158 protein-coding genes and 6 pseudogenes are annotated in these 186,560 nt (G+C 72.8%); 74 read left to right on the top strand and 90 right to left on the bottom strand.

Annotation, left to right across the window (positions count from 1 at the left end; all coding sequences use genetic code 11):
• Positions 1-64 precede the first annotated feature (64 nt).
• Both ACIF9R_RS19735 and ACIF9R_RS19740 read right to left on the bottom strand, forming a co-directional pair.
• Positions 65-709 (bottom strand): hypothetical protein, encoded by a 645-nt coding sequence (locus ACIF9R_RS19735; RefSeq protein ID WP_399981529.1) that lies wholly within the window; start codon positions 707-709, stop codon positions 65-67.
• 293 nt (positions 710-1,002) lie between these two features.
• Positions 1,003-2,481 (bottom strand): tyrosine-type recombinase/integrase, encoded by a 1,479-nt coding sequence (locus ACIF9R_RS19740; RefSeq protein ID WP_399981530.1) that lies wholly within the window; start codon positions 2,479-2,481, stop codon positions 1,003-1,005.
• A gap of 65 nt (positions 2,482-2,546) precedes the next feature.
• On the opposite strand from ACIF9R_RS19740, the pseudogene ACIF9R_RS19745 reads away from it, so the two are divergent.
• Positions 2,547-2,969: pseudogene (locus tag ACIF9R_RS19745) on the top strand (3'-5' exonuclease); the annotation flags it as partial.
• 18 nt (positions 2,970-2,987) lie between these two features.
• Here the strand turns inward: ACIF9R_RS19745 and ACIF9R_RS19750 are convergent.
• Positions 2,988-3,851 carry a phosphotransferase gene (locus ACIF9R_RS19750; protein WP_399981533.1) on the bottom strand — a complete coding sequence of 288 codons (864 nt, stop codon included), beginning with the start codon at positions 3,849-3,851 and terminating at the stop codon, positions 2,988-2,990.
• Positions 3,852-4,017: 166 nt separating this feature from the next.
• On the opposite strand from ACIF9R_RS19750, the gene mgt reads away from it, so the two are divergent.
• The gene (mgt, locus tag ACIF9R_RS19755; RefSeq protein WP_399981536.1) at positions 4,018-5,217 is read left to right on the top strand and encodes a macrolide-inactivating glycosyltransferase; all 1,200 of its coding nucleotides are present in this window, start codon (positions 4,018-4,020) and stop codon (positions 5,215-5,217) included.
• 482 nt (positions 5,218-5,699) lie between these two features.
• Here the strand turns inward: mgt and ACIF9R_RS19760 are convergent, their stop codons facing one another.
• Positions 5,700-7,949: an MMPL family transporter gene (locus ACIF9R_RS19760; protein ID WP_399981539.1), complete on the bottom strand. Its 2,250-nt coding sequence runs from the start codon at positions 7,947-7,949 to the stop codon at positions 5,700-5,702.
• A gap of 375 nt (positions 7,950-8,324) precedes the next feature.
• On the opposite strand from ACIF9R_RS19760, the gene ACIF9R_RS19765 reads away from it, so the two are divergent.
• Positions 8,325-8,873, top strand: coding sequence for a DUF1697 domain-containing protein (locus ACIF9R_RS19765; protein WP_399981542.1), 549 nt, complete (start codon positions 8,325-8,327; stop codon positions 8,871-8,873).
• Between the two features lie 84 nt (positions 8,874-8,957).
• The gene (locus ACIF9R_RS19770) at positions 8,958-9,575 is read left to right on the top strand and encodes a DsbA family protein (protein WP_399981544.1); all 618 of its coding nucleotides are present in this window, start codon (positions 8,958-8,960) and stop codon (positions 9,573-9,575) included.
• Positions 9,576-9,920: 345 nt separating this feature from the next.
• Here the strand turns inward: ACIF9R_RS19770 and ACIF9R_RS19775 are convergent, their stop codons facing one another.
• The 15 genes from ACIF9R_RS19775 to ACIF9R_RS19845 all read right to left on the bottom strand — a co-directional run bounded on the left by ACIF9R_RS19775 (position 9,921) and on the right by ACIF9R_RS19845 (position 25,548).
• Positions 9,921-10,658 carry a sirohydrochlorin chelatase gene (locus tag ACIF9R_RS19775; protein WP_399981547.1) on the bottom strand — a complete coding sequence of 246 codons (738 nt, stop codon included), beginning with the start codon at positions 10,656-10,658 and terminating at the stop codon, positions 9,921-9,923.
• Positions 10,659-10,666: 8 nt separating this feature from the next.
• Positions 10,667-11,563 (bottom strand): ABC transporter permease, encoded by an 897-nt coding sequence (locus tag ACIF9R_RS19780; protein WP_399981550.1) that lies wholly within the window; start codon positions 11,561-11,563, stop codon positions 10,667-10,669.
• On the bottom strand, positions 11,550-12,338 hold the full coding sequence (locus ACIF9R_RS19785; protein WP_399981552.1) for an ABC transporter ATP-binding protein: 789 nt from the start codon (positions 12,336-12,338) through the stop codon (positions 11,550-11,552). The genes ACIF9R_RS19780 and ACIF9R_RS19785 overlap by 14 nt, the downstream gene beginning before the upstream one ends.
• A 35-nt stretch (positions 12,339-12,373) precedes the next feature.
• Positions 12,374-13,477, bottom strand: coding sequence for an aliphatic sulfonate ABC transporter substrate-binding protein (locus tag ACIF9R_RS19790; RefSeq protein ID WP_399981555.1), 1,104 nt, complete (start codon positions 13,475-13,477; stop codon positions 12,374-12,376).
• Between the two features lie 250 nt (positions 13,478-13,727).
• On the bottom strand, positions 13,728-15,062 hold the full coding sequence (locus ACIF9R_RS19795; protein WP_399981558.1) for a sulfate adenylyltransferase subunit 1: 1,335 nt from the start codon (positions 15,060-15,062) through the stop codon (positions 13,728-13,730).
• Between the two features lie 2 nt (positions 15,063-15,064).
• Positions 15,065-16,000 carry a sulfate adenylyltransferase subunit CysD gene (cysD, locus tag ACIF9R_RS19800; protein WP_399981561.1) on the bottom strand — a complete coding sequence of 312 codons (936 nt, stop codon included), beginning with the start codon at positions 15,998-16,000 and terminating at the stop codon, positions 15,065-15,067.
• Positions 15,997-16,533, bottom strand: coding sequence for an adenylyl-sulfate kinase (gene cysC, locus ACIF9R_RS19805; RefSeq protein ID WP_399981563.1), 537 nt, complete (start codon positions 16,531-16,533; stop codon positions 15,997-15,999). The genes cysD and cysC overlap by 4 nt, the downstream gene beginning before the upstream one ends.
• A 26-nt stretch (positions 16,534-16,559) precedes the next feature.
• The gene (locus ACIF9R_RS19810; RefSeq protein ID WP_399981566.1) at positions 16,560-17,270 is read right to left on the bottom strand and encodes a phosphoadenylyl-sulfate reductase; all 711 of its coding nucleotides are present in this window, start codon (positions 17,268-17,270) and stop codon (positions 16,560-16,562) included.
• Positions 17,267-17,446 carry a hypothetical protein gene (locus tag ACIF9R_RS19815; RefSeq protein ID WP_399981568.1) on the bottom strand — a complete coding sequence of 60 codons (180 nt, stop codon included), beginning with the start codon at positions 17,444-17,446 and terminating at the stop codon, positions 17,267-17,269. The genes ACIF9R_RS19810 and ACIF9R_RS19815 overlap by 4 nt, the downstream gene beginning before the upstream one ends.
• Positions 17,443-19,158 (bottom strand): nitrite/sulfite reductase, encoded by a 1,716-nt coding sequence (locus tag ACIF9R_RS19820; RefSeq protein ID WP_399981571.1) that lies wholly within the window; start codon positions 19,156-19,158, stop codon positions 17,443-17,445. The genes ACIF9R_RS19815 and ACIF9R_RS19820 overlap by 4 nt, the downstream gene beginning before the upstream one ends.
• Before the next feature lie 130 nt (positions 19,159-19,288).
• Complete coding sequence (locus ACIF9R_RS19825) at positions 19,289-19,372, bottom strand: putative leader peptide (protein ID WP_310887545.1); 84 nt, start codon at positions 19,370-19,372, stop codon at positions 19,289-19,291.
• 127 nt (positions 19,373-19,499) lie between these two features.
• The gene (locus tag ACIF9R_RS19830) at positions 19,500-20,072 is read right to left on the bottom strand and encodes a GNAT family N-acetyltransferase (RefSeq protein WP_399981573.1); all 573 of its coding nucleotides are present in this window, start codon (positions 20,070-20,072) and stop codon (positions 19,500-19,502) included.
• A gap of 244 nt (positions 20,073-20,316) precedes the next feature.
• The gene (locus ACIF9R_RS19835) at positions 20,317-21,591 is read right to left on the bottom strand and encodes a hypothetical protein (RefSeq protein WP_399981575.1); all 1,275 of its coding nucleotides are present in this window, start codon (positions 21,589-21,591) and stop codon (positions 20,317-20,319) included.
• 695 nt (positions 21,592-22,286) lie between these two features.
• On the bottom strand, positions 22,287-23,546 hold the full coding sequence (locus ACIF9R_RS19840; RefSeq protein WP_399981903.1) for a GAF domain-containing protein: 1,260 nt from the start codon (positions 23,544-23,546) through the stop codon (positions 22,287-22,289).
• A 367-nt stretch (positions 23,547-23,913) separates the two neighbouring features.
• Positions 23,914-25,548 carry an acyl-CoA dehydrogenase family protein gene (locus ACIF9R_RS19845; RefSeq protein WP_399981578.1) on the bottom strand — a complete coding sequence of 545 codons (1,635 nt, stop codon included), beginning with the start codon at positions 25,546-25,548 and terminating at the stop codon, positions 23,914-23,916.
• A gap of 89 nt (positions 25,549-25,637) precedes the next feature.
• Here ACIF9R_RS19845 and ACIF9R_RS19850 point away from each other — a divergent pair, with 89 nt between their 5' ends.
• The 3 genes from ACIF9R_RS19850 (at position 25,638) to ACIF9R_RS19860 (ending at position 28,641) form a co-directional block, all read left to right on the top strand.
• Positions 25,638-26,780 (top strand): YihY/virulence factor BrkB family protein, encoded by a 1,143-nt coding sequence (locus ACIF9R_RS19850; protein WP_399981581.1) that lies wholly within the window; start codon positions 25,638-25,640, stop codon positions 26,778-26,780.
• 222 nt (positions 26,781-27,002) lie between these two features.
• Entirely contained in the window at positions 27,003-27,944 is a 942-nt protein-coding gene (locus tag ACIF9R_RS19855; RefSeq protein ID WP_399981583.1) for an AraC family transcriptional regulator, read from the top strand.
• 10 nt (positions 27,945-27,954) lie between these two features.
• Positions 27,955-28,641 (top strand): helix-turn-helix domain-containing protein, encoded by a 687-nt coding sequence (locus tag ACIF9R_RS19860; protein ID WP_399981586.1) that lies wholly within the window; start codon positions 27,955-27,957, stop codon positions 28,639-28,641.
• Here ACIF9R_RS19860 and ACIF9R_RS19865 read toward each other — a convergent pair.
• Positions 28,624-29,025 carry a VOC family protein gene (locus ACIF9R_RS19865; RefSeq protein WP_399981589.1) on the bottom strand — a complete coding sequence of 134 codons (402 nt, stop codon included), beginning with the start codon at positions 29,023-29,025 and terminating at the stop codon, positions 28,624-28,626. The two genes, ACIF9R_RS19860 and ACIF9R_RS19865, sit on opposite strands and share 18 nt — an antisense overlap.
• A gap of 291 nt (positions 29,026-29,316) precedes the next feature.
• Here ACIF9R_RS19865 and ACIF9R_RS19870 point away from each other — a divergent pair, with 291 nt between their 5' ends.
• Entirely contained in the window at positions 29,317-30,084 is a 768-nt protein-coding gene (locus tag ACIF9R_RS19870) for an SDR family oxidoreductase (RefSeq protein ID WP_399981591.1), read from the top strand.
• A 93-nt stretch (positions 30,085-30,177) separates the two neighbouring features.
• On the opposite strand, the pseudogene ACIF9R_RS19875 reads toward ACIF9R_RS19870, so the two are convergent.
• Positions 30,178-30,864: pseudogene (locus ACIF9R_RS19875) on the bottom strand (LysR family transcriptional regulator); the annotation flags it as partial.
• Between the two features lie 161 nt (positions 30,865-31,025).
• On the opposite strand from ACIF9R_RS19875, the gene ACIF9R_RS19880 reads away from it, so the two are divergent.
• On the top strand, positions 31,026-31,775 hold the full coding sequence (locus tag ACIF9R_RS19880) for a hypothetical protein (protein ID WP_399981593.1): 750 nt from the start codon (positions 31,026-31,028) through the stop codon (positions 31,773-31,775).
• A 145-nt stretch (positions 31,776-31,920) separates the two neighbouring features.
• Positions 31,921-32,724, top strand: a complete 804-nt coding sequence (locus ACIF9R_RS19885) for a transporter substrate-binding domain-containing protein (protein ID WP_399981596.1) — start codon at positions 31,921-31,923, stop codon at positions 32,722-32,724.
• 11 nt (positions 32,725-32,735) lie between these two features.
• Here ACIF9R_RS19885 and ACIF9R_RS19890 read toward each other — a convergent pair whose 3' ends face one another.
• The 3 genes from ACIF9R_RS19890 to ACIF9R_RS19900 form a co-directional block, all read right to left on the bottom strand.
• Positions 32,736-33,383, bottom strand: a complete 648-nt coding sequence (locus ACIF9R_RS19890) for a ThuA domain-containing protein (protein ID WP_399981598.1) — start codon at positions 33,381-33,383, stop codon at positions 32,736-32,738.
• A 10-nt stretch (positions 33,384-33,393) separates the two neighbouring features.
• On the bottom strand, positions 33,394-33,954 hold the full coding sequence (locus tag ACIF9R_RS19895) for a DUF664 domain-containing protein (RefSeq protein ID WP_399981601.1): 561 nt from the start codon (positions 33,952-33,954) through the stop codon (positions 33,394-33,396).
• A 209-nt stretch (positions 33,955-34,163) separates the two neighbouring features.
• Entirely contained in the window at positions 34,164-35,033 is an 870-nt protein-coding gene (locus ACIF9R_RS19900) for a helix-turn-helix domain-containing protein (RefSeq protein ID WP_399981603.1), read from the bottom strand.
• A 174-nt stretch (positions 35,034-35,207) separates the two neighbouring features.
• Here ACIF9R_RS19900 and ACIF9R_RS19905 point away from each other — a divergent pair.
• The 3 genes and pseudogenes from ACIF9R_RS19905 to ACIF9R_RS19915 all read left to right on the top strand — a co-directional run.
• Positions 35,208-35,693, top strand: a pseudogene (locus ACIF9R_RS19905) (aldehyde dehydrogenase family protein); the annotation flags it as partial.
• On the top strand, positions 35,672-36,664 hold the full coding sequence (locus ACIF9R_RS19910) for an aldehyde dehydrogenase family protein (protein ID WP_399981606.1): 993 nt from the start codon (positions 35,672-35,674) through the stop codon (positions 36,662-36,664). The pseudogene ACIF9R_RS19905 and the gene ACIF9R_RS19910, both read left to right, overlap by 22 nt.
• 61 nt (positions 36,665-36,725) lie before the next feature.
• Positions 36,726-37,634 carry an SDR family oxidoreductase gene (locus ACIF9R_RS19915; protein WP_399981608.1) on the top strand — a complete coding sequence of 303 codons (909 nt, stop codon included), beginning with the start codon at positions 36,726-36,728 and terminating at the stop codon, positions 37,632-37,634.
• Between the two features lie 478 nt (positions 37,635-38,112).
• Here the strand turns inward: ACIF9R_RS19915 and ACIF9R_RS19920 are convergent, their stop codons facing one another.
• Positions 38,113-40,545 carry a SpoIIE family protein phosphatase gene (locus ACIF9R_RS19920; RefSeq protein ID WP_399981611.1) on the bottom strand — a complete coding sequence of 811 codons (2,433 nt, stop codon included), beginning with the start codon at positions 40,543-40,545 and terminating at the stop codon, positions 38,113-38,115.
• Positions 40,546-40,896: 351 nt separating this feature from the next.
• On the opposite strand from ACIF9R_RS19920, the gene ACIF9R_RS19925 reads away from it, so the two are divergent.
• Positions 40,897-43,389, top strand: coding sequence for a SpoIIE family protein phosphatase (locus tag ACIF9R_RS19925; protein WP_399981614.1), 2,493 nt, complete (start codon positions 40,897-40,899; stop codon positions 43,387-43,389).
• 86 nt (positions 43,390-43,475) lie between these two features.
• Here ACIF9R_RS19925 and mmuM read toward each other — a convergent pair whose 3' ends face one another.
• Positions 43,476-44,390 carry a homocysteine S-methyltransferase gene (gene mmuM, locus ACIF9R_RS19930; RefSeq protein ID WP_399981617.1) on the bottom strand — a complete coding sequence of 305 codons (915 nt, stop codon included), beginning with the start codon at positions 44,388-44,390 and terminating at the stop codon, positions 43,476-43,478.
• A 120-nt stretch (positions 44,391-44,510) separates the two neighbouring features.
• Here mmuM and ACIF9R_RS19935 point away from each other — a divergent pair, with 120 nt between their 5' ends.
• From ACIF9R_RS19935 to ACIF9R_RS19945, 3 genes are all read left to right on the top strand, one after another.
• A complete protein-coding gene (locus ACIF9R_RS19935) occupies positions 44,511-47,195 on the top strand; it encodes a LuxR C-terminal-related transcriptional regulator (protein ID WP_399981619.1) in 2,685 nt (894 codons plus the stop codon).
• A gap of 144 nt (positions 47,196-47,339) precedes the next feature.
• Complete coding sequence (locus tag ACIF9R_RS19940) at positions 47,340-47,867, top strand: hypothetical protein (RefSeq protein WP_399981622.1); 528 nt, start codon at positions 47,340-47,342, stop codon at positions 47,865-47,867.
• A 169-nt stretch (positions 47,868-48,036) separates the two neighbouring features.
• Complete coding sequence (locus ACIF9R_RS19945) at positions 48,037-48,234, top strand: hypothetical protein (RefSeq protein ID WP_399981625.1); 198 nt, start codon at positions 48,037-48,039, stop codon at positions 48,232-48,234.
• Between the two features lie 25 nt (positions 48,235-48,259).
• Here ACIF9R_RS19945 and ACIF9R_RS19950 read toward each other — a convergent pair whose 3' ends face one another.
• On the bottom strand, positions 48,260-49,663 hold the full coding sequence (locus tag ACIF9R_RS19950; RefSeq protein WP_399981627.1) for a DUF2252 domain-containing protein: 1,404 nt from the start codon (positions 49,661-49,663) through the stop codon (positions 48,260-48,262).
• A 168-nt stretch (positions 49,664-49,831) separates the two neighbouring features.
• On the opposite strand from ACIF9R_RS19950, the gene ACIF9R_RS19955 reads away from it, so the two are divergent.
• From ACIF9R_RS19955 to ACIF9R_RS19980, 6 genes are all read left to right on the top strand, one after another.
• Positions 49,832-50,302, top strand: a complete 471-nt coding sequence (locus ACIF9R_RS19955) for an SHOCT domain-containing protein (protein WP_399981630.1) — start codon at positions 49,832-49,834, stop codon at positions 50,300-50,302.
• Positions 50,303-50,331: 29 nt separating this feature from the next.
• A complete protein-coding gene (locus ACIF9R_RS19960) occupies positions 50,332-50,781 on the top strand; it encodes a hypothetical protein (RefSeq protein ID WP_399981632.1) in 450 nt (149 codons plus the stop codon).
• A gap of 541 nt (positions 50,782-51,322) precedes the next feature.
• Positions 51,323-52,150 carry a class II glutamine amidotransferase gene (locus tag ACIF9R_RS19965; RefSeq protein WP_399981634.1) on the top strand — a complete coding sequence of 276 codons (828 nt, stop codon included), beginning with the start codon at positions 51,323-51,325 and terminating at the stop codon, positions 52,148-52,150.
• Positions 52,151-52,291: 141 nt separating this feature from the next.
• The gene (locus tag ACIF9R_RS19970; RefSeq protein ID WP_399981636.1) at positions 52,292-53,371 is read left to right on the top strand and encodes a family 43 glycosylhydrolase; all 1,080 of its coding nucleotides are present in this window, start codon (positions 52,292-52,294) and stop codon (positions 53,369-53,371) included.
• Between the two features lie 371 nt (positions 53,372-53,742).
• On the top strand, positions 53,743-55,485 hold the full coding sequence (locus ACIF9R_RS19975) for a PHP domain-containing protein (protein ID WP_399981638.1): 1,743 nt from the start codon (positions 53,743-53,745) through the stop codon (positions 55,483-55,485).
• On the top strand, positions 55,467-55,991 hold the full coding sequence (locus ACIF9R_RS19980; protein ID WP_399981640.1) for a hypothetical protein: 525 nt from the start codon (positions 55,467-55,469) through the stop codon (positions 55,989-55,991). The genes ACIF9R_RS19975 and ACIF9R_RS19980 overlap by 19 nt, the downstream gene beginning before the upstream one ends.
• 49 nt (positions 55,992-56,040) lie before the next feature.
• On the opposite strand, the gene ACIF9R_RS19985 is transcribed toward ACIF9R_RS19980, so the two are convergent.
• From ACIF9R_RS19985 to ACIF9R_RS20005, 5 genes are all read right to left on the bottom strand, one after another.
• Complete coding sequence (locus tag ACIF9R_RS19985; RefSeq protein ID WP_399981642.1) at positions 56,041-56,913, bottom strand: carbohydrate ABC transporter permease; 873 nt, start codon at positions 56,911-56,913, stop codon at positions 56,041-56,043.
• On the bottom strand, positions 56,910-57,863 hold the full coding sequence (locus ACIF9R_RS19990) for a carbohydrate ABC transporter permease (RefSeq protein ID WP_399981644.1): 954 nt from the start codon (positions 57,861-57,863) through the stop codon (positions 56,910-56,912). The genes ACIF9R_RS19985 and ACIF9R_RS19990 overlap by 4 nt, the downstream gene beginning before the upstream one ends.
• Positions 57,864-57,886: 23 nt before the next feature.
• Positions 57,887-59,158 carry an ABC transporter substrate-binding protein gene (locus ACIF9R_RS19995; protein WP_399981647.1) on the bottom strand — a complete coding sequence of 424 codons (1,272 nt, stop codon included), beginning with the start codon at positions 59,156-59,158 and terminating at the stop codon, positions 57,887-57,889.
• A 184-nt stretch (positions 59,159-59,342) separates the two neighbouring features.
• Entirely contained in the window at positions 59,343-60,569 is a 1,227-nt protein-coding gene (locus ACIF9R_RS20000) for an ROK family protein (RefSeq protein ID WP_399981649.1), read from the bottom strand.
• A gap of 146 nt (positions 60,570-60,715) precedes the next feature.
• On the bottom strand, positions 60,716-61,969 hold the full coding sequence (locus ACIF9R_RS20005) for an FAD-binding protein (RefSeq protein WP_399981651.1): 1,254 nt from the start codon (positions 61,967-61,969) through the stop codon (positions 60,716-60,718).
• Positions 61,970-62,125: 156 nt separating this feature from the next.
• Between ACIF9R_RS20005 and ACIF9R_RS20010 the strand changes: the two genes are divergently transcribed.
• Together ACIF9R_RS20010 and ACIF9R_RS20015 are read left to right on the top strand one after the other, a co-directional pair.
• Positions 62,126-63,457, top strand: a complete 1,332-nt coding sequence (locus ACIF9R_RS20010; protein ID WP_399981654.1) for a radical SAM protein — start codon at positions 62,126-62,128, stop codon at positions 63,455-63,457.
• Between the two features lie 239 nt (positions 63,458-63,696).
• The gene (locus tag ACIF9R_RS20015; RefSeq protein WP_399981657.1) at positions 63,697-65,205 is read left to right on the top strand and encodes a cellulose binding domain-containing protein; all 1,509 of its coding nucleotides are present in this window, start codon (positions 63,697-63,699) and stop codon (positions 65,203-65,205) included.
• Positions 65,206-65,729: 524 nt separating this feature from the next.
• Here ACIF9R_RS20015 and ACIF9R_RS20020 read toward each other — a convergent pair.
• The 4 genes from ACIF9R_RS20020 to ACIF9R_RS20035 are packed head-to-tail and all read right to left on the bottom strand — an operon-like array spanning position 65,730 to position 70,737.
• The gene (locus ACIF9R_RS20020) at positions 65,730-66,362 is read right to left on the bottom strand and encodes a hypothetical protein (RefSeq protein ID WP_399981659.1); all 633 of its coding nucleotides are present in this window, start codon (positions 66,360-66,362) and stop codon (positions 65,730-65,732) included.
• A 6-nt stretch (positions 66,363-66,368) separates the two neighbouring features.
• Complete coding sequence (locus tag ACIF9R_RS20025; RefSeq protein WP_399981661.1) at positions 66,369-67,700, bottom strand: (Fe-S)-binding protein; 1,332 nt, start codon at positions 67,698-67,700, stop codon at positions 66,369-66,371.
• Positions 67,697-69,079 carry an FAD-binding oxidoreductase gene (locus ACIF9R_RS20030; protein WP_399981664.1) on the bottom strand — a complete coding sequence of 461 codons (1,383 nt, stop codon included), beginning with the start codon at positions 69,077-69,079 and terminating at the stop codon, positions 67,697-67,699. The genes ACIF9R_RS20025 and ACIF9R_RS20030 overlap by 4 nt, the downstream gene beginning before the upstream one ends.
• The gene (locus tag ACIF9R_RS20035; protein ID WP_399981666.1) at positions 69,079-70,737 is read right to left on the bottom strand and encodes an L-lactate permease; all 1,659 of its coding nucleotides are present in this window, start codon (positions 70,735-70,737) and stop codon (positions 69,079-69,081) included. Before ACIF9R_RS20035 ends, ACIF9R_RS20030 begins: the two co-directional genes overlap by 1 nt.
• 149 nt (positions 70,738-70,886) lie before the next feature.
• On the opposite strand from ACIF9R_RS20035, the gene ACIF9R_RS20040 reads away from it, so the two are divergent.
• The 4 genes from ACIF9R_RS20040 to ACIF9R_RS20055 all read left to right on the top strand — a co-directional run bounded on the left by ACIF9R_RS20040 (position 70,887) and on the right by ACIF9R_RS20055 (position 74,961).
• On the top strand, positions 70,887-71,561 hold the full coding sequence (locus ACIF9R_RS20040; RefSeq protein ID WP_399981669.1) for a GntR family transcriptional regulator: 675 nt from the start codon (positions 70,887-70,889) through the stop codon (positions 71,559-71,561).
• A gap of 363 nt (positions 71,562-71,924) precedes the next feature.
• Positions 71,925-73,016: a ribosome small subunit-dependent GTPase A gene (rsgA, locus tag ACIF9R_RS20045; protein WP_399981672.1), complete on the top strand. Its 1,092-nt coding sequence runs from the start codon at positions 71,925-71,927 to the stop codon at positions 73,014-73,016.
• Positions 73,017-73,090: 74 nt separating this feature from the next.
• The gene (locus ACIF9R_RS20050; protein ID WP_399981905.1) at positions 73,091-74,464 is read left to right on the top strand and encodes an AlkA N-terminal domain-containing protein; all 1,374 of its coding nucleotides are present in this window, start codon (positions 73,091-73,093) and stop codon (positions 74,462-74,464) included.
• A 2-nt stretch (positions 74,465-74,466) separates the two neighbouring features.
• Positions 74,467-74,961 carry a methylated-DNA--[protein]-cysteine S-methyltransferase gene (locus tag ACIF9R_RS20055; protein WP_399981675.1) on the top strand — a complete coding sequence of 165 codons (495 nt, stop codon included), beginning with the start codon at positions 74,467-74,469 and terminating at the stop codon, positions 74,959-74,961.
• Positions 74,962-75,006: 45 nt separating this feature from the next.
• Here the strand turns inward: ACIF9R_RS20055 and ACIF9R_RS20060 are convergent, their stop codons facing one another.
• Positions 75,007-75,489, bottom strand: a complete 483-nt coding sequence (locus ACIF9R_RS20060; protein ID WP_399981678.1) for a DUF456 domain-containing protein — start codon at positions 75,487-75,489, stop codon at positions 75,007-75,009.
• 1,127 nt (positions 75,490-76,616) lie between these two features.
• Between ACIF9R_RS20060 and ACIF9R_RS20065 the strand changes: the two genes are divergently transcribed.
• From ACIF9R_RS20065 to ACIF9R_RS20075, 3 genes are all read left to right on the top strand, one after another.
• Entirely contained in the window at positions 76,617-77,927 is a 1,311-nt protein-coding gene (locus tag ACIF9R_RS20065; RefSeq protein ID WP_399981907.1) for a protein phosphatase 2C domain-containing protein, read from the top strand.
• A gap of 66 nt (positions 77,928-77,993) precedes the next feature.
• Positions 77,994-79,736 (top strand): pyruvate dehydrogenase, encoded by a 1,743-nt coding sequence (locus ACIF9R_RS20070; RefSeq protein ID WP_399981680.1) that lies wholly within the window; start codon positions 77,994-77,996, stop codon positions 79,734-79,736.
• Between the two features lie 159 nt (positions 79,737-79,895).
• Complete coding sequence (locus ACIF9R_RS20075; RefSeq protein WP_399981682.1) at positions 79,896-80,297, top strand: ATP-binding protein; 402 nt, start codon at positions 79,896-79,898, stop codon at positions 80,295-80,297.
• A 72-nt stretch (positions 80,298-80,369) separates the two neighbouring features.
• Here the strand turns inward: ACIF9R_RS20075 and ACIF9R_RS20080 are convergent, their stop codons facing one another.
• The gene (locus tag ACIF9R_RS20080; RefSeq protein WP_399981685.1) at positions 80,370-81,413 is read right to left on the bottom strand and encodes a DUF2637 domain-containing protein; all 1,044 of its coding nucleotides are present in this window, start codon (positions 81,411-81,413) and stop codon (positions 80,370-80,372) included.
• 301 nt (positions 81,414-81,714) lie between these two features.
• Positions 81,715-82,575 (bottom strand): (2Fe-2S)-binding protein, encoded by an 861-nt coding sequence (locus ACIF9R_RS20085; RefSeq protein ID WP_399981688.1) that lies wholly within the window; start codon positions 82,573-82,575, stop codon positions 81,715-81,717.
• A gap of 166 nt (positions 82,576-82,741) precedes the next feature.
• Here ACIF9R_RS20085 and ACIF9R_RS20090 point away from each other — a divergent pair, with 166 nt between their 5' ends.
• On the top strand, positions 82,742-83,629 hold the full coding sequence (locus tag ACIF9R_RS20090) for a GntR family transcriptional regulator (protein ID WP_399981691.1): 888 nt from the start codon (positions 82,742-82,744) through the stop codon (positions 83,627-83,629).
• A 483-nt stretch (positions 83,630-84,112) separates the two neighbouring features.
• Here the strand turns inward: ACIF9R_RS20090 and ACIF9R_RS20095 are convergent, their stop codons facing one another.
• Positions 84,113-84,880, bottom strand: coding sequence for a hypothetical protein (locus ACIF9R_RS20095; RefSeq protein ID WP_399981909.1), 768 nt, complete (start codon positions 84,878-84,880; stop codon positions 84,113-84,115).
• Between the two features lie 161 nt (positions 84,881-85,041).
• Positions 85,042-86,778, bottom strand: a complete 1,737-nt coding sequence (locus ACIF9R_RS20100; protein WP_399981693.1) for a PucR family transcriptional regulator — start codon at positions 86,776-86,778, stop codon at positions 85,042-85,044.
• 389 nt (positions 86,779-87,167) lie between these two features.
• Between ACIF9R_RS20100 and ACIF9R_RS20105 the strand changes: the two genes are divergently transcribed.
• The 4 genes from ACIF9R_RS20105 to ACIF9R_RS20120 all read left to right on the top strand — a co-directional run bounded on the left by ACIF9R_RS20105 (position 87,168) and on the right by ACIF9R_RS20120 (position 92,276).
• Positions 87,168-88,058 carry an FAD binding domain-containing protein gene (locus tag ACIF9R_RS20105; protein ID WP_399981695.1) on the top strand — a complete coding sequence of 297 codons (891 nt, stop codon included), beginning with the start codon at positions 87,168-87,170 and terminating at the stop codon, positions 88,056-88,058.
• A complete protein-coding gene (locus ACIF9R_RS20110) occupies positions 88,058-88,627 on the top strand; it encodes a (2Fe-2S)-binding protein (RefSeq protein ID WP_399981698.1) in 570 nt (189 codons plus the stop codon). The genes ACIF9R_RS20105 and ACIF9R_RS20110 overlap by 1 nt, the downstream gene beginning before the upstream one ends.
• Positions 88,628-88,629: 2 nt before the next feature.
• Positions 88,630-91,017, top strand: coding sequence for a xanthine dehydrogenase family protein molybdopterin-binding subunit (locus tag ACIF9R_RS20115; RefSeq protein WP_399981701.1), 2,388 nt, complete (start codon positions 88,630-88,632; stop codon positions 91,015-91,017).
• Positions 91,018-91,124: 107 nt separating this feature from the next.
• A complete protein-coding gene (locus ACIF9R_RS20120) occupies positions 91,125-92,276 on the top strand; it encodes an XdhC family protein (RefSeq protein WP_399981703.1) in 1,152 nt (383 codons plus the stop codon).
• 12 nt (positions 92,277-92,288) lie between these two features.
• Here ACIF9R_RS20120 and ACIF9R_RS20125 read toward each other — a convergent pair whose 3' ends face one another.
• The 3 genes and pseudogenes from ACIF9R_RS20125 to ACIF9R_RS20135 form a co-directional block, all read right to left on the bottom strand.
• Positions 92,289-92,465 (bottom strand): hypothetical protein, encoded by a 177-nt coding sequence (locus ACIF9R_RS20125; protein ID WP_399981706.1) that lies wholly within the window; start codon positions 92,463-92,465, stop codon positions 92,289-92,291.
• Between the two features lie 34 nt (positions 92,466-92,499).
• The gene (locus ACIF9R_RS20130; protein WP_399981708.1) at positions 92,500-92,940 is read right to left on the bottom strand and encodes an SRPBCC family protein; all 441 of its coding nucleotides are present in this window, start codon (positions 92,938-92,940) and stop codon (positions 92,500-92,502) included.
• Positions 92,941-93,230: 290 nt separating this feature from the next.
• Positions 93,231-93,985, bottom strand: a pseudogene (locus tag ACIF9R_RS20135) (polysaccharide deacetylase family protein).
• Between the two features lie 203 nt (positions 93,986-94,188).
• Between ACIF9R_RS20135 and ACIF9R_RS20140 the strand changes: the two are divergent.
• A complete protein-coding gene (locus tag ACIF9R_RS20140) occupies positions 94,189-95,196 on the top strand; it encodes a glycosyltransferase family 2 protein (RefSeq protein WP_399981711.1) in 1,008 nt (335 codons plus the stop codon).
• Between the two features lie 180 nt (positions 95,197-95,376).
• Here ACIF9R_RS20140 and ACIF9R_RS20145 read toward each other — a convergent pair whose 3' ends face one another.
• Together ACIF9R_RS20145 and ACIF9R_RS20150 are read right to left on the bottom strand one after the other, a co-directional pair.
• Entirely contained in the window at positions 95,377-96,306 is a 930-nt protein-coding gene (locus tag ACIF9R_RS20145; protein WP_399981713.1) for a polysaccharide pyruvyl transferase family protein, read from the bottom strand.
• A 60-nt stretch (positions 96,307-96,366) separates the two neighbouring features.
• Entirely contained in the window at positions 96,367-96,537 is a 171-nt protein-coding gene (locus ACIF9R_RS20150) for a hypothetical protein (RefSeq protein ID WP_399981716.1), read from the bottom strand.
• Positions 96,538-96,759: 222 nt separating this feature from the next.
• Between ACIF9R_RS20150 and ACIF9R_RS20155 the strand changes: the two genes are divergently transcribed.
• Positions 96,760-97,881, top strand: coding sequence for a winged helix DNA-binding domain-containing protein (locus ACIF9R_RS20155; RefSeq protein WP_399981718.1), 1,122 nt, complete (start codon positions 96,760-96,762; stop codon positions 97,879-97,881).
• Between the two features lie 695 nt (positions 97,882-98,576).
• Here the strand turns inward: ACIF9R_RS20155 and ACIF9R_RS20160 are convergent.
• From ACIF9R_RS20160 to ACIF9R_RS20180, 5 genes are all read right to left on the bottom strand, one after another.
• Positions 98,577-101,387, bottom strand: coding sequence for an ATP-binding protein (locus ACIF9R_RS20160; protein WP_399981720.1), 2,811 nt, complete (start codon positions 101,385-101,387; stop codon positions 98,577-98,579).
• A 520-nt stretch (positions 101,388-101,907) separates the two neighbouring features.
• Positions 101,908-102,456, bottom strand: coding sequence for a GNAT family N-acetyltransferase (locus ACIF9R_RS20165; RefSeq protein ID WP_399981723.1), 549 nt, complete (start codon positions 102,454-102,456; stop codon positions 101,908-101,910).
• A 43-nt stretch (positions 102,457-102,499) separates the two neighbouring features.
• Positions 102,500-103,171, bottom strand: a complete 672-nt coding sequence (locus ACIF9R_RS20170) for a hypothetical protein (protein ID WP_399981726.1) — start codon at positions 103,169-103,171, stop codon at positions 102,500-102,502.
• Between the two features lie 373 nt (positions 103,172-103,544).
• Positions 103,545-104,252: a TIGR04222 domain-containing membrane protein gene (locus ACIF9R_RS20175; RefSeq protein ID WP_399981729.1), complete on the bottom strand. Its 708-nt coding sequence runs from the start codon at positions 104,250-104,252 to the stop codon at positions 103,545-103,547.
• Between the two features lie 161 nt (positions 104,253-104,413).
• Complete coding sequence (locus tag ACIF9R_RS20180) at positions 104,414-104,650, bottom strand: hypothetical protein (protein ID WP_399981731.1); 237 nt, start codon at positions 104,648-104,650, stop codon at positions 104,414-104,416.
• 672 nt (positions 104,651-105,322) lie between these two features.
• Between ACIF9R_RS20180 and ACIF9R_RS20185 the strand changes: the two genes are divergently transcribed.
• From ACIF9R_RS20185 to ACIF9R_RS20195, 3 genes are all read left to right on the top strand, one after another.
• Positions 105,323-106,129, top strand: a complete 807-nt coding sequence (locus ACIF9R_RS20185) for a hypothetical protein (RefSeq protein ID WP_399981733.1) — start codon at positions 105,323-105,325, stop codon at positions 106,127-106,129.
• On the top strand, positions 106,126-108,378 hold the full coding sequence (locus tag ACIF9R_RS20190) for a hypothetical protein (RefSeq protein WP_399981736.1): 2,253 nt from the start codon (positions 106,126-106,128) through the stop codon (positions 108,376-108,378). The genes ACIF9R_RS20185 and ACIF9R_RS20190 overlap by 4 nt, the downstream gene beginning before the upstream one ends.
• Positions 108,379-108,452: 74 nt before the next feature.
• Entirely contained in the window at positions 108,453-110,018 is a 1,566-nt protein-coding gene (locus ACIF9R_RS20195) for a hypothetical protein (protein WP_399981738.1), read from the top strand.
• Between the two features lie 112 nt (positions 110,019-110,130).
• On the opposite strand, the gene ACIF9R_RS20200 is transcribed toward ACIF9R_RS20195, so the two are convergent.
• From ACIF9R_RS20200 to modA, 3 genes are read right to left on the bottom strand one after another with little or no spacing between them, the layout of a single operon-like run.
• The gene (locus tag ACIF9R_RS20200; protein WP_399981740.1) at positions 110,131-111,204 is read right to left on the bottom strand and encodes an ABC transporter ATP-binding protein; all 1,074 of its coding nucleotides are present in this window, start codon (positions 111,202-111,204) and stop codon (positions 110,131-110,133) included.
• 20 nt (positions 111,205-111,224) lie between these two features.
• A complete protein-coding gene (locus ACIF9R_RS20205) occupies positions 111,225-112,082 on the bottom strand; it encodes an ABC transporter permease (protein WP_399981742.1) in 858 nt (285 codons plus the stop codon).
• Positions 112,079-112,900 (bottom strand): molybdate ABC transporter substrate-binding protein, encoded by an 822-nt coding sequence (modA, locus tag ACIF9R_RS20210; RefSeq protein ID WP_399981745.1) that lies wholly within the window; start codon positions 112,898-112,900, stop codon positions 112,079-112,081. The genes ACIF9R_RS20205 and modA overlap by 4 nt, the downstream gene beginning before the upstream one ends.
• A gap of 328 nt (positions 112,901-113,228) precedes the next feature.
• Here modA and ACIF9R_RS20215 point away from each other — a divergent pair, with 328 nt between their 5' ends.
• The 6 genes and pseudogenes from ACIF9R_RS20215 to ACIF9R_RS20240 all read left to right on the top strand — a co-directional run bounded on the left by ACIF9R_RS20215 (position 113,229) and on the right by ACIF9R_RS20240 (position 117,432).
• Positions 113,229-113,480 (top strand): hypothetical protein, encoded by a 252-nt coding sequence (locus ACIF9R_RS20215; protein ID WP_399981748.1) that lies wholly within the window; start codon positions 113,229-113,231, stop codon positions 113,478-113,480.
• Positions 113,477-113,845, top strand: coding sequence for a helix-turn-helix domain-containing protein (locus ACIF9R_RS20220; RefSeq protein ID WP_399981750.1), 369 nt, complete (start codon positions 113,477-113,479; stop codon positions 113,843-113,845). The genes ACIF9R_RS20215 and ACIF9R_RS20220 overlap by 4 nt, the downstream gene beginning before the upstream one ends.
• A 134-nt stretch (positions 113,846-113,979) precedes the next feature.
• Positions 113,980-114,486, top strand: a pseudogene (uraD, locus tag ACIF9R_RS20225) (2-oxo-4-hydroxy-4-carboxy-5-ureidoimidazoline decarboxylase); the annotation flags it as partial.
• Between the two features lie 278 nt (positions 114,487-114,764).
• The gene (gene uraH, locus ACIF9R_RS20230) at positions 114,765-115,121 is read left to right on the top strand and encodes a hydroxyisourate hydrolase (protein WP_399981752.1); all 357 of its coding nucleotides are present in this window, start codon (positions 114,765-114,767) and stop codon (positions 115,119-115,121) included.
• Between the two features lie 6 nt (positions 115,122-115,127).
• Complete coding sequence (gene pucL / locus ACIF9R_RS20235) at positions 115,128-116,030, top strand: factor-independent urate hydroxylase (protein ID WP_399981754.1); 903 nt, start codon at positions 115,128-115,130, stop codon at positions 116,028-116,030.
• A 22-nt stretch (positions 116,031-116,052) separates the two neighbouring features.
• Positions 116,053-117,432 carry an 8-oxoguanine deaminase gene (locus ACIF9R_RS20240; protein ID WP_399981756.1) on the top strand — a complete coding sequence of 460 codons (1,380 nt, stop codon included), beginning with the start codon at positions 116,053-116,055 and terminating at the stop codon, positions 117,430-117,432.
• Positions 117,433-117,465: 33 nt separating this feature from the next.
• On the opposite strand, the gene ACIF9R_RS20245 is transcribed toward ACIF9R_RS20240, so the two are convergent.
• The 8 genes from ACIF9R_RS20245 to ACIF9R_RS20280 all read right to left on the bottom strand — a co-directional run bounded on the left by ACIF9R_RS20245 (position 117,466) and on the right by ACIF9R_RS20280 (position 123,161).
• Positions 117,466-118,065, bottom strand: coding sequence for a 3'-5' exoribonuclease domain-containing protein (locus ACIF9R_RS20245; RefSeq protein ID WP_399981759.1), 600 nt, complete (start codon positions 118,063-118,065; stop codon positions 117,466-117,468).
• Positions 118,066-118,119: 54 nt separating this feature from the next.
• Positions 118,120-118,785 (bottom strand): peptidoglycan recognition family protein, encoded by a 666-nt coding sequence (locus ACIF9R_RS20250; RefSeq protein WP_399981762.1) that lies wholly within the window; start codon positions 118,783-118,785, stop codon positions 118,120-118,122.
• A gap of 94 nt (positions 118,786-118,879) precedes the next feature.
• Positions 118,880-119,764, bottom strand: a complete 885-nt coding sequence (locus tag ACIF9R_RS20255; RefSeq protein ID WP_399981764.1) for a lysozyme — start codon at positions 119,762-119,764, stop codon at positions 118,880-118,882.
• Positions 119,765-120,003: 239 nt separating this feature from the next.
• On the bottom strand, positions 120,004-120,426 hold the full coding sequence (locus ACIF9R_RS20260; RefSeq protein WP_399981767.1) for an acyl-CoA thioesterase: 423 nt from the start codon (positions 120,424-120,426) through the stop codon (positions 120,004-120,006).
• A 62-nt stretch (positions 120,427-120,488) separates the two neighbouring features.
• Positions 120,489-121,118: a hypothetical protein gene (locus ACIF9R_RS20265; RefSeq protein WP_399981769.1), complete on the bottom strand. Its 630-nt coding sequence runs from the start codon at positions 121,116-121,118 to the stop codon at positions 120,489-120,491.
• Entirely contained in the window at positions 121,115-121,321 is a 207-nt protein-coding gene (locus ACIF9R_RS20270; protein WP_399981772.1) for a DUF397 domain-containing protein, read from the bottom strand. Before ACIF9R_RS20270 ends, ACIF9R_RS20265 begins: the two co-directional genes overlap by 4 nt.
• Positions 121,321-122,148 (bottom strand): helix-turn-helix domain-containing protein, encoded by an 828-nt coding sequence (locus ACIF9R_RS20275; protein WP_399981774.1) that lies wholly within the window; start codon positions 122,146-122,148, stop codon positions 121,321-121,323. Before ACIF9R_RS20275 ends, ACIF9R_RS20270 begins: the two co-directional genes overlap by 1 nt.
• Before the next feature lie 128 nt (positions 122,149-122,276).
• Positions 122,277-123,161 carry a helix-turn-helix transcriptional regulator gene (locus ACIF9R_RS20280; RefSeq protein WP_399981777.1) on the bottom strand — a complete coding sequence of 295 codons (885 nt, stop codon included), beginning with the start codon at positions 123,159-123,161 and terminating at the stop codon, positions 122,277-122,279.
• A gap of 133 nt (positions 123,162-123,294) precedes the next feature.
• Here ACIF9R_RS20280 and ACIF9R_RS20285 point away from each other — a divergent pair, with 133 nt between their 5' ends.
• Positions 123,295-124,200 carry an oxidoreductase gene (locus ACIF9R_RS20285; protein WP_399981778.1) on the top strand — a complete coding sequence of 302 codons (906 nt, stop codon included), beginning with the start codon at positions 123,295-123,297 and terminating at the stop codon, positions 124,198-124,200.
• A gap of 89 nt (positions 124,201-124,289) precedes the next feature.
• On the opposite strand, the gene ACIF9R_RS20290 is transcribed toward ACIF9R_RS20285, so the two are convergent.
• Positions 124,290-124,616, bottom strand: coding sequence for a hypothetical protein (locus ACIF9R_RS20290; RefSeq protein WP_399981781.1), 327 nt, complete (start codon positions 124,614-124,616; stop codon positions 124,290-124,292).
• Positions 124,617-124,662: 46 nt separating this feature from the next.
• Positions 124,663-125,871: a pyridoxal phosphate-dependent aminotransferase gene (locus tag ACIF9R_RS20295; protein WP_399981784.1), complete on the bottom strand. Its 1,209-nt coding sequence runs from the start codon at positions 125,869-125,871 to the stop codon at positions 124,663-124,665.
• 87 nt (positions 125,872-125,958) lie between these two features.
• Between ACIF9R_RS20295 and ACIF9R_RS20300 the strand changes: the two genes are divergently transcribed.
• Entirely contained in the window at positions 125,959-126,591 is a 633-nt protein-coding gene (locus tag ACIF9R_RS20300) for a winged helix-turn-helix transcriptional regulator (protein WP_399981786.1), read from the top strand.
• A 58-nt stretch (positions 126,592-126,649) separates the two neighbouring features.
• Here ACIF9R_RS20300 and ACIF9R_RS20305 read toward each other — a convergent pair whose 3' ends face one another.
• The 3 genes from ACIF9R_RS20305 to ACIF9R_RS20315 are packed head-to-tail and all read right to left on the bottom strand — an operon-like array spanning position 126,650 to position 130,290.
• Positions 126,650-127,459, bottom strand: a complete 810-nt coding sequence (locus ACIF9R_RS20305) for a hypothetical protein (protein WP_399981788.1) — start codon at positions 127,457-127,459, stop codon at positions 126,650-126,652.
• A complete protein-coding gene (locus tag ACIF9R_RS20310) occupies positions 127,459-128,733 on the bottom strand; it encodes a VWA domain-containing protein (protein ID WP_399981790.1) in 1,275 nt (424 codons plus the stop codon). The genes ACIF9R_RS20305 and ACIF9R_RS20310 overlap by 1 nt, the downstream gene beginning before the upstream one ends.
• 45 nt (positions 128,734-128,778) lie before the next feature.
• The gene (locus tag ACIF9R_RS20315) at positions 128,779-130,290 is read right to left on the bottom strand and encodes an IucA/IucC family protein (protein WP_399981792.1); all 1,512 of its coding nucleotides are present in this window, start codon (positions 130,288-130,290) and stop codon (positions 128,779-128,781) included.
• A 106-nt stretch (positions 130,291-130,396) separates the two neighbouring features.
• On the opposite strand from ACIF9R_RS20315, the gene ACIF9R_RS20320 reads away from it, so the two are divergent.
• The 4 genes from ACIF9R_RS20320 to ACIF9R_RS20335 all read left to right on the top strand — a co-directional run bounded on the left by ACIF9R_RS20320 (position 130,397) and on the right by ACIF9R_RS20335 (position 134,312).
• Complete coding sequence (locus tag ACIF9R_RS20320; protein WP_399981911.1) at positions 130,397-131,977, top strand: IucA/IucC family protein; 1,581 nt, start codon at positions 130,397-130,399, stop codon at positions 131,975-131,977.
• 82 nt (positions 131,978-132,059) lie between these two features.
• Positions 132,060-133,013, top strand: coding sequence for a TerC family protein (locus ACIF9R_RS20325; protein ID WP_399981795.1), 954 nt, complete (start codon positions 132,060-132,062; stop codon positions 133,011-133,013).
• Between the two features lie 49 nt (positions 133,014-133,062).
• Positions 133,063-133,311: a hypothetical protein gene (locus ACIF9R_RS20330; RefSeq protein WP_399981797.1), complete on the top strand. Its 249-nt coding sequence runs from the start codon at positions 133,063-133,065 to the stop codon at positions 133,309-133,311.
• An 86-nt stretch (positions 133,312-133,397) separates the two neighbouring features.
• On the top strand, positions 133,398-134,312 hold the full coding sequence (locus ACIF9R_RS20335) for a HipA family kinase (RefSeq protein ID WP_399981800.1): 915 nt from the start codon (positions 133,398-133,400) through the stop codon (positions 134,310-134,312).
• Positions 134,313-134,415: 103 nt separating this feature from the next.
• On the opposite strand, the gene aceB is transcribed toward ACIF9R_RS20335, so the two are convergent.
• The gene (gene aceB, locus ACIF9R_RS20340) at positions 134,416-136,041 is read right to left on the bottom strand and encodes a malate synthase A (RefSeq protein ID WP_399981803.1); all 1,626 of its coding nucleotides are present in this window, start codon (positions 136,039-136,041) and stop codon (positions 134,416-134,418) included.
• Positions 136,042-136,254: 213 nt separating this feature from the next.
• Positions 136,255-136,854 (bottom strand): NTP transferase domain-containing protein, encoded by a 600-nt coding sequence (locus ACIF9R_RS20345; RefSeq protein ID WP_399981806.1) that lies wholly within the window; start codon positions 136,852-136,854, stop codon positions 136,255-136,257.
• A 204-nt stretch (positions 136,855-137,058) separates the two neighbouring features.
• On the opposite strand from ACIF9R_RS20345, the gene ACIF9R_RS20350 reads away from it, so the two are divergent.
• Complete coding sequence (locus ACIF9R_RS20350) at positions 137,059-137,373, top strand: DUF5955 family protein (RefSeq protein ID WP_399981808.1); 315 nt, start codon at positions 137,059-137,061, stop codon at positions 137,371-137,373.
• Between the two features lie 36 nt (positions 137,374-137,409).
• Here the strand turns inward: ACIF9R_RS20350 and ACIF9R_RS20355 are convergent, their stop codons facing one another.
• Positions 137,410-138,216 (bottom strand): IclR family transcriptional regulator, encoded by an 807-nt coding sequence (locus ACIF9R_RS20355; protein ID WP_399981811.1) that lies wholly within the window; start codon positions 138,214-138,216, stop codon positions 137,410-137,412.
• A 252-nt stretch (positions 138,217-138,468) separates the two neighbouring features.
• Between ACIF9R_RS20355 and allB the strand changes: the two genes are divergently transcribed.
• The 4 genes from allB to ACIF9R_RS20375 all read left to right on the top strand — a co-directional run bounded on the left by allB (position 138,469) and on the right by ACIF9R_RS20375 (position 143,094).
• On the top strand, positions 138,469-139,809 hold the full coding sequence (gene allB / locus ACIF9R_RS20360) for an allantoinase AllB (RefSeq protein ID WP_399981814.1): 1,341 nt from the start codon (positions 138,469-138,471) through the stop codon (positions 139,807-139,809).
• 33 nt (positions 139,810-139,842) lie between these two features.
• The gene (gene alc, locus ACIF9R_RS20365; protein WP_399981817.1) at positions 139,843-140,964 is read left to right on the top strand and encodes an allantoicase; all 1,122 of its coding nucleotides are present in this window, start codon (positions 139,843-139,845) and stop codon (positions 140,962-140,964) included.
• Positions 140,965-141,466: 502 nt separating this feature from the next.
• Positions 141,467-142,117: a dihydrofolate reductase family protein gene (locus tag ACIF9R_RS20370; protein WP_399981819.1), complete on the top strand. Its 651-nt coding sequence runs from the start codon at positions 141,467-141,469 to the stop codon at positions 142,115-142,117.
• Between the two features lie 89 nt (positions 142,118-142,206).
• Positions 142,207-143,094, top strand: a complete 888-nt coding sequence (locus ACIF9R_RS20375; RefSeq protein ID WP_399981913.1) for a universal stress protein — start codon at positions 142,207-142,209, stop codon at positions 143,092-143,094.
• Between the two features lie 35 nt (positions 143,095-143,129).
• Here ACIF9R_RS20375 and ACIF9R_RS20380 read toward each other — a convergent pair whose 3' ends face one another.
• A complete protein-coding gene (locus tag ACIF9R_RS20380; RefSeq protein ID WP_399981822.1) occupies positions 143,130-143,330 on the bottom strand; it encodes a hypothetical protein in 201 nt (66 codons plus the stop codon).
• Between the two features lie 181 nt (positions 143,331-143,511).
• Here ACIF9R_RS20380 and ACIF9R_RS20385 point away from each other — a divergent pair, with 181 nt between their 5' ends.
• The 3 genes from ACIF9R_RS20385 to ACIF9R_RS20395 all read left to right on the top strand — a co-directional run bounded on the left by ACIF9R_RS20385 (position 143,512) and on the right by ACIF9R_RS20395 (position 145,999).
• Positions 143,512-144,762 carry a sensor histidine kinase gene (locus ACIF9R_RS20385; RefSeq protein WP_399981825.1) on the top strand — a complete coding sequence of 417 codons (1,251 nt, stop codon included), beginning with the start codon at positions 143,512-143,514 and terminating at the stop codon, positions 144,760-144,762.
• 91 nt (positions 144,763-144,853) lie between these two features.
• Positions 144,854-145,528, top strand: a complete 675-nt coding sequence (locus ACIF9R_RS20390; protein ID WP_399981827.1) for a response regulator — start codon at positions 144,854-144,856, stop codon at positions 145,526-145,528.
• A 42-nt stretch (positions 145,529-145,570) separates the two neighbouring features.
• Positions 145,571-145,999, top strand: a complete 429-nt coding sequence (locus tag ACIF9R_RS20395) for a PaaI family thioesterase (RefSeq protein ID WP_399981830.1) — start codon at positions 145,571-145,573, stop codon at positions 145,997-145,999.
• A 460-nt stretch (positions 146,000-146,459) separates the two neighbouring features.
• On the opposite strand, the gene ACIF9R_RS20400 is transcribed toward ACIF9R_RS20395, so the two are convergent.
• Positions 146,460-147,482: a Gfo/Idh/MocA family oxidoreductase gene (locus ACIF9R_RS20400; protein ID WP_399981832.1), complete on the bottom strand. Its 1,023-nt coding sequence runs from the start codon at positions 147,480-147,482 to the stop codon at positions 146,460-146,462.
• A 116-nt stretch (positions 147,483-147,598) separates the two neighbouring features.
• Here ACIF9R_RS20400 and ACIF9R_RS20405 point away from each other — a divergent pair, with 116 nt between their 5' ends.
• From ACIF9R_RS20405 to ACIF9R_RS20425, 5 genes are all read left to right on the top strand, one after another.
• The gene (locus tag ACIF9R_RS20405; protein WP_399981915.1) at positions 147,599-148,348 is read left to right on the top strand and encodes a GntR family transcriptional regulator; all 750 of its coding nucleotides are present in this window, start codon (positions 147,599-147,601) and stop codon (positions 148,346-148,348) included.
• Between the two features lie 204 nt (positions 148,349-148,552).
• Entirely contained in the window at positions 148,553-149,701 is a 1,149-nt protein-coding gene (locus ACIF9R_RS20410; RefSeq protein WP_399981835.1) for an ROK family glucokinase, read from the top strand.
• A complete protein-coding gene (locus tag ACIF9R_RS20415; RefSeq protein WP_399981837.1) occupies positions 149,698-150,276 on the top strand; it encodes a sugar kinase in 579 nt (192 codons plus the stop codon). The genes ACIF9R_RS20410 and ACIF9R_RS20415 overlap by 4 nt, the downstream gene beginning before the upstream one ends.
• 133 nt (positions 150,277-150,409) lie before the next feature.
• The gene (locus ACIF9R_RS20420) at positions 150,410-153,337 is read left to right on the top strand and encodes a DEAD/DEAH box helicase (protein ID WP_399981839.1); all 2,928 of its coding nucleotides are present in this window, start codon (positions 150,410-150,412) and stop codon (positions 153,335-153,337) included.
• A 188-nt stretch (positions 153,338-153,525) separates the two neighbouring features.
• Complete coding sequence (locus ACIF9R_RS20425) at positions 153,526-155,640, top strand: SWIM zinc finger family protein (protein WP_399981917.1); 2,115 nt, start codon at positions 153,526-153,528, stop codon at positions 155,638-155,640.
• Positions 155,641-155,727: 87 nt separating this feature from the next.
• Here the strand turns inward: ACIF9R_RS20425 and ACIF9R_RS20430 are convergent, their stop codons facing one another.
• Entirely contained in the window at positions 155,728-156,093 is a 366-nt protein-coding gene (locus tag ACIF9R_RS20430; RefSeq protein ID WP_399981842.1) for an ArsR/SmtB family transcription factor, read from the bottom strand.
• 203 nt (positions 156,094-156,296) lie between these two features.
• Positions 156,297-156,671: a hypothetical protein gene (locus ACIF9R_RS20435; protein WP_399981845.1), complete on the bottom strand. Its 375-nt coding sequence runs from the start codon at positions 156,669-156,671 to the stop codon at positions 156,297-156,299.
• 331 nt (positions 156,672-157,002) lie between these two features.
• Here ACIF9R_RS20435 and ACIF9R_RS20440 point away from each other — a divergent pair, with 331 nt between their 5' ends.
• The 4 genes from ACIF9R_RS20440 (at position 157,003) to ACIF9R_RS20455 (ending at position 162,536) form a co-directional block, all read left to right on the top strand.
• Positions 157,003-158,001 (top strand): MerR family transcriptional regulator, encoded by a 999-nt coding sequence (locus tag ACIF9R_RS20440; RefSeq protein WP_399981848.1) that lies wholly within the window; start codon positions 157,003-157,005, stop codon positions 157,999-158,001.
• 1,012 nt (positions 158,002-159,013) lie between these two features.
• Complete coding sequence (locus ACIF9R_RS20445) at positions 159,014-160,228, top strand: lycopene cyclase family protein (protein ID WP_399981850.1); 1,215 nt, start codon at positions 159,014-159,016, stop codon at positions 160,226-160,228.
• Positions 160,225-160,974 carry a class I SAM-dependent methyltransferase gene (locus tag ACIF9R_RS20450; RefSeq protein ID WP_399981853.1) on the top strand — a complete coding sequence of 250 codons (750 nt, stop codon included), beginning with the start codon at positions 160,225-160,227 and terminating at the stop codon, positions 160,972-160,974. Before ACIF9R_RS20445 ends, ACIF9R_RS20450 begins: the two co-directional genes overlap by 4 nt.
• A complete protein-coding gene (locus ACIF9R_RS20455; protein WP_399981856.1) occupies positions 160,971-162,536 on the top strand; it encodes an FAD-dependent oxidoreductase in 1,566 nt (521 codons plus the stop codon). The genes ACIF9R_RS20450 and ACIF9R_RS20455 overlap by 4 nt, the downstream gene beginning before the upstream one ends.
• A gap of 445 nt (positions 162,537-162,981) precedes the next feature.
• Here the strand turns inward: ACIF9R_RS20455 and ACIF9R_RS20460 are convergent, their stop codons facing one another.
• From ACIF9R_RS20460 to ACIF9R_RS20525, 14 genes are all read right to left on the bottom strand, one after another.
• Positions 162,982-163,992, bottom strand: coding sequence for a DUF5914 domain-containing protein (locus ACIF9R_RS20460; RefSeq protein ID WP_399981859.1), 1,011 nt, complete (start codon positions 163,990-163,992; stop codon positions 162,982-162,984).
• A complete protein-coding gene (locus ACIF9R_RS20465; protein ID WP_399981862.1) occupies positions 163,989-164,984 on the bottom strand; it encodes a phytoene/squalene synthase family protein in 996 nt (331 codons plus the stop codon). The genes ACIF9R_RS20460 and ACIF9R_RS20465 overlap by 4 nt, the downstream gene beginning before the upstream one ends.
• Positions 164,971-166,572, bottom strand: coding sequence for a phytoene desaturase family protein (crtI, locus tag ACIF9R_RS20470; protein ID WP_399981865.1), 1,602 nt, complete (start codon positions 166,570-166,572; stop codon positions 164,971-164,973). The genes ACIF9R_RS20465 and crtI overlap by 14 nt, the downstream gene beginning before the upstream one ends.
• The gene (locus tag ACIF9R_RS20475; RefSeq protein WP_399981867.1) at positions 166,569-167,711 is read right to left on the bottom strand and encodes a polyprenyl synthetase family protein; all 1,143 of its coding nucleotides are present in this window, start codon (positions 167,709-167,711) and stop codon (positions 166,569-166,571) included. The genes crtI and ACIF9R_RS20475 overlap by 4 nt, the downstream gene beginning before the upstream one ends.
• A 178-nt stretch (positions 167,712-167,889) precedes the next feature.
• Positions 167,890-169,263 (bottom strand): cryptochrome/photolyase family protein, encoded by a 1,374-nt coding sequence (locus tag ACIF9R_RS20480; RefSeq protein WP_399981870.1) that lies wholly within the window; start codon positions 169,261-169,263, stop codon positions 167,890-167,892.
• Positions 169,264-169,337: 74 nt separating this feature from the next.
• Positions 169,338-170,909 (bottom strand): SDR family oxidoreductase, encoded by a 1,572-nt coding sequence (locus ACIF9R_RS20485; RefSeq protein ID WP_399981873.1) that lies wholly within the window; start codon positions 170,907-170,909, stop codon positions 169,338-169,340.
• Positions 170,910-171,224: 315 nt separating this feature from the next.
• Positions 171,225-172,121 (bottom strand): SDR family oxidoreductase, encoded by an 897-nt coding sequence (locus ACIF9R_RS20490; RefSeq protein ID WP_399981876.1) that lies wholly within the window; start codon positions 172,119-172,121, stop codon positions 171,225-171,227.
• A gap of 61 nt (positions 172,122-172,182) precedes the next feature.
• Positions 172,183-172,362, bottom strand: a complete 180-nt coding sequence (locus ACIF9R_RS20495) for a hypothetical protein (RefSeq protein WP_399981878.1) — start codon at positions 172,360-172,362, stop codon at positions 172,183-172,185.
• A 115-nt stretch (positions 172,363-172,477) separates the two neighbouring features.
• Positions 172,478-172,870: a hypothetical protein gene (locus tag ACIF9R_RS20500; RefSeq protein WP_399981880.1), complete on the bottom strand. Its 393-nt coding sequence runs from the start codon at positions 172,868-172,870 to the stop codon at positions 172,478-172,480.
• A gap of 68 nt (positions 172,871-172,938) precedes the next feature.
• The gene (locus ACIF9R_RS20505; protein WP_399981883.1) at positions 172,939-173,568 is read right to left on the bottom strand and encodes a class F sortase; all 630 of its coding nucleotides are present in this window, start codon (positions 173,566-173,568) and stop codon (positions 172,939-172,941) included.
• A complete protein-coding gene (locus ACIF9R_RS20510; protein ID WP_399981885.1) occupies positions 173,561-174,397 on the bottom strand; it encodes a DUF4397 domain-containing protein in 837 nt (278 codons plus the stop codon). Before ACIF9R_RS20510 ends, ACIF9R_RS20505 begins: the two co-directional genes overlap by 8 nt.
• A 103-nt stretch (positions 174,398-174,500) precedes the next feature.
• Positions 174,501-175,118 carry an RNA polymerase sigma factor gene (locus ACIF9R_RS20515; RefSeq protein ID WP_399981888.1) on the bottom strand — a complete coding sequence of 206 codons (618 nt, stop codon included), beginning with the start codon at positions 175,116-175,118 and terminating at the stop codon, positions 174,501-174,503.
• Between the two features lie 229 nt (positions 175,119-175,347).
• Positions 175,348-176,304: a zinc-binding dehydrogenase gene (locus ACIF9R_RS20520; protein ID WP_399981890.1), complete on the bottom strand. Its 957-nt coding sequence runs from the start codon at positions 176,302-176,304 to the stop codon at positions 175,348-175,350.
• Positions 176,305-176,402: 98 nt separating this feature from the next.
• Entirely contained in the window at positions 176,403-178,760 is a 2,358-nt protein-coding gene (locus ACIF9R_RS20525) for a beta-L-arabinofuranosidase domain-containing protein (RefSeq protein ID WP_399981892.1), read from the bottom strand.
• 580 nt (positions 178,761-179,340) lie between these two features.
• On the opposite strand from ACIF9R_RS20525, the gene ACIF9R_RS20530 reads away from it, so the two are divergent.
• Positions 179,341-180,744 carry a glycoside hydrolase family 43 protein gene (locus ACIF9R_RS20530; RefSeq protein WP_399981895.1) on the top strand — a complete coding sequence of 468 codons (1,404 nt, stop codon included), beginning with the start codon at positions 179,341-179,343 and terminating at the stop codon, positions 180,742-180,744.
• A gap of 207 nt (positions 180,745-180,951) precedes the next feature.
• Here the strand turns inward: ACIF9R_RS20530 and ACIF9R_RS20535 are convergent, their stop codons facing one another.
• Positions 180,952-181,785: a TetR/AcrR family transcriptional regulator gene (locus ACIF9R_RS20535; RefSeq protein ID WP_399981897.1), complete on the bottom strand. Its 834-nt coding sequence runs from the start codon at positions 181,783-181,785 to the stop codon at positions 180,952-180,954.
• Positions 181,786-182,036: 251 nt separating this feature from the next.
• Here ACIF9R_RS20535 and ACIF9R_RS20540 point away from each other — a divergent pair, with 251 nt between their 5' ends.
• The gene (locus ACIF9R_RS20540; protein ID WP_399981900.1) at positions 182,037-184,289 is read left to right on the top strand and encodes an MMPL family transporter; all 2,253 of its coding nucleotides are present in this window, start codon (positions 182,037-182,039) and stop codon (positions 184,287-184,289) included.
• Positions 184,290-184,488: 199 nt separating this feature from the next.
• Complete coding sequence (locus tag ACIF9R_RS20545) at positions 184,489-184,974, top strand: GNAT family N-acetyltransferase (protein WP_399981901.1); 486 nt, start codon at positions 184,489-184,491, stop codon at positions 184,972-184,974.
• A gap of 1,327 nt (positions 184,975-186,301) precedes the next feature.
• Here ACIF9R_RS20545 and ACIF9R_RS20550 read toward each other — a convergent pair.
• Positions 186,302-186,560 (bottom strand): annotated as a pseudogene (locus ACIF9R_RS20550) (IS1380 family transposase); the annotation flags it as partial.

The following is a 186,560-nucleotide window of genomic DNA, read 5'->3' on the forward strand; positions in this document are numbered from 1 at the left end:
TGCTGGAAGCCTCAAGAACTCCCATCATCGCAGGTCGCAAGGCTCTTCCTCGTTCCCGGAGAAGTTATCCACAGATGTCAGCCGGTGGATTCGGGTTGAGGTACTCGACCTGCACATAGCCCCGGTTCGGGTTCTTGAGGCAGTCAGAGGTCAGTTCCCTGACTGCCTCCAACTCCATGCCGCTTTCGAGACAGAACAGAAGGAGCAGGGCGAACAGGTCGCGGCTGGTGGGGTAGAGGAGAGGTGCGAGGCGGCCGGGAGAATGTTCGTCAGCCAGAGCGCGGCCGACCCGGTCGGCCAGTTCCTGACGGGTGAATTGCCCCTGGCTCCGGTAAATCTCCCACAGCACGTTGGCATCGGAACTCCATCCAGCCGCCCGAGGGTCGCGCCCCTGTGCCAGGAGCGATGGCCCCTCCACCGTCAGTCGACGAACTGCCTGGTCGATGTCGGAGCGTGCGGCAGCTCGTAACTGCTCCACGATGTGGGGCGAATAGGCGTCGCGAGGGGCGTACGAGCCGACGGGACCTGCTGAGGTATGGGCGAGCCGCCGGACCATGGCAGGCGACAGGCCTCTCTCCTTGTCCCTCAGACGCCGCAAGATCCATACGATGTCGGCGATACGCGCGTAGGGCGTCCTTGAGGACTCCGGATGCCTTTCGCGCAGATGGCTCTCGAACCCGTCCAGGTGACGGGGGAGGAGATCACGCACGCGTAGTTCCGCGTGCTCTGTCGATGCGATCCAGCGTGCCCATTCGCGACAGGAGCGGGCGCGATTCCGCAGCGTATGTGGCGACCCTGTGCCTTGGCCCACGGCACACGAGGCCGCCAGTTCTGCGCCCAGGGCCCGTAGCAGTCGCTGCTGAGGCTCGTGGGTCCAGTCCACGACGGCCGTTCGGTTGTCCGGGAAGGTGACCTCGACCTTCAGCAGTCCCAGCGCTGTGGGAGGTGGATCAACAGCCTGCTCCGCAGGCGCGTTCAGTCGGGCCCGACGTCGTCCCCGCCCTACCATGAGCTCACTCCCCCTACCTGCGCCGCGGACCCCTGATCCTCCTGTGAGACCTGACTCGCCGTGGCCGCGACCTCGGACGTCCAAGCGTCCACCGCACTGTCGATCAAGGACTGCGCCTGGTCGGTGCAGTCGAGGTAGATGTACGTCGTTGTGATCGATGAGTGCCCCAGCAGCCGGCGGAGATGATCGAGGGGGTCTCCGATGATCCGGCGGTACACGCCGTCGGCCATTTCATGCCTGTCCACCGAGCCGATCTGCTCGTGGATCAGCGCCGACAGCAGATGAACCGCGAAGGTGTGCCTGAGCACATGAGGCGTGGCGGTTACATCGACCCCGAACGTCCGGCACCTCTCCGAGGCGCGCACGAATACGGACTCCCAGGCGGACAGGGACACAGGTCGTGCTTCCTGTCCGAGCCATACGCACGCGGGGCCAAGGGGACGGTCCTGCTCGTCTACGAGGAAGAGCCGGGACCGGATCGATGGCGGCACACGTGACCATGGAACTCTTCGCAGCCGACCATCCTTCGTCCGCATCCGTACGCTCCGGCGGTCGGGTTGGCTCCCCAGCACTGCATCGGCAGGCAGCGGACGGCCCCGGGCATGCCAGCGGTCCAGCACCAAGGACCGCTCGATCTCCATGTAATCGGCCAGGGCCGCGACGATCCGATTCGGCAGCAGGATCCTGCGCCCCTTGTCACCTTTCGCGGTAGGCGGCGCCAGGTCGAACGGCACGCTCTTCTTCCCGTCCTGGCGGTCGGGGGCAGGCAGTTCCGGCCAGCAGAGCGACGCGGCCTCCTCGATGCGCAAGCCGGTGGTGACCAGCAGTTCCGCCATGACGACGTTGCGTTCCGCGTTACGGCCACGGAAGGACGGATCGGCGGCTCCTGACGGCCGTTGACCGCGCAGTCCGACGTCGCGGAAGGCCGCATACCGAGGCACGGAGAGGAACTCGACGGACCCGCGCTTGGCAGCCTTCTCCACCGCGCGGTTGTTACGGACAGGCACCTGCTGACCGGATTCCGCTCGCCGTGAGCTCTCGTAGTACTTGAACGGCGTCCGCTCGATCAGACCCTCGTCCGCCGCCCAGGTGTAGAACTTGTCCAAGGCCGCGACGGACCGGTTCCAGGTGGAGGCCGAGATGACCTGAGTGGGATCGGGTGAGATTCGCCGGGCTCGGTGGAAGGCCGTCACGTCGTCACGGTCAGCTTGCCAGAGGGCCTTGCCGCGATGCTCGTGGAGGAACCGCCCCCAGGTCAGCAGATCGAGGGCGTACGCCCGCCAGGAGTTCGCCGACCTTACCCCGAGCGTCGGCAGGGACCACAGGAAGCGGTTCAGGTGTATGTCGTAGCTGCCGTCATCGCTGAGGATGAACGGCGCACCGGCGTGCAACCCGTGCCTCTCCAGTGCCCTCTGCCCATCGGTCACCCCGGTCGCTTCCAACGATCCCGGGTCGGTGAAGAAGATCTCCATCTGATCGCACCCCCTGGTCGATCAACGACGAGGGAGACGGTGAGACACGGTCGTGCGTGGATAACGCCTTCGACCTGACCCTGCTCTCCGCCGAACTGCGGCGGTACGGGCTGCCGTCCCTGCGCGACCGCCTCGGCGGCATCGATCCCGCGCCGGTCATCGACCCGTACACCATCGACCGTGCCGTCGACCGCTACCGGCGCGGCAAGCGGAACCTCGAAGCGGTCTGCGCCGAGTACGGAGTCGTCCTCGACGCGGCGCACGACGCGACCGCCGACGCCCTGGCCGCGGCCCGGCTGGCGTGCGCGATAGCCGTCCGCCACCCGAAGGTCGCGGCACTCGGGGCGGCGGAGCTGCACCGCCGGCAGATCGAGTGGTACGCCGAATGGGCGGCGGACTTCCAGGACTTCCTGCGCCGCAAGGGCGACACGACCGCGGTGATCGACGGTACCTGGCCACTGCGGGAGTTGGCGGGCGACCGGGTCTGACCCGGCGGGGGCACGGCGTCAGAAGGGATACCAGCGCACCGTCTCGTCCCCGTCCCGCAGGGACGCCACCCGGCGTTCGAACTCGGCCAGCGCCCCGGGGTTGTCCGGCGCGTGCTGGGACACCCAGGCGCAGCTGGCGGTCTCCCGCGCGCTGCGCAGCACCGAGCAGCCCTCCCAGGCGCGCACGTCCCAGCCGTAGGCCCCGGTGAAGGAGGCGTACGCCTCGTCCGGCAGTCCGTAGCGGTCGTGGGAGAGGGCCATCACCACCAGGTCGTGTTCGCGCAGGTCGGCCGAGAAGGTCTCCAGGTCGACCAGGACCGGCCCGTCCGGCCCGATGTGCACATTGCGGGGCAGCGCGTCTCCGTGGATGGGCCCCGGCGGCAGGGCGGGCGTCAGTGCCGCGGCGGCCGCCGCGAAACCGTCGCGCCGCTCGCGCAGATACGCGGCATCCGCGGGGTCGATCGCGTCGCCCGCCAGTCGCAGCCAGCGTTCCACACCGCCCAGCAGCTCGCGGGGCGGCAGGGGGAACGGGGGAGCGGGCAGGGCGTGGACCCGCCGCAGCAGCTCGGCCAGATCCCGGGGCCCGGCGGGCCGCACCGCCTCCGGCAGCCGGTGCCACACGGTCACCGGGTGCCCCTCGACGAGCAGCGGCTCGGGCTCGGCCGCCCGCACGGCGGGCACGCCCTCCGTGGCCAGCCACTCGGCGATGTTCAGCTCCCGGCGGGCCCGGTCCAGCAACTCGGCGTCGCGGCCCACCTTGACCGCCAGGTCACCGGCGGCGAACACCGCGTTCTCGCCGAGGGCGAGGAGCCGTACGTCCCGTGCCGCGGCGGGCAGCACTCCGGCCGCCGCGAGCACGTCCCGCGCCCGTGCCTCGTCCATCCGTGCCCTCCGTGTCCGTCCGCGTCCGGCCGCCGGGTTCCGGCCGTCCGCCGGTCAGTCTCGCATTCACACAGGGCGGGGATGAGCGCGGTGTCCTGGCGGGCGGAGCGCCGGCACGACCGGAATCAGGTTGCACGAGACGTATCGTCTCGCCTATGGTCCCGGCATGACCACTCCCGCGCACATCGCCATGTTCTCCATCGCCGCCCACGGGCACGTGAACCCGAGCCTCGAGGTGATCCGCGAGCTCGTGGCGCGCGGACACCGGGTGACCTACGCGATTCCGCCCCTCTTCGCCCGGAAGGTCGCCGAGGTGGGCGCCGAACCGAAGCTCTGGAACAGCACGCTGCCGGGCCCCGACGACGACCCGGAGGCGTGGGGCACCACCCTGCTGGACAACATGGAGCCCTTCCTGGACGACGCCGTCCAGGCGCTCCCGCAGCTCATCGAGGCGTACGAGGGGGACACCCCCGACCTCGTCCTGCACGACATCACCTCCTACCCGGCGCGCGTGCTCGCCCACCGCTGGGGCGTCCCCGCCGTCTCCCTCTCGCCCAACCTCGTCGCCTGGGACGGGTACGAGAAGGAGATCGCCGAGCCGATGTGGGAGGAGCCGAAAAAGACCGGGCGGGGGCAGGCCTACTACGCCCGCTTCCACGCCTGGCTGGAGGAGAACGGGATCACCGAGCACCCCGACCCGTTCGTGGGCCGCCCCGCGCGCTCGATCGTCCTGATCCCCAAGGTGCTCCAGCCGAACGCCGACCGGGTGGACGAGAACGTGCACTCCTTCGTGGGTGCCTGCCAGGGCGACCGCGGGGCCGAGGGCGACTGGCGGCGTCCCGCGGGTGCCGAGAAGGTGGTCCTGGTGTCGCTCGGGTCGGCCTTCACCAAGCAGCCGGCCTTCTACCGGGAGTGCGTGGCGGCATTCGCCGGTCTGCCCGGCTGGCATCTGGTGCTCCAGGTCGGCAGGCATGTGGACCCCTCCGAGCTGGGGGACGTACCGGAGAACGTCGAGGTGCGCTCCTGGGTGCCGCAGCTCGCTGTTCTCAGGCAGGCCGACCTGTTCGTCACCCACGCGGGGGCCGGCGGCAGCCAGGAGGGGCTGGCGACGGCCACGCCGATGATCGCCGTACCGCAGGCCGTGGACCAGTTCGGCAACGCGGACATGCTCCAGGCGCTGGGTGTGGCCCGGCATGTTCCGGCCGACGAGGCGAACGCCGAGGTGCTGAGGGGGGCGGCCCTCGCCCTCGTCGACGACCCGGAGGTCGCCCGGCGGCTGAGGGAGATCCGCGCGGACATGGCGGAGGAGGGCGGTACGGGTCGGGCGGCCGACCTGATCGAGGCGGAGCTGCCGGCGCGGGGCTGAGGCAGGGCTTGCGTGCCGGTGCCGGTGCCGGTGCCGGTGCCGGGGTGGGCGGGGCGCGTTGCGCTGCCCGGCGTTCGCGGGGTGCCTCCCCCACTCTCGGCTCCGCTCGAGCGGGCGGTACCCCGACCGCCCACCCGTGCCGCCCTGGGGTACCCCCTCCGGGGGAGGCACGACTGCCCGCGGCTGGGCGGGCACGACTGCTTGTGTGTTGGGGGGCGGTACGGCTTCCCGCGGTAGGGCGGGTGCGACTGTTCGTGGCGGGGTGGGCGGGAATGCGCCGGTGGGGGGGGGGGGGGGGGGGGGGGGGCGGGGCCCCCCCCCCCCCGGGCGGGGGGGGGGGGGCCCCCGGGGGGGGGGGGGGGGGGGGGGGGGGGCCGGCCCCGCCGGGGGCCCCCGGCGGGGGGGGGGGGGGGGGGGGGGGGCTGGGGGGGGGGGGGGGGGGGGGGGGGCCCCCCCCCCCCCCCCCACCGTGGGGCTGTGGGTTACACCGGGACTCGTTCGTCCTCGGTGGTCCGCGTCACCGGCGGGGCCACGGCCTCCGGTGACTCGTCGTGGGTCAGGTCCGGCATCCGGTGCAGCCACCTCGGCAGGTACCAGTTGCGCTCGCCGAGCAGCGCCATCACCGCCGGGAGCAGCACACCCCGGATGATCGTGGCGTCGATCAGCACCGCCGCCGCCAGGCCGACGCCCATCTGCTTCATGGACTGCATGGACAGGGTCCCGAAGATCGCGAACACGGCGACCATGATGACCGCGGCGCTGGTGACCACCCCGGCCGTGGTGACCACACCGTGCTGGATCGCGTCCCGGGTCGTACGGCCCCGCATCCGGGCCTCGCGGATCCGGGAGACCACGAACACGTGGTAGTCCATCGACAGGCCGAACAGGATCACGAACAGGAACAGCGGCAGCCAGGTGATGATCGCGCCGACCCCCTCCGCGCCCACCAGGGACGCGCCCCAGCCGTGCTGGAAGACCGCCACGAGGATGCCGTACGCGGCGCCCACCGACAGCAGGTTCAGCACGATCGAGGTGATCGCGATCGTGATGGAGCGGAACGACAGCAGCATCAGCAGGAAGGCGAAGACCACCACGAACAGGAAGACCGGGACCACGGAGCCGACCAACTGGTCGTTGAAGTCCTTGTTTCCGGCGACCTGCCCGGTGATGGGCGCCTCGACCCCGTCCACCGTGCCCAGGGTGGCGGGCCGTACCTCGTCACGCAGCTTGTCCAGGCTCTCGCCCGCCTTGTCCTGATCGGAGCCGCCCACCAGGGGCACATAGACGAAGGCGACGTTGTGCCGCTCGTGCACCCTGATCTCGACCGGGCCGCGCGAGGCTCCCGAATCGACCGCCTCCGCACGGAAGTCGGCGAGCGCGGCCTTCACCTCGGGCGCGTTGATGTCGTCCGCCCTGACAACCACCTCGGCCGGCTCCGAGCCGCCCGGGAACGCCTCGTTGACCCGGTTGTACGTCTGCACGATCGGCAGCGAGTCACCGAACTCCTGGTCCAGCGTGAGGTTCTGCGTCTTCATCCCGATCGCGGGAGCGGCCACAGCGAGCAGCGCGCCGGTCGCCACCACGGCGGCCGGCAGAGGCCTCGCGAGCACCCGCTTCAGTACGGCGGTCCAGAACCGGCTGTCGTTGCCGCTGCCGGCGCGCCGCTTGCGGAGGAAGGGCAGCCGGCCCTTGTCGACCCGCTCACCGAGCAGCGAAAGGAGCGCGGGCAGGACGGTGACGGAACCGACCATGGCGACCGCCACGACCATCAGCGAGGCCAGGCCCATCGCCTCGAACTCGGCGATGCCGGTGAACAGCATGCCCGCCATGGCCACGCACACCGTGACACCGGAGACGACGATCGCCCGGCCACTGGTCGCCGCGGCGATCCGCAGCGCGCTCTGCGCGTCCCGTCCGGCCGCCCGTTCCTCGCGCTCGCGGCGCAGGTAGAACAGGCAGTAGTCGACACCGACGGCGAGCCCCACCAGCAGCATCACCGAGTTCGCGGTCTCGCTCATCGGCTGGAAGTGGCTGACCAGACCCATCAGACCCATCGTCGCGATGATCGCGGTGATGGCCAGCGCCACCGGCAGCAGCGCCGCCACCAGCGCGCCGAACGCGATCAGCAGAATGCCGAGGGCCACCGGCACCGCGGAGTACTCGGCCTTCTTGAAGTCGTCGCCGAAGGCGTCGTCGAACGTCTTCATCATGCTGGCGCCGCCGATCTCCTCGATCCGCAGCGACTCGTGCTCCTGCTGGACGCCCTCCACGGCGTTCAGCACCGGCTCGACCCGCTCACCCGCGGTGGCCGAGTCGCCGCGCATGTCGAACTGGACCAGCGCGCTGCGCCCGTCCTCGGAGATGGTGTCGCTCTCGTACGGCGAGGTGACGCCGGTGACCTCGCCGGTCTTCTCCACGGCCGTGACGACCGCGGTGACCGCCGCGCGGAACTCCTCGTCCGTGGCCGTGAGACCTTCGTCCTTCGCCTGGACGAGCACGGTCTCACCGGCCGGCTCCTCGATGCCGGCGTCCTCGATGATGCGGGCCGCGGTGTTGGTCTCCCCCTTGAGCTGGTCGCTGTCGGCGACGTCGACCCGGCCGGCGGCCGAACCGAGTCCCATCGCCAGAACGACGAACAGCACCCAGATCCCGACGGCCGCCCAGCGGTGCCGGGCGCTCCAGCCGCCGGCCCGGGCGGCGAGGCCCCGTACCCGCGAATCTCCGTTCCCCATGACGGGCTCGCTCCCTCGTGTGCGGCAGCGACCCCCTGCCGCCACCTTTCGCTTTCGAAGGTAGGGGCCGGATAAGCGCGTCTCGTCCTGCTGTCCGGTGAAGCTCCGGGCGGCGAAGTCATCCCATCGGAGTCCGGCCCCTCCCCACTGGGGAGGACAGCGGCCCCCTACACGTATCCGGGCACATGCGGGACGGTGATCAGGGTTCGGAGGCGCCGCCACCGGTTTCGCAACCTTGTTGAATAAGTCACAGGCGCGTGTACCGGTTGATCCGGGCCCCCTCGTTCCGCCAGAGTTTCGCGCAGCCCGCCACGCGCGGCCCCGGCCGTCGTGCCCACCCCCACGGGGCACGACGGCCGTCCTAGGCTGTGGGGCATGGCGACGAGATACGCGGCGCTGCTGCGCGGGATCAACGTGGGCGGCAGCAGGAAAGTCCCGATGGCCGAACTGCGCACCCTCATGGAGGGCCTCGGGCATGACGGCGTACGGACCCATCTGCAGAGCGGTCAGGCGGTGTTCGCCTCGGACCATGGCGACGAGGAGGCGCTCGCCGCCGAGCTCTCCACGGCGATCGCGGCGCACTTCGGCTTCGCCGTGGACGTGATCGTGCGCGACCACGCCTATCTGAAGGGCATCGTCGAGGCCTGCCCGTACCCGGCCGGCGAACTGGAGCCGAAGCAGCTCCACGTCACCTACTTCTCCGCGCCCGTCCCTCCCGAGCGCTTCGGCGAGATCGACCGGGACGCCCACCTGCCCGAGGAGTTCCGCCTCGGCGACCGCGCGCTCTACCTGTACGCCCCGAACGGCGTGGGCCGCTCCGGACTCGCCGAGCAACTGGCCAGGCCCCGCTTCACCCAGGGCGTCATCGCCACCGCCCGCAACTGGAACACGGTGACGAAACTCGTGGAACTCACCGCCGACTGACCGGGCGACCGCCGGGATTGGACCAGTGTCCGGGCGGCGAAGTGGACCAGGGCCCCGATCCGCGTCGCGCCTACCGTCGATGACATGACCCATGGATCGCCCACCCGCGTCGACTGCTGGTTCGACCCCGCCTGTCCCTTCGCCTGGATCACCTCCCGCTGGCTGCTGGAGGTCGAACGGCAGCGCCCCCTCGATCTGCGCTTCCGTGTGATGAGCCTCTACCTGCACAACCTCGGCAACGAGCTGCCCGACTGGTACCGGGACCTGGTCGACCGTTCCGTCGGCCCGGTACGGGTGGCGGTGGCCGCGGCCGAACAGCACGGCGAGAAGGTGCTGCGCGATCTCTACACCGCTCTCGGCACGCGTATCCACGAGCGCGGCACGGAGGACTTCGACGCCGTGATCGCCGAGTCCCTCGCCGAACTCGGCCTGCCGGCCGGCCTGGCGGCGGCCGCGCACGATCCGGCCCACGACGACGCGGTGCGCCGCAGCCACGAGGCGGGCGCCGAAGCGGACTCGGGCGCCTACGTGGGGACGCCGACCCTTCATGTCGACGGAACCGTGTGGTTCGGACCCGTCCTGCGGGCCGTCCCCCGGGGCGAGCGGGCAGCCCGGCTCTTCGACAGCTTCCGCGTCCTCGCCGCCGACCCCGACGTCTTCGAGCTCAAGCGCACCAGAACCGGCGGCCTGTCCTTCGACTGAGGAGACTCATCCGGCCGAGGGACGTCCTTCGGCGGAAGAGCCGGGCGAACGGACCACGCGCCCGGCCCCCGCCCGGCGATCGAGGACGACAGCGGGGCGCGGCGGTCTCCTCCCGGGAACCGGCGCGCCGGAGGCCGGGCGCGGCGGTCTGCGGTGTGGTCCGGGCGCCGGAGCGTACTGGAGGACGCCGGCCACGGCCGCCCGGCCCGGTGCGACCCTGTCCCGCTCTCCATGGACATGCCCGGGCGCGCGGCGATGGCCGGCGGGACGCGCCGGGTCCCTCCGCCCACCGTGACCCGCTGACCCGTGCTCTCCGGCGCGTGCGGCCGCCCCCGGCGGCAGCCGTCAGGCGCCGACCGCCGCGAGCAGCGGCACCCGCGCCTCGTCGTACCGCTCCAGCAGCACCCGCGCCACCTCCGGCGCCGGACCCAGCACGTCCGCCAGGACGTCCGCCTCCGCCGCACCGCGGGCGATCCGGTCCGGGAGGCGGCCGGGAGCCAGGACGTACGGAGCGACGGCGACGCGTGCGCAGCCGAGGGCGCGCAGTTCGGCCACCGCCTGCTCGGTGCGGGGAAGGGATGCGGAGGCGAACGCGGGCCGCACGGCGCACCAACCGGTGTGCCGCCACTCCCGCGCGATTTCTGCGATCACCGCGATCGCCTCCGGGTCGGAGGACCCCGCCGAGGCCAGCACGACCCCGGTCGAGGACTTGTCGGCGGGCGTCAGGCCTGCCTCGTACAGCCGGCGTTCCAGGGCCGAGAGCAGCAGCGGGGACGGGCCGAGCACCCCGGCCCGGCGGATCCGCAGCCGGGGCGGGGCCTCGGCCAGCACCGCCGGGATGTCCGACTTGGCGTGGAAGGCGCGGGTCAGCAGCAGCGGGAGGGCCACCACCTCACGGACGCCCTCCGCGTCCAGGGACTCCAGCACCCCCTGCACGGAAGGGACGTTGAAGTCCAGGAACCCGGTCTCCACCCGCAGCCCCGGCCGCAGCGACCGCACCCGCCGCACCAGGTCGTGCACGGTCGCGGCGTGCCGCGGATCGCGGCTGCCGTGGGCGACGACGAGAAGTACGGGACGGTGCATGATGTGCCTCAGCCCTTCACCAGCAGACCGCGGCTGCGCAGCACCCACCGCTCCAGCGGACTGAAGATCAGCAGGTCGATGGCGATACCGACGGTCAGGATCAGCAGAATGGCCTCGAAAACCATGGCCATGTCGCTGGCGTTGCGGCCGTTCTCCAGCAACTGGCCGAGGCCGATGCCGAGGTCCGGGAACGAGGCGATGATCTCCGCGGCCATCAGGGAGCGCCAGGAGAACGCCCAGCCCTGCTTCAGACCCGCCACATAGCCGGGCAGCGCGGCCGGCAGCACGATGTGCCAGGTGCCCTTCAGCCCCGTCGCGCCCAGCGTGCGGCCGGCCCGCAGGAACAGCGGGGGCACCTGGTCGACGCCGGAGACCAGGCCGTTGGCGATCGAGGGGACCGCGCCGAGCAGGATGACGGCGTACATCATCTGGTTGTTCAGGCCCAGCCAGATCACCGCGGGCGGCACCCATGCCACCGACGGCAGCGACTGCAGACCGGACAGGATCGGCCCGATCGCCGCGCGGACCACCTTCACCCGTGCCACCAGCAGCCCGAGGGGGGTGCCGATCAGCAGCGCGAAGAAGAAGCCGAGCAGACCGCGCGAGACACTGGTCCAGATGTAGCCGAGCAGTTCGCCCTGGAGCCAGGCGTCGCGCAGCACGGCCCACACCGCGCCCGGCGAGGGCAGCTTGGTCGGATCGTCGACGATCTTGAAGGAGACCAGGGCCTGCCACACCGTTAGCACCAGGACCACGGCGACGACCGGCGGCAGGATCTTCTCCACGAAGGTCTGCCGCAGCGGCTTGCGTCCGGTCTGCACCGTCTCCAGTGCGTCGAGGCCCGCCTCCAGACCGGCGAGGTCGCCCCCGTCCTTGTCCTTCGCGGTCGTCTCAGTGCTGGCCATGACGGCGGATCTCCCCACGGAGTTCTTCGGTGATCTCGACGGACAGTTCCGCCACGGCGGTGTCCTCGATACGACGCGGATGCGGAATGCCGACCGTCCACTCGCGGGCGATCCGGCCCGGACGGGAGGACAGCAGCACGACCCGCTGCGCGAGCCGGACGGCCTCGCGCACGTTGTGCGTGACGAACAGCACGGACAGCCGGGTCTCGCGCCAGATCCGGGTCAGCTCGTCGTGCAGCACGTCCCGGGTGATGGCGTCCAGGGCCGCGAACGGCTCGTCCATCAGCAGCAGTTTGCTCTCCTGGGCGAGCGCGCGGGCCAGCGCGACCCGCTGGCGCATCCCGCCGGACAGTTCGTGCACGCGCTTGCCGTACGCGCCCTTGAGCCGGACGAGCTCCAGCAGCTCCTCGGCCCGCCCCCGGCGCTCGTTCTTCGGCACGCCCCGCAGTCTCAGCGCGAGTTCGATGTTCTTGCCCGCGGTCAGCCAGGGGAACAGCGCGTGCTCCTGGAACATCAGGGCCGGCCGGCCGTCCGTGCTGATCGCCCCGGCCGTGGGCCGGTCCAGGCCCGCGACCAGGTTCAGCAGCGTCGACTTGCCGCAGCCCGAGGCACCCAGGAGGGTGACGAACTCACCGGGCGCGACGTCGAGCGTGATGTCGTCAAGCACGAGCTGCTGCCCGGCCGGGCCGGAAAACGACTTCGAGACATGCTCGATACGGGCGGCGTGGGTGGCCGCCTCGGTGTCGTCGGCGGCCTTGGCGAGGGTCGTGGCCATGGTCGTCACCTCCTGGGACTCTTCGTGATCCGGGCTTACTTGATGCCGAGTCCGGCGTCGTCGACGGCCGGTTCACCGACGGCCTTCAGGACCTTGTTGAGCAGCGTGAGGTCGTAGATGCCGTTCAGGTCGGGCCGCTCCAGCAGGCCCGCCTCGACCGCGTGCTCCGCCTGCGAGTCGAGGGTGGCGGCCAGCGGGTCGTCGGTGAACCTGATCGACTTCCACGCCGGGTCGAGCACCTCGGCCGGCAGCGCCTTGCCGGAGTCGGCCTCCAGCTGCTTGTTGGCGGCCGCCTTCGCCTCCTCCGGGTGGGCGTTGATCCACTTGTTGGCCTCGACGGACGCCCTCAGTACCGCCTCGACGGCCTTCGGGTGCTCCTCGAGGAACTCCTGGCGCACGATGATGTTCGTGATCACGAACTTCCCGCCGGGCCACAGCGCCGCCTCGTCCAGCAGCACCTTGCCGCCTTGGGCGACGAGCTTCGAGGCGGTGGGCTCCGGCACCCAGGCGCCGTCGATCGACCCGGCCCCGAACGCGTCCGGGGTGACCTTGTTGTCGCTGCGGACGACCGTGACGTCGCCCTTGCCGCTCTGTGCGTCGACCTTCCAGCCCTGCTCCGCCGCCCAGTTGAGGAACGCGACGTCCTGGGTGTTGCCGAGCTGCGGGGTCGCGATCCGCTTGCCCTTGACGTCCTTCAGCGACTTCACCTTGTCCGGGTTCACCACGAGGCTCACCCCGCCGGACGCCGAACCGGAGACGATCCGCAGGTTCCTGCCGCCCGACCTGGTGTAGCCGTTGACGGCCGGGGACGGGCCGATGAAACCGATGTCGATGGAGCCGGAGTTGAGCGCCTCGATCTCCGAAGGACCCGCGTTGAAGACCGCGTACGTGGCCTTGGTGGCGCCGAGTTCCTTCTGGAACAGGCCCTTCTGGTTGCCCACCAGGGCGGTGCCGTGGGTGAGGTTGCCGAAGTAGCCGATCCTGACGGAGTCGAGACCGTCGGTCTTCTTCGCACCGGCGGCGACCTTCGCGGCACCGTCGTCCTTGGCCTGGGAGCCGTAGCCGCACGCGGCCAGGGTGAGCAGCGGAAGCACGGCGATCACCGCGAAGGTGCGGCGCAGGGCTGTGGTGGCAGGCACGGGAGGTGGTCCTCTCGGGGGCCCGGCGGTCACGTCCGGTCAGGTCGTGGCCGGGAAGTCGGCAGGTTTTCGTCTATGGCGGTGGGGGGTGAGGGCGCGCGAGCGGTGCGCGTACGTCAGCGCGCACATCGGCCCACCCCGCCCTGGCCTCCCCCAGACTTCGTCCGGGGGGACCCCCAGCCGAGAAGGCCGCTGCCGACGCGGCCGCCCTCCTTGGCGAACCCGGCATAGAAATCAGTGGAGTTCATGGTCAGAAGTTCCACCCGTCGTCCTCGTCCGCGTCCTGCACGGGCTCCGGGGCGGCGAAGGACTCGCCGACCATCCCCGCGGTGAGGGTGGTGCCGTCGCCGGGGTCGATGAGGATGAACGAGCCGGTGCGCCGCGAGTCCGCGTAGGAGTCGGCGGGCAGCGGTTCGGCGGTACGGATCTTCACCCGGCCGATGTCGTTGGCCACGAGCCGGCCCGGGTGCGGGTGCAGGGACAGGTCGTCCAGCGTCAGCCGGGACGGGATGTCCTTGACGATCGCCTTGACCGTGCGCGTGCCGTGCTTGAGCAGGACCCGGTGCCCGACGGTCAGCGGCTGGTCGGCGACATGGCACACGGTGGCCTCGACGTCCTGCGAGGTGGCCGGCGCGTCCTTGCTGGGGACGATCAGGTCGCCGCGGGAGATGTCGATGTCGTCGGCCAGCAGCAGGGTCACCGACAGCGGGGTCCAGGCGATGTCGACCGGCTCGCCCAGCAGATCGATGCCGGTGACCGTCGTCGTGCGGCCGGACGGCAGCACGGTCACCGGGTCGCCCACCCGGAAGGTGCCCGCGGCGATCTGTCCCGCGTAGCCCCGGTAGTCCGGGTTCTCGGCGCTCTGCGGCCGGATCACGTACTGCACGGGCAGCCGCGCGTGGCAGTGCGCCAGGTCGTGGCTGACCGGGACCGTCTCCAGGTGCTCCAGCACCGTGGGGCCGCCGTACCAGTCCATGTGCGCGGACGGCTCCACCACGTTGTCGCCGGCCAGCGCCGAGATGGGGATCGTGGTGACCTCGGGGACGCCCAGTTCGGTCGCGTACGCCGTGAACTCCTCGGCGATGGCCGCGAACACGGGCTCCCGGTAGCCGACCAGGTCCATCTTGTTGACGGCGAGCACGACGTGCGGGACGCGCAGCAGCGCGGCGATCGCGGCGTGCCGGCGGGTCTGCTCGACGACGCCGTTGCGGGCGTCGATGAGGATCACCGTCAGCTCGGCGGTGGAGGCGCCGGTGACCATGTTCCGCGTGTACTGCACATGGCCCGGGGTGTCGGCGAGGATGAACCGCCGCCGGGGGGTGGCGAAGTAGCGGTAGGCCACGTCGATGGTGATGCCCTGCTCGCGCTCGGCGCGCAGACCGTCGGTGAGCAGCGCGAGGTCCGGCGCCTCCTGTCCACGGCTCGCTGAGACCCGCTCCACGGCCTCCAGTTGGTCGGTGAGGACCGACTTGGAGTCGTGCAGCAGCCGGCCCACCAGGGTGGACTTGCCGTCGTCGACGGAACCGGCGGTGGCGAACCGCAGCAGCGTGGTGGCCGCGAGCTCCTCGGTGGTGATGGTGCTCATCTCTAGAAGTACCCCTCGCGCTTGCGGTCTTCCATCGCTGCCTCGGAGAGCTTGTCGTCGGCGCGGGTGGCACCGCGCTCGGTGAGCCGGGAGGCGGCGATCTCGGTGATCACCTTCTCGATGGTGTCGGCGTCGGAGTCGACGGCGCCGGTGCAGGACATGTCACCCACGGTCCGGTAGCGCACCAGCCGCTTCTCGATCCTCTCGCCGTCCTTCGGGCCGCCCCACTCGCCGGCGGTCAGCCACATGCCGGAACGGGCGAACACCTCACGCTCGTGCGCGTAGTAGATCTCCGGCAGTTCGATGCCCTCGCGGGCGATGTACTGCCACACGTCCAGCTCGGTCCAGTTGGACAGGGGGAACACGCGGACGTGCTCACCGGGGGCGTGCCGGCCGTTGTACAGGTTCCACAGCTCCGGGCGCTGGCGGCGCGGGTCCCACTGGGAGAACTCGTCGCGCAGCGAGAACACCCGCTCCTTCGCGCGGGCCTTCTCCTCGTCGCGGCGCCCGCCGCCGAACACCGCGTCGAACCGCTCGCTCTGGATCTTCTCGGTGAGCGGCAGGGTCTGCAGCGGGTTGCGGGTGCCGTCCGGGCGCTCCTTGAGCACCCCCCGGTCGATGTAGTCCTGCACGGAGGCGACGTGCAGCCGCAGCCCGTGCCGGGCGACCGTGCGGTCCCGGTAGGCCAGGACCTCGGGGAAGTTGTGGCCGGTGTCGACGTGCAGCAGCGAGAACGGGACCGGCGCCGGCGTGAACGCCTTGAGCGCCAGGTGCAGCATCAGGATGGAGTCCTTGCCGCCGGAGAAGAGGATCACCGGCTTCTCGAACTCGCCCGCCACCTCGCGGAAGATGTGCACCGCCTCGGATTCGAGGGCGTCCAGGTGGGACAGGGCGTACGGGCTGTCCGTACCCTCCCGTACCGTGGCGACGGCTCTCATGCCAGTCCCCTTTCGCTGAGCAGGGCGTACAGCGACGCCGCGGACTCCTGCACGGTCTGGTGCTGCGACTCGATCCGCAGATCGGGCGTCTCGGGCTCCTCGTACGGGTCGTCCACACCGGTGAGCCCGGTGAGTTCACCCGCGGCCTGCTTGGCGTACAGGCCCTTCACATCGCGGACGGAGCACACGTCGACCGGGGTCGCCACGTGCACCTCGACATACGCCGTGCCGTTCGCCGCGTGCCGCTTGCGCACCGCGTCCCGGCTGTCGGTGTACGGCGCGATCACCGGCACGAGCGCGGTGACGCCGTTGCGGGCGAGCAGTTCGGCGACGAAGCCGATGCGCTGCACATTGGTGTGCCGGTCCTCGCGGGTGAAGCCGAGGCCCGCCGAGAGGAACTCGCGGATCTCGTCGCCGTCGAGCACCTCGACCCGCCGGCCCCGCTCACGCAGTCGCCCGGCCAGTTCGTGGGCGATGGTGGTCTTGCCCGCACTCGGCAGACCCGTGAGCCAGACGGTGGCTCCGGTCGTCACGTCGTTCTCCTGAATCCGATGGTGTGTCATCCGTGCAGTCCGCACTCGGTCTTGTTCCGGCCCGCCCAGCGGCCGGCGCGGGCGTCCTCGCCCTCCAGCACCCGGCGGGTGCAGGGCGCGCAGCCCACGGAGGCGTAGCCGTCCATCAGCAGCGGGTTGGTGAGCACGCCGTGCTCGGCGACGTAGGCCTCCACGTCGTCCTGGGTCCAGCGGGCGATGGGGGAGATCTTCACCTTCCGCCGCTTCTCGTCCCAGCCGACGACCGGGGTGTTCGCCCGGGTCGGGGACTCGTCGCGGCGCAGGCCGGTCGCCCAGGCCAGATAGTCCCTCAGGCCTTCCTCCAGCGGCCGCACCTTGCGCAGCGCGCAGCACAGGTCGGGGTCGCGGTCGTGCAGCCTCGGGCCGTACTCCGCGTCCTGCTCGGCGACCGTCTGCCGCGGGGTCAGCGTGATGAGGTTGACGTCCATCACGGCCTCGACCGCGTCGCGGGTGCCGATGGTCTCCGGGAAGTGGTAGCCGGTGTCGAGGAACACCACGTCGACGCCGGGCAGCGCGCGGGAGGCGAGATGGGCGACCACCGCGTCCTCCATCGAGGAGGTCACGCAGAAACGCCTGCCGAAGGTCTCGGCGGCCCACCGGAGGATCTCCGGCGCGGAGGAGTCCTCCAGGTCCCGGCCGGCCCGCTCGGCCAGCGCCTTCAACTCTTCGGTGTCGCAGCCTTCCTGAACGGCCGTCATGTGCGGTCCCCTCCCGTGTCGGATCGCCGGGCCCCCCGGGCCAGCAGCCCGAGGAACTTCAGCTGAAAGGCCCGGCTGCACGCGCCGCACTCCCACGCCCCGTGGCCCTGCTCACCGGGCCGCAGGTCCTCGTCGCCGCAGTAGGGGCAGTGGAACGGCGCCGCACGCTCGCTCATGACAGGGCCTCTTCCGAGGCGCGGCCGACCCAGGCGGCGAACCGCTCGCCGTCCTCGCGCTCGGCCTGGAAGCGCCTCACGACCCGCTCGATGTAGTCGGGCAGTTCGTCCGAGGTCACCTTCAGACCGCGGACCTTGCGTCCGAACGACGGCTCCAGACCGAGCGCGCCGCCCAGGTGCACCTGGTAGCCGCCGACCTGGTTGCCGTCCGCGTCGGTGATCAGCTGGCCCTTGAGACCGATGTCCGCGGTCTGGATGCGGGCGCAGGCGTTCGGGCAGCCGTTGATGTTGATGGTGAGCGGCTCGTCGAAGTCGGGGAGCCGGCGCTCGAGTTCGTCGATGAGGTCGCTGCCGCGCTCCTTGGTCTCGACGATGGCGAGCTTGCAGAACTCGATGCCCGTGCAGGCCATCGTGCCGCGGCGGAACGGGGAGGGCGTGACCCTCAGGTCCAGTGCCTCAAGGCCGTCGACCAGGGAGTCGACCCGGTCGCCCGGCACATCGAGGATGATCATCTTCTGCTCGACGGTGGTGGACACCCGGCCCGAGCCGTGGTTCTCGGCCAGTTCGGCGACCTTGACGAGCAGCGAACCGTCCAACCGGCCCACGCGCGGGGCGAATCCGACGTAGAAGCGGCCGTCCTTCTGGGGGTGCACGCCGATGTGGTCGCGCCAGCGCTGCGCCGGCATCTCGACGGCGGGACCGTCGATCAGCTTGCGGCCCAGGTACTCGTCCTCCACGACCTGACGGAACTTCTCCGCGCCCCAGTCGGCGATCAGGAACTTCAGGCGGGCGCGGTTGCGCAGCCGGCGGTAGCCGTAGTCACGGAAGACGGAGGTCACGGCCTCCCAGACGTCCGGCACGTCCGCCTCGGGCACCCAAGCGCCCAGCCGCACACCGAACTTGGGGTTGGTGGACAGACCACCGCCGACCCACAGGTCGAAACCGGGACCGTGCTCGGGGTGGACCACACCGACGAAGGAGATGTCGTTGATCTCGTGCGCCACGTCGAGGAGCGGGGAACCGCTGACCGCCGTCTTGTACTTGCGCGGCAGGTTGGAGAAGCGCGGGTCGCCGATGTAGCGGCGGACGATCTCCTCCAGCGCCGCCGAGCCGTCGATGATCTCGTCCGCGGCGACACCGGCGACCGGGGAGCCGAGCATGCCGCGCGGGCAGTCGCCGCACGCCTCGGTGGTGGACAGACCGACCGACTCCAGACGCTCCCAGATGGCGGGCACGTCCTCGATACGCACCCAGTGGAACTGGATGTTCTGCCGGTCGGTGATGTCGGCGGTGCCGCGGGCGTACGTCTCGGCGACCTCGCCGATCACCCGGAGTTGCGCGGTGCTGAGCCGGCCGCCGGTGACGCGCACCCGCATCATGAAGTACTCGTCCTCGAGCTCCTCCGGCTCCAGGAACCCGGTGCGCCCGCCGTCGATCCCCGGACGGCGCTGGGTGTACAGACCCCACCAACGGAAGCGGCCCCGCAGGTCGTTGGGGTCGATGGAGGCGAATCCGCGCTGGGAGTAGATCGTCTCAATGCGTGTCCGCACATTGAGACCGTCGTCGTCCTTCTTGAGCTGCTCGGTGCCGTTGAGCGGGGTCAGATGCCCCACGGCCCACTGCCCCTCTCCGCGGTGACGGCTCACCTTGCGGCGGGGAGTCGCGGTGGCAGGCTTCTGCGCGGCGGCAGCATTCTGCGGGGTGGCGGCCATGGTTGATACGTCCTTCGGGACAGGCGGGAACTCGGCTCTGACCTGCGCATTCGGGCGCACAGAATCAGGTGCGCGTCAGTGCGCGGGGAGTGAGGTGAGGCGAGGAATGTCGGGCAGGGACTGAGTACTCTCAGCGCGCCGGACAGATGGCGCTGGACATGCGGCCGAGGTCGACGTGCCGCCGACTCACCAAGGCGATTCCAGTTCCAGGCATGACGGAAGCGTGGCACGGCGATCTCGGCGCAGTCCACCGTTATCCGAAACGTGGACACCCTTGTCTCGAAAAGCGAGACAAGGGTGTCCTTGGTCACAAGAGCCGCGAGCGGTCTTGTCCGTACTGGTCAGACCGGGTAGGCCCCCGGCCACGGGCCCGGTGTCGGCACCTCTGGCTCATTCTCGACCTTGGTGTCGAAGAGGGAGAAGCCCCGGCGCCGGTAGTTGTCCATGGCGTGCTCGCCGTCCTTGCTGCACGTGTGCAGCCACACCCGCCTGGTCGGTTTCAGGCCGGGCCAACGGTCCGCCAGATCCCAGGCGCGGGCCGTGCCGTACGACAGCAGATGACCGCCGATGCGCCGCCCTCGGAACGCGGCGAGGAGACCGAAGTAGACGATCTCGACGACCCCGTCCTCCTGCGCCTCCAGTTCCACGTACCCCGCGGGCGTCCCCCGGTCGTGAGCGACCCATGTCTCCACCCCGGGCCGGTCCAGATGCTCCAGCCACTGCGCGTACGTCCAGCCCAGCCGGTCGGTCCAGCGGATGTCACCGCCGACCGACGCGTAGAGGAAACGGCTGAACTCGGGCGAGGGCACCTCGGAGCGGACCACCCGCACGTCCCCCTCGGGCACGGCGGCCGGACGGAGATCGGTGGGCGCGGTCTGCTCCAGGGACCAGGTGGTCACGGAGAGGGTCGTCATGTCCGAAAGGGAACCATCCGGCACGCATGTCTGTCGAACGCCTGATCAAAGGGCGGACAGCGACGCCGTCCGCGAGGGGCCGCCCGCGTCCGGGGGAGGGGCGTGCCGGGCCCCGCGCCTCTGGCGCGATCCGGACAGACCCCTCGGCGCCATCCACCGGACAGACCCCTCGGCGCCATCCACCGGACAGACCCCTCGGCGCCATCCACCGGACGACCCCTCGGCGCCACCCGCCGGTCAGGCCCTAGTCGTCGAGGGACCGGTCCACCGACGCCAGCGGCAGCGCGAACAGCATCCGCCCGGACTGCGACCACACCTCACCCGTCTCCTGCCAGTAGGAGAGGGACGTCGCCTCGCCGCTCCAGCAACGGTGCGTCTCGTCCGCCCCGCAGCGGGTGGGGCGGGCCCCGTCGGTGTCCTGACGCCACAGCGTGCCGCGCTCGTCCGGGGCGCCGGTCATCCGGCCCAGATACCAGCCCGACCGGTACGACAGCACACTGCGCACATGGGTCAGTTCGGTCTCGTACACCGCGACCGGATCCGCCTCGAGCAGTCCGGCCCGCTGCGGCCCGACGCCGAACGCGTACCGCCACAGGCGGGTCGGCCCCTCCTCGTCCTCGGACGTCGCCTCGTACGCGACCAGGCTGTCGGGCGCGGTGCTGCGGTCCAGGGCGATGCCGCCGGGCCGCGGGGCACCGGCACCGGTCGTCCGGTAGGAGGCGACCGCCGGAAGGACGTACCGCGCCCCGGCCGCCGACCAGCCGCCGGGCACCCGGCCGACGGACGTGCCCTCCACGGTCGCCCGCTGCACCCGGTCCAGGTCGTACACGTACAGCGCGCCGCCCTCGCCCCGGCCCGTGGTCACCAGCAGCCTGTTCTGGTACCAGACCATGCCCGACACGGTGGAGCCCAGCCCGCGGAAGTCGCGGCCCCCGTCCACCGGCACGGTGAGCAGCGCCCAGGTGTAGCGGAGTTCGCCGGTGTCACCGGCGTTCACGAAGGCGACCCGGGCGAGTCCCTGCTCCGCCGCCGAGCCCGAACTCCGGCTCCACCCGGAGAGGATCACCCGGTGTGGTCCCCAGCGGCCGTCCTCGTCCGCGTCCCCCGAGGTGGTGACCGCGCCGGGGCGCCAGCCGTCGGTGTCGCCGCCCGGCCAGCAGTACGCCTGTGTGGCGGCCGGCTCGACGGGCAGGGCACGCCGGTCGTCCTCCGTACAGTCCTCCGCGTCGCTCAGTGAACCGTCCGGGTCGGCGAGCACGGCACCGACACCGACGGGCCGGCCCATGCCGTCGGCGAGGCGGTCGAGCGCCGTGCCCGGAACGTCGTACCCGGTCAGCCGCAGCGGGGTGGTCTCGGTGGACGCGGTCAGCGGCTTCAGCGCCCCGGGATCGTCGGCGTCGGTGGCCTGCGAAGCGCTGATCATGGTGGCCGCCGCGGTCAGCGCGAGGGCGGTCCCGGCCAGCCCGGCCCGCAGGGCCCTGCCTCTCCTGCGCCGGCGGTGTCTTCCACGATGCCTCATGTCGTCCTCCCGGGGTGAGCCAACTGCTTCCGGTGATCCGCGGGTTGACCGTGGAGCAGTTGGGGTGGCCCGTACCGGGATGCTACGGCAGTCGGCCGCCCCGGGAGACAAAGACCCCGCAATTGTGCGGACCGGCCGCCCCGGAGCGCGCCCCGGGGCACGCCTGTGCGACACCGGGCGTCCTTGACACGGCGGCACGGCCGTCGGCCGGGGGAGGGGAGCCGCCGAGGGATGCCCACCGGCCGGCGGACCGGATCTGCCGGACCGCCGGCCGCTGCGGACCCCTCGGCCCGGGGGAGTCGCCGAGGGATGCCCACCGGTCGGCGGGCCGGATCTGCCGTACCGCCGGCCGCTGCGGACCCGGCGGTCCGGCAGGGACCGCAGCGGGCAGCCGACCTGTGTGCCGCCGGCCCGCCCGGGAGGCTCCGCACGGGCCGGGCCCGCCTCGGGGTGGTGCCCCACGACGCGGTGCGGGGGATCGAGCACTGCGTGTTCCGGTTCGAGGCCCAGGGCGGTCTCCGTCTCGCCGACAGCCCGACAGCCCGACAGCCCGACAGCCCGACAGCCCGACAGCCCGACAGCCCGGCAAGCGTGCCGGTGAGGCGGGTCGGACCTCGGACGGCGCGGTCACCGCCCCCGACCCCCGGGTTCCGGCGCCCTGATCCGCCGCACCACCGGGCGGGACGCCCTCCGCCTCAGTGGCCCCGCACCGGCCCGAACCGGCGGTCCAGGTGGGGGAACAGGGTGTGGGGCTCGTCGGGGAGGAGGGTCTCCACCTCGGCCGACTCCGTGAAGCGGTACGGACGGTGGTCCAGGAGGGGGCCCAGATAGCGGCGTACGCGGGACATCTCCGCCCGTACCGTCACCGTGCGGGCGGGGTCGCCGAAGACGGCCCCGGCGAGGGCCGCCGCACTGCGCCCCGCGCGGTGCGTCGCCAGCAGATACAGCAACTCGGCGTGACGGGGGCTCAGTTCCCGGGTCCACGAGCCCTCCCCGCCGGACACCTCCACCGACCAGCGGCGCGGCTCCCGCAGGTCCAGCACGATCCGTGTCCCGGCACGTGTCACCGGTTCGTCCGCCGCCCGCACCAGCCAGCCCCCGGCCAGCGGCTCCAGCGAGCACCGCCCGAGCGCCGGCAGCCAGCGCATGCCCGCCGACACCGACGCGGGCAGCGCCAGCCGCTCCGTGTACGGCATCCCGGTCACCGCGGCCGTCCACCCGTGCCGGTCCACCGCCAGCGCGCGCCCGCCGGTCCCGGCCAGCAGCGGGGCCGCCACCGCGCGCAGCCGCTCCAGCGACCGCACATGCCTCTCCCGCAGCCGGGACTCGGCGAGCTTCGCCACCGAGTCGACCCAGGCCAGCGTGGCCGGATGCATCGTCTCCAGCGGCCCGCTCACATCCACCACGCCGATCAGCCGCCCGTCGCGTGGATCCGTGATCGGCGCCCCGGCACACGTCCAGGTGGCCTGTGACCGTACGAAATGCTCGGACGCGAACACCTGCACGGGACGCCCCGTCACCGCCGCCGTGCCCACCCCGTTGGTGCCGACCACGTCCTCACGCCAGTCCGCGCCGATCTCGAAGCCCAGCCCGTCCGCCTTGCGCAGCACCGGCGCGCTGCCCTCCCGCCACAGCACCCGGCCGTCCTCGTCGGCCACCACCATGATGTGCCGGGTGACGTCCGCGACCGACAGCAGCCCTTCCCGCAGCACGGGCAGCACATGGCGCAGCGTCGAGGACTGCCGCCGCCGCTGCACCTCCTCCCAGGACAGCAGCCCGCTGCGCAGGTCGTGGTCCGGGTCCACCCCGCCGCGCAGCATCCGCTCCCAGGACTGCCCGATCACCGGGCGGGGCGCCACCGGCATGCGCCGCCCGGACAGCGCGGCGGCACGGACCTCGTCGAGCACCCGCGCCGCACGCGCCGTGTCGACGACGGCCAGCCGCGTCACGTCCATGGGCGAGAGCGCCACGGGACCTCCCGGAAGAAAACCTGTCGGACCCATACTGCCGTCCGTCCGCCCCCGGTGCGGACGCTCGGTACGGAGACGGCAACAGTATGTTGCAACCCCCTGCAACCCTGGTGGCCTGCCGGGGACTGATCGAGGATGGGGCGACGCCGTCCCGAGCGGCGTCCACGGCTCTCAACGGGCCCGTGCGGCGGGGGTGGTGCCGTGTCGGCGCAGCACCACCCCCGCGTTCGCCTGCCGGCCGGACCCGCGCGGCACGAGGTGCGGCTTGCCGCGCATCGGCGGCTGCGGGCAGTTGGTGGTGGTCGCGCGGTTCCCCGCGCCCCTCAAGCCGGCGTACGCGTCCCCGGGCCTCTCAGGAGACGGGCCGGGCCCGCTCCACCACCGACGCCAGATCGAGCGTGTGCGGCAGCGTCCCGAATGCCGCGCCCGCGTCGCCGCCCAGCCGTCCCGCGCAGAACGCGTCCGCCACCTGCGGCGGCGCGTACCGCACCAGCAGCGACCCCTGGAGCACCAGCGCGAGACGCTCCACCAGCCGCCGTGCCCGGCCCTCCACGCCCTCCAGGTCCGCCAGCTCCGTCAGCAGGTCCTTGATCGCGGCGTCCAGCCGGTGATCGGCCCCGCGCGCCTGTCCGACCTCCCGCAGATACGCGTCCAGCGCCCCCGGCTCGCGGCGCAGCGCCCGCAGCACGTCCAGCGCCTGGACATTGCCCGCGCCCTCCCAGACCGAGTTCAGCGGCGACTCCCGCACCAGCCGGGGCATCCCCGACTCCTCCACGTACCCGTTGCCGCCCAGGCACTCCGCCGCCTCCACCGCGACCGGCGCGCACCGCTTGGTCACCCAGTACTTCGCCGCCGGCACCGCGATCCGCAGCAGCGCCCGCTCCTGCTCACCGCCGTCGTCGTACGCCGCCGCCAGCCGCAGCGCCAGCGTGGTGGCCGCCTCCGACTCCAGCGCCAGATCGGCCAGCACATTGCGCATCAGCGGCTTGTCGACGAGCTTCCCGCCGAACGCCTCCCGGTGGGCGCAGTGGTGCACCGCCTGCGCCACGGCCTGCCGCATCAGCCCCGCCGAGCCCAGCGCACAGTCGAGCCGGGTCGCCGCCACCATCCCGATGATGGTGCGCACCCCGCGCCCTTCCTCGCCGACCCTGCGCGCCCACGTCCCGGCGAACTCGACCTCGGCGGAGGCGTTCGACCGGTTGCCCAGCTTGTCCTTGAGCCGCTGGATGAGGAACACGTTGCGCGTGCCGTCCGCCAGCACCCGCGGCACCAGGAAGCAGGTGATTCCCCCGGGCGCCCGCGCCAGCACCAGGAAGCCGTCCGACATCGGCGCCGAGCAGAACCACTTGTGCCCGGTCAGCTCGTACGCGCCGTCCTCGGCAAGCGGCCGCGCCGTCGTCGTGTTCGCCCGTACGTCGCTGCCGCCCTGCTTCTCCGTCATGCCCATCCCGAACAGCGCCCCGGGCTTCTGCCCGGGGGGCCGCAGCGCACGGTCGTAGACCATCGACGTCAGCCGGGGCTCCCACTCCGCCGCCAGCTCCGGGTCCGTACGCAGCGCGGGCACCGCCGCGTGGGTCATCGACAGCGGGCACCCGTTGCCCGCCTCCGCCTGCGTCCACATCAGGAACGCCGCCGCCCGCCGCACATGCCCGCCCGGCCGCCCCCAGGCCGCCGTCAACCCCGCCGAGACCCCCTTGCCGAGCAGCCGGTGCCAGGCGGGATGGAAGTCGACCTCGTCGATCCGGTGGCCGTAGCGGTCATGGGTGCGCAGCCGCGGTGGAAACTCGTTGGCCTGCGCCCCCCACTCCTGCACCTGCGCGGACCCGGCCGTCCGCCCGAGCGCCGACAGCTCCGCGCGCCCCTCGTCCAGCACGTCCGCCGCCAGATGCCGCTCGACCGCCTCCGCCAGAGCCCGGTCGGCGCCGAAGACGTCGTACTGCACCAGAGGAGGAGCCTGATTGGTCACGGTGTGCGTGGTGCCTGCCATGTCCCGAACGTACCCCGTGGCCGTCCGCCCTCACCCGGCGATCCGGCCTCTGGGTGAGTGCGACCAGGCACGACGGATACCTTTAGGTCGTGCAGCCAGCAAGTGAATCCCCAGACGCGCCCTCCGGCCGCCTCCACCGGGCCCGGGCCCTCTACCGGAATGTCTCCAAACGCAGGACCGCCTGGCTGCTGCTCAAGGACACCGTCAACTCCTGTATGGAGTACCGCATCCTCGGCCTGGCGGCCGAGGCGGCGTTCTTCACCCTGCTGTCGGTCCCCCCGCTGCTGCTCAGCATGATCGGCCTCCTCGGCTACGTCGACGCCTGGACCGGCGCCGACACCATCCAGAGCCTGCAGCGCAACCTCCTGGACGCCTCCCGCACGGTGCTGTCCGACAAGGGCGTGAAGGAGATCGCGGAACCGATCCTGCGGGATGTCACGAAGGGCGGCCGGCCCGACGTGATCTCCCTGGGCTTCCTGATCGCCGTGTGGTCGGGCTCCCGAGCGGTGAACGTCTTCATCGAGACCATCACCGTGATGTACGGCCTCGACGGCGTCCGGGGGATCGTGAAGACCCGGCTGCTGGCCTTCCTGCTGTTCATCGTGGCCCTGCTGATCGGCTCGATCGCGCTGCCGCTGATGGTCGCGGGACCGGACGCGGTCGTGGAGATCGTGCCCTGGTCGACGACGCTCGTCCAGATTCTGTACTGGCCGGTCGTGATCCTGCTGTCGGTCGCCTTCCTGACCACGCTCTACCACGTCTCCGTGCCCGTGCGCTCCCCCTGGATCGAGGACGTGCCCGGCGCGCTCGTCGCCCTCGGCATGTGGGTGCTCGGCAGTTTCCTGCTCCGTATCTACCTGACCAACACCGTGGAGGGCCCCACCATCTACGGCTCCCTCGCGGCGCCCGTCGCGGTGCTGCTGTGGATCGGTGTGTCCGCGTTCGCGGTGCTCGTCGGCGCCGCCGTGAACGCGGCGATCGACCGGGTCTGGCCGGCCGCCGCGACGGCCGCGGCCCGCGAGACGAACGAGCGGCTGCGGCAGGCCCAGGTCGCCGAGTACGTCGCCCGCACCACCGCCACGGCCGGCGAGGCGGACCCCGACATGCCCGCCGAGTTCCCCGAACGCTGGTCCCGCTTCCTTCCGCCGGAGGACGTCACGGCCCGCCTGCGCACCCACGCGAAGACCCACCACCCGAAACACGACGGCCCTCCGCCCTCCGAGGAGAAGTGACCTTCGCCCCCGCCGCCCCTTCCCGTCCCGAAACTGGGGCTCCGCCCCAGACCCCGCTCCTCAAACGCCGGAGGGGCTGACATAGCCCCTCCGGCGTTTGAGGAGCGGGGGTCCGGGGGCAGCGCCCCCGGGGACGGGAACGGGAAGGGGCAGCGGGGGCGAGTCGATCCGGCAGCCCGCACCCCGGGCTCGGGCCCACACGACCGCGTCTACGCTGGCCGCATGGACGCACTCACCGGCCTCCTCGAAGGCCCCAGGGCCCGTGGCGCGTTCATGATCCGCGCGTGCTTCGACCCCCCGTGGGCGGTCCGCGTGGAGGACCACGCCCCGCTCACGGTGATGCTCCTCGTCCGCGGCGGCGCATGGATCGTCCCGGACGGCGCCGGCGGCGAGCGCCTCCGCCTGCGCCCCGGCGACCTCGCCATCGCGCGCGGCCCCGACCCGTACACCTGCGCCGACGCGCCGGAAACGGCGCCACAGGCGCTGATCCTTCCCGGCGGCGAGTGTCACTACCCCGACGGACGGCCCCTGAACGGCGTCATGGACCTCGGCGTCCGCACCTGGGGCGACCGGCCCGACGGCGAGACGGTGGTGCTCATCGGCACCTACCGGATGCGCGGTGAGATCGGCGGCCGCCTGCTGGACGCGCTGCCGCCGCTGCTCTCCCTCACCACCGACGTGTGGGACTGTCCGCTCACACCCCTTCTCATGGCGGAGATCGCACGCGAGGCACCCGGCCAGGAGGTCGTCCTGGACCGGTTGCTCGACCTGCTGGTCATCGCCGCGCTGCGGGCCTGGTTCGACCGGCCGGAGGCGGCCCCGCCGGCCTGGTACCGGGCCCTGTCCGACCCCGTCGTCGGCCCGGTCGTACGGCTGCTCCAGGACGACCCCGCCCACCCCTGGACGGTCGGTGAACTCGCCGCGAAGGCCGGCCTCTCCCGCGCCGCCCTGGCCCGCCGCTTCGCGGACCTGGTGGGCGAACCCCCGATGACCTATCTCACCGGCTGGCGCCTCGCCCTCGCCGCGGACCGCCTCCGCGACACCGACGACACCATCGGCGCGATCGCCCGCCAGGTCGGCTACGGCAGCGCCTTCGCCCTGTCCACGGCCTTCAAACGGGCCTACGACGTCAGCCCGCAGGAGTGGCGGACCAGGGCGGCGTAGCCTGGTCGACGTGTACACGGAACGGGCGTCACGGCTGCCGGGCGCGGTCGTGTGGACCAACACCCCCTCCACCGTCGGGGAGGGCACGGTACTGCCCGACGGCTGCATGGACCTGCTCTGGAAGGAAGGCCGGCTGTTCGTCGCCGGCCCCGACACCCACGCCTACGTCACCGGGGGACCGCCGGCCACCTGGGTGGGCATCCGCTTCCACCCCGGCACCGCGCCCGCCCTCCTCGGCGTCCCCGCCCACGAACTGCGCGACCGCCGGGTCGACCTGGCCGACCTGTGGCCCGCCGCGGAGGTACGGCGCCTCACCGCCCGGGTCGACGCGGCGGACGATCCGGCACGCGGGCTGGAGGACCTGGCCCTGCGCAGGGCAGCGCGGACCGCCCCGCCCGACCCGCTGCTCGCCCGTCTCGTGGCCGCCCTCGACGCGGGCCGCCCGGTCGCCGACACCGCCGACGAACTCGGCCTGGGAGCACGTCAGCTGCACCGCCGGTCCCTCACGGCGTTCGGCTACGGCCCCAAGACCCTGGCCCGCATCCTGCGGCTCCGCCGCGCCCTCGCGCTGGCCCGGGCAGGCGTCCCCTTCGCGGAGACGGCGGCCCGGGCCGGTTACGCCGACCAGCCTCATCTGGCGCGGGACATACGGGACTTGGCGGGCATGCCGCTGGGCGAGCTACTCGCCCGCGGGTAGCGGGGCGAACAGATCCACCCCGTTGCCGTCCGGGTCGAGCAGGACGGCGTAGCGCTGCCCCCACACCGCGTCCCACGGCTTGAGCTCGAACCGGCTGCCGGCGTCGACCATCTCCGCGAAGAGCGTGTCGACTTCGGCGGGGCTGTCGCAGCGCAGCGCCAGGGAGGTCCTGCCACCACCCTTCGGCGGTTCGAACCCCGGGTGGAAGGACCGGACCACCTCCTCCGTGTCCATCATGAACCGCAGCCCGCCCGGCAGTTCCGCTTCCACATGTCCCTGTGTCCCGGCCTCCTCGGGAAAGGCGAACCCGAGCCGCCGGTAGAAGGCGACGGAGGCGGCCATGTCCGAGACGACCATCCCGATGGCATCACATCGTGCACTCATGCCCCCACCGTAGGGCGGGCCCGCCGGACGGGTCTTGAAGGAATCGGACACCCGCCGGACCGGACGCGCGTCCCGAAGGACCACCGGACCGGACCCGCGCTCCCATAGGACACGCCTATAGCCCCTGCTGACAATTCGTCTTTGCCTCCCGTTGTTTCGCGAACGTACCTTTCACACGACTCGACGAGACGGGCGCCGCGCATTCCCGGAAATCAGCGCGCTGTGTGGGCCGATTCCTTTTCCGGGCCATTCCTCGTCGGGTGGAAACGATGAATCGAGAGGACCGGTGGAATGGCCACAGCCGAAAAAGGATCGGGAACGCGGGAGCTCGCGGGAAAGCGGGCCCTGGTCACGGGAGGCTCCCGCGGCATCGGAGCCGCTGTCGTGCGGCAGCTCCTGGACGCGGGAGCGGAGGTGCTCGCGACGGCCAGGTCGGCGTCGGGCGGCGTGCCCGAGGGTGCTCACTTCGTGGCGGCCGACGTCCGGACCCGGGCGGGAGTGGAAGCACTCGCCGCGGCGGCGCGGGAAGTCCTGGGCGGGGTCGACATCCTGGTCGACAACGCGGGAGGGGCGCGACCGTACGACGGTGCCACGGCCATCCCCGACGAGGAATGGCAGAACGCGCTGGACCTCAACCTCCTGGCGGCGGTGCGGCTGGACGCGCTGCTGATACCGGGGATGCGTGAACGCCGCTCCGGAGTGATCGTGCACGTCTCCTCGGCCGCGGTGCCCACCCCGGGTCCCCTGTTCCTGCACTACACGGCGGCCAAGGCGGCGCTGGAGAACTACAGCAGGGGACTGGCCGCGGAGCTGGCCCCCTCCGGGGTCCGGGTCAACACGGTGACCCCCGGCAGAACCGCCACCCCCGGCGGCGAGGCGACGCGGGAGCAGTGGGCGCGCCTGACCGGCGGCGCCGACGCCACCGGCACCACGCCGCTGGGACGTGACGGCCGGCCCGACGACATCGCCCACGCGGTGCTGTTCCTCGTCTCCGACCGGGCGAGCTGGCTGACCGGGAGCAATCTCGTCGTGGACGGCGGCGAATTCCCCCGGGGGTGACGCGGGTGCCGATGGAAATGGCGGAACCGATGGATCACGGAGAGAAAGAAGGACCCGGCATGGGTGAGTACAACGGAAAGAACGCGGTCGTCACCGTACGGCCGTAGCCGTCTGGGACACGCGGGCGGCTGTGGCCGGGGCCAGACCGTGGTCCCGCAGCACGTAGTGCAGTACGCCGTCGAGCACGCTGTCACGGTCGAACCTCACCCACGGCTCCCCGTCCAGCTCCCGCAGCTCGACCCGGTCCGCGGCCAGCTGCCGGTGACCGGCGCCCAGCACCACGACGAGTTCCTCGTCGCCGAGGTGGTGGGCGTTGGCGGGGCTCTGCTCGCATGCCGCCATCAGGGCGAAGTCCAGGGAGCCCCGACGGCACAGCCGGTCCAGCTCGGCGGCGCTCGGCTCCTCGAAGACGCTGATCTCCAGTCGGGGGAAGCGGCGGCGCAGCGCATCCAGCGCCCGCGGCAACTGGCGCGTGCCGAAGCCCATCTGCACCGCGACCACCAGCTCACCCACCAGGTCGTCGGCACCGGCCCGCGCCGTCGCCCGCGCCCGCCGCGACGCGTTCACCGCGACCTGTGCCTCCCGCAGGAAGGAACGGCCGACCAGGGTGGGCACCAGTCCGGTCGGTGTGCGGGCGAACAGCTTCACACCCAGTTCCCGCTCCAGGCCGCGGATCTGCTGGGACACCGACGGCTGGGCGACGTGCAACCGCTCCGCCGCCGCCGTCACGGAGCCCTCCTCGGCGACGGCGAGGGCGTACTCGAACTGCCGAAGGCTCATCGACACACCGGGTCGCGGGGTTGCGGCGCGGGCCGGACGGCCTCCAGCCGGAGGACCCTCAGGTAACACAGCAGCAGACGGTTGCAGGCCGTTTCGGAAGGTAATCAACCATCCTGGTGAAACGTTCTGTTGGTCACTGTACGTACCCATATCCTGCGCACGTGACCAACGACGTGACCAGCGCCATATCCGGCGCGTCGGCAGGTGGGGACCCCCCGGGCGGCGACGGGCCACCGCGTCCCTCGTGGCTGCGGCGAGTGGCCCTGCGGGTGCGCGACGCCTCCGTGGGCGCATGGACGATCACCCTCCTGCTGCTGGCCGATCTCGTCACCGTCCTCGGGGCGGGAGCGATCTGGCTGACCCTCGGCGGGGATCCGACCGTGGTGGGGGTGGTGGCGGGGGCTCTGCTGGCCTTCGCCGCCGCCATGCTGCCGCTCATCGGACGCCGGGGCCCGGACGGGCAGCCACCGCTGTGGCCGCCGTTCGTCCTCGTGGTGATTCCGCTGGCCGTGCTGGCCGTCGGGGTGCCGGCCTCGGGGACGTGGATGTTCCTGGAGAGCCGCCCGGTGGACGTGACGCACCGCGTCGAACTCGACGCCGCCCCTCCCTTGAAGGACGGCGACACCGTCATCGCCTCCGTGCACACCGACGACCCCGAGCCGCGGCTCACCATCGCCTTCGACGTGGCTCAGCACGACCCGGCCGCTCCCGTGTGCGTGCCCGGAACCGAGTTGACCGTGACGTCCCGGCTGGGCGCCCGGAAGGGCCAGGTGCACCAGGGCACGCCCGGTACGGAGTTCACCTTCGCCCTGGGGCGGGGGACGACCGATGTCGAGCTGTCCGTGCGGATCGACGCGGAGCCGGGCTGCGAACTGGATCTGTCCGTCGCCTCCGCGCAGTTGGATGACTAGGAAAGAGAGCCCAGTGACAGCAAAGACGCGCTCTCCGCGCCGCCCGCGTTCCCTCCTCCGTCCTCTCCGTCCTCACCATTCCCTCCCGTCCCTCGGTCATAGGTGTGCGCGGGTCACGGCCGCCGCCGTCCTCCTGCTCACCGCCGTGGCCTGCGGGTGGACGGCGGACGGGGCGGACGAGGAGTCCTCCCTCACCGGCACCGTGTACATCGGGGGAAAGAACGACCAGCCGGGGTTCAACCTGCACAGCGGTCACACCGACCGCGGCTTCGAACCGGACCTGGCCACCTACCTCGGGAAGCGGATCGGTTTCACCCCGAAGTGGCACGACGTGGTGTCGGCGAAACGGGAGCAGGAACTTCTCGACAAGGCCTCGGCCCTGGTCATCGCCACCTACTCGATCACTCCGCTGCGGGACGAACTGGTCGACTTCGTCGGGCCCTACTTCGTCACCAAACAGGGATTCCTGGTCCGCGAGGACTACGAGGGCATCAAGAGCGAGAAGGACGTGGCGGGCAAGGTGATCTGCACGGTCGAGGGCTCGACGTCGGCCATCGCCGCGCTGCCCGACGGGACGACGCCGCACGAGGAGAGCGACTACTCGACCTGCGTGCGCAAGCTCCAGCAGGGTGATGTCGACGCCGTGTTCACCGACGAGGCGCTGCTCTACGGATACGTGGAACAGCAGAAGAACAGCGGGACTCCCCTCAAGGTCGTTGCCGATGTCTCGTTCGGCAACATCAACCGCTACGGCATCGGACTGCCGGAGGGCCGCCGGGGCGACTGCGAGAAGCTGCGAGAGGCCCTGCGCCACTACCTCAGCGAGGAGTGGGCCAGCGATGTGAAGGCGCAACTGCCCGCGCTGGTCGCCGCCTACCCCGGTGACTGGGAGAACCATTTCCGCCCCGACGAGGAGGACGTCGACACGTACTCCTCGTGCAAGGACTGATCAAGGACTGATCAACGGGCGTCCGCGGCCCAGGAGATGCCGCCGCGCAGGTGGGCGCGGAACCGCGGGTCGTCGTAGGCCTCGGCGGCGTGGCCCAGGCCGGTGTAGAACACGCGGCCGGCGCCCTGTTCGCGGCACCACGCCAGCGGGTGATCGCTCCCCATGCCGCCGCCGTCGTACGACGACTCGTCGGCGGAGAGCAGAACCCGCACTCTCCCGCGGGGGTTGGTGCGGAAGTCGTACCACTCGTCGGTGAACTCCCAGACCGCGGGCAGGTTCCGGGTCGCCGGGTGGTCGTGGTCCTCGGTCAGGACACGGCCCGGCTGGAAGGCGGGGTGCCGGTCGAAGCGGGCGCCGAGGAGGTCGCCGTAGTACGGCCAGTCGTACTCGGTGCAGGCGGCGGCGTGCACCCCGGCGAACCCGCCGCCCTCCTCGATGTACGAGGCCAGCCGCCGCCGTCCGGCCGGGGTGAGGACCTCACCGCTGGTGGAGAGGAAGACGACGGCGGCGTACCGGTCGAGCGGCGCCTCCAGGGCCGCGGGGTCCTCGGTGGCGTCGACGTCGAAGCCGAGGCCGCGCAGGGCGGCGACACCGGCCGGGATGGAGTCGTGCCGGTAGTCCGTGGTACGGGTGTGGACGAGAAGCGGGAGTGCGGCCATGCGCCGGAGGCTACTGCCCCACCCGCCCGTCGACGCACTCCCGCAACAGGTCCGCGTGACCGCAGTGACGGGCGTACTCCTCGACGCGGTGCACCAGCAGCTCCCGTACCGCGATCCCGTCCTTCCCCAGACGTGCGCCCGGATCCGGGTGAGCGGCGAGGGCCGCGTCGGTCGCCGCCTGCTCGCGCTCCAGGTCGGCGTACGCCGCCTCGACCACGCCGTCCTCGGCGACGGCACCGTCGAAGTCCCCGTCCCGTCTGCCGTACAGCTTCGGCAGCGGCTCCCCGTCGCTGATCCAGTTGCGCCAGTCGCGCTCCGCCTCGGCGAGGTGACGCAGCAGCCCCAGCAGCGACATCGTCGACGGCGGCACCGACCGCCGCGCCAGCTGCTCCGCGGCCAGCCCTTCGCACTTCATCCGCAGGGTCAGCCGGTAGTTCGTCAGCACGTCGTCCAGCGTCGCGAGTTCACCGTCCGGCGCGGGCCCGTCGTTGTTGCGGGGGTCGGTATCGGGGTCGGCCCACATGTCGGGGTAGACGGTCGCCTGGGTCCATCGCGCGGGTGCGTCGCTCATGGGCCCCATGCTGGACGGCACGCGCCCGTCCCCGCCAGCCCTTTGTTACGAACTCCGTCGATCACGCCTCCCTCCCGCCGGCCCACCGTCTCGGTGATCCAGAGAGGCGCGAGGGGAGACGTGCAACCCGGGGACGTCGGACCGTGCGTGCAGCCGCCGTCGGCGATCAACGGTCAACCATCATGCCCCGGAGTATGTACGGCACACCGTCAGGAATCTTCGGCACGGGAGAGCAGCGGGGCATGTGTGGCGGTGACTCTGAGGAAGTCGAGTTGTTCCGCGGAGCGTGTTCCGGCGGCCGCGGTGTAGGCGACGATCCTGAGGTCCGATCCGGGCACGGTGAGGATGTCGCAGTCGAGGGTGATCTCCCCGACGGCGGGATGGGCGATGGTCTTGCGGTCATGGCCGAGTGCGCCCGCGACGCCCTGCGACCAGAGCGGCGCGAAACGAGGACTGCGGGTGGTGCACTCCTGGATGAGTCCGCGCAGGCGGGGGTCGTCAGGGAAGGTGCCCTGTGCGGTACGCAGATCGGCGACGAGAGCGGCTTCCGTGGCTTCCCGGCCACGTTCGGACCGAGGCAGACGGCTGGCATCCCGCTCGGGCAGGAACGTCTCGCGCACCAGGTTGCGCTGTTTCGCGGGGGGCTGCGCGGGCTCTCCGAACAGTGCGGCCCACAGCCCGGTGCACGTGATGAGTGTCGAGTCCGCGGCGAAGACGGCCAGTGCCTCCCGGGTGAGGGCGGCGAGCAGGCGCTGCACGCTGGGCGGGACGTGGACGGAGATGCGCCCGGATCCCGGCTGGGGAAGGTGTGCGAGGCGGTAGAGGTGATCTCGTTCGGACGTCTCCAGGTGCAGTGCGCGGGCCAGTGCCGCGGCGACCTGTTCGGAGGGGCGGCTGGTGCGTCCCTGTTCCAGGCGGACGAGGTGGTCCACGGAAAGTCCGGCGAGTGCGGCGAGCTCCTCGCGGCGCAGGCCCGCGGCTCGGCGTCTGCCCGTGGCCGGCAAGCCCACGTCGGCGGGTGCGAGCCGGTCGCGCCAACGATGCAGTGCTGTGCCCAGATGGTTCCGTTCCTCGGTCACCGTTCCAGCATCACCGCCGCGCGCGAAGTGAGAGTGGTACTGCCGTTCCTACCGTCGTCCATTGCACTGGTTCCGGCCCTTGCGCTGGCCGACGGTGGCCGTGGCAGGCACTGCCGCTCGACCTCGGGTACGAGCGAGCGGCTGCGTGCAGTCCGCTACGAGAGGTTGAGGTCCATGTCTGAACACACGCTCGCCCGGAATCTGATCGGCGGGGAGTGGAGCGCGGCCGGCTCCGTACAGGAGTCGGTCGACCCCTCCACCGGCGAGGCCGTCGGCACGTATGTCTCGGCGGGCCGTGCGGAGGCCGGGGCCGCGATCGCCGCGGCACGTACCGCCTTCGACACCACCAGATGGTCCCGTGATCCGGCGCTGCGCTCCCGGGCCCTGTTCGAGTTGGCCGACCGGGTCGCCGAACGCGTCCCCGCTCTGAGCCGGACCCTCACCCGGGAGAACGGCAAGCGGCTGGACGAGACGGCCTGGGAGGCCGCCATCTCCGTCGACTGGCTGCGCTACAGCGCCGCGTCCGCGCTCACCCAGGTGGCAGGCCGAGCCGCCGAGCCGACGCCGGGTCAGTACTTTCACTCGTCGCCCGAGGCGATGGGGGTCGCCGGCATCATCTCGCCGTGGAACTCCCCGATATGCCTGACGGTGCGTGCCCTCGGTCCGGCGATCGGCGCGGGCTGCACGACGGTGGTCAAGCTGCCCGGGCAGACCGCCCTGCCAACTCCCTTCTCGCCGAGGCCGTCGCCGCCACCGAATCCCTGCCCCCGGGAGTGGTCAACATCCTCACCGAGGCGGGCAACGAGGTGGCGCCGTCGCTGGTCGAATCGGTGGACGTGGATGTGCTCAGCTACACCGGCAGCACCCACGTCGGCCGCCTCATCGCCGCCGCGGCCGCGCCCACGCTCAAGCGGCTCAACCTCGAACTGGGCGGCAAGACCCCGCTGATCGTCTTCGAGGACGCCGACCTGGACGCCGTCGTCCCGCAATTGGTGACGGCATCCATCCTGATGAACGGGCAGTTCTGCTGCACCGGCTCGCGCGTGCTCGTGCAGCGTGGCATCGCCGATGAACTGCGCACGCGGCTGGCCGCGGCACTGGAGGCGGTCACGGTCGGGCCAGCCGAGGCCCCCTCCACCCAGCTTGGCCCGCTCATCGACAGGGCCGCCGTCGCACGGGTCGACAGCATCGTGGAGGAAGCCACCTCCTATGCCAAGGTCATCGTCAGGGGCGGGCCGGTCACCGACCCCGCCCTGGCGGGCGGCGCGTTCTTTCGTCCGGCACTGCTGGAGGTGGAGCGGCTCGATGTCCCTCTGGTGCAGCAGGAAGTCTTCGGTCCGGTCCAGACCTTCGAGATCTTCGAGGACGAGGCCGACGCGATCCAGCGGGCGAACGCCACTGACTTCGGCCTGGCCGCCGCGCTGTACACCCACGACGACTTCCGGGCCCGCCGGGTCGGACGCGAGCTCCGGTTCGGCGGGATATGGGTCAACACCTGGGGCCCGATGTCCGAGCACTTCGAGCAGGGCGGCTTCAAGCAGAGCGGAATCGGTGTGCTGTGCGGCCCCTCGGCCATCGCCGAGTTCCAGAACATCAAGACCTACGCCACCGCCGTGCCCCCACAGCACTGAGGACGCGGCCGGTCCGACCGGCGTGATTCACTGTTCGTATCGATCCTCCCAGGAGCACATCGTGTCCAATGAATCCCCGCAACCTCAGGAAATCGTCATCGTGACCGGGGCATCGACCGGGATGGGGGCGGCCACCGCGCGGGAAATGGCCCGCCGCGGATTCCATGTCCTTGCCGGCGTGCGCCGCGACAGCGACGGCAGGGCGCTCCGCGCCGCCGGCATCGAGCCGGTGATCCTCGACATCACGAACCGGGAGCACATCGCGGCGCTGGTGGCACGCGTCGACGGCGACCCGCAGGACCGCGCCGTGCGGGTACTGATCAACAACGCCGGCCTCCCTTGCGCCGGACCGGTCGAAGTCGTGCCGCTCGACGAATGGCGGCGCGTGTTCGACGTGAATGTCTTCGGGACCGTCGCGCTCACCCAGGCGCTGCTTCCCGCGCTGGTGCGCAGCAAGGGCCGTGTCGTCAACATCAGCTCGATGAACGGCAAGGTGTCCATGGCCGGCTACGGCGTGTACGCCAGCAGCAAGCACGCGGTGGAGGCGCTGAGCGATGCCCTGCGCAGCGAACTGGCCCCGTACGGGGTGCAGGTGGTGATCGTGGAGCCGGGCGGCGTCAAGACCGAGATGGCCCGCGTGGGACTTGCGGGCCTGAGTGACCTCATGACTCGGATGACCCCGGAGCAGAACGAGCGCTACGGCGCTTTGACGCAGGCAATTCCCTCCCACGTCGCCGCGTTCACCGAAGCCGGCGCGACCTCCGACACCGCGGCTCGGAAGATCGCCAAAGCCGCGACCGACCGCAAGCCCCGCACTCGCTACACCATCGGCGCCGTGACCGCCTTCCTCATCCGCGCCTCCAGCCTCCTTCCCGACCGGGTGTTCGACCGGATGACCATGTCCGACCTGCGCAAGCACTACCCGGACACGGTCGCGTACGGCCGGACCACCGCGGGACATGACGCGTAGCCGATCGGCCCTGTGCGTAGGTGCGCCGCGCCCGTGACGGGAACAGCGGCCCTCGCGCCCGGCTGACGGTGGCCCGGTGGGCGAGGCAGGTCGACAGCAGCACGCAGGCGACGCCGAGCAGACAACCACCCGCTCCAGCGTCCGCCGGTCACGGGACACCCTCTGGAGGCCGGCCCGACTCACCTGGTCAAGGAGCTCGCCGACTGGTCGCTTGCCCACCGTGCCGTCAGCGCCGGGGCACGGCACGCATACGACCGGACACCTCCCGACCGTGACATCCGCTGACGAGGGGCGCTGTCGCCGCCCGGCACGGACGCGCTGTCGACGACATCATGACCCGCAACAGCGGTGCGGTCGGTGAACTGGCGACCAATGCCCCGCTGCACGGCGTACCGCCCGGCCGGCGGACTCGTCGGGGGTGAGGGCGCGGGAGCGGGGCAAGGCCGTCCGGTGTGTGTTCGTCACGGTCGTCAGGCCGTCACGCGGTGCGGTCCGGGAGTTCGATCTCCGCCCAGATGGTCTTGCCCTCGGCGCGGTGGCGGGTGCCCCAGCGGCGGGCGAACTGGGCGACCAGCAGCAGGCCGCGGCCGCCCTCGTCGTACGTGCGGGCCCGTCGCAGGTGCGGGGAGGTCCCGCTGCTGTCGTACACCTCGCAGATGAGGGCCGCTCCGCGGATCAGCCGTAGCTGGACGGGCGGTTGCCCGTAGCGGATGGCGTTGGTGACGAGTTCGCTCACCAGGAGCACGGCGGTGAACGCCACGTCCTCCAGGTTCCACGCGGCCAGCCGGGCCGCCACGCCCGCGCGGGCGTCGGCCACCGCGGCGGGGTCGGACGGCAGGTCCCAGGTGGCGACGTGGTCCGCGTCGAAGGCCCGGGTACGGGCGACGAGCAGGGCGGCGTCGTCCTGGGGCTGCGCCGGCAGCAGCGTGCGAAACAGGTCGTCGCAGATGGCCTCCAGCGATTCGGCGGGCCGCTCCAGGCACCGGCGCAGCCGGGCGAGGCCGCTGCCCAGGTCGTGCCGTGTGCCCTGGACGAGCCCGTCCGTGTACAGGGCGAGGAGGCCACCCGGCGGCATGTCCCATTCGCGGGTCTCGAAGGGCAGACCGCCCAGACCCAGCGGCGGACCGGGACGGATGGCGGCGAAGTCGACCGTGCCGGCGGGCGTGACGACCGCGGGCGGCGGATGGCCCGCGGTGGCGGCCGTGCAGCGGCGGGACACCGGGTCGTACACGACGTACAGGCACGTGGCGATGAGGCCGGTGGGCACCTCCAGGTCGGGCGTGGGGGGCGCCGCCGCCTCCTCCTCGGACGCCACGTGGGTGACCAGGTCGTCGAGCTGTGTGAGGAGTTCGTCGGGAGGCAGATCGACGTCGGCCAGGGTGCGTACGGCGGTCCGCAGGCGTCCCATGGTGGCCGAGGCGCGCAGGCCGTGGCCCACCACGTCCCCCACGACCAGTGCGACCCGGGCCCCGGACAACGGGATGACGTCGTACCAGTCGCCGCCCAGGCCCGCCCGGGTGCGGGCCGGGCGATAGCGGTGAGCCACGTCGACCGCTTCCTGGGCGGCGATCCGCCGGGGCAGCAGGCTCCGCTGCAGGGCCAGCGCGGTCTCGCGTTCCAGGGTGTAGCGGCGGGCGTTGTCGACGGCCACGGCGGCCCGCGCGCCGATCTCCTCGGCCAGCACCAGGTCGTCCTCCGTGAAGGGCTCCTCGCGGCGGTGCCGGACGAGGAGTGCCACGCCGAGGGTGATGGCGCGCGCCCGTAGCGGGATGACCATCACCGAATGCACTCCGAAGGTGTGCAGCACCCCCGAGCGGTCCGCGTCCACCTGCTGCCAGGCCCTGATGGCCGGGTCGATGGTGCGGTGCAGCGAGGCCTCCCCGGTGGCCAGGCAGCGGGCGGGCGGCGTCGACGGGGGGTAGTCGTCCACGTCGCCGGGCCGGTACAGCGCCTCGGGCACCCCGGGCAGCACGGACTGCTGCGCCGCGCGCCGCAGGGTGACGGCGCCGGTGGGGGAGGGGCGCGGTTCGACCCCGCGGAACAGGGAGTCCAGCAGGTCGATGGTGACGAAGTCCGCCAGATGGCCCACCACCAGGTCGGCCATCTCCTGCGCGGTCCGCATCACGTCCAGGGTGGTGCCGATCCGTGTGCTCGCGTCGTTCAGCAGGCTGAGCCGCTCCCGGGCGAGGTGCTGCTCGGTGACGTCCAGGGCGGACACCTCCAGTTGCCGTATCCGTCCGTCGGGGCCTCTGAGCGGGGACACGGTGATGGACCAGACGCCCTCACGCAGTGCGGGCCGCGCCCTGCCCCGGACCCGGAACTGCTCGGTCTCGCCGGTGACGAGCACCCGGCGCATGCTGTCCTCCACCTCCTGGCAGACGGGGTCGGGCAGGATGTCCGTGACCCGCAGGCCCGCCATGTGCTCCTCGCTCTGGCCGAGCTCGTGCTGGGCACCGGCGCTCGCCCGTACGGCCCGCAGCGCGGAGTCGAACACCATGACCGGAAGACGGCACTGGGCGAACGCCGCCTCTTGCGTCGCCCGGTCCGCGTCCGGTGGCGGACGGGAGGGCGTGGCCACGACGAGCCGCTGAGCGCGGCCCTCCCCGTCCACCCAGGGATAAGCCCTCAGCCGCACTTTCAGCCGACGGCCGTCCTGGTGCCGGAGCAGGGCCGTTCCGCTCCACCCGTCGAGGGCCGCGTGGATCCCCGCCCCGGTGTCCGTGCCGGCGCCCGCACCGAGCAGACGGTCCACGGGGCGCCCAATGGCCGCATGGGGCGGGTAACCGAACATGCGCTCGGCGCCCGGGCTCCACCCCGCCACGACACCCTGGGCGTCGATGACGGCCGTGGCCGGTGCCGCCCGGTCCGGGATGCCGTCGGCATCGCCGTCGAGCGGGATGGCGTCGCGCATATGATCATCGCCCGTTCTGCCCATGGGGCCGACGGCGTCTCGGGCCGGGGACACCGGTGGTGCCGCGGACCGCCCCGCCGGTCCCGTCCCGCCGATCCCGACGCCGGAGTCTTGCCCCCTCACTCCACTTCTACCGTTCTTCGCCCACGACCGCGCGCCATGCGCGGAACGGGGCGGCGGGACGGCCGACGACCGGCCGCCCTTCCCACCCGACGCCCCGCCGGTCACGGCACTCCCGCGTCGCCTGCTCCGCGTACCGCGCCAGGCACATGCCCATACCTTCCGCGTTCTTTAGCATGGTGTGAGCCGATTCATACGGCGGGTGTGCCATCCGTCAGGGACGAGAGCGCGGTGACAAGACAGCAGGACGCGTCCGGGCTGCCCGGCGTACAGGGAGTGGAACGCGCCGACAGCCTGCCGTTCCACCCGCCCGCTGTGGCCGCCGCCCGCGCGGCGGCCGTGATCACGGCGCTGCTCGCCGCTCTCCTGGGCCTGGTCGGTCTGACCGGGTGGATCCTCGACGTCGACGTGCTGAAGAGCGTGCTGCCCGGTGTCGCGGTGTCCATGAAGGCGAACTCCGCCGTGGCCGTCGTGGCGCTGGGAGTCTCGCTGTTCCTCGTCGCACGGGGCCCGGTCCACGCGTGGACGACCACGGTGGCCCGTGCGGCGGCGGCCCTGGCACTGGTGCTCGGGGTGCTCACGCTGGCGGAGTACGTGACGGGTGGGGCCGTGGGCATCGACGAGCTCCTCTTCCGGGACGACACCGCCGACGTCCAGACGAGGGTGCCCGGACGGATGGCGCCGAACACCGCCGCGGCCGTGACGCTCGCGGGCGTGGCGTCCCTGTGCGCGAGTGCGCGCCGGATCCCCGCGTGGATCAGTGAGGTCATGGGGCTGCTGGTCGGGGCCATTGGCATGCTGCGGCTGTACGGGGCCGCCTACCAGGTCCCCGAGCTGGAGCGGTTCGGCGCCTACACGGGCATGGCCCTGCACACCGCGCCGGCCCTGGTCCTCCTGGGCGCGTCCGTCTTCCTGGCCCGGCCGGACGAGGGACTGTGCGGGCTCCTCATGAACGCGGGCACGACGGGCGCGCTGGGCCGCCGTCTGATCGTCACCGCAGTGATCGTGCCGCCGCTGCTGGGCTGGGGCGTCCTGGCGGGCGAGAGTGCGGGAGTGTTCGGGCCGCGGCTGGGGACCGCCCTGCTGGTGTGGGGCAACGTGGCCGCCCTCACCGCGGTGATCTTCGCGGCCCTGGCCGTGGGCCGCCGCGTCGAGGTGGCCCATGCCCGCCTCGCATGGCAGGTGCGCCAGAACGAACTGCTGCAGGACTTCATGGACCACACGCCCGCGGTGGTGTTCATCAAGGACCTGGAGGGCCGCTTCCTGGCGGTCAACACGAGGTTCGAGAAGAGCCTGGGGCTCGACCGCGACCGGGTGCTGGGCCGCCGTGACCTGGACGTTATGCCGACCGAGCTCGCCCGTCACGCGCGGGACGCCGACCTCGCGATGCTCGCCCGGGGCCGGCCCGTGCAGCGGGAGGAACAGCTCACCCTGCCCGAAGGTCCGCGGGAGTTCCTGACCAGCCTGTTCCCGCTCAACGACGCGTCCGGCGCCCCCTACGCCATGTGCGGTGTGGTCACCGACATCACCGAACGCGTCGCCGCTCAGCGCGAGGTGCAGCGGGGGCAGCGGCGGTTCCGCGCGTTGCTGGAGTCCGCACCGGACGCCACGCTCATCACGGACGGCAGCGGCACCGTCGTCATGGCCAACGCACAGGTGCGACGCGTGTTCGGCCGGTCGCCGGGCGACCTCGTCGGCACCCGGGTGGTCGACCTGGCGCCCGACTCGACACGCCGGCGGCAGGGCGCCCTCCTCCACGCCTATCTGCGACAGCGTGACCCGCAGCCGGCGGTCGTGGACCGGAACCTCTACGGGCTGCGCGGCGACGGCTCCGCATTCCCGGTCGAGGTCAGCATCAGCAGTCTCCAGGCCGAACAGGAGACCCTCGCTGTGCTGTTCGTGCGGGACATCACCGAGCGCAGGCGGGCGGAGGCCGAGCGCGCCGAACGGTACGAGCAGCAGCGGCACATCGCCTACACCCTGCAGCACAGCCTCATGGGGGAGCCGCCCACCCTCACGTACCTGCCCAGCGCGCACCGGTACCTGGCCTCCGTCCAGGACCCCGGGGTCGGGGGCGACTGGTTCGACATCATCCCCCTCGGCGGCCGCCGCACCGGCGTCATCATCGGCGACGTGATGGGCCGGGGACTGGAGGCGGCGGCCGTCATGGGGCAGTTGCGTGCCGCCTCCCACGCGCTGGCCCGTACGGGCGCGACGCCCAGCGGACTGATGACCTCACTGGACGCGTTCGTCGGCGACCTGGCCGGTCAGCTCGTCACCTGTCTCTACCTGGTCCTGGACCAGGACAGGTGCGAGGTCGCCGTCTGCTCGGCGGGCCACCTCCCCGTCATCGTCCTGCCTCCCGGCGGGCCACCGGGCCGGCTGTGGGCACCGGTCGGCGTGCCCCTGGGGGTCAACGACCAGGGCGGCGGCGGGGTGCCGTTCGAGGAGACGACCCGGCCGCTGCCGCCCGGCAGCGTCCTCGTCCTCTACACCGACGGGCTGGTCGAACAACCCGGCACCGACATCGAGGAGCGGATCGACGTCCTCGCCCGCACCGTCGGCGTCGCGCTGGGGGGTGCCCGCGCCGACCCGAAGACGCTCGACCGGGCGGCGGACCGGCTGATCAGCACCTTCATCACGGCGCCGGCCGACTACGACGACGACGTGACCCTGCTCCTGCTCGGCGTGCCCGGTCCGGACGGGGCGGACACCGAGCGCTGACGGGGGGCGCACGCGTGCGCGGGGAGACGGGGCCGACTGGTGCATGGTGCTTGGTGCATGGGGGCCTGGTACGTGGTGCGAGGTCGCTACGGCTGCTCCCGCAGTACCTCCGCGATCGACGAGATCGTCGCCGGCCCCACCCGGCAGCACCCGCCGATCAGCCGGGCTCCCGACGCACGCCACCCCGTCACCCGTCCGGCGGTGAACGTCGACCGGCCGGTCCAGGCCCGCGCCTCCGCGTCCCACGTCTCCCCGCTGTTGGGGTAGACCACGACCGGTTTGCCCGTGACGCGGGCGGCCAGGGCGACGGCGCGGTCGGCGTCCCGCGGGGTGCAGCAGTTCACGCCGACCGCGATCACCTCGTCCGCCGCCGCGGCGAGCGCGAAGGCGTCCTCCAGGGGTTGTCCCGCGCGGGTACGGTCGCCGGCCACCGAGTAGGACAGCCAGGCCGGGGTGCCGAGGCGGCGCAGGGCACGCAGCAGGGCCTCGGCCTCATCCGTGTCGGGGATCGTCTCCAGGGCCAGCACGTCCGGCGCGGCGGCGGCCAGGACCTCCATGCGGGGGCGGTGGAAGCGTTCCAGGTCCGTGACCGACAGCCCGTACCGGCCCCGGTACTCGGAGCCGTCCGCGAGCATCGCCCCGTACGGTCCGACCGAGGCCGCCACCCAGAGCGGGCGGGACGCCCGCGCCCGCCGGGCCGCCTCCCGGGCACACCCGACGCTCAGCGCGAGCAGTGCGGACGCCTCCTCCCGTCCGGTTCCGCGCCGGGCGAAGCCCTCGTACGTCGCCTGGTAGCTGGCCGTGATCGCCACGTCCGCGCCCGCCTCGTAGTACGCCAGGTGCGCCTCGGTCACCGCCGCGGGGTCCTCGGCGAGCAGCCGGGCCGACCACAGCTCGTCGCTCAGGTCGTGACCGGCCGACGCGAGCTGGTTGGACAGACCGCCGTCGAGGACGACCGTGCCGTCCGCGAGGGCCCCGGCGAGTGGGGGAGGGGTGCTCATACCGGTGACGCTAGCCGAGGCCCCGGCCACGACGCGCCCTCCCGCCCCACTGCTGGGATGCTGGAGCGGGGGGTGCAGCCGAACCTCGGGGGGCACAGCCGAACAGGGGCGGTGGGTGCCATGACCGGGCCGGAAGACGATGACCCGCCGGGGGCGGACGAAGTGCCGGGGGCGGACGACCCGCCCGGGGCCGAGGACCACGCCGACCCACGCGGTGACCCGTTCCTGCGCACCCGGTTCACGGTCCCCGCACGCCCGGTGACGTATCTGCGGCGGGAGCGGCTGAACGGGCATCTCGACCAGGCCCTGGGAACACCGCTGACGATGGTCAACGGCCCGGCGGGGGCGGGGAAGACGCTGCTGGTCGCGGACTGGGCCGAGCGGCGCGGCAGGCTCCCGGTGGCCTGGCTCACCGCCGACGCGGCCGGGGACGGGCCGGGGGTGTTCTGGGCGTACCTGCTGCGGGCCCTGCGTACGGCCGGTGTGTCCCTGCCCTCCGACGTCGGTGTCCCGGCGGACGCGAACCGGGTGGCCCCGGCCCTGCCGGTCCGGCTCGCCGCGGAGCTCAGCGGCCGGCAGCGGCCGGTCGTCGTGGTGCTCGACGAGTTCGACCGCGTCACCGCCCCGGAGATCGCCGGGCAGCTGGAGTTCGTCCTGCGCCACGCCGGGCCGGGGCTGCGTCTGGTCCTGGTCACCCGCACCGAGCCGCTGATGCCCCTGCACCGCTACCGGGCCGCGGGTGAGCTGACGGAGATCAGAGGTGCGGAGCTGGCCTTCACCCCTCAGGAAGCGGCCCAGCTGCTGGAACTGCACGGGCTGCGCCTGCCCCCGGCAGCGGTGCGCGCGCTCGTGGAGCGCACCCGGGGGTGGGCCGCCGGGCTGCGGCTGTCCGCCCTGGCGGCCGGGCAGAGCCCGGATCCCGAGGTCTACCTGAAGGAGTTCGAGGCCGGCCGCAGCACGATCGCCGACTTCCTGCTGGCGGAGGTGCTCAAGCGGCAGGACGCCCGGACCCAGGACCTGCTGCTGCGGGTGAGCGTGCTCGACCGGTTCGGCCCCGGGCTTGCGAACGCGGTCACGGGACGCGACGACGCCGAGGCCGTCCTGGCCCGGCTGAGCCGGGAGAACGCCTTCGTCGAGCATCTGGGGCACGGCCTGTACCGCCTCCACCCCCTGTTCGCGGAGATACTCCGCGCCCATCTGCGCATACGGCGGCCCGGAATGGAACCCGGACTGCACCGACGGGCCGCGACCTGGCTGCGACGGTCCGGGGCCCTCGCGGAGGCACTCGCGCACGGGGCCGCCGCCGACGACTGGGAGTTCACCGCCCATGCCCTGATCGACGATCTCGCCATCGGCCAGTTCTTCACCGGGCCGCGCTCCGACACCACGGCCGGGCTGTTCACGGCGATGGGGCGGGACGGCGCGGGGCCCGCCCAGGAGCTGGTGCGGGCGGCCGGCCGGCTGGCCCGGCGCGACCTCGACGGCGGGCTGGCCCATCTGCGCCGGGTGCGGTACGAACTGGCGGAGCACGACGGCACGACGGACGAGGCGGCCGCCCGGTTGAGCTGCGCCCTGCTGGAGGCCCTGGCCGCCCGGCTGGCCGGTGCGCCGGAGCGGGCGGAGGACGCGGCGCGGGCGGCCGAGGGCTTGTGGGACGCGGTCCCCGAGCTGCTGGACCGGCACCCTGAGGTCACCGCGCTGCTGCTGGACCATCTGGGCTCCGCGCGGCTGTGGGCCGGGCACTTCGAGGAAGCGCGGGACGCCCTGGTGACGGTGGCGGACTGCGCCCCGGGAGCGGCCACCGCACTCGTGCGCGAGGACGCGCTGGGCCGCCTCGCCCTGATCGACCAGCTCCACGGCTGGCTCGGCCGGGCCGAACGTTGGGCGCGGGAGGCCCTGGCGGAGACGGAACGGTTCGGGCTGTTCCCGTCCTCCGGCACCGGTGTGGACCGGGTCGTGCTGGCCGCCGTCGCCGTGGACCGCGACGAGCTGGGGCGGGCCCGGGCCCTGCTCGACACCTCGGCCGAGTCGCACCCCGCGTTGCGGGACCCCGTCCTGGAGGCCTGCCGCGCGCTGACGACCGCGCGCCTGCACCTGGCGAGCGGCGATCCCGGCGCCGCGCTGAGGGCCGTGGAGGCGGACGTACCGGCCGATGTCGCCTCGCCGTGGGTACGGGCGGAGACGGCGCTGGTCGCGGCCGCCGCTCACCTCGCCGGGGGCCGGGCGCGGACGGCCGTCGGGCTGCTCGCGCGGGTGCCCGACGAGCAGGTGGCGTGCGCCGTGGAGGCCGCCGGGGTCCAGCTCGCCGCCGGGCGGACCGCGGCGGCCGTACGCCTGCTGGACCGGGTGCGTCCGGAGGGGCGGGCCGGTCCCGCGGTGACCGTCCGGGCCGCACTGGTGCGGGCGCGGGCCGCCGACGAGGCGGGAGACCGCGCGGCGGCGCGCGGACTCGTGGGGCGGGCGCTGGCGGAGGCCCGCCGGGAGCGGCTGCGGCGGCCCTTCGCCGAGGCCGGGCCGTGGATCCGGCCCTATCTGCGAGCGGCGGCACCGCACCCGCCGGCGACCGGTACCGGCCCGCCCCCGCGCCGGCGGGAGCCGCCGCCCCCGGTCGTCGAGGAGCTGAGCGGACGCGAACGCGACGTACTGCGGCGCCTGGCCCTGACGATGTCCACCGAGGAGATCGCCGCCGACCTGTACGTGTCGGTCAACACGGTCAAGACCCACCTCAAGAGCGTCTACCGGAAGCTGTCGGTCAACCGCCGCAACGAGGCGGTACGCCGCGCCCGCGAACTGGACCTGCTGTGACGGGAGCACCACCGTGACGCACTGGCGGCCACCGGCCACCGGCGGCATCCCCCTCGCCGGTCTCCTGGTCATGCCCCGGCGTCCGGGCCCGGCGCCCGAGCGCGGCCGGACCGGCGGGCGGGGTGGGTCCGGCCGGAGGAGGCCGTGACGGCCGGCGCCGGGCACCCGGCCCCGGACGGCGCGGCGGAGCCGGCGGAGCACGGAGCGCACGCGGACTACACGGGCGGCGTCTACGGGTCGATGCTCGCGGCCTCGGTGATCGTCGGGGCCGGCACGCTCGGCGCCTTCCCCCGCCTGGAGCTGGTGCTGCTGCTGTTGCTCACCGGCGTCGTGTTCTGGATCGCGCACGTGCACGCGCAGTTGTTCGGGGCGCGGTTGGCGCAGCGCGGTCCCGACCGTGGCGTCGTCCTGCGGGTGTGCCGGGAGGAGTGGACGATCGTGAAGGCCGCCGTGCCGCCGGCGGTGGCCGTGGGGGTCGGCCCCGTGCTCGGCCTCGGCGTGCAGGCGGGCCAGTGGTTCGCGCTGTCCGTCGCCGTGACGGGGCAGGTGGGCTGGTCCGTCGCGGCGGCCCGCCAGGCCGGTGCCGGCCGGCGCATGCTGCTCCTGTCGGCCGTGGTGAACCTCGTCCTGGGCCTGGTGATCCTCTCATGCAAGCTCTGGCTGAAGCGCTGAGGCGCTGAGGTGCTGAGGTGCTGACGTGCTGAGAACGGGGGAGGCGGTACGCGGGTCGAGGGGTCTGGGGTCTCTCACCTGTACGGGGTGAGCCGGGCTGGCGCCCGGGCGCCGACGATGGCACGGTACGGGCACGGCCGGCCTGTCCAGGCCACCCGGGGAGCGGCTCATGCGCTACGAAATCCGTGTGGACGGGCATCTCTCGGAACCGCTGATCAAGGTGTTCCCGGAACTCGACCACGTGACGATGCCGGGGCAGACCCTGCTGTTCGGGCATGTCGTCGACGAGGCGCACCTGTACGGGCTGCTGGCCCGCTGCCAGTCCCTCGGGCTGCGGGTCCTGGAGATGCGCCAGGTACCGGAGTGACCGGAGTGAGCCCCCGGGCGGCGAGTCACGCGGTTCGGGCGTGCACCCGGCCCGAGCGTACGGCGGCGCCCAGCGCCTCGAAGTCACGCTCGTTCCGGTCGGCGTAGTCCTGCGCGAACCCGGTGAGCGCCCGGTCGAAGCGGTCGCCGCGCCCCAGGTAGGCGGCGATGGCGACGGGATCGCCGGAGCGGGCGTGGGCCCGCGCCAGACTGGCCCCGCAGAGGCGCGCGAACAGCCGCAGCAGGCCCGGGTCCATGGTCTCCGGGCGGGCGATGCCCTTCCAGTCGCGCAGCTGACGCACGTAGAAGTCACGGGGGCGTCCGTCGAGCCCCACGGCGTGCGTCCAGCCCAGCAGGATGTCGCTGGTCGTCTGGATCAGCCGCTGCCCGGCCACCACGCGCCGGCCCTGATTGTCGAAGCGTTCGCCGTCCGTGTACGGGGCGAGCACCGACTCCTGCGCCTCCTTGGCCTGCAACAGCAGGGGATCGTCGTCGTCCCTGCCGAGCAGGAGCACGATCCAGCAACGCGTGCCGACGCTGCCGACACCGACCACCTTCCGGGCCACGTCGACCAGGTGGTAGCGGCCCAGCAGATGCCGGCGCTCCGACGACAGCGAACCCGCGTACCCGTCGAGGACGTCGCGCAGGGCCCGCTGCTCGGTGGAGGGGTCGTCCAGCAGGTCGCGCAGCGGCGTGATCAACGGCGGATCCGCGGCGATGCGCCGCCCCTCCGGCGTGACACGGGTGAGCTTCGCGAACGCCTGGAGATGCGTGCGGGTCCGGGCGCGCCGGGTCGCCTTCGTGGTGCGGCGCCGCGCCTCGTCGTCCAGCGACGAGGCCATGAGCTCGCGCAGCCGGTCGGCGTCGTCCTGCGCGTACCAGATATCGAGGGTGCGCATCCCCGCGAACTCCCGCATGCGACGGCGGTACGCGGCCACGCAGGCGCGCACCGCGTCGTCCTGCTCGTCGAGGGCGAAGCCGTTCGCCCGCCCGGCGACGGCGAAGCTCGCCGCCAGCCGCTTGACGTCCCATTCGAAGGGACCGGCGAGGGTCTCGTCGAAGTCGTTGATGTCGAAGACGAGACGGCGCTCGGGGGAGGCCAGCAGGCGGAAGTTGAGCAGATGGGCATCACCGCAGAGCTGCACGGTCAGCCCGGTGTCCGGAGCCGGACCGAGGTCCGCGGCCATGACGGCCGCCGCACCCCGGTAGAACCGGAAGGGGGATTCGAGCATGCGGCCGTAGCGGATCGGCACCAGCTCGGGAAGGCGGGTCGCGGACTGCCGCTCGATCACGTCGACGGGGTCGGGCCGGTTCCGGGGCTCCTTGAACGCCCCGTGGGAGGCGCGCGGGGCACGGCCGCGCGCGTTCTTGCCGTGCGCGGCCCGCTCGGCCGGTGAGAGGAAGCAGCTGAACGGACTCGGTACGGCCATCGCTGTCTCCCGCCTGCACCTCGGACGACGCCTGCTCGCCGCCCAGTCCACCGCGCCCGCGCCAGGACCGGATCACCCGTCCCGGGTGAGGCCGTGGAGGGCCGGGGGACGGACCATGACCACACGGGGGCCGACATGTCGGGCGCAAGCCCGGGACGGAGGACGGAGATGAGCGACGCCATGTACCTCGCGTACGACTACCCCCTGCTGAGCGCCTTCTGGACCCTGCTGATCGTCTTCCTGTGGATCATGTGGCTGGTCCTGCTCTTCCGGGTCGTCGTCGACATCTTCCGTGACGACGACCTGAGCGGCTGGGCCAAGGCCGGCTGGCTGGTGTTCACGCTCTTCCTGCCCTTCCTGGGCGTCTTCGTCTACGTGATCGCCCGCGGCAAGAACATGGGGCGCCGGGAGATCGCGCAGGCGCGCGCGCAGCAGGAGGCGTTCGACAGCTACGTCCGCGAGACCGCCAAGGGCGCCGACGGACAGCGCAGCAGCGTTGAGGATCTCGCCCGGCTGTCCGAGATCAAGGCACGCGGCGACATCTCGGACGACGAGTTCCGCAGGGCCAAGGAGCTGGTCCTGAGCGGTCACGGCCCGGCGGAGAACCCGGGCCCGTTCACCTCGTCCACGGGGCGCTGACCGCACGACACCGAATCGAGGCATCCGCCATGGCAGCGACACACCCGACACACGGAGCACGCGGCGCGACCGGCTCCCACGCGCCGGCCGCGAAGCGGCAGTGGGCCGAGGGCCTGACGGTCTTCGCCGCCGTCTCCCTCATGATCGTGGGAGTGCTCGACGTCCTCCGGGGCGTCATGGGCATAGCCGAGGACGACGTCTTCGTGTCGACGGAGAACTACGTCTTCAAGTTCGACCTCACCGCCTGGGGCTGGACCCATCTGGCGCTCGGCGTCATCGCGGTGCTCGTCAGCCTCGGCCTGGTCCGGGGAGCCCTGTGGGCCCGTGTCGCCGGCGTGGTGATCGCCGGGCTGCTCGTCATCGCCAACTTCCTGTCCCTTCCGTACTACCCGGTCTGGTCCGTCGTGATGATCGCCTTCTCCGGGTTCATCATCTGGGCGCTGTGCGTGGCGCGACCGGGTTCCCGCTCCGAACGCTGAGCCCTCGCCCCGCGCGGTGTCGCGGACCGTCGTCCGGAGGGACGTGGCGAGCCCTCTGCCGGCGCCCTTCACCCCCGCGGCCGGCGCGCCGTCCCCGCTCGCGGCCGTCGGCCCGCGCCGCGTGCTCCGGGTCTGCCGGCATCGCCGGGCCGGCACCGACGGCCGCGGGACCTTGGTGGTGGGCGGCCCGCCCGCTGCGGGACCGTTCGGTGGATCGGCCCCCCCGGGGGGCGCCGCGGGTCCGCGTTCCGTGCGGGCGTATGGGATGTGGGTACGCGGTGGGGCAGCGGTCCCCCCGAGTGGTCGGGCGAGACCGGGCCGGCCCCGAAGGCCGCGAGGGACGGGGCCCCGGAACCGGCGCGGGACCAGGCCGACCTCGGAACCGGCGCGGGACCAGGCCGACCTCGGAATCGGCGCGGGACCAGGCCGACCTCGGAACCGGCGCGGGACCAGGCCGACCCCGGGACGGCGGGTGACGATGCCCGGTCCCTGAGGGGGAACGACCGGACGACGGCCCCGTGGGGCCGGGAAGGCGGCGGACATGTGCCGTTGGCTCGCCTATTCGGGCACGCCGATCCTGCTCGACAGCATCCTCTACAAGCCGGCCCACTCGCTGATCGACCAGAGCCTGCACGCCAAGATGGGCGTCGAGACCACCAACGGTGACGGGTTCGGAGTCGGCTGGTACGGGCAGGGCAGCGACAGTCCCGCGGTCGTCCGCGACATCGGTCCCGCCTGGAGCGACCGCAACCTGCGGGAGATCGCCCGGCACGTCGTCTCGCCGCTGTTCTTCGGCCATATCCGGGCCTCCACCGGCACGGCGGTGCAGCAGACCAACTGTCACCCGTTCCGGCACGGCCCCTGGATGTGGATGCACAACGGCGCGATCGAGGGCTTCCACCTCATCCGGCGCGACCTGGCGATGTCCGTCGACCCGGGCCTGTTCGCCGACATCGAGGGGTCCACGGACTCCGAGATGATGTTCTACCTGGCGCTCACCCTCGGTCTGGAGGGGGATCCGCCGGGCGCCGTCGCCCGGATGGCCGGCCTGGTGGAACGCACCGGCCGCGCGCACGGCGTGGACTTCCCCCTGCAGATGACGGTCGCGGTGACGAACGGCGAACGCCTGTGGGCCTTCCGCTACTCCAGCGGGAAGAGGACACGCTCGCTGTTCTACAGCACCAGCGTGGCCACCCTGCGCTCCCTCCACCCGGACCTGGCCTTCCTGCGCGAGATCGCCGACGACGCCCGCCTCATCGTCTCCGAGCCGCTGGGCGATCTGCCCGGCGCCTGGAACGCCGTCCCCGAGGGCACCTACGGCGTGGTGCAGCCCGGCGGGGACCGGATGCACGCCTTCGCGCCCGCGTAGAAGGCGGTTTCCGTCCGGTCCCGCCGGACCCGTTGACCTCCCGGCGGCACACCCTTACCTTTTCGGCGTTCGTCATGTCAGATGACGTTCGGTATACCGAGCACGCTCGTCCTTCGTCCTCCCCCACGAGAGGCAGACCGCATGAGCCGCGCCGCCGACCTCCCCGCCCCGTCCCCCGCCCGCAGACTCCTGCTGAAGGGTGCCCTCGCCGCGGGCGCCCTGGCCGCGGCGGCCCCCGCCGCCCACGCCGCGGCACCCCGGAAAGCGGCCCCGTACGTGAACCCGCTCGTCCGCAACCGGGCCGACCCGCACATCACCCGCCACACCGACGGCTTCTACTACTTCACCGCCACCGCGCCCGAGTACGACCGGATCGTCCTGCGCCGCTCCCGCACGCTGAACGGCCTGTCCCGCGCCGCCGAGTCCGTCATCTGGCGGGCGCACCCCACCGGTGACATGGGTGCCCACATCTGGGCGCCGGAGATGCACCGTGTCGCCGGCAGGTGGTACATCTACTTCGCCGCCGCGCCCGCCGAGGACGTGTGGGCCATCGGCGTGTGGGTCCTGGAGAACGCCCACCCCGACCCCTTCAAGGGCACCTGGGTGGAGAAGGGGCGGATCAGGACGGCCTGGGAGACCTTCTCCCTGGACGCCACCACCTTCGCCCACCGCGGCACCCGGTATCTCTGCTGGGCCCAGCACGAACCCGGCATGGACAACAACACCGCCCTCTGGCTCTCCGAGATGGCCGACCCCTGGACCCTGACGGGACCGCAGATACGGCTGTCCACGCCCGAGTACGGCTGGGAGCGCGTCGGGTTCGCCGTCAACGAGGGGCCGTACGTCCTGAAGCGCAACGGGCGGCTGTTCATGACCTACTCCGCCAGTGCCACCGACGCCAACTACTGCATGGGCCTGCTGACCGCCGACGAGGACGGCGACCTCATGGACCCGGCGAACTGGTCCAAGTCGCCCGTCCCCGTCTTCACCAGCAACGACACCACCCGGCAGTACGGCCCCGGTCACGGCTGCTTCACCGTCGCCGAGGACGGCCGTACCGACGTCCTCGTCTATCACGCCCGTCAGTACAAGGAGATCGACGGCGACCCCCTGCACGACCCCAACCGGCACACCCGCGTCCAGAAGCTCGGCTGGAAGGCGGACGGGACCCCCGACTTCGGCGTCCCCGTGGCCGATGGCGCGGCGGGGGAGGGGAGTTGAATTCCTCCGTCCACGGCGCCACCGCGTACGCGGAACCGGTCCGTGACGAACTGTTCGACCTGAGTCTGGTGCACAAGGGCCTTGTCGGGGTGGGATGAGCCCCTGGGGCGTTCCGACCGGAACCGGGGCGCCCCAGGCCCGTGCCGCCCCGTGGGGCACGGTTCCGACCCGACGTCCGGGTGGTGGGGGACGGCGAGTCCGAGGAGTGGGGAGAGCCGGGCGATCCGGGGTGCGAACCCGGTCCATGGAGGCAGCGGCGAGCCGTCGCGTCAGAGGCATGTGCCGATCACCCGACGGTGGTGCCTCGTTCATCCGCCGCCTCGATCCTCCTCACGCGGCGTGGTCGCGCCGCGGCATCGAGGAGACACTTCATGGGCCACGGACACGGGCACACGCACGGACCGCACCACCACCACGGGCACGACCACGGGCACGACCACCGGCACGAGGCGACGGCGCCCCTGCCCGCCGCCTTCGACACCTCCGTACCCGACGAGGCACTGAACCCCGAGCAGAAGTCCCGCCGCACGCTGCTGCGCCGGGCCGGGCTGCTCGGCGCGGGGCTCGCGGCCGGGACCGTGCTGCCCGTCGGCGGCACCGCGCCCGCGCACGCGGCGGGCGACAGCCGTCGCGGCAAGGGCGGCGGCAAGGGCAACAAGGGCTTCCTCTGGCTGGCGGGCGATCACCACATCCACACCCAGTACAGCAGCGACGGCAAGTACCGCGTGGTCGACCAGGTCCGCCAGGGCGCCCGGCACGGCATGGACTGGCTGGTCATCACCGACCACGGCAGCGTCACCCACGCGAGGATCGGCGTCGAGAAGGTCAACCCGGACGTCAGGGAGGCCCGCGCCGCCTACGAGGACACCCTGGTCTTCCAGGGCCTGGAGTGGAACATCCCGGCCGCCGAGCACGGCACCGTCTTCGTCCACCCCGGCCCGGGCGAGGTCTCCGTCCTCAAGCAGTTCGAGACCGACTACGACGGCGGCGTCAAGGGCGCCACCAGCTCCACCCCCGCCCATGAGGCGCTCGCCGTGGCGGGTCTCCACTTCCTCGCCGACCAGGTGAGACGGCGCAAGGTCCGCGACGCCCTGATGCTGGCCAACCACCCCGCGCGCAAGGGCATCGACTCCCCGCACGAGATCCGTGCCTGGCGCGACGCCACCGGCAGGGACCGGCAGATCGCCGTCGGCTTCGAGGGTGCCCCCGGCCACCAGGCCGCCGGCCTGCCCAAGCCGCTCGGCATGGGCCGCGCCCGCGGCATCTACGACGGCAGCCCCGGCGCCAACTCCTTCGTCGGCTATCCGCTGGAGAGCTACCGCACCTGGGGCGGCTTCGACTGGATGACCGCCACGGTCGGCGGTCTGTGGGACAGCCTCCTCGCCGAGGGCCGCCCCTGGTGGATCACCGCCAACTCCGACTCCCACCAGGTCTACGCCGACACCGCCGTCCGCGGCCCGGGCGGCGACTTCGCCACCGACGGCCGGTACCCCGACCCCGTCTACGGCGGCGGGATCGACGTCACCGAGGGCGACTACTGGCCCGGCCAGTACAGCCGCACCCACGTCGGTGCCGACGGCTTCTCCTACGCCGCCGTCATGGACGGCATCCGCGCGGGCCGTATCTGGGTCGACCACGGACAGCTCATCAGCGGCCTCGACGTCCGTGTCTCCGGCGGCGGCCGCTGGGCCACGCTCGGCGGCGCCCTGCACGTCCGCAAGGGCACCCGGGTCACGCTGACCGCCGACATCGCCCTCGCCGGCGGCCCCAACTGGGCCGGTTTCACCCCCGAACTCGCGCGTGTCGACGTCATCCAGGGTGATGTCACCGGACCGGTCGCCGACAAGGACACGTTCACCGCGCCCACGGCGAAGGTGGTCCGCTCGTACGAGATCGACAAGTCGGCCGGCACCGTCCGCGTCACCTTCGACCTCGGCCGCGTCGACCGCCCGCTGTACGTCCGGATGCGCGGCACCGACGGCAACCGGTCCGCCGTCGGCGCGAGGGGCGCCGAGGTGGACCCGGCGGGCCCCGCCATCGATGTCGTCGGCGACGCCGACCCGTGGCGCGACCTGTGGTTCTACACCAACCCGGTGTGGGTCCTGCCGTCGTGACCCCGTACGCCCTCACGGTGGACGCGGGTGTCACGGACCTGCTCGACGCCGACCGTCTGCTGCACCGGATGGCGGCCGGACTCGACCTCCCCGAGGACCTGTTCGGCTGCACCCACCTGGTGCGCGACGACCGGCCGCGCGTCGTGGTGTCCCTGTCCCTGCCCTCGCGACCGCTCCCGGACACCCTCCGGGAGCGGCTCGCGGGGTACGGTGCCGTCTCCCCGGGACTGCCCGACCCGGCGGGACGCGCGGTGCTCTATCCGGGCGTCCGCACGCTCACCGGCACGACGACCGTCGCGGAGCTCCTCGACCGCTCCGCGATCGCCCGCGTGACGGTGCTGGGCACGCCCGTGCCGCCCGGTCCGGGGACCCGCGTGATGACCCGCGACCATGTGCGGCCGCAGTGGCAGCGGGACGAACTCGTCCTCGCCGCCACCCCGGCCCGGGGCGGCACCCTCGTGCCGTTCGAGGCCCCGGACCCCACGCCCTGCTGCGCGGACCACTGACCGGGGCGGACGGTGGTCCAGGGGGTGCGCGACGACACGGGTCTCCCCCTCAGCCCTTGATCCCGGTCTGTGCGATGCCCTGGACCAGCCAGCGCTGGAGGAACAGGAACACGCACACCAGGGGGAGGATGGAAATGGCCGTGGCCATGAAGATCAGATGGAAGTTGACGGTCTGGTTGGTCATGTAGGAGGAGAGGGCGACCTGGACGGTCCAGGCGCTCGGGTCCTGGCCGATGACCAGGGGCCACAGGAAGGAGTTCCAGCCGCTGATGAAGGTGATCGTGGCGATCGCGGCGAAGAAGTTCAGCGAGTTCGGCACGACGACCCGCCAGTACGCGCCCCAGTAGCCGAGTCCGTCCACCCGCGCCGCCTCCTCCAGCTCCCTGGGGAACCCCAGGAAGTACTGCCGGAACAGGAAGCAGGTGAAACCACTGAAGAGCCCCGGAATGATCAGACCCCGGTAACTGTCCACCCAGCCCAGCGAGGAGACCAGCACGAAGCTGGGCACGAAGGTGACCGCGGTCGGCACCATCAGGGTCACCAGCACCGCGTAGAACACCTTGTCGGCGTGCCGGTACGGGATGCGGGCGAGACCGTAGCCGGCGAGCGAGCAGACCAGCAGGGTGCCGGCGGTGTGCGCCACACCGACGACCGCCGAGTTCCACAGCGAGCGGGCGAAGTCGACCGTCGGATCGTCGAACGGCTCGGTGATGTTGCCCCATTGGACGTCGCTGGGGAAGAACGTCCACTCCTCGCCCGTGATCTCGGCGTCCGTGGACAGGGCGCCCCGCACGATGAGATAGAACGGGACGAGGAACAGCAGCGCGGCGACGGCCGTGGCGGCGTACAGGCCCGCGGAGCCGACGACGCTCCCGCGCCGGACCCGGCGCGAGGTCCCCGGCTCGGGCGTGGTGGTGGTCACTTCGATCCCTCCCCCTTGCCGAAGCCCATGATCCGGCCCTGGAGCAGCGTCACCAGACAGATCAGCAGCGTCAGAATGAGCGCGCCCGCGCTGCCGGCGCCGTAGTCCTGGTTGTCGCCCAGCGCCTTGTAGTACAGCTCCACCAGGGGCGGCCGCCCCCAGGTGGTCTTGTTGAGCAGGTTGAAGAACTCGTCGAAGGCCTGGTACGCCGCCACGAGCAGCAGCAGGACCACGGCCGTCGAGGTCGTGCGCAGCTGCGGCAGCGTGATGTGCCGGAACGTCTGCCAGCCGGGTTTCGCCCCGTCGATGGCCGCCGCCTCGTACAGCTCGGGCGGGATGTTCTGCAGCGCCGCGAGGAACAGGATCATGTAGAAGCCGGCCTGCAGCCACAGCCGTACGGTGACGATGACCAGCCAGTACCAGGGAGGGTCGGGGCTGGCCAGCCAGGCGGTGGTGTCGGCGCCGAACCAGCCGAGGACCGTGTTGGCGAGTCCGAAGCGCACGCCGTTGAAGATGGACATCTTCCAGATGAGCGAGGCGGCTACGTAACTCACCGCCGTGGGCAGGAAGAACACCGACCGGAAGAACGCCCGCATGAAGCGCAGCCGGTTGACCGCGAGGGCGAGTGCGAGCGACAGGGCCCAGGTGGTGGGGACGATGATCGCGGCGAAGACGGTGAAGGTGACGAGGGAGCCCATGAACTCGTCGTCGGTGAGCATGGTGCGGTAGTTCTCGAAGCCGACGAACTCGCTGGGCGTGACGGTGAAGCGGGCCTCGAAGAGCGACAGCCAGGCGCTCCAGAGGATGGGGACGTAGACGAAGACCAGCAGGCCGATGAGGAAGGGACCGGTGAACAGCCAGAAGGCGAGGGTGCCGGCGGCCCGCGGGCTCCGCCGTGGCCGGGCGGGGGCGGGGCCGGTGACCTGGCGCCGTGTGGTGGTGGTCGACATCGTGTGAGTGCCCGTCCGCCGCTCTATCCGAAGAGTTTGTCGAGCTCGCGGTTGACCTTCGTGTCGGCCTTGCCGAGCTCGGCGTCCGGGTCACCGCCCTTGCGGACACAGTTGGCGAGGACGTCCTCCAGGGCGCTGATCATCGCCTGGGTCCAGCCGATGTTGTCGAAGTGGCCGAACTCGTTGAACAGCCGTACGCCCTCGGCCGGAAGGCCCGACTTCAGCTTGTCGGCGGACTCGGCGATGGAGGTGCGCGGCGGGATGTGGAAGCCGTAGGAGAGCGCCCAGTCCTCCTGGTACTCCTTCCGGTCGATCCACAGCCACTTCACGTACTCCTTGGCCGCTTCCACGTTCTTCCCCTTGGCGTTGACGAACATCGACCAGCCGCCGTTGTAGACGGCCTGCTTGCCGGACGGGGTGGCCTTGGGGAAGGGGAAGATGCCCAGGTCGTCGCCCAGTGCCTCCTGCATCAGGGGCATGGCCCACATCCCGCACCACTGGATGGCGGTGAGCCCCTGGTTGAGCGCGGAGGGGTCCCAGAAGTCGGTCGGCGCGTCGAGCAGCAGGTCGCCGCTGGAGAACAGCGTGCGCAGGGTGCGGAAGCCGTCGGCGACACCGTCCGTGTGGTACGCGATCTCGTTGTTCGCGTCCAGGGTGTCGGCACCGGACGCCCAGATCAGCGGGTTGACGATCGAGTGCATGGTGTTGCCGAGGTAGATGCCCTTGACCTTGTCCGTGGTCAACTCCGCTGCCGTGGCGAGGAGTTCGTCGAGGGTCCGCGGGATGCCGACGCCCGCCTTGTCGAAGAGCGACTTGCGGTAGAAGAAGAACTGGGGGTCGTCGATCATCCGTATGCCGTAGATCTTGCCGTCGACGGTGTGCGACTGGATGTCGGCCGGGTTGAAGTCGTCCTTCACCGGGTCGATCAGCTCGGTCAGATCGGCCACCTGACCGCTCTTGACGAGCTGGATCTGCGGATGGAACTCGAAGACGTCCGGCGCCTTGTCGGTGAGCAGCGAGGCGAACAGCTTGCTCTCGAAGTTGGAGCCCGTGATCCACTGCGTGGACACGTCCGCTTCCCCGTAGGCCTTGGCGTACCGCTTGATCGCCTGCTCGGTGCCGGCCTCGCCGTAGGCGTGGAAGTACTGGACCAGGGATGTGCCCGACCCCGAACCCGAGCCGCCCCCGCGGCCGTTGTTGCCGCCGCACGCGGCGAGCCCGCCGGCGGCGGTGAGTCCCAGGGCGCCGCGGAGTACTGCTCGGCGGTCCCATGTGCTGCTGTTCGATCCCGGCATGTCGGCGTCCTCGTCTCTTGTGCGGCTGTGGCTGCGACTGCGGCTCGGCTGGGTGGTGCGCTCAAGGACTTGCGGTGCGCGGGACGTTAACCTTCGGCCAATACTTCGGCAAGGGGTTGGACAAAGTGCGGTCGAAGTGGTGGGGGCTGTTCGTGATGACGAACAAGACGTTCCGGCGCGGGCGTTACCGCCGGGCGCCGGAGGTCCGGCTCCCGGCGCCCTTCCCGGCCGACTGCAACGCGCCCTCCAGCGCGAAGGTCGCCGCTCCCAGGCACACCGGGTCGGTCGGGATCGGGGAGAGGACGATCCGGGTGGCGGCCAGCGGACGGCGCAGCGCGTGCCGGGCCACGGCGGAGCGCACCTCGTCGAGCAGCGGCTCACCGAACGCGGCCGCGACCCAGCTGCTGAGCACGACCACCTCCGGGTTGAAGAGGTTGATCAGACCGGCGACACCGGCACCCAGATAGCGGGCGGTGTGCCGGAGCACCTCCAGGGCCACCGGATCGCCCGCGCCCACACCCCGGGCGAGCGCGTCGACGGTGGCCGTCTGGTCCTCCGCGTGCAGCAGCGGGCTGTCCGGGCTCAGCTCCCGCAGGTTCAGCATGATCCCGGGCGCCCCCGTGTACGTCTCCACACACCCCCGGTTGCCGCAGTGGCACGGGCGGCCGTCCAGGACGAGCGTGGTGTGCCCCCATTCGCCGGCGCTGTTGCTCACGCCCCGGTGCACCCCGCCGCCCAGCACCAGCCCGGCGCCCACCCCGGTGCCGAGGTTGACCACCACCGCGTCCCCGTGCCCGCGCGCCGCCCCGAACCACAGCTCGGCCACCGCGCAGGCGCGCAGCGGATTGTCCAGATACAGGGGATAGGCGATGTGCTCGGCGAGCAGATCGAGCAGCGGCACGTCGTGCCAGTCCCAGTTCGGCGCGTACGCGGAGACGCCGGTGTCCCGGTCCACCTGGCCCGGCACGCTCACCCCCGCCCCGAGCACCCGCGCGCCCTCCACCCCGGCCTGCGCCACGACCGCCCCGACCGCCGTGGCGACATGCCCCACGACCTGCTCGGGGCGGCCGTCCCCGGGGCGCATTTCCTGCTGGGCGCGGGCCAGGACGTTCAGCGCGAGGTCGAACAGCTCGACCCGGACATATGTCTCGGCCAGGTCGACACCGATCAGCGCGCCCCCGGACGCGTCGACGGCCACCAGCCCCCGGGGGCGGCCCCCGGCCGAGTCCTCGAAACCGACCTCGGTGATCAGGCCGAGGCCGAGCAGCTCACCGACCAGGGTGGCTACGGTGGCGACACTCAGCCCGGTCGCGGCCGCCAGTTCCTGCCGTGAGGTGGGCGACGCGGCGATGATCTGGCGCAGTACCTGATAGCGGTTGGCCGTACGGATGTCCCGTGATGTGCGCTTCACCGTCAGCTGCCCCCCTCCCTGCCGGGCCGGGCCGGCACCGGCGCGCGGCAAGGCTACGCACGCGACGGAACGTTCGACAAGGGCTTAGGAAAGGGGCTGGACGAAGTCCGGAGCGGACGGTGGGAAGGAGCGTCGGGCACGCGCGGTCAGTCGCCCAGCACGTCCCGGACGAAGGCGTTGGTGAACGTGCCCCGCGGGTCCAGGTCACGCACGAGCGCCCGGAAGTCGTGCAGGCGCGGATAGCGGGCGTGCAGCTCCGCCGCCGGCGTGGTGAACACCTTGCCCCAGTGCGGCCGCGCGCCGAACGGTGCCAGCGCCTCCTCCACCCGGGTCACCACGGGCAGCACCGTCCGGGTGTCCTCGACCCAGGTGAAGTGGACGGCCACCGTGTCCCGCCCGTGGGAAGGGCCGAGCCACTGGTCGTCGGCGGCGACGGTGCGCACCTCGCAGGTCTGCAGCACCGGCGCGACGGTCTCCCGGATCCCGTCCAGCGCCCGCAGCGCGCGAACGGCCGACCCGCGCGGCATCAGGTACTCCGACTGGAGTTCCGCCCCGCTGCTCGGCGTGAACTCCGCCCGGAAATGCGGCAGCCGCTCGTGCCAGGGGCCCGGCACCCCGAACTGCTCGGTGCAGTTCACCGCCGGCATCCCCGGCACCGGATGCATCTTCTCGGTCGCGGCGGCGGCCCAGGGGATGTCCGCCGGCGGCTGATCGGTGCGCCGCTTCACCCACACCTGGCCGAAGCCCGGCTCCCGCCAGTCGGTGAACAGACTCACGCTGTACGCCGCCGACATCACCTTCTCGAACGTGGCGTCGTCCAGCCCCTCCAGGGGCATCCCGGTGAACACCCGCTGCTCGACCTCGAAGGCCGGCTCCAGGTCCAGGGTGAGCGCGGTGACGACACCGAGCGCGCCCAGCGAGGTGACCGCGCCGCCGAACCGCTCGTCGCCGCGCGCCACGGTCACCGTCGAGCCGTCCGCCGTGACCAGTTCCACCGCGCGCACGGACGAGGCAAGCGGGCCGTTGCCGACCCCGGAGCCGTGGGTGCCGGTGGCGACCGAACCGGCCACCGAGATGTGCGGGAGCGACGCCATGTTCGCCAGCGCCAGCCCCCGCCGGTGCACCTCCCGGGCCAGCTCCGCGTAGCGCACCCCGCCCCCGACCCGTACCGTCCGGGCCGCCGTGTCCACGTCGATGCGCGCCGGGAGGGCGTCGAGGGAGAGCAGCACACCGCCGGCACCGGCATCGGCGATCGTGTTGAAGGAGTGCCCGCTGCCCAGGGCCCGCACCCGGGGGCTCGCGGCGACCAGCGCGCGCAGCGCGTCCAGGGTGTGCGGGCGGTGCAGTTCCCCGGCGGCGTACGTGATGTTGCCCGCCCAGTTGGTCACGCTCTCGGCCATCCCTCGTCCTTCCCGGCCCTCGGGGCCGGAAAGGGCCCCGTCCGGAACATATCCCGGGAGTGACCCACGCCATGTGGGGGGACCCGCCACCCCGGATGCCCGGCCGGGGGCATACCGTGAGGAGTCGTACGTCCGAACCGGGAGGAGAACGCGTCGATGGGCAGCCGCACCGCGCTGGTCGAGGATCTGATGGAGCGGTTCCCGCACGTACCGCGCGAGGCCGTGCTCAAGGAGGACCTGCTGCGCGGCGGTGTGGCCTTCGACCCGTCCGCGCTCAGCGACAACGAGAGCGGCGAGGTCAAGCCGAAGTCGTACTTCATCTTCTCCTTCGACCACGGCACCCTGCCCGAGCTGGGCGAGGCCGCGCTGCGGCGCCCGCCGGAGGAGATCATCCTCACCGGCGGCCCGTACGACCTGCGCCGCACGGTGGTGTCGGTGCGGGTGAACCCGGCCTCCCCCTACCGCGTCGCCGCCGACGAGCACGGCGTGCTCGGTCTCTACCTCGACGGCAAGCGGATCTCGGACGTCGGGGTGCCGCCCATGCCCGAGTACTACCGGCACACCCTGTCCAACGGGAAGTCGGTCATGGAGGTGGCCCCCACCATCCAGTGGGGCTATCTGATCTACCTGACCGTCTTCCGGGTCTGCCAGTACTTCGGCGCCAAGGAGGAGTGCCAGTACTGCGACATCAACCACAACTGGCGCCAGCACAAGGCGGCCGGCCGGCCCTACACCGGGGTGAAGGACGTCGAGGAGGTCCTCGAGGCCCTGGAGATCATCGACCGGTACGACACGGCGAAGGCCTCCACCGCCTACACCCTCACCGGCGGCGCCATCACCAGGACCGTCTCGGGACGCGACGAGGCGGACTTCTACGGCCACTACGCCAAGGCCATCGAGGAGCGCTTCCCCGGCCGCTGGATCGGCAAGGTCGTCGCCCAGGCGCTGCCCCGCGACGACGTGCAGCGCTTCAAGGACTACGGCGTACAGATCTACCACCCCAACTACGAGGTGTGGGACGAGTACCTCTTCAAGATGTACTGCCCGGGCAAGGAGCGCTACGTCGGCCGCGACGAGTGGCACCGGCGCATCCTGGACTCCGCGGACGTCTTCGGCGCGAGCAACGTGATCCCCAACTTCGTGGCGGGCGTGGAGATGGCCGAGCCGTTCGGCTTCAAGACGGTCGACGAGGCCATCGCCTCCACCACCGAAGGCCTGCGCTTCTTCATGTCGCACGGCATCACGCCCCGCTTCACCACCTGGTGCCCGGAGCCCACCACCCCGCTCGGCAAGGCCAACCCGCAGGGCGCCCCGCTGGAGTACCACATCCGGCTGCTCCAGGCATACCGGCAGACCATGGAGGACTTCGGTCTGTCCTCGCCCCCCGGCTACGGCCCGCCCGGACCCGGCCAGGCCGTGTTCTCGGTCAGCTCCTTCATGGACAGCCTGCCGGCGCGGGAGCCCGCCGAGACCGCCGAGACCGCCTGAGGCACCCGGGGCGGCCCGCCTCCGCGGGCGTCTCGTCAACAAGGAAGGCCGGAACCGAGACGTTCCGGCCTTCCTTGCGTATTGTCCACGCGAGGGGTTGCGAAGCGGCCACGGAAAGTGAAGACAGCGCTTGTCAGTTGTGCAGAGAACGTGCGAAGCTCTCGTCCACTGCCGCGAGGTTCCCCTCAACTCCAAAGTCGGAATGGCGAGTTGACCTCGCTCGTGGATGCAGGAGTCTCATGCCCGACCTGCCGAGCCCTCAGGACGCCACCGAGGCGGCGCTGTTCTCCGAATGCTGGGACGCGGTGCTCTCCTACGCCGATCTCTGCACGGCGGGTTCCACCGCCGCGGCACAACTGGCCCGCGAGGCCTTCGCCCAGGGCATAGGAGAGCTGCGCGCCGCGGAGGCGGGCAGCCTGCGCGGCACCGGCCGCCGTTCCAGCCGGCTGCCCCGGATACCCCTGCTGCTGACGGCCGTACGCACCACCGCGGCCGCCTGGGAGGAATCGGGGCAGGGGCACAAGCTCGACCCCGACCTCCGGCTGTGGCTGCACTCCGACCAGGCCGCCCGCTACACCGGCCCGCCGCTCGGACGCCCGGTCGCCGTACGCGGACTGCGCGATCTCCAGCAGGCGGACGCCGAACTGCTGTGGCTGGCCGACGCGGAGGCCCTGCCGCTGCCGCTGATCGCCCGCCGGCTCGGCCTCGACCCCGACACCGTGGCCGACGAACTCGCCCAGGTGTCCCGCCTGTTCCGGGACCGCTGCCACCGCAACCATCTCGACTCCCCGATGGGCGCGGAGTGCCGCAGCTACGCCCGGCTCCTCGACGCGGTCACCCGCTCGCCCGCCGCGGACACCCCCGAGGACCTCTCCCGGCACCTCGCCACCTGCCAGCAGTGCGCCGAGGCAGCCGCCTGTCTGCGGCTGCACGGCGGGGGACTGCCCGGGGCGCTGGTCGGCGGGGTGATCGGCTGGGGCGGCCTCGCCTACCTGGAGCGCCGCCGGCGTGCCGCCGAGGTACGGCTCGGCGCCGGACGCCCGGACCGGGCCGACGCCGGCACCGGTGACCCGGCCGACCAGAACGGCCGGACGCGCGTCGCCCGGCACGGACTGCTGGCCGCCGCCGCCCTCGTCTCCCTGCTCGCGCTCGCCGTCTCGCTGATGCCCTTCGGGGAGCGCACCGCCGAGAGCGCGGCCCGCCCCGACCCCGAACGCCCGCCGGCGGCCGACCCCGGCCCCTCGCTGCCGCCGGCCCCCACCGCCCCGACCGCCTCCACCGTCCCGTCCGACGACGCCACCCCCAACGCCCCGCAGGCGACCGCGGAGCGCACACCGGAGCGGAAGGACCCCGACCCCGACTCCGTACCCGAACCCCAGGGCACCTCCTCCGGCACCGCCGCGCCCGAGACCACCGCCGCCCGCAGCGGGCCCGCCCCCTGCCGGGTCGACTACGACCTGGTCAACCAGTGGCCCGACGGCTTCCAGGCCACCGTCACGGTGACCGCACCGCACCCGCTCGACTCCTGGCGCGTCGGCTTCACCTTCGAGGACGGCCAGCGCATCACCCAGGTGTGGGACGCCTCGGCGAGCCAGGACGGCTCCCGCGTCACCGCCACCGCCGCCGACTACAACAAGAGGGTCGCGGCCGGCGGGAAACTCGCCTTCGGTTTCCTCGCGTCGTGGCACGGCACCAACTCCCCGCCCACCGACGTCACCCTGAACGGCGCTCCCTGCGTCCACGCCTGACGCCGGCCAACACGCGGCGCCTGGTCGACTCGGGAGAGTGGCGGCAGGTACGTCCCCTCCCACCCCTGTCAGGCAAGGGGGAAGCGCTTGCCTGACGCCGCGTCTGCGCCACGATCCGCCGGACGGGCTCCACTCAGGCCTGCCGCGAACGTCCTGTCGGCCCGGCGCTCCTGGAGGCCGCCGGAGACGGCGCTCCCGTGGCGACCCCGCCCGGCGGGACCGCACGGTGTGCGGTGCCGGTGGTGTGCGCGGCAGCGGCCCGGAGCCGACGGCTTCGAGGGCGAAGGCCTTCTTCGGCTCGCCGGCTTCCGCGCGGATCGTTCCCGTCCCGAACCGGCCCGCCGCGCCGACCGTGGCCCGCCGCGCCGACCGTGGTCCGGCGGGCCGGCCGTGGTCGGGTGGGTGGCACCCCCCCCGGTGCTGGCCCTGGTCCGGGGTGCGGCAGTGGTCCGGCGTGCGGCCATGGTCGGGTGGGTGGCACCGGTCCGGCGGGCCGGCCGGGCACCGGACCGGCGCGCCGTGGGTCAGGGCATGCCGCCCTGGGCGATGTCGCCCATCTGCGGGAAGGCAACGACCGGCGGCCCCGGTTGCCGGGCGGGGGCCGGTGCGGGGGACGGGTCGGCGGCCCGGGGCCGGTGCACGGGGTGCATGCCGAAGAGCGAGCCGGTCGCGGCCGCCACTTCGGCGGCGCGGTCGGCCGACTCCCCCGCCGGTACGGCCAGCCGGCGCAGGGCACCGGCGAACACGTCCTCCACCAGCTCCAGTCTGCGGGGCAGGCCCGCCGTACCGGTCGCGTCGCCGCGTGGCCGGACGGACAGGGCGGTGAGGATCTCCTCCGCCCTGTACCGCGCCACGGTGAGGGCCTCCCAACCGGACGGCCGCGATGCGGCGCCGCCCCCGGCCCCCGGCACGGGCAGCCCGAGGACATCGAGGATCCGGTGGCCCACGGTCGAGTGCCACCCGGTCAGGGCGCCGTGCAGCTCGGCGTGCAGACCGTCGAGGAACGTCAGCAGTCCCGCCGCGCCGTCGGGCGAGCCGCGGTACCGCTGCCGGAAGCCACCGCCGTACTCCCCGGGGTCGCCCAGATACTCCCGAAGGTCACCCAGACTGTGCGCCACGGCGTCGGCCGCGGCCTGGCAGGCGTGATCTGTGGGCATGCGATCTCACCGCTCCGTCGTGTCGGCCGCACCGGCTCCGGGAGCCGGCCGGCCGGGCCCCTGCTCCGCCGCCAGGGCGAGGAACTCGGCCAGATGGATGGCCTTCGCGCGGGAGCGGACACGGCGCAGTCCCTGTTCGAGCTGTCGCAGACAGCCCGGATTCAGCGCCACGACGTAGTCCACGTCCGCATGCTCCACCTCCGTCAGTTTCGGGTCCAGCACCTTCTTGCTGTCGGCCGGCCGGAGCATCGCGTAGGTTCCGGCCGCGCCGCAGCACTGTCCCGCGCCGGGCAGCTCGACGTAGTCGGCCACTTCGGCGATCAGCTCACGGGGAGGTCGGGTCACTCCCAGACCGTTGCGCAGGTGGCAGGAGTCCTGGAGGGCGGCCCGCGCTCTGCGGCCGTCGACCGTGACCTGCCCGGCCGGCCGGTGCCCTCGCTCGTCGAGGTATTCGCTCAGCTCCCGTACCCGGTCGCGGCCGAGGTGGTGCGCGAGGTGTGCGGCGCAGCCGCCCGCCGTGGTGAGGACGGTGCCCGGCAGTTGTTCGCCGAGCGTGCGGGCGAGCTTCTCACCGGTGGCCGAGTCGCCGTTGTGCGCGTGCAGCGCGCCGCAGCAGCCCTGCGCGGCCGGCACGTCCACCTCCGGGCACAGGCGCCGTACGGCTTGCGACACCTCCGGGTAGAGGCCGCGTTCCACACAGCCCAGCATCAGGGACACGGGCTGCTCCGGCCCCTCCGCCGGATTCGTCGCCGGCGGGGACGACGGAGACGACGAGGGCGCGGGTGTGGCATCGCGCGGCTCCGTCTTCCTGCCCGGGCCGCGGGCATGACGCCGCACGAGCCCCTGGAGGCGCAGCAGCCCCGGCCGGGAGACCAGCGCCATCAGGCCCCGCGCGATCCACGGCCGGTTACGGCCGCTCCACTGGTGGTCGCGCCACTGCTCCAGCAGTTGGCCGTACTCCACGCCCGCCGGGCACACCGTCTCGCAGGCACGGCAGCCGAGGCAGAACGAGGACTCCTCGGCCAGCGTGGGATCGTCGGGACCGAGGTCCCCGGTCTCCAGGGCCCGCATCAGGGTGATGCGCCCGCGCGGGGACGAGGTCTCCTCGCCGGTGAGGGCGTAGGTGGGGCAGGCGGGCAGACAGAACCCGCAGGAGATGCAGCGGTCCAGCAGTTCCTTGTCGAAGATCCCGAGGCCCGGCGCTCCGGGCGCCGGGGAAGCGGTGGGAGCGGGGGAAGCGGGGGAGGCCGTGGGGGCGGGCCCGCAGGCCCCTCCGGCGCACCCGGCGCCGGAGGAGCCGCACGGGCCGGAGTTGTCCACGGTGTCGTGGTCGGTCATGAGCCGAGCTTTCCGGGGTTGAGGATGCCTGCGGGGTCGAAGGCCTTCTTGATACGGCGCAACAGGGCGACCTGGTCGTCCCCGAGCCGGTCGGCCAGGTACGGCAACTTGGCCGCCCCCACGCCGTGTTCGCCGGTGATGGTGCCGTCCATCCCGATCGCCGCGGCGAAGATCTCGGCGAAGGCCTTGTGGGCGCGGTCGGCGCCCTCGCCGTCGTCGGGGTCCAGCACACAGGTCGGGTGCAGATTGCCGTCCCCGGCGTGGCCGAAGGTGGCGATCCGCAGGTCGTACCGGTCGGCGATGGCGTCGATGCGGTCGACCATCTCGGCCATGCGGTGCCGGGGCACGGTGGCGTCCTCGAGGATCGTCAGCGAACCCAGCCGGGACAGCGCCGGCAGGGAGCAGCGACGGGCGGCGAGCAGCGCCTCCGCGCGGGCCACGTTCTCCGCGAGCGTGACCTCCAGCGCACCGTTGTCCCGGCAGACGTCCCCGATCCTGGCGAGGTTCCCGGCGACGTTCGCCGCCGAGCCGTCGTCACCGAACAGCAGCAGCGCACCGGCGTCCTCGCGCAGGCCGAGGCCGGCGAACGCCTCGACCGCGTCGATGCACTTGCGGTCGAGGAACTCGAGGGTCGCCGGGACGATCCCGGAGGCGATGACGGCCGCCACCGCGCGGGAGGCGTCGGCGAGGCTGTCGAAGTACGCCACTCCGGTGCCGGTCTCGGCGGGTGCCGGGAGCAGCGCCACGGTGGCCTCGGTGATCACCGCGAGGGTGCCCTCGGAGCCGGTGAGCAGCCGGGTCAGGTCGTAGCCGGCGACGTCCTTCCACAGCCTGCCCCCGGTGCGGATGACCTCACCGGTGGGCAGGACGGCCTCGAGCCCGAGGACGTAGTTGCGGGTGACGCCGTACTTGAGCCCGCGCAGGCCCCCGGCGCAGGTCGCCACGTTGCCGCCGATCGTGGAGACGGTCCTGCTGCCCGGATCAGGGGCGTAGAGCAGGCCCTTGGCGGCCGCGGCGTCCGCCAGCACGGCGGTGGACACCCCGGTCTGCGCGCGGGCCAGCAGTTCGTCGGGGCTGATTTCGAGCAGCTCGTTCATCCGGGTCAGGACCAGGACGATCCCGCCGGTCAGCGGCACGGTGCCGGCGCACAGGTTGGAGCCGGCACCCCGCGGCACCACGGGGATGCCGCGGGCGGTGGCGTAGCGGAGGACCGCCGCGACCTCCTCGGTGCCGCCGGGCAGCACCACGGCCTGCGGCCGGGAGTGGAAGAGCGGGGTGGCGTCGCGGGCGTACGCGGTGAGGGCGCCGTCGTCGGTCCGTACATGGTCCTGCCCCACGATCGCGGCCAGGTCCCTGGCCAGATCGGTGCCGGCGGGCATCAGCGCACCACCATCCAGTCCAGGACCGGGGTCGACTGGAGGTAGACCAGGCCGCAGACCACGACGAGCATGCCGAGACCCCAGCCGACGACCTTGCGGAACAGCTCGCCCTCCCGGCCTTCGAGGCCGACGACCGCCGCGGCGATGGCGAGGTTCTGCGGGGAGATCATCTTGCCGAGCACACCGCCGGTGGTGTTGGCCGCGCCGAGCAGATAGGCGGAGATGCCGGTCTCCTCGGCGGCGGTGACCTGGAGCATGCCGAAGAGGGAGTTGGAGGAGGTGTCGGAGCCGGTGACGGCCACGCCGAGCCAGCCGACCACGGGGGAGAGCAGGGCGAAGGCGGCGCCGGTCTGCGCCAGGAACAGGCCGAGGGTGACCGTCTGGCCGGACAGGTTCATCACATAGGCCAGGGCGAGCACCGACATCACGGTGACGATCGTCCAGCGGAACTGGCGGATCGTGTCGATGTAGGCGCCCGAGGTCCGCCGGCCGCCGATGCCGTAGAGGATGGCGGTGAGCAGTCCGGCCACCAGCAGGACGGTTCCGCCGGCGTTGAAGATGTTGAAGTTGTACGTCAGGGCGGACAGCGGCTCACCCTTGGCGTTGACGACGTCCAGGCCGGGCCAGGCGAACTTCCAGCCGGAGTGGGCATCCAGCCAGGCCTTGACGGGTCCGGCGGTGGCCACGGAGAAGAGCGCCACGACGATCAGGTACGGGGCGAAGGCCTTGAGGGCGGAGCCCTCGCCGGTCTGGCGGCGCCGTGCGATCGCGTCCGAACGGTCGGTGGCGGTGGAGCCGCCGGCGATGACCGGGGTCTGCGCCTGCGCGGCCAGCACCTCCTTGGGCTGCCAGACGCGCAGCATGCCCACGACGGCCAGGGCGCCCGCGAAGGCGGCCACGATGTCGGCGATCTCGTACGAGATGTAGTTGGCGCTGACGAACTGGGCGGCGGCGAAGGCGAATCCGGCGACGAGGGCGATCGGCCAGGTCTGCTTCACACCGCGCCTGCCGTCCACCATGAAGACCAGGACGAGCGGCACGAACAGGGCGAGCAGCGGGGTCTGGCGTCCGACCATGGCGCCGAGGTCGGCCGCGTCCATGCCGGTGATCTTGCCGAGGGTGGTGATCGGGACCGCGATGGCGCCGAAGGCGACCGGGGCGGTGTTGGCGACGAGGGAGACCGCGGCGGCCTTCATCGGCCGCAGGCCGACGGCCATCAGCATCACGGAGGAGACGGCGACCGGGGTGCCGAAGCCGGCGAGCGCCTCGAGCAGCGCGCCGAAGCAGAACGCGATGATCACGGCCTGGACCCGCTGGTCACCGGAGAGTGATCCGAAGGCCCTGCGCAGCACCGCGTCCCAGCCGGTGATCTCGGTCATCTTGTAGATCCACAGTGCGTTCAGCACGATGAAGATGATCGGAAACAGGCCGAACGCGGCTCCCTCGCTCGCGGCCAGCGCCGCCTGCCCGACGGGCATCGAGTAGGCGAAGACCGCCACCCCCAGCGCGACCGCCAGGGACACCAGCGAGGCCTTCCACGCCTTCCACTTCAGCCCGCCCAGCAGCACGAACAGGGTGACGAGGGGAAGTGCGGCGAACAGCGCGCTCCATGCGAGAGACCCCCCGACGGGGTCGAAGATCTGTTGGTAAGCAGCCATGACGCGTCCTTGCTTCATGTCCGGAAATGGACGTGATCCCCGTCACTCCTGTGTGCGAGGTCGGTCGATTGTCAGACAATCGAACTTGTCTGTCAATGGATCGCGTACGCCTGCGTGAGAGAATGACGTCGTTCCCTTCGGAGGTATTCATGGCTCAGGACGCCGCCATCCGGCTGTCCACCGTCTCGGTCGTCGAGGCTCTTGCCGCATCCCTGCGCGACCGGGTGCTCGACGGTCAGGTGAGGCCGGGCACGGCCATAGCCGAAACCGAGATCGCGACCGACTACGGCGTCTCGCGGCCCACCGCCCGCAGTGCGATCACCGTCCTGGTCCATGAGGGACTTCTGCACCGCCACGCCAACAAGTCGGCCTATGTGCCCCATCTCACCTGGGGCGACGTCGACGATCTGTTCCTGGTCCGCACGCCGCTCGAGACGCACGTCGTACGGGTTCTCGTCGAGCGCGACGCGGTACCGGTGACCGCCGCCGAGCGGGCCATCGCGGATCTCGGGCGGCTCGACCCCGACGCGCCGCACAGCGCCTTCGTCGAATTCGATCTGGGCTTCCACCAGTCACTGGTGGACGCGATCGGCAGCCCCCGGCTCAGCCGGCTCTACCGGGGCATCAAGGGCGAGATGCACCTGTGCATGGTGCAGACCCGGCACACCCTGGGGCGCGAGCGCATCGTCGCCGAGCACGGCGCGATACTGGACGCGCTGCGCGCCGGTGACGCCGAAGCGGCGATCCGCCGCATGGAGGCCCACCTGGACGGTGCGCGCAGCTCGCTGCAGCGCATCTTCGAGGAGGACCGGACGCCCGTGTAGGACGCCGTCACGGACCCCGGGGACGGGCCGCTGGTCCGGTCCCGGGTTGCCGTTGGCCCGGTCCCGGGTGATCCCCGGTGGTCCGAGGCCCGCACCCGGGGGAAAAAGCGATGGCACGCGGGCCCATGGCCCCCTAAGGTGAGTCCCGCAGCGTTCGACGACCGGAGTCGCGAACGCCCATGATGTCGATCCGAGTGCGCAACGGGAGGTGTGACCGATGGCTGTCGCCGCGACGGGCCGTGCCCGCATCCAGACGTTCGTCCACTCCACCTCCGTGGCCACCGGCTGACCTCACCTTTCCTGTTCCGCGTGCGTAACACGGCACGCGGCCGCCGGGGCCACCCTTGAGAAGGGTCACCCCTCTTGAGTTCCCACTCTCCTTCGTCCGCGCTCGCCCCTTACGGCTGGAACGACGCCTGGGCCGACGCGTTCGCCCCGTACGCCGAGGACGGGCTGCTGCCCGGACGCGTCGTCCGGGTCGACCGCGGGCAGTGCGACGTCGTCACCCCCGGCGGGATCCTGCGGGCCGACACCGCCTTCGTCACCCCGCACGACCCCCTGCGGGTCGTGTGCACGGGCGACTGGGTCGCCGTCGAACCCGGCGGCAATCCCCGCTACGTCCGCGCGTATCTGCCGCGCCGCACCGCCTTCGTGCGCTCCACCTCCTCCAAGCGGTCCGAGGGGCAGATCCTCGCCGCCAACGTCGACCACGCCGTCGTCGCCGTCTCGCTCGCGGTCGAACTTGACCTGGCCCGCGTCGAACGGTTCCTCGCGCTGGCCTGGGAGTCCGGTGCGCAGCCGGTGGTCGTGCTCACCAAGGCCGACCTCGTGCCGGACGCCGCGACCCTCGCGCATCTCGTCCAGGACGTCGAGACCAGCGCGCCGGGCGTGCCGGTCCTCGCCGTCAGCGCAGTGGACGGGGTCGGCCTGGACGTCCTCACCGCCGTCACGGCCGGGGGCACCTCGGTGCTGCTCGGACAGTCCGGCGCCGGAAAGTCCACCCTGGCCAACGCGCTCCTCGGCGAGGACGTCATGGACGTCCGGGCCACCCGGGACGCCGACGGAAAGGGCCGCCACACCACGACCACCCGCAACCTGCTGGCGCTGCCCGGCGGGGGTGTCCTCATCGACACCCCGGGGCTGCGGGGCGTCGGCCTGTGGGACGCCGGAACCGGTGTCGGCCAGGTGTTCGCCGAGATCGAGGAGTTCGCCGAGGGCTGCCGGTTCCACGACTGCGCCCACGAGAGCGAGCCGGGCTGCGCCGTCCTCGAAGCCATCGAGACCGGGCAGCTGCCGCAGCGCCGCCTGGACAGCTACCGCAAGCTGCTCCGGGAGAACCAGTACATCGTGGCCAAGACCGACGCCCGGCTCCGCGCGGAGATCCGCAAGGACTGGAAGCGCAAGGGCGCCCTCGGCAAGGCGGCGATGGAGGCCAAGCGGGGCCGTCTGCGGTAGGTCCCGTCGTCACCACCGTGATGTCCGATTTCCGCCAGCCGGGGCATCCCGGGTGGCGGAGACTGGACGGTGTGATGGACGAGGACAGCAGGTACGAGGCGGTGCGCAGCCGGGACGCCCGGTTCGACGGGGCGTTCTTCTTCGCCGTGCGGACGACCGGCATCTACTGCCGGCCCAGCTGCCCCGCCGTCACCCCGAAGCGGCCCCACGTGCGGTTCTTCGCGACCGCCGCCGCCGCGCAGGGATCCGGGTTCCGGGCCTGCCGGCGGTGCCGCCCGGACGCCGTGCCCGGCTCCGCCGAGTGGAACGTACGGGCCGACGCCGTGGGCCGGGCCATGCGGCTGATCGCCGACGGCGTCGTCGACCGCGAGGGCGTCGCCGGACTCGCCGCCCGGCTCGGCTACAGCGCCCGCCAGGTGCAGCGCCAGCTGACCGGCGAACTCGGCGCCGGTCCCGTCGCCCTCGCCCGGGCCCAGCGGGCGCACGCCGCGCGGGTGCTCCTGCAGACCACAGGCCTGCCGGTCACCGAGATCGCCTTCGCCTCCGGTTTCGCCAGTGTGCGGCAGTTCAACGACACCGTGCGGGCGGTGTACGCCACCACCCCCAGCGGGCTGCGGGCCGCCGCGCCCCGCGGTGGCCGGACCGCCGCACCGTCCGCCGGGATCCCGCTGCGGCTCGCCCACCGGGGCCCCTACCGGGCGGGCCCGGTCTTCGACCTGCTGGAGCGCGAGGCCGTGCCCGGCGTGGAGGACATGAGCGGTACCCCCGGCACCCGCACCTACCGGCGCACCCTGCGGCTGCCCTACGGCACCGGCATCGCGGCGGTCGGCGAACGCGCCCACACCGGGACGGGCGCCCACCCCGGCGGCTGGCTCGACGCCCGGGTCCACCTCACCGACCCGCGCGATCTGACCACCGCCGTGCACCGGCTGCGGCGGCTGTTCGACCTGGACGCCGACCCCTACGCCGTCGACGGACGCCTCGGCGCCGACCCGCGGCTCGCCCCGCTGGTCGCCGCCCGCCCCGGGCTGCGCTCACCCGGTGCCACCGACCCCGACGAACTGGCGGTACGCGCGCTCGTGGGCCCCGCGGACGCCGCCGAGCTGGTCCGGCGTCACGGCAAGATGCTCGACGCCCCCTGCGGAAGCCTCACCCACCTGTTCCCCGAACCCGCCGTCCTCGCCGGGGCCACCGACGGCGCCCTGGGCGCGCTCACCGCCGCCCTCGCGGACGGCACCGTACGCCTCGATCCCGGCGCCGACCGGGACACCGCCGGGGACGCCCTCGCCGCCGTCCCCGGCCTGGACGAACGGACGATCGCCGTCATCCGCACCCGTGCCCTCGGCGACCCCGACGTGGCCCCGCCCGGTCCGGACGCCCCCGACAGCTGGCGCCCCTGGCGCTCGTACGCCCTGAACCACCTGCGTGCCGCAGGGGAGTTGGAGTGATCATGGAGACCGTGACGTACTGGACGAGCGTCGGCAGCCCCGTCGGGCCGCTGCTGCTCACCGCCGCCCCGACCGGCGAGCTGACCTCGCTCTCCGTGCGGGGCCAGAAGGGCGGGCGTACCGTGCTCGACGACTGGCGGGGCGATCCGGGGCCGTTCCGCGAGGCCGAAGGGCAGCTCGCCGCGTACTTCGCCGGGGAGCTGAAGGAGTTCCGGCTGCCCATGAGGGCCGTGGGCACTCCGTTCCGCGAGAAGGTGTGGGCCGCCCTCGACGACGTCCCGTACGGGGCGACCGTCTCCTACGGCGAGATCGCGGCGCGGATCGGTGCGCCCCGGGCCGCCGTACGCGCGGTCGGTGGCGCGATCGGCGCCAATCCCCTGCTCATCGTCCGCCCCTGCCACCGGGTGATCGGCTCCGACGGCTCGCTCACCGGGTACGCGGGCGGGCTGGAGCGGAAGGTGCGGCTGCTGACCCATGAGGGCGTCCTGCGGCCGTGAACGGGAGGAGGCGGACACGGGGGAGGAGAGGGCGGCCCGCCGCGGTCAGCCCCAGAACACCGCGCCCAGCCACGCGGCCGTGATCAGCTGGCAGGCGAACAGCTCCGTCAGCAGGCTCCAGCCCCCCGAGCGCATCGCCGTGCGCGTCGCGGCGGCCGCCTCGCCGCGGCGGCCGAGGCGGAGCCGCTCATGGAGGTAGATGCCGCCCAGGAAGCCCGGGACCGAACCGAGCACGGGCAGCAGGACGAACCCCAGGAGCGACCCGCAGCCCGCGTACGCCAGCATCCGGGCGTCGGCGCCGCCCGCGCGCAGCCGGCGGGGCGGCAGGGCCCAGCGGACCACCTGGGACAGCAGCAGGACGACGGTCGCCCCCACGCACACCCACCACGCGAGGGGCTGCGGATCCTTCAGCGCCCACCACAGGACCGCGGCCCACACCAGCCACGAGCCGGGCACCCCTGGCAGCAGTACTCCGCACAGGCCGAGCAGGAGCACCAGTCCGGCCAGCAGGAGGTCCCACGCTCCCATCTGTCCAGAGTGCCGGAGGCGGGCGGGCGTCGCAGAGCGAGCGTGCGGGAGCGACGCGACGCGGGGCGGAGCTGCCCCCGTGACCCCCCTAGCACAGTCGTCCCGTCCTTCACCCGGGCGGCCCTCCCGCGGATGCCGCCGGGCGGAGATTTTCCGGATGCCCCGTTTTCAACCCGCCCGCGCGGGCGACAATTGGGGGCATGAGTCAGCAGGGGGGAAGGCCCACCGGTCCCGAGGACGACTGGTGGGGACAGCTGTACGACGACGCCACCGACGACACCGGGCCCGCACCGGCGCCCGATTCCCTGGACGACCGCTTCGCCTCGGCGTCCGGCGCGCTGGACGCCGGCCGGCCGGCGCCGGTGACGGGATTCCCCACGCCCCGTCCGCCTTCCGCCCCGCCCTCCGGCGCCCCGTGGGAGCCTCCGCCCGCCGTGCCGGTGGGCCCGGTGACCTTTCCCCCACCACCCCGCCGACCGCCCGCGCCGCAGCCCGACGAGGATGCGGGGCGGGGCATCCCCGGGGGCGCGCGTCGCGGCGACTCGGAGAACAGGGGCGGCGGCCGGAGTGCCTCCGGAGACGGTGGGCGAGTCCCGGGAGACCCGGGCCGTGGTGCTCCCGGAGACGGCCGCCGGGCCCCGGACGGTGCGGGGCGGGGTACCCCCGAGGGCGAAGCCGGCGGTTCCGCGGAGGGCAGCGGCTGGACTGCTTCCGGGAAGGGAGAAAGGACCCCGGAGCCTGCCGACCGGGGCGCCCCCAGGGCCGGCCGGGGCACCTCGGGGGGCGAGGGTCGGGGCGTTCCCGGGAGTGTGGGCCGGCGAACGCCGGAGGATGCGGGCAGGGGCATGGCCGGTGAGGCGGGTCGAGGGCGGGGGAACGCGGAGGACGCGGGCCGGAATGTCCCCTCGGACGGTCGGCGAACCTCGGGGGGCGAGGGTCGGGGTATTCCCGGGAGTGTGGGCCGGCGAACGCCGGAGGATGCGGGCAGGGGCATGGCCGGTGAGGCGGGTCGAGGGCGGGGGAACGCGGAGGACGCGGGCCGGAATGTCCCCTCGGACGGACGGCGAACCTCAGGGGACGAGGGGCGAGGAAATCCAGGGGACGTGAGCCGGGGTGCCCCGGAGGGTCTGGGTCAGGGTGTGCCCAAGAGTGAGGGCCGAGAGGCCCGGGAGGACGCGGGCCCGGATGCCGCCTGGGACGGCCGGCGGACCTCGGGGGCGGAGGGTCGGAGGCGTCCGGGGGACGTGAGCCGGGAAGCTCCGGGAAACGTGGGCCGGGGCGCCCCGCAGGGGGTGGGCGGGGGGACCCCGGAGGACGCGGCGCCCGGCATGGCTCCCATCGCCTTCGGCACCTGGACGCCCTTCCCCGCCTCGGCCGCCGAGGAGCAGGGGCCCGCCGCAGGCGGTGACACCCCCGCGCCCGGGGACACCCCGCCCCCCGCCGACCCCCGGAGGGAACCGCGCCCGGCGCCCCCCTCCCGCGGCTACGTCGGATCCCGGCCCCCGACCTATGACGCCGAGCCCACCGCCCTCCCCGAAGCCGACCCCGACGACCTGGACGCCCTGGTGCCGGACACCGTGCTGGACGGCGCCCGGTACGGTGCCTGCACCCTGCGGGCCGCCTCCGTGCGCGGGGACTCCGCGCGTTACCGGGGAGAGCCCCGGCGCGACGCGCTGCTGACCGCGCGGTTCGGGACGGGCGAGCGGGCGCTGCTCCTCGTGGCGCTGGGGACCGGCGCCCGGACCGCGCCCGGGGCACATCTGGCCGCCGCCGAGGCCTGCCGCTGGATCGGTGGTGCGGTGGGGCGCAGCCACGCCCGGCTCGTCGACGACATCAGGGCGGCCCGGCGCGGCGACCTCAAGTCGGGGCTGCACCGCCTCACCGACCGCACCCTCGGCAGGCTCCGCGCCGGCGCGGCCGAGCGGGGCCTCGAACCCGACGCCTACACCGCCGGCCTGCGCTGTCTCCTGCTGCCCGCCGACCCCGAATGCCGCACCCGGGTCTTCTTCGGGGTCGGCCCCGGCGGACTGTTCCGGCTGCGGGACGGCGAGTGGCGCGACATCGAACCGGAGGTCGCCCAGGTCAAGGGTGAGCCCGTGCTCTCCTTCGGCTCACCGGTCGCCGAGCCCTCCGCGGGTGACCACCTCACCATGGACCTGGGCATCCCCACACCCCCGAGCCCCTACGAGCCCGCCCCCGAACCACCCAGAGAGCCCTTCCGCTTCCGTACCTCCGTAGCCCGACCGGGTGACACCCTGCTGTTGTGCGGGACCGGCCTCGCCGACCCGCTGCGGGGCGAGGGTCAACTCCGCGCCCACCTGGCCGACCGGTGGTCCCGCCCCGAACCGCCCGGCCTCGCCGCGTTCCTCGCCGACACCCAGGTGCGGGTCAAGGGATACGCCGACGACCGGACGGCCGTCGCGGTATGGGAGGCGTGAGTGCCCCCGGTGTGAATTCATGGAACCCGTCAGGCATCTTCGGCACCGGAGGGGCAGACGGAACCCATGGCCAAACAGAACATCGCGGAACAGTTCGTCGACATCCTCACCCGCGCGGGGGTCAAACGCCTGTACGGCGTCGTCGGAGACAGCCTCAATCCGGTCGTCGACGCCGTGCGCCGCAACTCCGCCATCGACTGGATCCACGTCCGGCACGAGGAGACCGCCGCCTTCGCCGCCGGCGCCGAGGCCCAGATCACCGGCAGGCTCGCCGCCTGCGCCGGCTCCTGCGGCCCCGGCAACCTCCACCTGATCAACGGCCTTTACGACGCCCACCGCTCCATGGCCCCGGTCCTCGCCCTCGCCTCGCACATCCCGTCCAGTGAGATCGGTCTCGGCTACTTCCAGGAGACCCACCCCGACCGGCTGTTCCGCGAGTGCAGCCACTACAGCGAGCTGATCTCCAGCCCGAAGCAGATGCCCCGGCTGCTGGACACCGCCATCCAGCACGCGGTCGGCCGCTCCGGCGTCAGCGTCGTCTCCCTCCCCGGTGACCTCGCCGACGAACCCGCCCCGGACCAGGCCCCCGAAACCGCCCTGGTCACCTCGCGGCCGACCGTCCGGCCCGGCGACGACGAGATCGACCGCCTCATCGACATGATCGACAGGGCCGAGAAGGTCACCCTGTTCTGCGGCGCCGGCACCAAGGGCGCGCACGCCGAGGTGATGGAGTTCGCGGGAAAGATCAAGTCCCCGGTCGGGCACGCCCTGCGCGGCAAGGAGTGGATCCAGTACGACAATCCGTACGACGTCGGGATGAGTGGACTGCTCGGCTACGGTGCCGCCTACGAGGCCACCCACGAGTGCGACCTGCTGATCCTGCTCGGCACCGACTTCCCGTACAACGCCTTCCTCCCCGACGACGTGAAGATCGTCCAGGTCGATGTGCGGCCCGAGATCCTGGGCCGGCGCTCCCAGCTGGACCTCGCGGTGTGGGGCGATGTGAAGGAGACCCTGCGCTGTCTCACGCCCCGGGTGCGCACCAAGGACAACCGGAAGTTCCTCGACCGGATGCTCAAGAAGCATGCGGACGCGCTGGAAGGCGTGGTGAAGGCATACACGCGGAAGGTGGAGAAGCATGTGCCGATCCACCCCGAGTACGTGGCGTCCGTACTGGACGAACTGGCGGACGACGACGCGGTGTTCACCGTCGACACCGGCATGTGCAACGTCTGGGCGGCCCGGTACATCTCGCCCAACGGCCGCCGCCGGGTGATCGGTTCCTTCTCCCACGGCTCGATGGCCAACGCGCTGCCGATGGCCATCGGGGCGCAGTTCACCGACCGGGGCCGGCAGGTCGTGTCGATGTCCGGCGACGGCGGATTCACCATGCTGATGGGGGACCTCCTCACCCTCGTGCAGTACGACCTGCCGGTGAAGGTCGTCCTGTTCAACAACTCCTCCCTCAGCATGGTCGAGTTGGAGATGCTCGTCGCGGGACTGCCCTCGCACGGCACCGCCATGAAGAACCCCGACTTCGCCGCCGTCGCCCGCGCCTGCGGTGCCTTCGGGTTGCGGGTGGAGAAGCCCAAGGACCTCGCCGGGGCGCTGAAGTCGGCGTTCAAGCACAAGGGGCCGGCCCTGGTCGACGTCGTCACCGATCCCAACGCGTTGTCCATCCCACCGAAGATCAGCAAGGAGATGGTGACCGGCTTCGCCCTGTCCGCCTCCAAGATGGTGCTGGACGGCGGCGTCGGCCGGATGGCGCAGATGGCCCGGTCCAATCTGCGCAACGTGCCCCGACCGTAAGGGTGGCAGGCCCCCCGGGCGGATACGTGGCCAGTGCACTTCGGCCAACAACCGCTCGTCGACGAGTGGCATGACTGCCGTGTGGGGTGACCGGGCAAAGATTCCCGTGAACGCGTTCGACCAGCAGGGGGAATCGACGACGGCACGCGGGCGGGGGTCATGAGGAGTCAGGCTTCGGCGGCTCAGCTGAGGCGCACATTGGGACGGGCGGACCTGAGAGCGGTACCCGAGTCCCGCAGGGCTCTGCGCGAACTGCTCGCGCACTGGGGGACACCGGAACGGTCCGCGGTCGCGGAACTGCTCACCAGCGAGCTCGTGACCAACGCGCTCGTCCACACCGACGACGGGGCGGTGCTGACGGCCACCGTGGGACCGCGGGGACTGCGGGTGGAGGTACGGGACTTCGTGGCGCGTGAGCCGCGGCCGCGCGTACCGGGCGCCGACGAGGGGACGAACGGCCGGGGTCTGGTGCTGGTCGAGTCGCTCGCCGACGAATGGGGCGTCAACAGGCACGACGTGGGCAAGTCCGTGTGGTTCGCACTCGAGGCGGACGCTGCCTGAAGGGCCGGTGACGCGGCGCGGGGGTGCGGCCCGTGTGGGCCGCACCCCCGTCAGGCGTCAGGCGTCAAGACGTCAGCCGAACTGCTGCTCGAGGTCCTTGAGCTTGCGCTCCAGGGAGTCCAGGCGCGGCAGGGCCTGGGTGTCGTCCTCGGCGGTGAGGTCGACCCGCATCGGGTCAGCGCCGGTGCGGACCGGCTGCAGGGAGGGCCGTGAGGGGACGGGCAGGGCCTCCTTCGCCGATAGGGCAGGCTCCGCGGAAACCATGTCCGATTCGCGCTCCACGGTCGCGGTCTCCAGCTCGCGCCCGCCGCCGCGGCCTATGAAGCCGCGCTGGCCACGGCTGATCGCCTTCAGCCGGGCCCGTTCCATCCGCTGCTCGCCCCGCCGGCGCTGCTTCGCCTCGGCCTTGCGGATCCTGTCCTCGCGGACCTCCTCGACTGCCTCGTCGAGGCTGCGTACGCCCTCCAGCAGCATCAGCGACCAGGCGCCGTAGGTCTCCCGGGGGGCACGCAGCCAGCGCACCATACGGATCTGGGGAAGCGGACGCGGGACCAGGCCCTGTTCGCGCAGGGCGGCCCGGCGGGTCTGCTTCAGCGCGCGGTCGAACAGGACCGCCGCCGACAGGGACATACCCGCGAAGAAGTGCGGGGCGCCCGCGTGGTCGATGCCCCGGGGGGCGTGGACCCAGTTGAACCAGGCCGCGGCGAAGGCGAACGTCCATACGAGTATGCGTGAACCGAGGGCCGCGTCACCGTGGCTGGCCTCGCGCACGGCGAGCACGGAACAGAACATCGCCGCTCCGTCCAGACCGAAGGGGACGAGGTACTGCCAGCCGCCGGACAGGCCCAGGTTCTGCTCGCCGAAGCCGACCAGCCCGTGGAAGGAGAGTGCGGCGGCCACCGCCGCACAGCAGAACAGCAGGACGTAGGAGAAAGTGCCGTAGAGGGCTTCCTTGCGCCGACGGCGTTCCTCGCTGCGCTCCCACGAGTCGTCCGCGCTCGTGTCCTTGACCGAGGAGCGCTTTCCGCGCGCCAGCACCGCCACCGCCGCCAGCATGCCGAGGAGCAGCACGGCGCCCGGAAGCAGCCAGTTCAGCGATATGTCGGTCAGTCTCATCTAGGGGTCCCTTGCATTGGGATAGGGCGTAACGCCCGCCATAGTGGCCCAATCCCAGCGGCCCTCAGGGGGTTTCGGGGCAAGAGGCCGCCAAGGGGGTGCGAGGGGGTGCCCAGGGCGACGATCTGCTCGAACTGCCGCATGAGGGGCGGGAGTTGAGTTCGAATAACACTACCCGTACAGGCGGTTCCACGGATAGTTCCCGCGGCAGGTGAGGAAATTGTGAATCACTCGTGACCTCTGGCGGGCGTCGATCGGCCGATTCTACGGCCCAGAAGGTCCGCTCTTGTTCGACGCGGTGTCAACTCGCCTGCGCGGCCGGGGCGGTGGCACGCCCGGCGGTCCGCTTCCCGGCGCAGGTGCGCGGGCAGCTGGCGCAGATGTCGGCGGGGCGCAGCGTGTAGAACATGCAGCAGCTGATCCGGTCCCGGGTCGCGCGCTCCGACTCCCCGTCGGCCCCGGCCGGCCGGCGGAAGGCCGCCGCGCCGACGTACGGCGTCGTCGCGCCCGGCAGCAGCCGCTCCAGCTCGCTCAGTCCCCGCTCCTCCTCGCCGAGCAGCTGGGAGACGTACCAGAGGCTCTCGACGATCTCGTCGGTCGCCATGCCCCACAGGGCACGGCCGCGCCGCCGCGTCCGGGGGCCGAATCCCGCCAGGACGGGTTCGAGGTGCTGGGCGGCCGCCGCGCGCACCTCCGCCCGCAGTGCCTCCTCGTCGGGCACCACCCGGGCGCCGGGCAGTCCGGCGGCGGGGTCGCCGGGCAGACAGGCGAAGCCGTCCGGCCGTACGGCCATGCGCCCGACCGCGAGGCCGGCGGCGGTGCGGTCGAACGAGACATGCGTCACGGGGTAGCGCGGCACCCGGCGGTGCAGGAACCATGGCACGGTGATCAGCAGGCAGGCGGGCCAGGCGTAGCGGTGCAGACCGAAGCCGGCGATCACGTCCGGTCGGGCCTGCCGGCCGTAGTCCCGCATCACCTGGGTGTCGTCCCAGGCCAGGAAGGATTCGAGACCGGAACCGCCCTCGGCGAGCTCCGACGCGGCGACCCAGCCGCCACCCCTGGGCAGTTCCTCGTCGGCGCCGAGTTCGGTGACGGCCAGCGCGGGAAAGGCCTCCGCCAGGCGGGCGTACGCGTCCGCGACGGCCGAACCGGGCACCGGCATGGGACCACCCATTCATGTCTCGAGGGGCCGAGTAATAAAGGTAAGGCTCACCTTACCGAAGATCGCCGGGATGTGAACTGGTGTCCGGTGCGCTTATCGTGCTTGACGCAGAGGTGACAAGCCGCCGTAATGACCGCAAGTACCGACACGTCCGCGGGAGGACCTGGTGAAGCAGGGCATGCAGGGCTCCGTGGGGGCGGAGCCGGGTGAGACGGACCGGCGGCGGGGCGGTGGCGGTGAGCGGGGCGGCGAGCGCGGCCGGCCGCGCGAGGGCGAGTACGACCGGCTCCGCGAGCGACCGGGAGGCGCCGAGGGCGCAGACCGGCCGGGCGCCGGCGAGGGCGCCGACCGGCCGGGTGGCGCGGAGGGCGGCACCGCGCGCGGTGAGCACACGCACAGCGAATCGGCCCTGCCGCGGCCCCGGGCCGCCGTCCAGCGGTCCTCCGTGCGCGGACAGGTCCTCGCCGCGCTGCGCACCGCGCTGGTGACGGGCGACCTGCGCCCCGGCGAGGTCTACTCCGCGCCTGTGCTCGCCGAACGGTTCGGCGTCTCCGCGACGCCCGTCCGGGAGGCCATGCAGCAGCTCACCCAGGAGGGCGCGGTCGAGGTCGTGCCCAACCGGGGGTTCCGGATCGTCGAACGGGGGATGCGGGAACTGGCCGAACTCGCCGAGGTGCGGGCGCTGATCGAGGTGCCCGTGATCCTGCGGCTGGCGCGGACCGTGCCGGCCGAGCGGTGGGCCGCACTGAGGCCGCTCGCGGAGGCGACCGTGCGTGCGGCGTCCTCCGGGTGCCGGGCGACGTATGCGGAGTCCGACCGCGCGTTCCACCGTGCGGTGCTCGGTCTCGCCGGTAACGAGCAGTTGGTGCGGATCGCGGAAGATCTTCACCGGCGGGCCCAGTGGCCGTTGGTCGGGAGCGTTTCCGGTGCCCGGGGGCGGGCGGAACTGGGCGCGGACGCCCATGAGCACGTGGCGCTGCTGGACGCGTTGATCGCGGGGGACGCGGAGGTGGTGCGGATGGTGGTGGGGGAGCACTTCGGCGGGGCCGTGTGAGCGGGTGGTGCGCGTGCGTGTGCTCTGCCGAGGGCGGGGCGTCGCGGGCTCGGTGAGGTCCTGTCGCGAAAGTGGCGCCCGCCTGACGACGCCCGGCACGCACGCTCGCCGCACCGGCCGAAAGCCCGGGTACGCCCGGTACGAGGGCTTCCCGCCGGCACACCGAGAGCACACACCGGACGCCGCGCCGCCGTTCTTCGGGCGATGCGCCGCCGCCGTTCTGGCGATGCGCCGCCGTTCTTCGGACGCCGCGCCCCCGTTCTTCGGGCGATGGGCCCCCGTTCTTCGGAGGCTGGGCCGCCGTTCTTCGGACGCCGCGCCGCCGTTGTTCGGGCGATGCGCCGCCGCCCTTAGGGCGACGGCGCCAGTTTCGCCACGGGCCCTGGCCTCGCCGTCCCTTTCCCCGTCCCCCGGGGGCTGCGGCCCCGGGGCCCCTGTCGGCGCTGACGCCTTGCCTTCGGGCGCCGGACGGGCCGAGGCCGGTTATGCCGTCGCCGCCCCCGGGGTGGGCGGGGACAGCTGGCCGGCCAGCCAGGTGGGGACGCCGCCCAGGAGGCGGAAGAGGCGGTTGGCCTCCTCGCGGAGGCGGGAGGCCTCCGGTTCGACTTCCGTGTGGGCGAGGGAGACCAGGGCCGGAGCCGTGCCGACGAGGTAGCCCAACTCCTCGCGGATCCGGAGGGATTCGGCGAAACCGTGCCGGGCCTCGGCCAATTCGCCGTCGCGCAGGGCGAGTCCCGCCAGGTGCCGCCACGTGCCGGACAGCAGCAGCTGGTCGGCGTGCGCGGTGGCACCCGCGTGGGCCCGGCGGTACGCGGCCCGTGCCGCCTGCGGGGACCCGGTGAGGTTCTCCGCGATCAGCCCGCGCCGGAAGTCCAGCAGCGGCCGCCCCGCCGCCCCCGGAGCGATCAGCGCCGCCGCCCGCCCGAGTGCGGCCCGCGCCTCGTCCGCCCGGTCGCGGACCCGGAACAGCGTGGCCGCGTAGGCCAAGTGCCCGCGTTCACAAGCGGCCGCCCCCCGCTCGTCGTCGGTGTGCGCCAGCGCCTCGGCCGTACGCAGCGCGTCCTCGGCCTCCTCCCACCCGGCCTCGGTGTACAGACACCGCTCCACCAGCAGCGATGCCCGCTGCAGGGCCGTGTCCGGGGTGGCGGGTGCGAGCAGCGCGGCGGCGTCGGCCCAGCAGGCACGTGAGCGCAGCCGCCACACCGCCGTCTGGAGAGGATCGTCATCGGCGGTCGTTCCGTCACCGGACATGGCGGTATGCGCCACGTTGCCCTCCCCGAGCACGCCATTGAGCTGTTGAGTGGTGGCCGCATCTCAGCACGAACCACAGGGCCCGGCCAAGAGGGTGGGTGAAGGATTTCACAAAGTCGTGGGCTGCGGACCCCGAACCGGCCGGATAGATCCTCTTCGGCTCAACTCATGCGCAGTGCGAGGAAGAAGTCCAGCTTGTCCTCCAGGCGGGACAGGTCACGGCCCGTCAGCTGTTCGATGCGGCCGACGCGGTAGCGCAGCGTGTTGACGTGCAGGTGGAGACGGGAGGCGCAGCGGGTCCAGGAACCGTCGCAGTCGAGGAACGCCTCCAGCGTGGGGATCAGCTCGGCGCGGTGCCGGCGGTCGTAGTCCCGCAGGGGGTCCAGCAGGCGGGCGGTGAAGGCACGGCGTACGTCGTCGGGGACGAAGGGGAGCAGCAGGACGTGCGAGGCGAGCTCCTGGTGGCCGGCCGCGCAGACCCGGCCCGGGCGGGCGGCGGCCACGCGCCGGGCGTGCCGTGCCTCCTCCAGCGCGCCGCGCAGCCCCTCCGCGGAGTGCACGGCGGCGGAGACACCGAGGGTGAGCCGGCCGTCCCCGTCGAGGCCGGCGGCGAGCGGATCGCGCACGGCCTCCAGCAGGGCGTCGGCGAGCACTCCCTGGACGGAGTGGTCGTCCCCGCCGGTCACCGCGGGCAGCGGTACCAGCGCGATCGCCTCGTCCCCCGTGTGCGCCACCGCGATGCGGTCGACGTGCCCGGAGCCGGTCGACGCGGGGTCGACCAGGATCTCCTCCAGCAAGGCCCGTGCCACCGGCCCGCCGTCGACCTCCCCGCCGTCCCACTCGACCCGGGCCACCACGACCTGCCAGTGCGGCGCGGTCCCGAGCCCGGGCAGCAGCACCGGAGCGGCCACCCGAAGCCGTGCCGCGATCTCGGCGGGCGCGGCCCCCGTCTGGACCAGCTCCAGCACCTCCTGGGCGAGCCGGCGCCGCACCGTGCGCGCCGCGTCCCGGCGGTCCCGTTCGACGGCGATCAGCTGGGTGACCCCCTTCAGCAGGTCCAGCCGTTCCCCGGCCCAGTCCCCGGCATCGGCCTCGACGGCCAGCAGCCAGTCGGACAGCACGCTCTCGCGCACGTCCCGCGCGCCGGGCGCGGTGTGCTCGCCGGTGCCCACCGGAAAGAGGCTGTACGTCGTCTGCCCCAGGGTCACCCGGTGCGGTCCGGGCCGGCCGGTGCGGACGGCCGCCAGCTGCTCCGCCGCGAGCCGTACGCACACGTCGGCGGGCAGCGCCGGCTCCGCCTCCGGCACCCCGGAGGTGTCCGGTGACCCCACCAGGTCCGGTCCCGTCCCCTTCGGCCCCGTCCCCTTCGGTCCCGCGATCAGACGCCCGGTGGGCGACAGCACCCAGGCCCGCAGATCCAGGTCGGAGCCGAGCAGGTCGAGCACGACGTCGGGGCCGCCGCCCGCAGGGCCCGACGTCATCATCCGCCGGTGCCGGTCCACGACGGCCGCGAGATCCCCGGCGCGCTCGCCGGAGACCTGCCGTACGACATGCTCGGTGATGGTCGCGAAGGCCACCGACTCGTGCACCGCGAGCAACGGCAGCCGGTGCCGCGCACAGGCCGCGACCAGGTCGTCCGGCACCTCGCCCAGCTCCGCCGTGCCGGCCGCGAGCGCCGCCACCCCGGCCTGCGTCAGCAGGCGGACGAACGGTTCGGAGTCGGCGGCGTCCCGGCGCCAGGCCAGTCCGGTGAGCACCAGTTCCCCGCCCGAGAGATAGCGGCTGGGGTCCCTCAGATCGGTGGTCATCACCCCACGCACACCGCGGTCCAGCTCGTCCTCGCCACCGAGCAGTTCCAGGCCCAGCGCGTCGGTGTCCAGCAGTGCGCGCAGCCGCATTCTCGTTGCCGCCGTTTCTGTCTCGATGTCTACGATGGACCCTGAAGGGATCTTCCGGTGAGCGCCCGTGGGTGGCTGATCAGGGGTGTCGGCCGATCCCTGGACCGCGTCCTCCGTTTCCGGAGGAGGGCGGGGAGGACACGGACGGCCTCCGTTCATACGAATCTACAAGATGCCTTTACTGGCCAGCTCACTCGTTCATGGTTTCCGTGACTGACCCGGGCGGAGCACACAGCGGTGTACTGGACCCATTCCGCGTGAACACCGCATGGAGCACCGCGTGAACAGCGCACGGAACAGCGCACGGAACACCGCATGAACGAGCCGGGCCCGCCGCACACGGATTGGCTCAATCCGAACGCCTTACGAGACGAAGAAGAGAGCCGTTCATGGACTTCCTTCGCCCCGCCGGCTGGGAGGAGGCGCTCGCCGCGAAGGCCGAGCACCCCACCGCCGTGCCCATCGCGGGTGGCACCGACGTGATGGTCGAGATCAACTTCGACCACCGCCGGCCCGAATACCTCATGGACCTGAACCGCATCGGCGACCTCGAGGAATGGGAGGTCGGGGAGGACAGCGTACGGCTCGGCGCCTCCGTCCCGTACGCGAAGATCATGGAGCATCTGCGCGCCGAGCTGCCGGGCCTCGCCCTCGCCTCGCACACGGTGGCCTCCCCGCAGATCCGCAACCGCGGCGGCGTCGGCGGCAACCTCGGCACCGCCTCCCCGGCCGGCGACGCCCACCCGGCACTGCTCGCCGCCGGAGCCGAGGTCGAGGCCGAGTCGGTACGCGGCACGCGTCGCATCCCGATCGACGCCTTCTACACCGGCGTGAAGCGCAACGCGCTGGCGCCCGACGAACTCATCCGCGCCGTCCACATCAAGAAGGCCGACGGCCCGCAGCAGTACTCCAAGGTCGGCACCCGCAACGCCATGGTCATCGCCGTGTGCGCCTTCGGGCTCGCGCTCCACCCGGAGACCAGGACGGTGCGTACGGGCATCGGCTCGGCCGCCCCGACGCCCATCCGGGCACACGTCGCCGAGGAGTTCCTGAACGCGGCGCTGGAGGAGGGCGGCTTCTGGGACAACGGGAAGATCGTCACCCCCTCGGTCGCCCAGCGGTTCGCGGACCTGTGCGCGGCCGCCTGCAACCCCATCGACGACGTCCGGGGCACCGCGGGCTACCGCCGCCACGCGGTCGATGTCATGGCGCGCCGCACCCTGACCTGGACCTGGGAGTCCTACCGCGGCACCCACCGCACCACCAAGGGAGCCGCGTGATGCGCGTCGAGTTCACCGTCAACGGACGCCCCCAGGAAGCGGACGACGTCTGGGAGGGCGAGTCCCTGCTGTACGTGCTGCGCGAACGGCTCGGACTGCCCGGTTCCAAGAACGCCTGCGAACAGGGCGAGTGCGGCTCCTGCACGGTCCGGCTCGACGGGGTGCCCGTGTGCTCCTGTCTCGTCGCCGCAGGACAGGCCCAGGGCCGCGAGGTCGTCACCGTGGAGGGCCTGGCGGCCCTCGCCGCGCGGCGCTCCCGCCAGGCCGGCGGGACGTGCGGCACCCCGCCCGACGAGGGCCGGCCGGTTCACGGCACCGGCCCGGAGACCGGCGAGGGCACCGGACTGGCCCCCGTCCAGCAGGCGTTCATCGACGCCGGCGCCGTCCAGTGCGGCTTCTGCACCCCGGGGCTGCTGGTCGCCGCCGACGAGATGCTGGAGCGCAACCCCGACCCGAGCGACGCGGACATCCGCGAGGCCCTGTCCGGCAACCTGTGCCGCTGCACCGGCTACGAGAAGATCATGGACGCGGTCCGGCTGGCCGCCGCCCGCCGGTCCGAGGGGGTCTGAACATGCCGACGAACGGAGTTCCCCCCACGCTCACCCAGGCCTCGGGGACCAGGGGCGGCATCGGCGAGTCCACCCTCCGCCCGGACGGCACCCTCAAGGTCACCGGAGAGTTCGCGTACTCCTCCGACATGTGGCACGAGGACATGCTCTGGGGCCAGATCCTGCGCTCCACCGTCGCCCACGCCGAGATCGTCTCGATCGACACGAGCGAGGCCCTCGCGCTCCCGGGCGTGTACGCGGTCATGACCTACGACGACCTGCCGACCGACGTGCGAACCTACGGCCTGGAGATCCAGGACACCCCGGTCCTCGCCCATGGCAAGGTCCGCCACCACGGCGAACCCGTCGCGATCGTCGCCGCCGACCACCCGGAGACCGCGCGCCGCGCCGCGGCCAGGATCAGGGTCGAGTACCGCGAGCTGCCCCTCATCACCGACGAGGCCTCCGCGACCGCCCCCGACGCGGTCCTCGTCCACGAGAGCCGCGACGACGACCACAGCGGCCATGTCCCGCACCCCAACATCGTCCACCGCCAGCCCATCGTGCGCGGCGACGTGGCGGCGGCACGGGAGCGCGCAGACGTGATCGTCGAGGGCGAGTACACCTTCGGCATGCAGGACCAGGCCTTCCTCGGCCCCGAGTCCGGCCTCGCCGTGCCCGAGGAGGACGGCGGGGTCCACCTCTACGTCGCCACCCAGTGGCTGCACGCCGACCTGCGCCAGATCGCGCCCGTGCTCGGCCTGCCCGAGGACAAGGTGCGGATGACCCTGGCCGGCGTCGGCGGCGCGTTCGGCGGCCGCGAGGACCTGTCGATGCAGATCCACGCCTGTCTGCTCGCCCTGCGCACCGGCAAACCCGTCAAGATCGTCTACAACCGCTTCGAGTCCTTCTTCGGCCACGTCCACCGCCACCCGGCCAGGCTCCACTACGAGCACGGCGCCACGGCCGACGGCAAGCTGACCCACGTCAAGGCCCGCATCGTCCTCGACGGCGGCGCGTACGCCTCCACCTCCGCGGCCGTGGCCGGCAACGCCGCCTCCCTCGGCGTCGGCCCGTACGCCGTGGACGACGTCGAGATCGAGGCCGTCGCCCTCTACACCAACAACCCGCCCTGCGGCGCGATGCGCGGCTTCGGCGCGGTCCAGGCGTGCTTCGCGTACGAGGCGCAGATGGACAAGCTGGCGGCGCGGCTCGACATGGACCCGGTGGAGCTGAGACAGCGCAACGCCATGGAGCAGGGCACCCTCCTGCCCACCGGGCAGCGGGTCGACTCCCCGGCACCGGTCGCCGAACTCCTGCGCCGCGTCAAGGCGATGCCGATGCCGCCCGAGCGCCAGTGGGAGTCCAGCGAGGGCGCCGACGTACGCCAGCTCCCGGGCGGCCTGTCCAACACCACCCACGGCGAAGGCGTCGTCCGCGGGGTCGGCTACGCGGTCGGCATCAAGAACGTCGGCTTCTCCGAGGGCTTCGACGACTACTCCACCGCCCGGGTCCGCATGGAGGTGGTCGGCGGCGAGCCGGTGGCCACCGTGCACACCGCGATGGCGGAGGTCGGCCAGGGCGGGGTCACCGTCCACGCCCAGATCGCCCGCACCGAGCTGGGCGTGGGCCAGGTGACCATCCACCCCGCCGACACCCGGGTGGGCTCGGCCGGTTCGACCTCCGCCTCCCGGCAGACGTATGTCACCGGCGGCGCGATCAGGAACGCCTGCGAACTGGTCCGCGAGCGGGTACTGGAACTCGGCCGGCGCAGGTTCGGCTCCCACCACCCGGCCTGGGCCACCGCCGAACTCCTGCTGGAGGGCGGCAAGGTCGTCACCGACGGAGGCGAGGTGCTCGCCGATCTGGCGGACGTCCTCGGTGACGAGGCCGTCGAGATCGAGCAGGAGTGGCGGCACCGGCCGACCGAGCCCTTCGACCCGCTCACCGGCCAGGGCAACGGCCATGTCCAGTACTCCTTCGCCGCGCACCGCGCCGTCGTCGAGGTCGACACCGAACTCGGCCTGGTCAAGGTCATCGAACTGGCCTGCGCGCAGGACGTCGGCAAGGCACTCAACCCGCTGTCCGTGATCGGCCAGATCCAGGGGGGCACCACCCAGGGCCTGGGCGTGGCGGTCATGGAGGAGATCGTCATCGACCCGAAGACCGCGAAGGTGCGCAACCCGTCCTTCACGGACTACCTCATCCCCACCATCCTCGACACCCCGACCATCCCCGTCGACGTGCTCGAACTCGCCGACGACCACGCCCCGTACGGCCTGCGCGGCGTCGGGGAGGCCCCCACTCTGTCCTCGACCCCGGCCGTCCTGGCGGCCATCCGCGACGCCACGGGCCTGGAGCTGACCAGAACCCCGGTCCGCCCGGAGCACCTCACGACCGGAACCGGATAGGGGCCCGCCGCGGTGTGCCGCCCGCGGCGGGCGGCCACGGACAGCCGCGTTCCTCCCCTTTCCGCAGCCGCAACCACAGCCGCAGCCGCAGCCGAGGAGACCGAGACATGCTGGACATCGCCGAGGAGCTGCACCGGTGGGTCGGGCAGGGGCGTGACTTCGCGGTCGCCACCGTGGTGGCGGCCGACGGCAGCGCGCCCCGCACGCCCGGCGCCGCGCTCGCCGTCGACGCCGACGGCACGGCCGTCGGCTCGGTCTCCGGAGGCTGCGTGGAGGGCGCGGTGTACGCGCTGTGCGAGCAGGCGCTGAGGGACGGCGAAACCGTCCTGGAACGCTTCGGACACAGCGACGAGGACGCCTTCGCCGTGGGCCTGACCTGCGGCGGTGTCATCGACGTCCTGGTCACCCCGGTACGGGCGGCGGACCCCGTACGCGCGGTGCTCGCCGCCGCGCTCGACGCCGCCGCACGAGGGGAGGCCGCGGCGGTGGCACGGATCGTGAGCGGTCCGGCGGAACTGACAGGACGCGCGCTGACGGTCCGCCCGGACGGCTCGTCCGCCGGCGGATTCGGCGCCCACCCGGAACTGGACCGTACGGTCGCCGCCGAGGCGGGCGCCTTCCTGGCCGCGGGCCGCACCGGCACCCTGGAGATCGGAGAGCGGGGACCACGCTGCGGAGCACCGCTCACCGTGCTGATCGAGTCCTCCGTCCCCCCGCCACGCATGATCGTCTTCGGGGCGATCGACTTCGCGTCGGCGCTGGTACGGGTCGGCAAGTTCCTCGGCCACCACGTCACCGTGTGCGACGCGCGCCCCGTCTTCGCCACGAAGGCACGCTTCCCCGAGGCCGACGAGATCGTCGTCGAGTGGCCCCACACCTACCTGGAACGCACGTCCGTCGATGCCCGTACGGTCCTGTGCGTGCTGACCCACGACGCCAAGTTCGACGTACCGCTGCTGCGCCTCGCCCTGCGTCTGCCGGTGGCCTACGTCGGGGCGATGGGCTCCCGCCGCACCCACCTGGACCGTGACGCCCGCCTGCGCGAGGCCGGCGTGAACGACCGGGAACTGGCCCGCCTCAGGTCCCCCATCGGCCTGGACCTGGGCGCCCGTACGCCTGAGGAGACGGCCCTGTCCATCGCCGCGGAGATCGTTGCGAACCGGCACGGCGGCACCGGCGTCCCCCTCACCGGCGCCCACACCCCGATCCACCACGACACCGCCACCGGCCCGGCCGGCCGTATCGGGGCGGTTGCCTGACGGCCCGACCGTTCAGAACTGACGTGGAGCCGCCAGAACGGCGGAAGCACGACGGACCTCGTCGAGGAGGTCCCCGAGCGATCTCTGCAGCGCGCGCAGCCCGGGGTGACCGTTGCCGTAGGCAAGCTCCTGCATGCGACGCAGAGGCTGTACGAGGACCCCGTGCAGTTCCTCGGCCCGGTCGGCCACCTGGCTCAGCCCGTCCAGTACCCGCTCCCGCCACTTAAGGCTGCCTGAGCAGGCGGTTCAGTGCGCGGCCGAAGGTGTGGCGGCCCGCTGCCGCCAGTGCCGGGTCGAGGCGGACCGGGAAGGGGCGGACGTGGATCTCCTCCCGCCACACCACCCGTGCCCGCCCCCCGGGACCCGGCCGGACCTCGATCTCCGCCCAGCCGGTGACGACGCGGCCCCGCTTCTCCAGGCGGCAGAACCCCGGGGAGCCGTCCGCCGGGGGCTGCCACACCGTCACTTCCATCGGGTCGTCGAAGGACAGGGGGCCCAGGCCCGTGCGGGCGACGAACACGGTGCCTTCGCCGGTGGGCGGGGGAGTGGTCACCGTGACGCGGGTCAGCGGGACCACGTCGCCGTGGCGGGGCCACGTCGTGAGCCGGCGCCAGGCCTCGTCGGGGGGAAGCGGTGCGGTGCGCTGGAGCTGGAAGGTGGCCACGGGGGAATCCTAGGAAACCCGGGCCGTCCGGCGGCAGGTCCGGGGACGGCTCACCCGTCCGGCCCAGTCGCGGGCGGCCCGTCCGGTGCTCGGTCGCGTCCCGCGAGGTGGTGTGAGATCGAGCGCTTCGCCCTCCGGTACCCGGCTCGCGACGATCTCCACGTCGGCGCGGCACGCGAAGTGGCCCGGGCAGGCGCCGGAGGTGCCCCAGCCGGTCGACGTACCCGGCGTGACCTGCGAGTTCCGGTCCGCTGATCGGCTGCACCACCCGGCGGGACGCCATCCGGTGCTCACCGGTACACCTCGCCGGGCTCCGCCCTGCCGGGGGCCAGGAGTTGTGGCACCGTCACGAACACGAAGCCCCGCTTTTCAGTGCGTCGATGATGCCGGGCACGGCGGGGACGGTCCCGTCGTAGATGTCGTGGAGCAGGATGATGCCGTCACGGGACGACCGGTCCAGGACGCGGCGGGTGATCAGGTCGGAGTCGGTGGTCTTGTAGTCCTTCGCCGTCACGCTCCAGAGGACCTCCGAGAGCCCCAGCTCGCGGCTGATCCCGTGCACGGTGTCGTTCGTACGGCCCTGGGGCGGACGCATCAGGGTGGGGCGGCGTCCGGTGAGGCGTTCTATCTCCTCGTTGGTGTGCCGCAGTTCCTCACGTATGTCGTCCGGTTCCAGCTCCGTCAGGATGCGGTGGGTCCAGGTGTGGCTCGCCACCTCGTGGCCCTCGTCGGCCATCCGCCGCACCAGCTCCGGGTAGGTGTCGATGTGCCGCTTGCCCAGCAGGAAGAACGTCGCCGGGACCTGCTCCTCCTTCAGGATGTCCAGCAGTCGCGTGGAGTTCTCGCTGGGGCCGGCGTCGAAGGTGAGCGCTATGCACTTGGCCTCGCGGCAGTCGACGGTGCCGAAGCGGGCCTGGACGTCGGTGGTCCGTACGGCGCTGGGAGCGGTCGTCTCCAGTCGGGTGCAGCCGCTCAGCGCGAGGGACAGTGCCGTGGCCGCGGCCAGGAGCGCCGCCGTATGGAACGTGGTCCCCGGTCTTTTCATCTTCCTGGTCAGAGAAGGCATGGCCGGACTATACATATTGTCTATAAACACCATGTATAGTCCGTTTTGTGTGTCCGTATTCGGGGTGGCGTGCTGTGTGAGGGTCGTCACTCGGTCCGGGCGGTCATGGCCTTGTTTGAGGCCACCGCGAACGCGGCACTCGCGTCCCGCGTCATACCCACAGCCCGCAGGAGGGCGTTCGGATGATCTCGTACGCCGTCGTGATCCCCACCCTGGTGCGGGACACCCTCGCCGACTGTCTCGCCGCCCTGGCCGCGGCGCGCGGGCCCCGCCCCGACGAGATCGTCCTCGTCGACGACCGGCCCTCCCCCGCGCCCGGGGCCGACGACGCGATGCAGCACGCGCTGAGCGTCCTGGGCGATCTGCGCGACCGCACCACCGTGATGAACGGTGGCGGCCACGGGCCCGCCGCCGCACGCAACACCGGACTGCGCGCCGTCACCGCGCCCTGGGTCGCCTTCCTCGACGACGACGTCCAGGTCGGGCCGCACTGGTGCGCACAGCTCCTGCGCGACCTCGAAGAGGCATCCCCCGACACCGCCGGTGTCCAGGGCGTCATCACCGTGCCGTTGCCCGGCGGGCGCCGTCCCACCGACTGGGAACGCGGCTCCGCCGGGCTCGCCCGTGCCCGCTGGACCACCGCCGACATGGCCTACCGCACCGAGGTCCTGAAGCAGGCCGGGGGCTTCGACGCACGCTTCCCCCGGCCCTTCCGCGAGGACGCCGACCTCGCGCTGCGCCTCCTCGACGCGGGCTGGCGGATCCGCCGGGGCCACCGCACCACGTTGCACCCCCTGCGCCCCGCCTCCCGCTGGGCCTCGCTGGAACAGCAGCGCGGCAACGCCGACGACGCGCTGATGTGCCGGCTGCACGGCCCCGACTGGTGGGACAAGGCGGTCGCACCGCGCGGCCGGATCCGCCGGCATGCCGCGATCACCGCCGCCGGTGCCGCGGCCTGCCTTCTCGGAGCCACCGGCCACCGACGGGCGGCCTCCGCCTGCGCGCTCGGCTGGGCCGCGGGGACCGCCGAGTTCGCCCGCGCCCGTATCGTCCCCGGACCGCGAACCCGCCACGAGGTGGCGACCGTACTGGCCACCAGCGTGGCCATACCGCCCGCCGCGACCTGGCACCGGCTGGCCGGGGCCTGGCGCCACCGCCACGCCCCCGCCTGGCCGGAGACGACCCGGTGAGCCCGGTGAGCCCGGTGAGGCGGTGCTCGCCGATCGAGGCGGCACACGCCTGAACGGACGCGTGTCCCGCGAGGCGGTGCTCGCCTGAGCGGACGCGTGTCCCGGGGGGTCCCGGCGGGCCTTGGTCCGGCCGATGGACCCCTTCCCGGCGTGGCGCGGACGGGCGCCGACGGGTACGGGCTAACCCGCCGTGGCGCGGGGTGTCAGGAGTTCCATCAGCCGGTCCGCGCCGTCCGGCACCCGGCCGTCGCGGAACGCGTCACGGACCTGCCGGGCGGCCACCCGTCCCGAGGTCAGACACCAGTCCCACCAGCGCTCCAGCCGGCGCTCGTCCAGCGCCTCGGCGGACAGCAGGGCGGGCCAGCCGCACGCATGGGCCTGCGCGGTCACCTCGGCGCCGCCCGCCACCGGGTCCACCGCCAGCACCGGGGTGCCGACCCGCAGCGCGAGCACCAGCCCGTGCAGCCGGTCGGTGACGACGAGATCGAGGCGGGCCAGCACCGACTGCACCTGCGCGGGTGTCGCGCTCAGATGCCAGTCGTGGGTGTCGAGCCGGGTCTCCAGCTCCAGCCGGGCACAGTCCTTGCCGGCCAGCCACCGCGTCACCCGCTCCGCGACCTGGCCGTGCCGACGCTGGTCCCCGTACTCCGGCTGCCCCCGGTCGAGGATCACCCCGACCACGGGCCGCGCGGGCACCGCCGGGGCGCGGGCCGCCAGGTCCTCGGACGGCTCCCTGCCCGGGGCGTCCCGCGCCAGTACCCGGTGGAAGCCCGTCGCGGCGCCGTCGCCGGGATCGATCACCGAGGTCCCCACGGCGATCCGCACACAGTGCGCGAACCGCCGGTGCAGTTCCTCGACCTGCGATCCGTGCAGCACTCCGGCGACGAACACCAGGTGGGAGTAGTCGCCGGGCCGTACGGCGTCGAGGTGCAGCGCGTCGGGGAGGAAGCCGGGGCTCCAGGCGACGTCGTACGCCGTCCCGGACCCCCGCAGCACCTCCTCCACCCGGCGCAGCGCCAGTACGTCACCGGCGGTCGCCTCGCCGTCACGGAAGCTGAACCACCCGGTCAGCAGGACCTTTCCCGGACCCACGCGCTTGCGTTCGTTCACGAGGCCCCGAGTGCCCCACTCCGGCGGAGGACAATCCGTCCGGTCAGGGCCGTACGGGACTCAGCGGGGAGCCCGCTCCCGCCGGGCGCCCGGGTCGCCGGCCAGGGCCCTCCTGGCCTGGTCCAGGGTGCGTTCCGCCACCTCCCGCACTTCGGCCACGACGTCACCGCGTTCGCGCACCAGGCCGTCGTAGACCGGCAGATGATCCTTGGCGGGGGGATGGGATGTCACGAGGCCCTGTCCTTCGGTGGGGGATGCGTTCCGGGCGCCGTCGGACCGCCCTTCGACCACCAGGACGGACGTACGGACCCGTAGAGGACAGCGTCGCCCGGCCCTCACGGCGTTACTCCCGTCCGCGGAATGTCCTGAATGCGCGCAGAGACCCCGCCCTCGCGGCCGAATGCCGACCGAATGCGGACAGAATCCGGCCGCAATCCTCGCTAGCGTGCCGGTATGACGAAGACGAAGCGCGGCGTCACCCCGCCCCCGGCCGCCGTACTCGGCACCCGGGCCCTCAACCGGGCCACGCTCGAGCGGCAGCTGCTGCTGCGGCGCTCGCCGATGTCCGCCGGGGACGCGGTCGGGCACCTGCTCGGTCTCCAGGCGCAGAACGTCAAGCCGCCCTACTACGCGCTCGCCGCCCGCCTCGACGGCTTCACCCCCGAGGCGCTGTCCCGGCCGATGGCGGACCGTGAGGTCGTCCGTATCGTCACCATGCGCTCGACCATCCACACGCACACCGCACGCGACTGCCTCACCCTGCGGCCCCTGGTGCAGCCCGCCCGCGACCGTGAGCTGACCCAGTTCCGGCGCGGGCTCACCGGCGTCGACCTGGACCGGCTCGCCGTCATCGCCCGTGAACTCGTCGAGGCCGAGCCGCGCACGATGAAACAGTTGCGCGAGGCCCTGCTGGCCGAGTGGCCCGACGCCGACCCCCAGGCCCTCTCCGTCGCCGCCCGCTGCAAGCTGCCCCTGGTGCAGATCACCCCGCGCGGACTGTGGGGACGCAGCGGACAGGTCGTGCTCACCACCGCCCAGCAGTGGCTGGGCCGCCCCGCCGAACCGTCCCCCGTGACACCGGACGAGACGGTGCTGCGCTACCTCGCTGCCTTCGGGCCGGCCTCCGTGAAGGACATGCAGACCTGGGCCGGACTGACCCGGCTCCGCGAGGCCTTCGAACGCCTGCGGCCCCGGCTCGTCACCTTCCGGGACGAAGGCGGCACCGAGCTCTTCGACCTCCCGGACGCACCCCGCCCCGACCCGGACACCCCGGCCCCGCCGCGCTTCCTGCCCGAGTTCGACAACCTGCTGCTCTCCCACGCCGACCGCACCCGCGTCGTACCGGCGGAGTTCCACGGCCGCAGCTGGACGGGCAACGTCACCCACCGGACGCTCCTCGTCGACGGGTTCCTGGCGGGCCTGTGGCGACTGGACGGACAGACCCTCGTCATCGAGCCGTTCGGGCGGCTGGGCAAGAGCCGGTGGGACGAGGTGGCCGAGGAGGGCGAGCGCATGCTCGGGGTGATGCACCCCGGCGCCGTGTACGACATCCGTGTGGGGACGGTGCGCGGATGAATCCGGGTATGGATAGGGGGCGTTGCGGGCTGCTCGTGGAAGCCCGCAACGCCCCCTGGCTCGGCACCTGAGGGGTACTCAGGAACTCATGGAGACAGGTGCGCGGATGCCGTGGCCGTCGTACCGCCGACAGCGGGCTGCGGGGCGGCGACGGAACAGGGGGCGGCGGTCGCCGTGACGGCGGCGGCCCGTCTTGCGCGGGTGAGCCCGGACATCGGTCTCCTCACGAGGTTGCCGGTGGGGGGTCGCACGGGTCGGGGGTCGAGCCCGGGGGCTTCGGCCTCCGTGTGCCCGGCGAGCGGCACGCAGTTCACGCTACGACCCCCGCGCCATCCCCCCAATGAGGGAAGCCCCTAAGGGAGTTGGGCAGGGAAAACCCTCGGTCCCCGGCGGGCGTCCCGGCGGGGTGCCCGAAGAGCGACGCTGTGGGGATGCCCGGGGAGGGCGCCTGGTGGGGTACACGGAGGGGGAGCAGAGCGGGTAGGCCGCGAAGGGGGCCCGGTAGGGTGCGCGGGGCGGATTGCCCGCAGAGGGAGCTCGGCGGGAAGACCCGGGGGTGGGTGGCGGGGGCACGGACGGGGCGCGGGGCGGGAAGCCCGCAGAGGGTGTCCGGTGGGGGTGCGCGGGCAGCGGGCCTGCGCGGACAGCGGGCCTGCGCGGGCAGTGGGCCTGCGGAACCCGCGGAGCGAACCGCGCTACGGGGTGCGGCGGCCCGCCGCCAGTCGGACGATGTCGACCCGGGACCGGATGCCCAGCTTGCGGTACACCCGGGTGAGGGTCGCCTCCACGGTCTTCACGCTGATGAACAGCCGGCCGGCTATCTCCCGGTTGGTGGCACCCTCCATCACCAGCGCGGCGACCTGGCGTTCCATCTGGGCGAGCCCGTCCAGAACGGCCGGAGTGGCGGCCGGCACCGGTTCCGCCTCCGCGGGACCCGCGGCCACGGCCCGGTCCACCTGACGCAGCCACGGCAGTGCCCGGCAGCGCCGGAACAGCCGGGCCGCCTCCTCGTATCCGCCCGGCCCCGGGTTCCGGGAGCGCAGCCGCGCCAGCGCGAAGGCGGCGCGCGCCTCCTCCAGGCCGAACCCCAGCTTGGCCAGCCGCTCCTGCGCCGCCACCAACTGCGCCTGCGCCGCCTGGTTCTCACCCCGCGCGGCACGCACCAGCGCCTCCGCGCGGTCGAGTACGGCCAGCACACTCGCCCGGTTCAGCCGCAGCGCGTGCACCCGGGTGACGTTGATGAGGTCCTGCGCCTCACCGGGCTCACCGATCCGCACCAGCGCCTCGGCGAGGTCGCCCTGCCAGCGGCCCCGCGCCGGGTCGTTGATGCCCATGCCGTGTTCCAGTTCCCGCACCCGGCGCAGGGAGCGGACCGCGGCCTGAGCGTCACCGGCCACCAACTGGGCGTAGCCCAGGGCGGCCAGGGCCAGCGAGAGATACAACTGGTCGCCGTCCACCTCCGCGTGGTCCGCGGACTCGCGGGCCAGCGCCAGCGCCCGGTCCACGTCCCCGCCCGACGCCTCCGCGAGCGAGGCGAGCATGGCGGAGGCGCTTTCGCCGATCCCGGAGTCCCGGGCCAGCCGTAGGCTCTCCCCGGCCAGGTCCAGTGCCCGGCCGCAGTGCCCGAAGCGCAGTTCGGTGTCGGCGAGCAGCCGCGAGAAGTGCACCTCGCTCTCGACCATGCCGCGCCGCCGGGCCTCCCGCAGCAGCGCGGTGATGGCCGTACGGGCCTCGGGCAGCTGGTCGCTCATCAGCAGCCAGCGGAATCTGGCCATGGCGGCGCCGTTGTGGTGGCTGGCCACATCGGGGTCCTGGGGCTCCTGGAGGGCCCGCTGGATCGTGGCGGGAGCGTCCGGGTGCCCCATCAGCGTCTCGGTGGACGACTGGAAGGCGAGGGCCATCAGCTCGGTACGCCGGTCCCCGCCCCGGGCCGCCAGCTCCGCCGCGTGGGCGGCCTCCTGGCGGGCCTTGGCGAAGTCGCCGTCCACCACCACCTCGCGCCAGGCCAGCTGGTAGTGGACCAGCGCGAGCAGCCGGGGGTCGTCACCGGCGTCGGCCAGTACCTGCGGGAAGACCGCGTCGACCTCACCGAGGGCCTGCCCGGCCGCCTCGATCACCACCATCCAGGCCCGCACCCGCTCCGCCGGTACCGTCGCCCGGGTCAGTACCTCCCTGGCTATGTCCCGGGCCAGGTCCACCTCGCCCGCGTTGATCGCGTCCTCGGCGGCCTGGAGCCGCCGCTCGTCCGGGCCCGGCTCACCGTCGGCAGGGGTGTGCCGGGCGGCGAGCAGCCCGAGCGAGGCGGCCACCGACGGCGCCCCGCGGTCCCGCGCCAGCGCGGCGGCCTCGCCCAGCCGGGCCGCCACCTCCGGGTCGGTGCCGGTGGCGGCCAGCGCCAGATGCCGGGCCCGCTCGATGGGGTCGGACGCCGCCGTGGACAGCGCCGTGTGCACCGCCCGCCGCTCCCGCGCCGGGGCCTCCGCGTACAGCGCGGCCGAGATCAGCGGATGCGCGAAGCGCAGGGCCGGCTCCTCCGGATCCGTCGCCAGCAGCCCCAGGGCGGCGGCCTGGGCCGTCTCGGCCTCGGCGTTGTCCCGGCCGGCCGCGTGCAGCAGCGCCAGGGTGGGCCGGGCGCCCGCGCTGGCCACCAGCAGGGTGCGGCGCGCCTCGTCCGACAGCATCTCCAGCCGGCTGAGCACCAGCGCCCGCAGTGACGTCGGCACCGGCAGCGGCTCGCCCGGACGGGGCCGGGTGGGACTCTCCGCGAGGGCGCGGCCCAGTTCCAGCGCGAACAGCGCGTTGCCCGCGCTGGTGCGATGGATGTCACGGACCGTGGAGCGGGACAGCCCGGTGTAGCCGCGGTGGTCGAGCAGCGCGGACACCTGGCCGCGGGAGAACGGGCCCAGCCGCACCGCGAGCGTGTCCGGCGGGCAGGCCCGCAGATGACGGTCGTACTCCTCGCCGTCCGTACGGACCGCGCACAGCATCCGCACCGGGCTGTCGTCGAGCCGGCGGGCGGCGAAACCGAGCAGTTCGGCGCTGGCCGGATCCAGCCACTGCAGATCGTCGGCGACGAGCAGCACCGGCCCCTTCGCGGCCAGCGCGCGCAGCGTGGACAGCACCGCGAGCCGCAACGCGAGTCCGTCCCGCTGGAGCGTGGACTCGCCGCGCCCGGTGAGCGCCGACTCCAGGGCGGTGCGCTGGGCGGCGGGCAGCCGGGGGGCCACGTCGTCCAGCACCAGACCGAACAGATCGGCCAGCGCCAGGAACGGAAGATGTGATTCTGACTCCGTGGCCGAGCAGCGCAGTACCGTCCGCGCCGCCCCGGCGTTTTCCGCCGCGAGTGCCCGCAGCACAGTGGATTTTCCAATTCCGGCAGGCCCGTGGAGCAGCACGCTGCCCCCTCGGGCGAGCTGCTCCCGGGCGTCGGAGAACAGCTCCTCCCTGCCGATGACCAGGTCGGGGCGGTACCTGGCAGACTCCTTGAAGTCCGGTCGCACGGTCACCGCTCCCCTCCGTGTGGCGCGTCCAGGCCAATATTAGGCAACGGGCTCCTTAATTCCGGCCGGACGGTGTAGTGAGTCAAACTACATGGAGCGCGACAACCGTAAATCCAAAGTCGTACCGGTGGTAATGCCCGATTCGGCACATCTCCGCACCCCGCGCCCCGCACCCTGGGGCAACCATCTCGCGCGGTGGGCCGCGACCACGCCTGCCCCCCGGGTCCGCACGCCCGGTTTCCGCATCGCGGAGCGCGCATATACGCGTTGACCGTCCCGGCCGGCACCCCCAGCCGCGCTGCGGCCACCCTGTCGGTGGCCCTCGCGGTCACCCAGGCGAGCACATCCACCTCCCGGAGCGTCGGCCGCACCGCCGGGGACCGCGCGCTGTCCGCTGTGAGCAGGCACACGCGGCGCGCGGTCCTGCGGGGCCCCGCGCGCCGCGGCCGGCTCACCGAGGGCGACCGGTGCCATCGAGTCGGCGGTGTGCTCGTGGCCGGTCCGGCGGCCGGGGGCACTGCGGTGATCACTTCGGCGGTCTCGTCGTCGGCGTCCCTCCGGCGGGCGGGACGCCGACGCGCATGCACACACGGGGCCACCGGTCGAGCCCGTGCGCGGCCTCCTCGGCGCGGATCCCGCGCAGCCCGGGGGTGAGTTCCGCCTCGGTCAGGGTGCGGAAGCCGAGGCGCGCGTAGTACGGGGCGTTCCACGGGACGTCGGCGAACGTGGTCAGCGTGAGCGCGGCCAGACCCTCCTCGCGGGCGTGGTGGGCGGCGTGGGCGAGCAGGGCGCGGCCCACCCCCCGGCGGGCCGAGCGGGGGTGGACGGACACCTGCTCGACATGGAGCGCGCCGTCCACCGGTTCGGCGATCAGATAGCCGACGGGCCGGTCGTCGGGCCCGTCGGCCGCGACCCAGCAGCGGCCCGCCCGCCGGTAGCGCTCCAGCGTCTTGAGGGCGGGTGGTTCGTCGTCGGCGATGTCCGGCAGGCCGATGCCGCGGAACGGGGCACCGGCCGCCCGTTCGATGTCCTGGAGGGCGGGCAGTTCGCCGGGGGCGGCGGGACGGATGCGCATCCGCCGAGTATCGGGCGCCCGGGGCGAGTGCGTCGCCGGGTTTTCAGGACCCGCCGGCGTGCAGGGTGTCGGCGGGGCCGTTCATGGGCTGCGGGGTGCCGGTGAGGTCCAGCAGGAACAGCGGGACGCCCAGTGCGTCGGCGCGGGACCGGGCCTCCTCGGTGTATCCGGCGACGGAGAAGTACAGGCACACGGAGGATTCCGTCATCGCCGTCAGCCACAGACACTCCACGTCCCGTGGGGTGGCCGGCCGTGCCGAAGGGTCGACCCGGGTCAGGACACCCCGGCCGGCCAGGCCGATGCCGGACGGGGGCCGCCGGTCCGCGCGCCGGATGTCCTCGTGGCCGAGCCGGCGCAGATACAGCACGGCGGCCGTGACGGCGTCCCGCGCGGTGCGGATCGGCACCGCGGGGAGGGCGGGGCGTCCGGGCCTGCCGGGCCGGACGGACGCCTCGGGGCCCGCCACCGGGATCCACAGCACCGTGCCGCACGGGCAGCCCAGTTCGGGGCGCGGCCACTCGCCGCGCCGCCCGCAGCCCCCGCAGCGCAGGGTGATCCACTCCTCCCGCCAGGCGCGAGGGCCGACGGTGCCGGGTACCCCGTCGAGGTCCAGGGGCGGGCTGACGGGTGCGCCGCACGCGCAGGGGTACGTCGGTGCCGTGTAACGGTGTGAGCGCAGGCAGGAGGGACAGTGCACCGGCACGCTCTCCGACATGGCGCCCCTCCCGTGTTCGCGAGACAGCGTCCATCGTCCTCCTCCGGCCCGCCCGTGTCCGGCGCTTGCTCCTCCGGGGGAGCTTTGGGACGAGGCCGGTTCAGGGCGGCAGGGGGCCGGGGCGCAGCCCCGGGACAACGGTGCCGGGTACTTCGTCGAGGTCCAGGGGCGGGCTGACGGGTGCGCCGCATACGCAGGGGTACGACGGTGCCGTGCAGCGGTGCGAGCGCAGGCAGGAAGGACGGTGGGCGGCACTTGACCTTCCGGGGCAGTTCGGCTGGGGCGCGGCCCCCGGGGCGGGACGGGAAGGGGAGGCGGGGCGTGAACCGCTCGGGCGAGCGGGCCCTCCTCGCCTCGGGACGCCCCCGCGGGCTCAGTCCGAGCCGCCGCCCCCGCAGCCCCCGCCCCCGCTGCAGCCCTCGCCCCTGCTCCCGCAGTAGAGGTGTCCGGCGCTGCCGTAGGTGCCGCCGCGCGGGGAGTGCCGGACCAGGCTCTTCTCCCGCAGGCTCACCCGCTCGGTCAGCCCGGCCCGGAGGGCGAAGCGGGGCACGAGGACCCGCAGGGCGGCCACGTCGTGCAGGGCGACGGCGAGGAGTATGTCGTGGTCCGGCAGGCCGCGCCGGGCCTCCGGCAGCGGATATGCCTTCCGGAGCACCTGCAGCCGCCGCCGGGCCGCCCTGGTCCGGCCCAGCGGCGGATACCGGAGCATCCCCGCCTCCGCGAGCCCGACCCGCACCTCGGCCACCGCCCAGCGCACTGTCAGGTCCCGGACCAGCTCCCTCACCTCGGAGGGCTCCTGAAGGCAGTGGTACACCGCGCTCTCGAGATACGCCGCCCGCATCGCGCCCGTGACGGCCCCGTCCCGCCCCTCGACGTCCTCGACCGTCTGTCCGGGCGGTGGAAGCGGCGGCAGGGCCCGTCCCGCATCCCCGTCGACGGCCCGTATCGTGCCCGGCGCGCCCGCCTCGACAGCGCCCCGCAGATGCAGGGCCACGACGGCGACGGTGACCGCGGCGCGCGGGCCGCCGGCCAGCAGGGCGAGCTCGTGCGGCGTCCCCCGGACGCCCTTGCTGCCGTTCATGGCATGGCACCCCCTGAGCCGGGGCCCGCCGCCCCCGTGCCGGCGGGCCCCGTGTGCGAGGAGTGTGCCCGACCGCGGGGCCGGCCGAAGCCTCCCGGGGCTGCCTTCAGAGGAACATTTGAGGGTTCCGTAGCCGGGGTACGGCCGATGCTGTACGGAGGCTACGGCTCGTGGTGCTCCGACAGACCCGGCCAGTCGTCGGGGCCGCCGCCCTGCCACTCGATGAGGTCGGTTCCCTCGACATCGGTGACGTACAGGTCGGCCAGCCGCAGGATCTCGCCCACGTCGTCGACGTGTGTGGCGATGCCCAGCGTTTCGTCGCCCGTGGTGACCCGCCGGGAGCCGTCCAGAGCGGGCGAGTGCACCACGATGTGCGGATGCTCCGTCGGTTGTGCCATGTCCCCAGGCTGCTCCGCCCCGCCCGGATCCGCACCCCGGCGACGTGAGGGCCCGGATACGGGAACGTCCGCATCCGGGCGGCCGAGTCGCACGGGCCGGGGTTGTCGACGGCTGCGGCGGCTCTCTGGCGCCTGCCCGCAGGTCGAAGGAGAAAGCCCGCGGCCTTCACCGCCGCACTCTTCAGCCGCCGAGGCGCGCCGGCCCTTGAGGGCGCCTCTCGGCGGGGTGTGGCCGGCGGGCCTCGCGAGGCAGCCGGTCGAAGGCCTCGGTGCCCGAACGGTCGCCGGGCTTGTCCCAGCGGGCAACCCGCCTGTCGTAACCGGCCGTGCGCAGCCGGCCGGGCAGGTCCTCCAGCGGGAGCGAGCCCGTGCCGGGGCGTCGTGGCCGGGCTGCCGGCCGCGGCGCATGACCGGTCCCCGTGCGGGTCGATCACCGACGGCGTGTCCTCGCCGTTCATCGCGAGGTGGTTCAGGTCCATCAGGAACCGCGCGTGGTCCAGGACCGTGGCCGCATGGCGCCTGCCCACGGCGTCCACGCGGCCGGCGCGACTGTCCGTGGCCGGGGAGCGGCTGCCGAGATGGCGCGGGGCAAACGTCATGGGTGACGTGTTTGAGCCGACAGTTCTGGGAAGGCGAACGTCCATGGCTGGTCATAGGAGTTGGGGGACGGCGATGATCAGATCCCGGGCGGTGCCCACGAACGGCCTCTCACCGGTCTACAACGAGACAGGCGCCGCGTCCGCGAGGTTCCTGCTGTGGCTCCGGGAGGAGGTGGGAGGAGCCGAAGGGCGCCGTGTGGCCAGCTCCGCCTATGCCCACCAAGAGCGTTGCACCCTGGACATGGTCGGAGACGTCGTGGACCGCCTGGCCGCGCTCGGCTGGATCGCTGTCCACAACGGCTCCGGTGCCGTACCGCCCCTGGTCGGCCCCACCCCCGCCGGACTCGCCGAGGCACGGGTCTGGGACGAGGCGTACGCCGACCGGGAGACCCGTCGCCGTTATGCCAAGGCGGCCCTGTTCGCCTGGTGGGACCGGGCGGGCCAGTACCACGACGGCGGGGCCGGCGCGGAGGACTTCCTCTGGGCGCGGGAGGCCTTCTACTGCGGCCGGCAACTCGCCTTCGAGGACCTGGAGTACGCCAAGGACCACCTGGACCTGCCTGCCCCGGTGCATGTCGGCGTCATGGAGCACGGCGCCGGAGTCTTCCTCTCCTTCGAACAACTGGCCGGCCTCGTACGGGCGTCCCGCCCCGATCTGTCGGAGAGCGACACCGAGGTACGGCAGGTACGCGAACTCGCCGCCGCCCTGACCGACGCCTCACGGTCCGGCGCCCGGCCTGACGCCGGAACCGTGGAACGCTTTCTCCGCAGCAGCCGGGATCTCGTCCAGGCCGGATCGAGGTCGGTGGGCTCCATGAGCCGTGACATGGCCTCCGGTATCGTCTCCGACATCCTCGGCTCCATGCTGAGGCTGGGATGACCGGCCCTCGGGGCCCGGCCCCGGCGGACCACCAGATCCCGGAGGTGTACGCGCGTCAGCCCGTGCTGCGCCGGCTGGTGCCGAGGCTGGTCGGTCTCAGCCGTGACCACCACCGCAGGGTCCCGCACCGCGAGTTCGCCGACGACCTGCCCGTGGTCCTGCTCACGGGGCGGCACGGCACCGGCAAGAGCGCCATGCTGGACGACCTCCAGCAGGCATACGCCCCCGACAGCGGCCCCTGGCCCGGCCCGCGCGTGCCCTTTGCGCGCATCAACTGCGCGGAGCTCCAGGAACGGGCCCCGGTCGGACCGGAGATGTCCAACAACTCCTACGCGGTGGAGATGCTCGTCGAACTCGTCGCCCAACTGTCCCGCCCTGTCGCCGGGTTCGGACGGCTGCGCTTCCCGCGTACCACCGCCGGCCTGCTCGCCGTGGTGTCCGCCCGGCGCCCCGGCGACGACCGCGAGCTGCGGGTCACCGACCGGCACGCGGCCACCTTGATGGGTGTCCCGCCCGAGGCGCACCCCCGCCCCACCTGGGACACGCTCTTCCGGACCGCGCTGCCCGCACCGCCCGTCGGCGGCTCCCTCGACCCGGAGGCGTTCCCCGAGGCGGCCGTGCGCACCTTCCTCGGTGGACGGCGCCGCGGACTCTCCGCCCGTCGGCTCGTGGCCTGGTACGAGACGTACCGCAGCGAGGCCGACAACCGGCTGCGCGGTCTGCCGCCGGGCGCGTCCGGACAGCCGCACCCCGTGCCGGCCGCCGAACGAGCGCCGTTCGTGGCCCGGCTCTGCCAGGAGTTCCACCAGGGACGCGGCTTCCGGCGCGGCGTCGAACGCATGCTGTCCGCCGCCTTCCTCGAGGACGTGCGCTACGGTCCCTTCCGCCGCGCGAACCGTGCCCCGCGCCCCCTGGTGCTCCTCGACAACGCGCACACCGACGCCGGCCGCGACTTCCTGGAACTGCTCCTGGAACAGCGGGCGGGGCGCGGCGCCCGCGACCGGATGGTGGTGATCGCCACCGAACTGCACGGTGACGACAGCCCGGATCCGCGGGTCGACGCCCCCGACGGCGGGGACGACCCCTACCCGGAGGCGGCGCGGCGCTCCCTGCCCGACATCGGCACCGACTCCGGCTGGAGCCGCGAGTCCACCGCCCCCTCCGCCGGAGTGCTGCTGCTGCCGCTGCCGCCGCTGGAGTGCGAGCACCTGGAACGGATGCTCCGGCGTGACGACCACGCCTCCTTCGACCCGTACATCGCGAGTGCCCTGCACGACCTCACCCGGGGGCACCCCATGGGCGCCCGCAGGCTGTGCGAGGCGGTGGTGGACCGGGCCCGCACGGACGAGTGGGTGGCCGCCGGGGAGCTGCTCGACCTGGTTCACCCGGGCGGGGCCGGCGAGTCGGTCGTCTGGCGGCTGCTCGACACCCTGGTCGGCAGCGAGAACCACGACGAGCTGTGCCTGTTCTCCCTCGCCTGGGACCGGGAGGCCGCCGAGCAACTGGCCGAACGCTGGGTGCCGCGCCGCATCGACGGACTGCCCGCGGCCGACGGCGCCGCCGGCCGGCTGGAACGGGAGCGCTGGTCGCGCGGACCGGGCAGCCGGCCCTTCATCACGGACCGCTTTCTGCGCGCTCTGCTGGTCCACCAGATGCGCAGTGGACGCGGCGGCCGGGGCGTGGACTGGTCCGGTGCGCACGGACTGCTCGCCGCGCACCACCGGCGGCGAGCCGAGGCCCGCTCGGGACGTGCGGCGCGTGACGAGTGGTCCCGCTTCCTGTGGCACCGGCTGGCCGCGGGCGAGGCACGGGAGGTCGTCGACCGGCTGTACGCGGAGTTCGTCCGGCCGGACGGCGACGCGCTCGACTGGCTGCGCATACTGCGCACCGTCGCCCATGCGCCGCGTCCCCCCGGTAACGACTGGTTCGAGCGGTGTCAGGAGGTCGCCCGGGGGCGCCGGGACCTGCTCCATCTGCGCGCCGACCCCGGCGCCGGCCTGGAGAAGCAGGCCGTCAACCGGCTGCTGCACGCTCTCTGGTACGCGGCGGACGAACTGGCCGAGGCGGACCGCGAGCTGGCCGACAGGATCGGCCAGGACCTGTCGTTCCTGTCCGCCCAGCATCTCACCGGCCGTGCGGTCCTGGCCCAGGCCGCCATCCGCTGGCCCCGCTCGGTCAAGGACGGTGAGGACTGGCCCCTGGACCACCGTTGGCAGGGCGACCGGCCGGGCGCCGGAGCGGCACGATGAAGCCCCGGGACCGACGGACCTGGAGGTGGCTGCCGGGGCGGCTCCGCTTCCGAGTGCTTGGTCTTGTCGACGTAGTGGCCCTGTGGGCCGTGGTCGCCGCCCTCACCACCGCGGGCGCCTGGTGGGGCCTGGACAGTTACCGGCAGCACCGCGACTACTGCTCCGCCGACCAACAGCTGCGACGGACGGGCCCGGGGCGGGAGTGCATCGGCGTGACGGCGAAGGCGTATCCCTTCGCCCCGGACCTCGCGGACGTCCTGGGCCGGATCGAGGACGAGAACGAGGCGGCGAGCGCGTCGGGCAAGCCGGTGGTGAGTATCGCCCTCGTGATGCCGTACACCTCCCGCAGCCCCGGCGCGGCCATGTCGAAGGAGCTGATCCGGCACTCCCTCCAGGGGGCGTACATCGCCCAGCGCGGACACAACCACGGCCCGGCCACCGGCGACACCGCCGTCCGGCTGCTCTTCGCCAACGTGGGCGAGGACCTGAGCCACTGGCGGCCCGTGACCGACGCGCTGGCCGCCCAACGCGGGGACAGGGCCCCGGTCGTGGCCGCCATCGGCTTCCCCAACAGCGACGACGCCACTCTCGCCGCTGTACGGGACGGCCTCGGACCCGCGCGGATCCCGGCGGTCAGCGCCGTGCTCAGCTCCCGCGACATGGAGCACCCCTATCTGTTCAAGGTCTCGCCCTCCACCGACCAGTTGGTCGACGCGCTCCAGCGCTACGTGGGCGCGAACGAGGTGGACCGGAAGAACACCTTCATGATTGCCGACGACCGCGACGACAACTACGTCGCCAATCTGCGCCGGGTCTTCCGCCGCGAGTTCGGCGCGCAGTACGGCATCACCCCCGACCAGGTGGAGCGGCGCACCGAGACCTACCAGGGCATCAAAGGGCCCGCCCGGGGCACCCCGCAGATCTTCCGGCGGGCGGTGGCCGCGATGTGCGCGGTCGACGCCCGCACCGTGTTCCTGGCCGGCCGTGACGCGGATCTGCCACCCTTCCTGGAGACCATCGACCGCACCAGTTCCTGCGACCGGGGCCCGGACGATGAACCGCTGCGCGTCCTGCGTGTCAGCACCGGCCGCGACCCGGTCACCGAGACCGACGCGATGCGCCGCACGGCCGAACGGAACAACGTCGAGATCGTGACCGCGGCCGCCGTGGACGCACCCCGCTGGCTCTCCGGCCCCGACGGCGACAAACGGATCCCGAAGGCCTTCGCCCCCTTCGCCGACTCCTACGAGCGCTCCTTCGCCGGTGAGGCCCCCGACGCCCTCAACGACGGCTACGCCGTGATGTACCACGACGCGCTCACCGCCGTGGGCACCGCCGTGGCCGCGGCCCGGGACAGCGACATCGACGCCGTGACCCACAACGACGTCTACGACGAACTGCGCCGCGGCAGCCCTCTGGAACACTGCGCCGCCGGCTGTGTGCCGGGCGCGAGCGGTGTCTTCACGTTCGCCGACGAGAGGGCGGGACGGGACTCCGGCACCGGACCGGAGCGGGTGGCGGGCCTGTGGCCGGTCTGTAAGCCGGTGCCCGTGGTGACCTTCCCGGAGGAGCGCCGGGACCGGTCGCCGCTCCACCGGACGTATCAGGAACCGGGTGAGCACACCTGCCCGCGGCCCTGAGCGGACGGTCACCGGGGCGCGGACCGGACGCGGCAGGGGAGGGGGCGTCATCCGGCGCGTGGTTGATCCGCCCGTCCATCGCGGTGGGCGGCGGCCGCAGCCGGGCCGGCTCTCAGCCGCGGTAGGCGTGGGTCTGGGTGGCCTTGGCCGAGGCCCAGACGGTGGCGCCGGGACGCAGGTCCAGCTCGGCGGCGGCGACCGTGGTCAGGTCGGCGGCGAGGGGGAGTTCGCCGGTGAGGTCGGCGCGGATCCGGTCGCCGTGGGTCTCAAGACCGGCCACTTCGCAGCGCCAGAGGTTGCGGGCACTGGCGCCGGTCGGGCGGTCCCGGTACAGGGTGACGGCGCTGGGCGGGAAGGCGACGAACACGGGCCCGGTCAGCTTCTCGGCGGTCGTGATGGCGGGTCCGTCGTCGAGTCGCACCGTGTGGCCTTCGGCCCGGCCCCGGTAGAGGTTGAGGCCGACCAGGTGGGCGATGTAGTCGGTGCGGGGGTGGCGGGCGATGTGGGAGGGGGCGCCCTCCTGGACGACCCGGCCGTCCTCGATGACGACGAGGTGGTCGGCGAGCACCATGGCGTCCAGCGGGTCGTGGGTGACCAGTACGGCGACGGCCTCGAAGTCGGCGAGGTGGCGGCGGAGCTGGGCGCGGACGTCGAGGCGGGTGCGGGCGTCGAGGGCGGCGAGCGGTTCGTCGAGGAGGAGCAGCCGGGGGTGGGTGGCCAGGGCGCGGGCGAGGGCGACGCGCTGGGCCTGCCCGCCGGAGAGCCGGCGGGGCTTCGCGCCGGCGTGCTCGGCGAGGCCCATACGCTCCAGCCACGCGGCGGCCCGCCGCCGGGCCTCCGCCTTGCCCGCGCCCCGGCAGCGCGGGCCGAAGGCCACGTTGTCCAGCGCGGAGAGGTGGGGGAAGAGCAGGTAGTCCTGGAAGACGACACCGACCGGCCGGGACTCCGGCGGCGTACGGTCCAGCTCCCGGCCGTCGAGTCGCAGATGACCGCCGGAGAGCGGGAGGAGGCCGGCGAGCGCCCGCAGGGCGGTGGTCTTGCCGGCGCCGTTCGGGCCGAGCAGGGCGACCACGTCGCCGGGCGCCGTGCTCAGCGGCACGTCGAGACGGAAGGCGCCGCGCTCGACGACGAGCCGCGCGTCGAGGCCCTCGGCGGACGGGACGGCGGTCCCGGCGGTGTCGGACACCGGTGTCCTCTCCCTGGCGGTCACGAGGCGGTCATCCAGCGGTCGCGCAGTCCGGCGAGTACGGCGACGGACACGGCCAGCAGGACCAGGCTGAGGGCGATGGCCGCCTCCGGGTCGCTCTGCAGGGCGAGGTAGACGGCCAGCGGCATGGTCTGGGTGCGGCCGGGAAAGTTCCCGGCGAAGGTGATGGTCGCGCCGAACTCGCCGAGCGCCCGTGCCCAGGCCAGGACGGCGCCTGCCGCGATCCCGGGTGCGATCAGCGGCAGCGTGACCCGGCGGAACGCGGTGAAGCGGGAGGCGCCGAGGGTGGTGGCCGCCTCCTCGTAGCGGGGGTCGGCCGCGCGCAGCGTGCCCTCGACGCTGATGACGAGGAACGGCATCGCCACGAACGCCTCGGCCACGATCACGCCCGCGGTGGTGAACGGCAGCGTGATGCCGAACCAGGAGTCCAGCCACTGCCCCACGACCCCGTTGCGGCCCAGCGCCATCAGCAGGGCGACACCGCCCACCACCGGCGGCAGCACCAGCGGCAGGGTCACCAGGGCCCGTACGAGACCGCGTCCCGGGAAGTCGACCCGGGCCAGTAGCCAGGCCAGCGGAACGCCGATCACCATGCTCACCACGGTCGCCGCCGTGGCGCAGATCAGCGACAGCCTCAGCGCCTGCCACACCTCGGCACTGGTCAGCAGCTCGGGCATGCTCGCCCAGGGCGCCCGGATCAGCAGGGCGACCAGGGGGAGCACCAGGAACGCCAGGCCGATCAGCGCGGGCACGAGCAGCGGAAGGGGAGCCCCGCCCCGGAGGCGGTCGGCCCTTCGGGGGCGACGCCGCGGCCCACCCGGACGAGGGCCGGCCGCGGTCCCGTGCTGTGTGGTCACGGCGCGGTGAACCCCGCCCCGGTCAGCACCTCCCGGCCCTCGGCGGACCGCACCAGCTCGATGAACGCGCGGCCGGCCTCGGCGTTCGGCGCGTCCTTGAGCAGGGTGATCGGGTAGTCGTTGATCGCCTCGGCGGCCTCGGGGAACTCCACGCCCTCCACCCTGCCACTCGCCGCCCGCACATCGGTCCTGTAGACGACGGCCGCGTCGGCCTCCTTCAGGACCACCTTGTTGAGGGCGGACTTGACGTCGTCCTCGTAGGAGACGGGCGTGAGCTCGAGGTCGGCCGCGGTCAGCGCCTTCTCGGCCGCGGCACCGCACGGCGCCGCCCTGTCGCACAGCACGACCTTCGGACCACTGGCCGTGAGGTCCTTCAAGGTGGCGATCCTGTCCGGGTTGCCGGGAAGGGTGGCGATCTCCAACTGGTTGCGGACGAACGTGGCCGGGGTCCCGGCGGCGTCCCCGGCGTCCGTGACGACCTTCATCGTCCTGGGGCTGGCGGAGGCGAACACGTCGGCCGGGGCGCCGCTGGTGATCCCCGCGGCGAGCGAGTCGCTGCCGCCGAAGTTGAAGACGACCTTCGTGCCCGGGTGCCGCTTCTCGAACTCCTCGCCCAGCTTCGTGAAGCTCTCCGTCAGCGAGGCGGCGGCGAAGACGTTCACGGTCCCGGACAGCTCGCCGGAAGCGCCGGCCGAGGCGTCGGACCCGGTGCCGGAGTCCGCGCCGGAGGACGAGCAGGCGCTCAGGGCCAGCAGCGCGGCCACGCCCGCGCCGGTCACCTGAAGCACCCGGCGGTTCCGGCGTGCGATTCGGGTCATCACGGTCCACTCCCTCACGGTCCTGCACGGACACGGCTACGGGTCACGGCAACCGCCGGAACGCGGCTGCCGACCCGGGATCCCGATGATATCGCCGCAGATGCAAGGTGAAATACCAATGCGGCCCTCGCATCTGCCGGTCTTGCTGTGCGAATCGGCTGACATGTGCGGATGTGCGCACAGGGTGGGGCCGGGTATCTCCAGGTCGGCTAGGGTCGCCTCGTGGTGGGCGGACCGCTCCCTCGTGGTGAAGGTGTTCGGCTTGCGGTGCGCCCTCGCGAGGGGTGGTCTGGGTGGAAGAGCGGGTCGGAGAGGTCGAGGGGGCGCAGTGCGTTTGAGAGTGGAGTTCACGACCGAGCCCTTCGACCTCGATGAGGCGCCCGCGCACGCCGTGGTGGCCCGGAGGGTCATCGAGGGGGCCGCGCTGGACGCGGTGGACGTCGGCCCGTTCGGCAACACCGCCGAGGGCGGCGCCGACGCGGTGCTCGCCGCCGTGGACGCGCTGCTGCGCCGGAGCCTGACGGCCGGCGCCACCCGTGTGTCGCTCCAGATCAACGTGGTCGAGGAGGGCGACCGGTGACCGGCACCGGTGACGCCGCGTTCATCGCGGCGGTGAAACCGCTGGTCGACGCCATGGGCGGCGAACTCCTCCCGCCGGACGAGGCGGGGGCCGACGACGTGGTGCTCTCCTGGGAGGGGGCCGCCGCGGTCGCCGTACGGCTGCCGCAGCTCGCGGACTCCCTCGATCACATTCTCGCGGCCCTGGAGCGTCGACAGGGCGTGCCGCTGGCGGAGCTGGACCGCAAGGCGAAGCAGGAGATCGTACGAGGTCTGGAGGCGCGCGGTGCCTTCGCCGTGCGGCACGGCGTGGAGATCGTGGCGAGCGCGCTCGGGGTGAGCCGCTTCACCGTCTACAACTACCTCAACCGCGACAAGGGCGCCTGACCTCCGGGGCGTCGGCGCTCTCCTGTTCACCACTGGTCGATTTTCAACAAACTGTTGACGCGCGGTCCGGAACAGCGTTCACTGTCGGCACGCCCGTTCGCTGCGCAAGGCCGTCCATGGCCACGGAGGCTCACGTGACGCCGACATCCCCGCCCCCGGGGCCGGCCCGCTTCAACGCCCTGGAGGAGCAGGCGGCCCTCGCGGCGCTCCACGAGGTGTGCGCCGCCTCGGCCTGGGCCCGCCGACTGCTCACCTCACGCCCCTACGCCACCGCCGACGACCTGTACACCGCCAGTGACGCCGCCACGGCCGCGCTGACCACGGCGGATCTGGAGGAGGCGATGGCCGGGCATCCGCCGATCGGCCGCCCCAGGCCCGGGGACCCGGTCTCCGCGCGGGAGCAGAGCGGGATGGCGGGCGCACCGGACCGGCTGAAGGCGGAGATGCTCGAACTGAACCTGGCCTACCAGGAACGATTCGGTCATGTCTTCCTCATCTGCGCAACCGGCCGGACCGGCGAGCAGATGCGCGACGCCGTGCGGGAACGGCTCGGCAACACGCCGGAGCGGGAGCGCGAGATCATCCGCGCCGAACTGGGGAAGATCAACCGCATCCGGCTGGCCCGCCTGCTCGAACCCGAAGCCGAAGCCGAACCAGAAGCCCCGGCCGAACCCGAAGCCGAAGCCGAAGCCGAAGCCGAACCAGAAGCTCAAGCCGAACCAGAAGCCCCGGCCGAACCCGAACCAGTAGCGCAAGCCGAAGTCGAAGCCGAAGTCGAAGCCGAAGTCGAAGCCGAAGCCGAACCCGAAGCGGAAGCCGAACCCGAAGCGGAAGCCGAAGCGGAAGCCGGAGCCGGAGCCGAAGTGGAAGGGGAGACGGAAGCCGGAGCCGGAGTCCACGCCGCGGAGGACCGACCCACATGAGCACCGACACCACCGCCTCCGTGTCCACCCACATCCTCGACACCAGCGCCGGCCGCCCCGCCGGGGGAGTCGCCGTCCGCCTCTCCGCGCGTCCCGGCCGGCAGGCCGCCTGGCAGGCGCTCGGCGGCTCCGCGACCGACGCGGACGGACGGTGCAAGGACCTGCCGTCCCTGCCGGAGGGCACCACTCATGTACGGCTTGACTTCGCGGTGGAGCCGTACTTCGGGGAGGACGGCGGCGCGGGTGTGTTCTTCCCGGAGGTGGCGGTCACGTTCGCCGTCGTGCCGGGCGAGCACTACCACGTACCGCTGCTGCTCAGCCCGTTCGGCTACTCCGTTTACCGAGGGAGCTAGCACACCATGCCCACGATCCTGGGACAGAACCAGTACGGCAAGGCCGAGACCCGAGTCGTGAAGATCACGCGGGACGGCGCCACCCACCACATCAAGGACCTGAACGTCTCCGTAGCCCTCTCCGGCGACATGGAGGAGGTCCACTACTCCGGATCGAACGCGAACGTCCTGCCGACCGACACCACCAAGAACACCGTGTACGCCTTCGCCAGGGAACACGGCATCGCGTCGGCCGAACAGTTCGGCATCCACCTCGCCCGGCACTTCGTCACCTCGCAGGAGGCCATCCATCGGGCGCGCATCCGCGTCGAGGAGTACGCCTGGGAGCGCATCGCGACCTCCGACGCCCGCGAGGCCCGGCACTCCTTCGTCCGCACGGGCCAGGAGACCCGCCTGACACAGGTCACCTACGACGGCGCGACGTGGGAGGTCGTCTCCGGGCTGAAGGACCTGACGGTGCTGAACTCCACCGACTCGGAGTTCTGGGGCTACGTCAAGGACAAGTACACGACGCTCAAAGAGGCCTACGACCGTATCCTCGCCACCTCGGTCTCCGCCCGCTGGCGGTTCCACTGGACCGGCGACGAGGAGCCGGTGCCCGACTGGGAGACGTCCTACGCGGAGGTCAGGAAGCATTTGCTCCAGGCCTTCGCCGAGACCTACTCCCTCTCGCTGCAGCAGACGCTCTACCGGATGGGCGCGCGGATCATCGAGCACCGGGGCGAGATCGACGAGGTGCGCTTCTCCCTCCCCAACAGCCACCACTTCCTGGTGGACCTGGAACCGTTCGGGCTGAAGAACGACAACGAGGTGTTCTTCGCCGCCGACCGCCCGTACGGCCTGATCGAGGGCACCGTGCTGCGGGACGGCTGCGAGGCGCGGATCCCGGTGGACCTCACCAACCTCTGACCGCGGCGAAAAGGGACGGACCATGGCAGCAGACCGGCGCATCGTCATCGAGAACTGCGCGATCGCGACCGTCGACGCGCACGACACCGAGTACGCCTCCGGTCACCTCGTCCTCGCCGGTGACCGCATCGAATCGCTCGGCGCGGGCACGGCCCCCCGGGACCTCCGCGACGTCGTACGCCGGATCGACGCCACCGGGCATCTGGTGACCCCCGGCCTGGTCAACACCCATCACCACTTCTACCAGTGGATCACCCGGGGTCTGGCCACCGACCACAACCTGTTCGACTGGCTCGTCGCGCTCTACCCGACCTGGGCGCGGATCGACGAGCCGATGGTGCGCGCGGCGGCCCAGGGTTCGCTCGCGATGATGGCCCGCGGCGGTGTCACCACCGCCATGGACCACCACTACGTCTTCCCGCGGGGCTCCGGCGACCTGTCCGGCGCGATCATCGAGGCCGCTCGTGAGATGGGCGTCCGTTTCACCCTCGCCCGCGGTTCCATGGACCGGAGCGAGAAGGACGGCGGGCTGCCCCCGGACTTCGCCGTCGAGACCCTCGACGACGCGCTCGCCGCCACCGAGGAGACGGTGCGCCGCCACCACGACACCTCCTTCGGCGCCATGACACAGGTCGCCGTCGCCCCGTGCTCGCCCTTCTCCGTGTCCACCGAACTGATGCGGCAGGGCGCGGAGTCGGCCCGCCGTCTCGGCGTGCGCCTGCACACCCACGGTTCGGAGACCGTGGAGGAGGAGAAGTTCTGCCACGAGCTGTTCGGCATGGGCCCGACCGACTACTTCGAGTCCACCGGCTGGCTCGGCGAGGACGTGTGGATGGCGCACTGCGTCCACATGAACGACTCCGACATCGCCGCCTTCGCCCGTACGAGGACCGGCGTCGCCCACTGCCCCTCCTCCAACGCCCGCCTCGCGGCCGGGATCGCCCGTGTCCCCGACCTGCTCGCGGCCGGTGTCCCCGTGGGTCTCGGTGTGGACGGCACCGCCTCCAACGAGTCCGGCGAACTGCACACCGAACTGCGCAACGCCCTGCTCGTGGGCCGCCTCGGTGCCCACCGCGAGGCGGCCCTGAACGTCCGGCAGGCGCTGCGGCTCGGCACCCATGGCGGGGCCCAAGTGCTCGGCCGTGAGGGGGAGATCGGCTCCCTGGAGCCCGGCAAGCTCGCCGATCTGGTGCTCTGGCGGATGGACACCCTCGCGCACGCCTCCATCGCCGACCCGGTGACGGCGCTGGTCCTCGGCGCGGCGGCCCCGGTCACCGCGTCCTTCGTGGGCGGCCGTCAGATCGTGGAGAACGGCCATCTGCTCACGGCCGACGAGGACGCGATCGCCCGCTCCACACGCGCCGAGGCGCGGCGACTGGCGGACATCGCCGCGCGGGGCTGACTCCCGCCGACGCTCCCGGCCCGGAGGCGGCCCTCACGGGCGGGCGGGCCCCGGCCACGCCATCAGGTTCGCGAACAGTTCGGCCTGCTCGATCGCGTCGTCCAGGGCGTGGTGGGTGTGTCGGCGGCGGGACAGCAGCTCACGCGGCATGGTGCGCTTGGCCACCGCCCGGAGCGGCAGCCCCGCCTTGGTGGCGTACAGGGTCTTCATGTCGAGGCAGCCCGAGTGTCCGAAGGGACTGGCCCCGGTGAAGCGGATCAGGTACCAGTACAGGAACGTCCAGTCGTACGACGCCGGGTAGCCGCACATCACCGGCTGGGCGCCGGCCGCCGCCTCACCCACCCAGGTGGTGAACTCCCGCATGACGAGCGTCGGTTCGTCGCCCTCGGTACCGAGCCGATCCCGGTCGAGTCCGCTCACCGCCAGCGCCTCGGGCTCGAACTCCTCGCTGATCGGGCGCAGTTCCCGGTAGAAGGTCCGCTCCCCGGGATCGGCCGCCCGGAATCCGTCGGCGTCCTGCACACCGGCCACCGAGGCGCCCAGGCTCAGCATGGAGTACGGGCCGGGGATGGGCCCGTCGGCCTCGATGTCGACGGAGATGTACAGGCTGGGTCTGGGACGTCGTGGTGTCATGGGACGCAAGGATCGCAGGCCGGGGCGTGCTCCCGCACCCGGAATCCGCCGCCGTCAGGCCGCGCGGGCCGCCGCCACTTCCGCCCGCAGCCGGGGGAGCATGTCGTGGTAGACGCCCGGGCAGAGGGTCTGGCCGTAGTCCTTGTGGCCGTAGATCTGCGCGGACGGGATGCCGTACCGCGCGCAGGTGTACGCGCAGAGCGCCACCAGTACCTCCCACTGGGCGCCGGGCGGTACCGCGCCCGCGTGGTAGGCGCCCTCGTTCGCGATCCCGATGGCCTGGCTGTTCTGCCCGGAGGTGTGGGAGCCGAGCACGAAGTTCCGGCCCCCGGTGAGCGCCTGGAGGCTGCCGTGCCGGCCCTCGGTGATCCAGCCGCCCCGGCTGACCAGGAAGTGGTAACCGGTGTCGACCCATTTGTTCTTGTCCAGGTGCAAATCCTGGACCCAGTGGGCGTGGGCGTGCGCCTGGGCCCGGGAGAAGTCGGTGGAGTTGGTGCTCACCGTGTGGTGGATGACGATCCTGCTCGGCCGGTACGCCAGGAGGCTGATGGTTCCCTGCGGGGACCGGGCGCCCCACGCCGCGGTGGAGTCGATGTCCGGCTCGACGACATCGGCGTCCTGGGCCCGTGCGGTGCCCGGCAGTGCGGTGGCGGCGGCCAGGCCGGCCGCGCCGGCGAGCAACAGGCGGCGTCGTGAAGCGTTCTCGGGGGGCACGATCACTCCTCGGTTCGGGGGAGAGGGTGGGGGACGCGGGGGAGCGGGCGACGGGCGGCCGCCGGCTCCCCCGCGTGATCGCGTAGGGGGGTTCGTACCGTCAGGTGTTGTTGGCCAGCGCCAGGAGCCGGTCGCGGGAGCCGTTGAACTTGTTGCGGTCGACGTTGCCCGCCACGCCGCCGACCGAACCGGTGCTGGTGTACTGCCACACCGTCCAGGTGGGGAATCCGCTGGGGATCGTGGGGGACGACGCGGAGGTCCAGTGAGCCACCCACAGCGGGCTCTTGGCCGACATGCCGGTCCAGTTGCCGGTGCAGGTGTTCCACCAGCTCGCCGTCGTGTAGATGACTACATCACGGCTGGTGCGCGCCTTGTAGGTGGTGTAGAAGTCGTTGATCCAGTTGCGCATCTGGGTGGTGGACAGGCCGTAGCACATGGCTCCGTACGGGTTGTGCTCGATGTCCAGCACGCCCGGCAGGGTCAGGTTGTCGCGCGACCAGGCGCCGCCGTTGGTGGCGAAGTAGTTCGCCTGGGTGGCGCCGCTGGAGGCGTTGGGCAGCGCGAAGTGGTAGGCGCCGCGGATCACGCCCGCGCCGTGGGCGGCGGGGTAGTTCGTGTTGAAGCTCGGGTCCTTGTAGCCGGTGCCCTCGGTCGCCTTCATCCAGGCGAACTGGATCCCGGAGTTGCGGACCGAGGTCCAGTTGATGGAGCCCTGCCAGTGCGAGACGTCGATGCCCTGGACGCCGTCGGTCGGGGCCAGTACGCCCCTCGACGGCTCTTCGGCGGGCACGCCCTCGTGGACGCGGGTGCCCGCGCCCATGTAGGCCTCGCCGGGCTCGATGGTGACGCGGTCCCGGTCCGGCAGGGGAGCGGCGGTCGCGCCGCCGACGGCGGTGGCCGTCAGGGCGAGGGCGGTGCCGACGACGCCGAGCGCCGTGGCGGTGCGTCTGCGGGGGCCGGTCAGAGCGCGCGGGACGGAGATCATGGGGCTGCCTCCTGGACACATGTGGGGATGAGCGAAGGAGGTGACGTCGGCCGCTGCCACCTGGGCAGATCCGTGCTGAAGAGCTACTGATTGACGTGCGCGCGTCATTAGTTACGCACGTAGATTCCGGGCCTGTAAAGAGCCTTCGTTCCTCGCTGGTGGTCTGGTCCACTGTAGGAGCGGATGGCCTGGAAACTCGGGATCCGGGCGGCGGAAACTTTCAGTGCGTGAAAACCCGACTACAGTCCGAACAGGGCGGGGTCCTTCGCCAGGTCCCGGAAGACGTCCTGCGGGTTCGGCACGAGCTTGCGCTGCTTCAGGTCCATCAGCCCGCCCGCGCCCGTGAGCTCGGCCGCCACGGTACCGTCGGCCTTGCTGATGGTCTGCTCGATGGTGAAGATCTTGCCGCCGCTCCAGAGGAAGGCGCAGCTCACGTCGACCTCGTCACCGGCGAGCAGTTCACGCCGGTAGCGGATGGTGGTCTCCAGAGCGACCGGTCCCACCCCCTGGGCGAGCAGCCCCGACTGGGTGATCCCCGCCGCCTGGAGCAGCGACCACCGCGCGTGCTCCGCGTAGTTGAGGTACACGGCCTGATTCAGGTGGCCCTGCACATCGGTCTCGTACCCGCGCACGGTCACGCGGACGGAATACGGCTCGCTCACTGCGCCGGTCCCCTTCATGCCTGTTCGGTTCGGTGCGTCGCCCCCCGATCTTGGCATGCCCCTCACACGCGGCGCGGGGAGGCCAGCAGATAGCGCGCCCGCGTCCTCGGCTCGGTGTACTCCCCGGCCTGCCAGCCGGCCCGCTCCAGCGTGGCCGCACAGGCCCGCAGCGCGTCGCCGTCCGGCTCGTACACGGCGACCGCCTCCGGCTGCGGGGTCTCCCGCACGCGGTAACCGCCGTCCCCGGGGTCCGCGCCGGCCGGCCGGTGCCCGGCGGCCTCCAGGGCGAGCGCGGCCGCCCGCACCAGATGCGACCGCTCCCACCCGCAGGGCCGGTCCGTCGCCCCGTCGGGGTTGGTCATCCGGCGCAGCTCCAGCATCCCCTGCCAGGCGCTCCGCACCTCCCGGAGCCGGGCGGGACCGTCGGAGGGGGCCGTCTCCTCGCCGCCCACCCGCGCGGCGAAGCCGCCGGTCGTGTCCGGCGGCGCCGACGGCCCGGCCTCGGGTTCCGCCTCCCGGATCCGGTGCCCCGCCGGAGTCAGGAAGTGATCGTGCGGCGGCCGCGCATGGCGGAACGCCAGCCCACGCTTCACCAGCGCGGCGAGCTGCGCCGGCGTACCCCTCAGCCGCCCGGTGTCGGGATCGGCGGCCTCGATGAGACGGCGCTGCGCGGCGGTGGGCGGTCGGGTCATCGGCGTCCGGAGGCGTGGGGGAGGAAGGCGGCCCACTGGTGGGGGTCGAAGGTGAGACGGGGGCCGTGTATGTGCTTCGAGTCCCGTACGTGGATGGATTCGGGGGTGGTGGCGATCTCGACGCACTCGGGGCCGTCGTTCGTGCTGTAACTACTCTTGCGCCACTCCAGCTCGGGACCGTACTCCGACGGACGGTTCGTCATCAGTTCTCTCCCAGCACTTTCTCGATGAACGCCAGCGACTCACGGGGTGTGAGGGCCTGGGCCCGGATGATGCCATAGCGGATCTCGAGGATTTGGATGTCTTTGGGATCGGAGATCAGCCGGTTGATCAGCTGGACCTCCATGTGGCCCACGGTGACCCCTTCCCTCAGTCGCAGCAGTTGCAGCGCCCCCGCGAGTCCGGCGTGGTCCTCGCGATCCGTCGGCAGTACCTGAATCTCCACGTTCCGCCGCCGACCGATCTGCAACAGACGTTCGAGCTGCTTGCGCATCACCATTCTGCCCCCGAGCGGGCGGCGCAGCGTCACCTCTTCCTGGACAAAGCTGAAGACGGGAGCGGACTGCTGGTCGAAGATCTTCTGTCGCGCCAAGCGGGCCTCGACGAGTGCGTCCACGTGATCCTCGGTGTACGGAGGTCGCCGCATGCCATAGATGGCCCGTGCGTACTCCGGCGTCTGGAGCAGACCGTGCACGACGTGATTCGCGTAGGCGCACAGCTCGACCGCCTCGTCCTCCAGTTTGGCCAAGTCCCGTACCTTTTTGGGAAACTTGGCCTTCTCCACATCGGCTTTCAGCCCGGAGATCAGGCCACCCGCTTCCAGGACCCGGTCCGCCGCTTCCAGGAACGTCTCCGTCGGAGCCCTGCGTCCGCGCTCCACGGACGACACCTGCTCCTCGCTGTACCTGATGGCCGTTCCGAGACCGGCCTGGGTCAGGCCCTCCCGTTCCCTGCACATCTTGATGACCCGCCCGACGGTCCGCAGGACGGCCGCCGACTCCTCGTCCGCGCCGTAAGGTTCCACGCTCATGTCCCCACACCTCCATGTGCCACCCGTGCCCAACTCGCCGCCGGTGCGGAACGTCACGCGGCACTGCCCGGACAGCCCCGGACAACATCCGCACGGAGACCCCGGTGTGGTGCGAGGTCCACCCTGGCTCAGCGTGGGGTGACCGGCGGCGTGGCCCTCCCGTTCGAGCGGGTCGCGCGCAACGACGCCAGGAGGTGCAGCCGGTCCGCGTCCGCGCTGCCCGGCTCGGCGGTGAAGACCAGCATGACCGGGCCCGGTCCGCCGGGCAGCGGATAGGTGTCCCAGTCCAGGACGATGTCGCCGACCTCGGGGACCCGGAAGGTCTTGGTGCCGCTGACCGACGCCCGTACGTCGTGCCGGGCCCACAGCCGCCGGAACTCGGCGCTGCGGATGCTCAGCTCGCCGATGATCGCGGTGGCGCGCGGATGGGTGGGGTCGGCGGCGACGGCGGCGCGCATCATGCCGATGTACTCCAGGGCCTGCCGTTCCCAGTCCTGGCAGCTCCGCTCACCGGTCAGCGTGTCGTCGAACAGCAGGAGGAGCATGTTGAGCCGGTCGGGCGGGTAGCTGTCCGGGCTGCCGAGCAGCGCCTCCGCCATCGGGTTCCAGGCGAGCAGGTCGAGGTGCCGGCCGAGCACGACCGCCGGGGTGTCCATCACCCGCAGCAGCCGCCGGGTGCTCTCCGGCACCGTCTCCGGACCGCGGTCCGGTCGCGCGGGCGCCGGCCGCCGAGCGGCATGGGCCAGGCCGAACAGGTGCCGGCGTTCCGCGTCGTCGAGGCCGAGCGCGCCGGCCAGCGCGTCCAGGACGTCGTCGGACGGACGTACCTCCCGGCCCTGCTCCATCCGCTGGTAGTAGTCGGTGCTCAGCCCGGCCAGCAGGGCCAGCTCCTCGCGTCGCAGCCCGGTGACCTTGCGCCGACCGCCCGGCTCCAGACCGACGTCGTGCGGGCGCAGCCTGCCGCGCCGGGCGCGCAGGAAATCACCGAGCTCACGGGCGTACGGGTGGGTCATCCCGCCAGTGTGCCTCCCTGCCGGGCGGTCAAGGTAGGTCCCACAGACCTAGGGAAACGGGAACGACCGAACCGGCCCGCACCGCCTCTAGCGTCGTGGGTCCACCCCACTCACACCCCCTCAGGAGCAGCAGATGGCCGGATGGACCGCCGACCGCATCCCCGACCAGCGCGGCAGGACCGCCGTCGTGACCGGCGCGAACTCGGGCCTCGGCCTGGTCACCGCCACCGAGCTGGCCCGCCACGGCGCCCACGTCGTGCTCGCGGTCCGCGACACCGCCGCCGGTGCGAAGGCCGCCCGCCGGATCGGCGGCGACGTCGACGTGCGCGAACTCGATCTGGCCTCCCTCGACTCCGTCCGCGCCTTCGCCGCGAAGCTGACCACCGACCACCAGGCGATCGACCTGCTGGTCAACAACGCGGGCCTGGTGCTGCTCGGCCCGCGCCGCACCACGGCCGACGGCTTCGAGCTGCACATCGGCACCAACATGCTGGGGCACTTCGCACTGACCGGCCTGCTGCTCGACAGGTTGGCAGCGGCAACGGAGCCCCGGGTGGTCAGTCTCAGCTCGATCACCCACAAGAACGCACACCTCGACTTCGACGACCTGATGTCGGAGCGTGACTACGGGGCCGCTCCCGCCTACGGCCGGTCCAAGCTCGCCACCACGGTCTTCGGTATCGAGCTGGACCGGCGCCTGCGCGCCGCGGGATCGCCGATCATCAGCACACTGGCCCACCCCGGTCTCACCCGCACCAACCTGACCCCGCGTGCCTGGGAGCACCGTGGCCGGCTCGGGCGGATGATCGCGCGGGGCGGCCTGCTGGTCACGCAACCCGTGGAGCAGGGCGCGCTGCCGCAACTGCGCGCCGCGACCGACCCCGGTGTGCGGGGCGGCCAGTTCTTCGGGCCCTCCGGGCTCTTCGAGACGCGCGGCCGGGTCACCGAGGCCCGGATCGGCCGGGAGGCGGCCGACCCGGCGGTCGGCAAGCGGCTCTGGGCGGCGGCCGAGGAACTGACCGGAGTCGGCTACCTCTGAACCGCTCGGTCGCGGCGTCCCCGCAGCGGGAGCTGTTCGCCCGGGCCGCCGGCGGCCCGGCAAGGCGGCCAGGCACGCCGGACACGGACCTAACCCATGAACTCCGGCCGCTGATAGGGCGTCCACCAGCTGAGCAGGGCCCAGACGCCGAGGGCGAGCGCGCCCGCCGCCAGCACGGCCGCGAGCCAGGGGCGACGCAGGGCGCGCAGGGTGAGGAGCCAGGCGGCCAGTGGGACGAGCGCACCTCCGGCGGCGATGAGGGGAAGGTCCACGTACAGGACGCTCAGGTCCCGGTGCATGCCCTCGAACCCGCCGTGGACGCTGACCCTCGCCCTCGGTGCCCAGGCGAGCACCGCCGTGATGGCGCCCGCGGCCGCCAGGAGCAGGCCGGAGCAGCCCAGTCGATGTTCCCTCATGCCTTGATCCGACGCGATCGCCGCGCGGGCGGTTCCCCCTGGGGCCTTACTGCCGGTAGCCGCCGAGGAAGCGTCCGATCCGGCCGATCGCCGTCTCCAGGACGTCCGCGTGGGGGAGAGTGAGGATGCGGAAGTGGTCGGGGGAGGGCCAGTTGAAGCCGGTGCCCTGGACGACCTGGATCTTCTCCCTCAGGAGCAGGTCGAGGACGAACTTCTCGTCGTCGTGGATCCTGTGCACGGACGGGTCGATGCGGGGGAACGCGTACAGCGCCCCCGTGGGCTTGACGCAGCTCACGCCGGGGATCTCGTTCAGCTTCTGCCAGGCCACGTCACGCTGTTCGTGCAGCCGGCCGCCCGGCGCGGTCAGTTCGCGGATGGACTGCCGGCCGCCGAGCGCGGCCTGGATGGCGTACTGGGCGGGCGCGTTGGCGCACAGCCGCATCGAGGCCAGCATGGTCAGGCCCTCCAGATAGTCCTTCGCGTGCTGCTTGGGTCCGGTGACCACCAGCCAGCCGGAGCGGAAGCCCGCCACGCGGTAGGTCTTGGACAGGCCGCAGAAGGTCAGGACGACCAGGTCGGGGGCGAGGGCGGCGGCCGAGTGGTGCACGGCGTCGTCGTAGAGGATCTGGTCGTAGATCTCGTCGGCGAGGACCATCAGGCCGTGGCGGCGGGCGAGGTCGAGGATGCCCTCGACGATCTCCTTCGGGTAGACCGCGCCGGTCGGGTTGTTGGGGTTGATGATCACCACGGCTCTGGTGCGGTCGGTGATCTTCGCGGCCATGTCGTCCAGGTCCGGGTACCAGTCGGCCTGTTCGTCGCACAGGTAGTGGACCGCCTTTCCGCCGGAGAGGGTGGTCACCGCTGTCCAGAGGGGGAAGTCGGGTGCGGGGATGAGGATTTCGTCGCCGTCCTCCAGCAGGGCCTGCACGGCCATCGACACCAGTTCGGAGACGCCGTTGCCGAGGAAGACGTCGTCGACGTCCACCTCCAGGCCCAGGGTCTGGTAGCGCTGGGCGACCGCGCGGCGGGCGGAGAGGACTCCGCGCGAGTCGGTGTAGCCGTGCGCCCGCGGGAGCATCCGGATCATGTCCTGAAGGATCTCCTCCGGCGCCTCGAAGCCGAACAGGGCCGGGTTGCCGGTGTTCAGGCGCAGCACGCTGTGCCCTGCCTCCTCCAGCGCGTTGGCGTGCTCGATCACCGGGCCGCGGATCTCGTAACAGACCTCGCTGAGCTTGCTCGACTGCCGGAACTCCATCGCGCGGCTTCCCTCCGGTAACTGGTGTTGCTTGGTTTTACCAAGTGGACGCTTGGAAAGTCCAACAACTTGTCTAGACTGCGTCGCATGCCACCTCGCCGAAGCTACGACCAGTACTGTTCCGCAGCCCGCGCGCTCGACGCCGTCGGCGACCGCTGGAGCCTGCTGATCGTCCGGGAACTCCTCGCCGGCCCGCGCCGCTACACCGACCTGCACGCGGACCTGCCGGGCGTCAGCACGGACGTACTGGCCTCACGGCTGAAGGACATGGAACGCGACGGCATCGCCACGCGCCGCCGGCTCCCCCCGCCCGGAGCCGCCTACGTCTACGAACTCACCTCGCGCGGGAGCGCGTTGCTCCCCGTCCTCCAGGCACTCGGCGCCTGGGGCGAGGCCGAACTGGGCGAGCGGCGCCCCACGGACGCGGTACGGGCCCACTGGTTCGCGCTGCCCCTGCTGCGGGCGCTGGAGGGGGAGACGGGACTTGTGGAGGTCCACCTGGAGGAGGGCAGGTTCCACCTGTACGCCGGCCCGGACGACGGCGGCCCCGTCTACGGCGACGGCCCCGCCCCGGCCGAGCCGGACACCCTCCTGTCCCTGGACACCGGCACCTGCACGGCGATCGGCCGGGGTGAACTGACCCTGGTCGACGCGATCCGCGCCGGATGTGTCGCGGTGACCGGCGAGGGCCCGCTCGCCAAGACCCTGCGGGAGGCGTGAGGGGGAACAGCGGAAGGCCCGCACGGGGCGGGCCTTCCGGGAGGGTGTGCGCGGTGTGTCACGCGGTCGGTGGCACCCCGCGCGGGCGCCCGGACCCCCGGGTCAGGCGGTAGCCGGCGACGCCCGCGAGAGCGGCCAGCGCGCCGCCGACGGCGGTCCAGATCCAGCGGTCGGACCACCAGCCGGAGGTCCAGCCGTCCTCCGGCTCCAGGTCGGCCAGGACGGCGGTGGGCGAGTCGTCGTCCTGCGCCTCGTCCGACGCGGCACGTGCCGCGATGCCCGGGACCAGCGGCTCGGAGAGCGCGCCGTCGACCGCCGCCGCGCCGCCCATCTCCTTGGACTCGACGCGGAGTTCGGCGCTGACGGCCTGGCCCAGGTCGGCCGGGGACAGCCGCAGCGCCGTGAGGCGGACGTAGTACGTGCCCGGCAGCGGGTCGTTGGCCCACGGCTCCGACCAGGCGCGGACCGTGCGCAGCACGCACTCCAGTTCCACCGAGGGTGTGTCGGCGCCGGCCTTGCGGGTCTGCGCCCCGTACTGGCAGGCCTGGCGGCGGCGCAGACCGTCGTACACGTCGAGCTGCCAGGTCTCGGCCGCGTGGCTCTCCGGCAGTTTCACCGTCGCCTTCACGGTGGGGCGCTGCCCGGCGTCCGCCGGGAACGACCAGTACAGGTAGTCGCCGGTGGAGGCGCGCGCGGTGGCGGTCTGCCCCTGCTCGACCTCCGTCGCGGTGCGGAACGAGGTGCCCGCGCGGGTGGGGCCCGCGCCGTCCCCGGACGCCTCCGGGGAGGGCGAGGAGTCGGCCGCCGCGGGAGCCGCGGCCAGCCCGAGCGTCAGCAGGGCGACGCCCAGTACACGTATGGCGCGCATCAGTGGGTCCTCCAGACAGCGAACCGCCAGCGGGACAGCCAGCCCCAGAGCAGACCGGCGACGAAGCCGGTGAGGATCAGCGCGCCGAGCAGCCACCAGCCCCGGCCCAGACCGAAGGAGGCCACGTCGCCCGACCCGTCCGGACCGTCCACGACGTCGACGGTCAGCTCCAGCGGGAGACCGGGGGTGGTCTTCACCCCGGAGTCCGCCGAGAAGGAGTTGGTCACCGCCAGACACACGACCTCGGCGGCCGGCTTGCCACTGTCGTCGTCGTCCCGCTCGGGCTTCGGGTAGCGCAGACCGGTGGAGAGGACGTCGGTACGGCCGTTGCCGGCCGCCTCGCCGCGTACGATCTCCCGGCCGTGCACGGTGACGGCCCGCAGCAGCACACCGTAGTCCGGACGCACGGCCCGGTCCGCGGCCACACTCACCGAGGCGCGCAGTTCCTGTCCGGCGAGCAGCTCCACGCGATACCAGCGCTGCTGCCCGAACTCCTCACGGTCGGTGTAGAGGCCGGACTCCAGCGCGGGTGCCTCGGCACACGCGTCGGTGCCCTCCACGGCCACCGGGGTCACCACGGGCTCGGCGGCCCGGTCCACCAGCTCGTTCACCCGGTCGGTGAGCTCGTCCTGGTGCTCGACCGAGGTGTACGTGCCGCCGGTCGCCTCGGCGATACAGCTGAGCTGCCGGCTGAGCTTGGCGTTCGGCACCAGGCCCAGGGTGTCGATGGTCAGGCCGATGCCCTTGGCCGCGATCTCCCGGGCCACCTCGCACGGGTCGAGCGGCGCGCAGGTGTCCTCGCCGTCACTGATCAGGACGATGCGCTTGGAGCCGTCGCCGCCGTCGAGGTCGTCGGCCGCCTCCAGCAGGGCCGGGCCGATGGGGGTCCAGCCGGTCGGGACGAGTGTGGCGACCGCGGTCTTGGCCTCGGTGCGGTTCAGCGGCCCGACCGGGTAGAGCTGCGCGGTGTCCTTGCAGCCCTCCTTGCGGTCGTCGCCGGCGTAGTCGGCGCCGAGCGTCCGGATGCCCAGTTCGACCTCCTCCGGCGTCGCGTCCAGCACCTCGTTGAACGCCTGCTTCGCCGCCGCCATCCGGGACTGGCCGTCGATGTCCTTGGCCCGCATCGAGCCGCTCACATCGAGCAGGAGGTTGACCTTGGGCGCGCTGTGGCCCGTGGGTTCATCGGCGGCCGCCCCGGCCGGGAAGACGATCCCGGCCGTCAGTGCGGCGAGCAGGGCGCAGGCGCCTGCCACCGGCCGTTTTCTTCTGATCATCGGCGGATCCTATTGATCCGGGGTGCCGCGCTCCAAAACGGGGTGTCACGGACCGTCGTACTGGAAGGGATTGGGAAGTTCCGCCCATTGGTCCCCGGACGACCGCGGCGACAGCCGCATCAGCGTCAGTGCCTTGGCCGGCAGCGGTTCGTCGAGCAGCGCGGCCAGGTCCGGGGTCTGCGGAAGATCCCGTACGGCGCTCTCCATCGCCGCCCGCAGCGCCGGTCCTGAGCCCGCCGTGCCGGCCAGCGCACCCGCCACCAGGGAGCCGAACAGCTTGCGCCGCAGAGTGCGTTCGTCGTCCGTGAGGATGCGGGCGGGCAGCTCCGGGAGCGCGACACCGTGCCGGGCCAGCCGGGCCGGGCCCACCCGCAGATCGGCCAGATCGCGATAGACCAGCCGTACCGGATCCCCGTCCGGGGACAGCACCACGAGCAGATTCTGGCCGTGCGCCTCCAGCGCCACCCCCAGCTCCAGCAGCCGCAGCCCGACGGTGAGGGCGAGCGCGGCGAACCGGTCCCGCCAGCCCGGAGTACCGGGCAGGCCGGTGGCCGCCAGCGCCCCCACCGGAACGACCCGCTCGCCCTCGGCCGCGTACTCCTCGGGGGACTCGCGCAGCAGCGCCGCGAGATCGGGCGACCCGGCCGCCACCGCGCCCAGCGTGCGGGTGATGTGCAGCAGTCCGTCCGTGCGCGCCGCCACCGTCTCCGCGAAGTCCGACAGTGCCGCCGACGCGGCGACCGAGCCGAGCGAGATGTCCCGCACCGAGGACGTCAGCCGGGCGCTCAGCGCCGTCTTGACATGCGGCCCGTCCGGCAGCGCGAGGGTGCGCAACGCCATCAACGGATGTGCGGACAGACGCCGTTCACCCGTCCGGTGCAGCACATGCGCCGCCTGCCAGGGGTGCACCGGGACCACCAGCCGCCCCGCTTCCCGCAGCCACCGCGGCCACACCCCCGTCACCAGGCACTCCCCGGCCGGCACCGGCACCAGCTCCAGTTCCACGACCGGCCCGTGCTCCGGCCCGTAACCGAGCTGCTCCGCCACCGAGAAACCGGGCCGCGCACGGCAGTTGGGGTGGAACGGATGCCCGTCGGTCACCCGCTGCTCCCACTCCCACGCCCGGCCCCGGCCCGGCCACTCGGGCGGGTGAACCCGCGCGCCCGTCCGCGACAGCGCCAACGACGCGACGGCGTGCCCGAGTTCTGCGGCGAAGGCCGCCGAACGCGGTACGGCCAGGTCGGTCATCAGCCGCGCCGGATCGTCGTACGTCACCTCGTCCAGCCGTACGGCGGTGACATACGCGCCGGTCGCATACGGATCCGGCCGCGGGCCGTGCAGCCGCCGCCCGTCCGTCAGTCGCAGCGTGAGCCCGTCGTCCCCCGGCGCGCGGCGGGCGATCCAGGGCAGCGGATCGTGGGTGAGACCGCGCCACAGCCGGGTCAGCACGGCCGCGCGGGCGCCGGGGAGCCCGCCGGTGTATTCGGCGACGAGATCGGGCCGTACGGAGGCCAGTTCGGCGGCAAGCCCGGCCTCGGCGGTGGGGGGACGGCGCACGGACGGACTCCTCGGGGACGCGGGGGCGGGACGTACGGGGGGCGATGACAGACATACTGATCGTCTCCGCCGGACAGACCGTAGGGAACCAGAACGCGTGGACCTCATGCCCCCGCCCGCAGACGACCACGCTGCGAGCCGCGCGGTCCTGGCCCGGCGTGCCGACGCGTACGCGGCCGTACCGCTGCTGAACTGCCTGCTGCGCGAGGTGGCCCAACTCCAGTTCCGGTTCCGGCCCTTGTCCGGCCAGGACCCCGCACCGGACGCCGACGCGTACCGGACGTACCGTCTGCCCGGTGTGGACCGGCTGCTGCGGGTGCGCGGCAGCCGCCGTCGTCCCGCCGCCCCCGAGGTGTACACGGCGGGCGCCTGGCACCGCGTCGACCACACCGAACTGGTGAAACTCGTCGCCGAGGAACTGCGCCGGCACACCGGCCTGTCCAATCACGAACTGCCCGCCGAGATGCTCGACAGCCGGAACGCGGTGGCCGCGCTGCTGGAGGCCCGCGCCCGGGCCGCCCCGCCCGACGACCTCTATCTGCGCTCCGAACAGTCCCTGCTCACCGGGCACACCCACCACCCGGCCCCCAAGGCACGGGGCGGCGGCCCGGCGGCCACCTGGCTGCCGTACGCACCCGAGGCGTACGCCCGTTTCCCGCTGACGCTGCTGGGCCTGCGCGAGGACACCGTGGTCGAGGACGGGGACACCGCGGCCCTCGACCGCCTGGGCACCGCCCCGCCCGGCTACCGTCTGCTGCCCGCCCACCCCTGGCAGCTCGACCTCGCGGCCCGCGACCTCGCCCCCGCCTTCGCCGACGGCCGCCTGCTCCGGCTGGGCACGACCGCCTCACCGGTGTGGCCCACCGCGGCGATCCGCACGGTGTACGCGCCCGGCGACGACCTGTTCCTGAAGTTCAGCCTGGATGTGCGCATCACCAACGACATCCGCCGGCTGTGGCGCCACGACCTGGTGCGACTGCGCGCGACCGACACGGCCGTACGTGACGCCTTCGCCGCGTGGAACGGCCCGGCCGCCCCGGTGTGGCTGAGCGACCGGGGCCACCGCACCGCGGACTTCGCCTTCGAACAACTGGCCGTCGTCGTACGCGACGGACTGCGCGGACGGGTCGTGCCCGGCGCGACCCCCTGCCTCGCGGCCGCGCTGGCCGAGGGCTTCGACGGCAGTCCGCTCGCCGCCACCGCCCACCCGGCGGCCTGGTGGGAGGCGTACCTGTCCCGCGTGGTGCCCCCGGCCCTGACGGTCTTCGCCGAGCACGGCGTCGTCCTGGAGGCCCATCTGCAGAACACCCTGATCGCCGTGGACGCCGACGGCATGCCCGTACAGGCCCTGTTCCGGGACGCCGAGGGGGTGAAACTCCTCCCGCGCGCGCCCGGCACGGCGGCACTGCCCACGGTGTCCCGGGCGGCCGGCTGGGAACGCCTGGTGTACTGCCTGGTCGTCAACCACCTCATGGAGATCGCCGCCGCCCTGGCCGAGCACCACCCCGGCCTCGACCCCTGGCCCGCCGTCCGCCGCGAGCTGGCCCGCCACGACCTCCCCGAGATCCCCGCCCTCCTCACCGCCCCGGTCCTCCCGGCCAAGACCAATCTCCTCCTGCGCTGGACGGCGGCGGACGGCGCCGACGCCCGCTACCGGCCGCTGCCCAACCCGCTGACCGGGGGATGAGGACGAAGAGGCGACAACCCGCCGGATACCCCAGACTCGGAAAGGAGACCGCCGGCCCCATCGCGCCCGAGGAGGCGTGCCCGTGCATGACGTGCCGTTCTGGCTGTGGATGGTGTTCGGTGTCATCGTGCTGGTGTCACTCGCGGTCGATCTCCTCGCGCACCGCACGGCGCATGTCATCGGGTTCCGTGAGGCGGCCGCCTGGAGCGCGCTCTGGATCGGGCTGGCCATCGCCTTCGGAGGCGTCGTCTTCCTCGTGGTCGGCACGGACGCCGGGGTGGAGTACACCACCGCGTGGCTGCTGGAGAAGAGCCTGTCGGTCGACAACCTGTTCGTCTTCGCTCTGATCTTCGGCTACTTCAAAGTGCCGAGGGCCTACCAGCACCGTGTGCTGTTCCTCGGCGTCCTCGGCGCGCTCGTCTTCCGTGGCATCTTCCTGGCCGCCGGTGTGGCCGTGGTCAACCGCTTCACGGCCGTGCTGTTCGTCTTCGCGGCGATCCTCTTCTACAGCACCTACAAGATCCTCAAGGGGGAGGACGAGAGTTTCGACCCGGGCAAGAGCTTCGCGGTCAGACTGCTGCGCAAGGTCGTCCCCGTCCGGGACGACTACGCGGGCCCCCACTTCTTCGTCAAGGAGGCGGGCAGACGGGTGGCGACCCCGCTGCTCGCCGTCGTGGCCGCGATCGAGGCCGCCGACCTCGTCTTCGCCGTCGACAGCGTGCCCGCCGTCCTGGCCGTCAGCAGTGATGTGTTCATCGTCTACACCAGCAACGCCTTCGCCATTCTCGGCCTGCGCGCCCTGTACTTCATGCTCGCCGGTCTCCTCGACCGCTTCCACTACCTCAGCGTCGGCCTGGCCCTGATCCTCGGCTTCATCGGCGTCAAGCTCGTCCTCCAGGCCTCCCACGAGACGATCAGCACGGCGGTGCCCGAGATTCCCTCCCTCGTCAGCCTCGCCGTCATCGTCGTCGTGCTGGCCGTGTCCATCACCTTCAGCATGCTGCGCCCGCCGCCGCAGAAGGCCGAGCACGAATGACGGAGCCCGACCCCTCCGAAAAAGTGCAAAAGGGGCGTAAAGTGCCCCTATGGACAGTCGACGGAAACGCGACGGAACCCGGCAGTCGGGGCATGTGTGCGACGCGTGCCGACAGCCGGTGGACACCGTCGTGGAACGACACAAGACCCTGGGGATCTACGTCCCTGTCTGGACCGCGGGCCCCTGCCACAACCCGGACTGCGAGCGCTACGTCCCCGAACCGCTGCCCGCACCCCTGCCCCGCCCCGCTTCCACCGGAACCGGCCGGCGGCAACGACAGAGCGGCCCCCGCGCCTGACCGCACCCCGCGATCCCCCGCGCCGCCCGTCACGCCCGGTTAATATGCCTGTTTGATGCCGGACGAGGACGGGGTGGCCCGGGAACATGCTGGAACAGGTCACCGCGGTCCGCTATGTCGAACCCCTGCACTCCGGCGGGTCGGTGCCCGGGGTCTTCGAGGCCGACGACCTCGGCACCTACGTCGTCAAGTTCACCGGGTCGGCGCAGGGGCGCAAGGCGCTGGTCGCCGAGGTGATCGTCGGGGAGCTGGCGCGGGCCCTGGGGCTGCGCTTCCCGGAGCTGGTGCTGGTGTGCTTCGATCCGGCGGTGGCGGCCGGCGAGCCGCACCAGGAGGTGCGGGAACTCCACGCGGCCAGCGCCGGGGTCAATCTCGGCATGGACTACCTGCCGGGGGCGCGGGACTTCACCCCCGAGGTCGCCCAGGACTTCTCCGTCGACCCGGTGGAGGCCGGGCGGATCGTCTGGCTCGACGCGCTGACGGTGAACGTGGACCGGACCGTGCACAGTTCCAACCTGGTGGTGTGGCCCACGCTCGGTGTCGCACCGCCACGGCTGTGGCTCATCGACCACGGTGCCGCACTGGTGTTCCATCACCGCTGGGAGGGCTCCGACCCCGGCAAGGCGTACGACTTCCGTCATCACGCCCTCGGTCACTACGGGCCCGACGTCCGCGCGGCGGACGCCGAGCTGGCGCCGAAGGTGACCGAGGAACTGCTGTGGTCCATCGCGGCGGAGGTGCCGGACGACTGGCTGGCCGGCGACTCCCGGTTCACCGCGCCCGACGAGGTCCGGGAGGCGTATGTCGCGTACCTCCATGCCCGCGTGCGGTCCTCGGCGGACTGGCTGCCCACCGACTTCCCCGGCGCGGAGGAACTCGCCGAGGAGAACGCGCGACGCGCGGCGCGGACGCGGCGGGGGCGTCCGGACTGGCTGCAGCGCGTGCCCGACCTGCACGGCAAGCCGGCTGCGGAACAGGACTGGTCGGCGCACCTGGGATGACCCGCGGGGGGCGCCGCCGGCCGTTCTCGTGGCGCGTGCCCTCACCTCTCATGCCGGCGCACACGGTCCGTTCCGTCGGCGGCCGGTGAACGCGGTGGCGCGTTCAGCCCTTGAGCTGCTCGTACGCCGGCAGGGTGAGGAAGTCGGCGTAGTCCTCGTCGAGGGAGACCTGGAGCAGCAGGTCGTGCGCCTGCTGCCAGTTGCCCGCGGCGAACGCCTCCTCGCCGATCTCCGCGCGGATGGCCGCCAGTTCCCCGGCGGCCACGGTGCGGGCCAGTTCGGCGGTGACCTGCTCGCCGTTGTCGAGGACGACCTCCGCGTTGATCCACTGCCAGATCTGGGACCGGGAGATCTCCGCGGTGGCCGCGTCCTCCATCAGGCCGAAGATGGCGACCGCGCCGAGCCCGCGCAGCCAGGCCTCGATGTAACGGATGCCGACCTGCACGGCGTTGACCAGACCCGCGTACGTCGGCCTGGCGTCCAGGGAGTCGACGGCGAGCAGATCCTCCGCCGTCACGTGCACGTCCTCACGGAGGCGGTCCTTCTGGTGCGGCCTGTCGCCGAGCACCCGGTCGAAGGACTCCATGGCGATCGGCACCAGATCGGGATGGGCGACCCAGGAGCCGTCGAAACCGTCGTTCGCCTCACGGTCCTTGTCGGCGCGGACCTTCTCGAAGGCCACCTTGTTGGCCTCCGCGTCCCGGCGGGACGGGATGAACGCCGCCATGCCGCCGATCGCGTGCGCACCGCGCTTGTGGCAGGTGCGCACCAGGAGTTCGGTGTACGCGCGCATGAACGGGGCGGTCATGGTGACCGCGTTGCGGTCCGGAAGGACGAACCTGGCCCCGCCGTCGCGGAAGTTCTTGACGATGGAGAAGAGATAGTCCCAGCGGCCCGCGTTCAGGCCGGAGGCGTGGTCGCGCAGTTCGTAGAGGATCTCCTCCATCTCGTACGCGGCCGTGATCGTCTCGATCAGGACGGTGGCGCGGACCGTGCCCCGCGGGATGCCCAGGTACTCCTGGGCGAAGACGAACACCTCGTTCCACAGCCGGGCCTCGAGATGCGACTCCGTCTTGGGAAGGTAGAAGTACGGGCCCTTGCCGAGTTCGGTCAGCCGCGCCGCGTTGTGGAAGAAGTACAGGCCGAAGTCGACGAGCGCGCCCGGCACCGGTGTGCCTCCGGCGTCGGTGAGGTGCCGTTCGTCCAGATGCCAGCCGCGTGGGCGGACGACGACCGTCGCCAGTTCCCCGGCCGGGCGCAGGGCGTACGACTTTCCGGACTCCGGGTCGGTGAAGTCGATGGTGCGCGTGTATGCGTCGATCAGGCTGAGCTGGCCGGTGATCACGTTCCGCCAGGTGGGCGCCGAGGCGTCCTCGAAGTCCGCCAGCCACACCTTCGCCCCGGAGTTGAGGGCGTTGACGGTCATCTTGCGGTCGGTGGGGCCGGTGATCTCGACCCGGCGGTCGTTCAGGGCCTCCGGGGCCGGCGCCACCCGCCAGGAGTCGTCCGCGCGGATCGCGGCGGTCTCCGGGAGGAAGTCGAGCGTGCCGGTGCGGGCGATCTCGGCGCGGCGCTCCGCGCGGCGGGCGAGGAGTTCGCCGCGCCGGGGCGTGAACCGCCGGTGCAGCGCGGCCACGAACGCGAGTGCCGGCCCGGTGAGGACCTCCTCCTGCCGGGGCAGGGGCACGGCGTCGACGACGGCCAGCGGGGACGGCGCTGGTGCGGACATCGGCTGTCACTTCCTTCGGCGTGCCGGTCGCCGGCGCCGGCCGGCCCGGATACGGCGGTGACGCCCGTACGAACCCGGGACGCCCTGATCGGTGGATAGTAGTTTCCTCATCGTGGAAGTTCAATGTTCTGTTGATGTCGAGGGTCCCGGGTCTCCGGGTCGCGGGGGCGGCGCCCGGTGCCCCGTGCCCCCGCTCACTCCGTGCCCCTCGGCTCACTCCAAGTGCGCCAGGTCCGCCTCGGTGTCGATGTCGTAGGCCTCGGCCACGTCACCGCATTCGACGAGCGCGACCAGGTCCGCGTGCTCCCTCAGATAGGCGCGTGCTCCCCGGTCCCCGGTCGCGCTCGCGGCGATCCCGGCCCAGTGCGCGGCGCCGAAGAGGACGGGGTGGCCGCGTGTGCCGTCGTAGGCGGCGGAGGCGAGCGACGCGGGCGACGCGTAGGCGCCGCGCACCCGGGCGACCGCCTCCGGGCCGATCCCGGGCTGGTCGACCAGGAGGACCAGCGCGGCCCGCGCGCCCGTGCCGGCCAGCGAGTCCAGTCCGGCCCGCAGCGAGGTGCCCATGCCCCCTTCCCACGCCGGGTTGTCGACGAGCACGCACCCCGGCAGTGCCGTGCGGGCGCGCACCTCGTCCGCCCGCGCGCCGAGCACCACGTGCACGCGCGTGCAGCCGCCCGCGCGCAGAACCGCCACCGCGTGTTCCACGAGCGGCCGTCCCCGGTGGGTGAGCAGAGCCTTGGGGCGGCCGCCGAGGCGCCGTCCGCCTCCGGCCGCCAGCAGAAGTCCCGCGATCCGGTTCTCGTCGTCCGTCATGGCTCCTGCATACCGCACCCGTCACGCGGTGCCGGGGTGGCGCGGGACATGGGTGCCCCGGGCCACGGTGTCACGCTGCGGAACAAGTCGATGACGCAGCGGACTGGCGCAAAGGCCCCGGGGTGGCGTTTACTGGCGCGCACCGGTCGGCGGGGTGCCGGTCCGGACGGGGGAGGCGCACAACGACGTGCCAGGGGGAGGACTGTGTTGCGGAGCGTTGAGCAAAGGCGTGTGCCCGGCAGTCAGGTGGACCCGCGGGTGACGGAGCTGCGCTCCGCCGTGTCCCGGTTACGTCGCCGACTGGCCGCCCATCCGGTGGAGTTCCGGGACCGGAGCATCGCGGAGGAGGAACTCGCCGCGCTGGCCGGCCTGGCCGCCGGCGACCACCCCGAGATCCCCGCCCTGCGCCGCTCCCTGCTGGTGGTGGCCGGCGCCATCGGCTCGGTCAGCGCGCTGGGGGAGGGCGTCCACGAACTGCGAGCGGCGGTGGACCTGTTCGGCCCGTCGCCACGCGGCTGACGCCCGCCCGTGGGTACCGGGCCGCCGCGCCCGGTGTCAGGCGGTCGGTGTGGCGCCCGCGGTCGCGAGCTCCTGCGAGAGCTCGGCGGCGACCTGCCGGAGCACCGGGACGATCCTCTCCGTCGCCGACTCCGTGACCCGCCCGGCCGGTCCTGAGATGGAGATCGCGGCCGCCGTGGGGGAGTCCGGCACGGGCACCGCCAGGCAACGGACGCCGATCTCCTGCTCGTTGTCGTCGATCGCGTAGCCCTCGCGGCGTACGTCCTCCAGCGCCGCGAGGAAGCCCTCCGGCGTGGTGATGGTCCTGTCCGTCGCGGCGGGCATACCGGTACGGCCGAGCAGGGCCCGAACCTCCTCCGGCGGGAAGCCCGAAAGCAGCGCCTTGCCCACGCCCGTGGAGTGCGGCAGGACGCGCCGCCCGACCTCGGTGAACATCCGCATGGAGTGCTTGGACGGCACCTGCGCCACGTACACGACCTCGTCGCCGTCGAGCAGCGCCATGTTCGCCGTCTCGCCGGTCTCCTCCACCAGGCGGGCCAGATACGGCCGCGCCCAGGTTCCCAGCAGCCGCGAGGCGGACTCACCGAGCCGGATCAGACGCGGGCCGAGCGCGTACCGGCGGCTGGGCTGCTGTCGTACATAGCCGCAGACGACCAGCGTGCGCATCAGGCGGTGGATCGTCGGCAGCGGCAGTCCGCTGCTCGCGGACAACTCGCTCAGACCGACCTCGCCCCCCGCGTCCGCCATCCGTTCGAGCAGGTCGAAGGCGCGCTCGAGGGACTGCACACCGCCAGGGGCGGCGGACCGGGCGGAGCCGGAGGTGCTGGCGCTGGACGTCGGCACGGCGCGTTCCTTTCGGGGCCGGCGGGAAGGGCAGAAGCCTACCCGGCGGCCCGTTCACCGCCTGCTGGAGCGTCGCCGCGGTCTGCCCGCCGAGAGATCAATTCCGCTTTGCCGAGCCGCCCGGAGACCGGTGGGCGGGCCCTCCGCGGGGGAAGGGTGCCCTTGACGAGCCGGAGGCCGAGGTGAAGACTCCTTCAACAGAACGTTGAAATGTCCGTCCCCTGAAGCTGTGGACCTCCCGGAGGGTTGCGCGTGCCCGACGCCGAACTCGTGCTGCGCTCGACGCGCGTCATCACGCCCGAGGGGACACGTGCCGCGTCCGTCGCGGTCGCCGGCGGCACGATCACCGCCGTCCTGCCGTACGACGCGCCCGTCCCCGCGGCCGCACGCCTGGAGGACCTCGGCGACGACGCCCTGCTGCCCGGGCTCGTCGACACCCACGTGCATGTCAACGACCCCGGCCGCACCGAGTGGGAGGGCTTTTGGACCGCCACCCGCGCGGCGGCGGCCGGCGGCATCACCACGCTGATCGACATGCCGCTCAACTCCCTCCCGCCCACCACCACCGTCGGTCACCTGCGCACCAAGCGGCACACCGCCGCCGGCCGGGCCCACATCGACGTCGGCTTCTGGGGCGGCGCCCTGCCGGACAACGTCAGGGATCTGCGCCCGCTGCACGAGGCCGGGGTCTTCGGCTTCAAGGCCTTCCTGTCGCCCTCAGGCGTGGACGAGTTCCCGCACCTCGGTCAGGAGGAACTGGCCCGTTCCCTCGCGGAGATCGCCGCCTTCGACGGACTGCTGATCGTGCACGCCGAGGACCCGCGCCACCTCGCCGACGCCCCGTCGCACGGCGGCCCGAAGTACGCCGACTTCCTCGCCTCCCGCCCGCGTGAGGCCGAGGACACCGCCATCGCCCACCTCATCGGCCTCGCGCAACGTCTCGGCGCGCGGGTCCATGTCCTGCACCTCTCCTCCAGCGGCGCGCTGCCCGCGATCGCCGCGGCCAAGGCGGACGGCGTACGCGTCACCGTCGAGACCTGCCCCCACTACCTCACCCTGTCCGCGGAGGAGGTCCCGGACGGAGCCAGCGCGTTCAAGTGCTGCCCGCCCATCCGCGAGGCCGCCAACCAGGATCTGCTCTGGCAGGCCCTGGCGGACGGCACCATCGACTGCGTCGTCACCGACCACTCCCCGTCCACCGCCGACCTCAAGACGGACGACTTCGCGACCGCCTGGGGCGGCATCTCCGGCCTCCAGCTCAGCCTGCCGGCCGTCTGGACCGAGGCGCGCGCACGCGGCCACGGCCTGGAGGACGTGGTGCGCTGGATGGCGACGGGCACGGCCCGGCTGGCCGGACTCGACGCCCGCAAGGGCGGCATCGCGCCCGGCCGCGACGCCGACTTCGCCGTCCTCGCCCCCGAGCGGACCTTCACCGTCGACCCCGCGGCGCTCCAGCACCGCAACCGCGTGACGGCGTACGCGGGCAAGACCCTGTACGGAGTCATCACCTCCACCTGGCTGCGCGGCCGGCGCATCCTGGCCGACGGAGAGTTCACCGAACCGAAGGGCCGGCTGCTCACCCGCTCCCCCTGACACCGACATCCCGAGAGGCAGGACCGGACCACCGTGACGGCGATCGAGAACTTCACCGGCCACGCGCCCCCCTACGGCGGAGGCGACCCGTACGCGGACTACCGCACCGCCGGCTTCCCCTTCACCCACCACGCCGACCTCGCCGACCGCCGGCTCGGCGCCGGTGTCATCGCCGCCAACGACGAGTTCTTCGCCGAGCGCGAGAACCTTCTGCTGCCCGGGCGCGCCGAGTTCGACCCCGAGCACTTCGGGCACAAGGGCAAGATCATGGACGGCTGGGAGACCCGGCGCCGCCGCGGCACCTCCGCCGACCGTCCCCGGCCGACGGCGGACGACCACGACTGGGCGCTGATCCGGCTCGGCGCGCCCGGAGTCGTCCGCGGCATCGTCGTGGACACCGCCCACTTCCGCGGAAACCACCCGCAGGCCGTGTCCGTCGAGGGCACCTCGGCCGAGGGGGCCCCGTCCCCGGAGGAACTGCTCTCGGACGACGTGACGTGGACGACGCTGGTGCCGCGCACCCCGGTGGGCGGCCACGCGGCCAACGGCTTCGCCGTGACGGCCGGGCAGCGCTTCACCCACCTGCGGCTCAGGCAGCACCCCGACGGGGGCATCGCGCGGCTGCGCGTGTACGGCGAGGTCGTCCCGGACCCGGCCTGGCTGGCGGCGCTCGGCACCTTCGACGTGGTCGCCCTGGAGAACGGCGGCCGGGTCGAGGACGCGTCCGACCGCTTCTACTCACCGGCCACCAACACCATCCGTCCCGGACGCTCGCAGAAGATGGATGACGGCTGGGAGACCCGGCGCCGCCGCGACGAGGGCCATGACTGGATCCGCTACCGGCTTCTCGCGCAGGCGCGGATCCGCGCGGTGGAGATCGACACGGCGTATCTGAAGGGCAACAGCGCGGGCTGGGCGTCGGTGTCGGTGAGGGATGGCGAGGGCGGCGAGAACGGCGAGGGAGGCGAGGGCGGCGACTGGCGCGAGATCCTGCCCCGGACCCGCCTCCAGCCCGACACCAACCACCGCTTCGTCCTGCCGGCCCCGGCGACCGCCACCCACGCGCGCGTGGACATCTACCCGGACGGCGGAATCTCCCGCCTGCGCCTCTTCGGCACGCTGACCCAGAAGGGCACAACCGCCCTGCCCACCTGACCGCGCGCCGCCGCGGCCGCTGCGCACGCTCGCGCCTTAACGGACCCCACCCCGCGCTTCTGCGGGGCCGGTGCCGCGGTGGCACCGGCTCCGCGAACGGCGTGCCGCTCCCGCAGCCGCGGATGCTGGCGGCTGCTCCGCAGCCGCGGACACTGGTGTCGTGGCGACCGGCCCCGCGAGCAGTGTGCTGCCCCCGCAGCCGCGGGTGCTGGCACCGGCGACCCCGCAGCTGCGGGCAGTCGTGCCTCCTCCAGTGCCTGAAGGGCCTGGGAGGTGCCCCCAGGGCGGCACGGGTGGGCGCATCGGCACCGGGCAGCGCCGGCTGAGAAGTCCCCGTGGGGTACGGGCAGCGCCGGCGGCAAAGTCCCCGTGCGGCACCGGCCAGCGCAGCGGAGACGCGCAGGCACCCGGGTCATCACCCCACCGATGAGTTGTGGACCCCGCCCCGGTCTGAACAGATGGCGGTACACCCACCCCACCGCACCAAAAGGACGGCGCAGCCATGGGCAAGCTCGTAGTCACCACCTTCGTCACCCTCGACGGCGTCTACCAGGCCCCCGGCGGCCCTGAGGAGGACACCAGGGACGGCTTCGAACAGGGAGGCTGGAGCGTCCCCTACGTCGACGAGGACTTCGGCCGGTTCGTCGACGAGGACTTCGGCCGGTTCGTCGACGAGGTCTTCTCCCGCGCGGGCGCCTTCCTCCTCGGGCGTCGTACGTACGACATCTTCGCCTCGTACTGGCCGAAGGTGACCGACCCCGCCGATCCGGTCGCCGGGAAGCTGAACGCGCTGCCGAAGTACGTCGCCTCGGCCGGCCTCCGCGACCCCGGCTGGGCCGGCACCACGGTGATCGGCCGCGACCTCGCCGAGGAGGTCACCGCGATCAAGGAGCGCACCGACGGCGAGCTCCAGACGCACGGCAGCGGCGCACTCGTCCGTTCCCTGTTCGCCCTGGACCTCGTCGACACCCTGCACCTGCTGACCTTCCCGGTCGTCCTCGGCGCCGGACGCCGGCTGTTCCCGGAGGGCTTCGAGCCGGTCGCCCTGCGGCACACCGGTGGACGGATCACCTCCTCCGGTGTGTCGGTCCAGTCCTACGATCTTGCCGGACGGCCCCGGTACGGGGAGTTCCCGCTGCCGGAAAACAACTGATCTTGTGGGTCGGACGGCCCATGACAACCCAGGGGTGCGGACGGCATGCTGGGACCTGATCAGTAAGAGTTTGGCAAGAAGGAGACATGGTGAGCGGTCTGGTGGTCGTGGGCGTCGACGGTTCGGCGTCGGGTCTCGCCGCGGTGGAGGTCGCCGCTCGGGAGGCGGCACTGCGAGGGGCGGGGTTGCGGGTGGTGCACGCCTGCGTCTGGCCGGCGATGCATGTGCCCATGGGGCCGTCGCCGCTCGGGCCGCCGGAGGGCGGGTTGCGCAACGTGGTCGACCGCCTCATGGCCGAGGCGGTCCAGCGGGCGGCGGAAGCGGCTCCCGAGGTCGCCGTCGAGCAGGTCGTGGTGACCGGTGAGTCCCTCACGGTGCTGGAGGCGCAGTCGCGCGGCGCCGAGCTTGTGGTGGTCGGATCCCGGGGCATGGGCGGATTCGTCGGCCTCCTGGTGGGCTCGACGGCGGTGCATCTGACGGCGCACGGACAGTGCCCGGTCCTGGTGGTGCGCGAGCAGCCGGTGGCGGACGGTCCGATCGTTCTGGGCGTCGACGGTTCGGCCGCCGGCCGGAAGGCCGTGGAGTTCGCCTTCGCCGAGGCCGCCCTGCGCAAGGCGCCCCTGGTGGCGCTGCACACCTGGACCGACTGGAACGCGCCCCTGCCCGCCCCGCAGGACCCGTCGGCGCCGTACGCGAACCCGCCGGGAGCCCTGGCCGAGGAGGAGGAGCGCCTGCTGTCCGAGGCACTCGCCGGTCTCCAGGAGCGTCACCCGGATGTGGTGGTCGAACACCGGACGGTGCACGGCGGTGCGCGTGAGGAACTGATCGAGGCGAGCCGGTCCGCCCAGCTCCTCGTGGTCGGAGCGCGCGGGCGTGGCGGCTTCACCGGGCTGCTGCTGGGCTCGGTCAGCCAGGCCCTGCTGCACCACGCGCACTGCCCGGTCGCGGTGGTGCGCGGAGCGGGCGAGCGGGACTGAGCAGGGCGTGCACGGAGAGCCGGAAGGCCGGCACGTCAGCCGGCCTTCCGGCTCTCAGCCGCGGCGAACAGTGCGGCGGCCAGCACCAGCAGGGCGATGCTCGCGAAGATCTCGTAGCCGTCGAGGGATCCCCACCGGTGCACGAGACCCCAGTTCCAGTCGGTGAACTCGCTCACCAGACCGGCCGCCCCTTGCACCATGGCGAGGAACCCCAGAACCTCCAGCATCTGCTTCATGGCACCGACTCTCGCCCCGTGGCCTTCCCCTCCGCATCGGCCACGGGGCGAGAGCCGGTGCGCCACAAGACGGTGATCCGGACCGGCCGGAACGCCGAAGGACTGCGGTGTCGCGACTTCGGTCGCCGTTCCGCTCCGTTCGGTGCCGCCGGCGGACGGCCCCCGCATAGATTTGTCGACCGTGACTGGCGACAAGGTGGCGCAGAGCGGCCCGGTGTTCACGGGGCGCCGATGGTTCTTCCCGTCCGCGCTCCTCCACGCGCTCGATCCCGACGCGACCCGCTCCGGGCGCCGGCCCCGGCGCACCGCGCGGGACTGGGTCGTCGACTTCGCCTGCTTCCTGCTGGCCGTTCTCGTGGGCCTGCTGGGCGCCGAGACGCTCAGCAACAACCACGACCTCTCTCCCGGGCTGGTCGCCGCCGACCAAGTACTGGGCGCCCTGTCCTGCGCCGCCGTCTGGCTGCGCCGCCGCCGGCCCCTGGGGCTGGCCGTCGCGATGGTCCCGGTCAGCTTCGTCTCGGAGACCTCCGGCGGTGTGGCCGTGATCGCCCTGTTCACGCTCGCCGTGCACCGGCCCTTCCGGTACGTGGCCTGGGTGGCCGGAGTCGAGACGCTACTTGTGCCGCTGTACTTCTGGTGGCGCCCGGACCCGGATCTGCCGTATCTCGCCACGATCGTTCTCTTCGTGGTACTCACCGTCGCGGTCGTCGGCTGGGGCATGTTCGTACGGTCCAAGCGACAGCTCATGCTGAGCCTCAGGGACCGGGCGCGGCGCGCCGAGACGGAGGCGAGGCTGCGGGCCGAGCAGGCGCAGCGGCTCGCGCGGGAGGCCATCGCGCGGGAGATGCACGACGTTCTCGCGCACCGGCTGACGCTGCTGAGTGTGCACGCGGGCGCGCTGGAGTTCCGGCCCGATGCCCCGCGCGAGGAGGTCGCGCGGGCGGCCGGTGTGATCCGGGAGAGCGCGCACGAGGCGTTGCAGGACCTGCGGGAGATCATCGGGGTGCTGCGGGCCGGGGAGTCCGACGACACGGGACGGCCGCAGCCGACGCTCGCCGCGCTCGACGGCCTGGCCGTCGAGTCCCGGGAGGCCGGTATGAAGGTCACCCTGGAGCAGCGGGTCACCGACCCGGCCGCGGTGCCCGCCTCCGTCGGCCGCACCGCCTACCGGATAGCCCAGGAGGGTCTGACCAACGCCCGCAAGCACGCTCCCGGCACGGAGGTCACCGTTTCGGTCACCGGTGGGCCGGGGGAGGGCCTCACGGTGACCGTGCGCAACCCCGCGCCGGACGGGGACGTCCCGCACGTGCCCGGCGCGGGGCAGGGCCTGATCGGCCTCACGGAACGGGCCACCCTGGCGGGCGGAACGCTGGAGCACGGTCCGGCCCCCGACGGCGGGTTCGAGGTACGCGCACGGCTGCCGTGGCGATGAAGCGGGTCCGGTGCCCGGAGCGGAGCCCCGGCCCGGCACTTCGGGCGACCCGGGTGTCCGCACTCCGCCCCGCCGTGATGAGGTACCGCCCATGACCGCGATCAGACTGCTCCTCGTCGACGACGACCCGTTGGTGCGGGCCGGGCTGTCCTTGATGCTGGGCGGCGCGGAGGACATCGAGATCGTCGGTGAGGCCGCCGACGGCGGCGAGGTCGGGGCGCTCGTCGACCGCACCCGCCCGGACGTGGTCCTGATGGACATCCGGATGCCGACCGTGGACGGTCTCACCGCGACCGAGTCGTTGCGCCGCCGCGACGACGCCCCGCAGGTCGTGGTGCTCACCACTTTCCACGCGGACGAACAGGTGCTGCGGGCGCTGCGCGCGGGCGCCGCCGGGTTCGTCCTCAAGGACACCCCGCCCGCCGAGATCCTTGCCGCGGTCCGCCGGGTCGCGGCCGGTGATCCGGTGCTGTCGCCCGCGGTCACCCGGCAGTTGATGGCGCACGCGGCCGGCACCGGCGGCAGCACGCGGCCGGCACGCGCGCGTGCGCGCGTGGCCGACCTCAACGACCGCGAACGCGAGGTCGCCGTCGCGGTCGGACGGGGACTGGCCAACGCCGAGATCGCCGCGGAGCTCCATATGAGCGTCGCCACCGTCAAGGCCCACGTCTCCCGGATCCTGGCCAAGCTCGACCTCAACAACCGCGTGCAGATCGCCCTGCTCGCCCATGACGCCGGTCTCCTGGAGGAGACCGACACCCCCTGACCGCCGTCACCCGCCCGCCGTCCTCCCGAGGAGCCCCACTCCATGACCGCGTCCCCCGCGCTCGACCTCACCACCGCCCGGCAGGCCCTGGACGGCCAGCCCTTCAGCAGACTCCTCGGCGCCCGGCTGACGGCCTTCGGGGACGGCGGGGCGACCCTGGAGATCGACATCCGGGAGGAACTGCACCAGCAGAACGGCTTCCTGCACGGCGGCGTGCTCTCCTACGCCGCCGACAACGCCCTCACCTTCGCCGCCGGTGCCGTCCTCGGCCCGTCCGTCCTCACCGGCGGCTTCTCCGTCCAGTACCTCCGCCCGGCCACCGGCCGCACCCTGCGCGCCCGCGCGGAGGTCGTGCACGCCGGCCGCCGCCAGGCCGTCGTCCGCTGCGATCTGCTCACCCTCGCCGAGGACGGCACGGAAACGCTGTGCGCGGTCGCCCAGGGAACGGTCCTGCCGACCCGGTCCCCCTGAACCGCCACGCCGTCCGACTCTCCTGACCCGGACCACTCCGGCCCCTCCGAGCCGCGCGGCCTGGGATTCCGCGCCGCCGCGCGGGCCCGGGTCCCTGAGCTGGACGGGCCCGGGGTCCCTGATCCGCGGCGCCGGCCGGGTGTGGTGAGCTGCGTCGGCGGGGGGCCTTGAGCCGTCGTGCGGGCCCGGGTTTCGTGGCCCGGATCGGTCCGGGGCCCTTCGAGCTGCGCCGGCTGGGGATTCTGCGCCGCCGCGGGGGCCCGGGTTCCTGAGTTGGACTGGTCCGGGGTCCCTGATCCGCGGCGTCGGTCGGGTGTGCTGAGCTGCGCCGGCTGGCAACTCTGCGTCGCCGCGTCGGCCCGGAGCCCTTGACCGGTGATGCCGGTCGGGGGCCCCGGGCCGAGCCGGCGGAGACTCCTGAGCCGCCGGGCCGGTCAGGGCCCCCTGAACCGCGCCCGTGTCAGGTCAGTGCCGCTTCCGATCCGCTCAGCAGTTCCGTCGGCCTGACCGGTCTGCGTTCCCGCCGCGAGCGCTCGCACGCCTCCGCGACGAGGAGCGCCTGGAGGGCCTCGCGCCCGTCGCAGGGGTTGGCCCGCTCACCGTTCACGACCTCGACGAACGCGATCAGCTCGGCCTCGTACGCGGGCCCGAACCGCTCCAGGAAACCCGTCCACGGCTTGTCCGCGGCCGGCGGCCCGTTCGGTTCCGTGGAGGCGATCGGCGTACGGTCGTCCAGGCCGACGGCGATCTGGTCCCGCTCCCCGGCGAGTTCCATCCGCACGTCGTAGCCGGCGCCGTTTAGCCGGGTCGCGGTGACCGTGGCGAGCGTGCCGTCGTCCAGGGTGAGGAGCGCCGCGCCGGTGTCGACGTCGCCCGCCTCGCGGAACATCGCGGGCCCGGCGTCGGACCCGGAGGCGTACACGTCCACGATCTCCCGGCCGGTCACCCAGCGCAGGATGTCGAAGTCGTGGATCATGGTGTCCCGGTACAGCCCGCCGGACTGCGGCAGATACCCGGCCGGCGGCGGCTCCGCGTCGCTGCTCATCGCCCGCACCGTGTGCAGCCTGCCGAGGCTGCCCGAGCGCACCGCCTCACGCGCTCCCCTGTAACCGGCGTCGAACCGCCGCTGGAAGCCCATCTGCAGCACCGTCCCGGCGGTCTCGACCTCGGTGACCGCCTGTAACGTGCCCGCGAGGTCCAGGGCGATGGGCTTCTCGCAGAACACCGGCAGCCCGGCCCGCGCGGCCCGGCCGATCAGTTCGGCGTGGGCGGACGTGGCCGCCGTGATCACCACGGCGTCGACTCCCCAGGTGTAGATCTCGTCCACCCCGGGTGCCGCCGTCTCGCCGAGCCGGTGTGCGAGGGCCTGGGCCCGCGCCGGATCGACATCCGTGAGGATCAGGGAGCCGACGTCGCGGTGCCTGCTGAGTGTGTGGGCGTGAATGGTGCCGATACGGCCCGTACCGATGACCCCGATGCGCATGGCTACAAAGTGAGCCCCGCGCCGCTCCCTGTCAATGCGTATGTCCGGACAACCGAACTACACGACTTCCCGTCAACAGCGCACGGGGCTACGCTCGGCCCGTGCCGAAACCAGAAGTGGACCCGACCGTACAACTGGAGCTGAGCGTCGACCGCGGCTCCCCCGTGCCGTTGTACTTCCAGCTGTCCCAGCAGCTGGAGTCCGCCATCGAGCACGGCGCGCTGACCCCCGGCACCCTGCTGGGCAACGAGATCGAGCTCGCCGCGCGGCTCGGTCTGTCCCGGCCGACCGTCCGCCAGGCCATCCAGTCGCTCGTCGACAAGGGCCTGCTCGTACGCCGCCGAGGGGTCGGTACCCAGGTGGTGCACAGCCAGGTCAAACGCCCGCTGGAGCTCAGCAGCCTCTACGACGACCTGGAGTCGGCCGGCCAGCGCCCCGCCACCACCGTGCTGGTCAACACCGTCGTCCCCGCGTCCGCCGAGGTCGCCGCCGCGCTCGCGGTGACCGAGGGCAGCGAGGTGCACCGGATCGAGCGGCTGCGGCTCGCGCACGGAGAGCCGATGGCGCACCTGTGCAACTATCTGCCGCCCAATCTGCTGGACCTGGCCACGCCGCAGCTGGAGGCCACCGGGCTGTACCGGCTGATGCGGGCCGCCGGGATCACCCTGCACAGCGCCCGGCAGACCATCGGCGCCCGCGCCGCCACCGCCGCCGAGGCCGAGCGGCTGGGCGAACAGCCCGGCGCCCCGCTGCTCACCATGCAGCGCGTCACCTTCGACGACACCGGCCGCGCGGTGGAGTTCGGCACCCACACCTACCGCCCCGACCGCTACTCCTTCGAGTTCCAGCTGCTGGTGCGGTCCTGAGCGGCACGACGACCTTCGTCGCAATGACAGGACAATGTGACCGGCAGCGCGAGCCGTAGTGCCCCCGGGGGCGCGCCCGTGACGACTGCCGCGTCGCCGCGCGGGCGTGGCCGGCCCCGACGCACCCGCACCCGGAAATGATCCGCACCACGCACCCGGCATCTGTTCGGCACCCGGTGGAGCCGTGCGGCAGAATCGCAGACGATGAGCACCTACCGCGACTTCACCGCCCCCATCGGTTCCCGCCGCGCCCCGGTCCTGAGAACCGTCGGCACCAGGGAGCGCCGCTCCCACCTCACGGCACCCCGGGTCCCGACGGTGGGCATCGACATCGGCGGCACCAAGGTGATGGCGGGCGTCGTCGACGCCGAGGGCAACATCCTGGAGCGGCTCCGCACGGAGACCCCGGACAAGTCCAAGAGCCCGAAGGTCGTCGAGGACACCATCGTCGAACTGGTGCTGGACCTGTCCGACCGGCACGACGTGCACGCGGTCGGCATCGGCGCGGCCGGCTGGGTCGACGCCGACCGCAACCGCGTGCTGTTCGCCCCGCACCTGTCCTGGCGCAACGAGCCGCTGCGCGACCGCCTGGCCGACCGCCTCGCCGTCCCGGTCCTGGTCGACAACGACGCCAACGCCGCCGCCTGGGCCGAGTGGCGCTTCGGCGCCGGACGCGGTGAGGACCACCTCGTCATGATCACGCTCGGCACCGGCATCGGCGGCGCGATCCTGGAGGACGGGCAGGTCAAGCGCGGCAAGTACGGCGTCGCCGGCGAGTTCGGCCATATGCAGGTCGTCCCCGGCGGCCACCGCTGCCCCTGCGGCAACCGTGGCTGCTGGGAGCAGTACAGCTCCGGGAACGCGCTGGTCCGCGAGGCGCGCGAGCTGGCCGCCGCCGACTCGCCGGTCGCCTACGGGATCATCGAGCATGTGAAGGGCAACATCGCCGACATCAGCGGCCCGGTGATCACCGAGCTGGCCCGCGAGGGCGACGCCATGTGCATCGAGCTGTTCCAGGACATCGGCCAGTGGCTCGGCGTCGGCATCGCCAACCTCGCCGCCGCCCTCGACCCCTCCTGCTTCGTCATCGGCGGTGGCGTCTCCGCCGCCGACGACCTGCTGATCGTCCCCGCGCGGGACGCCTTCAGACGCCATCTCACGGGGCGTGGCTACCGCCCCGAGGCCCGTATCGTCCGCGCCCAGCTCGGCCCCGAGGCCGGCATGGTCGGCGCCGCCGATCTCGCCCGTCTCGTCGCCCGCCGCTTCCGCCGGGCCAAGCGCCGCCGCGTCGAGCGCTACGAGCGGTACGAGCGGTACGCGGAGGCCCGCCGCACCACCCAGGAGACACTGTGACCGGCGAATCCCCCCAGCGGCCGGACGTCCCGGGCGAGCCCCGCCCGGCCGAGGACCGGCGGCACACGATCCGCCGCCGGGCGCTCACCCTGCTGATCATCGTGCTGCTCATCGGCGTCCCCGCCGGCTACCTGGTGATCTCGGCGAACCAGAGCCGGGCCAGCGGCAAGGACAAGGCGGCGAAGTACTCCGCGACCGGTCTCACCGAGGGCTGGCCGTCCAAGGTCCAGCGCCGCATCTACCAGGTGCCGATACCGCACCCGGCCTGGTGGGTGGCGTCGTACGAGACCAACAACTGGAGGACCAGCCGTCTGTACGTCGAGTTCGAGACGACCGACGCGGGCCTGAGCGCCTTCCTCGCCACCATGGGCGTTCCGGAGAGCGAACTGAAGCGGGACCACATCACCATCGGTGCACGCGACCGGGAGGTCACCGACTGGACGTTCGACGGACCCGGCACCTGGTCGGGTCTGGTCCACGAGCAGAAGGACCCGGCACCCACGCACGACGTCGTCGTCAACCACGACAAGCCGGGCTATCCGTGGGTGTACGTCGTCTCCCGCACCGTGCCCTGACCCCGGGCGCCCCGCCGCCCGGTCCGGGCCCCGCCACCGGGCCGCGTACCGGCCGCCGGAGCCGGTTGTCAGAGCCCGCCCGTAAAGTCGAGGACGACTGGATCCGACACGCGGGCGGGAGGTGACACGACGTATGGGCGAGCGGACGCCGACGGACGCACGGGACACGGGCACCGGGCCCGGTGCGGCCGGGCCCGGTGCGGCCGGGGGCGGGACGGACGTGCCGGTCCGGCTCGCGGCCGTCTTCCTGCCCGCGCCCCTCCCGCGCGACGGACGGATCGCCTTCTACGACCCGGAGAGCGGCACCGAAGGCGGCCTGGCGGGAACCGGGCCCACCCCGGCCCCCGCCCAGGGGCCCGACGCCTCCGCCCGGCACACCGATCTGACCGTGGTCCGCCCGCACGGCGCCGGTGTGCGGCGGCGCACGGTCCCTGCCCTCACCCTTCCCGTGGACGAGGCACTGCCGCTGCTGGTCCGGGCCCGGCACGACCCCGCGGCCCATCCCGCCACCGCCTGCTGGGGAGCCGCCGCCCTGCACGCGCTGCGACTCACGGCCCGCGGCCGGCTGCTCCCCGGCCTGACCGCCACCGGCCACGACGCCTGGCGGGCCGGCCCGCTCGACCCCGACGACGCGGCGCATCTGCGGGCGGTGGCCGCCGCCCTGCCTCCCGCGGGGCACGCCGTCCCGCTGCCGGGGCCCGGCCCGCTGCGGCTGCCCCGGCCGGAGGCGCTGGTGCGCGCTTTCCTGGACGCGGTCGCCGACACCCTGCCCCGCACCCCCGCAGCGCCGTACGCCTCGGGACTGCCGTTCGCCGCGCGGGGGGCCCAGCGGCTGCCCGGCGCCCACGACTGGGCCGCCGAGGTCGCCGCCGGGATGGACGCCGGGGTACGGATCTCGCTCCGCCTGGACCTGTCCGCGTACGACCTCTTCGACGCCGGCGCGGGAAGGGACGCCCGGGGCGCGGGCGCGGCGATCGTCCAGGTGCACAGCCTCGCCGACCCGACCCTGGTGGCCGACGCCGCAGCCCTGTGGTCGGGCGAGGCCGACAGCGCCTTCGGCCCGCGCGCGCGGGTGGACGCCGCCCTCGCCGTGCGCCGCGCGGCCCGTGTCTGGCCGCCCCTGGACCGGCTCTCCGACCAGGACGTGCCCGATGTGCTGGCCCTGTCCGAGGACGAGCTGAACGACCTGCTCGGCGTGGCGGCCACCCGGCTCGCCGCGGCCGGGGTCGCCGTGCACTGGCCCCGGGACCTCGCCCAGGACCTCACCGCCACGGCGGTGGTCCGCCCGGCACCCGGCTCGGCGACCGACGGCACCGGCTTCTTCGAGAGCGAGGACCTGCTGCGGTTCGGCTGGCAGCTCGCCCTCGGCGGCGACCCGCTCACCGAAACCGAGATGGACGCCCTGGCCGAGGCCCACCGTCCCGTCGTACGCCTGCGCGACCAGTGGGTGCTGGTCGACCCCGCCCTCGTCCGCAAGGCCCGCAAACGGGACCTGGGGCTGCTCGACCCGGTCGACGCGCTGTCCGTCGCCCTCACCGGCCACGCGGAGGTCGACGGCGAGACGGTCGAGGCGGTCCCCGCCGGGGCCCTGGCCGTGCTGCGCGACCGCCTGACCGCCGGTGTACGGCCCGCCGTACCACCGCCAGGACTGGACGCCACCCTGCGCGACTACCAGCTCCGCGGCCTGGCCTGGCTCGACCTCATGACCTCCCTCGGCCTCGGCGGCTGCCTCGCCGACGACATGGGCCTCGGCAAGACGATCACCCTCATCGCGCTGCACCTGAAGCGGGCCCGCGGTGAGCCGACCCTGGTGGTCTGCCCCGCCTCGCTGCTCGGCAACTGGCAGCGGGAGATCACCCGCTTCGCGCCCGGCGTCCCCGTGCGCCGCTTCCACGGCCCCGACCGCAGCCTGGACGAGGCCGACGGCGGCTTCGTCCTCACCACCTACGGCACCATGCGCTCCGCCGCGCCGGCCCTGGCCGCCCACGCGTGGGGCATGGTCGTCGCCGACGAGGCGCAGCACGTCAAGAACCCCCACTCCGCGACGGCGAAGGCACTGCGGACGATCCCGGCCCTCGCGCGGGTGGCGCTCACCGGCACACCCGTGGAGAACAACCTCTCCGAGCTGTGGGCCCTCCTCGACTGGACGACGCCCGGCCTCCTCGGCCCGCTCAAGTCCTTCCGCGCCCGGCACGCCCGCGCGGTGGAGACCGGCGAGGACGAGGAGGCGGCCAGGCGCCTGGCCCGACTGGTGCGGCCCTTCCTCCTGCGGCGCAAGAAGTCCGACCCCGGCATCGTTCCCGAACTGCCGCCCAAGACCGAGACCGATCACCCCGTGCCGCTCACCCGCGAACAGGCCGCGCTGTACGAGGCGGTGGTGCGCGAGTCGATGGCCGCCATCGAGACCGCACAGGGCATGGGCCGCCGCGGTCTGGTGCTGAAACTGCTGACCTCGCTGAAGCAGATCTGCGACCACCCGGCGCTGTATCTGAAGGAGGAGCACACGCACGCGGGGGACGGCCGGCTCGCGGCCCGTTCCGGCAAACTCGCCCTGCTGGACGAATTGCTGGACACCCTGCTGGCCGAGGACGGCTCGGCCCTGGTGTTCACCCAGTACGTCGGGATGGCCCGCCTGATCACCGCGCACCTCACCGAGCGCGCGGTCCCGGTCGACCTCCTGCACGGCGGTACGCCGGTACCGGAGCGGGAGCGCATGGTCGACCGCTTCCAGAGCGGCGCGAGCCCCGTTCTGATCCTGTCCCTGAAGGCGGCCGGCACCGGTCTGAACCTCACCCGCGCGGGACACGTCGTCCACTTCGACCGCTGGTGGAACCCGGCGGTCGAGGAACAGGCCACGGACCGCGCGTACCGCATCGGGCAGACCCAGCCCGTCCAGGTCCACCGCCTCGTCACCGAGGGCACGGTCGAGGACCGTATCGCCGAGATGCTGGAGTCCAAGCGGGCGCTCGCCGACGCGATTCTCGGCTCGGGCGAGTCGGCCCTCACGGAACTCTCCGACCGTGATCTGTCCGCCCTCGTCGCCCTGCGGAGGCTGGCATGACTCCCCGCCCGTCCGACGAGGCCCGTGAGGCCCTGCGCGCGGCACGCGAGAGGGCGTCCGGCGATCCGGCGGCCACCCCTGCCCGGCCGCCGTCCGGTCAGCGGCACCGCCCCGGCGACGCGGCCCGCGAAGCCCTCCGCCGCGCGGTCCGCGCCCGCCGTGAGGCACACCCGGCCACCGACGCGGGCATGCCGCCCGGAGACGGCACCCCCGAGGGGGCGCGGCCCGGGGAAGCACCGGCCGACGAGCAGGCGCCGCCCGCGGGAAGCACGCGGACGCGACCCTCCGACCCCGGACAGGCGCCTCATGAGGCCGGGACCACCGGGGGAGTGCCCGGCGGCGCGATGTCCGGGGAGGCGGCGGATGCCGGTGAGCCGGGGGCCGGGCCGAGGGCTGATGCGGGGGTGTCCGGCGGCGGGACTGCGGCCGGTGCGGCTGAGGGGACTGTCGCGGGTGCCGGGGGGTCCGAGTTCCGGGAGGTGAGCGGGCGGGTCGGGTCGGTTTCCGGCGGGCGGGTGGTGGCTGGTGGGACGGGGACCGGGCCGTCCGGCGAAGGGCCGTCCACGGGAGAGGCGAGGGCCGGCGCGGGGGTGTCCGCCGACGGGGCTGTGGTCGGTGCGGGGGACCACCCCGTCGCCTCCGGCCCGGTGACCGACCCCGGCCTCGACGGTGCCGACCGCCCCGGCCGGCGGCCCGGGGACGTCGCGCGGGAGGCCCTGCGCTCGGCCCGCGCGGAGCGCGCCCGCGCACAGGCCGAGGACCGGCCCCGGCCCACGCGGCGGCGCGCCGCGTCGCCCGCCCCTCGCGTCCCCCGTACCACGCGCGGTGACCGTGTCGCCGACGAGCGGGCCCGAGAGGTACGCGCGGCCCTCGCCGACGCCTTCCGTATGCCCACAGGCGCGGACGCCCCCCGGCCGGAGCCGGCTTCCGACGCGGGCACCCGCCGGGAGGGCCCGTCCGCCCCGGCTCCACCCGCCAGGACCGGACCCGTACCACCGGCGACGCCGCACCCCCCGCACGCCACGCCCCGCTCCATGGCCGCCCCCGCCCGCGACGGCGAACTGCGCCGCACCTTCCCCGCGTTCCCACCCCGTGCCGGCGGTGGTGCGGGCTTCGCCGGGACATGGTGGGGCGGGGCATGGGTCACCGCGCTGGAGGACGGCGCGCTGGACCCCGCGCGGCTCGCGCGGGGACGGGGCTACGCGGAGCAGGGGCACGTCGACGCCATCACCGTGACGCCGGGGCTGGTCCTCGCGTACGTACGGGGCAGCCGTCCCCGGCCCTACCGCGTGCAGGTGCGGCTGCGGACGTTCGGGGACGCCGACTGGGAGCGCTTCCTGGACGCCGCCGCCGAGCGGCCCGGACACATCGCGGCGCTGCTCGACAAGGAGATGCCCGAGTCCCTCGCCGACTGCGGGGTCCCCCTGCTGCCCGGCCCCGGTGACCTCGACCCGCGATGCAGCTGCCCCGACTCCGGCCACCCCTGCAAGCACGCCGCGGCCCTGTGCTACCAGACCGCCCGGCTGCTCGACGCCGACCCCTTCGTGCTGCTCCTGCTGCGCGGACGCGGCGAGCGCGAGGTGATCGACGCGCTGTCCCGGCTGAGCGCGGCCCGTGCGGCCCGCGCCGCCCGGGAAAAGGAACCGGAGCCCCTGCCGGGCATCCGCGCGGCCGAGGTGATCGCCCGCACCGACCGCGAACTCCCCCCGCTCCCCGCCCCGTTGCCCCCGCCGCCGCATCCGCAGCAGCCGCCCGCCTATCCCGCGTCCCCCGGCGGGCCGGACCCGTACGCGCTGGACCAGCTCGCCACCGACGCGGCCGCCCGCGCCCACGCCCTGCTCACCACCGGCCGGGATCCCGTCGGCGGGCTCACCCTGTGGCACGACGCGGTGCGTCTCGCCGCCGCCCGCCCCGGTTCCGGCCTGACGGCGGCCACGCGCACGCTGTACTCCTCCCTGGCCCGGGCCGCCGGCCGGGGCCCCGCCGAGCTGGCCCGCGGGGTCGCCGCCTGGCGCCAGGGCGGCCCCGCCGGACTCGCCGTGCTGGAGGAACCCTGGGACCCGCCGGCCGGCCGTTTCGACCGTGCCCGGCCCCTCCTGCTCGCCGCCGACCTGCCCGCCTTCCGCCCTTGGCGCAACCGGCTGACCCATCCCCGCGGCCATGTCCAGCTCCGCCTCGGCCGCGACCACCTCTGGTACGCCTACGAGTCCGAACCGGGCCACGACGACTGGTGGCCCCGGGGCACCCCCGACCCGGACCCCGTGGGCGCCCTGACCGGCCTGGACACACCCGGCGCCCTGTGAGGCACCCGGCCCACGCGCCGAACGGGCCGGACGCCGCTGACGTCCGACCCGTTGACCGCACTCCGGGCGCCCGACCGGGAGGGCGCCTCAGCCCTGCCTGCTCCGGGGGACCGACCGCATGGACGCGTCGGTCTCCCGGAGTTCGGCCAGCAGTTCGCTCTGCCCGGCCAGCAGTTCGGTGAGGATCCTGCGGGCCGCGCGGAGCAGATCGGCGACATCGCCCCCGGCCAGTGCGTAACGGACGGTGGAGCCCTCCCGCACCGAGACGACGATGCCGGACCTTCTGAGCACGGCCAGTTGCTGCGAGAGGTTGGACGGCTCGATGTCGATGTCGGCGAGCAGGTCCCGCACCGGCACCGGACCGTGCTGGAGCAGCTCCAGGACCCTGATGCGCACGGGGTGTCCCAGCATGCGGAAGAACTCCGCCTTGGCCTGGTAGAGGGGGACTTGCATGGTGCGCGCTCCCTGCCGCGTCGGGGATGTTCTCCAAGGCACGGCGGCGCCCCCGAAGACGCGCCGCCGCATGATCTGCCGTCCTTCGCCACCGATCCTTCTCGCCCGGTGCGGCGCGCATCCACGGATTGGGACGATGTTGATGTGGTGACTTGAAGAAGTCTTCACATCATGGGCGCGCGTCGGCCCGGATCTCGGATCGTTCATACCTCCAACTGTTCTTCGATCCGCTTGAGCTGGTGGCGGGCCATCGCCAGGTTCGACCGGGACTTGTCGAGCACGAGGTACAGGAACAGTCCGTTGCCGCTCCGGCCGGTGACCAGCCGGATGAGGTGGTACTGGGCTTCGAGCGTGATGAGGATGTCCTCGATCTGGCCGCTCAGGCCCAGCAGTTCCATGGTGCGCACCTTGGCCCGGATGACGTCCGTGTTGCCCGCGGCCGCGACGGTGAGGTCCAGGTCCTTCCCCCCGCCCAGGGTCCCCAGGGCCATGCCGCTGGAGTAGTCGACGACGGCCGCTCCGATCGCCCCTTCAATGGCGGTCATCATGTCCTTCAGCGACACTTCCACCGTTGCCATGGATGTCTCCTCTTCGGTGTTCTCGTGGTGGTGCCGGCTCTCGACGGGCCCAGAGCTCCGCTCGTCCTGACCGGCGCTGGAACCGTAGACGGGCGAGACCGGCCCGAGGGGACGTGTTTTCCGGGATGGCCGCGCAATGGTCGAATGCGTGCGTCACGAACTGCCGTTTGATCGGGATGGGTTCGAAAAACTCCGATCTCTGTCGCGCAGTCCGCGCGTCGTCACGGGCCGGCACCGCCGGCCCCACCGTCACCGCGAGGCCGGCGGAGACGACATCGATGCATGAACGACGCGGACAACATGCGTCGGTTGTGCGTCGTACAGTGAGGGCATGAGTGCGCTGACGGAGAACGGTGAGCACGGCGAGGACGTCGTCCCGCCGGACGGCGGGCTGACCACCGGTGAGGTGGCCCGGCGTCTGGGGGTGGCCCCCACCACGGTCCGTACCTGGGACCGCCGCTACGGTCTGGGCCCCGACAGTCATACCGGCGGCCGCCACCGGCGCTGGACGGCGCAGGACGTGGCCCGGCTGGAGCGGATGTGCGCGCTGACGGCGACCGGACTGCCCCCGGCCGAGGCCGCGCGCCTGGCACGCGGCGAAGCGCCGCCGCCCGTCACCCCGGCTCACGGCGTGGCCGTCGGCCCACGGCGGGCGCCTGCCCACAGCCGGGCGGGCAGCGGGCTGCGGCTCGGTGACGCGCGTCAGGAATGCAAGGGCATCGCTCGCGCGGCCCTGCGGCTCGACGCCGCCGCACTGGACCGGCTGCTGCTCGACGCAATCACCGAGCACGGCCTGATCGCCGCCTGGACCGAGGTGATCGTGCCCACGCTGCAGGCCGTCGGCCGCAAGTGGGAGACCTCGGGGGAGAAGTACGTCGAGGTCGAGCACTTCCTGTCCTGGCACGTCTCCGGCGCGCTGCGGCGCACCGTGCCCGGCACGGTCGCCGACCGGCCCGGCGCCACCACGGTGCTCGCCTGCGTACCGGGGGAGAACCACACGCTCGCGCTGGAGGTGCTGTCCGCCGCACTGACCGAACGGGGTGTTCCGGTGCGGATGTTCGGCGGCGCTCTGCCGGTCGAGTCGCTCGTCGCGGCGGTGCGCAGGACCGGGCCGGCCGCCGTCGGCCTGTGGGCGCAGTCCCGTGCCACCGCCAGCAGGCCGCTGGCCCAGCACGTGGCCGGTATGGAGTGGGGCGTGCGCGGCGCGCGCCGGGGACCGGTCGTGCTGACCCTCGGACCCGGCTGGGCGGGGCGGGCGGTGGCCGGATCGACGCGTCCGACGGGGCTTGCCGAAGCCGTCGCCGTCCTGGAGTCCGTCGTCACCCGGTGACGTGCTGTCGTCCCGGGCACTCGACATGCCGTCGTCCCGGGCACTGGGACGTGCCGTCGTCCGGGGCACTGGGTCGTGGCTCCTGGCATCGGCCCGGTGAACGTGGTCCGCTGGACCGGCGGGCACGGCCGCGGCCCGTTGTCGCGTGACCCGCGGTGCCGACGGCAGGCGCGTGCCGCGGGCCTGCCACGGCGCGTTCGGGGTACCGGTCGGGCGAGCGGGCCCGGCCACGAGCCCCGGCGTCCAACGAGGAGAAGCATGACCGACGAACACCGCGGGGCACCGGGTGCCGCCGTCGCGGGCGCGAACCTGTCCGGTCCGGCCTGCGCACAGGCTCCGTGCCGGGCCGGACCGCGGGTGGCTCCGCCGGAGGCGTCCGACGGCGCGGGAACGTCGTCGCGCACGCTCCGAACCGGCCGGTGCGCTTCGCAGGTGCCACGGCGCCGGGCATACGTGCCGTACGGCAGGCACGCCCCGCCCCGGGGCGGCGGGGGTGCCGCCGCGAAGCCGGTCGGGGCCGGCCGCATCCGGGGAGGGCCGTCCGGCCGAAGCAGTGATCGATCCCGTGTGACTCCCCGATCCCGTACCCGGAGTGAAGAGTGGAAGTGAGCGGCGCATGTCTCCCGGTGGCCGGTGCCACCGGTGTCCCGGGCGGTGCGTTCACCGCCGAGCCGGCCGGCCGGGGTGTCTGCGGGGCCGCCCCCGCCCGACGCGAACGGAGCCGCCCGGCCGCTGCCGCGCGGCCCTGCCCGGATATCCCGACCACCCTCGGCCACCCCGCGCCCGCTCCGTTCTCCCGCGCCGTACCCGGAACCGTGGGACGCGGACCGTCGATCGCCCCGCCTCCCCGGCGCCCTGACACCGGCCGCCACGTCGCGGGCACCGCAGCCCCGCCACCCGGGGGCGGTAACCCCCGTCCGACGGCCGACGCCGTCGCGGACGCGCCGGCGGCGGACGCCGGACGCCTGGGCTCCGGCCCGGTCGGGACGCCCGTCGTCGAGTGGCGGGCCCGGTGACGCGTCACGCCGCCGACCTGTCCGACGTGGTCATCCTCGGTGGCGGAGCGGCCGGCCTCAGCCTCGCCCACCGGCTGACCGGGACGGGTACCGTCTCCGTGACCGTGGTCGAGCCCCCGGACGGCCCGCTGCGCCCGGCGGAGCGGACCTGGTGCTACTGGGACCAGGACGCCACGGACCTCGACGACGTCGTCAGCGCGTCCTGGTCCGTGCTGCGGGTGCACGGTGCCGACGGCCGGGAAGTCGTCGTCGACCCGGCCCCGTTCACCTACCGCATGGTGCGCTCCGCACCGTTCGAACGGCAGGTCCACGCACTCCTCGCCCGTTCACCGGGCGGACGGCTCCTGCGTGCGACGGCGGACTCGGTGCGCGACGTGCCCGGCGGCGCGGAGATCGCGTGCACGCTCCCCACCGGCGATCCCCTGACCCTGCGTGCCCGGCGCGTGTTCGACTCGCGGCCGGTGCACGACCCGCCGCCCGCCCGGACCCGGATGCTCCAGCACTTCCGCGGCTGGTTCGTCCGTACCGGCACCGACCGGTTCGACCCCGCGGTCGCCGACCTGATGGACTTCCGCGTGCCCCAGCCGGCGCACGGCCTCGCCTTCGGGTACGTCCTGCCGCTGGCCCCCGACCGGGCGCTCGTGGAGTACACCGAGTTCTCCGGGAGCGCGCTGACCATCAGCGCGTACGAGTCGGCACTCGACCGGTACTGCCAGGACGTCCTGGGGCTCGGCGCGCTCACCGTGGAACGGACGGAACAGGGTGTCATCCCCATGACCGACGCCCGCTTCCCCCGGCGGTCCGGGGCGGCCGTCTTCCGTATCGGGACCGCCGGCGGCGCGACCCGGCCGGCCACCGGCTACACCTTCGCCGCGGTGCAACGCCAGAGCAGGGCCATCGCCGCCGCCCTGCGTGACGGGCACGGAACCGTTCCCGCCCCGCACGGGCGCCGCGCGCTGGCCATGGACGCGGTACTGCTGCGCGCCCTGGACACCGGGCGGATCGACGGGCCGGACTTCTTCACGAACCTGTTCCGCCGCGTCCCGGCCGAGCGCCTGCTGCGCTTCCTCGACGGCGCCACCTCACCGGCCGAGGACTGGAGCATCGGGCTGCGCACCCCCGTCCGGCCGATGCTCCGCACGGCAGCCGAACTGCCCTTCCTGCCCCGCCGCTCCCGGCCCCCCGCAAGAAACGGAGAGAGCCCCCGATGAGCCTCCTGCGCGACCACGACCTGGCCCGCGCCTTCGACCACGCCTCCCGCACCTACGACCACCTCACCTCCCTCAACCCCGGATACCGCACCGACCTCCTGCGCTCGGCCCGTCGCCTCCGGCTCCCCGACGACGGGGCCGGACTGCACGTCCTCGACCTCGGCTGCGGCACCGGCGCCTCGACCCTGGCCCTGCTCAGGGCCGCGCCCCGGGCCCGCATCACCGCGGTGGACGCCTCTGCGGGCATGCTGAGCCGCGCCCTGGCCAAGCCGTGGCCCGCACGCGTGCGCTTCCTGCACCTGACCGCCGAGGAGGTCGCGGCGGCCGGCGAGGGTCCCTTCGACGCGGTCTTCGCCGCCTACCTCTTCCGGAACGCCACCGATCCGGACGCGCTCCTGCACAGTGTCCGGTCCCTGCTGCGGCCGGGCGGACGTCTCGCCGTCCACGAGTACAGCCTCAGCGGCTCGCGGGCGCACCGGGCCCTGTGGACGGCCGTGTGCCGCGGCCTCGTCATCCCGGCGGGCACGCTCACCGGCGACCGCGCCCTGTACCACCACCTCTGGCACAGCGTCCTCACCTTCGACACCGCTCCCGCCTTCTCCGGCCGGCTGACGCGAGCCGGTTTCACCGGAGTGCGCGTCGCCCCCGTCGCCGGATGGCAGACCGGCATCGTGCACACCTTCCTGGCCCGGAGCGGCCCACTCGCCCCGGACGGCCCGACCACGACGAAGGAGCAGGCCCGGTGACCGCCCCTCTCCCCGCCGCCCGGCGCGGCCGCGACCGCAAGGCGGAGATCCTGCCGCCCCCACCCGGAGGGGATCGCTTCCGGCGCGGGGACGAACCGTCCGTCGCCGTGATCGGCGGCGGCATCGCCGGTCTCGCCGCCGCCACCCTGCTGGCCGAACGCGGCGCCCGCGTCACCCTCTACGAGCGGGAGGACTCGCTCGGCGGCCGGCTCTCCGGCCGGCCGACCAGGCTCACGGACGGCTCGCGGGTGACCATGACCCGCGGCTTCCACGCGTTCTTCCGCCAGTACTACAACCTCCGCGGCCTGCTCCGTCGTACCGACCCCGCGCTCGCCCGGCTCACCCCCCTGCCCGACTACCCCCTGCGGCACAGCGGCGGCCTGACCGACAGCTTCGCCCGGGTCCCCAGAACCCCGCCGTTCAGCGCGCTCGGATTCGTCGCCCTGAGCCCCACCTTCGGCTGGCGGGACCTGGCCGCCATGGACGCCCGGGCGGCGCTCCCGCTCCTCGACGTGCGCGTGCCCGAGGTGTACGAGCGTTTCGACGAGGTCACCGCCACCGATTTCCTGGAGCGGGTGCGCTTCCCCGAAGCCGCGCACCACCTGGCGTTCGAGGTGTTCTCACGCAGCTTCTTCGCCGACCCGCGCGAACTGTCCGCCGCCGAACTGCTGCTGATGTTCCACATCTACTTCCTCGGATCGGCCGAGGGCCTGCTCTTCGACGTGCCGGGCGAGCCCTTTCCCCAGGCACTCTGGGACCCGCTCGGCGACTACCTCGGGCGGCTCGGGGCCGACATCCGTACCGGAACCCCCGTACACACCGTCCTCCCCCGTGCCGACGGAGGAGCGGAGGTGCACACCGGCGGCGGCGCCGATCGCCACCAGGCGGTGGTACTCGCCTGCGACACCGGGGGACTGCGCCGGATCGTCGACGCGTCTCCCGGCCTGGGCACGCCCGCCTGGCGCGGCGACGTGGCCGCCCTGCGCACCGCCCCGCCGTTCCTCGTCTCCCGGCTGTGGCTGGACCGGCCGGTCCGCTCCGAACGCCCCGGGTTCCTCGGGACCAGCGGCTACGGAGGCCTGGACAACATCAGCGTCCTGGAGCGGTACGAGGGCGAAGCCGCCCGCTGGGCGGCACGCAACGGTGGTTCGGTGGTGGAACTGCACGCCTACGCCGTGGATCCCGCGGCGGAACCGAAGGAGGTGCAGGACCTGCTCGTCGACCGGCTGCGCCAGGTGTACCCGGAGACTGAAGAGGCGCGCGTCGTCGACGCCCGGCACGAGTGGCGGTCGGACTGCCCGCTCTTCCCGGTCGGTTCGCACCGCCGGCGCCCCACCGTGCGCACTCCGCACCGGTGGCTGACCCTGGCCGGTGACGCGATCCGCTGCGACCTCCCGGTCGCCCTCATGGAACGGGCCGCCACCACCGGCTTCCTCGCGGCGAACGCCCTGCTCGGCGGATGGGGTGTACGGGGCCAGGTGCTGTGGACGGTGCCCCGGGCGGGCCGTTCACCCCTGCTCCGGGCACTCGGCGCGGTCGCGGGACGACACCCGTCCCCCTGACCACCCGCCGCCCGACGACCCCGAGGGGCGCCGGAACCCGGCGCGGAGTCCCGGATGCGCCGCTGAGGCCGGGCGCTGGCCAGTACGGTGCACCGCCGTGGAGCGCGAGACCAACCGCGCCGAGGCGCTGGCCCGCCGGCGCCACGTTCAGGCCGAGTCGGAGGCCAGGTCCAGCGCGGCGCTGCTGGAGGCACAGGCCCTCGACATCCGCGCGGTGACCGCGGCACAGGCGCCGGCGATCCCCGAGTACCGCCTCGCCGCCCGGAAGCCGCCGAAGGCACCCGTACCCGGCGACGGCCGCGCTCTCCTCGTGCCACGGCGGCCGCCGGCGGACACACGAGGACGCCGGCCGCGCCGACGGCGGTGTGGCCCCCTCGGGCCTGTCGCGAACACGGCGTCGTCACCCGAAGGGCGGCGGGCGCCGCGTTCGCGACAGGCCCCGGGGTCAGCCGGGAAAGCGTCCGGTGCTGCGCAGCGCCCAGCGGCGCTCGGCGTAGGCCAGGTCGTCGCGCCACAGACGCCCGGCCGTCCGGCGCATCAGGGGGCGCAGCACGGGCGCGGCGGCCCGGGCCACCGCGAAGCCGCGCCGGTCCGAGGTGGCCACGACCGCCTCGACCACGGCCGTCCGGGGATGTGTGTCGTCCCTGCCCGTCAGCGGGGTCGCGTGTGTCTCCACCACGGAAGCGGCCCCTTCGCCGTCGGTGATGCGCATGACGACCGTACGGGGCTCCGGCGCGGTGAACTCGGCCCGTACCGGCACGACCAGACGCCCGGCCACCCGGAAGGAGACATCGACGACGAACGCGTCGTCCTCATCGCCCTGGGGCTCCCGGACCACGGACAGATCGACGAACGAGTAGGGGTGGAACCACGAGCCGTGCCACGGGTCGAGCCGGTTGGCCACCACGTCCTGGGGTTCGCACCGTCCCACCGCCGTGTACACGGCGTCCACCCCACTGCCGGCCGCGGGCCGTTCGGGGACGACCGGACGCTCGGTGGGCTCCTCGCCGCCCACCTCGTCCAGCCGTACCCAGACCAGTACGCCGTCGTCGTGCACCGGGAACGGCCGCCAGCCGGCGAACGGTGAACCGTTCAGGCCCAGTCCGTGCCAGTGGCACACCAGCGTGCCGCACACCACCCGGCTGTCCCGCAGCGGAGCGCCGAGATGGGGGCAGACGCCCGGACCCGCGTGCAGCTCACCGGTGTCCGAGCGCCACACCACCACCTCCACCCCACCGACCGTCCTGCCGTACGGGCGATCCGCGGCGCGCACGTTCCGGGAGGCACCGACCACGAACCAGTTGCCCGAAGGACGGGCGGACGCCCGCGCGAGAGCCTTCGAGATCAGCGCCGGCCGCGCCTCGCGCCAGGTCGGTGTCTGCGTCGCCCAGTCCGGGCCACGACGCCGGCGCCGCAGCGGTGGCGTCCAGCGCGCGCGGCCCCCTCGCTCCTTCACCGCACCGGTTCCTTCCACTCGACCGGGCCGGCGCCCGCCGCGGCCGTCCGGCGCGGGGCGCGCGCCCGCCACCGGGCGGCGGCGACTCCCAGCGCACCGCCCGCGGCCAGGGCCGCACGGCGCCGCCGGGAGACCACCGCACGGCGGTGCAGCACGGTGTAGTCCTGCTCCGCGATCGCGTCGAGGATGCCCCCGTACAGGGCGAACGCGGTGCGGATGCAGGGACGTACGCGCGGATCGAGCAGGGCGATGCCCGGCTCCGCCGCCCGGTACACCTCCCGCGTCATGGCCTCCGCCGCGACAAGGGCCGCACGGATCCGCGGGTCGTGGCGGCCGGTGCGCCGGCTCCACTCAAGCAGCGGCCGGTCCACGCCGTGGGCGGCCAGCAGGTCCCCGGGCAGATAGACACGGCCGCGGTCGAGGTCCTCGCCCACGTCCCGCAGGAAGTTGGTGAGCTGGAACGCCACACCGAGGTCCGCGGCGTGCGGTGCCGCCTCCTCGTGGGGCACGACCGTACCCAGTACCGGGAGCATCTGCAGGCCGATCACCGCGGCCGAACCGTGGACATAGCCCTGGAGGTCCGCGTAGGTGGGGTAGTCCGTGACCGTCAGGTCGGCACGCATCGAGGACAGGAAGTCGGCGAAGAGCGCGTGCTCGATCCCGTACCGGCTCGCGGTGTCGGCCACGGCCCGGACCACGGGTTCGTCCCCGTCTCCGGCCCGCAGCCCATGCGCGAGGTCGCTCTCGAGACGGCCCAGCAGCCGGTCGCGTTCCTCGGGCGTCCGGTGCCGGTCGAGGTCGTCCACGATGTCGTCGGCCCAGCGGGCGAAGCCGTACAGGGCGTGCACGGCCGAGCGGCGTTCCAGCGGCAGCAGCCGGGTGGCCAGGAAGTAGCTCTTGCCGTGACGGGCGTTGAGCTGCCGGCACCGGGTGTATGCGGCGCGCAGCGCGGGCTCGGTGATCCCGGCCGCGTCCAGTTCACGACGGGTCATGAGCACCTGCCGGGGTGGGAGCGGTGGGCGCGGGAGCGGCCGTCGGGGGAGCGGCCGCCAGGGGAGCGGCCGCCAGGGGAGCACGCGTGCGCACGCCGGGCCGGCCGGCGCCGCCGGTGACGCGAGCGGCGGCCAGTTTGCCGCTGACGAGCACCGTGGGTACGCCGACGCCCGGGGTGGTCCCGCAGCCCGCCAGGACCACGTTCTCCACCCCGCGCACGAGGTTGCGCGGCCGGAAGGGCCCGGTCTGGGCGAACGTGTGGGAGACCGAGAAGGGGCTGCCCGCCGCGTGACCCCGGGCCGTCCAGTCGAGGGGGGTCACCAGAAGTTCCTCCCGCACGCTGTCCGCGAACCCGTCCAGGCCCCGGCGTTCCAGTTCCCCGACCAGGCGGTCCCGGTAGCGCGGGCCGAGGTCCCGCCAGGCCGCGGCCCCGGGCCCGACCGTGGTGTTGGGGCAGGGGGCGAGCACGTAGTGGAGGTGCCCGCCGGGCGGCGCCAGGCCGGGATCGTGCGTGGTCGGACGGGTGATCAGCAACGACGGGTCGCTCATCAGCTCGCCCGAGCGGGTGAGCTCGTCGAAGGTGCGCTCCCACGCGGCGCCGAAGGAGAGCGTGTGGTGGGCCAGCTGGGGCCAGGTGCGGTCGGTCCCGGCGTGCAGGACCACCGCGGACGGCGCGTGCCGCAGCGGCACCGGGCGCCGGGGCCGGCGCCCCAGCAGCCGGTAGGCGGCGGGCAGTTCACAGGTCAGTACCACCGCGTCGCACGGAATCCGCTCACCGGAGGACAGCCGGACGGCCCGCACCCGGCCCGCCGAGCGCTCCAGCCCGCTCACCTCGGACGTCCAGCGCAGCTCGGCGCCGGCCTCCGCCGCCGCGTCGGCCATGGCCCGGGGGAGCGCGTGCATGCCTCCCTTCGGGAACCAGACGCCGGCCACGGTGTCCATGTACGCGATCACGGCGTAGGCCGCGAGCGCCCGGGCCGGGGCCACACCGGCGTACAGCGCCTGGAAGGAGAAGACACGCCGCAGACGGTCGTCGGAGAGGAAACGGCCGATACGGGCGTCCAGCCGCCCGAACCCGCCCAGCGCCGCAAGACGGGCCAGATCGGGGTGCAGCAGCCGGAAGGGGGAGTCGAAGTTGGTGTCGATGAAACGGCCCATCTGCGCCCGGTACAGACGCTCCAGCCACTGCCGCAGACCGCGGTACCCGGCCGCCTCGGCCGGTCCGGCGAAGCGTCGCACCTCCGCCTCCATCGCCTCGCCGTCGGTGTGCACGTCGAGCGAGGAGCCGTCCGCGAAGCACGCCCGGTAGGCCGGATCCAGGGGCATCAGCTCGACCCGGCGGTGGAGGCTGTCGCCGACCGCGGCGAACGCCTCGTCGGCCAGGTGCGGCATGGTCAGCACCGTGGGGCCGGTGTCCACCTGGTAGCCGCCCAGTCGCAGCCGGCCGGCCCGGCCGCCCGGGCCGGCGTCCCGTTCGACGAGCGTGACCCGGCGGCCCGCACCCAGCAGATGCAGGGCACAGGCCAGTCCGGACAGACCGGCACCCACCACGACGACATGGTCGGTGCGTCCCGGCACCTTTCTCACGCGACCTCCTCGGCACGGCGCGGAGCCACGCCCGACGCACGTTCGACCAGCGCGGCGAACTCGTCCCGCACGGCGGGGTGGGCGCCGGTGCGCGCGAAGTGGCCGAGGCTCAGGGTCGTCAGCTCCACGATCTTCGCCTCCACCACCTCCCGGGCACCGGTGCGTTCCATGACCGCCCGCACCCGCTCGACGGCGTGCTCCGAGCGGGTGTCGGCGTCCGGGGCGAGGGTGGCGGCGGCGTGGTGGTCCCCGGCGGTGTCGGCGAGCTGGAGGGCGATGGCCAGGAGGTAGGTGAGCTTGCGTGACCGCAGGTCGTCGCCGGCCGGTTTACCGGTCAGTGCCGGGTCGCCGAAGGCGCCGAGGAGGTCGTCGCGGAGCTGGAAGGCCAGACCGGCGCACCGGCCGGCCGCCCGCAGCGCGTCCAGGGTACGGTCACCGGCTCCGGCCAGTGCCCCGCCCAGGGCGAGGGGACGGGCGACGGTGTACAGGGCGCTCTTCAGGGTGGCGATGTCCAGCGCCTCGTCGACGCGTGACGAACGGGTGGCCTGGGCGCGCAGGTCGCGGTACTGCCCGGCGACCATCTCGGTCCGCATCGCCCGCCACTCCTCGTGCAGTCGCGGGCCGTGCGGCGTGTCGAGCGCGGTCTCCGTCAGCAGGTCGTCCGCCCACGCGAGGGCCAGGTCACCGGCGAGCACCGCGGAGGAGGTCCCGAACGTCTCCGCCGAGCCGTGCATGCCCCCGGCCCAGTGGGCGCGCGCCAGTTCGACGTGGAGGGCGGGGCCTCCCCTGCGCATCAACGATCCGTCCATCACGTCGTCGTGGGCGAGGGCGCACGCCTGGAGCAGTTCGAGGGCGGCACCCGTGCGCAGCACCGCGGTGGCGTCGCCCGATCCGCCCGCCGCCCGCCAGCCGCACAACGCGAAGGCCGTGCGCAGCCGCTTACCGCCCCGCGCGACCAGTGCGCCCACCCGCTCGGCCAGTTCCCGGGCGAAGACCGGATCGACCGCGCGGGACTGACGCAGTCGCGCGTGGAGGATCTGTTCCAGGACGGTGTCGGCATCGTCGGCGGCGTCGGACGGGGTGAGAGGGTCGTCGACGGGTCCGGCCGGTGCGACCGCCACAGGCGGCAGTCCAAGCATGCACAACCCCTTCTCGCTTTCGGATATCCGCATACCCGTGCTTCCGCCGAGTGCCCTGGTACGGATGCGCTGATTCCTACCCGGTGCGGCCCCGGTCCGGGACAGTCTCACCTCAGCGGCCCATCGGTGCCCCTTTCCTGGCGGTGTGTCACCCGGTCGGTGCACGGCGGGTGCCTCCTCACTCGCGGCCGCGGGCCCGCTTGAAGCGCGCGAGCCCGTCGGCGAGGTCGACGAGCGGTGCGGGGTAGCCGAGTGCCTCCCGCCGGTCCGCCGGGAGCCGCCACGGCTCGTGCACCGCCCTGCCCTCCAGGTCCGACAGCTCGGGGACCCAGCGGCGCACATACGCACCGTCGGGGTCGAACCGCTTCGCCTGGACGAGCGGGTTGAGGACCCGGTGGGGACGGGTGTCGGTCCCGGTGCCGGCGACCCACTGCCAGTTGAGCTGGTTGTTGACGACGTCGCCGTCGACGAGCAGGTCCAGGAAGTGCCGTGCGCCGATCCGCCAGTCCACGTACAGCGTCTTGGTCAGGAAGCTCGCCACCAGCAGCCGCGCGCGGTTGTGCATCCAGCCCTCGTGGGACAGCTGGCGCATGGCCGCGTCGACGACCGGATATCCCGTGCGCCCCTCCCGCCAGGCGGCGATGTCCTCGGCGGCGTCCGCCTCGCCGCGCCAGCGGTCGTGGCGTGTGCGGTAGTCCTTCACCGACACCTCGGGCCGGGCCGCCAGCACCTGGTGGTGGAAGTCCCGCCAGCACACCTGGCGCACGAACGCGTCCGCGCCGGGACCGCCGTGCTCACGGGCCCGCTGGACGACTTCCACCGGTGAGAGGGCTCCGAAGTGGAGGTACGGCGACAGCCGCGAGGTTCCGTCACCGGCCAGGTCGTCGTGCCGGTCCGCGTACCGGGAGAGCCCGGACCGGGACCAGCGCGCGAACCGGTCGCGCCCGGCCGTCTCCCCGCCGGCCGGAAGACCGGGCGACGTGCCCGGCACCTCCGCGCGCTCGGGCACCGGCAGGCCGCGCACCGCGTCGGGGACGGGCACGGAGCCCGGCGCGGGGAGGGGTTCCCGCAGCCGCTCCCGGTCCCAGCGGCGCGCGTAGGGGGTGAACACGGCGAAGTGGTCGGAGCCGACGGGTGTCACCGCCCCGGGGGCGACGGCGGTGATCACCGTCTCGTGCACGCGCAGGGCCACGCCGCCGGCGCCGAGGCGCTCGCGCAGCCGCTCCTCACGGTGGTGGGCGTAGGAGGTGACTCCCGCGGCCATGTGGACCTCGGTGGCCCCGCACTCGGCGGCGACCGCGCCGACCTCCCGGGCGACCGCCCCCGCGCGGACGACGAGCCGGCCGCCGCGGCGGCGCAGTGAGGCGTCGAGGTCCCGCAGACAGTCGGCGAGGAAGGCCCGCCGGTTGGGGGCGTCGAAGCCGGCCGCGTGGATCCCGGGGTCCAGCACGAACAGCGGCACCACCTCGTCCGCCGCCTTCAGCGCGGCGCGCAGCGGCGGATGGTCGTGCAGACGCAGGTCCGAGGTGAACAGAACGAGCGCGACGGTCATGGTGTCACTCCAAGTGCGGTGCCGCGGGGGCGAGACGGTCCGTGCAGGCCGTGCAGGCCGTGCAGGCGTGGCGCCTACTGCCGGGCACTTCTGCCGGCGCGGGGGCGACGGACGCGCTCGGCACGCCGATCACTCCCGCGGGCGGTCAGGCCCTTGGCGGCCGTCCGGGTGATGTTGCGGGCCATACCGCCGAAGACGACGGCGTGGAAGGGGGAGATGGACCACCAGTAGGCGTGGCCGAGCAGCCCTCGCGGGTGGAACAGGGCGCGCTGCCGGTAGTGGGTCCGGCCCTGGGCGTCCGTCTCGACGTACATCTCCAGCCACGCCAGTCCCGGCAGCCGCATCTCCGCCCGCAGCCGCAGCAGGCGTCCCGGCTCGATCTCCTCGACGCGCCAGAAGTCCAGCGAGTCACCGACCCGCAGGTGCTCCGCGTCGCGTCGTCCGCGGCGCAGACCGACACCACCGACGAACCGGTCCAGCCGGCCGCGCACCGCCCAGGCGAGCGGAAACGAGTACCAGCCGTGGTCGCCCCCGATTCCCTCGATCACCGTCCACAGTGCCTGCGGGGACGCGTCGACGGGAAGCCGTCTCTCGTCCTGGTAGAGACTGCCGCCGGCCCAGTCGGGGTCGGTGGGGAGCGGATCGCTGGGCGCTCCCGGGACCGACGCGGACGACCAGCGGGTGGCCACCCGGGCCTCTCGGACCCTGCGCAGGGCCAGCGCCAGGGCCTCGTCGAACGGCAGAGGGTGTCCCGGAGGGTCGGGGACGTACCGGGCGATGTCGTGCTCGTGGCAGACGACCTCGTGACGCAAGGACTCCGTCAGGGGCCGGGCGATGGCGGCCGGAACCGGAGTGACCAGGCCGATCCAGTGACTGGACAGCCGGGGAGTGAGCACCGGTACCGGCACGATGACGCGGCGGCGGAGGCCGGCCGCGGCGGCGTAGCGGGTCATCATCTCCCGGTAGGTGAGGACGTCCGGTCCGCAGATGTCGAAGGCCCGGTCGACATCGTCCGGCATGGTGGCGGAGCCGGCCAGGTAGCGCAGCACGTCGCGGACCCCGATGGGCTGCGTGCGGGTCTGCACCCAACTGGGGGTCACCATGACCGGCAGCCGCTCGGTCAGATAGCGCAGCATCTCGAACGAGGCCGACCCCGAGCCGATGACGACCGCCGCCCGCAGCACGGTCGCGGGCACCGGGGAGTCGAGGAAGATATGGCCGACCTCGGCGCGGGAGCGCAGATGCGGGGAGAGGGAAGCCTCGGGAACGTCCCGCGGTGTCAGACCGCCCAGGTAGACGATTCGCCGGACGCCTGCCGCGTGTGCCTGCTCCGCGAAGATCCGCGCCGCACGGCGGTCCGTGTCCTCGAAATCCGCACCGGAGCCGAGGGCGTGCACCAGGTAGTAGGCGACGTCGACACCGCGCATGGCCTCGGCGACCGAAGGCGCGTCGGTGACGTCCCCCCGGACACACTCGGCGTCCGCCGCCCAGGGGTGATCGCGCAGCTTGCCGGGGGAGCGGGCCAGGCAGCGGACCCGGTGACCTGCCTCCAGCAGCTCCGGCACCAGACGCCCGCCGATGTACCCGGACGCGCCGGTCACCAGACAGCGCAGCCCCTCCGCGTTCCGTCGTCCGCTCGTCTCCACGCTCTTTCCCTCCGGCTCGTTCCCCGGCACCGTTCCGGTCTCGATCGATCATGACCGCCGTCACGGGACGGCGCCCGTCGCGGCGCGGCTGTCGACGGGGACCGCCGGCAGCGGCGGGTCCGTCTCCCCTCGGCCGTCTCCCGCCGGCGGTCTTCGTTCGGGTGTCTCCCGTCGGCCGTTTTCGTCCGGCCGTCTTCCTGCGGCGTTTCCCCCGGCCCTCGGCCCTCGACACCGGCCGCTGTGCCGCCCGCGTCAGCCCGGCCGGGGCCGCTTCATCCTCGGCACTAGCCGCGTGACGCGTGCGCGGCGGGCCGTTCAACCGCGCGGGGCGTCGGTGCCGGCCGCCTGGTCGGCCCGGCCGCCGGCGCCGAGCAACCCGGTCGCCGAGAACGGCTCCGCGGCGTCGAGCCGTGGCAGTTCGCGTCGCGACAGCAGCGTGACGACGGGCGGCATCGCGGCGCGCACGGCCTGGGCCGCGCGCAGCCAACGCGGTACGTAGACGGCGGGACGCCGTCGCTCGACGGCGGTGACCAGCCGGCCCGCCACATACGCGGCGGGGTACACCTTGCGCGCGGGCGGCGGCATGTGGCCGCGCAACTCCCGCAGAACGGCGTGCCGGTCGGCGTCGCGCACCATGTCGGTGTCCGTCCAGTTGATGTACGCGATGCCCACCCCCACGTGCCGATGGGCGACCTCCGCCTGCAGCGCGTGCGCGAACGACTCGACTCCCGCCTTCGACGCGCAGTAGGCGCTCATCATCGGTGCCGCACCGATCGACGCCAGCGACGCCACCTGCAGGAAATAGCCGCGCGTCTCGAACAGATCGGGCAGGAACGTCCGCGCGGTGACCGCACTGCCGATGAGATTCACCTCGACGACACGACGCCAGACGGCGGGATCCGACTCCGCGAACGGACCGCCCTCCGCCAGTCCGGCGTTGGCGATCACCACCGAGGGCGGGCCGAGCCGCGCCCGGATCCCGGAGGCGGCCAGGCTCATCCCCCGGTCGTCGGTGACGTCGACCTCCCAGCAGGCGGACCGCCCGGCCGGCAGCGAGTCCCTGACCTCTGCCAGCGTGCTCTCCTCGCGGCCCAGGAGCGCCACCGTCGCGCCCCGTTCGACCAGGACCCGGGCCATGGCCGCGCCGATACCGCGCGCGGCTCCGGTCACCACGGCTGTCCGGCCGTGCAGGGGGTTCCGTGCGACCGGCATGGGCGCGGCTCCTTTCCGTGGGGGACTGCGTCGGTGCGGAGGGGGCGTGGCGGGTGGCCGGTCAGTCCTGCCGGTCGCGCCGGGACGTGAGGATGTGCGTGGCGGCCCGCCGGACCGGGACGACGTCCGTGTGCCGGGGCACCGCCTCGGCGGTCGCGCCCGGACCCGCGGTCCCGGTAACGGAATCGGGCGCCCGCGCGAGCGCGCCCGCGGTCGCCTCGGCCAACTGGGTTTCGTCCATGCGTCCTGCCCCCGGTCCGGAGGGAATGCTCGTGATGCCACGATCGCCGTGGTCCGTGGCCGGCGCACCTTCTGGTGGTGCGTCCGCGCCCTTTTCGTGTCCGGCGGCGGCAGGCTCAGCGCCCACGGCGCCACCAGGGGGACCGGAGCCGTCGGCCGGGCCGCCGAGCGGGCTCGCCACCGGCCCCGATCCGGAACCACCGCACGACGAAGAGGCCGGCGGGCCGCCGGAGCGGACTCCGTCCGGACCGTGGGGGCGCGGTGTCCGCGTCCGAAGGCTCCTCGCCGGACAGCTCCTGGACGATCCGGCGCCACACGTGCTCGGGGGGCGCGGTCGGGAGGTCCGCGGCCCCGGCGTCCCGAGCGGCCGTCACGACGCGGATCATCGACGCGAGTTCCCGCCGGCAGCGCGGGCACGTCGCGATGTGCCGCAGGGCGCGGACGTCCTGGTCACCGGTCGTGCGACCCAGCGCCAGCTCCACCAGGTGCGCCGGTTCCACATGGCCCACTGCGACCTCCGGTGTCCTGAGCTCCGAACTGCGGTGTGCACGGGCCGGCCGGACTCATGGAAGCACCGTCAGTTCTCCACCGGCTCCGCCGTGACGACGAGGTTCGCCAGGTAGCCACCCCGTTCGGGCTCGAACGGCGGGGCGCAGGTGATCAGCGTGAGGACCGGGTCGCCCGTCCGGCGGAAGACGGACGGCGGAAGCTCGTCCTTCGGGACGGTGGTGCGCGAGACCACGCGGTAGACCGCCGCCTCCGCCTCCGCCCGCCGCACCTCGACGGTGTCTCCGCGCTCCACGTCGTAGAGGGCGGCGAACTCCCCGAGGTCGCCCGTGTCGCTGTCGACGTGCCCGACGAGCACGGCCGACCCCTGAGGGCTCCCCGGAGCCGGGCCGTAGCGGTACCAGCCGGCCACGGCGGGGTCGTCGGGGACGGTCATGGCTCCCTGCCGGGTGACGCCGACCGCTTCGACGCGGGCGTCGAGACCGATGCCGGGCACCTCGACCCGCACGGGTGGTGCCGCCGGCGCCTCCTGGCCCGGGCCGGCGGACGCGACGGCCACGGCGCTGCGCGCCGACGGTGCGTCTTTGAAGCCGGGCGGGGCCGCGCCCCGTTCCGGCGACTGACCCGCCACGCCGAGGACGGCTGCCAGAGCGGCCGCCGCCACGGCCGCCCCGGCAAGCCGTCGCACGGTGTCAGGCACGCCGGCTCGCGACGCGGCGGGCCACCAGGACACCGGTCACCGCGACGGCTCCGGTCGCCGCGGCCCAGGCGAGCCACTGGTCGGAGGAGTTCTGGGCGGCGGCGGCGCCGTTGCCGCCCGCGTCGACGGCGTTGGGCATCGATTCCATGCCGCTGTACGTCTGGGTCGCGAGGGCCAGGTTCTTGTCCTCGGCGCTGCCCCAGGCGTAGACGACGTTGCTCGTGCCCTCCTTGAGGTCGAGGTCCGCCGGTCCGATGGCCACGGTGTCCGTCCCGGCGAGGACGACGTCGGCGTTCACCGTGCCCGCGTCGACCGCGGCGGTGTCCTCGCCCGGGTTGGTCAGGCCGGTGAAGACGGGCTGTCCGCCGGCCCGTACGTCCACGGCGGGCGCGGCCGCGACATGGCGGACCGTCAGGCGTGCCTGGCCGGCGTCCACCTGCGACACGTCGTCGGTGAAGGCCGTCAGCCGGGGTTCGCCGTCCGCGGAGAGATGGGCGGCGACCGTGGCGGTGGCGCCTTCCGGCACCTTCACCTCCTTCTCCAGGGCCGGCGTGCCGTCGGGGCCCTGGCCCGCTTCGAAGATCTGGATGTCGTAGGTCCCGGCGTCGAGGGACTGCGGTTCGGTCACGGTGCCGGGCTTGAAGTCGCTGAGCAGTTCGTCACCGTTGGCGTAGACGTCGACCGTCATCCCGGGGATGCCGTGGAAGACGGACACCATGGACGTGTCCTGGGCCGCGTCGGAATCCGCCAGGGCGGGTGCGGTCACCCCGAGGGCGAGTGCGCACGCACCGGCCGAGGCGGCGATGACGAGGGGGGTCCGGGAGGTCATGAGGATCAACCCTTCGAGTGGAGTCTCCGCACGCTGCGGAATCTCGTTCTGTTGCTGTTTCCTGGGCGGGTGGTGTCGCGGATGCGCCGGAAGCGGTGCTTCTTCAACGCGGCTGACTGTCCGCGGTCGGCATGTGGTCCTGTTCGATCACCTGGCGCAGCCGGTGCAGGCCGCGGCGGGCGTGACTCTTGACGGTCCCCAGGGGCACACCGGTGCGTTCCGCGATCTGGACCTGGGTCAGGTCCTCGTAGAAGGCCATGCACAGCACCTCGCGCTGAGCGCGCGGCAGCCGGGACAGGGCCTGGACGAGCAGCACGCGGTCCAGTACGTCGTCCGGTGCCGCCGCATCCGATCCGCCGGGGGCGTCCCTCTGGGCGGCCGAGTCGACGAGGGACAGGCGCCTCGTCCTGGCCGCCAGCGCGTCAACGATCTTGCGGCGGGTGATGCCCACCAGCCAGGCGCCGAGCGCACCCCGGTCCGGGCGGAAACCGTGCCGCCCGCGCCAGGCGCCGATGAAGACCTGCTGGGTCACGTCGTCGGCCTCGTGGGTGTCGCCGAGGGACCGGGTGGCCATGGTGTGGACGAGTGACCCCCAGCGCCGGTAGATCGCCGTGAACGCCTCGGCGTCGGCGTCGACCAGCCCCCGGGCCAGTTCTTCGTCGTACCGCGTCTCCTCCACGGGCGGGACGGGAGCGGTGGTGGATCGCGTGCGGGTGCTCATGGCCTGACTCCTCCTGCCGTGCGCGTGGTGCCAGTGTTGAACGCGGAACGACGCAGAACAACATGCGTCGTTTGTGCGTCGCACGGTGGAGTGGGTGGAGTGTTCGGCGCGGACCCGGCGCGCGATGCGCGACGGAGGCGGGCCCGTTCGCCTGCGCTTCAACAGCGGTGGCCCCGAACCGCTTCGCTTCGGTTCGGGGCCACCGGGGACGTGTGCCGTGCTGGCCGGCTCAGTCCTCGTACAGGGCGATGAGGCGGCCGACGACCCCTCCCTTGCGGAGCTGCTCCAGCCCTTCGGGGATCCGGGCCGGCGTGATGCGGTTCAGCGGCGGGTGGAGGTCGCCCGACCGCATGAGCTCGTAGAGCTCCTCCAGATCCTGCTTCGTGCCCGACTTGGAGCCGAGGAGCCGCAGCTGCTTCAGAATGATCGCGTTGGTGCTGATCGTCGCCTCGAGGCGGCCCATGCCGACCTGCACCAGCGTGCCGAACTCGCCGAGCGTCTCCACCGCCTCGGCGGTGGTGGTGCCGAAGCCCGCGTAGTCCACGATGAGCTCGAGGTCCTTGTCCGCGAACTCGGTGATCGATTCGGCGACGCCCGCCAGGCCCACCTCGCCGGCGAGCTCCCGGGCGGCCGGGTTCACCTCGGCCGCGTACACGGTGGCGCCCTTGAGGACGGCGGTGCGGGCGCCGATGTAGCCGAGGCCGCCGAGGCCGATCACACCGACCCGCATGCCCTTCTTCGCCCCGCCGAGCGCGACCATGGCGTGGTACGAGGTGAGACCCGCGTCGGTCGCCATCGCGCCCAGCTCGAACGACAGCTCGTCCGGCAGGCGCACCAGATTCGCGTCGGTCGCGCGCACCTTGGGCCCGTAGCCGCCGTCCCAGGCGCCGTAGCCGATGGCGTCGCCGTCCGGCATCAACGGCGCGAGCCCGACGCGGTCACCGACCTTCCAGTGGCCCATGCCCTCGCCGACCTCGCTGATCACGCCGGCGTTCTCGTGCCCGAGCGTCATCGGAAGCCGCGGGAACATCGGCATCCAGCCCGCGTCGTCCATCGCGCTGACATCGGAGTGGCAGAGACCGGCGGCCTTGACGTCGACGACGACCTCGCCCGGTCCCGCGTGCGGCGCCGGTACCTCCTCCAGGGTGAGCGGTTGGTTGGTTCCGTGGAAGCGCCAGGATTTCATGGTGTCGCGTGTCCTTACTCTTGTCTCTCGACTCTTGTCTCTCGATCCGGATCCTTCCGCATCGGGATCATCCGTTCCGGCAGTTGCCCTGGCCGACGTCAGTTGTACGGCGTCGTTGTAGTACGGCGTCCGGCTCGACCCGCACCGCGTACGATGCGCCATCGGTTGTCGGCCGTGCCGTCGTCCGCGTCCTGGACCGCGAAGGCGCCGACGGCGGTGGAGTCGCCTGCAATGGCGAGGAGTTTGCCGCTGTGGGCGTTGCGGATCCTGTAGGTTCCGTCGTTCTGGTCGAGGAGGGTCCAGCGGTGGTCGGCGGTGCCGTTGTCCGCCCATTGCAGGACGGTCGCTCCGTCGGCGGTGGACATGTCCCGGACGCCGAGGACCTTGCCGCTGTGGGCGTTGCGGAAGCGGAAGGCGCCGGCGTCGGTGATCATTTCCCACTGGTGGTCCGCGGTGCCGGAGTCGGTCCACTGCAGCGCCCGGGCGCCGTCGGCGGTGGACATGTCCTGTACACCCAGCACCAGCCCGCTGGCCGCGTTGACCAGGCGCACGAGGGGAAGGGCGCCGGTGTTCCAGTAGACGGCGTAGTTGTGGCCGTGGGCGTCGTGGAACGGGCCCAGGTTCACGGTGGCGCCGGCCGCCGTGGCGGTGAAGGCGAGGGCGCTGGTGCCGGTCCGTCGGATCGAGGCGGTGTCCAGCGGCGGCGGGGCGCCGAGTGCGGTGTCGCCGTAGTCGCCGGACAGGACGACCGGACCGTAGGTGATCGCGGCGATGTTCGGGTCGTCGTTGGCCGGGCGCATGACGACCCGCATGGGCAGGCGGACGGTGACGGTGTCGCCGGAGGTCCATGCGCGGGTGAGGGCGGCGTAACTGCCGGGTGTGGCGGTGATGTTCTGGGGGACGCCGTTGACGGCGACGGTGGCGCCGGTGGTCCAGCCGGGGATGCGGACGCGCATCGTCCAGGTGCCGGCCGTGCTGCCGGTGACGCGCAGGGTCGTGGTGTCGCTCGCCGGGTAGGAGGTGGTCTGGGTGACGGTGATGCCGCGTTCGGTCCAGGTGAGCACCGACGGGACGAACAGGTTCACGGTCAGTGTGGTGCCGGCGTAGTAGTAGAGGGAGTCCATCAGCCGGGTGTGTATCTCCAGGCCGGTGCCCTGGCAGCACCAGAAGCTGCTGTAGTCGGTGCTCCAGGTGCCGCCTCCCCAGGCTGGGCCGACACCGCGCCGGCCGCCGGGGGCGAGGGGGGTGAAGTAGGTGACGTGGCCGTGGGGGTCGGCCGGGTTCTGCTGGCCGATGATGTGGTTGAGCCATGCCTGTTCGTAGAAGTCGAAGAACGCGGCCCGGTTCGGGTCCAGGGCGAACAGTTCACGGGTGAGGGTGAGCATGTTGACGGTGTTGCAGCTCTCGCAGGTGTCCTGGCGCAGGTACGCGGCGATGGCGTTCGGGGCGCGGAAGTGCTCGGCCTGGCTGTTGCCGCCGATGGCGTAGGTGTGGGTGCCCACGCAGATGTTCCAGGCGTTGGTGGCGATGTCGCGGTAGCGGGTGATCCCGGTGGCTTTGTACTCGCGGGCCGCGCCGATCCACTTCGGTACCTGGGTGTTGGCGTGCAGACCGTCGAGCCGGTCCTGGTTCGCGGCCAGGGGGTCGAGGACGGCCGCGTGGTCGAAACGACGGGCGACGGTGAGCCAGCGCACGTCGCCCGTCTGCTGGTACAGGTCGGTCAGCACGGCGTTCATGCCACCGAATTCGGTGCCCAGCATGGCCTGTGTCTGCGCCGGGGTGAGCCGGCCGGTGCGGGTGTCGACCCACCCTGCCAGGGCCAGCAGTACGTCGCGGGCCTGGGTGTTGCCGAGGTGGCGCCACACGTCCAGCAGACCGGTGAGGGTCTTGTGGATCGTGTAGTAGGGCACGTTGCCGTTGCTGAGGGTGCGGGCCTCGAGGGCGGTGAAGTCGGACTCCGGGTAGCCGGAGAGGTATCCGGCGGTGAATCCGGCGGTGCTGTTGTTGGCCTGGCACTTGGCCAGCTCGGCGACCATGTACACCGCCTTGTCGCGGCAGACCGTGTCGCCGGTCACGGCGTACACCTGTGCCCAGGCCGTGAGGAAGTGGCCCTGGACGTGGCTGCGGAAGGGGAACGTCGGCGCCTCCCAGCCACCGGTCGCGATCGCGCCGGCCGTGGAGAGGCGATGGTTGGCGCGGAAGGTGTACAGCAGCCGGTCCACGTCGACGAACCGCAGATAGCTCGCTGTGCGGTTCTGGTTGTCCAGCCAGCGACTGGGGGTCAGTCGGACCTGACCGAGCGCGAAGGGGTGGGCGAGGGCTCCGATGTCGGCGCGCGCCGGCGGGACCACGGAGGCGTGCGCGGGAGCGGCGCCCAGGAGGGGACCGGAGGCGCAGGCGGTGGCCGTGGCTCCGGCGATCTGCAGGAGGCGGCGTCTGCTGAGGGAGGAGGTCATCGTGCCCTCTTTTCCGTATGGGTGTGGGGGAGGTGGTGAGGAGTGAAGGAGGGTGTGGTGCGGGCGGGAAGGACCGGTCGGACACGGGAACCGGCCCGTACGGTCGCGATCCATGCCGACAGCCGCTTGCCGGTACCGGACGCACAGCGGTGTGCCCAGCCAGTGACAAGGCGCGCATGAACGTCTCCTCGCGGTCGGAAGGAGCGGAGGCCGGACAGGCGGAAAGGGGCGCTTCGCGAACGAGCAGGGATGCGCACCGGCGGGTGACTGTCTCCGTGTGTTCGATATATCGAAAAGCGTTCGGAGCGACGCCGGAACGATAGAGGGCCCGTCATGCGGCGTCAACACGGTCGACGCCTTCCCGTGCCACCGGGTATCGGAAGTCGACCGCGCGGCGGCGCGGCGAAAGAAAGGTGCGCGGGAAGCGTTGACGGACCACGGTCAGGGTCGTACTTTCCGATCGACTCACCGAACCATGTTCGTAATATCGAACAACGGTCACGCTGCCGGGTCGGCTTCCCGCCGGCGCCGCCGTCTGCCGCAGTTCGTCCACCCCCACCGACACGCCCTCGGAGAGCCCATGAGCGCACGCCCCCACAGCCGGGCCATGCCGTCCCGCAGACACTTCCTCGGTGCCGCCGCGGCCACGACGACAGCCCTGGCCACCGGCCTGTCACTGGGCGCCGGGCCGGCCCACGCCGCCGACTCCGCCTACGTCATGGGCTACTTCACCGAGTCGCCGAACGGTCTCGGTGCCGACTACGGCCTCCACCTGGCCGTCAGCACGGACTCGCTGAACTGGACGCCGCTGAACCAGAACAACCCCGTCGTCACCCCCACCGCCGGGGCCGGCGGGCTGCGCGACCCCTTCATCCTGCGCAAGCGCGAGGGCGGCTTCATCGTGCTGGCCACGGACCTCAAGGGCACCGACTGGGGCTACAACAGCCAGACGATCCATGTGTGGGACTCCGCCGACCTGCGCACCTTCACCAACTACCGCCGACCCCACCTGCACGACATGGTCACTCACAGCTGGGCCCCGGAAGCCTTCTGGGACGCGAGTCGTGGCCAGTACGCCATCATCTACTCGTCGGTGAACAGCAGCGGTCACGGCGTCCTGATGGTCAACTACACCAGCGACTTCACGACCGTCTCCGCACCGCAGGTGTTCTTCGACCCCGGCTACGACATCATCGACGGCGACATGGCCGTCGGCGTCAACGGCGTCAACTACCTCTACTTCAAGAGCAGCAGCACCGGCGGCCTGGTCGGCGCCCGCTCCACCTCACTGAACCCGGGCAGCTTCACGCCGTTCAGCACATCGGTCGCACACGGGGGCACCGAGGCGCCGACGCTCGTGAAGTCCCTGACCTCGGACACCTGGTACCTGTGGGGCGACACCTACACGCCCAACGGTGTCCTCTACGCCTGGCAGACCGGCGACCTCGCGGCCGGTACATGGACCCCGGTGGACCAGAGGCTCTACACGCACCCGGTCAACGCCAAGCACTGCACCATCACCCCCATCACCGCCGTGGAGCACACCAACCTGCTGGCCCGCTGGGGTGCCCCCGCCTGGAACCGGCTCAAGTCGTACAACTACCCGGCCCGTTACGTGCGCCACGCCGACTACCTGGCACGGATCGACACCTACCCCTTCGACCCGTACCCCGACTCGCAGTGGAAGCTGGTCCCCGGGCTGGCCGACTCCTCCGGCGTCTCCTTCCAGTCGGTCAATCACCCCACCCGCCACCTGCGGCACTACGACTACGCACTCCGCCTGGACGCGAACGACGGCAGTACCGCTTTCGCCCAGGACGCCACCTTCCACCGGGTCGCCGGCCTGGCCGACGCGTCCTGGTCCTCCTTCCGCTCCCACAACCTCCCCACCCGCTACATCCGGCACTCCGGCTACGCCCTGCGCGTCGACCCGATCAGCACCGCCACCGACCGCGCCGACGCCACCTTCTCGGTCGGCCACTGACAGGGCGCCCCACCCACCTCCACTCAGCCGTCTCCCACCGCAGCACATCCCGCCCCGAAACCCGTTCCTCGTACCGGCACGCCGCCTCGAGCCGACGCTGACGGCCCGACGGCCCGACGGCCCGACGGCCCGACGGCCCGACGGCTTGGGCGATGGGCAACAAACGATTCCGGAACCGCCCACTGCTCACCCGTACATGACGGTTCGTCAGAGCCTCTTCGCGGACGGCTCCGGTGCGGGCCCGGGGATCCGGCGGTGGGTGTCGGTGAGCAGGTGGTGCATCGCCATGCGGAAGATCTCGGCCTGGTGGCCGCCGAGGAAGGTGGTGTGTCCGAACACCTCGAGGACGACCAGGCCGTGCATATGGCCCCACGCGCTCAGGAGCAGCGCCGCCGCGGCGGGCGGCAGGGGTTCCGGGCCCTCCGCGTCGCTCAGCAGGTCCAGGTGGGTCCGGAGCGGGGCCGGCAGGGCGTGGGTGTCGGCCGCGGCGAGTTGGTCCTGGCTGAACCCGCTGAAGAACACCTGCTGGAAGACCGCGCTCATCCGGCGCATCGCCCGGGTGGTGGGGCCCTCGACGGGCGCCGTGTAGTCGCGCAGAGGGGTGCCGTAGATGAGCTGGAACCGTTCGGGGTGGGTGACGGCCCAGGCGCGGTAGCTCTCGCACGCCTTCACGAAGGGCGGGACGGGTTCCCCGGGGGCCGGGGTCCGTCCGTCGGCGGGGGTCAGACCTTCGGACGGGGTGCCGACGGCGGTCTGCACGGCGTCGGCCAGGTCGTCGTACGCCCTGGTGATGAGCACGGTGACCAGGGCGTCCCGGTTCGGGAAGTAGTGGTAGAGCGCCTGGACGGTCATGCCGAGGCTGCGGGCGACGGCGCGCAGGGAGAGGGCGGCGGGACCGTGCTCGTCCAGGTGGCGCTCGGCGGCTTCCACGATCTCCTGGGTGGCGACGGCCCGCCGTCGCTGGCGCAGCGAGAGCGGTGCGGGACCGGTCACGGGCGGGGACGTGGCGCCGGTGGTCGTGGCCGGTGGGTGTTCGGGCATGCGGCCGAGCCTACGACAGGGATCCGATGGGGCGTCAAGAGGCTTTACAGCATGGACGTTAAATCTGACACTGCCAGAAAATTCTCCCTCTGCCAAAGAATGCGACGCCTCATTAACGTCGTGCTCGCGACGAGGAGAGCGACACCGCGCCCACCCGGACCGGGCTCAGGGTGTGGGGGTTGCCGCGCCGGCCCACTGGGGCGTCCGGCGGACACGTCGTCACCCCACCTTTGATTCGAAGGAGATACGGCGTGTTCGAACGCTTGGCAGAGTTGGTGATCCGCCGGGCCAGGTTGATCCTGGCCGTGGCCGTCGCGGCGGTCGTCCTCATGACCGTGGTGGGCGCGGGCGCGTTCGACAAGCTTCTCGGCGGCGGCTTCGACGACCCCGCCTCCGAGTCCAGCCGGGCCGCCGAGGTCATCGACGAGAGATTCGGCGGGGAGACGAACCTCATCCTGCTGGTGCGCGCCTCCGACGGCGATGTCGACGCCTCCGGCGCCCGGCGCAGCGGCGAGGCGCTGGTCGCCGAACTGAAGGAGGAGAAGCGGCTCACCAACGTCGTCTCCTACTGGGAGACGGACAACCCCCTGCTGCGGTCCCGGGACGGCAGCGAGGCCATGGTGCTGGCCCACGTCACGGGCGACGAGACCCAACAGCGGCTCAGCGCGAAGGAGTTGCTGGAGACCTACACCGGCACCTACGACGGCACGCTCACGGTGCAGGCCGGCGGAGGCGCCGCCGTGGGCGGCGAGCTGTCCACACAGGTGGTGGACGACCTGATCCTGGCCGAGGCCATCGCGATCCCGCTGACGCTCATCCTGCTGCTGTTCGTGTTCGGCAGCGTCGTCGCGGCGCTGCTGCCGCTGGTGATCGCCATCATCGCCGTCGTCGGCTCGCTCGCCCAGCTGTCGCTGCTCGCCGATGTCACCGATGTCGCCGACACCGCGACCAACCTCACCACCGCCCTCGGCCTGGGGCTGGGCATCGACTACGCCCTGCTGATGGTCAGCCGCTTCCGTGAGCAGCTCGGGGCGGGCGCGAGCGTGGAGGACGCGGTGCGGCGCACGGTGAGCACCGCGGGCCGTACCGTCGCGTTCTCCGCCGCGACCGTGGCGGCGGCGCTCGGCGCGCTGCTGGTGTTCCCGCAGTACTTCCTCCGCTCGTGCGGCTTCGCCGGCGTCGGTGTCGTTGCCATCGCGGCCGTCAGCACGCTGTTCGTGATGCCGGCGCTGCTCGTCGTGCTGGGTCACCGGGTCAACGGCGGGCGGCTGCCGTGGGCGAAGCGGGGACATGCCGACGCGCGGGCGCCGATGTGGGGGCGGCTGGCCCGCACCGTCATGCGGCGGCCGGCGCTCACCGCGCTGCCCGTCCTCGCCGTGCTGGTGGTGGCGGCGAGCCCGCTGCTCGGCATCACCTTCGGCATCCCGGACGAGCGGGTGCTGCCCGAGGATGCGGGGAGCCGGCAGGTCTCCACGGCGCTGCGGGGGAACTTCGACGGCACCGAGGAGGCCGCCCTGCACATCGTCATCGACCAGGCCGTGCAGCGGGGCCCGCTGGCCTCGTACGCGTCGACACTGTCCGGTCTCGGCGGTGTGGTGCGGGTCGAGACCAGCACGGGCACCTACAGCGGGGGGAAGTCCGGGGCGGACGGTGCCGGCAATCCGGCGCTCGGGCGGGACGACGCCCAGCGGATCACCGTGGTGAGTTCCCTGACGCCGAGGTCGGAGGCGGCACAGACGCTGGTCGAGGAGACGAGGGCGGTCACCCCGCCCGGCGGGACCCTCGCCCTGGTCGGCGGCAGTGACGCCCAGCTGGTCGACTCCAGGGAGTCCATCGGCGACCGGCTGCCCCTCGCCCTGGCCCTGATCGTCCTCACCACCTTCGCCCTGCTCTTCCTGTTCACCGGCAGTGTCGTGCAGCCGCTGCGGGCGCTGGTCCTGAACGTGATCAGCCTGGCGGCGACGCTCGGCGTCATGACGTGGATCTTCCAGGACGGCAACCTCTCCTCCCTGCTCGGCTTCACCCCGCAGCCGATGGAGATGGCGATGACGGTGCTGATGTTCTGCATCGCCTTCGGCCTGTCGATGGACTACGAGGTGTTCGTCACCAGCCGCATCAAGGAACTCCACGACCTGGGCAAGGACAACGAGACCGCCGTGGCCGACGGCCTCGGGCACACCGGGCGCATCGTGAGCGCGGCGGCCTTCCTGCTCGCGGTGAGCTTCTTCGCCTTCGGCACCTCGCAGATCAGCTTCATGCAGATGTTCGGCCTGGGCAGCGGGCTGGCCATCCTCATCGACGCCCTCGCCGTGCGCGGTGTGCTCGTCCCCGCCGCGATGCGGCTGCTGGGCCGCTCGGCCTGGTACGCGCCACCGTTCCTGCGCAGGTTCCACGACCGGTTCGGGCTGGACGAGGGCGGACCGGCGACGGCCACGGTGCCGGCAGCCGGTCAGCCGCAGGCCCAGGCACAGCCGCCGTACGTGAAGGACTCGACCCGAGTCTGACCACGCGACCCGCCCGACCGACCGCCGTGCACGAGCACCGGCGGCCGGGCGGCCCCGCGCCGCACGGGCTTGCCGGCGTCACCCGGCCTGCCGAGGCCGAGGCCGACTCCCTCGCCTTTCCCGGGAGCCGTGCAGGAGCGCCTGCCCGAGCAGCCGACCCGCCGCACGAGGGCGCTCCGCGGTGCGGAATACTCTCCTGATGGGTTCACGCACTTCCCCGATCGAACCGATCACGATACGGAGGGCCCTCGCGCGGGACGCCAAACGGCTCACGCGGCTCGTGCGTGGCTCAGGCGCCTACGAGGGCATGTACGCATCCGCGGTCGCGGGCTACCGGGTCGGTCCTGATTACATCGAGGCCCACCGCGCCTTCGTGGCCGTCGGCGGCGACGAGCATGGAGGCCGGGTCCTCGGGTTCTACTCGCTCGTCCTCGCGCCACCGGAGCTCGACCTGCTGTTCGTGGCCGACGACGTGCAAGGACGGGGTGTCGGACGGCTGCTCGTGGCGCACATGCGGTCCGAGGCCCGTGCCGCCGGGCTCGACCGTGTCCTGGTCGTGTCGCACGTCCCCGCCGAGGACTTCTACCACCGCGTCGGTGCGGTGCGGACCGGGACCGTGCGCGCCAGCCCGCCCGCCGTGCCGTGGGACCGTCCCGCATTCGAGTTCCGCATCCCTTCCGGATGACACGGTACGCCGGCCGGTGTCCTCGTTCCGGCGGGCCTGCCCGTGCCGGCGAGCCGTCGGCTTGCCCGGGCTGTGTGAGATTTCCTGAGACGTGAGAGGGTCTGGGGCGTGAGCGAGACACCACCCAACACCCTGCAATACCGCTTTGACGGGCCTGAAGACGCTCCGGTTCTGATCCTGGGTCCCTCCCTGGGTACCACATGGCACAGGTTGTAGAGACCGTCCAGGGGCGTCTGTGCCAGTCCACTGCGGGCATGAAAATGCAGGTCGGAGCCTCTTGGTCCGAGAGCGTCTACCCAGTTGGTGATGGCTGTGTGTTACGCGGGTGATATGGCGAGGCCCCGCCGCGGTCCGTCATGGCGGGGCCTCTGCCCGGATCCGTGAGACGTCGAAGCCGCACCGGAGCGCTCCGGTGCGGCTTCGACGTGAGGTCGAACGCGTTGGCGCGCACGATGCGGTCGGTGCCTCCAAGGGGTCCGTGTGCCTGTAACTCTCTCGGGTGCCTGATTTGCGATCGCACCCGCTCATCCGTCCGTACCCGGGTGCCTTTTCCTCCCAGCGCGACTGGGACGCGTGAGTGTGGGATCGACGGCCGGATCGACTGGCTGGCTACCGGCAGCTGAACTCGTCATCTCGGCCTGTGGACAGGCCACGGCTGCATCGCTGTCGCGTGTGACGTCTATGTGGGCGTCGATCCGTACTCCCGTAACTGCTACGTCATTCGCCGTTAGGTGGCAGGTGCTGGCGCGTAGGACGCGTTGGGCTCCTCACTCAGTCAGGTTCCTGCGTCACTTGTAGGGACGACGGGTTTGCGATCGCAGCTGCTGGGGATGTCCGTGTTGGCGCGAGTACGAAGACGAGGCCTCGCCGAGTGTTTGGCGGGGTCTTCTCGCATCGCGATTTTCATGTTGCGGCTGTGCTTGCCATGATCGGACGAACCCTGGGCAACTTCCCGGTGGCTGCGAGTGGTTATCAAAAACTGTACGCCTGGCACAGATTCAGTAGCCGCTGTCGGCCATCACCGTGGTGCGGCCGACAGCGGCCTTGGCACCGAACACGTCACCAGGGACGTTCTCCGAGTCCAGCCCCTTCTGGCCCAGCACGGCTGCACCATCCCACCCTCACCCCGGATCCACCGGCTGATGTTTCGGAGGTCCGATTTCTCGCCGGGGGCTGATGGTGGTGTGGGGCACGGGTTCGAGGGCGTGCAGCGCCTGCCGCGCTCGGGTCGCGGCCTGTCCGGGGTGTCTTTCGAGTCGGGGCTGGGGTGGTGGCGGTGTCGCCGGTGGCCGGTGTGGCCGTCAGGGTGCGGTGTGGATGGAGGCCGTCAGGGTGTCGATGGCAAGTGGTGGACGGCTTCGAACAGGTCCTGGTAGGCGTCCTGCCAGGGCCAGTTGGCGGGCAGGTGTGCGGTCAGCTTGGTCCTCGCGGTGCGGGCGAGTCGGGCGGGGACGTGGACCAGGTGGGCGCGGAGTGTGGCGGTGGTGGCCCTGGCGTGGAAGGCCGAGGCGAGGGCGCCGGCGGCCCGCAGCAGGTTGTGCGACATGGCCCACAGGGTCAGCCAGGCGGCGTTCGCCTGGAAGTTT

The organism is Streptomyces sp. NPDC086080, from assembly GCF_044540255.1.
Lineage (GTDB): Bacteria > Actinomycetota > Actinomycetes > Streptomycetales > Streptomycetaceae > Streptomyces.

Excerpts from the sequence above, each read along its gene's own strand:
- ACIF9R_RS19740 (WP_399981530.1), bottom strand. The coding sequence starts at position 2,481 with ATGGAGATCTTCTTCACCGACCCGGGATCGTTGGAAGCGACCGGGGTG.
- ACIF9R_RS19750 (WP_399981533.1), bottom strand. The coding sequence starts at position 3,851 with ATGGACGAGGCACGGGCGCGGGACGTGCTCGCGGCGGCCGGAGTGCTG.
- mgt (WP_399981536.1), top strand. The coding sequence starts at position 4,018 with ATGACCACTCCCGCGCACATCGCCATGTTCTCCATCGCCGCCCACGGG.
- ACIF9R_RS19760 (WP_399981539.1), bottom strand. The coding sequence starts at position 7,949 with ATGGGGAACGGAGATTCGCGGGTACGGGGCCTCGCCGCCCGGGCCGGC.
- ACIF9R_RS19765 (WP_399981542.1), top strand. The coding sequence starts at position 8,325 with ATGGCGACGAGATACGCGGCGCTGCTGCGCGGGATCAACGTGGGCGGC.
- ACIF9R_RS19770 (WP_399981544.1), top strand. The coding sequence starts at position 8,958 with ATGACCCATGGATCGCCCACCCGCGTCGACTGCTGGTTCGACCCCGCC.
- ACIF9R_RS19775 (WP_399981547.1), bottom strand. The coding sequence starts at position 10,658 with ATGCACCGTCCCGTACTTCTCGTCGTCGCCCACGGCAGCCGCGATCCG.
- ACIF9R_RS19780 (WP_399981550.1), bottom strand. The coding sequence starts at position 11,563 with ATGGCCAGCACTGAGACGACCGCGAAGGACAAGGACGGGGGCGACCTC.
- ACIF9R_RS19785 (WP_399981552.1), bottom strand. The coding sequence starts at position 12,338 with ATGGCCACGACCCTCGCCAAGGCCGCCGACGACACCGAGGCGGCCACC.
- ACIF9R_RS19795 (WP_399981558.1), bottom strand. The coding sequence starts at position 15,062 with ATGAGCACCATCACCACCGAGGAGCTCGCGGCCACCACGCTGCTGCGG.
- cysD (WP_399981561.1), bottom strand. The coding sequence starts at position 16,000 with ATGAGAGCCGTCGCCACGGTACGGGAGGGTACGGACAGCCCGTACGCC.
- ACIF9R_RS19810 (WP_399981566.1), bottom strand. The coding sequence starts at position 17,270 with ATGACGGCCGTTCAGGAAGGCTGCGACACCGAAGAGTTGAAGGCGCTG.
- ACIF9R_RS19815 (WP_399981568.1), bottom strand. The coding sequence starts at position 17,446 with ATGAGCGAGCGTGCGGCGCCGTTCCACTGCCCCTACTGCGGCGACGAG.
- ACIF9R_RS19820 (WP_399981571.1), bottom strand. The coding sequence starts at position 19,158 with ATGGCCGCCACCCCGCAGAATGCTGCCGCCGCGCAGAAGCCTGCCACC.
- ACIF9R_RS19825 (WP_310887545.1), bottom strand. The coding sequence starts at position 19,372 with ATGCCTGGAACTGGAATCGCCTTGGTGAGTCGGCGGCACGTCGACCTC.
- ACIF9R_RS19830 (WP_399981573.1), bottom strand. The coding sequence starts at position 20,072 with ATGACGACCCTCTCCGTGACCACCTGGTCCCTGGAGCAGACCGCGCCC.
- ACIF9R_RS19835 (WP_399981575.1), bottom strand. The coding sequence starts at position 21,591 with ATGAGGCATCGTGGAAGACACCGCCGGCGCAGGAGAGGCAGGGCCCTG.
- ACIF9R_RS19840 (WP_399981903.1), bottom strand. The coding sequence starts at position 23,546 with ATGGACGTGACGCGGCTGGCCGTCGTCGACACGGCGCGTGCGGCGCGG.
- ACIF9R_RS19845 (WP_399981578.1), bottom strand. The coding sequence starts at position 25,548 with ATGGCAGGCACCACGCACACCGTGACCAATCAGGCTCCTCCTCTGGTG.
- ACIF9R_RS19855 (WP_399981583.1), top strand. The coding sequence starts at position 27,003 with ATGGACGCACTCACCGGCCTCCTCGAAGGCCCCAGGGCCCGTGGCGCG.
- ACIF9R_RS19865 (WP_399981589.1), bottom strand. The coding sequence starts at position 29,025 with ATGAGTGCACGATGTGATGCCATCGGGATGGTCGTCTCGGACATGGCC.
- ACIF9R_RS19870 (WP_399981591.1), top strand. The coding sequence starts at position 29,317 with ATGGCCACAGCCGAAAAAGGATCGGGAACGCGGGAGCTCGCGGGAAAG.
- ACIF9R_RS19890 (WP_399981598.1), bottom strand. The coding sequence starts at position 33,383 with ATGGCCGCACTCCCGCTTCTCGTCCACACCCGTACCACGGACTACCGG.
- ACIF9R_RS19895 (WP_399981601.1), bottom strand. The coding sequence starts at position 33,954 with ATGAGCGACGCACCCGCGCGATGGACCCAGGCGACCGTCTACCCCGAC.
- ACIF9R_RS19910 (WP_399981606.1), top strand. The coding sequence starts at position 35,672 with ATGCCTGACGGTGCGTGCCCTCGGTCCGGCGATCGGCGCGGGCTGCAC.
- ACIF9R_RS19920 (WP_399981611.1), bottom strand. The coding sequence starts at position 40,545 with ATGCGCGACGCCATCCCGCTCGACGGCGATGCCGACGGCATCCCGGAC.
- mmuM (WP_399981617.1), bottom strand. The coding sequence starts at position 44,390 with ATGAGCACCCCTCCCCCACTCGCCGGGGCCCTCGCGGACGGCACGGTC.
- ACIF9R_RS19935 (WP_399981619.1), top strand. The coding sequence starts at position 44,511 with ATGACCGGGCCGGAAGACGATGACCCGCCGGGGGCGGACGAAGTGCCG.
- ACIF9R_RS19945 (WP_399981625.1), top strand. The coding sequence starts at position 48,037 with ATGCGCTACGAAATCCGTGTGGACGGGCATCTCTCGGAACCGCTGATC.
- ACIF9R_RS19950 (WP_399981627.1), bottom strand. The coding sequence starts at position 49,663 with ATGGCCGTACCGAGTCCGTTCAGCTGCTTCCTCTCACCGGCCGAGCGG.
- ACIF9R_RS19955 (WP_399981630.1), top strand. The coding sequence starts at position 49,832 with ATGAGCGACGCCATGTACCTCGCGTACGACTACCCCCTGCTGAGCGCC.
- ACIF9R_RS19960 (WP_399981632.1), top strand. The coding sequence starts at position 50,332 with ATGGCAGCGACACACCCGACACACGGAGCACGCGGCGCGACCGGCTCC.
- ACIF9R_RS19965 (WP_399981634.1), top strand. The coding sequence starts at position 51,323 with ATGTGCCGTTGGCTCGCCTATTCGGGCACGCCGATCCTGCTCGACAGC.
- ACIF9R_RS19970 (WP_399981636.1), top strand. The coding sequence starts at position 52,292 with ATGAGCCGCGCCGCCGACCTCCCCGCCCCGTCCCCCGCCCGCAGACTC.
- ACIF9R_RS19975 (WP_399981638.1), top strand. The coding sequence starts at position 53,743 with ATGGGCCACGGACACGGGCACACGCACGGACCGCACCACCACCACGGG.
- ACIF9R_RS19990 (WP_399981644.1), bottom strand. The coding sequence starts at position 57,863 with ATGTCGACCACCACCACACGGCGCCAGGTCACCGGCCCCGCCCCCGCC.
- ACIF9R_RS19995 (WP_399981647.1), bottom strand. The coding sequence starts at position 59,158 with ATGCCGGGATCGAACAGCAGCACATGGGACCGCCGAGCAGTACTCCGC.
- ACIF9R_RS20005 (WP_399981651.1), bottom strand. The coding sequence starts at position 61,969 with ATGGCCGAGAGCGTGACCAACTGGGCGGGCAACATCACGTACGCCGCC.
- ACIF9R_RS20010 (WP_399981654.1), top strand. The coding sequence starts at position 62,126 with ATGGGCAGCCGCACCGCGCTGGTCGAGGATCTGATGGAGCGGTTCCCG.
- ACIF9R_RS20015 (WP_399981657.1), top strand. The coding sequence starts at position 63,697 with ATGCCCGACCTGCCGAGCCCTCAGGACGCCACCGAGGCGGCGCTGTTC.
- ACIF9R_RS20020 (WP_399981659.1), bottom strand. The coding sequence starts at position 66,362 with ATGCCCACAGATCACGCCTGCCAGGCCGCGGCCGACGCCGTGGCGCAC.
- ACIF9R_RS20025 (WP_399981661.1), bottom strand. The coding sequence starts at position 67,700 with ATGACCGACCACGACACCGTGGACAACTCCGGCCCGTGCGGCTCCTCC.
- ACIF9R_RS20030 (WP_399981664.1), bottom strand. The coding sequence starts at position 69,079 with ATGCCCGCCGGCACCGATCTGGCCAGGGACCTGGCCGCGATCGTGGGG.
- ACIF9R_RS20035 (WP_399981666.1), bottom strand. The coding sequence starts at position 70,737 with ATGGCTGCTTACCAACAGATCTTCGACCCCGTCGGGGGGTCTCTCGCA.
- ACIF9R_RS20040 (WP_399981669.1), top strand. The coding sequence starts at position 70,887 with ATGGCTCAGGACGCCGCCATCCGGCTGTCCACCGTCTCGGTCGTCGAG.
- ACIF9R_RS20050 (WP_399981905.1), top strand. The coding sequence starts at position 73,091 with ATGGACGAGGACAGCAGGTACGAGGCGGTGCGCAGCCGGGACGCCCGG.
- ACIF9R_RS20055 (WP_399981675.1), top strand. The coding sequence starts at position 74,467 with ATGGAGACCGTGACGTACTGGACGAGCGTCGGCAGCCCCGTCGGGCCG.
- ACIF9R_RS20060 (WP_399981678.1), bottom strand. The coding sequence starts at position 75,489 with ATGGGAGCGTGGGACCTCCTGCTGGCCGGACTGGTGCTCCTGCTCGGC.
- ACIF9R_RS20070 (WP_399981680.1), top strand. The coding sequence starts at position 77,994 with ATGGCCAAACAGAACATCGCGGAACAGTTCGTCGACATCCTCACCCGC.
- ACIF9R_RS20075 (WP_399981682.1), top strand. The coding sequence starts at position 79,896 with ATGAGGAGTCAGGCTTCGGCGGCTCAGCTGAGGCGCACATTGGGACGG.
- ACIF9R_RS20080 (WP_399981685.1), bottom strand. The coding sequence starts at position 81,413 with ATGAGACTGACCGACATATCGCTGAACTGGCTGCTTCCGGGCGCCGTG.
- ACIF9R_RS20085 (WP_399981688.1), bottom strand. The coding sequence starts at position 82,575 with ATGCCGGTGCCCGGTTCGGCCGTCGCGGACGCGTACGCCCGCCTGGCG.
- ACIF9R_RS20095 (WP_399981909.1), bottom strand. The coding sequence starts at position 84,880 with ATGTCCGGTGACGGAACGACCGCCGATGACGATCCTCTCCAGACGGCG.
- ACIF9R_RS20100 (WP_399981693.1), bottom strand. The coding sequence starts at position 86,778 with ATGCGGCTGCGCGCACTGCTGGACACCGACGCGCTGGGCCTGGAACTG.
- ACIF9R_RS20105 (WP_399981695.1), top strand. The coding sequence starts at position 87,168 with ATGGACTTCCTTCGCCCCGCCGGCTGGGAGGAGGCGCTCGCCGCGAAG.
- ACIF9R_RS20110 (WP_399981698.1), top strand. The coding sequence starts at position 88,058 with ATGCGCGTCGAGTTCACCGTCAACGGACGCCCCCAGGAAGCGGACGAC.
- ACIF9R_RS20115 (WP_399981701.1), top strand. The coding sequence starts at position 88,630 with ATGCCGACGAACGGAGTTCCCCCCACGCTCACCCAGGCCTCGGGGACC.
- ACIF9R_RS20120 (WP_399981703.1), top strand. The coding sequence starts at position 91,125 with ATGCTGGACATCGCCGAGGAGCTGCACCGGTGGGTCGGGCAGGGGCGT.
- ACIF9R_RS20140 (WP_399981711.1), top strand. The coding sequence starts at position 94,189 with ATGATCTCGTACGCCGTCGTGATCCCCACCCTGGTGCGGGACACCCTC.
- ACIF9R_RS20155 (WP_399981718.1), top strand. The coding sequence starts at position 96,760 with ATGACGAAGACGAAGCGCGGCGTCACCCCGCCCCCGGCCGCCGTACTC.
- ACIF9R_RS20165 (WP_399981723.1), bottom strand. The coding sequence starts at position 102,456 with ATGCGCATCCGTCCCGCCGCCCCCGGCGAACTGCCCGCCCTCCAGGAC.
- ACIF9R_RS20170 (WP_399981726.1), bottom strand. The coding sequence starts at position 103,171 with ATGTCGGAGAGCGTGCCGGTGCACTGTCCCTCCTGCCTGCGCTCACAC.
- ACIF9R_RS20175 (WP_399981729.1), bottom strand. The coding sequence starts at position 104,252 with ATGAACGGCAGCAAGGGCGTCCGGGGGACGCCGCACGAGCTCGCCCTG.
- ACIF9R_RS20180 (WP_399981731.1), bottom strand. The coding sequence starts at position 104,650 with ATGGCACAACCGACGGAGCATCCGCACATCGTGGTGCACTCGCCCGCT.
- ACIF9R_RS20185 (WP_399981733.1), top strand. The coding sequence starts at position 105,323 with ATGATCAGATCCCGGGCGGTGCCCACGAACGGCCTCTCACCGGTCTAC.
- ACIF9R_RS20190 (WP_399981736.1), top strand. The coding sequence starts at position 106,126 with ATGACCGGCCCTCGGGGCCCGGCCCCGGCGGACCACCAGATCCCGGAG.
- modA (WP_399981745.1), bottom strand. The coding sequence starts at position 112,900 with ATGACCCGAATCGCACGCCGGAACCGCCGGGTGCTTCAGGTGACCGGC.
- uraH (WP_399981752.1), top strand. The coding sequence starts at position 114,765 with ATGAGCACCGACACCACCGCCTCCGTGTCCACCCACATCCTCGACACC.
- pucL (WP_399981754.1), top strand. The coding sequence starts at position 115,128 with ATGCCCACGATCCTGGGACAGAACCAGTACGGCAAGGCCGAGACCCGA.
- ACIF9R_RS20240 (WP_399981756.1), top strand. The coding sequence starts at position 116,053 with ATGGCAGCAGACCGGCGCATCGTCATCGAGAACTGCGCGATCGCGACC.
- ACIF9R_RS20245 (WP_399981759.1), bottom strand. The coding sequence starts at position 118,065 with ATGACACCACGACGTCCCAGACCCAGCCTGTACATCTCCGTCGACATC.
- ACIF9R_RS20255 (WP_399981764.1), bottom strand. The coding sequence starts at position 119,764 with ATGATCTCCGTCCCGCGCGCTCTGACCGGCCCCCGCAGACGCACCGCC.
- ACIF9R_RS20265 (WP_399981769.1), bottom strand. The coding sequence starts at position 121,118 with ATGACCCGACCGCCCACCGCCGCGCAGCGCCGTCTCATCGAGGCCGCC.
- ACIF9R_RS20270 (WP_399981772.1), bottom strand. The coding sequence starts at position 121,321 with ATGACGAACCGTCCGTCGGAGTACGGTCCCGAGCTGGAGTGGCGCAAG.
- ACIF9R_RS20275 (WP_399981774.1), bottom strand. The coding sequence starts at position 122,148 with ATGAGCGTGGAACCTTACGGCGCGGACGAGGAGTCGGCGGCCGTCCTG.
- ACIF9R_RS20280 (WP_399981777.1), bottom strand. The coding sequence starts at position 123,161 with ATGACCCACCCGTACGCCCGTGAGCTCGGTGATTTCCTGCGCGCCCGG.
- ACIF9R_RS20285 (WP_399981778.1), top strand. The coding sequence starts at position 123,295 with ATGGCCGGATGGACCGCCGACCGCATCCCCGACCAGCGCGGCAGGACC.
- ACIF9R_RS20290 (WP_399981781.1), bottom strand. The coding sequence starts at position 124,616 with ATGAGGGAACATCGACTGGGCTGCTCCGGCCTGCTCCTGGCGGCCGCG.
- ACIF9R_RS20295 (WP_399981784.1), bottom strand. The coding sequence starts at position 125,871 with ATGGAGTTCCGGCAGTCGAGCAAGCTCAGCGAGGTCTGTTACGAGATC.
- ACIF9R_RS20300 (WP_399981786.1), top strand. The coding sequence starts at position 125,959 with ATGCCACCTCGCCGAAGCTACGACCAGTACTGTTCCGCAGCCCGCGCG.
- ACIF9R_RS20305 (WP_399981788.1), bottom strand. The coding sequence starts at position 127,459 with ATGCGCGCCATACGTGTACTGGGCGTCGCCCTGCTGACGCTCGGGCTG.
- ACIF9R_RS20310 (WP_399981790.1), bottom strand. The coding sequence starts at position 128,733 with ATGATCAGAAGAAAACGGCCGGTGGCAGGCGCCTGCGCCCTGCTCGCC.
- ACIF9R_RS20320 (WP_399981911.1), top strand. The coding sequence starts at position 130,397 with ATGCCCCCGCCCGCAGACGACCACGCTGCGAGCCGCGCGGTCCTGGCC.
- ACIF9R_RS20330 (WP_399981797.1), top strand. The coding sequence starts at position 133,063 with ATGGACAGTCGACGGAAACGCGACGGAACCCGGCAGTCGGGGCATGTG.
- ACIF9R_RS20335 (WP_399981800.1), top strand. The coding sequence starts at position 133,398 with ATGCTGGAACAGGTCACCGCGGTCCGCTATGTCGAACCCCTGCACTCC.
- aceB (WP_399981803.1), bottom strand. The coding sequence starts at position 136,041 with ATGTCCGCACCAGCGCCGTCCCCGCTGGCCGTCGTCGACGCCGTGCCC.
- ACIF9R_RS20345 (WP_399981806.1), bottom strand. The coding sequence starts at position 136,854 with ATGACGGACGACGAGAACCGGATCGCGGGACTTCTGCTGGCGGCCGGA.
- ACIF9R_RS20370 (WP_399981819.1), top strand. The coding sequence starts at position 141,467 with ATGGGCAAGCTCGTAGTCACCACCTTCGTCACCCTCGACGGCGTCTAC.
- ACIF9R_RS20380 (WP_399981822.1), bottom strand. The coding sequence starts at position 143,330 with ATGAAGCAGATGCTGGAGGTTCTGGGGTTCCTCGCCATGGTGCAAGGG.
- ACIF9R_RS20390 (WP_399981827.1), top strand. The coding sequence starts at position 144,854 with ATGACCGCGATCAGACTGCTCCTCGTCGACGACGACCCGTTGGTGCGG.
- ACIF9R_RS20395 (WP_399981830.1), top strand. The coding sequence starts at position 145,571 with ATGACCGCGTCCCCCGCGCTCGACCTCACCACCGCCCGGCAGGCCCTG.
- ACIF9R_RS20400 (WP_399981832.1), bottom strand. The coding sequence starts at position 147,482 with ATGCGCATCGGGGTCATCGGTACGGGCCGTATCGGCACCATTCACGCC.
- ACIF9R_RS20410 (WP_399981835.1), top strand. The coding sequence starts at position 148,553 with ATGAGCACCTACCGCGACTTCACCGCCCCCATCGGTTCCCGCCGCGCC.
- ACIF9R_RS20420 (WP_399981839.1), top strand. The coding sequence starts at position 150,410 with ATGGGCGAGCGGACGCCGACGGACGCACGGGACACGGGCACCGGGCCC.
- ACIF9R_RS20425 (WP_399981917.1), top strand. The coding sequence starts at position 153,526 with ATGCCGCCCGGAGACGGCACCCCCGAGGGGGCGCGGCCCGGGGAAGCA.
- ACIF9R_RS20430 (WP_399981842.1), bottom strand. The coding sequence starts at position 156,093 with ATGCAAGTCCCCCTCTACCAGGCCAAGGCGGAGTTCTTCCGCATGCTG.
- ACIF9R_RS20435 (WP_399981845.1), bottom strand. The coding sequence starts at position 156,671 with ATGGCAACGGTGGAAGTGTCGCTGAAGGACATGATGACCGCCATTGAA.
- ACIF9R_RS20440 (WP_399981848.1), top strand. The coding sequence starts at position 157,003 with ATGAGTGCGCTGACGGAGAACGGTGAGCACGGCGAGGACGTCGTCCCG.
- ACIF9R_RS20450 (WP_399981853.1), top strand. The coding sequence starts at position 160,225 with ATGAGCCTCCTGCGCGACCACGACCTGGCCCGCGCCTTCGACCACGCC.
- ACIF9R_RS20465 (WP_399981862.1), bottom strand. The coding sequence starts at position 164,984 with ATGACCCGTCGTGAACTGGACGCGGCCGGGATCACCGAGCCCGCGCTG.
- ACIF9R_RS20475 (WP_399981867.1), bottom strand. The coding sequence starts at position 167,711 with ATGCTTGGACTGCCGCCTGTGGCGGTCGCACCGGCCGGACCCGTCGAC.
- ACIF9R_RS20480 (WP_399981870.1), bottom strand. The coding sequence starts at position 169,263 with ATGACCGTCGCGCTCGTTCTGTTCACCTCGGACCTGCGTCTGCACGAC.
- ACIF9R_RS20490 (WP_399981876.1), bottom strand. The coding sequence starts at position 172,121 with ATGCCGGTCGCACGGAACCCCCTGCACGGCCGGACAGCCGTGGTGACC.
- ACIF9R_RS20495 (WP_399981878.1), bottom strand. The coding sequence starts at position 172,362 with ATGGACGAAACCCAGTTGGCCGAGGCGACCGCGGGCGCGCTCGCGCGG.
- ACIF9R_RS20510 (WP_399981885.1), bottom strand. The coding sequence starts at position 174,397 with ATGACCTCCCGGACCCCCCTCGTCATCGCCGCCTCGGCCGGTGCGTGC.
- ACIF9R_RS20515 (WP_399981888.1), bottom strand. The coding sequence starts at position 175,118 with ATGAGCACCCGCACGCGATCCACCACCGCTCCCGTCCCGCCCGTGGAG.
- ACIF9R_RS20520 (WP_399981890.1), bottom strand. The coding sequence starts at position 176,304 with ATGAAATCCTGGCGCTTCCACGGAACCAACCAACCGCTCACCCTGGAG.
- ACIF9R_RS20525 (WP_399981892.1), bottom strand. The coding sequence starts at position 178,760 with ATGACCTCCTCCCTCAGCAGACGCCGCCTCCTGCAGATCGCCGGAGCC.
- ACIF9R_RS20530 (WP_399981895.1), top strand. The coding sequence starts at position 179,341 with ATGAGCGCACGCCCCCACAGCCGGGCCATGCCGTCCCGCAGACACTTC.
- ACIF9R_RS20535 (WP_399981897.1), bottom strand. The coding sequence starts at position 181,785 with ATGCCCGAACACCCACCGGCCACGACCACCGGCGCCACGTCCCCGCCC.
- ACIF9R_RS20545 (WP_399981901.1), top strand. The coding sequence starts at position 184,489 with ATGGGTTCACGCACTTCCCCGATCGAACCGATCACGATACGGAGGGCC.